At 59.1% G+C, this 230,686-nt stretch carries 208 protein-coding genes (2 of these 208 running past the window's edge); 85 read left to right on the top strand and 123 right to left on the bottom strand.

The window, feature by feature from the left end:
• The 6 genes in view from P3G59_RS19950 to P3G59_RS19975 are tightly spaced (at most 35 nt apart) and all read left to right on the top strand, a layout consistent with a single transcriptional unit that may run on beyond the window.
• Positions 1 to 164, top strand: partial view of a hypothetical protein gene (locus P3G59_RS19950; RefSeq protein ID WP_034155181.1) — the final stretch only. It extends 178 nt beyond the left edge of the window; only the last 164 of its 342 coding nucleotides appear in the window; its start codon lies off the left edge, out of view; the stop codon is at positions 162 to 164.
• Positions 161 to 736, top strand: a complete 576-nt coding sequence (locus tag P3G59_RS19955; RefSeq protein WP_277758661.1) for a DUF6162 family protein — start codon at positions 161 to 163, stop codon at positions 734 to 736. The genes P3G59_RS19950 and P3G59_RS19955 overlap by 4 nt, the downstream gene beginning before the upstream one ends.
• A 35-nt stretch (positions 737 to 771) precedes the next feature.
• Entirely contained in the window at positions 772 to 1,701 is a 930-nt protein-coding gene (locus P3G59_RS19960; protein WP_277758662.1) for a metal ABC transporter substrate-binding protein, read from the top strand.
• Positions 1,698 to 2,558 (top strand): metal ABC transporter ATP-binding protein, encoded by an 861-nt coding sequence (locus tag P3G59_RS19965; protein WP_277758663.1) that lies wholly within the window; start codon positions 1,698 to 1,700, stop codon positions 2,556 to 2,558. The genes P3G59_RS19960 and P3G59_RS19965 overlap by 4 nt, the downstream gene beginning before the upstream one ends.
• The gene (locus P3G59_RS19970; protein ID WP_252874860.1) at positions 2,558 to 3,457 is read left to right on the top strand and encodes a metal ABC transporter permease; all 900 of its coding nucleotides are present in this window, start codon (positions 2,558 to 2,560) and stop codon (positions 3,455 to 3,457) included. The genes P3G59_RS19965 and P3G59_RS19970 overlap by 1 nt, the downstream gene beginning before the upstream one ends.
• The gene (locus P3G59_RS19975) at positions 3,458 to 4,360 is read left to right on the top strand and encodes a zinc ABC transporter substrate-binding protein (protein ID WP_277758664.1); all 903 of its coding nucleotides are present in this window, start codon (positions 3,458 to 3,460) and stop codon (positions 4,358 to 4,360) included.
• A 160-nt stretch (positions 4,361 to 4,520) separates the two neighbouring features.
• On the opposite strand, the gene P3G59_RS19980 is transcribed toward P3G59_RS19975, so the two are convergent.
• From P3G59_RS19980 to P3G59_RS20000, 5 genes are all read right to left on the bottom strand, one after another.
• The gene (locus P3G59_RS19980) at positions 4,521 to 4,745 is read right to left on the bottom strand and encodes an MbtH family protein (RefSeq protein WP_003226665.1); all 225 of its coding nucleotides are present in this window, start codon (positions 4,743 to 4,745) and stop codon (positions 4,521 to 4,523) included.
• An 82-nt stretch (positions 4,746 to 4,827) separates the two neighbouring features.
• Positions 4,828 to 6,240, bottom strand: a complete 1,413-nt coding sequence (locus tag P3G59_RS19985; protein ID WP_277758665.1) for an aspartate aminotransferase family protein — start codon at positions 6,238 to 6,240, stop codon at positions 4,828 to 4,830.
• Between the two features lie 142 nt (positions 6,241 to 6,382).
• Positions 6,383 to 6,868: a GNAT family N-acetyltransferase gene (locus P3G59_RS19990; protein WP_277758666.1), complete on the bottom strand. Its 486-nt coding sequence runs from the start codon at positions 6,866 to 6,868 to the stop codon at positions 6,383 to 6,385.
• 209 nt (positions 6,869 to 7,077) lie between these two features.
• Positions 7,078 to 8,400 (bottom strand): ATP-binding protein, encoded by a 1,323-nt coding sequence (locus tag P3G59_RS19995; protein WP_175553649.1) that lies wholly within the window; start codon positions 8,398 to 8,400, stop codon positions 7,078 to 7,080.
• Positions 8,400 to 9,080 carry a response regulator gene (locus tag P3G59_RS20000; RefSeq protein ID WP_277758668.1) on the bottom strand — a complete coding sequence of 227 codons (681 nt, stop codon included), beginning with the start codon at positions 9,078 to 9,080 and terminating at the stop codon, positions 8,400 to 8,402. The genes P3G59_RS19995 and P3G59_RS20000 overlap by 1 nt, the downstream gene beginning before the upstream one ends.
• Before the next feature lie 247 nt (positions 9,081 to 9,327).
• Here P3G59_RS20000 and P3G59_RS20005 point away from each other — a divergent pair, with 247 nt between their 5' ends.
• From P3G59_RS20005 to dsbG, 4 genes are all read left to right on the top strand, one after another.
• Positions 9,328 to 10,020 carry a hypothetical protein gene (locus P3G59_RS20005; protein ID WP_277758669.1) on the top strand — a complete coding sequence of 231 codons (693 nt, stop codon included), beginning with the start codon at positions 9,328 to 9,330 and terminating at the stop codon, positions 10,018 to 10,020.
• A 97-nt stretch (positions 10,021 to 10,117) separates the two neighbouring features.
• Positions 10,118 to 11,851, top strand: a complete 1,734-nt coding sequence (gene dsbD, locus P3G59_RS20010) for a protein-disulfide reductase DsbD (RefSeq protein WP_277758670.1) — start codon at positions 10,118 to 10,120, stop codon at positions 11,849 to 11,851.
• Entirely contained in the window at positions 11,851 to 12,732 is an 882-nt protein-coding gene (locus P3G59_RS20015) for a TlpA disulfide reductase family protein (protein ID WP_277758671.1), read from the top strand. The genes dsbD and P3G59_RS20015 overlap by 1 nt, the downstream gene beginning before the upstream one ends.
• Positions 12,708 to 13,478, top strand: a complete 771-nt coding sequence (gene dsbG / locus P3G59_RS20020; protein WP_277758672.1) for a thiol:disulfide interchange protein DsbG — start codon at positions 12,708 to 12,710, stop codon at positions 13,476 to 13,478. Before P3G59_RS20015 ends, dsbG begins: the two co-directional genes overlap by 25 nt.
• A gap of 81 nt (positions 13,479 to 13,559) precedes the next feature.
• Here the strand turns inward: dsbG and P3G59_RS20025 are convergent, their stop codons facing one another.
• Together P3G59_RS20025 and P3G59_RS20030 are read right to left on the bottom strand one after the other, a co-directional pair.
• Positions 13,560 to 14,372 (bottom strand): alpha/beta fold hydrolase, encoded by an 813-nt coding sequence (locus tag P3G59_RS20025; RefSeq protein WP_277758673.1) that lies wholly within the window; start codon positions 14,370 to 14,372, stop codon positions 13,560 to 13,562.
• A gap of 182 nt (positions 14,373 to 14,554) precedes the next feature.
• Positions 14,555 to 27,553 (bottom strand): non-ribosomal peptide synthetase, encoded by a 12,999-nt coding sequence (locus tag P3G59_RS20030; protein WP_277758674.1) that lies wholly within the window; start codon positions 27,551 to 27,553, stop codon positions 14,555 to 14,557.
• Between the two features lie 369 nt (positions 27,554 to 27,922).
• Here P3G59_RS20030 and P3G59_RS20035 point away from each other — a divergent pair, with 369 nt between their 5' ends.
• Positions 27,923 to 28,477 (top strand): RNA polymerase factor sigma-70, encoded by a 555-nt coding sequence (locus P3G59_RS20035; RefSeq protein WP_007908696.1) that lies wholly within the window; start codon positions 27,923 to 27,925, stop codon positions 28,475 to 28,477.
• A 135-nt stretch (positions 28,478 to 28,612) separates the two neighbouring features.
• Here the strand turns inward: P3G59_RS20035 and P3G59_RS20040 are convergent, their stop codons facing one another.
• The 4 genes from P3G59_RS20040 to P3G59_RS20055 form a co-directional block, all read right to left on the bottom strand.
• Positions 28,613 to 29,626, bottom strand: a complete 1,014-nt coding sequence (locus P3G59_RS20040; RefSeq protein WP_277758675.1) for a GNAT family N-acetyltransferase — start codon at positions 29,624 to 29,626, stop codon at positions 28,613 to 28,615.
• Positions 29,627 to 29,766: 140 nt separating this feature from the next.
• Positions 29,767 to 30,603, bottom strand: a complete 837-nt coding sequence (locus P3G59_RS20045; RefSeq protein ID WP_277758676.1) for a sugar-binding protein — start codon at positions 30,601 to 30,603, stop codon at positions 29,767 to 29,769.
• Between the two features lie 137 nt (positions 30,604 to 30,740).
• Complete coding sequence (locus P3G59_RS20050; protein WP_277758677.1) at positions 30,741 to 31,535, bottom strand: transporter substrate-binding domain-containing protein; 795 nt, start codon at positions 31,533 to 31,535, stop codon at positions 30,741 to 30,743.
• 92 nt (positions 31,536 to 31,627) lie between these two features.
• Positions 31,628 to 32,251, bottom strand: a complete 624-nt coding sequence (locus P3G59_RS20055; protein ID WP_277758678.1) for a TetR/AcrR family transcriptional regulator — start codon at positions 32,249 to 32,251, stop codon at positions 31,628 to 31,630.
• A 184-nt stretch (positions 32,252 to 32,435) separates the two neighbouring features.
• On the opposite strand from P3G59_RS20055, the gene P3G59_RS20060 reads away from it, so the two are divergent.
• The 8 genes from P3G59_RS20060 (at position 32,436) to P3G59_RS20095 (ending at position 41,728) form a co-directional block, all read left to right on the top strand.
• A complete protein-coding gene (locus P3G59_RS20060) occupies positions 32,436 to 34,220 on the top strand; it encodes an acyclic terpene utilization AtuA family protein (protein ID WP_277758679.1) in 1,785 nt (594 codons plus the stop codon).
• A 12-nt stretch (positions 34,221 to 34,232) separates the two neighbouring features.
• Entirely contained in the window at positions 34,233 to 35,102 is an 870-nt protein-coding gene (locus P3G59_RS20065) for an SDR family oxidoreductase (protein WP_277758680.1), read from the top strand.
• Between the two features lie 3 nt (positions 35,103 to 35,105).
• Positions 35,106 to 36,722, top strand: coding sequence for a geranyl-CoA carboxylase subunit beta (gene atuC / locus P3G59_RS20070; RefSeq protein WP_277758681.1), 1,617 nt, complete (start codon positions 35,106 to 35,108; stop codon positions 36,720 to 36,722).
• 30 nt (positions 36,723 to 36,752) lie between these two features.
• Entirely contained in the window at positions 36,753 to 37,910 is a 1,158-nt protein-coding gene (atuD, locus tag P3G59_RS20075) for a citronellyl-CoA dehydrogenase (protein ID WP_277758682.1), read from the top strand.
• Positions 37,907 to 38,701 (top strand): enoyl-CoA hydratase-related protein, encoded by a 795-nt coding sequence (locus P3G59_RS20080; RefSeq protein ID WP_277758683.1) that lies wholly within the window; start codon positions 37,907 to 37,909, stop codon positions 38,699 to 38,701. The genes atuD and P3G59_RS20080 overlap by 4 nt, the downstream gene beginning before the upstream one ends.
• Before the next feature lie 47 nt (positions 38,702 to 38,748).
• The gene (locus tag P3G59_RS20085; protein WP_277758684.1) at positions 38,749 to 40,710 is read left to right on the top strand and encodes an acetyl/propionyl/methylcrotonyl-CoA carboxylase subunit alpha; all 1,962 of its coding nucleotides are present in this window, start codon (positions 38,749 to 38,751) and stop codon (positions 40,708 to 40,710) included.
• A 70-nt stretch (positions 40,711 to 40,780) separates the two neighbouring features.
• Positions 40,781 to 41,323, top strand: coding sequence for an exonuclease domain-containing protein (locus tag P3G59_RS20090; protein WP_277758685.1), 543 nt, complete (start codon positions 40,781 to 40,783; stop codon positions 41,321 to 41,323).
• Between the two features lie 120 nt (positions 41,324 to 41,443).
• Complete coding sequence (locus tag P3G59_RS20095) at positions 41,444 to 41,728, top strand: pyrimidine/purine nucleoside phosphorylase (RefSeq protein WP_007940055.1); 285 nt, start codon at positions 41,444 to 41,446, stop codon at positions 41,726 to 41,728.
• Between the two features lie 87 nt (positions 41,729 to 41,815).
• Here P3G59_RS20095 and P3G59_RS20100 read toward each other — a convergent pair whose 3' ends face one another.
• Positions 41,816 to 42,622 carry an MOSC domain-containing protein gene (locus tag P3G59_RS20100; RefSeq protein ID WP_277758686.1) on the bottom strand — a complete coding sequence of 269 codons (807 nt, stop codon included), beginning with the start codon at positions 42,620 to 42,622 and terminating at the stop codon, positions 41,816 to 41,818.
• A 101-nt stretch (positions 42,623 to 42,723) separates the two neighbouring features.
• Positions 42,724 to 43,659: a chemotaxis protein CheV gene (locus P3G59_RS20105; protein WP_034155209.1), complete on the bottom strand. Its 936-nt coding sequence runs from the start codon at positions 43,657 to 43,659 to the stop codon at positions 42,724 to 42,726.
• Positions 43,660 to 44,113: 454 nt separating this feature from the next.
• On the opposite strand from P3G59_RS20105, the gene P3G59_RS20110 reads away from it, so the two are divergent.
• The 3 genes from P3G59_RS20110 to P3G59_RS20120 all read left to right on the top strand — a co-directional run bounded on the left by P3G59_RS20110 (position 44,114) and on the right by P3G59_RS20120 (position 46,616).
• Positions 44,114 to 44,581: a hypothetical protein gene (locus tag P3G59_RS20110; RefSeq protein ID WP_277758687.1), complete on the top strand. Its 468-nt coding sequence runs from the start codon at positions 44,114 to 44,116 to the stop codon at positions 44,579 to 44,581.
• 485 nt (positions 44,582 to 45,066) lie between these two features.
• Entirely contained in the window at positions 45,067 to 45,960 is an 894-nt protein-coding gene (locus tag P3G59_RS20115) for a sensor histidine kinase (RefSeq protein ID WP_277762182.1), read from the top strand.
• A complete protein-coding gene (locus P3G59_RS20120; protein ID WP_277758688.1) occupies positions 45,957 to 46,616 on the top strand; it encodes a response regulator transcription factor in 660 nt (219 codons plus the stop codon). The genes P3G59_RS20115 and P3G59_RS20120 overlap by 4 nt, the downstream gene beginning before the upstream one ends.
• Here the strand turns inward: P3G59_RS20120 and yegS are convergent.
• Positions 46,600 to 47,517: a lipid kinase YegS gene (gene yegS / locus P3G59_RS20125; RefSeq protein WP_277758689.1), complete on the bottom strand. Its 918-nt coding sequence runs from the start codon at positions 47,515 to 47,517 to the stop codon at positions 46,600 to 46,602. The genes P3G59_RS20120 and yegS overlap by 17 nt on opposite strands.
• A gap of 312 nt (positions 47,518 to 47,829) precedes the next feature.
• Here yegS and P3G59_RS20130 point away from each other — a divergent pair, with 312 nt between their 5' ends.
• Positions 47,830 to 48,138 carry a hypothetical protein gene (locus P3G59_RS20130; RefSeq protein ID WP_277758690.1) on the top strand — a complete coding sequence of 103 codons (309 nt, stop codon included), beginning with the start codon at positions 47,830 to 47,832 and terminating at the stop codon, positions 48,136 to 48,138.
• Positions 48,139 to 48,189: 51 nt separating this feature from the next.
• Here the strand turns inward: P3G59_RS20130 and glp are convergent, their stop codons facing one another.
• Together glp and moaB are read right to left on the bottom strand one after the other, a co-directional pair.
• Positions 48,190 to 49,416, bottom strand: a complete 1,227-nt coding sequence (gene glp / locus P3G59_RS20135) for a gephyrin-like molybdotransferase Glp (RefSeq protein ID WP_277758691.1) — start codon at positions 49,414 to 49,416, stop codon at positions 48,190 to 48,192.
• On the bottom strand, positions 49,400 to 49,939 hold the full coding sequence (gene moaB / locus P3G59_RS20140) for a molybdenum cofactor biosynthesis protein B (RefSeq protein WP_093435105.1): 540 nt from the start codon (positions 49,937 to 49,939) through the stop codon (positions 49,400 to 49,402). The genes glp and moaB overlap by 17 nt, the downstream gene beginning before the upstream one ends.
• Positions 49,940 to 50,020: 81 nt before the next feature.
• Here moaB and mobA point away from each other — a divergent pair, with 81 nt between their 5' ends.
• Positions 50,021 to 50,623, top strand: coding sequence for a molybdenum cofactor guanylyltransferase MobA (gene mobA, locus P3G59_RS20145; RefSeq protein WP_277758692.1), 603 nt, complete (start codon positions 50,021 to 50,023; stop codon positions 50,621 to 50,623).
• 78 nt (positions 50,624 to 50,701) lie between these two features.
• Positions 50,702 to 50,923, top strand: a complete 222-nt coding sequence (locus P3G59_RS20150) for a YgdI/YgdR family lipoprotein (RefSeq protein ID WP_007908660.1) — start codon at positions 50,702 to 50,704, stop codon at positions 50,921 to 50,923.
• Positions 50,924 to 51,002: 79 nt separating this feature from the next.
• Here P3G59_RS20150 and P3G59_RS20155 read toward each other — a convergent pair whose 3' ends face one another.
• From P3G59_RS20155 to P3G59_RS20165, 3 genes are all read right to left on the bottom strand, one after another.
• A complete protein-coding gene (locus tag P3G59_RS20155) occupies positions 51,003 to 51,893 on the bottom strand; it encodes a pseudouridine synthase (RefSeq protein WP_277758693.1) in 891 nt (296 codons plus the stop codon).
• A 70-nt stretch (positions 51,894 to 51,963) separates the two neighbouring features.
• Positions 51,964 to 52,281, bottom strand: coding sequence for a transcriptional regulator (locus P3G59_RS20160; protein ID WP_093435111.1), 318 nt, complete (start codon positions 52,279 to 52,281; stop codon positions 51,964 to 51,966).
• A 110-nt stretch (positions 52,282 to 52,391) separates the two neighbouring features.
• On the bottom strand, positions 52,392 to 52,628 hold the full coding sequence (locus P3G59_RS20165; protein ID WP_277758694.1) for a glutaredoxin family protein: 237 nt from the start codon (positions 52,626 to 52,628) through the stop codon (positions 52,392 to 52,394).
• Between the two features lie 208 nt (positions 52,629 to 52,836).
• Between P3G59_RS20165 and P3G59_RS20170 the strand changes: the two genes are divergently transcribed.
• Positions 52,837 to 54,549, top strand: a complete 1,713-nt coding sequence (locus tag P3G59_RS20170; protein WP_277758695.1) for a monovalent cation:proton antiporter-2 (CPA2) family protein — start codon at positions 52,837 to 52,839, stop codon at positions 54,547 to 54,549.
• Here the strand turns inward: P3G59_RS20170 and P3G59_RS20175 are convergent.
• On the bottom strand, positions 54,546 to 55,754 hold the full coding sequence (locus P3G59_RS20175; RefSeq protein WP_277758696.1) for an ammonium transporter: 1,209 nt from the start codon (positions 55,752 to 55,754) through the stop codon (positions 54,546 to 54,548). The two genes, P3G59_RS20170 and P3G59_RS20175, sit on opposite strands and share 4 nt — an antisense overlap.
• Positions 55,755 to 56,058: 304 nt before the next feature.
• Between P3G59_RS20175 and P3G59_RS20180 the strand changes: the two genes are divergently transcribed.
• From P3G59_RS20180 to P3G59_RS20215, 8 genes are all read left to right on the top strand, one after another.
• On the top strand, positions 56,059 to 56,373 hold the full coding sequence (locus tag P3G59_RS20180) for a DUF883 family protein (RefSeq protein ID WP_007908653.1): 315 nt from the start codon (positions 56,059 to 56,061) through the stop codon (positions 56,371 to 56,373).
• Between the two features lie 2 nt (positions 56,374 to 56,375).
• Positions 56,376 to 56,762 carry a phage holin family protein gene (locus P3G59_RS20185; RefSeq protein ID WP_277758697.1) on the top strand — a complete coding sequence of 129 codons (387 nt, stop codon included), beginning with the start codon at positions 56,376 to 56,378 and terminating at the stop codon, positions 56,760 to 56,762.
• Complete coding sequence (locus P3G59_RS20190; protein WP_277758698.1) at positions 56,759 to 57,097, top strand: hypothetical protein; 339 nt, start codon at positions 56,759 to 56,761, stop codon at positions 57,095 to 57,097. The genes P3G59_RS20185 and P3G59_RS20190 overlap by 4 nt, the downstream gene beginning before the upstream one ends.
• Before the next feature lie 123 nt (positions 57,098 to 57,220).
• A complete protein-coding gene (locus P3G59_RS20195; protein WP_277758699.1) occupies positions 57,221 to 58,384 on the top strand; it encodes an EAL domain-containing protein in 1,164 nt (387 codons plus the stop codon).
• Between the two features lie 75 nt (positions 58,385 to 58,459).
• On the top strand, positions 58,460 to 59,788 hold the full coding sequence (locus P3G59_RS20200) for a deoxyguanosinetriphosphate triphosphohydrolase (RefSeq protein WP_277758700.1): 1,329 nt from the start codon (positions 58,460 to 58,462) through the stop codon (positions 59,786 to 59,788).
• 362 nt (positions 59,789 to 60,150) lie between these two features.
• Complete coding sequence (locus P3G59_RS20205) at positions 60,151 to 60,777, top strand: response regulator transcription factor (RefSeq protein WP_007908640.1); 627 nt, start codon at positions 60,151 to 60,153, stop codon at positions 60,775 to 60,777.
• Between the two features lie 8 nt (positions 60,778 to 60,785).
• On the top strand, positions 60,786 to 64,430 hold the full coding sequence (locus P3G59_RS20210; protein ID WP_277758701.1) for a transporter substrate-binding domain-containing protein: 3,645 nt from the start codon (positions 60,786 to 60,788) through the stop codon (positions 64,428 to 64,430).
• A 47-nt stretch (positions 64,431 to 64,477) separates the two neighbouring features.
• Positions 64,478 to 67,423, top strand: a complete 2,946-nt coding sequence (locus tag P3G59_RS20215; RefSeq protein ID WP_277758702.1) for an HD domain-containing phosphohydrolase — start codon at positions 64,478 to 64,480, stop codon at positions 67,421 to 67,423.
• Here the strand turns inward: P3G59_RS20215 and P3G59_RS20220 are convergent, their stop codons facing one another.
• Together P3G59_RS20220 and P3G59_RS20225 are read right to left on the bottom strand one after the other, a co-directional pair.
• A complete protein-coding gene (locus P3G59_RS20220; protein ID WP_277758703.1) occupies positions 67,424 to 67,906 on the bottom strand; it encodes a GAF domain-containing protein in 483 nt (160 codons plus the stop codon).
• Complete coding sequence (locus P3G59_RS20225) at positions 67,903 to 68,793, bottom strand: ATP-binding protein (protein ID WP_277758704.1); 891 nt, start codon at positions 68,791 to 68,793, stop codon at positions 67,903 to 67,905. Before P3G59_RS20225 ends, P3G59_RS20220 begins: the two co-directional genes overlap by 4 nt.
• A gap of 167 nt (positions 68,794 to 68,960) precedes the next feature.
• On the opposite strand from P3G59_RS20225, the gene P3G59_RS20230 reads away from it, so the two are divergent.
• Positions 68,961 to 71,282 carry a response regulator gene (locus P3G59_RS20230; protein WP_277758705.1) on the top strand — a complete coding sequence of 774 codons (2,322 nt, stop codon included), beginning with the start codon at positions 68,961 to 68,963 and terminating at the stop codon, positions 71,280 to 71,282.
• On the opposite strand, the gene P3G59_RS20235 is transcribed toward P3G59_RS20230, so the two are convergent.
• From P3G59_RS20235 to msrB, 3 genes are all read right to left on the bottom strand, one after another.
• Positions 71,266 to 71,727 carry a MarR family transcriptional regulator gene (locus P3G59_RS20235; protein ID WP_123452999.1) on the bottom strand — a complete coding sequence of 154 codons (462 nt, stop codon included), beginning with the start codon at positions 71,725 to 71,727 and terminating at the stop codon, positions 71,266 to 71,268. The two genes, P3G59_RS20230 and P3G59_RS20235, sit on opposite strands and share 17 nt — an antisense overlap.
• Positions 71,724 to 72,209: a glutathione peroxidase gene (locus tag P3G59_RS20240; protein WP_007908624.1), complete on the bottom strand. Its 486-nt coding sequence runs from the start codon at positions 72,207 to 72,209 to the stop codon at positions 71,724 to 71,726. Before P3G59_RS20240 ends, P3G59_RS20235 begins: the two co-directional genes overlap by 4 nt.
• Positions 72,210 to 72,373: 164 nt before the next feature.
• Positions 72,374 to 72,769, bottom strand: a complete 396-nt coding sequence (gene msrB / locus P3G59_RS20245) for a peptide-methionine (R)-S-oxide reductase MsrB (protein WP_277758706.1) — start codon at positions 72,767 to 72,769, stop codon at positions 72,374 to 72,376.
• A 224-nt stretch (positions 72,770 to 72,993) separates the two neighbouring features.
• On the opposite strand from msrB, the gene P3G59_RS20250 reads away from it, so the two are divergent.
• Positions 72,994 to 74,205 (top strand): pyridoxal phosphate-dependent aminotransferase, encoded by a 1,212-nt coding sequence (locus P3G59_RS20250; RefSeq protein ID WP_007908620.1) that lies wholly within the window; start codon positions 72,994 to 72,996, stop codon positions 74,203 to 74,205.
• 303 nt (positions 74,206 to 74,508) lie between these two features.
• Complete coding sequence (htpX, locus tag P3G59_RS20255; protein WP_007908619.1) at positions 74,509 to 75,396, top strand: protease HtpX; 888 nt, start codon at positions 74,509 to 74,511, stop codon at positions 75,394 to 75,396.
• A 200-nt stretch (positions 75,397 to 75,596) separates the two neighbouring features.
• Here htpX and P3G59_RS20260 read toward each other — a convergent pair whose 3' ends face one another.
• A complete protein-coding gene (locus tag P3G59_RS20260; protein ID WP_277758707.1) occupies positions 75,597 to 76,244 on the bottom strand; it encodes a thiopurine S-methyltransferase in 648 nt (215 codons plus the stop codon).
• A 103-nt stretch (positions 76,245 to 76,347) separates the two neighbouring features.
• On the opposite strand from P3G59_RS20260, the gene P3G59_RS20265 reads away from it, so the two are divergent.
• Entirely contained in the window at positions 76,348 to 77,115 is a 768-nt protein-coding gene (locus P3G59_RS20265) for a class III extradiol ring-cleavage dioxygenase (protein ID WP_277758708.1), read from the top strand.
• Between the two features lie 159 nt (positions 77,116 to 77,274).
• On the opposite strand, the gene P3G59_RS20270 is transcribed toward P3G59_RS20265, so the two are convergent.
• Positions 77,275 to 78,948, bottom strand: coding sequence for a DEAD/DEAH box helicase (locus P3G59_RS20270; protein WP_123453007.1), 1,674 nt, complete (start codon positions 78,946 to 78,948; stop codon positions 77,275 to 77,277).
• 423 nt (positions 78,949 to 79,371) lie between these two features.
• On the opposite strand from P3G59_RS20270, the gene P3G59_RS20275 reads away from it, so the two are divergent.
• The gene (locus P3G59_RS20275) at positions 79,372 to 80,163 is read left to right on the top strand and encodes a crotonase/enoyl-CoA hydratase family protein (RefSeq protein WP_277758709.1); all 792 of its coding nucleotides are present in this window, start codon (positions 79,372 to 79,374) and stop codon (positions 80,161 to 80,163) included.
• Between the two features lie 105 nt (positions 80,164 to 80,268).
• On the opposite strand, the gene P3G59_RS20280 is transcribed toward P3G59_RS20275, so the two are convergent.
• Complete coding sequence (locus tag P3G59_RS20280) at positions 80,269 to 81,024, bottom strand: spermidine synthase (RefSeq protein ID WP_277758710.1); 756 nt, start codon at positions 81,022 to 81,024, stop codon at positions 80,269 to 80,271.
• A 150-nt stretch (positions 81,025 to 81,174) separates the two neighbouring features.
• On the opposite strand from P3G59_RS20280, the gene P3G59_RS20285 reads away from it, so the two are divergent.
• On the top strand, positions 81,175 to 82,521 hold the full coding sequence (locus P3G59_RS20285; RefSeq protein WP_277758711.1) for a 3-deoxy-7-phosphoheptulonate synthase class II: 1,347 nt from the start codon (positions 81,175 to 81,177) through the stop codon (positions 82,519 to 82,521).
• Between the two features lie 105 nt (positions 82,522 to 82,626).
• Here P3G59_RS20285 and P3G59_RS20290 read toward each other — a convergent pair whose 3' ends face one another.
• Entirely contained in the window at positions 82,627 to 83,847 is a 1,221-nt protein-coding gene (locus P3G59_RS20290; protein WP_277758712.1) for a winged helix-turn-helix domain-containing protein, read from the bottom strand.
• Between the two features lie 64 nt (positions 83,848 to 83,911).
• Positions 83,912 to 84,133: a DUF1127 domain-containing protein gene (locus P3G59_RS20295; protein ID WP_095048457.1), complete on the bottom strand. Its 222-nt coding sequence runs from the start codon at positions 84,131 to 84,133 to the stop codon at positions 83,912 to 83,914.
• Positions 84,134 to 84,229: 96 nt separating this feature from the next.
• Here P3G59_RS20295 and P3G59_RS20300 point away from each other — a divergent pair, with 96 nt between their 5' ends.
• Positions 84,230 to 85,084 carry a LysR substrate-binding domain-containing protein gene (locus P3G59_RS20300; protein ID WP_277762183.1) on the top strand — a complete coding sequence of 285 codons (855 nt, stop codon included), beginning with the start codon at positions 84,230 to 84,232 and terminating at the stop codon, positions 85,082 to 85,084.
• Here P3G59_RS20300 and P3G59_RS20305 read toward each other — a convergent pair.
• Positions 85,074 to 85,823 carry a sulfite exporter TauE/SafE family protein gene (locus P3G59_RS20305; protein WP_277758713.1) on the bottom strand — a complete coding sequence of 250 codons (750 nt, stop codon included), beginning with the start codon at positions 85,821 to 85,823 and terminating at the stop codon, positions 85,074 to 85,076. The genes P3G59_RS20300 and P3G59_RS20305 overlap by 11 nt on opposite strands.
• A 111-nt stretch (positions 85,824 to 85,934) precedes the next feature.
• On the opposite strand from P3G59_RS20305, the gene P3G59_RS20310 reads away from it, so the two are divergent.
• From P3G59_RS20310 to P3G59_RS20320, 3 genes are all read left to right on the top strand, one after another.
• Entirely contained in the window at positions 85,935 to 86,891 is a 957-nt protein-coding gene (locus P3G59_RS20310; RefSeq protein ID WP_277758714.1) for a LysR family transcriptional regulator, read from the top strand.
• Between the two features lie 72 nt (positions 86,892 to 86,963).
• Complete coding sequence (locus P3G59_RS20315; protein WP_277758715.1) at positions 86,964 to 87,419, top strand: MarR family transcriptional regulator; 456 nt, start codon at positions 86,964 to 86,966, stop codon at positions 87,417 to 87,419.
• A 264-nt stretch (positions 87,420 to 87,683) separates the two neighbouring features.
• Positions 87,684 to 88,103, top strand: coding sequence for an organic hydroperoxide resistance protein (locus P3G59_RS20320; RefSeq protein WP_034155242.1), 420 nt, complete (start codon positions 87,684 to 87,686; stop codon positions 88,101 to 88,103).
• Positions 88,104 to 88,245: 142 nt separating this feature from the next.
• On the opposite strand, the gene P3G59_RS20325 is transcribed toward P3G59_RS20320, so the two are convergent.
• A complete protein-coding gene (locus P3G59_RS20325) occupies positions 88,246 to 88,815 on the bottom strand; it encodes an elongation factor P (RefSeq protein WP_007908599.1) in 570 nt (189 codons plus the stop codon).
• A gap of 48 nt (positions 88,816 to 88,863) precedes the next feature.
• The gene (gene earP / locus P3G59_RS20330; protein ID WP_277758716.1) at positions 88,864 to 90,006 is read right to left on the bottom strand and encodes an elongation factor P maturation arginine rhamnosyltransferase EarP; all 1,143 of its coding nucleotides are present in this window, start codon (positions 90,004 to 90,006) and stop codon (positions 88,864 to 88,866) included.
• A gap of 124 nt (positions 90,007 to 90,130) precedes the next feature.
• Here earP and P3G59_RS20335 point away from each other — a divergent pair, with 124 nt between their 5' ends.
• Both P3G59_RS20335 and P3G59_RS20340 read left to right on the top strand, forming a co-directional pair.
• On the top strand, positions 90,131 to 90,538 hold the full coding sequence (locus P3G59_RS20335) for a hypothetical protein (RefSeq protein ID WP_277758717.1): 408 nt from the start codon (positions 90,131 to 90,133) through the stop codon (positions 90,536 to 90,538).
• Between the two features lie 2 nt (positions 90,539 to 90,540).
• Positions 90,541 to 91,023, top strand: a complete 483-nt coding sequence (locus P3G59_RS20340; RefSeq protein WP_277758718.1) for a transcription elongation factor GreAB — start codon at positions 90,541 to 90,543, stop codon at positions 91,021 to 91,023.
• Between the two features lie 9 nt (positions 91,024 to 91,032).
• Here the strand turns inward: P3G59_RS20340 and cysB are convergent, their stop codons facing one another.
• The 5 genes from cysB to P3G59_RS20365 form a co-directional block, all read right to left on the bottom strand.
• Positions 91,033 to 92,007: an HTH-type transcriptional regulator CysB gene (gene cysB / locus P3G59_RS20345; RefSeq protein ID WP_007908591.1), complete on the bottom strand. Its 975-nt coding sequence runs from the start codon at positions 92,005 to 92,007 to the stop codon at positions 91,033 to 91,035.
• A gap of 113 nt (positions 92,008 to 92,120) precedes the next feature.
• Positions 92,121 to 92,624, bottom strand: a complete 504-nt coding sequence (locus tag P3G59_RS20350) for a universal stress protein (protein ID WP_103304737.1) — start codon at positions 92,622 to 92,624, stop codon at positions 92,121 to 92,123.
• A gap of 98 nt (positions 92,625 to 92,722) precedes the next feature.
• Positions 92,723 to 93,628, bottom strand: a complete 906-nt coding sequence (locus P3G59_RS20355; RefSeq protein ID WP_201237345.1) for a 5'-nucleotidase — start codon at positions 93,626 to 93,628, stop codon at positions 92,723 to 92,725.
• Positions 93,629 to 93,658: 30 nt separating this feature from the next.
• Entirely contained in the window at positions 93,659 to 94,612 is a 954-nt protein-coding gene (locus P3G59_RS20360; RefSeq protein ID WP_277758719.1) for a putative 2-dehydropantoate 2-reductase, read from the bottom strand.
• Complete coding sequence (locus P3G59_RS20365) at positions 94,613 to 94,999, bottom strand: thioredoxin family protein (RefSeq protein WP_277758720.1); 387 nt, start codon at positions 94,997 to 94,999, stop codon at positions 94,613 to 94,615.
• Here P3G59_RS20365 and P3G59_RS20370 point away from each other — a divergent pair.
• Entirely contained in the window at positions 94,998 to 95,441 is a 444-nt protein-coding gene (locus P3G59_RS20370) for a PilZ domain-containing protein (RefSeq protein WP_277758721.1), read from the top strand. The genes P3G59_RS20365 and P3G59_RS20370 overlap by 2 nt on opposite strands.
• 143 nt (positions 95,442 to 95,584) lie before the next feature.
• Complete coding sequence (locus tag P3G59_RS20375; RefSeq protein ID WP_277758722.1) at positions 95,585 to 96,661, top strand: 3-deoxy-7-phosphoheptulonate synthase; 1,077 nt, start codon at positions 95,585 to 95,587, stop codon at positions 96,659 to 96,661.
• A gap of 60 nt (positions 96,662 to 96,721) precedes the next feature.
• On the opposite strand, the gene P3G59_RS20380 is transcribed toward P3G59_RS20375, so the two are convergent.
• Positions 96,722 to 97,003, bottom strand: a complete 282-nt coding sequence (locus P3G59_RS20380; protein WP_003226804.1) for a GNAT family N-acetyltransferase — start codon at positions 97,001 to 97,003, stop codon at positions 96,722 to 96,724.
• Between the two features lie 639 nt (positions 97,004 to 97,642).
• Here P3G59_RS20380 and oprI point away from each other — a divergent pair.
• Positions 97,643 to 97,894, top strand: coding sequence for an outer membrane lipoprotei OprI (gene oprI, locus P3G59_RS20385; protein WP_003199355.1), 252 nt, complete (start codon positions 97,643 to 97,645; stop codon positions 97,892 to 97,894).
• Positions 97,895 to 98,019: 125 nt separating this feature from the next.
• On the opposite strand, the gene P3G59_RS20390 is transcribed toward oprI, so the two are convergent.
• From P3G59_RS20390 to P3G59_RS20400, 3 genes are all read right to left on the bottom strand, one after another.
• A complete protein-coding gene (locus tag P3G59_RS20390) occupies positions 98,020 to 98,991 on the bottom strand; it encodes a L,D-transpeptidase family protein (protein ID WP_277758723.1) in 972 nt (323 codons plus the stop codon).
• Positions 98,992 to 99,127: 136 nt separating this feature from the next.
• Entirely contained in the window at positions 99,128 to 99,421 is a 294-nt protein-coding gene (locus P3G59_RS20395) for a hypothetical protein (RefSeq protein ID WP_007908575.1), read from the bottom strand.
• Positions 99,422 to 99,478: 57 nt separating this feature from the next.
• Positions 99,479 to 100,084: an arylesterase gene (locus P3G59_RS20400; protein WP_016985507.1), complete on the bottom strand. Its 606-nt coding sequence runs from the start codon at positions 100,082 to 100,084 to the stop codon at positions 99,479 to 99,481.
• A 10-nt stretch (positions 100,085 to 100,094) separates the two neighbouring features.
• Between P3G59_RS20400 and P3G59_RS20405 the strand changes: the two genes are divergently transcribed.
• The 3 genes from P3G59_RS20405 to greB are packed head-to-tail and all read left to right on the top strand — an operon-like array spanning position 100,095 to position 103,814.
• The gene (locus P3G59_RS20405) at positions 100,095 to 100,778 is read left to right on the top strand and encodes an ABC transporter ATP-binding protein (protein WP_007908572.1); all 684 of its coding nucleotides are present in this window, start codon (positions 100,095 to 100,097) and stop codon (positions 100,776 to 100,778) included.
• Positions 100,778 to 103,282 carry an ABC transporter permease gene (locus tag P3G59_RS20410; RefSeq protein WP_277758724.1) on the top strand — a complete coding sequence of 835 codons (2,505 nt, stop codon included), beginning with the start codon at positions 100,778 to 100,780 and terminating at the stop codon, positions 103,280 to 103,282. The genes P3G59_RS20405 and P3G59_RS20410 overlap by 1 nt, the downstream gene beginning before the upstream one ends.
• Positions 103,283 to 103,316: 34 nt before the next feature.
• The gene (gene greB / locus P3G59_RS20415; RefSeq protein ID WP_008079921.1) at positions 103,317 to 103,814 is read left to right on the top strand and encodes a transcription elongation factor GreB; all 498 of its coding nucleotides are present in this window, start codon (positions 103,317 to 103,319) and stop codon (positions 103,812 to 103,814) included.
• A 6-nt stretch (positions 103,815 to 103,820) separates the two neighbouring features.
• Here the strand turns inward: greB and P3G59_RS20420 are convergent, their stop codons facing one another.
• From P3G59_RS20420 to P3G59_RS20430, 3 genes are all read right to left on the bottom strand, one after another.
• Positions 103,821 to 104,129 (bottom strand): hypothetical protein, encoded by a 309-nt coding sequence (locus P3G59_RS20420; protein ID WP_103304724.1) that lies wholly within the window; start codon positions 104,127 to 104,129, stop codon positions 103,821 to 103,823.
• A 250-nt stretch (positions 104,130 to 104,379) separates the two neighbouring features.
• Positions 104,380 to 104,814 (bottom strand): DoxX family protein, encoded by a 435-nt coding sequence (locus P3G59_RS20425; protein ID WP_277758725.1) that lies wholly within the window; start codon positions 104,812 to 104,814, stop codon positions 104,380 to 104,382.
• 112 nt (positions 104,815 to 104,926) lie between these two features.
• Positions 104,927 to 106,348 (bottom strand): transglycosylase SLT domain-containing protein, encoded by a 1,422-nt coding sequence (locus P3G59_RS20430; RefSeq protein ID WP_277758726.1) that lies wholly within the window; start codon positions 106,346 to 106,348, stop codon positions 104,927 to 104,929.
• Between the two features lie 236 nt (positions 106,349 to 106,584).
• On the opposite strand from P3G59_RS20430, the gene P3G59_RS20435 reads away from it, so the two are divergent.
• From P3G59_RS20435 to P3G59_RS20445, 3 genes are all read left to right on the top strand, one after another.
• Positions 106,585 to 107,391 (top strand): TatD family hydrolase, encoded by an 807-nt coding sequence (locus tag P3G59_RS20435; protein ID WP_277758727.1) that lies wholly within the window; start codon positions 106,585 to 106,587, stop codon positions 107,389 to 107,391.
• A 175-nt stretch (positions 107,392 to 107,566) separates the two neighbouring features.
• Positions 107,567 to 109,048, top strand: a complete 1,482-nt coding sequence (locus P3G59_RS20440; protein ID WP_277758728.1) for a methyl-accepting chemotaxis protein — start codon at positions 107,567 to 107,569, stop codon at positions 109,046 to 109,048.
• Positions 109,049 to 109,235: 187 nt separating this feature from the next.
• On the top strand, positions 109,236 to 109,601 hold the full coding sequence (locus P3G59_RS20445) for an Mpo1-like protein (protein ID WP_007908547.1): 366 nt from the start codon (positions 109,236 to 109,238) through the stop codon (positions 109,599 to 109,601).
• Between the two features lies 1 nt (position 109,602).
• On the opposite strand, the gene P3G59_RS20450 is transcribed toward P3G59_RS20445, so the two are convergent.
• The 3 genes from P3G59_RS20450 to P3G59_RS20460 form a co-directional block, all read right to left on the bottom strand.
• Positions 109,603 to 110,397, bottom strand: a complete 795-nt coding sequence (locus P3G59_RS20450) for a thioesterase family protein (protein WP_277758729.1) — start codon at positions 110,395 to 110,397, stop codon at positions 109,603 to 109,605.
• 234 nt (positions 110,398 to 110,631) lie between these two features.
• The gene (locus P3G59_RS20455; protein WP_277758730.1) at positions 110,632 to 111,387 is read right to left on the bottom strand and encodes a CHAD domain-containing protein; all 756 of its coding nucleotides are present in this window, start codon (positions 111,385 to 111,387) and stop codon (positions 110,632 to 110,634) included.
• A gap of 99 nt (positions 111,388 to 111,486) precedes the next feature.
• A complete protein-coding gene (locus P3G59_RS20460; protein WP_041069470.1) occupies positions 111,487 to 111,765 on the bottom strand; it encodes a hypothetical protein in 279 nt (92 codons plus the stop codon).
• A 215-nt stretch (positions 111,766 to 111,980) separates the two neighbouring features.
• On the opposite strand from P3G59_RS20460, the gene P3G59_RS20465 reads away from it, so the two are divergent.
• Positions 111,981 to 113,027 (top strand): patatin-like phospholipase family protein, encoded by a 1,047-nt coding sequence (locus P3G59_RS20465; protein ID WP_277758731.1) that lies wholly within the window; start codon positions 111,981 to 111,983, stop codon positions 113,025 to 113,027.
• A gap of 114 nt (positions 113,028 to 113,141) precedes the next feature.
• On the opposite strand, the gene P3G59_RS20470 is transcribed toward P3G59_RS20465, so the two are convergent.
• From P3G59_RS20470 to kdpF, 6 genes are all read right to left on the bottom strand, one after another.
• Positions 113,142 to 113,840, bottom strand: coding sequence for a response regulator (locus tag P3G59_RS20470; protein ID WP_110720402.1), 699 nt, complete (start codon positions 113,838 to 113,840; stop codon positions 113,142 to 113,144).
• Positions 113,841 to 113,888: 48 nt separating this feature from the next.
• The gene (locus P3G59_RS20475) at positions 113,889 to 116,540 is read right to left on the bottom strand and encodes a sensor histidine kinase KdpD (protein ID WP_277758733.1); all 2,652 of its coding nucleotides are present in this window, start codon (positions 116,538 to 116,540) and stop codon (positions 113,889 to 113,891) included.
• A gap of 140 nt (positions 116,541 to 116,680) precedes the next feature.
• Positions 116,681 to 117,226 carry a potassium-transporting ATPase subunit KdpC gene (gene kdpC / locus P3G59_RS20480; protein ID WP_277758734.1) on the bottom strand — a complete coding sequence of 182 codons (546 nt, stop codon included), beginning with the start codon at positions 117,224 to 117,226 and terminating at the stop codon, positions 116,681 to 116,683.
• A 342-nt stretch (positions 117,227 to 117,568) separates the two neighbouring features.
• On the bottom strand, positions 117,569 to 119,626 hold the full coding sequence (gene kdpB / locus P3G59_RS20485) for a potassium-transporting ATPase subunit KdpB (RefSeq protein WP_277758735.1): 2,058 nt from the start codon (positions 119,624 to 119,626) through the stop codon (positions 117,569 to 117,571).
• Positions 119,627 to 119,650: 24 nt separating this feature from the next.
• Complete coding sequence (kdpA, locus tag P3G59_RS20490) at positions 119,651 to 121,345, bottom strand: potassium-transporting ATPase subunit KdpA (RefSeq protein ID WP_277758736.1); 1,695 nt, start codon at positions 121,343 to 121,345, stop codon at positions 119,651 to 119,653.
• Positions 121,346 to 121,353: 8 nt separating this feature from the next.
• A complete protein-coding gene (kdpF, locus tag P3G59_RS20495; RefSeq protein ID WP_007899818.1) occupies positions 121,354 to 121,443 on the bottom strand; it encodes a K(+)-transporting ATPase subunit F in 90 nt (29 codons plus the stop codon).
• Positions 121,444 to 121,783: 340 nt separating this feature from the next.
• Between kdpF and eat the strand changes: the two genes are divergently transcribed.
• The 3 genes from eat (at position 121,784) to P3G59_RS20510 (ending at position 124,231) form a co-directional block, all read left to right on the top strand.
• Positions 121,784 to 123,148, top strand: a complete 1,365-nt coding sequence (gene eat / locus P3G59_RS20500) for an ethanolamine permease (RefSeq protein ID WP_277758737.1) — start codon at positions 121,784 to 121,786, stop codon at positions 123,146 to 123,148.
• 223 nt (positions 123,149 to 123,371) lie between these two features.
• Positions 123,372 to 123,539 carry a DUF2897 family protein gene (locus tag P3G59_RS20505; RefSeq protein ID WP_123453071.1) on the top strand — a complete coding sequence of 56 codons (168 nt, stop codon included), beginning with the start codon at positions 123,372 to 123,374 and terminating at the stop codon, positions 123,537 to 123,539.
• 137 nt (positions 123,540 to 123,676) lie between these two features.
• Positions 123,677 to 124,231, top strand: coding sequence for a TetR/AcrR family transcriptional regulator (locus P3G59_RS20510; RefSeq protein WP_277758738.1), 555 nt, complete (start codon positions 123,677 to 123,679; stop codon positions 124,229 to 124,231).
• Here the strand turns inward: P3G59_RS20510 and fabF are convergent.
• The 4 genes from fabF to P3G59_RS20530 form a co-directional block, all read right to left on the bottom strand.
• Positions 124,228 to 125,502, bottom strand: coding sequence for a beta-ketoacyl-ACP synthase II (gene fabF, locus P3G59_RS20515; protein WP_277758739.1), 1,275 nt, complete (start codon positions 125,500 to 125,502; stop codon positions 124,228 to 124,230). The two genes, P3G59_RS20510 and fabF, sit on opposite strands and share 4 nt — an antisense overlap.
• Positions 125,503 to 125,524: 22 nt before the next feature.
• Positions 125,525 to 126,328: an SDR family oxidoreductase gene (locus P3G59_RS20520; protein ID WP_277758740.1), complete on the bottom strand. Its 804-nt coding sequence runs from the start codon at positions 126,326 to 126,328 to the stop codon at positions 125,525 to 125,527.
• Positions 126,329 to 126,545: 217 nt separating this feature from the next.
• Positions 126,546 to 126,881 (bottom strand): ComEA family DNA-binding protein, encoded by a 336-nt coding sequence (locus P3G59_RS20525; protein ID WP_277758741.1) that lies wholly within the window; start codon positions 126,879 to 126,881, stop codon positions 126,546 to 126,548.
• A 110-nt stretch (positions 126,882 to 126,991) separates the two neighbouring features.
• On the bottom strand, positions 126,992 to 128,986 hold the full coding sequence (locus P3G59_RS20530; RefSeq protein ID WP_277758742.1) for a nucleoside-diphosphate sugar epimerase/dehydratase: 1,995 nt from the start codon (positions 128,984 to 128,986) through the stop codon (positions 126,992 to 126,994).
• A 356-nt stretch (positions 128,987 to 129,342) separates the two neighbouring features.
• On the opposite strand from P3G59_RS20530, the gene P3G59_RS20535 reads away from it, so the two are divergent.
• The 5 genes from P3G59_RS20535 (at position 129,343) to P3G59_RS20555 (ending at position 135,078) form a co-directional block, all read left to right on the top strand.
• Positions 129,343 to 131,487: a glucosyltransferase domain-containing protein gene (locus tag P3G59_RS20535; protein WP_277758743.1), complete on the top strand. Its 2,145-nt coding sequence runs from the start codon at positions 129,343 to 129,345 to the stop codon at positions 131,485 to 131,487.
• A gap of 202 nt (positions 131,488 to 131,689) precedes the next feature.
• Positions 131,690 to 132,799, top strand: coding sequence for a DegT/DnrJ/EryC1/StrS family aminotransferase (locus tag P3G59_RS20540; RefSeq protein WP_277758744.1), 1,110 nt, complete (start codon positions 131,690 to 131,692; stop codon positions 132,797 to 132,799).
• A 1-nt stretch (position 132,800) separates the two neighbouring features.
• A complete protein-coding gene (locus P3G59_RS20545) occupies positions 132,801 to 133,736 on the top strand; it encodes a glycosyltransferase family 2 protein (protein WP_277758745.1) in 936 nt (311 codons plus the stop codon).
• A complete protein-coding gene (locus tag P3G59_RS20550) occupies positions 133,733 to 134,683 on the top strand; it encodes a WxcM-like domain-containing protein (RefSeq protein WP_047295531.1) in 951 nt (316 codons plus the stop codon). The genes P3G59_RS20545 and P3G59_RS20550 overlap by 4 nt, the downstream gene beginning before the upstream one ends.
• 2 nt (positions 134,684 to 134,685) lie before the next feature.
• Positions 134,686 to 135,078 carry a GtrA family protein gene (locus P3G59_RS20555; RefSeq protein ID WP_277758746.1) on the top strand — a complete coding sequence of 131 codons (393 nt, stop codon included), beginning with the start codon at positions 134,686 to 134,688 and terminating at the stop codon, positions 135,076 to 135,078.
• Between the two features lie 65 nt (positions 135,079 to 135,143).
• On the opposite strand, the gene P3G59_RS20560 is transcribed toward P3G59_RS20555, so the two are convergent.
• The 22 genes from P3G59_RS20560 to mtnA all read right to left on the bottom strand — a co-directional run bounded on the left by P3G59_RS20560 (position 135,144) and on the right by mtnA (position 164,170).
• On the bottom strand, positions 135,144 to 136,238 hold the full coding sequence (locus P3G59_RS20560) for an acyltransferase (protein ID WP_277758747.1): 1,095 nt from the start codon (positions 136,236 to 136,238) through the stop codon (positions 135,144 to 135,146).
• Between the two features lie 98 nt (positions 136,239 to 136,336).
• Positions 136,337 to 137,353, bottom strand: coding sequence for a glycosyltransferase family 4 protein (locus P3G59_RS20565; protein ID WP_277758748.1), 1,017 nt, complete (start codon positions 137,351 to 137,353; stop codon positions 136,337 to 136,339).
• Between the two features lie 103 nt (positions 137,354 to 137,456).
• The gene (locus P3G59_RS20570) at positions 137,457 to 141,779 is read right to left on the bottom strand and encodes a glycosyltransferase (protein ID WP_277758749.1); all 4,323 of its coding nucleotides are present in this window, start codon (positions 141,777 to 141,779) and stop codon (positions 137,457 to 137,459) included.
• Positions 141,776 to 143,083: an ABC transporter ATP-binding protein gene (locus P3G59_RS20575; protein ID WP_277758750.1), complete on the bottom strand. Its 1,308-nt coding sequence runs from the start codon at positions 143,081 to 143,083 to the stop codon at positions 141,776 to 141,778. The genes P3G59_RS20570 and P3G59_RS20575 overlap by 4 nt, the downstream gene beginning before the upstream one ends.
• The gene (locus P3G59_RS20580) at positions 143,073 to 143,891 is read right to left on the bottom strand and encodes an ABC transporter permease (RefSeq protein ID WP_277758751.1); all 819 of its coding nucleotides are present in this window, start codon (positions 143,889 to 143,891) and stop codon (positions 143,073 to 143,075) included. The genes P3G59_RS20575 and P3G59_RS20580 overlap by 11 nt, the downstream gene beginning before the upstream one ends.
• 114 nt (positions 143,892 to 144,005) lie before the next feature.
• The gene (locus tag P3G59_RS20585) at positions 144,006 to 145,010 is read right to left on the bottom strand and encodes a glycosyltransferase family 2 protein (RefSeq protein WP_277758752.1); all 1,005 of its coding nucleotides are present in this window, start codon (positions 145,008 to 145,010) and stop codon (positions 144,006 to 144,008) included.
• 410 nt (positions 145,011 to 145,420) lie between these two features.
• Positions 145,421 to 146,374, bottom strand: a complete 954-nt coding sequence (locus P3G59_RS20590) for an SDR family oxidoreductase (protein ID WP_277758753.1) — start codon at positions 146,372 to 146,374, stop codon at positions 145,421 to 145,423.
• On the bottom strand, positions 146,371 to 147,294 hold the full coding sequence (locus P3G59_RS20595) for a glycosyltransferase (RefSeq protein WP_277758754.1): 924 nt from the start codon (positions 147,292 to 147,294) through the stop codon (positions 146,371 to 146,373). Before P3G59_RS20595 ends, P3G59_RS20590 begins: the two co-directional genes overlap by 4 nt.
• A 52-nt stretch (positions 147,295 to 147,346) precedes the next feature.
• Positions 147,347 to 148,237 carry a glucose-1-phosphate thymidylyltransferase RfbA gene (gene rfbA, locus P3G59_RS20600; RefSeq protein WP_277758755.1) on the bottom strand — a complete coding sequence of 297 codons (891 nt, stop codon included), beginning with the start codon at positions 148,235 to 148,237 and terminating at the stop codon, positions 147,347 to 147,349.
• Complete coding sequence (gene rfbD / locus P3G59_RS20605; RefSeq protein ID WP_277758756.1) at positions 148,234 to 149,115, bottom strand: dTDP-4-dehydrorhamnose reductase; 882 nt, start codon at positions 149,113 to 149,115, stop codon at positions 148,234 to 148,236. Before rfbD ends, rfbA begins: the two co-directional genes overlap by 4 nt.
• Positions 149,112 to 150,188 (bottom strand): dTDP-glucose 4,6-dehydratase, encoded by a 1,077-nt coding sequence (gene rfbB, locus P3G59_RS20610; protein WP_277758757.1) that lies wholly within the window; start codon positions 150,186 to 150,188, stop codon positions 149,112 to 149,114. The genes rfbD and rfbB overlap by 4 nt, the downstream gene beginning before the upstream one ends.
• Before the next feature lie 223 nt (positions 150,189 to 150,411).
• Entirely contained in the window at positions 150,412 to 150,651 is a 240-nt protein-coding gene (locus P3G59_RS20615) for a LapA family protein (protein WP_277758758.1), read from the bottom strand.
• A gap of 27 nt (positions 150,652 to 150,678) precedes the next feature.
• Positions 150,679 to 150,975 (bottom strand): integration host factor subunit beta, encoded by a 297-nt coding sequence (gene ihfB / locus P3G59_RS20620; RefSeq protein WP_003189779.1) that lies wholly within the window; start codon positions 150,973 to 150,975, stop codon positions 150,679 to 150,681.
• A 152-nt stretch (positions 150,976 to 151,127) separates the two neighbouring features.
• Positions 151,128 to 151,406, bottom strand: a complete 279-nt coding sequence (locus P3G59_RS20625) for a hypothetical protein (RefSeq protein WP_277758759.1) — start codon at positions 151,404 to 151,406, stop codon at positions 151,128 to 151,130.
• 213 nt (positions 151,407 to 151,619) lie between these two features.
• Complete coding sequence (gene rpsA, locus P3G59_RS20630) at positions 151,620 to 153,308, bottom strand: 30S ribosomal protein S1 (protein ID WP_277758760.1); 1,689 nt, start codon at positions 153,306 to 153,308, stop codon at positions 151,620 to 151,622.
• Positions 153,309 to 153,427: 119 nt separating this feature from the next.
• On the bottom strand, positions 153,428 to 154,117 hold the full coding sequence (gene cmk / locus P3G59_RS20635) for a (d)CMP kinase (RefSeq protein ID WP_015093983.1): 690 nt from the start codon (positions 154,115 to 154,117) through the stop codon (positions 153,428 to 153,430).
• Positions 154,114 to 156,321 carry a bifunctional prephenate dehydrogenase/3-phosphoshikimate 1-carboxyvinyltransferase gene (locus P3G59_RS20640; RefSeq protein WP_277762184.1) on the bottom strand — a complete coding sequence of 736 codons (2,208 nt, stop codon included), beginning with the start codon at positions 156,319 to 156,321 and terminating at the stop codon, positions 154,114 to 154,116. Before P3G59_RS20640 ends, cmk begins: the two co-directional genes overlap by 4 nt.
• A gap of 28 nt (positions 156,322 to 156,349) precedes the next feature.
• Entirely contained in the window at positions 156,350 to 157,462 is a 1,113-nt protein-coding gene (gene hisC / locus P3G59_RS20645) for a histidinol-phosphate transaminase (RefSeq protein WP_277758761.1), read from the bottom strand.
• 13 nt (positions 157,463 to 157,475) lie between these two features.
• The gene (pheA, locus tag P3G59_RS20650; RefSeq protein WP_007908404.1) at positions 157,476 to 158,570 is read right to left on the bottom strand and encodes a prephenate dehydratase; all 1,095 of its coding nucleotides are present in this window, start codon (positions 158,568 to 158,570) and stop codon (positions 157,476 to 157,478) included.
• Complete coding sequence (gene serC / locus P3G59_RS20655; RefSeq protein WP_277758762.1) at positions 158,570 to 159,655, bottom strand: 3-phosphoserine/phosphohydroxythreonine transaminase; 1,086 nt, start codon at positions 159,653 to 159,655, stop codon at positions 158,570 to 158,572. Before serC ends, pheA begins: the two co-directional genes overlap by 1 nt.
• 229 nt (positions 159,656 to 159,884) lie before the next feature.
• Positions 159,885 to 162,659 (bottom strand): DNA gyrase subunit A, encoded by a 2,775-nt coding sequence (gyrA, locus tag P3G59_RS20660; protein WP_277758763.1) that lies wholly within the window; start codon positions 162,657 to 162,659, stop codon positions 159,885 to 159,887.
• A 434-nt stretch (positions 162,660 to 163,093) separates the two neighbouring features.
• Complete coding sequence (gene mtnA / locus P3G59_RS20665) at positions 163,094 to 164,170, bottom strand: S-methyl-5-thioribose-1-phosphate isomerase (RefSeq protein WP_277758764.1); 1,077 nt, start codon at positions 164,168 to 164,170, stop codon at positions 163,094 to 163,096.
• A gap of 108 nt (positions 164,171 to 164,278) precedes the next feature.
• Here mtnA and P3G59_RS20670 point away from each other — a divergent pair, with 108 nt between their 5' ends.
• The 5 genes from P3G59_RS20670 (at position 164,279) to P3G59_RS20690 (ending at position 169,149) form a co-directional block, all read left to right on the top strand.
• Positions 164,279 to 165,613 (top strand): TRZ/ATZ family hydrolase, encoded by a 1,335-nt coding sequence (locus P3G59_RS20670; RefSeq protein WP_277758765.1) that lies wholly within the window; start codon positions 164,279 to 164,281, stop codon positions 165,611 to 165,613.
• A 57-nt stretch (positions 165,614 to 165,670) separates the two neighbouring features.
• Complete coding sequence (gene ubiG, locus P3G59_RS20675) at positions 165,671 to 166,369, top strand: bifunctional 2-polyprenyl-6-hydroxyphenol methylase/3-demethylubiquinol 3-O-methyltransferase UbiG (RefSeq protein WP_277758766.1); 699 nt, start codon at positions 165,671 to 165,673, stop codon at positions 166,367 to 166,369.
• A gap of 4 nt (positions 166,370 to 166,373) precedes the next feature.
• Positions 166,374 to 167,045, top strand: coding sequence for an N-acetylmuramic acid 6-phosphate phosphatase MupP (gene mupP, locus P3G59_RS20680; protein WP_277758767.1), 672 nt, complete (start codon positions 166,374 to 166,376; stop codon positions 167,043 to 167,045).
• Between the two features lie 74 nt (positions 167,046 to 167,119).
• A complete protein-coding gene (locus P3G59_RS20685; RefSeq protein WP_277758768.1) occupies positions 167,120 to 167,860 on the top strand; it encodes a YciK family oxidoreductase in 741 nt (246 codons plus the stop codon).
• A gap of 362 nt (positions 167,861 to 168,222) precedes the next feature.
• On the top strand, positions 168,223 to 169,149 hold the full coding sequence (locus tag P3G59_RS20690) for a GGDEF domain-containing protein (protein WP_277758769.1): 927 nt from the start codon (positions 168,223 to 168,225) through the stop codon (positions 169,147 to 169,149).
• A gap of 138 nt (positions 169,150 to 169,287) precedes the next feature.
• On the opposite strand, the gene P3G59_RS20695 is transcribed toward P3G59_RS20690, so the two are convergent.
• From P3G59_RS20695 to P3G59_RS20725, 7 genes are all read right to left on the bottom strand, one after another.
• Positions 169,288 to 170,082, bottom strand: a complete 795-nt coding sequence (locus tag P3G59_RS20695; RefSeq protein WP_141127058.1) for an iron-containing redox enzyme family protein — start codon at positions 170,080 to 170,082, stop codon at positions 169,288 to 169,290.
• A gap of 46 nt (positions 170,083 to 170,128) precedes the next feature.
• Positions 170,129 to 172,588: an EAL domain-containing protein gene (locus P3G59_RS20700; protein WP_277758770.1), complete on the bottom strand. Its 2,460-nt coding sequence runs from the start codon at positions 172,586 to 172,588 to the stop codon at positions 170,129 to 170,131.
• A 201-nt stretch (positions 172,589 to 172,789) separates the two neighbouring features.
• On the bottom strand, positions 172,790 to 174,616 hold the full coding sequence (locus P3G59_RS20705; protein WP_277758771.1) for an ABC transporter ATP-binding protein: 1,827 nt from the start codon (positions 174,614 to 174,616) through the stop codon (positions 172,790 to 172,792).
• Positions 174,609 to 175,211 (bottom strand): DsbA family protein, encoded by a 603-nt coding sequence (locus tag P3G59_RS20710; RefSeq protein ID WP_277762185.1) that lies wholly within the window; start codon positions 175,209 to 175,211, stop codon positions 174,609 to 174,611. Before P3G59_RS20710 ends, P3G59_RS20705 begins: the two co-directional genes overlap by 8 nt.
• Positions 175,212 to 175,246: 35 nt before the next feature.
• Positions 175,247 to 176,188, bottom strand: coding sequence for a rhodanese-related sulfurtransferase (locus P3G59_RS20715; protein WP_277758772.1), 942 nt, complete (start codon positions 176,186 to 176,188; stop codon positions 175,247 to 175,249).
• 102 nt (positions 176,189 to 176,290) lie between these two features.
• Positions 176,291 to 176,590: a BolA family protein gene (locus P3G59_RS20720; RefSeq protein WP_007908388.1), complete on the bottom strand. Its 300-nt coding sequence runs from the start codon at positions 176,588 to 176,590 to the stop codon at positions 176,291 to 176,293.
• A gap of 12 nt (positions 176,591 to 176,602) precedes the next feature.
• Complete coding sequence (locus P3G59_RS20725) at positions 176,603 to 177,124, bottom strand: DUF2059 domain-containing protein (RefSeq protein ID WP_016986973.1); 522 nt, start codon at positions 177,122 to 177,124, stop codon at positions 176,603 to 176,605.
• A gap of 193 nt (positions 177,125 to 177,317) precedes the next feature.
• Between P3G59_RS20725 and P3G59_RS20730 the strand changes: the two genes are divergently transcribed.
• Positions 177,318 to 178,712 carry a class II fumarate hydratase gene (locus P3G59_RS20730; protein WP_277758773.1) on the top strand — a complete coding sequence of 465 codons (1,395 nt, stop codon included), beginning with the start codon at positions 177,318 to 177,320 and terminating at the stop codon, positions 178,710 to 178,712.
• Positions 178,713 to 178,799: 87 nt separating this feature from the next.
• Here P3G59_RS20730 and P3G59_RS20735 read toward each other — a convergent pair whose 3' ends face one another.
• Positions 178,800 to 179,753, bottom strand: coding sequence for a DMT family transporter (locus P3G59_RS20735; RefSeq protein WP_277758774.1), 954 nt, complete (start codon positions 179,751 to 179,753; stop codon positions 178,800 to 178,802).
• A gap of 210 nt (positions 179,754 to 179,963) precedes the next feature.
• Here P3G59_RS20735 and P3G59_RS20740 point away from each other — a divergent pair, with 210 nt between their 5' ends.
• Positions 179,964 to 180,167: a DUF6316 family protein gene (locus P3G59_RS20740; protein WP_277758775.1), complete on the top strand. Its 204-nt coding sequence runs from the start codon at positions 179,964 to 179,966 to the stop codon at positions 180,165 to 180,167.
• Positions 180,168 to 180,269: 102 nt separating this feature from the next.
• Here the strand turns inward: P3G59_RS20740 and P3G59_RS20745 are convergent, their stop codons facing one another.
• Both P3G59_RS20745 and pap read right to left on the bottom strand, forming a co-directional pair.
• Complete coding sequence (locus tag P3G59_RS20745) at positions 180,270 to 181,454, bottom strand: thiolase family protein (protein ID WP_277758776.1); 1,185 nt, start codon at positions 181,452 to 181,454, stop codon at positions 180,270 to 180,272.
• Between the two features lie 103 nt (positions 181,455 to 181,557).
• On the bottom strand, positions 181,558 to 183,072 hold the full coding sequence (gene pap / locus P3G59_RS20750; protein ID WP_277758777.1) for a polyphosphate:AMP phosphotransferase: 1,515 nt from the start codon (positions 183,070 to 183,072) through the stop codon (positions 181,558 to 181,560).
• Between the two features lie 172 nt (positions 183,073 to 183,244).
• Between pap and mnmC the strand changes: the two genes are divergently transcribed.
• On the top strand, positions 183,245 to 185,224 hold the full coding sequence (gene mnmC / locus P3G59_RS20755; protein WP_277758778.1) for a bifunctional tRNA (5-methylaminomethyl-2-thiouridine)(34)-methyltransferase MnmD/FAD-dependent 5-carboxymethylaminomethyl-2-thiouridine(34) oxidoreductase MnmC: 1,980 nt from the start codon (positions 183,245 to 183,247) through the stop codon (positions 185,222 to 185,224).
• Here the strand turns inward: mnmC and P3G59_RS20760 are convergent.
• Entirely contained in the window at positions 185,198 to 185,374 is a 177-nt protein-coding gene (locus tag P3G59_RS20760; RefSeq protein ID WP_277758779.1) for a hypothetical protein, read from the bottom strand. The two genes, mnmC and P3G59_RS20760, sit on opposite strands and share 27 nt — an antisense overlap.
• 286 nt (positions 185,375 to 185,660) lie before the next feature.
• Between P3G59_RS20760 and P3G59_RS20765 the strand changes: the two genes are divergently transcribed.
• The 5 genes from P3G59_RS20765 to P3G59_RS20785 all read left to right on the top strand — a co-directional run bounded on the left by P3G59_RS20765 (position 185,661) and on the right by P3G59_RS20785 (position 192,808).
• Positions 185,661 to 187,412, top strand: coding sequence for a DUF6543 domain-containing protein (locus P3G59_RS20765; RefSeq protein WP_277758780.1), 1,752 nt, complete (start codon positions 185,661 to 185,663; stop codon positions 187,410 to 187,412).
• A gap of 144 nt (positions 187,413 to 187,556) precedes the next feature.
• Complete coding sequence (locus P3G59_RS20770) at positions 187,557 to 189,329, top strand: N-acetylglutaminylglutamine amidotransferase (protein ID WP_277758782.1); 1,773 nt, start codon at positions 187,557 to 187,559, stop codon at positions 189,327 to 189,329.
• 3 nt (positions 189,330 to 189,332) lie between these two features.
• The gene (ngg, locus tag P3G59_RS20775) at positions 189,333 to 191,078 is read left to right on the top strand and encodes an N-acetylglutaminylglutamine synthetase (protein ID WP_277758783.1); all 1,746 of its coding nucleotides are present in this window, start codon (positions 189,333 to 189,335) and stop codon (positions 191,076 to 191,078) included.
• Positions 191,079 to 191,218: 140 nt separating this feature from the next.
• A complete protein-coding gene (locus P3G59_RS20780; protein ID WP_277758784.1) occupies positions 191,219 to 192,409 on the top strand; it encodes an osmoprotectant NAGGN system M42 family peptidase in 1,191 nt (396 codons plus the stop codon).
• A gap of 171 nt (positions 192,410 to 192,580) precedes the next feature.
• The gene (locus P3G59_RS20785) at positions 192,581 to 192,808 is read left to right on the top strand and encodes a YheU family protein (RefSeq protein ID WP_003192759.1); all 228 of its coding nucleotides are present in this window, start codon (positions 192,581 to 192,583) and stop codon (positions 192,806 to 192,808) included.
• A gap of 4 nt (positions 192,809 to 192,812) precedes the next feature.
• Here the strand turns inward: P3G59_RS20785 and csrA are convergent, their stop codons facing one another.
• The 3 genes from csrA to P3G59_RS20800 form a co-directional block, all read right to left on the bottom strand.
• Positions 192,813 to 192,998, bottom strand: coding sequence for a carbon storage regulator CsrA (gene csrA, locus P3G59_RS20790; protein WP_277758785.1), 186 nt, complete (start codon positions 192,996 to 192,998; stop codon positions 192,813 to 192,815).
• A 135-nt stretch (positions 192,999 to 193,133) separates the two neighbouring features.
• Positions 193,134 to 193,466: a YnfA family protein gene (locus P3G59_RS20795; RefSeq protein WP_277758786.1), complete on the bottom strand. Its 333-nt coding sequence runs from the start codon at positions 193,464 to 193,466 to the stop codon at positions 193,134 to 193,136.
• A 63-nt stretch (positions 193,467 to 193,529) separates the two neighbouring features.
• Positions 193,530 to 194,345: an SDR family oxidoreductase gene (locus P3G59_RS20800; protein ID WP_277758787.1), complete on the bottom strand. Its 816-nt coding sequence runs from the start codon at positions 194,343 to 194,345 to the stop codon at positions 193,530 to 193,532.
• Positions 194,346 to 194,667: 322 nt separating this feature from the next.
• Here P3G59_RS20800 and P3G59_RS20805 point away from each other — a divergent pair, with 322 nt between their 5' ends.
• Positions 194,668 to 194,826, top strand: a complete 159-nt coding sequence (locus P3G59_RS20805) for a DUF3309 family protein (RefSeq protein WP_169432680.1) — start codon at positions 194,668 to 194,670, stop codon at positions 194,824 to 194,826.
• 75 nt (positions 194,827 to 194,901) lie between these two features.
• Here P3G59_RS20805 and P3G59_RS20810 read toward each other — a convergent pair whose 3' ends face one another.
• From P3G59_RS20810 to P3G59_RS20855, 10 genes are all read right to left on the bottom strand, one after another.
• Positions 194,902 to 196,995, bottom strand: a complete 2,094-nt coding sequence (locus P3G59_RS20810) for an LTA synthase family protein (RefSeq protein ID WP_277758788.1) — start codon at positions 196,993 to 196,995, stop codon at positions 194,902 to 194,904.
• 314 nt (positions 196,996 to 197,309) lie between these two features.
• Positions 197,310 to 197,915: an START domain-containing protein gene (locus P3G59_RS20815; protein ID WP_064120339.1), complete on the bottom strand. Its 606-nt coding sequence runs from the start codon at positions 197,913 to 197,915 to the stop codon at positions 197,310 to 197,312.
• A gap of 41 nt (positions 197,916 to 197,956) precedes the next feature.
• A complete protein-coding gene (locus P3G59_RS20820) occupies positions 197,957 to 198,211 on the bottom strand; it encodes a YkgJ family cysteine cluster protein (RefSeq protein ID WP_007908349.1) in 255 nt (84 codons plus the stop codon).
• A gap of 167 nt (positions 198,212 to 198,378) precedes the next feature.
• Positions 198,379 to 198,849: a translation initiation factor 2 gene (locus P3G59_RS20825; RefSeq protein ID WP_277758789.1), complete on the bottom strand. Its 471-nt coding sequence runs from the start codon at positions 198,847 to 198,849 to the stop codon at positions 198,379 to 198,381.
• Positions 198,850 to 198,927: 78 nt separating this feature from the next.
• Positions 198,928 to 200,367: a PLP-dependent aminotransferase family protein gene (locus tag P3G59_RS20830; protein WP_007908347.1), complete on the bottom strand. Its 1,440-nt coding sequence runs from the start codon at positions 200,365 to 200,367 to the stop codon at positions 198,928 to 198,930.
• A gap of 296 nt (positions 200,368 to 200,663) precedes the next feature.
• Positions 200,664 to 201,476 carry an OmpA family protein gene (locus P3G59_RS20835; protein WP_277758790.1) on the bottom strand — a complete coding sequence of 271 codons (813 nt, stop codon included), beginning with the start codon at positions 201,474 to 201,476 and terminating at the stop codon, positions 200,664 to 200,666.
• Positions 201,473 to 201,829, bottom strand: coding sequence for a DUF4398 domain-containing protein (locus tag P3G59_RS20840; protein ID WP_277758791.1), 357 nt, complete (start codon positions 201,827 to 201,829; stop codon positions 201,473 to 201,475). The genes P3G59_RS20835 and P3G59_RS20840 overlap by 4 nt, the downstream gene beginning before the upstream one ends.
• 9 nt (positions 201,830 to 201,838) lie before the next feature.
• Entirely contained in the window at positions 201,839 to 202,660 is an 822-nt protein-coding gene (locus P3G59_RS20845; RefSeq protein ID WP_277758792.1) for a transporter substrate-binding domain-containing protein, read from the bottom strand.
• Positions 202,661 to 202,740: 80 nt separating this feature from the next.
• The gene (locus tag P3G59_RS20850; protein ID WP_277758793.1) at positions 202,741 to 203,670 is read right to left on the bottom strand and encodes an FAD-binding protein; all 930 of its coding nucleotides are present in this window, start codon (positions 203,668 to 203,670) and stop codon (positions 202,741 to 202,743) included.
• 2 nt (positions 203,671 to 203,672) lie between these two features.
• Positions 203,673 to 204,422, bottom strand: coding sequence for an electron transfer flavoprotein subunit beta/FixA family protein (locus P3G59_RS20855; RefSeq protein WP_007908338.1), 750 nt, complete (start codon positions 204,420 to 204,422; stop codon positions 203,673 to 203,675).
• 550 nt (positions 204,423 to 204,972) lie between these two features.
• On the opposite strand from P3G59_RS20855, the gene P3G59_RS20860 reads away from it, so the two are divergent.
• The gene (locus tag P3G59_RS20860; protein ID WP_016985998.1) at positions 204,973 to 206,637 is read left to right on the top strand and encodes an electron transfer flavoprotein-ubiquinone oxidoreductase; all 1,665 of its coding nucleotides are present in this window, start codon (positions 204,973 to 204,975) and stop codon (positions 206,635 to 206,637) included.
• A gap of 183 nt (positions 206,638 to 206,820) precedes the next feature.
• On the opposite strand, the gene P3G59_RS20865 is transcribed toward P3G59_RS20860, so the two are convergent.
• The gene (locus tag P3G59_RS20865) at positions 206,821 to 207,711 is read right to left on the bottom strand and encodes an AraC family transcriptional regulator (protein ID WP_277758795.1); all 891 of its coding nucleotides are present in this window, start codon (positions 207,709 to 207,711) and stop codon (positions 206,821 to 206,823) included.
• A gap of 192 nt (positions 207,712 to 207,903) precedes the next feature.
• Between P3G59_RS20865 and P3G59_RS20870 the strand changes: the two genes are divergently transcribed.
• On the top strand, positions 207,904 to 208,956 hold the full coding sequence (locus P3G59_RS20870) for an NAD(P)-dependent alcohol dehydrogenase (RefSeq protein ID WP_277758796.1): 1,053 nt from the start codon (positions 207,904 to 207,906) through the stop codon (positions 208,954 to 208,956).
• Positions 208,957 to 208,965: 9 nt separating this feature from the next.
• Here the strand turns inward: P3G59_RS20870 and P3G59_RS20875 are convergent, their stop codons facing one another.
• From P3G59_RS20875 to P3G59_RS20920, 10 genes are all read right to left on the bottom strand, one after another.
• Positions 208,966 to 209,769, bottom strand: coding sequence for an IclR family transcriptional regulator (locus P3G59_RS20875; RefSeq protein WP_277758797.1), 804 nt, complete (start codon positions 209,767 to 209,769; stop codon positions 208,966 to 208,968).
• A 60-nt stretch (positions 209,770 to 209,829) separates the two neighbouring features.
• Positions 209,830 to 211,140, bottom strand: a complete 1,311-nt coding sequence (locus tag P3G59_RS20880; protein WP_277758798.1) for an MFS transporter — start codon at positions 211,138 to 211,140, stop codon at positions 209,830 to 209,832.
• Between the two features lie 170 nt (positions 211,141 to 211,310).
• Positions 211,311 to 212,459, bottom strand: coding sequence for a galactonate dehydratase (gene dgoD, locus P3G59_RS20885; RefSeq protein WP_201230986.1), 1,149 nt, complete (start codon positions 212,457 to 212,459; stop codon positions 211,311 to 211,313).
• Positions 212,460 to 212,520: 61 nt separating this feature from the next.
• On the bottom strand, positions 212,521 to 213,141 hold the full coding sequence (locus P3G59_RS20890) for a 2-dehydro-3-deoxy-6-phosphogalactonate aldolase (protein ID WP_277758799.1): 621 nt from the start codon (positions 213,139 to 213,141) through the stop codon (positions 212,521 to 212,523).
• Positions 213,142 to 213,160: 19 nt separating this feature from the next.
• Entirely contained in the window at positions 213,161 to 214,150 is a 990-nt protein-coding gene (locus P3G59_RS20895; RefSeq protein WP_277758800.1) for a 2-dehydro-3-deoxygalactonokinase, read from the bottom strand.
• 175 nt (positions 214,151 to 214,325) lie between these two features.
• On the bottom strand, positions 214,326 to 214,820 hold the full coding sequence (locus tag P3G59_RS20900; RefSeq protein ID WP_277758801.1) for a hypothetical protein: 495 nt from the start codon (positions 214,818 to 214,820) through the stop codon (positions 214,326 to 214,328).
• A gap of 5 nt (positions 214,821 to 214,825) precedes the next feature.
• On the bottom strand, positions 214,826 to 215,566 hold the full coding sequence (locus tag P3G59_RS20905) for an alpha/beta hydrolase (RefSeq protein WP_277758802.1): 741 nt from the start codon (positions 215,564 to 215,566) through the stop codon (positions 214,826 to 214,828).
• 5 nt (positions 215,567 to 215,571) lie between these two features.
• The gene (locus tag P3G59_RS20910) at positions 215,572 to 216,066 is read right to left on the bottom strand and encodes a PAAR domain-containing protein (RefSeq protein ID WP_277758803.1); all 495 of its coding nucleotides are present in this window, start codon (positions 216,064 to 216,066) and stop codon (positions 215,572 to 215,574) included.
• Positions 216,063 to 216,566 carry a hypothetical protein gene (locus P3G59_RS20915; RefSeq protein ID WP_277758804.1) on the bottom strand — a complete coding sequence of 168 codons (504 nt, stop codon included), beginning with the start codon at positions 216,564 to 216,566 and terminating at the stop codon, positions 216,063 to 216,065. The genes P3G59_RS20910 and P3G59_RS20915 overlap by 4 nt, the downstream gene beginning before the upstream one ends.
• A 317-nt stretch (positions 216,567 to 216,883) precedes the next feature.
• A complete protein-coding gene (locus P3G59_RS20920) occupies positions 216,884 to 217,363 on the bottom strand; it encodes a GNAT family N-acetyltransferase (RefSeq protein ID WP_277758805.1) in 480 nt (159 codons plus the stop codon).
• 141 nt (positions 217,364 to 217,504) lie between these two features.
• Here P3G59_RS20920 and P3G59_RS20925 point away from each other — a divergent pair, with 141 nt between their 5' ends.
• The 4 genes from P3G59_RS20925 (at position 217,505) to P3G59_RS20940 (ending at position 220,191) form a co-directional block, all read left to right on the top strand.
• Positions 217,505 to 218,158: an HD domain-containing protein gene (locus P3G59_RS20925; RefSeq protein ID WP_277758806.1), complete on the top strand. Its 654-nt coding sequence runs from the start codon at positions 217,505 to 217,507 to the stop codon at positions 218,156 to 218,158.
• 110 nt (positions 218,159 to 218,268) lie between these two features.
• Positions 218,269 to 219,465 carry an MFS transporter gene (locus P3G59_RS20930; protein ID WP_277758807.1) on the top strand — a complete coding sequence of 399 codons (1,197 nt, stop codon included), beginning with the start codon at positions 218,269 to 218,271 and terminating at the stop codon, positions 219,463 to 219,465.
• Positions 219,466 to 219,547: 82 nt separating this feature from the next.
• Positions 219,548 to 219,889, top strand: coding sequence for a hypothetical protein (locus tag P3G59_RS20935; RefSeq protein ID WP_008085503.1), 342 nt, complete (start codon positions 219,548 to 219,550; stop codon positions 219,887 to 219,889).
• Positions 219,890 to 219,933: 44 nt separating this feature from the next.
• Positions 219,934 to 220,191 carry a hypothetical protein gene (locus P3G59_RS20940; protein WP_277758808.1) on the top strand — a complete coding sequence of 86 codons (258 nt, stop codon included), beginning with the start codon at positions 219,934 to 219,936 and terminating at the stop codon, positions 220,189 to 220,191.
• 240 nt (positions 220,192 to 220,431) lie between these two features.
• On the opposite strand, the gene P3G59_RS20945 is transcribed toward P3G59_RS20940, so the two are convergent.
• The 4 genes from P3G59_RS20945 to P3G59_RS20960 all read right to left on the bottom strand — a co-directional run bounded on the left by P3G59_RS20945 (position 220,432) and on the right by P3G59_RS20960 (position 224,698).
• Positions 220,432 to 221,361 (bottom strand): PfkB family carbohydrate kinase, encoded by a 930-nt coding sequence (locus P3G59_RS20945; protein ID WP_277758809.1) that lies wholly within the window; start codon positions 221,359 to 221,361, stop codon positions 220,432 to 220,434.
• Entirely contained in the window at positions 221,354 to 222,820 is a 1,467-nt protein-coding gene (locus tag P3G59_RS20950) for a cytosine permease (RefSeq protein ID WP_277758810.1), read from the bottom strand. The genes P3G59_RS20945 and P3G59_RS20950 overlap by 8 nt, the downstream gene beginning before the upstream one ends.
• Before the next feature lie 169 nt (positions 222,821 to 222,989).
• The gene (locus P3G59_RS20955) at positions 222,990 to 223,988 is read right to left on the bottom strand and encodes an ADP-ribosylglycohydrolase family protein (RefSeq protein ID WP_277758811.1); all 999 of its coding nucleotides are present in this window, start codon (positions 223,986 to 223,988) and stop codon (positions 222,990 to 222,992) included.
• Positions 223,985 to 224,698 carry a GntR family transcriptional regulator gene (locus P3G59_RS20960; protein WP_277758812.1) on the bottom strand — a complete coding sequence of 238 codons (714 nt, stop codon included), beginning with the start codon at positions 224,696 to 224,698 and terminating at the stop codon, positions 223,985 to 223,987. The genes P3G59_RS20955 and P3G59_RS20960 overlap by 4 nt, the downstream gene beginning before the upstream one ends.
• A gap of 294 nt (positions 224,699 to 224,992) precedes the next feature.
• On the opposite strand from P3G59_RS20960, the gene P3G59_RS20965 reads away from it, so the two are divergent.
• Positions 224,993 to 226,134 (top strand): IS3 family transposase gene (locus tag P3G59_RS20965; protein WP_277758129.1). Its coding sequence is split into 2 segments (ribosomal slippage): positions 224,993 to 225,242 and positions 225,242 to 226,134, totalling 1,143 coding nucleotides; the frame shifts between segments, so codons are not numbered across the junction.
• Positions 226,135 to 226,219: 85 nt separating this feature from the next.
• Here the strand turns inward: P3G59_RS20965 and araH are convergent.
• The 4 genes from araH to P3G59_RS20985 form a co-directional block, all read right to left on the bottom strand.
• Positions 226,220 to 227,188 carry an L-arabinose ABC transporter permease AraH gene (gene araH, locus P3G59_RS20970; RefSeq protein WP_034155398.1) on the bottom strand — a complete coding sequence of 323 codons (969 nt, stop codon included), beginning with the start codon at positions 227,186 to 227,188 and terminating at the stop codon, positions 226,220 to 226,222.
• Between the two features lie 12 nt (positions 227,189 to 227,200).
• Positions 227,201 to 228,745, bottom strand: coding sequence for an L-arabinose ABC transporter ATP-binding protein AraG (gene araG, locus P3G59_RS20975; protein ID WP_277758813.1), 1,545 nt, complete (start codon positions 228,743 to 228,745; stop codon positions 227,201 to 227,203).
• A 53-nt stretch (positions 228,746 to 228,798) separates the two neighbouring features.
• Positions 228,799 to 229,803 carry a substrate-binding domain-containing protein gene (locus P3G59_RS20980; RefSeq protein ID WP_277758814.1) on the bottom strand — a complete coding sequence of 335 codons (1,005 nt, stop codon included), beginning with the start codon at positions 229,801 to 229,803 and terminating at the stop codon, positions 228,799 to 228,801.
• 136 nt (positions 229,804 to 229,939) lie between these two features.
• On the bottom strand, positions 229,940 to 230,686 hold the 3' portion of the coding sequence (locus P3G59_RS20985) for an SDR family oxidoreductase (protein WP_277758815.1). Its footprint extends 72 nt past the window's final position; only the last 747 of its 819 coding nucleotides appear in the window; the start codon falls outside the window, past its right edge; its stop codon occupies positions 229,940 to 229,942.

Here is a 230,686-nt window from a genome sequence, read left to right on the forward strand (position 1 = left end):
CCCTCGATGTGATTGGCTACGACGAAACGATCCTGGTGCCGGGCAAGCTCGGCAGTGACTCGACGCTGACCTTCAAGAAGCCTGGCGCCGAGTTCTACGTGCTGTTCGACGCAGGTCCCGGCCACGTTGTGGAAATCGACCAAGCGGATATCGAAGCCCCATGAGCACGCCAACCAGACAAATCGTGCGTCCGGCCGGCGCCGGTCATGAAACCCTCAATGTGCTGCTGTTGTGCCTGTTGATTCTGGCAGTCGCCGGTTCAGTCGTCGCGTGGCGCGGGGTTTCCCACGAGCCGGAGCCGGTGGCGTCCAATCAACTCGACGCCCGTCGCGACCTCAGTGCTGCCGAACAGGGCATCTACGCCGACCTGCGGGTGACCCTCGACGAAATCCGCCTGCTGCGCGAAGAACAGCAAGCCCTGCCGACGCCGCAAAATCTGGCGGACGAAGGCTTTGCCCCGTTTGCCCAGGATGCGAGTTCGGTCAGCCGTGGGGGTCATGCCTGGCAGTTGCTGGCGAGCAGGGCCTATTTCGGCCACAGCCAGAATCCGGACGTCGCCGGTTCATTCGTGATGTTGCTGAGCAGCGATGACAAGGCGGCGCCGGACATCTGGCTCAACCGCGATGCCCGTCTGCCAGTGCCGACCGAATTGACCGACGCAGCGCTGTCCGCTGCCGGCTGGAAACAGATCGTCGCGCAATACGATGCCGGCGTTACCCGCGAACATCGCCATTGATTCCTCGCCCTCCTCCGAGAGAAGACCGCTTGCCCATGTCTATTTCATCGCCTCGCCGTCCATTGTTACGTTTATTGCTGGCAGGTCTTTGTGCCTGCCTGCTAAGCCCGCTGGCCAGCGCCGATCAGGCCAAACGCCTGCGCATCGGCATCACCCTGCACCCGTATTACAGCTACGTGGCGAACATCGTCGGCGACAAGGCCGAGGTGGTGCCGCTGATCCCCGCCGGTTTTAACCCGCACGCCTACGAACCACGGGCCGAGGACATCAAACGTATCAGCGGGCTGGATGTGATCGTGCTCAACGGTGTCGGTCACGACGACTTTGCCGACCGCATGATCGCCGCCAGCGAAACGCCGAACATCAAAACCATCGAAGCCAACGAAAACGTACCGCTGCTGGCAGCCACCGGGGTTGCCGCACGCGGTGCCGGCAAAGTGGTGAATCCGCACACGTTCCTGTCGATCAGCGCCTCCATCGCCCAAGTCAACAACATCGCTCGCGAGCTGGGCAAACTCGACCCGGACAACGCCAAAACCTACACCCAGAACGCCCGCGCCTACGGCAAACGCCTGCGGCAGATGCGTGCCGACGCGCTGGCCAAACTGACGCAGGCGCCGAACGCCGAACTGCGCGTGGCCACGGTGCACGCGGCTTATGACTATCTGTTGCGTGAATTCGGCCTGGAAGTGACCGCCGTGGTCGAACCGGCCCACGGCATCGAACCGAGCCCAAGCCAGTTGAAGAAAACCATCGACCAACTGCGCGAACTGGACGTGAAAGTGATCTTCTCGGAGATGGATTTCCCGTCCACTTACGTCGAAACGATTCAGCGCGAGTCCGGGGTGAAGCTGTATCCGCTGTCGCACATTTCCTACGGCGAATACACCGCCGACAAGTACGAAAAGGAAATGACCGGCAACCTCAACACCGTGGTGCGGGCGATTCAGGAGTCTGGCGCATGACCTCCAAAGAAACGATCTCGAACGAACTCCAGTCCCCTGTGGGAGCGAGCCTGCTCGCGAAGGCGCCGGATCAGCCAACATCTGCATTGAATGACCCACCGCATTCGCGAGCAGGTCGAATCGTCGCACCGTCGCTCCCACAGACCTGCGGGCCGACGCTTGAATTTGCGCAGGTCAGTCTGACGCTTGGCCGCACAACGATTTTGGATAACGTCACCTTCCAGGTGCAGCCCGGCAGCGTGCATGCCCTGGTCGGCCCCAACGGTGGCGGCAAGAGTTCGCTGATCAAGACCCTGCTCGGCCAGATGCCCCATCAGGGCCAGCTCAGCCTGCAATGGCCCGGCGCACCCGGCACCATCGGTTATGTGCCGCAGGCGCTGGAATTCGATCGCGGCTTGCCGATGACCGTCGACGATTTCATGGCCGCCATGTGTCAGCGACGCCCGGCGTTTCTCGGCTTGAGCAAGCGTTACGCCGGCGCCATTGGCGATGCGCTGGAGCGCGTCGGCATGCAGGACAAACGCAAACGGCGCATGGGCGCGTTGTCCGGGGGTGAGCGGCAGCGGGTTCTGCTCGCGCAAGGTTTGATTCCGACGCCGCAATTGCTGGTGCTGGATGAGCCGATGTCAGCCCTCGATGAAGCCGGGATTCAGGTGTTCGAACGCCTGCTCGGCGACTGGCGCGCGGCGGGCATCACCGTGCTGTGGATCGAGCACGATCTGGAAGCGGTCGGGCGCCTGGCCAATCGGGTCACTGGCCTGAACCGTCGCGTTCTGTTCGACGCCACGCCACAACAGGCGCTGACCCCGGAACGCCTGCTGAGCCTGTTTTCGAACCATCCACGGAGCGCTGCCTGATGAATTACGAAGCCTTTCGTTTGATGGTTCAAGGCTGGGCCTCGTCTGGTTATCTGCCAGAAGCGCTGGCCTACGGTTTCGTGGTCAATGCGCTGCTTGCCGGGTTGTTGATCGGCCCGGTGCTCGGCGGCCTCGGCACGCTGGTGGTGGTCAAGCGCTTCGCGTTTTTCTCTGAAGCGGTGGGCCATGCGGCGCTGACCGGTGTGGCCATCGGCATTCTGCTTGGCGAACCCTACACCGGCCCTTATGGCAGCCTGTTCGGTTACTGCCTGCTGTTCGGCATCCTGCTCAATTACCTGCGCAACCGTACCGGCCTGGCACCGGATACGTTGATCGGCGTGTTTCTGTCGGTGTCGCTGGCACTGGGCGCGAGTCTGCTGTTGATTCTGGCGGGCAAGATCAACGTGCACATTCTCGAGAACGTGCTGTTCGGTTCAGTGCTGACGGTCAACGGCAACGACCTGGCGGTGCTGGCCATCGTCGGCTCGCTGGTCATGGCATTGGCGCTACCGCTGTACAACCGCATCATGCTCGCCAGCTTCAATCCGCAACTGGCAGCCGTGCGCGGAGTGGCGGTGAAGACCCTGGATTATCTGTTCGTGATTCTGGTGACGCTGATCACCGTGGCGGCAGTGAAAGTCATCGGCGCGATTCTGGTCGGTGCACTGCTGGTGATCCCGGCCGCGGCGGCGCGTTTGCTCAGCCAGTCGCTCAAAGGGTTCTTCTGGTGCTCGGTGTTGATCGCCACGGTCAGCACGTTGTGCGGGATTCTTGCGCCCATCGTGTTCGATCTGCCAATTCCGTCCGGCGCCGCAATCATTCTGGTCGCCGGCATTGCCTTTGCCCTCGCCGCCATTGCGCGCGGGGTTGTCCCGAGTCTGAAAGGGAATCTTGGATAAATGACTTTTTCAATTCGCAAACTGACGCTGGCCATGACCCTGTGCGGCGTGGTTTGCACACCGTTGATGGCTGCCGAAAACGGCAAACCGCTGCGAGTGCTGGCCTCGTTGCCGATCACTTATGGCCTGGGCGAAGTACTGCTCAAAGGCACTGACGTGAACCTTGAACGTGCGGCACCGGCGAACTTGCCGGGCAGCCGGCAGAGCGCTTATTTCACCGGGCGCGGTGCACCGGCGCTGAGCAAACTGGCAACCGGCGCCGATGCGGTGATCGGCGTGCGTTCGCTGTGGGCGGATGATCCGCTGTACCCGATCGCCCGTCGCAGCAATATCCGCATCGTTGAAGTCGACGCCGCGCGTCCCGTCGATGGCGGCCTGCCCGGCATAGCCCTGCAACCGGATCTGAAGGTCGATGGCTTGAACAGTCAGCCATGGCTGGCGAGCAACAACATGGGGCGTATGGCCGATGTAATGGCAGCGGATCTGGTGCGCCTGGCGCCCACTGCAAAGCCTGCGATCGAGGCGAATCTGGCGGCGTTGAAGCAGCGTTTGCTGAAGCTCAGCGCTGACAGCGAGGCGCGACTGGCCAGCGCCGACAATCTGAGTGTGATGAGTTTGAGTGATCACTTCGGCTACTTGATCGGCAGCCTCAATCTGGAGCTGATCGGCCAGGATCCACGGCCTGATGCCGAGTGGACGGCTGAGGATCTGAAAAAACTGACGGCGACGCTCAAGGACAATGAGGTGGCGGTGGTGCTGCATCATCGGCAGCCAGCGGATGCGGTAAAAGCGGCGATTGCCGAGTCGGGCAGCCGACTGGTAGTGCTGAGTACCGATGCGGCGGATCCGGTGGCGGAGCTGGAAGGCAATGTGGATTTGCTGCTCAAGGGCTTGAAGGGCTGAAGATCAAAAGATCGCAGCCTTCGGCAGCTCCTACAGAATGTAAACGCTGCATTGTAGGAGCTGCCGAAGGGCTCGGGCCGCGTTCGGACGATCTTTTTTGTTGGCATGAAAAAACCCGCTGACTGTTTCCAGTCCAGCGGGTTTGTTTTTGCCCGACCGCTTATTGCGCGGCAGCCTGCCCTTCCATTTTCTGGCGCAGGCTCAGCGGACGCATGTCGGTCCAGACTTCTTCGATGTAGGCCAGGCATTCCTTCTTCAGGCCGCTCTTGCCCACGGTGCGCCAGCCTTCCGGCACGGCTTTGTAATCCGGCCAGATCGAGTATTGCTCTTCGTGGTTGACCACGACCTGAAAGAGGATGTCCTCGCGGTCGAATACTGACGTCATGCTGGTTCTCCATCGTTGTAAGGTGGGCTGCACGAGGGGTGCAGCCGGGTATGTAGAAAGAACGTTCGGCGCGGCGAAAAATTTACAGCGACGTGGTAGCGGCGGCCAAAGCGCGACCAAAGATTTCGGCAACGCGGTCGATTTCGGCGGCAGTGATCACCAGCGGCGGCAGAAAACGCACCACCGCGCCGTGCCGACCGCCGAGTTCCAGAATCAGGCCGCGCTTGAGGCATTCGCGTTGTACCAGCGGCGCCAGTCGCGCAAACGCCGGCGGATGACCGAGCGCATCGGGTGTGCCGTTCGGCTCGACCAGCTCGACCCCGAGCATCAGGCCACGACCACGGATATCACCCAGTTGCGGGAAGTCGCGTTGCAGGATGCGCAGGTGCTCGCTGAGGCGCTCGCCCATTGCAGCAGCGTGCTCGCAGACCTTGTGCTCAACCAGATAACGCATCACCGCAGAGCCTGCCGCCATGGCCATCTGATTGCCACGGAAAGTGCCGGCGTGCGCGCCCGGTTGCCAGGTATCGAGCCAGTCGCGATAGACCACTACGGCCAACGGCAGGCTGCCGCCGATGGCTTTGGACAACACCACCACATCCGGGGTGATGCCAGCGTGTTCGAAGGCAAACATCTTGCCGGTGCGGGCGAAACCGCTCTGGATCTCGTCGACGATCAGCGCCACACCGGCCTTCTCGGTGATCCGACGCAAGCCGCGCAGCCACTCGATGTCCGCCGGAATCACGCCGCCCTCGCCCTGCACCGCCTCGACAATCACCGCTGCGGGCAGTTGCACGCCGGCTTCGGGGTCGTTGAGCAGATTTTCCAGGTAGCTCAGGTTGGCCTTTACGCCCGCCGCGCCACCGAGACCGAACGGGCAACGGTAGTCATACGGGAACGGCATGAACTGCACGCCATTGCTGAGCAGCGCACCCAACGGCTTTTTCGGCCCCAGGCTGCCCATCATGCTCAACGCGCCCTGGCTCATGCCGTGGTAACCACCGGAGAACGACAGCACGGTGCTGCGTCCGGTCGCCGTGCGTACCAGTTTCAATGCCGCTTCCACGGCATCGGTGCCGGTCGGTCCGCAGAACTGGATTTTTGCCTGCGCGGCCAGCTCAGGTGGCAGCAGGCCAAACAGATCCTGGACGAACTGATCCTTGACCGGCGTGGTCAGGTCGAGGGTGTGCAGTGGCAATTCATCGGCCAGCACCTGCTGGATCGCTTCGATGACTACCGGGTGATTATGCCCCAGCGCCAGCGTGCCGGCCCCAGCCAGGCAGTCGATGAAAGTGCGCCCTTCAACGTCTTCGACATACAGGCCTTTGGCGCGCTTCAGTGCCAATGGAATACGTCGTGGATAGCTGCGCGCGTTGGATTCCTGCCGGGCCTGACGAGCCAGCAATGGCGATTCGTTGAACTGGTACAGCGTTTCGGCCGGCGCCGAGGCAACCCGGGCCGACGACTCTTCGATAAGGCTGGTGGCGACTGACATCTCTCGACCCCTCAATTGGCTATGGATAGTGACCAAAACAGCACACCGGACAGGTGCGCATTCCGATCGTGGGGCGCACTTGCAGGTTTTCCTGTTCTGGAAACGCTTAAGGGGCCTGAGGATTTAGCCCGTGATCGAGTTGTCAGCCCGGCACGGCCAACGACTTGTGCATGGGCAGGCTCTGCAAGCCTTGGTATTCGAGGGGCGGCGCTGACTCGCGATAGCCCAGACGCCGATAAAAAGCACGGCCGGTGTGCGTGCTGTTGAGGTCTGCATGAGGAACACCGCGAACCCGTAACCAGGCCTCCAGATCCTGCATCAGCGCTCGCCCGACGCCCCGACGAAATGACTCTGGCTGGACGTAACACAGCAAAATGTCGCCGCTGGCCCGAGCCATGCCGGCACCGACCGGTTTGTCCGCCAGCAGCGCGATACACAGATAGAAGTGCGGATCGGCGAGCCGGGCACAGATGAAGTCGGCGGATTGCTGACCGATCCAGGTGCTGACGAGAGACGGATCATTACGGTGATCGAGCGCACAACCGATGCGGATCGAACGCTCGATGATGCGGCAGATGATGCCGGCGTCGGCCAGTGTGGCCGGACGAATGCAGATGGGTGCTTCCATGGCGCAGTTCCCTCAATCCATTGAGTCAAAGCTGCGTTGACCTTACCCCCAGCCGGGGCGGATAGCGAACGCCGAGAAGTTACATTTGATGTGTCCGGCGCGATTTCCTGTAGGAGCTGCCGGAGGCTGCGATCTGTCGATTGTGATCCAGAAAAAAACAAGACCAAAAGATCGCAGCCTCCGGCAGCTCCTACAAAGGTGTGGTGAGGTCAGACGGGCTGCAACGGCATGGTCAGTTCGACGCGCAAGCCATCCGGGCGGCTGTCGAAATGCAGGGCGCAGTCACAGCGCTGGACGATCGCCTGGACAATCGCCAGGCCGAGGCCGCAACCGGTGCTTTGGCCGTTGCGCCAGAAGCGTTGGGTCAGGTGTTGCAAGTCATCCGGGGCAATCCCCGGCCCGTGGTCGCGCACGACAAAACGCACGCGGTTGCCAATGGTTTCCAGGCTCAGCTCAACCGCACAGTCCTCAGGCGTATGGCGCAGGGCGTTGTCGAGCAGATTGCGCAGCGCCGCAATCGACAGCACAGCCGGCATCTGCAGCGGTGCAGCAGAAAGCTCAGCCGGCAGTTGCAGTTTGATGCGCAGGCGCTCGCCACCCGTGGCGTCCTGTATCGCCAGGCGTGCCACTTGCTCGGCACTGCATTGCGAGCCGTCATCGAACGACAGACTGCCCTCGACCCGCGCCAGCAACAGCAGTTGCTCAAGGGTGCGATGCAAGCGATCGGCGCCCTCCTCGGCCCGTGCCAGCGACTGATCGCGGGCGTTGCCATCGGTCATGCGTGCGACTTGCAGGTGCGTTTTGATAGCCGTCAGCGGGCTGCGCAGTTCATGCGCCGCGTCACCGGTCAATCGCCGCTCACGCTCGATGGTCTTGCCAATGCGCTGGAACAACTGGTTCTGCGTTTCGAGCAGCGGCTTCAATTCGCTGGGGAAAGTCTGGATCTGCAACGGCTCAAGCGAATCGGCATTGCGCCGCATCAGTGCTTCACGCAGACGGTTGAGCGGCGCCAGCCCCTGGCCGATGCCCAGCCACAGCAGACACAGGCAACCGAGCAGCGCCACGCCCACCGGCACCGACGCCGCCAGCAGGATCGACATGTTCAGGGCTTCGCGCTCGATCTGCCGGTCGGCGGTGGTGATGCGCACATCGCCCCGGGCGAGGGTGAAGCTGCGCCATGGCGCGCCGTCGATCATCTGGTCATGGAAACCCATTTTCTCGGCTTCCAGTGCTTGTTCGGGGTTGTTGTGGCTGCGTGCGAGAATTTCCCCGCGCAAGGAACTGACCTGACACGCCATGCCGCCGGGGATATTCAGTTGTTCGGCACTGAAATGCGTGCCCTCGCCTTTGCTCGGCAGTGTCGGCAACTGCTCCAGCAGCCCGGCAACCATGCGCGCCGACGCCACCAGACGCTGGTCGAGGGAGAACATCATCTGATTGCGCAAGTCACTGAGCATCCAGGCCGCCGCCAGCGCCCAGATCAGTGCAAACGCAGCGCCAAGGGTCAGGCTCAGGCGCAGTCGCAGGCTCATCACTTGCCTTGATCTCCACCGTCAGCCGGGCCGAGGCGATAGCCCAGACCGCGCACGGTTTCGACGATGCCTTTGCCCAGTTTGCTGCGCAGGTGATGGATATGTACGTTCAGCGCGTTGCTTTCCAGCTCATCGTTGAAGCCGTAGACACTGTCCTTCAACTGTTCGGTGGACAGCACCCGACCACGATTGTGCAGCAGCGCCTGCAACAGCGATTGCTCGCGGCGCGACAAGTCCACCGGTTGCCCGGCCAGCATGGTTTCGCGGCTGCTCGGGTCGTACGTCAGCGCGCCGTGTTCGATCAGGTTGACGCTGCGCCCGGCGACGCGACGCAACAGGGTTTGCAGGCGGGCAAACAGTTCACGCAAGTCGAACGGTTTGAGCAGGTAATCGTCGGCCCCGGCCTGCAAGCCGTCGACGCGGTCAGTGACCGCGTCGCGAGCGGTCAGGATCAGCACCGGAATCTCCAGACCGCTCTGACGCAATTGTTGCAGCAACTTGAGGCCATCTTCGTCGGGCAGGCCGAGATCGAGCACCATCACGTCGAATTCGGCGACTTTAAGTATCGCCCGGGCTTTCGACGCGGTGTTGACGTGTTCGACGGTCAGGCCTTGGGCACTGAGCCCCGCAACAATACCGCTGGCGATCAGTTCATCGTCTTCGCAAACCAGTACGTGCATGGGTACTCCGGAAACAAAAAGGCGAGTGAAACAGGCGAGGATTAAGGCGCAATTATGGCCGTCACTGACGTTTACGGGAAGCCGGGCGCAAAAGCCGGGGCTGCCCCCGATTGCGCAAACCGATCGCCACCCGGCATTGAAACTTCTCCCCACGAATAAAGAAACAATTACTCCCTTTGTAAGAATCCTTCGATCATTTAGTTTGCAGTTGGAAATTACCTACAACTTTTAAAGGGACTTAATAAACATGCCTCAACTAAAAAACTTCGTCGCGATCGATTGGCGCTCCGGCCCCGACCGTATTTATTTCTTCTTCAAGGACAGCGACACCTATTCCCGGTTCGACCTCGGTGACAACAAGGTATCTGCCAACTATCCCGCCCCGGTCGCCGATAGCTGGGACCGCTTTGACCCCTATGCCAAAGACTTGCGTTTCGGACTGACAACCACCTCATTCGGCTGGAACACCTCGGCCGATGAAGATATTGCCTGGCTGTTCTTCTATCAGGGAACCACACCCGTGGTGTGTAAATATAATCAGGACAAAGACAAGGTCGATGCCTTCTATAAAGTTGCCGATTCGATCTGGAAGCCGATATTGCCCTACTTCGACAAAATCATCGCCGGCACTTGGTTCCAACTGACCGGTCATCCGTTTCTGTTCAGGTTCATTCTGAACGACGGACACTATCTATCGTTTAACTACAAGGCAAAGACCCTGACTTACAAACGCTTCGGGGATTATCAACTTGGCGCGCTGAAACCGTACAAGGACCGCATCATCACGGCAGCGCAAAATGACCGGACTTTGACCGACAGTTACTGGTACATCTTCCTGACGGACAACCAATATCTGACTTACAACATTCAGTCCGACCGTCTGGTCTCCGGCCCGCAAACCATCAATGACGAGAACTGGCCCGGACTGTTGCGGGGCTGATTGGCCGAAGCCGGAGGGCCTTGTAGGATAGGGTTAATTATCGGTTAATCGCCGCCGCCCATTCTGCGCCTCACTTGCACAGGGACAAGGCTCCTCCATGCGTCGTTTTTTTCTATTATTTGCTCTGCTGATGTCCAGCCTGGCCCAGGCTGGAAACAATCCATTTGAGACAAAACCGGAGTTTCTGCCGGTCGACCAGGCATTCGTGCTCACGTCCGAACGCCTGGAATCCGGTGAAACGCAGTTGTTCTGGCAAATCACCGACGGTTATTACCTGTATCAGAAACGCCTGAAATTCGACGGACTGAATGCAGCACAGCAACCGACGCTCCCCGAAGGCGAATCCCACAGCGACGAGTTTTTCGGTGAACAACCGGTCTATCGCCAAGGGCTGGAAGTGAAAATCCCGGCGGCAGCCACGGGGCAGATCAAGGTCAGCTATCAGGGCTGTGCCGATGCCGGCCTGTGCTATCCGCCGCAAACCCGAGTCATCGACCTGGGGGGCAAAGCGGCAGTGGCCGCAAACGCTGAAGCTCCCGATCAGGCCTTGGCCAGTAGCCTGCAGCAACGGGCGCTGGGCTGGAGCTTGCTGGTGTTTTTCGGCCTCGGTCTGTTGCTGGCATTCACGCCTTGCACATTGCCAATGCTGCCGATTCTGGCCGGCATGGTGGTCGGCAGTGGTGCTACCCCGCGTCGAGGTTTCGCGCTGGCCGGCAGTTATGTGATCTGCATGGCCCTGGTGTATGCCGCGATGGGCGTGATCGCCGCGCTGCTCGGGGCCAACCTGCAGGCGTGGTTACAGAATCCGTGGCTGCTCGGCACGTTCGCGGCGATTTTTGTGGTGCTGGCTTTGCCGATGTTCGGTTTCTTCGAACTGCAATTGCCGGTTGCCCTGCGCGATCGTCTTGAACACGCCTCGCGCAGTCGCAGCGGTGGCAGCCTGATTGGCGCCGGGGTCCTCGGTGCCTTGTCCGGTCTGCTGGTCGGCCCGTGCATGACCGCGCCGCTGGCAGGTGCGTTGTTGTACATCGCGCAGAGCGGCAATGCATTGCACGGTGGTTTGATTCTGTTCTCGCTGGGCATCGGCATCGGTGTGCCTTTGTTGTTGCTGGTGACCGTGGGCAATCGCTTCCTGCCCAAACCCGGTGCCTGGATGAACCTGCTCAAAGGCGTGTTCGGTTTCCTCTTCCTCGCCACGGCGCTGTTGATGTTGCGACCAGTCCTGGATGCATCGTTGTGGTTGGGCCTGTGCGGTGCATTGCTGTTGATCGCGGCGTTCTGTGCCTGGAAACAGTCCGAGGGTTTTGGCCGCGTTGCGCAGATGTTCGGCGCCAGTTCGCTGTTGCTCGGGCTGTGGGGCAGTTTGCTGGTGATTGGTGCGGCGGGCGGCAGCGATGATCCGTATCAGCCGTTGCAGGTGTACAGTGCCGGCCGCGTCAACGCAGCGCTGCCATCGGGTCATGATGCGTTCACCACGATCAAGGAGCTGGCGGCGCTGCAACGCGAACTCGATGCCGCCAAGGCTCAGGGTCAGTGGGTGCTGCTCGATTACTACGCCGACTGGTGTGTGTCGTGCAAAGTCATGGAAAAGCAGGTATTCGGCAAGGACAACGTGATGCAAGCGCTGAGTGATGTGCGTCTGCTCAGGCTGGATGTTACCGCCGACAACGCCGCCAGCCGTGAATTGCTCAGCCGCTACAAGGTGCCAGGGCCACCGAGCTTCGTCTGGATCGGCACCGATGGCGAAGAACGCCGCAGCCAGCGCATTACCGGCGAAGTCGATGCCGAGACGTTTCTGCAACGCTGGACCACCACCCGGGACGCCAATTAATGCTGACCCTGACCCTCGGCACCTTTGCCATCGCGCTTAACCACCTGCTGCTGATCAGTGCCCTGGCACTGGCAACCTTTGTCGGCTGGCGGGTGGCCAAGCGTGGCGGCGATAATCCCGAGTCGGCACTGTTCAGCCTGTTTTTACTGGGCATGCTCGCAGCGCGGGTGGCCTTTGTGCTGCTGTACTGGTCGCACTATCGCAATGATCCATGGCAAATCGTCGATTTGCGTGACGGTGGTTTCCTCGCCTGGCCGGGTGTGATTGTGCTGTTGCTGGCGGCGCTGTATCGCGGCTGGCGTCGCCCGGGTCTGCGTCGCCCATTGGGCTTTGGCGTGGCCAGCGGTGTGGCGTTCTGGTTGCTGGCGACACTGTCGTTGAACATCTACGAACAAGGCACCCGGCTGCCGAACATCGACCTGCGCAACGCTGCCGGGGAAAAGATCCAGCTCAGCGACTATCAGGGCGGTCCGCTGGTGATCAATCTGTGGGCGACCTGGTGCCCACCCTGCCGTCGCGAGATGCCGGTGCTGGAGAATGCCCAGCAACAACGCCCGGACCTGACCTTCCTGTTCGTCAATCAGGCCGAAAGCATGCAGAGCGTGGCGACGTTTCTCGAAACCCAGGGCCTGAGCCTCAATAACGTGCTGTTCGACCGCAGTGGCCGGCTGGGTCAAGCCGTCGGTTCCATGGCATTGCCGACTACGCTGTTCTATAGCCCTGACGGTCGACTGCTGAGCAGCCACCTGGGCGAGTTATCCAACGCCAGCCTGGCTCGCGCGCTGGAAAACTTTGACACCCCGAACCCGAATTCGAACCCGGCCACCGCACCGGCCACCTCTGTAAGGAAACTGCCATGCCCCGCCTCCGCCACCTGCTGACGCTGACTCTGGGCAGCGCCCTGCTGCACCTGCCGTCGGTGCAGGCCGCTGAAGAATTGCCCGCGGCGATCAAGCAGATCGAAGCCAAAGGCGCGAAAATCGTCGGCCAGTTCGATGCCCCCGATGGTCTGCGCGGTTACGCGGCGCAGTATCAGAATCGTGGCATGGCGCTGTACCTGACCCCGGATGGCAAACACGTGTTGCTGGGCAATCTGTACGACGCCGACGGCAAGGACCTGAGCAGCGAGCCGCTGCAAAAACTGGTTTACGCGCCGATGGCCAAGGAAGTCTGGGCCAAGTTCGAGACCAGCAACTGGATTCAGGACGGCAACAAGGATGCGCCGCGCACGGTGTACCTGTTCAGCGATCCGAACTGCCCGTACTGCAACATGTTCTGGGAACAGGCGCGACCATGGGTCAAGGCCGGCAAGGTGCAATTACGTCACATCATGGTCGGCATCATCCGCGAGGACAGCCCGGGTAAATCGGCGGCGCTGCTGGCAGCGAAAGATCCGGCCAAGGCCCTGGAAGATCACGAAAAGGCTGGCAAGGGCAGTTCGCTAAAAGCGCTTAAGGATATTCCAGCGGCCGTGCAGAGCAAATTGGCAGCGAACATGCAGTTGATGGAAGACCTCGATTTGCAGGCGACGCCGGCAATCTTCTATATGGATGACAAGGGCGAGCTGCAACAGCAGCAAGGCGCGCCGTCGCCGGACAAGTTGGCGAAGATTCTCGGGCCTAAATAAGCAAGATCAAAAGATCGCAGCCTGCGGCAGCTCCACATGGGAACGCGTTTTCTGTAGGAGCTGCCGCGGGCTGCGATCTTTTCAATGGCGCTCAGCCAGGAAGGCGAGCAACGCCTCGGTGACAAACTCAGGATTCTCCAGATTGGAGATATGCCCCGCCTCCGGTACCAACGCCCACGGACAACCGATCAGCTCGGCCATTTCCTGCGTTTCCGACGGTGGTCGCGGTTTGTCCTGATCGCCACACAGCACCAGCGTGGTCGCGGCATTCAATTCGCCCAGCCGTGGCAACAAGTCATCACGGCCAAAGGTGATACGCCCCATCGGCACAATGCTTTCGCGCAGGCGATCCGAAGAGTACGCCGCCAGTTTCGCGCGAAAATCCTGATACAGCGCCGACTGCGGGTCGATGCCGGGCCGAAAGAAGATCGGTACGACGATGTCGAGCAACTGCTCGGAGATTTCGCCGCTTTCTTCGATTTGCTTGAACAGCGAGAAGTAGTATTGACGGGTAGGCTCGGGTTCGACGCCAACGTAAGTGTCCATCAGCACCAGACCGTTGATCCGCTGCGGTGCCGACAACGCCAGACGCGCGCCCCACATGCCGCCGACCGACAGGCCAACCAGCGTGACCCGGTCGATGTCCAGATGGTCGAGCAGGGCCTGCGCCTGACTGGCGATGTCGTCCAGCGATGTCGTGCCTTCAGGCAACCGTCCCGACTCACCGTGGCCCCACAGATCCAGCGCAATCACCCGATAGTGCGGCGATAACGCGGCGATCTGCGGCGCCCACATGGCCTGATCCCACAAGTAGCTGCCAGCCAGCAATACCGCCGGGCCTGTGCCTTGATCAATGTAGTGCAGCGCTTGTCCGTCCACCGTGAAAAAAGGCATCGACCACCCCCGCGACAAAAAAGAGAACCGGCAGACTGAGCTGCCGGTTCTTTATCGTCAACCTTGGAAATGTACATGAATGTACCGGCCTCATCGCGAGCAGGCTCACTCCTACATTTTGGAATGCGTTCCCCTGTAGGAGTGAGCCTGCTCGCGATGAGGCCATTGCAGGCGCTAAAGAACTAGAAGCCCTCCAGCTCCGCCATCAGATCATTCAACCGATCAACCTTCTCCTCGGTGATATCACTCGCCGCCAGTCCATCGATGTACTCGGCCAATTCCTCCACCGTGCTGCACTCGAACATCGCCCGCAGCGGCACATCGCGTTGCAGGGTTTTCTGCACACGCGAGGCGATCTGTGTCGCCAGCAACGAATGCCCGCCCAATTCGAAGAAATTGTCACGCACACCAACCTGCTCGGCCTTCAGAACCTCAGCCCAAATATCCGCCAAGGTCTGCTCCAGCTCATTGCGCGGGGCCAGATAATCCTGACTTTGCAACTGGCCGATCTCCAGCGCCGGCAGCGCTTTGCGATCGAGTTTGCCATTGGCATTGAGCGGCATCTGCTCAAGCCACAACCAGTGCAGTGGCACCATGTATTCCGGCAGCTCGGCGCGCAGGCGCTGCTTGATCCGCTCCAGGCGTTCGCCAGGATTCAGCGCGCAATCAGCTGCGACCAGATAGCCGACCAAGTGTTTGCCATTGACACCTTCCTGCACCCCGACCGCGCCATCGCGCACTTCTGGCTGTTCATGCAGGCGCGCTTCGATCTCACCCAGCTCGATGCGGTAACCGCGAATCTTCACCTGATGGTCAATCCGGCCAACGTATTCCAGCACACCGTCGCTGCGCCGCCGCGCCAGGTCACCGGTTCGATACAGACGCTCGCCCGGGGCGCCGAACGGGTTCGGCACAAACACTGGCGCAGTGCGCAGCGGATCGCTGACATAACCACGACCGACGCCCGTGCCCGCCACGCACAACTCACCCACCGCGCCCAACGGCACCAGTTCCAGCGCGCCATCGACCAGGTACAGCAAGTTGTTGTCGGTCGGCGTGCCGATCGGCAGATAACTGCCGCGCGTCGACGCCATGTCGACACGGAAGAACGCCACGTCATCCGAGCATTCCGCCGGGCCGTAAGCGTTGACCAGACCGATGTCCGGGTAACGCAGCAGCCATTGGTGCGCCAGCTCCGGCGGCATCGCTTCACCGGTCGGCAACATCCAGCGCAAGCCATCGAGGCTCAGGCGATCCGAGGCCAGCATGCCCTGAATCAGCGACGGCACGCTTTCCAGCACGGTGATGCCTTGGTCCTGCACATGCAGCAGCAGACCTTGCGGATCGTGGGCGATGGTGTTCGGCACGATGTCGACCCGTGCGCCAAACAACGGTGCAGCGAGGAACTGCCAGACCGAAATATCGAAGCTTTGCGAAGCGGTCTGCGCGATCACGTCGGCGTCGCTCAGGTTCAGGTACGGCACCTTGCTCAACTGGTTATTGAGCATGCCGCGCTGCTCGACCATCACGCCTTTAGGCAGGCCGGTCGAGCCCGAGGTGTAGATCACGTAGGCAAGGTTGTCCGGGCCGCTGTAAATGCCCAGGTTCTGCGCCGATGTCGCCGCTGCCTGAACCTCTTCCCACACCAGCAGGCGTGGACGATTGGCGCAGCTGAATTCATCCAGCAACGTCTGCGCCTGTGCACGGCACGCTTCGCTGCAGACCAGCACCGGCGTGCGGCTCAGCTCGATGATCCGTTGCAGGCGCTGACTCGGCAGGCCCGGATCCAGCGGCAGATAACCGGCACCGGCCTTGAAGCTACCAATGATCATGCCGAGCAGGTCGAGATTACGCTCGGCCAGCAACGCCACCGGTTGATCCATCTGCACCCCGGCCGCGAGCAGTGCATGGCCGAGGCGGTTGGCGTTGTGGTTCAGCTCGGCGTAGCTCTGCTGCTGATCAAGGCACGTAGCGGCGATGCGCTGCGGATGCGCGGCAACCTGCGCTTCGAACAGCGCAACGTAGCTCTGCTCCAGCGGATATTCGTGCTCACTCTGGTTGCAACCGTGGAGCAAGAAGTCCTGCTCTTCACTGCCCAACAGCGGCAGATCGGCCATGTCGCCATGGAAACCATCGACCAGCGCCAGCAGCAGACGCTTGAACTCGCCAAGCATGCGCTCGATGGTCGATTCGTCGAAGTAGCGCTGGTCATACGACAGATGCAGACCAAGGTCATCGCCCGGATAGCACACCGCCGTCAGCGGGAAGTTGGTGTGGGTTCGCCCGGAGTCCGAGGTCGCGTTGAGACTCTGCGCGCGGTCCAGAACCGACACTTCCACCGGGGCGTTTTCGAAGACGAACAGGCTGTCGAACAGCGGCTGGCCTTTGGGCAATTCGCTCTGTTCCTGAATGTTAACCAGCGGCAGGTATTCGTACTCGCGCAGTTGCATGTTGCTGTCGAGCAAAGCGCTGAGCCACTGACGCACGCTGCTGCGTTCATCGTCAGCCGGCATCTGCACCCGCAGTGCAATACTGTTGATGAACAGGCCGACGGTGCGCTGCATTTCCGGCATTTCCACCGGACGCCCGGCCACGGTCACGCCGAAGAGCACGTCACGATCACCACTCATGCGGCGCAGCACCAAGGCCCACGCCGCTTGGGCGAACGTGTTGATGGTCAGTTGATGGGCCTGCGCCAGTTCCCGCAGGCGCGCACCGTCCTCGACATTGAGGCGGGTGTAGCGGTCGCCGACGACCATGCCGCCGCTTTCACCGGCGTGCTCACGCAGGAACGGACGGTCGCTTGGAATCGGCGTGGTGCGCTCAAAGCCTCGCAGGTTCTGCTGCCACCACTGCCGCGCTTCGGCCAGGCTCTGACGTTGCAGCCAGCCGATGTAATCGCGATAACGCGGCGGCACGGCGAGTTGCGCTTCACGCCCCTCACCCAACGCGGTGTAGATCTCGAAGAAGTCGTTCATCAGCAACGAGCGGCACCACGCATCGATGAGGATGTGGTGGTTGCTCATCATGAACCAGTAACGCGCCGCGCCGACCTTGATCAGGCGCAGGTGGAACGGCGCCTGATTGAGCAGATCGAAACCGGCCTCGCGCTCGCTTTTCAGCAGCGCTTGCAGCTTCGGTTCTTGCTCGGTTTCGGCGATGGCACTCCAGTCCAGATACTCGATCGGCGTGCGGCTCGGGGTGTGGATCACTTGCAGCATGTCTTCACCGACGTTCCAGCAGAACGAGGCACGCAGCGCTTCATGGCGGGCGATCACTGCTTGCCAGGCCTGAGCGAAACGCTCGGCGTCGAGTTCGCTGTTGATGCGGTAGCGATCCTGCATGTAGTACAGACCGGTGCCCGGTTCGAGCAAGGTGTGCAGCAGCATGCCTTCCTGCATCGGCGTCAGCGGATAGACGTCTTCGATGTGCGCGGCTGGCACCGGCAAGGCATCGAGTTGCGCCTGAGTCAGTTTCGCCAACGGGAAGTCCGACGGCGTCAGGCCACCGGCCTCGTCTTGCAGGCAATGGGCAATCAGGCTTTGCAGCTCACCGAGGTAAGCGTCGGCCAGATCGTTGATGGTCTGCGTGTCGTAACGCTCGGCGCTGAAGGTCCAGCGCAGGAGCAATTCACCGCCGTAAACCTGGCTGTCGACACTCAGTTCGTTCGGCAATGGTGCCTGCGGATCGTGGGCAGCACCGACCGCTTCATCGAGCGGACGGAACAGCGCATCGCTGCCAAAGCTCTGGTCGAACTGGCCGAGGTAGTTGAAGGTGACCGGCGCATGCGGCAGCGCGGCCATGCTGCGCTGGCTGAGGTCGTCGGCGAGATAACGCAGTACGCCGTAACCCAGACCTTTGTGCGGCACCGCACGCAATTGTTCCTTGATCGCCTTGATCGAAGCACCCTGCCCCGCAGCCTCTTCGATGTTGTGCGGGGTCAGGCGCAGTGGGTAAGCGCTGGTAAACCAACCGACGGTGCGGGTCAGGTCGATCTCGTCGAACAGGGTTTCGCGACCGTGGCCTTCCAGTTGAATCAGCGCCGATGGTTGACCGCTCCAGCGGCACAACACGCGGGCCAGTGCCGTCAGCAACAGATCGTTGACCTGGGTGCGATAAGCGCTCGGCGCCTGTTGCAGCAGTTGTCGGGTGTGCTCGGCATCGAGCCGCACGCTGACGGTTTGCGCATGACGATTCTGCTGACCACCCTGCGGATTTTCACAAGGCAGATCGGCGTTCGGACCGGCCAGTTGGGTCTGCCACCAGTTGAGTTCTTCGCGCAACGATTCGCTGCCGGCATAAGCCTGCAAACGCGCGGCCCACTCCTTGAAGGCACTGGTTTTCGCCGGCAGTTTTACCGCTTGTTCGGCGTCGAGTTGGCGATACACGGATTGCAGGTCGTCGAGCAACACGCGCCACGAAACACCGTCGACTACCAAGTGATGGATGGCGATGAACAGACGTTGCTGACCTTGCGGCCCATCGACCAGCAAGGCCCGCAACAGCGGACCGTTTTCCAGGTCAAGACTGCGCTGGGCATCGGCAAACAGCGCTTCGCACTTGTCCATCGAGGTCACGCGCACTTGCCACAACACGGGCGCATCGGACACCGGTTGATGCGTCGCTTGCCATGCTCCGCCGACCTCGCTGAAGCGCAGACGCAAGGCATCATGCTGCTCGATCACCGCCAGCAACGCTTGCTCCAGACGATGTGGTTCGAGGGTCACAGTCGGCTCCAGCAACAACGCCTGGTTCCAGTGCTGACGCTCGGGGATTGCAGTGTCGAAGAACCAGTGCTGAATCGGCGTCAGACGCGACTCGCCGGCCACCAGTCCTTGCTCGGCAGTCACCTGCTCGGTGCGGCTGGCCACGGCGGCGAGGGTCTGCACCGTCTGATGCTGGAACAGATCACGCGGGCTGAAATGAATGCCCTGCTGGCGCGCGCGGCTGACCACTTGAATCGACAGAATCGAGTCGCCACCCAGTTCGAAGAAGTTGTCGTTGAGGCCGACCTGTTCGACGTTGAGCACCTCGCACCAGATCTGCGCCAGGGACTGCTCCAGCTCGTTACTTGGAGCAACGTAGTCCTGACGATTCAGTTCCGGATCCGGCGCCGGCAACGCGCGGCGGTCGAGTTTGCCGTTGGCGGTCAGCGGCATGCTTGCCAGCAGGATCAGATGCGTCGGCACCATGTAATCCGGCAGTTGGCTCTTGAGATGCGACTTCAGCGCTTCGCGCAGTTCGGCTTGTCTGGCTTCGTCTTGTTCGGCGATCTCGGTGACGAGGTAGCCAACCAATTGCTTGCCGCTCGGCGCATCCAGCGCCAGCACTACAGCTTCGCGGATCGAATCGTGATCGAGCAGACGGGTTTCGATTTCGCCCAACTCGATACGGAAACCACGGATCTTCACCTGATGGTCGATTCGCCCCAGATACTCCACCAAACCATCGGCGCGCTGGCGCACCAGGTCGCCAGTGCGGTACATGCGCCCGCCATCAGTGGCGAACGGGTCAGCGACAAAGCGTTCGGACGTGATGCCCGGACGATCGTGGTAGGCCTGCGCCAGCCCGGCGCCACCGACGAACAATTCACCGGTCGCGCCTTGCGGCACCAGCGCCAGATCGGCGTCGAGAATGTACGCCACGCGGTCGCCGATCACACTGCCGATCGGCACACTGCCGGCTCCCTCTTCCAGCACTTCCGGGGCCAGACTGGCCAGTGGCATGACCACGGTTTCGGTCGGGCCGTAGGCGTTGAAGAACAGGCTCGGTTTGAAGGCTGCACGAATCCGTTGCAGATGTTCGCCGGTCAGCGCTTCGCCGCCAGTGATGATCATCCGCACCGGCAGAATTTCATTTTGCGTCGCAAGGAACTGCGCCAACTGGCTGCCGTAGCTCGGGGTAAAGCCGAGCACGTTGATTTTATGCGTGCGGATCAAGCCGCAGATTTCTTCCGCGTCCCACTGACCTTGTGCACGCAGCACCACCTGCGCACCGCTGAGCAGCGGCACCAACAGACGCTCGGTCGCCGCATCGAAGTTGATCGAATAGAAGTGCAGTTCGCAGTCATCCGGGCGCATGCCAAACCGCTCGATCACGGCTTGGCAGTGCATGGCGATTTCGCCGTGAGAGACCACCACGCCTTTCGGCTTGCCAGTCGAACCCGAGGTGTAAATCAGGTAGGCCTGATGTTGCGGCAGGCTGATAAACGGCAACTCGCTGGGCGGATACGCGGCGAGTGCTGCGCTGTCTTCTTCCAGGCACCAGCGCGCCACGCCTGGCGGCAGATCGCCGAGGGCTGTGAACATGGCGCGATCACTGAGCAGCAAGCCGATGCGGCTGTCTTCGATCATGTAATGCAAGCGGTCGAGCGGGTATTCCGGGTCTAGCGGCACGTACGCACCGCCGGCCTTGAGAATCGCCAGCAGGCCGATGACCATTTCCAGCGAACGCTCCAGCGCCAGGCCAACGCGCACTTGCGGGCCGACGCCACGTTCACGCAAGGCCCAGGCCAGACGATTGGCGCGGGCGTCGAGTTCGGCGTAGCTCAGGGTCTGCCCGGCAAAGGTCAGCGCAGGTGCGTCTTGGCGCGCCAGCGCTTGTTCGGCGAACAGATGATGGATGCACTGGTCGAGACGATGCTCGCCCGGCTCGACGCCAAGGCTGTCGAGCAGGTGTTGTTGCTCCGCAGCGTCGAGCAGCGTCAATTCGCTGAGGCGCTGTTGCGGATCGGCGATCAGCGCTTCGAGCAGGTTGCGCCAATGTTTGGCCATGCGCGCGATGGTCGGTTCATCGAACAAATCGGTGCTGTAGGTCAGGCAGCAACCGAGGCGATGGTCGAGGTCAGTGACTTCCAGGTTGAGGTCGAACTTGGTCGCCCGCGCATCGTTGGCCAGGTACTCGACGGTCATGCCGGCGAGCATGCGGCTCTGTTGGAATTCCCAGCGCTGCACGTTGCACATCACCTGGAACAGCGGGTTGTAGGCGGCACTGCGCGGCGGCTGCAAGGCTTCAACCAAATGATCGAACGGCAGGTCCTGGTGCGACTGACCTTCGATCACGGTGTGGCGCACCTGCTCGAACAGTTCGCCGACCGACATCATGCCGTCGAGCTGGCAACGCAGTACCTGGGTGTTGAGGAACGCACCGATCAGCCCTTCGCTTTCCGGCCGGATGCGGTTGGCCACCGGCGCGCCAATGCGCAGATCGGTCTGGCCGCTGTAGCGGTAAAGCAGCGTGGCGAGCGCGGCGGTCATGGTCATGAACAGGGTCAGACCGTTTTGCGCGTTGAACGCACGAACTCGCGCGGCAAGATCGTCGCTGAGATCGAAACGGAACAGTTCGCCCTGATGGCTTTGCACCGGCGGACGCGGGCGGTCACCCGGCAACTCCAGCAATGGATGTTCACGACCGAGTTGTGCGGTCCAGTAATCGAGTTGGCGCTGACGCTCGCCGGATTCCAGCCAGTTGCGCTGCCAGACGCTGTAGTCGAGGTACTGCACCGGCAGCGGTTCCAGCGGCGAATCGCGGTCATCGACAAACGCTTCGTACAACGCGCTGAGTTCGCGGGCGAAGATATCCATCGCCCAGCCTTCGGTAACGATGTGGTGCAGGGTCAGGACGAAGTAATGCTCGTGCTCGGCAGTCTTCACCAGACAGGCGCGCAGCAGCGGACCGCTTTCCAGATCGAACGGCAGATGCGCCTCTTCGTCGGCGAATTGCTGAACTTTTTGCTCACGCAGATCGGCGGCAAGTTTCGAGAAATCCTTCCAGCCCATGCGCACGCCGGTTTCGGCATGCACCTGCTGACGCGCAACGCCGTCGACACTCGGGAACGTCGTGCGCAGGGTTTCGTGGCGCAGGATCAGCGCTTGCAACGCCGATTCGAAACGCTCGACATGCAATACGCCACGCAGGCGCGCCATGCCGCCAACGTTGTACGCCGGGCTGTCCGGCTCCATCTGCCAAAGGAACCACATGCGCTGTTGCGAGTACGACAACGGCACCGGTTTGCTGCGATCAGCCTTGTCGATCGGCGGCTGTTTGTTGGTGCGGCCGCTGGCCTGGATCCGGCGGATCTGCTCGGCAAAAGCACCCAGTTCGCTGTGCTCGAACAACGCGCGCAGCGGCAGCTCGACGTCGCAGGCCTGACGGCTGCGCGAGATGATTTGCGTGGCCAGCAGCGAATGACCGCCGAGGGCGAAGAAGTCGTCGCGCAGGCCAACTTGCGCCAGGCCCAGCACTTCGCGCCAGATCGCGGCGATCTGTTGTTCCAGTTCGGTAACCGGTTCGACGTGTTCACGCACTTGCCATTGCGGTTCGGGCAAGGCACGGCGGTCGAGTTTGCCGCTCGGGCTCAGGGGCATTGCGTCCAGACGCATCAGTTGCGCCGGGACCATGTATTCCGGCAGCTCGGCGGCCAGCGCGGTTTTCAGGCGGGTGATTTGCTCGTCGGCAACTGCGCTCGCATCGGTGGCGGTGAAGTAGCCGATCAGTTGCGCGCCGGCAGCGGTTTCGCGCACCAGCACCACGGCTTGGGCGACGCCGTTCTGGGCGAGCAGACGCGCTTCGATTTCTTCCGGTTCGACGCGGAAACCACGCAGTTTGACTTGCTGATCGAGACGGCCGAGGTATTCGATCACGCCATCGCAGGTCCAGCGCGCACGGTCACCGGTCCGGTACAAACGGGCGCCCTGCTCGCCCAGCGGATCGACCACAAAACGTTCCGCGGTCAACGATGGACGGCCAAGGTAACCGCGAGCCAGGCCGATACCGCTGATGCACAGCTCACCCGGCACGCCGGCCGGCACCGGATTGAGATCGGCGTCGAGCACGCGGCAAATCACATTGCCCAACGGACGACCGATCGGCGAACGTTCGCCATCAGCAGCGGTGCAATGCCAGTGGGTAACGTTGATCGCAGTTTCGGTCGGGCCATAACGGTTGTGCAGTTGCACCGCCGGCAGTTGCGCGAGAACGCGGTTGCGCAGTTCAGCCGGCAGCGCTTCACCGCCGGAGAATACCCGGCGCAGGCTGGTGCATTCGGCACTCAGCGGTTCGTCGATGAACAGCGCCAGCAGCGGCGGCACAAAGTGCAGCGTGGTCACGCCATACTGCTGAACCAATTGGGCGATGCGGTGCGGATCGCGGTGTTCTCCAAGACCTGCGATCAGCAGACGCGCGCCAGTGATCAGTGGCCAAAAACACTCCCACACCGACACGTCGAAACTGATCGGCGCTTTTTGCATCAGCACATCCGTTTCATTGAGCGCATAAGCACTCTGCATCCATTGCAGACGTTCAGCCAGTGCCGCGTGAGTGTTGCCGACGCCTTTCGGCTGGCCGGTGGAGCCGGAGGTGTAAATCACGTAGGCGAGGTTGTCGCCGTGCAGGTGCAGACCCGGTGCCTGGCTCGGCCAGTTTTCCAGGTGCAGCGCGTCCATGGCGATCACGCTGACGCCGTCGCTGGCCGGCAAACGGTCGAGCAATTCGGTCTGGGTCAGCAGCAGTTCGACGCCGCTGTCGCTGAGCATGTAGGCCAGACGATCGGCCGGGTATTCCGGGTCCAGCGGCACATAGGCGCCGCCGGCCTTGATGATCGCCAGCAGACCGATCAACAGTTGTGGCGAACGCTCGGCGGCGATAGCCACGCAAACGTCCGGGCCGACGCCTTTGTCGCGCAAATAGTGCGCGAGACGGTTGGCCTGAGTGTGCAGTTCAGCGAAATCGAGGCTGCCACCGTCCCACACCAGCGCAGTGCGTTCCGGGGTTTGCCGCAGCTGTTCGTTGAGCAGTTCCGGCAGCCATTGCTGCGCCGGGATGCACGGTGCGACGCTCCAGTTTTGTTGCTGGTCGTGTTCGCCGACGGTGAGCAGCTGCAGGTCGCCAATGGCTTGCTCCGGGCGTTCGCAAACGTCGCGCAACAGGTTGCTGAAGTGCTCGGCCAGACGCGCAATGGTCGTGGCATCGAACAGTTCGCTGGCGTAGTCGAACGACAGCGTCAGGCGACCGTTACGGTCTTCTTCACTGTGCAGTTGCAGGTCGAACTTGGCTTCGCGGCTGTGCCACGGCAACTCTTCGGCGAGCAGACCGGGTAGACGCTTGAGCGCACTCAAATCTCGTTGCTGGTGGTTGAACATGACCTGGAACAGGCCCTGTTCACGTGCCTGCGGAAAGGCTTCGAGCAATTGTTCGAACGGCAGATCCTGATTCGCTTGCGCACCGAGTGCGGCTTGACGGGTCTGGCCCAGCAGTTCGACGAATGACAGGCGCGAATCGATTTGCGCACGCAGCACTTGAGTGTTGATGAAGAAACCGATCAAGCCCTGGGTTTCCAGGCGCGGACGGTTGGCATTGGGCACGCCGATGCGGATATCGCGCTGACCGCTGTAACGGTGCAGCAGGCTCTGGAATGCCGAGAGCAGCAGCATGAACGGTGTTGCCTGGTGCGACTGAGCCGTGTTGCGGATTGCATCGCTGAGGCTGGCACCGAGTCGGACAGTGTGGCGCGCGGCACTGTGAACATGCTGCGCTGAACGCGGATGATCAGTGGCCAGCTCCAGGCTCGGGTGCTCGTCGCCCAACTGCGCTTTCCACCAGGCCAGTTGCCGCTCACCCTCGCCTTGCGCCAGCCATTGGCGCTGCCAGCTGCCGTAGTCGGCGTACTGGGTTGGCAGAGGCGCGAGGTGGGCGGTCGTCCCTTGCGAGGCGGCGGCGTAAAGGCGCGAGAATTCATCGATCAATACGTTCAGTGACCAACCGTCGGCGATGATGTGGTGCAGGGTCACCAGCAGTTGGTGATCTTCGTCGTCGAGACGCACCAGCGTCACCCACAGCAGCGGGCCTTTTTCCAGGTCGAACGCGGTGCGCGCTTCGTCCTCGCGGATGTGCTGAGCGCGGGCTTCTCGTTCATGCGCCGGCAGGTCGCTGATGTCGATCAGTCGCAGATTGAATGCGGCGGCGACATCGACTTGCTGCAGGGCTACGCCGTCGCGCTCGAAGAAGCGTGTGCGCAGCGATTCGTGGCGCTCGATCAGTTGCTGGAAGCTGGCGCGCAAGGCGTCTTCGTCCAGTTCGCCACGCAAACGCAGGGCACCGGGAATGTTGTAGGCGCTGCTCTGCGGGTCGAGTTGCCAAGTGATCCACAGACGGTTTTGCGCCAGCGATTGCGGCATCGGCTCGCTGCGCGACAACGCGGTGATTGCACCCTGGGCGCTGCCGCCGTCCTGTTGCTGTTGCGCCACAGCAGCGGCGAATGCGGACAACGTTGGTGCTTCGAAGAGCAGGCGCAAGTTCAGCTCAAGGCTGAGTTCTTCGCGTACTCGGGCGATCACTTGCGTGGCGGCAATCGAGTTGCCGCCGAGCAGAAAGAAGTGATCGTCGGCGCTGACCTGTTTGAGGTTAAGTTGCTCGGCCCAGATCTTGCCGATCAAGGCTTCGAGTTCCGAAGCGCTGGTGGTCGCTTCCTGAGTGTCGGGCGTGGTCGACGGGAACACCGCGTAGCTGTCGAGGCTGCCATCGGCCAGACGATTGCGGCACGCCGAGCGCTGCAACTTGCCGCTGGAGGTTTTCGGCAAGGCGCCAGGATTGAGCAGTACGACGACGCTCGGCGCCTCCTGATAAGCCTCGGCCACGGCTTGGCGGATCGCTTTGATCAGTGCTTCCGGCGGCAGGATTTTCTGTACGCTGCGGCTGATTTCCGCCGCGATGCCGATGCCTTCTTCGCCGTTCTGATTGATCGCGAAGGCAGCGACGCGGCCCTTGCGCACCACTTCCACTTCGTTCTCGACGGTCTTCTCGATGTCCTGCGGATAGAGGTTGTGGCCGCGCACGATCAGCATGTCTTTCAGGCGACCGGTGACGAACAGTTCGCCGTCACGCATAAAGCCCAAGTCACCGGTGCGCAGCCAGGTGCGGCCGGCGTGCTGGACGAAGGTCTTGGCGCTCGCTTGCGGATTGCGCCAGTAGCCGAGGGCGATACTCGGTCCGGTGGCCCAGACTTCGCCGACAGCGCTGTCGGCCAGTTCAACGAGCGTGTTCGGCTCGACGATGAGCACCGCGTGCTCCGGCTGGCTGATGCCGCAACTCATGATCGGGCTGCCCTCGCCCGGTTCGGCGCGGTTTTGCGCCAGCGCCTGATCATCCACGCGCAGTGCCGGAATGCCGGTGCCGCGCGGGGTGCCGGCGACGAATAGCGTCGCCTCGGCCAGACCGTACGAAGCCATGAAATTGTCGGCGCTAAAACCACACGCGGTGAACTTCTCGGCGAAGCGATCGAGGGTGTCGAGACGGATCGGCTCAGAGCCGGAATAGGCCACGCGCCAGCGGCTCAGGTCGAGGCGTTCAAGTGCCGACTCGCTGACGCGCTCGCTGCACAGGCGATAGGCAAAATCCGGCCCGCCGCTGATGGTCCCGCCGTATTGGCTGATCGCTTCGAGCCAGCGCAATGGGCGGCCGAGGAAATACGCCGGCGACATCAGGATGCACGGTACGCCGCTGAAGATCGGCTGCAACAGACCGCCGATCAGACCCATGTCGTGATACAGCGGCAACCAGCTGACGATCACGTCGTCCGGGTTTACATCGATACCGAAACCATGCCGGATCAGCAGTTCGTTGGCGACCAGATTGCCGTGACTGACCTGCACGCCTTTAGGCAACGCGGTGGAGCCGGAGGTGTATTGCAGGAAAGCGATATGGTCTTGCGGCAGGCCAGGTTCAACCCAGTTTTCTGCCAGCGTTCGGTCGAGGGTATCGACACACAGCAACGGCGGCGCGCCTTCGATCTGCTGCAAGGCGTCGCGCAGGTCGGCGCTGATCAACAGCAGACGCGGTTCGGCGTCGGCAATGATCGACAGCAAACGCTCTTGATGATGACGACGCGCGGACTCCGGCGGATAGGCCGGCACCGCGATCACACCGGCGTACAGGCAACCAAAAAACGCCGCGACGTAATCCGGGCCACTAGGGAACAGCAGCACCGCACGATCGCCGAATTCCGCCTGGGCCTGCAACGCGGCCGCAATGGTGCGCGCGCGTTCATCCAGCTCGCGATAACTGAGTACCACAGCCTGCTCTTCGTTTTCAGCGAGAAAACGCAAGGCCAGTTGATCCGGCGTCAGGGCCGCGCGGCGCTGGAGGGCTTGGACCAGGGTGCTGGGGAGTTCGAACGCGTCGGTCATGAGGTTTCCTGCCTGAATTCGGCTTGCTAATGGAATCGGGTTACTGCGTCACGCCCCGCGAAGGGCCTGCTGGGCGCGGTCTGTGCCGACCGCGCAAGGCGCTGGAATGCTGTCTGGCCGGGGTCGTGCACCCGGAACCATTCACCAATGAGAACGGATGACGTCTTGAAATAATTAGTCGGCAGGCTGGATCGCCAATGGGGCCGGGGTGTGGCGGCGTGTCGCAGTTCTCACATCGTACCGATTTGGATCATTAGTTCTCTTTCTCAATTGACAATCATTATCATTCAACATAATTTGTCGCTCGATGTGTAGGACGGCCCCGTCCCCAGGCGTCCCACTAACCTATTTGGCAGCAAGGTGATTTCCATGACGGAACAAGTATCCACAAGCAAGTGCGATTCACCGCTACTTCAGGCATTCGTCGACAATCGACTGATTCTGGTCAAGATTGCAGCCCGTATCACCGGGTGCCGGTCGCGCGCCGAAGATGTGGTGCAGGATGCATTTTTCCGCCTGCAATCGGCGCCCCCGATCACCTCGTCGATCAAGGCGCAACTGAGCTATCTGTTCCAGATCGTGCGCAACCTCGCCATCGATCACTACCGCAAGCAGGCGCTTGAGCAGAAGTACTCCGGCCCTGAAGAGGAAGGGCTGAACGTGGTTATCCAAGGTGCTTCGCCGGAAACTTCGCACATCAACTTCTCCACCCTGGAGAACATCGCCGACGCGCTGACCGAACTGCCCAGCCGCACTCGCTATGCATTCGAGATGTACCGCCTGCACGGCGTGCCGCAAAAGGACATCGCCAAGGAACTTGGCGTTTCGCCAACCCTGGTCAACTTCATGATTCGTGATGCGCTGGTGCACTGCCGCAAGGTCTCGGGCAGTCGTCAGGATGCGGTGATTGCCGGTCGTCGTTAAGAGCTGAATTCGGCGTCAAGCCATTCGCGAGCGAGCTCGCCCCCACATTGATTCGGCTTACACCGTCCTGATGTGAGAGCGAGCTTGCTCACGAAGGCGGACTTGAGACCGCAATGAATCTCAAGCCCGACTGCCTCAGGCCAGTTTGCACCGATCAAAAAACCGCTCACGCCCCAGAATCATCAGTGCCGCGCGCTTGTGCGGGAAGTCGAATTCCTTCTCGCAGTGGAAGCACTGATTCTGCATATGGCCGATCATCTTCGCGTTATCAGCCCTTGGTTCTGCGACCACCCTTTGCGTGCGCGGATCATCGAGAAACAGGTAATGCACCAGCGCCGATAGCCAGCTCGCCACTTTGTGCGGGCCACGGTGATCCTCCTCGCCCACCAGCATGTGAATGCCACGATCGTAATTGTCGGCATCGTAGAACGGCGCGATGCGATCTTCCTTGGCCCAATAAGCTTCAAAATAGGCAAACGGCTGATCATCGAAACAGCCAATCAACGTCAACGTGTGCGGGTCGGCATCGAGTTTGTTCAGGTATTCGCGGTGCTTTTCGAGACTGCCCTCTTCCTGCCAGAAACTCGCGACGCGCGGGCTGTTTTGCCAGCGGTTGAAACGCGGCAGGTCTTCTTCGATTTCTACAGTGCGCAGGGAAATCCACGCCCCCAGACGGGCATCGAAACGCCGGTATACTTCACCGCGCGGTTTGACCGGCCGCAAAGGATGACGCTTGCCCTGGCTGATGACCATTTGCTGCGGATAGCTGCCCGTCAGTGAAGTGCCGAGCCACGGTTGCGGCAGTTGCCAGAACAGCGTGCGTTCACAGCGATACTCACCGGCCACGTCGGTGCTCACCAGTAAACCGCTGAGCAGGGCTTCGGTCGGTGGTTGGTCCAGCTGCCAAGTCAGTTGCTGGCACGCCGGATCCCGCGCGAACAGCCAGTAACAGGCTGCCCACAGTGCCTGCCCGAGCGGCAGCGCAAAGCGCTCGTCGAGCTGGATCGATCCCTTGGCCTCTCGATCAAGGCGCAGGCGGATCAGCGGTTGCCCGCCCAGGCTCAGGCTCAGACGGCTTTCGGTGGCATCAGCGATCAGTTGACTGCCCGATGGCAAGGCCAGGGCAGTCAGGTCATTCAGATTGGACATGGGTCGGGCTCACGATAATCGTCGACAGTTAAATGCTGGAACGTGATCGCGCCCGGAAAATTTAGAGATCCCCACCAACTATCTAACGATGCTGTTTGCTGGCGGGGCTCTATGAGGCTGACAAACCCGCGGCTCTCAAACTAAACAGACTTGACCCAGATCTTGCTGATTGCGTAATCGTTTCCGTAGCCACTCGCCGTATGACTGAAGATTGCCAACGTGTACTGCGAAGAATCCGCGGTAAACGTGCCCTCCAGTGATTCCCAAGTCATGACTGGAAAATCCTTGGCTTCAGTGATGTTCTGGGTGCCTGCTGCAAGCGACAGACTCGGCACACTGGAGCTGATGTTGGTTCGACGAACCTGTAGGCCGAATACATAACTCCTGCCGACTTCAAGGTTCGCGAAGTTTTTTTCCAGAATGATGCCAGCCGATGCGTTGGTGTACGTGCGGTTGTTGAGAACGTAGATGTCCCCGTCCTTGCCGACAACCAGATCTCTGGAATCCAGTGCAGCCGGGCCTTTTTTCCAGCCGTTCCAGGGCTCTTCTTCAGCCTCGGAGAAGGTCGTCAGATCCTCGAAGGGAACTCGCACTTTGAGGCTGATCGGAGGAAATAGCAGTGGGCAATCACAAGCCGCGTTATTCAGGGCCACCTGAAAAACAAGCATCAGTTGACTGTTGTGTTTCAGATCCTGCAGGTCATCCCACGCAATCGTTCTGCGCCAGCCCGCCTCAAATTCCTGCTGCGTCAATGGTTCACCATCGGCGATGCGCAACATGATTGGGGAACCATCGCTCGTCTGACCACAGGCATGCAGCGTCGTCGGTTGCCCGAGCGCCATGAAGGGCCACCTCGACACTTCGACTGTAATGCCGGTCGAGCCATCGGGTTTGTTCAAGGTGAGGACATTCTCGCTGGCTTGCTCTACGAATGGAGCAGGCACACAACGCAGGGAAATCGGGGATGGATTGGACATGGCAAATTCCTTTTTCTCAAGCCGCTCACAAAGAGCGAGTGTGGAAAGGAATCAAAACCTGAAGCCAATACGGCGTCTACTGTCAGATCTGACAGGGTCGCCCAAGTATCCGACCAGCGGTGGGGCATGACACGCGGCTACTTCGGCACCGGCACCACCGCAATCTTGTACGGATCGAAAATCTTCAGCATTTCGCCGTTATCGCGCAGCCCCTTAAGCAACTTGCCAAACGCCGCACCGGTAATCGGCGCCGTCGGGCGAAGAATCGCGTAATGGTGATAGACCTGATCGATGCGCTGCGAGACCAGCAACTCGTTGCGCACCTTCTCGTTACGCAGCAGGTAATCGAAGAGATAGGAACGGGTCACCAAGGCAATATCGGCGCGACCGCGCAGCACCATCAGCAGGTTGCTGTCGTGGGAATAAGTCAGCGTGGCGTTGAAATTCTGTGCAAGAAATTTGGGATCGGCGTTGAAATTGGCGAACTCGTAGTGATAACCGCTGAACAGCGCGAGGCGCTTGCCGGTGAGGTCGGCAAAGTAGCTCTGCTGACGACCGTCTTCGCGTTGCGCGACGAAAATCTCTGCGTCTTCAAGACCCATGTCGACATCCGTGTGGGGAATCTCCTTCCAGCCCCAATCGGGGTTTTCGAAGATCGCCATGTCGATCCGACCCTGCTTGAAATCACCGAAACGCCGGGGAATCGAGGTCGGCACAAGCACGAACTGGTAGTCGCTTTGCAGGCGGTTCAAGGCCTCGACCAATTGTGGCAACAGCCCCGTATCGGCACCGTTTTCCGGGCGTACGGTGTAGGGCGGAAAATGCGCCGCACCGACCCGAACCAATTGCGCTGCCTGAGCGGGCAATACCCATATCGCAGCCAGCACGGCGAGCATTAACCCCGCGGCCGTCCGAATTGGCAAAGACTTCAAAACACCCCACTCCCCGAAAAAATACCGATCAATGCATTCAAGCTAGGCGGTTTCGCCCAGTTAGCCAGTTTCCCGAACCGATAGGAAGCGCTTCAACGCTCTTCCAGGACCAGAATCAGCGCCTCATCGGCCAACTGATCGAGGCTCAAACTGCCGCCGGCACGGAACCATGTGGTCGTCCACGACAGTGCGCCGGTGAGGAAACGTCGGGTAATAAATACATCGCCACGAATAAATCCGGCGTTTTTGGCTTCGCCCAGCACTTGCAGCCAGATGTCTTCGTAGACATCGCGCAGCGCCAGCACCTTGGCCTGGCCTTCTTCGGAGAGCGAGCGCCACTCGTAGACCAGCACCGCCATGGCTTCACCGCTGCCGCCCATGATCGACTGTAATTCGCAGCGGATCAGCGCCAGCACGCGCTCGCGCACATCTGCCGCGTCGGCCAGCGCAGCTCGCATCAACGCGGTGTTGTAACGGATGGTTTCTTCCATCACCGCGCGGAGGATTTCATCCTTGCTTTTGAAGTGATGAAAAATGCTTCCCGACTGGATGCCCACGGCACCGGCCAGATCACGCACCGTGGTGCGTTCATAGCCTTTGTTACGGAACAGGTGAGCGGCCACTTGCAGCAATTTGCCGCGGGCGCTGTCGGGGTCGGTCAATTGGCCCTCGTCGACCAAATCACGCATGACCCTCAGGGCTTTTTGCTCGTCCACCCGTTCTCTCCTACAGTCGATCAGTCTGTTGCCCCCTGAAACCGCAGGGTTGCGCGCAATTTAAGCCGCCAGCGGCAACCAAGCAAGCGCTTGGGCAGAAGATAGTTTCAACTGTTTACAAACCAAGCGCTTGCTTGGTAGCCTCCAGACACTTCTGTCGCAGGTTGCTGAGTCGGAGATAAAAATGCCCACCACCGTTCGCATCGGATGCGCCAGTGCATTCTGGGGAGATACGTCCACCGCCGCCGCGCAACTGGTGGAGGGCGGCAAGCTGGACTATCTGGTGTTCGACTACCTCGCCGAGATCACGATGTCGATCATGGCCGGCGCGCGCATGAAGGACCCGCAGGCGGGGTTCGCCGGCGACTTCATCGAAGTCCTTACCCCCCTGCTGCCGCAGTTGGCCGAGCAGAACATCCGCGTGATCAGCAATGCCGGCGGGGTCAATCCGCAGGCCTGCGCCAACGCCTTGCAAGCGGCCTGTGACAAGGCCGGCATCGACCTGAGAATCGCCGTACTGCTCGGCGACGACCTGCAACCACAGCTAAAACACCTGCGCGGCATCACCGAGATGTTCAGCGGCGCCCCGCTGCCGCCGATGTGCGTGTCGACCAACGCCTACCTTGGCGCGCCGGGCATTGTCGAAGCCTTGCGACTGGGCGCCGACGTCGTCATCACCGGGCGCGTGGTCGACAGCGCCGTGGTCAGCGCCGCGCTGGTGCATGAATTCGGCTGGTCGTGGCACGACTACGACAAACTCGCCCAGGCCGCACTGGCCGGGCACATCATCGAGTGCGGCGCGCAATGCACCGGCGGCAATTTCACCGATTGGCGCGAGGTGCCGGATTACGAGCACATCGGCTTTCCGATTGTTGAAGTCAGCGCCGACAGCCAATTCATCGTCAGCAAGCCTGAAGGCACTGGCGGACTGGTCACACCACTGACCGTTGGCGAACAGATGCTGTATGAAATCGGCGATCCACAGGCGTACCTGCTGCCCGACGTGGTTTGCGACTTCACTCAGGTCAAACTTCAGCAACAAGGCAAAAACGCGGTACACGTGCACGGCGCCAAAGGCTTGCCACCCAGCAACAAGTATAAGGTCAGCGCCACTTATCCGGACGGCTTTCGCTGCACCGCCAGTTGCCTGATCGCCGGCATCGATGCGGTGGATAAGGCACAGCGCGTCAGTCAGGCGATCATCGCCAAGACTGCCGAGATGTTCAGCCAACGCGGCTGGGCGCCCTACAGCGCAACCGATATCGAACTGCTCGGCAGCGAAGCGACCTACGGCCCCCACGGCCAACGCCACGACAGCCGTGAAGTGGTGATCAAACTCGCTGTGCGTCATCCGAATAAACAGGCGCTGGTGCTGTTCTCCCGAGAAATCGCCCAGGCCGCCACCGGCATGGCACCGGGCCTGACCGGTATCGTCGGTGGGCGCCCCACGGTGTATCCGCTGATCCGCCTGTTCTCTCTTCTGATCGATAAAAGCGCTTGCTCGCTGCATATCGAGATGGCCGGTGAACGTTATCCGTGCACCCCACCGTCGCTCGGCGCGCTCGCCAGCGAGGATTTGCCCCTGCCCCATCAGCCGCCCAAGCCACAGGGCCGCGCCGATGCCAGCGTGGCACTGGTGAAACTGGCCGTGGCGCGCTCCGGAGACAAGGGTAATCACAGCAACATCGGCGTCATGCCGCGCAAACCCGAATACCTGCCATGGATCGCCGAAGCGCTGACGCCGGCCGTCATGGTCGACTGGATGAGCCACGTGCTCGACCCGATCCACGGCCGGGTCGAGCGCTGGTATCTGCCCGGCACCCACAGCCTGAATTTTCTTTTGGAAAACGCGCTTGGCGGTGGTGGTGTGGCCAGTCTGCGTATCGATCCGCAAGGCAAAGCCTTCGCCCAGCAACTGTTGGAAATCCAGATCCCGGTGCCACAGAGCATCGCCGAACAGCTCGACTAGAGGATGGTTTGCATGGCTTACGCGTCGATTTTCCACGCCGGTCTGTTCAGCGGCCAGACCCTCATCGTCACCGGGGGCGGCAGTGGCATCGGGCGCTGCACCGCCCATGAACTGGCAGCCCTCGGCGCCAATGTGCTGCTGGTCGGGCGCAAGCCGGAGAAGCTGCAAAAGGTCGCCGCCGAAATCGCCGAGGACGGTGGCCGTGCGCACTGGAAGGCTTGCGATATCCGCGATGAAGAAGCAGTGAAACAACTGGTCAGCGAACTGATTGCTGAACATGGGCCGATCCACGGCCTGGTCAACAATGCCGGCGGCCAGTACCCGTCGCCTTTGGCTTCGATCAATCAGAAAGGCTTCGAAACCGTGTTGCGCACCAATCTGGTCGGCGGTTTCCTGATGGCTCGCGAAGTATTCAATCAGTCGATGAGCAAACACGGCGGCAACATCGTCAACATGCTCGCTGACATGTGGGGTGGCATGCCCGGCATGGGCCACTCGGGCGCGGCGCGCTCGGGCATGGACAACTTCACCAAGACTGCCGCGTTCGAGTGGGGTTATGCCGGCGTGCGGGTCAACGCGGTGGCGCCGGGCTGGATTGCCTCCAGCGGTATGGACACGTATGAAGGCGCGTTCAAAGCGGTGATTCCGACCCTGCGCGAACACGTGCCACTCAAGCGCATCGGCACCGAATCGGAAGTCAGCGCCGCGATTGTGTTTTTGCTTAGCCCCGCCGCCGCGTTTATCAGCGGCAGCACCTTGAAAATCGATGGTGCGGCCAGCCTCGGCAGCCGCGCATGGCCGTTGCACAAAGCGACCCACAGCGAGTCGTTCAACGGTTTCCACCGCGCGTATTTACCCGAAGTGCTGAAGGACAAGGAGTAAGCCATGCCGCAGATCCAGTCCCAGCTCGACCCACGCAGCGAGGAGTTCGCCCGCAACCGGGCGGCCATGCTCGCAGCGATCGAACACGTGCAGCAGCTCGAAAAAAACCTGCTGAACAAAGCCGCGGAAGCCAAAGCCAAATTTGCCCAGCGCGGGCAACTGCTGCCCCGTGAGCGCTTGAATCTGTTGCTCGATCCCGGCGCGCCATTTCTCGAACTGGCCAGCCTTGCCGGTTACAAACTGCACGACGACAAGGACGGCAGCTCCGCCGGTGGCGGACTGATCGCTGGCATCGGTTATGTCTGCGGGATCCGCGCGATGGTCGTGGCGAACAATAGCGCAATCAAGGGCGGGACAATCTCGCCCAGCGGCCTGAAAAAATCCCTGCGCCTGCAACAGATCGCTCAGGAAAACAAACTGCCGGTGATCACCCTCGCCGAAAGCGGCGGCGCCAACCTCAATTACGCCGCCGAGATTTTTGTCGAAGGCGCGCGCAGTTTTGCCAATCAGGCGCGGATGTCGGCAATGGGCTTGCCGCAGATCACTGTGGTGCACGGCTCGGCCACGGCCGGTGGCGCTTATCAGCCGGGGCTGTCGGATTACGTGGTGGTGGTACGCGGCAAGGCCAAGCTGTTTCTGGCCGGTCCACCGCTGCTGAAAGCGGCCACTGGCGAAGTCGCCACCGATGAAGAACTCGGTGGCGCCGAGATGCACGCGCAGGTCGCCGGGACGGCTGAATACCTGGCTGAGAACGATGCCGATGGCGTGCGTCAGGTGCGTGAAATATTGCGCATGCTGCCGTGGAACGAACAACTGCCGTGGTTGCCGGAGCCGCAATACAAAGAGCCGCTCTACCCCATCGAAGAACTGCTCGGGTTGATCCCGGACGATCCGAAAAAGCCTTACGACGTGCGCGAAATCATCGCGCGCATTGCCGACGAATCGTGCTTTCTCGAATTCAAGGGCGAGTTCGATCAGCAAACCATCTGCGGCCAATTGAAGATTCAAGGTCGCGCCTGCGGTTTCATCGGCAACAACGGCCCGATCACACCCAACGGCGCGAGCAAAGCGGCGCAGTTCATCCAGTTATGCGATCAGAGCCAGACACCGCTGCTGTTCTTCCATAACACCACCGGTTTCATGGTCGGCACCGAATCCGAGCAGCAAGGCGTGATCAAACACGGCTCAAAACTGATTCAAGCGGTGGCCAATGCGCGGGTGCCTAAACTGACCCTTGTCGTCGGCGGCTCCTACGGCGCCGGCAACTACGCGATGTGCGGGCGCGGCCTCGACCCACGCTTCATCTTCGCCTGGCCGAACAGCCGCACCGCCGTGATGGGCGGCGCGCAGGCCGGCAAGGTGTTGCGCATCGTCACCGAAGCCAAACAGCTCAAGGACGGCCTGACGCCGGACCCGAAGATGCTCGACATGCTCGAACAGGTCACCGCGCAGAAACTCGACAGCCAGTCCACCGCGCTCTACGGCAGCGCCAATCTGTGGGATGACGGGCTGATCGACCCACGCGACACGCGCACCCTGCTCGGCTACTTGCTGGACATCTGTCACGAAGCCGACATTCGCACGCTGCAACCCAACAGCTTCGGCGTCAGCCGGTTCTGACCGCCACGGACCCTACGGAGAACAATAACAATGATCTTCACCCCGGAACACGAAGCCCTGCGCCGTACCGTCCGCCAGTTCGTCGAGCACGCGATCAACCCGCACGTCGATGAATGGGAAAAGGCCGGACGCTTTCCGATCCACGAGATTTTCAGCCAGGCCGGCGACCTCGGTTTGCTGGGTATTTCCAAGCCGGAAAAGTTCGGCGGCATGGGCCTCGACTACAGCTATTCGATTGTCGCTGCCGAAGAGTTCGGCACCATTCACTGCGGCGGCATTCCGATGTCGATCGGCGTGCAGACCGACATGTGCACCCCGGCGCTGGCCCGCTTCGGCTCCGATGAACTGCGCGAAGAGTTCCTGCGTCCGGCGATCACTGGTGAGCAGGTCGGCTGCATCGGCGTCTCTGAAGTCGGCGCCGGCTCCGACGTCGCCGGGCTGAAAACCACCGCGCGCAAGGACGGCGACGACTACGTAATCAACGGCAGCAAGATGTGGATCACCAACTCGCCGAGCGCCGATTTCATCTGCCTGCTGGCCAACACCTCGGACGACAAACCGCACATCAACAAGTCACTGATCATGGTGCCGATGAACACGCCGGGGATCAGCCTCAGTTCGCACCTCGACAAACTCGGCATGCGCAGTTCGGAAACCGCACAGGTGTTTTTCGACAACGTACGTGTGCCCCAGCGCAATCGCGTCGGCCACGAGGGTGCCGGGTTCATGATGCAGATGCTGCAGTTTCAGGAGGAACGCCTGTTCGGCGCCGCGAACATGATCAAGGGCCTGGAATATTGCGTCGACAGCACTATCGAGTACTGCAAGGAGCGCAAGACCTTCGGCAATGCGCTGATCGACAATCAGGTCATCCACTTCCGCCTCGCCGAATTGCAGACCGAAATCGAATGCCTGCGCGCGCTGGTTTATCAGGCGACCGAGCAGTACGTGAAGGGCCAGGACGTTACGCGGCTGGCATCGATGGCCAAGCTCAAGGCCGGGCGCCTCGGCCGCGAAGTCAGCGACAGCTGCCTGCAATATTGGGGCGGCATGGGTTTCATGTGGGACAACCCGGTGGCCCGCGCCTATCGCGATGTGCGGCTAGTGTCGATTGGCGGTGGCGCCGACGAAATCATGCTGGGGATCATCTGCAAACTGATGGGCACCCTGCCGGGGAAAAACAAATGAGCAGCCTGCCAGATTGCCAGACGCTGTTGCTGGAGCAGCATGGCGGCGTGCTGCACATCACCCTCAATCGGCCGGACAGTCGTAATGCAATGAGTCTGCAGATGGTGAGCGAATTACGCTCGGTGCTGGCGTCTGTACACGATGACCGCACTGTGCGAGCTCTGGTGCTCAGCGGTGCCGGCGGACATTTCTGTGCCGGCGGGGACATCAAGGACATGGCCAATGCTCGCGCTCAGGGCACCGAGGCTTACCGCGATTTGAATCGTGCGTTCGGCGCCTTGCTGGAACAAGCGCAACACACGCCACAAGTGTTGATCACGATGCTGCAAGGTGCGGTGCTCGGCGGTGGCTTCGGTTTGGCGTGTGTCAGCGATATCGCCATTGCCGATCATCAGGCGCAATTCGGCTTGCCGGAAACCAGCCTCGGCTTGCTGCCAGCGCAGATTGCGCCGTTTGTGGTGCAGCGCATTGGCCTCACCGAGGCGCGACGACTGGCGCTCACCGCTGCGCGTTTTGACGGGCATCAGGCACGGCGTCTGGGGCTGGTGCATTTTGTCGAGCAGGATCCGCAGGCACTCGCCGAGCGCCTGGATGAGGTGCTGCAGCATGTGCTGTGTTGTGCGCCGGAGGCGAATGCGATGACCAAGAAATTGTTGTTGGCGAGTGCCGGGCAGCCTTCGAGTGAATTGCTCGATGAGGCCGCGCAGTGGTTCAGCGAAGCAGTGACGGGCGAAGAAGGGATCGAGGGCACCATGGCTTTTGTGCAAAAACGCAAACCGCGCTGGGCCTGAAAAAAGCTTCGCGAGCACAAGCAACGCAAATTCCGAGGAAATAGCCCATGCCCGCCATCCACAAAATCCTGATCGCCAACCGCGGTGAAATCGCCTGTCGCATTCAGCGCACCGCGCAAGCACTCGGCTACCGCACCGTCGCCGTTTTCAGCGACGCCGACGTCGATGCCCTGCACGTAAAAATGGCCGATCAAGCGGTGCGTATTGGCCCGCCGCCGGTGCAGCAGTCCTACCTGAACATCCCGGCCATCCTCGACGCCGCGCACCGCAGCGGCGCCAATGCCATTCACCCCGGCTACGGCTTTCTCTCGGAGAACGCCGAATTTGCCCGCGCCTGCAAACAGGCCGGCCTGATCTTCATCGGCCCCAGCGCCGAAGCCATTGAATTGATGGGCAGCAAACGCCGCTCAAAAATCGCCATGCTCGAAGCCGGCGTGCCGTGCATCGGCGGCTATCAAGGCGCCGAACAGGACGACGCCACCCTGATGCGTGAAGCCGAGTGCATTGGCTACCCGTTGATGATCAAGGCCAGCGCTGGCGGCGGTGGACGCGGCATGCGTCTGCTGCACAACGGCGCTGATTTACCCGCGCAACTGCGCACCGCGCGCTCCGAAGCACTGAACGGTTTCGGCAGTGACGAACTGATCCTCGAACAGGCGCTGATCGAACCACGGCATGTCGAAGTGCAGTTGTTCGGCGATCAACACGGTAACTTGATCTACCTCGGCGAACGCGACTGTTCGATCCAGCGTCGCCACCAGAAAGTCATCGAGGAAGCGCCATGCCCGGTGATGACGGCCGAGTTGCGTCAGGCCATGGGTGAAGCAGCATTGAAGGCTGGGCGCGCAGTCAACTACGTCGGCGCAGGCACCGTGGAATTTCTGCTCGATGCACAGGGGCGGTTCTACTTTCTCGAGATGAACACGCGTCTGCAAGTCGAGCACCCAGTGACCGAACTGATTACCGGGCTGGATCTGGTCGCGTGGCAATTGCTGGTCGCCGAGGGTCAGCCATTGCCGCTGACGCAGGACCAGGTTCAGCTCAATGGGCATGCCCTGGAGGTGCGGCTTTACGCCGAAGATCCCGCGCAAGATTTCTTGCCACAAACCGGCCGGGTGCAAGCCTGGGAACCGGCGCTGCAGCACGGTGCGCGAATCGATCATGGCTTGCTTGAAGGGCAATCGGTCAGCCCGTTCTACGACCCGATGCTCGGCAAACTGATCGCCCACGGCGCCACCCGCGAAGAGGCCCGGCGCAAACTGTTGCGCGCGGTGCAGGACACGGTGCTGCTCGGGGTGCAAAGCAATCAGCGCCTGCTCGCCAGCCTGTTGCAACACCCGCAGTTCATCAGCGGTGAATTCAGTACCGCCTTCATTGCGCAGCACTTCAGCGATCACCCCTGCTTACACCGCTACGTTCCCGATGCCGAGCAACTGGCGATTGCAACGGTGCTGTTCTATCAAACCAGCGCCCTCTCCCACCGCGCTGCGCTCACCGGCTGGCGCAACAACGCCAGTGTGCCGCTGCATTATCGCCTCGGCCTCGACGATCAAAACTGGACGGTGCAACTTCTCCCGCAGGCGCAAGGCGCGTTCACCGTGCAGGTGGCCGAACGCACGCTTGAATTGAAACTCATCGCCCACGATACGCAGTCGGTGACGCTGGAAGCCGACGGTCTGCGCCGGTGCCATGCCTATCGCCTGGAGGCCGCACAACTCTGGCTGTTTACCCATCCCGGCAGCCTGCGTCTGGAGGATCGAACTCACGCCGTGATCGACAGTCAGACCAGCGTCAGCTCCGGCACCTTGAAAGCACCGATGGATGGCGCCATCGTCGACGTATTGGTCAGCGAAGGCAGCCCGGTCAGCAAAGGTCAGCTGCTGGTGGTACTGGAGGCAATGAAAATGGAGCACCCGCTCAAGGCTGGCATCGACGGCGTGCTCAAGCGGGTGCAGGTCAAAGTCGGCGATCAGGTAAAAAATCGTCAGGTTCTGTTGCAGGTCGAGTAGTCGCCCACACACGCATGCGGGTTTTGACTACGCTCTGAGTTATCAGAACGCGGAAATCAGGAACCCTGCGATGCCTCACTGGCTGGTCATAGATCTGGAAGCCACTACCGATGAGGGTGGCTGGCCGGTCACCGAAATGGAAATTATCGAGATCGGCGCCACCCTGGTCGATCGCGCCGGGCGCGAGCAGGATCATTTCCAGCGCTTCGTCAAACCGACGCGGCGGCCGTTGCTGACGCCATTTTGTCGTGAACTCACGCACATCACCCAAGCCAACATCGACTCGGCCCAGCCGCTGAACGATGTCTGGCCGGCGTTCGAACGCTGGCTCGCGCAGCATCAGACGCGCCTCGAAGGCTGGGCCAGTTGGGGCGACTATGACCGCAAACAGTTGTTGCAGGAATGGCAGCGTCTGCAAATCGACAGCGGCTTAAGCAAAGTGCCGCACATGAACCTCAAACAACGCTTCGCCAAGGCTCGCCGCCTGGAGCGGCCATTGGGCCTCAACGGTGCGCTGCAACTGGCTGGCATGCAGTTCAGTGGTCAGCAGCATCGGGCGCTTGAGGATGCGCGCAACACCGCGCGGTTGTTGCCACTGGTCTTGCCACTCTAGGGGGCGTTCTCAATTAGTTTCCACACCGAGTTGTCGCCTTAAAGCCGGGCAGGTGACGGCGCGAAAAGCGTTGTGCATACTGGCCGCCTCCATTTTTTAACCCTTTTCGAGGAATCGCCCATGTTTAAAGTCAACGAGTACTTCGACGGCACCGTCAAGTCGATCGCCTTTGGCACCGCTGAAGGTCCGGCGACCATCGGCGTCATGGCCCCGGGCGAATACGAATTCGGCACCAGCCAGCGTGAAATCATGCACGTCGTATCCGGTGCGCTGACCGTCAAACTGCCAGACAGCAGCGACTGGGAAACCTTCGCCGCCGGCAGCCAGTTCAACGTTCCGGCCAACAGCAAGTTCCAGCTGAAGGTGGCGGTCGACACCGCTTATCTGTGCGAATACCGCGGCTGAACCTAGGGCTCGCAGCAAAAATAGCAGTACTGCACCCATAAAAATGCCCGTGTCCAAGGACACGGGCATTTTCGTTTCAGTGACCGATTACTCGAGCACTTCCACCGGCATGCCGACTTCGAGTCGACCATTGCTGTCGTTGACCAGATTCTGCCCGAACATCGCGCCATCGGCTTCGGCGCGATACTTCTGCAAGGTGGCCAGCGGCTCGCGATCGGCACTGCGCTCACCGGTTTGCGGGTCGATGGTGGTGAGAATGCAGCGCGAGCACGACTTGACCACGCGGAACTCGACGTCGCCAATGCGAATGCGCTTCCAGCCATCTTCGGCATAGGCCTCGCTGCCTTCGATCACCAGGTTCGGCCGAAAACGCAGCATCTCCAACGGTCGCCCGACCTTTTGCGCCAGATCCTGCAGGGATGCCTCACCAATCAATAGCAGCGGAAATCCATCGGCGAACGCGACCTGATCATCATCTTTGCCATAGCCCGCCTGGGTGGTGCGAGCGCGATCCAGCGGTACCTGCACCAGACGGGTGGGTTTACCGATGAAATCACTGACCCAGCGCGCCGCCTCATCACCGGCATCCGGCACGCGCAAGGTGTCACGCCAGATCGTCACGCCGCGCAGTTCGGCGTCGTTGCCCGGCACGGCAACATCGAGGGAAGACCGTTGCGGCGCACTCAGGGTCAGACCGCCCTGCGCATTCCACAGGGCCGACAACTGACTCATCTTGGCTTCGGCGCGCTGGGTCAGGAAGCGGCCACTGGCTTCGTCCACGAGCATCCAGCGTCGGTCGCCATCGAGCCCCAGCTTGTCGAGGTCGACGCGCTGCAGCACATCGACTCTGCCGGATTTCAACGGGTAACGATAAAGCGCGCTCAGACGCAGCATGGCCAACTCCCTGGAGGATAAAACCGCCACCCTATACGAGCTTTATCCGCGAATCAAAGCCAGCGTTTTGTGCAAGGTAAATTCCCTGTGGGGGGTGATGGTCAGGCCGGGACTTCGTCGAGCATCAGACGCTGGCGCACCACGTCGACCAGCTTGTCCGGCTGGAACTTGGAGAGGAAGTTGTCGCAGCCGACCTTCTTCACCATCGAGTCGTTGAAACTGCCGGAAAGCGACGTATGCAACACCACGTACAAGCCACGCAGCCGGGGGTCATTGCGAATTTCGGTAGTCAGGCGATAACCGTCCATTTCCGGCATTTCCGCATCGGTGAAGATCATCAGCAGCTTGTCGGTCATGTTCACGCCAGTATCGGCCCAGGCCTTGAGCATGTTCAGGGCTTTCAAACCATCGCTGGCAATGTGCATCTTCACGCCGAGCTGGCCGAGGGTGTCGCGCAATTGCGAGAGTGCCACGTTGGAGTCGTCCACCAGCAACACTTCACGGCCACGGGCGCGTTCCAGCACCGGATCATCGAGCTTGTCACGCGAGACCTTGGCGTTGTACGGAACGATTTCCGCGAGGACTTTCTCGACGTCGATAATCTCCACCAGTTGATCGTCGACCTTGCTGATCGCGGTCAGATAGTGCTGACGCCCGGCACTGGTCGGCGGCGGCAGAATGGCTTCCCAGTTCATGTTGACGATGCGGTCCACACCGCCCACAAGGAATGCCTGCACCGAACGGTTGTACTCGGTGACGATGATGGTGCTGTTCGGGCCTGGCACCAAGGGACGCATGCCGATGGCCTGCGACAGATCGATCACCGGCAAGGTCTGACCGCGCAAATTGACCACCCCGCAGACAAACGGGTGACGCTGCGGCATCAAAGTCAGTTTCGGCAGTTGCAGTACTTCCTGGACCTTGAACACGTTGATCGCGAACAACTGACGTCCGGCCAGGCGAAACATGAGAATTTCCAGGCGATTCTCACCCACCAGTTGCGTGCGTTGGTCTACCGTGTCGAGAATGCCGGCCATCAATGACTCCTGGGCTTGTTCTGATGAATTCACTATGTGAGGTTATCGGCGGCAAATAGCAGTTCTTGATTGCCAGAGCCGAACCCGTCAAAAATGCCATGATCAGGCATTGATGTCACATTAACATCATGCTTTACTGGCCCGGTGATTTTCATCTGCTACATTCTCTGCGGCGCGACCTCGGTTTGCACGGTAGGTTCCCGTGTCTAAGGGATTCCCCTAGTAACAATCAGGCCCAACCTGATATTCGCAATATCCAATAGCCATTAATGTGACGCCATTCTCATTGCATGAACGGAGTCAGGCTATTGTGTGCGATCGCAGTTCAGTGGAAACACCCCCTCTGGAACCCCTCAGCCTGTGCACTTGCACGTCTGGGCGCGATCTCCCGACGATTCATGATCGTCGTCACACACGGCATTCCCTCATCAGACATGACGTGGTGGAGATAAGCATGCCAATGGACCGCAAAGAGTGGGTACAGCGCTTTCCCGAATTCCTTGTCGAGGCCGAACAACTGCTGGCCAAGTCCGAAGAATGCCTCAGCCATCTGCAACTGATCAGCAATGACAAGGACGCCATCGAGTGCATGCTCAATACCCTCCTCAAACTCGCACGCAGGGCTGAAGCCCTGGCGCTGGAGGCAATTTCCGAGTTCTCTCTGCATATCTACAGTCTGCTCAACCTGAGCCAGGATCGCGTCGACCTTCACGAACAGGCCCTGGTTGCGTTGCAGGACTGCTTCACATTGATGGCCTGGCAGCTTGAACTGGTCGATCAGCAGACCGGACAACTGAGTCTGGATGAAAGTGAACAGACCTCGCTGATCGAAGCTTTCGCCTTCCAGGTCGGCCAAAGCCAGCTTAAGCCGCCACTGACGGGCAAACGTTTGCCCCAATTGCCCTACTCGGGACAAGCCTGATCAGCACGCTGTATCCGCGCAGGCCCTTGGAACGCAAACGTTGAATGTCGTAATTGAATAGTTCATACCTGCCAGCGACAAATCGAATTAAATAATCACCGACGACAGACCCCCATGTTTTCTGCCGACCTCAGGGTTTGCCTGTGTGTTAAGAAGCACAACTTCAGGTAACACCTACATCTATCGCACTCAATAAATCGACTTTTTCCATTATGGAACTTGCGTCCAAAACACGTATTTCCTGACTCAATGGACATATATAGCGAGCGCGACCAACGGTATCTTAAGTGGTATTATGCCGCCCATTAGTTGCTTGCAAATTAATGGCACAGTGATTTCAGCGACAGCTATCCACTGAAGTTGGCGGTCAATACATTCACTGGACCGTGTTGAAACCAATAACATAATTGACAGCATTTTCAGACAGAGACCCGCCAGCCTCAGGCCGGTCTGCCCGCAGCGAACATCCATTGGCTCCATCCGTTATGTACGCCAGCCTCAAGTCAATCACTACATGGCCACCCTCCCGGGAAAATGCACGCCGGTTCACACTCATACTGTGTGTTGCGGCCACCCTCGGCAGCCTGCTGACCTATGGTCTTTCGACTCCCCTTTGCCTGGGCCTGCTACTGCTCGACATCGCCGCTACCGCGTGTGTCTGGGTGCAATATCGACTGTCACGCAAATCGATCAAATTTCAGCCGCAGGAGCTCGCCGACCGCTTGCTGGAAGTCCAGGAAAACGAGCGCCATCGCCTCAGCCGCGAATTGCATGACGATATCGGCCAGTTGCTGACAGCCGCCAAACTGCAGAGCGAGTGGCTCAAGCGACGCCTGCCGGCTGACTTGCAGGAGCAGTGCACGGTGCTGTGCGCCACCCTGGAAGAAACCCTCGACAAAGTGCGCGACGTTTCAGCCATTCTCAATCCACGGCAGTTGACCAGCCTGGGGCTTGAAGCCAGTCTGCGTGCACATCTGCTCAAGACATTGACCAACACCAGCGTGCACTGGAGCCTCGATTGCCAGCAGCGCCTTAACGGTATTCCGGAAGAAATGGCGGTCGCCGCCTTCCGCATCACCCAGGAGGCTGTTACCAATATCCTGCGTCACGCCCAGGCAAAAAACCTGGTGATACGCGTGCAACGTTTGCCCAAAGGGCTGACGCTGCTGATCAGCGATGACGGTCTGGGATTCGCCCCGTCGGCCAATCCAGGTCGAGAAGGACAACGAGGCATGGCCGGGATGGCCGAACGAATCGAGCAACTGGGTGGCACCCTGAACGTCATCAGCGAACCGGGCAAAGGCACTCAAATCGAAGCACTCTTCCCCTGGGCGCCTCGCGCACTCGAGCGGGCCAGTACGAATAAGGTTATGCGTTGACTTGCAACTTACTTCTGGTGGATGACCACTCGCTGATCAGGGCCGGCGTGCGCGCTCTGGTGCTGGATATTCCCGGTTACGCGGTGATTGGCGAGGCCAATGACGGTTCGCAATTGCTCGAAATGGTCGAGCAACTGCGTCCGGATATCGTGTTGCTGGATATCTCCATGAAAGAAACCGGTGGCCTCGAAGCCTTGCAACGGCTCAAGCGAGTGCGCCCGCAGAGCAAGGTGCTGATCTTGTCGATGCACACCGATCCGGCGCTGATCATGCAGGCGCTCGAGTCCGGCGCCCACGGCTACCTGCTCAAGGATACGACGGCTACCGAGCTTGAACATGCACTGGAAGCCTTGCGCAACAACGAGCGCTACCTGAGCCCCGCCATCGCACACACCGTGATCAATCAGGCCCTGACCCGTAATCAGAAACAGCAGCCGGAGACCGCCGACTCGCACAATCTGACCGCGCGCCAGCTGGAAATCCTGCGTTTGATCGTGCGGGGGAAATCCACCCGGGAAATCGCCAACGGCCTGGGGCTGAGCATCAAGACGGTCGAGACCCACCGCTCACAGATCATGAAGCGTCTGCAAATCTACGACGTAGCGGGCCTGGTGCTTTTCGCCGTGCGCGAACAGATCATCAGCCTGGACGACTGACCGAACGGGCGCCGCCCAACAATGGAGAATGCTCCGGCAAGTGCACACGCAACGCCGCCGGACGCGCTTCAAAGCGCATGCTGTCGCCTTCCAGCGGCTCGCCATCAAGATTGATGCAAAGCCCTTCGGCCACCTTGATTTCGACCCATGGCAAACGGGTTCGAACAAACATGTTATCGATCCCGAAACCATCACTGAGCAGCGTTTTCAACGTGCCCACCAGCTCCTGTGGCGCCGGCAGGATGCTGATATCAAGCAACCCGTCATCAGCCAGTGCCTGCGGGCACAGTTCATGTCCACCGCCGGCCTGACGACCATTGCCGATACCCAGTGCCAACAACTCGCCACGCCAATGAAAATCCGGTCCCTGAAGTTCGCCATAAGCAGCATGCAGCTCGCTGAATCGTGACAGACCGGTGAACAGATAGGCCGCACCGCCGAGTACTTTTTTCAAGTCCTCGGACGTATTGGCCGTGACCTGACTGCCGAAACCACCGGTGGCCATATTGAGGAAAATCTGCCCGCCCACTTCGCCCAGATCGATATCGCGCGGTGGCACATCGAGCAACTCAAGGGCTTCGGCAGGCTCCAGTGGTACGCCGGCTGCGCGGCAAAAATCATTGGCGGTGCCCAATGGCAAAAGGACGAGACTGGCTTTGCCCGGATGTGCCGCGAGCGCTTCGGCGATGTCGCGCAACGTGCCATCTCCACCCCCGGCGATAATCTTTGTGTAGCCGTCCGCCAAGGCTTGCTCCACCCAACGTTGAGCGTCCCCTGCCTCCCAGGTCAAACGCACGGCCAGCTCCCAGCCTTGTTTGCGCTTGTCCTCGACGGCGGTGCGTACCGCCTCGTTGAGTGCCTGCTTGCCATGCAGAACCAACAGCGCCCGGCGTTCACTCATCACATCACTCCCTAACGAATCGGTTCGAGACATCTTGACCACCGCAGACCGCAAAAAAGCCGTCAGACCCGTAATTAATTCGGCCTTCTGGCCTCGACGTCCTACACAGCGGTATTTTTTCTTACAAAACATGCGGAATCGGCTTAATTGACCCTGCTCCGACATTGGGTCACCGTGTGCCGGCGGTAGCAATCTTCAATCCAACACACAAGGATGTGCATGTAATGAGTGGATACACCCCCAGGGCTCTCGCCAGTTCGAGAGCTGAAAAAGTTTGCAAGCGAACAGTTGAAACAACCGGTGGATGCTTCCATGCCCAGTCATGAAGCCAGGATGCCATTGAGCCCGGTTGGCCCTCTCGTCGAAAGTCGCACAAATCAAAAGTCCGAATTCAAAAAAAGCGCCACAACCACTGGAGAAGTTGATATGGAACCCCGTGTTACCGAACTGGAAACCCATCTCAAGTACCTTCGGCGGGACATGGACGAAGTCCGCGGTGATGTCAGAACAATCAAACATCGACTTGCCTACTCGGCGGGTGCGACAGCGGTAGTGCTGGGTCTGCTGGGTTGGGTGGCAAATAGCCGATTCGACCAGCTTGTGACACTGATCAGCCATTAATTGAATGAGTCATTGCAGGCGCCGCCAGCCGACGCCTGCATTTGCGAGCGGTCAGTCCAGCAGATCACTCAGCGGAATGAAGACCACTTCGTCGCCGGCGCTCAGTGTGCGGCCCTCCAGCACTTCGACCAATCCATCTGCCCACGCGGCGCTACGCAGAACGCCTGAGCTCTGGTTGCGGTAAACAGTGGCCCGCCCTTGCTCCAGACGGCCTCTCAGGTACTCACGCCGATTGCCTGCCACCGGCCAGTCAAAACCCGCTGGCACGGTGAACTTCAGCGGCTCGACGTCCTGCACACCCTGACGGCGTAACAGATATGGCCGAGCGAGTAGCGCAAAGGTCACCAGCGTCGATGCCGGATTTCCTGGCAAGCCAATGACCGGCACATTGCGGAAATGACCAAACGTCAGCGGTTTTCCAGGTTTGATCGCCAGCTTCCAAAGGGCAAGCTCGCCCTCCTCTCGCAAGGCGACACCCAGAAAATCCGCCTCACCTACCGACACGCCCCCCGTGGAAAGGATCAGATCAACATCCTGCAACTCCCCCAGACGTGCACGGGTAGTGGCCAGATTATCCGGAAGAATACCGGCATCGATCACCTCACAGCCCAGACGTTGCAGCCAACTGCATAGCAACACCCGATTGCTGTTGTAAATCTGACCCGGCCCCAATGCCTGGCCCGGCTCGACCAATTCATCCCCCGTGGAGATTACCGCGACGCGAACTTTGCGCACGACCTTCAACCCGGCACACCCCAACGACGCAGCCAGCCCCTGCTCTATGGGGCCCAAGCGAGTCCCGGCGGGCAGGATCAACTCACCGACGGTGGTTTCCTGGCCTTGCGCACGGATGTTCTGCCCGGCCTTCATCGGCTCGAGGAAGCGCACCTTTTCATCGGCTTGAACCTCAGCGTTTTCCTGCATTTCAACGCAATCAGCACCCGCCGGCACCGGAGCCCCAGTAAAAATCCGAGCGCAGGTGCCCGGCTTCAGCGGTTCGGGGGATTGTCCGGCGAACACCTTCTGACTGACCGGCATCGGCTGGCCATTCCAATCCGCCAGGTTCAATGCATAACCATCCATGGCACTGTTCGGCCAAGGCGGCAGATCCAGCGTTGAAATCAGATCGTCGCTCAGCACACGCCCTTGCACCTGGGCCAGCGATAAGTATTCATGCTCGACAATGGGCGAGGCTTCAGCCATTTCGAGCAGACGCGCCAGCGCCACCTCAACCGGCATCAATGCCCCGGTCTTGCCCGGCTTACCCACGGGATTCACAAGGCGCCGCCTGCTTCAAATGAGTCACGAAATTGCACGGGCGGTGACGGGCGTCCAACTGCTCGCCCAGGATGCCATCCCAACCCGTGCGTACAGCGTTGGTCGAACCCGGCAAGCAGCAAACCAGGGTGCCATTGGCCAGACCAGCCAACGCACGGGACTGCACCGTTGAAGTGCCGATATCCGCCACCGAGATCTGCCGGAACAGCTCACCAAACCCGTCGACCTGCTTGTCGAGCAGACAGGCAACGGCTTCAGGTGTGCTGTCGCGGCCAGTGAAACCGGTACCGCCGGTGATCAACACAACCTGCACAACATCGTCGGCAATCCAAGTAGCAACTTGCGCGCGAATTTTGTAGAGGTCATCTTTGAGCAACACCCGCTCCGCCAGACGGTGGCCTGCCGCCGTCAAACGGTCGACGAAGACCTGACCTGAGGTGTCGGTTTCCAGTGTTCGGGTGTCACTGACAGTCAGCACCGCAATATTGAGCGGCACGAAAGGTACATCAGCCTTGGCTTTCATAGGCTCGTCCAGTTGTAGGAGAAACAGCCCGGTGTTATATCACAGCGCCTCATTTGTTCGCCGCCCCTCTGGAGAGCTGCCATGACCCTCGATACGCAACTGCCCCCCTGCTCCATTCTGCTCCTGGCAGGCGGACGCGGCCAACGCATGGGCGGTCAGGACAAAGGCTTGGTCGAGTGGCTGGGCGAGCCGTTGATTGCGCATTTGCAGCGCAAGGTCCGTGGGCTGACCGATGATCTGATCATCTCCTGCAACCGTAATCGCGAGCGTTACGCGCCATTCGCTGATCAATTGGTGGTCGATGACGAAGGCGATTTTCCGGGGCCATTGGCCGGCATTCGTGCGGGCCTGAGAGCTGCGCGCCATTCGCACCTGCTGGTCTTGCCGTGTGATGTCCCGCGCATTGACGCAGCGTTACTGCAAAGCATGCGCGAGACGGCCAGTCAGAATCCTGAAAAACCTTTAATGTTGCGCCATGACGAGCACTGGGAACCCTTGTTATGTGTGATTCCGACAGCCCTTCGACCCGCCTTCGAAGAGGCCTGGAACGCCGGTGAGCGCAGCCCCGGCCGGGTCATGCGCAAGCTCGGTGCCACTGCCCTGCAATGCCCGGACAATGACCCGCGACTGGCCAACCTCAATACCCCCGAACTGTTAAATTCCCACAACACTGTGTCAGACTGACAGCACTCAAGGAACTCTCACGCCTTGTATACGTCTCAAGCTCAGTAACCAAAAGTATTCCCATTCGGAGACACACTCATGACTCAACGGACCCTCGCCACTTTCATGCTCGCACTGGGCCTGGCTACCCTCGCCGGTTGCTCGTCGCCTACAGTGATCACCTTGAATGACGGTCGCGAAATCCAGGCCGTCGACACCCCGAAATACGATGACGATTCGGGCTTCTACGAGTTCAAACAGCTGGACGGCAAAGAAACCCGCATCAACAAGGATCAGGTTCGCACCGTTAAAGAGCTGTAAGCTCTGGGTTGACACCGGATACAAAAAAGCCCGCATTAATGCGGGCTTTTTCATGGGCGCACGAAAGCTGGCTTTGGCCTCACCATTGCAGCGTAATCCGGCTCTCGAATTCTCGCTCTTCACCGATCACCGGATCGATAAACCGTAGACCCTGCGCCAACAGCTTCAGCGGATTGGCGTAGTCATCCTCGACGTCTTTCAACACCTGCGGATAAAACGGATCGTTGCAGATGCTCGCCCCCAACGCAGTCATGTGGACGCGCAGTTGATGTTTCTTGCCGGTCACCGGAAACAAACCATAGCGCCACAGATCGCCATTCTTTTCCCGAACCTCCACCGCCGTTTCGGTGTTGCTGGTCCCCGCGCCTTCCTGCATGCGAAAAAACGGCTCGCCATCCACCAGACGGCTCTTGTGCACCAAAGGGAAACTCAGATCAGGCAGCGCCGGGGCGATGGCCTCATAGCGCTTGTCAATTTGCCGCGTGGGGAACAGCGACTGATAAGCCGAACGGGTTTGCGGGTTGGCCGAGAAAATAACCAATCCCGCCGTATGCCGGTCGATGCGGTGCAATGGCACCAGATGGGGATTGTCCAGGCGACGAATCAGCCTGCGCAACAAGGTCTGCTCAACGTACTCGCCGGCGGGTGTGACGGGCAGGAAATGCGGTTTGTCAGCCACCACCAGATGCTCGTCGGCATACAGGATCGACTCGACCACCGGGATCGGCTTTTCGTCCGGCACTTCGCGAAAATAATGAATTCGCAAGCCTTCCTTGTAGGGCAAATCCACCGAGATCGGCTGACCATGACCATCCAGCACTCGCCCACGAGCGATCCGGTCCAGCCATTGCTCGCGATCAATCGCGCGAAAATGCTCGCACAGGCAATCGAGTACTGTCAGCCAGGGACCCGGTGGCAGATAGAGCGTGCTCGCCTGATTCTGCGCAGCAGAGAATGTAGATGTGGACATACGAAAATCGAACCCTCAATACAGGGCGGCATTATCCAGCACAGAGGGAAACGAACCTAGCGCAGAATGCTCAGGCCGGGATTGTTTTGAGCGCCGCGGCGTCGGTGAATTCCTTGAGCCAGCGCAACACATCAACCGCTTCCCAACGGCCCGGGTCGTACAAGGCGTAGAGCAAGCCCTGATAACCAACCACATCCAGTTGTTTGTGATAACCGGCACGTTGAAACAAGGCCTCGATCTCGGCAAAGCAGGTATTAAAATGCAGCTTGTTGAAGGGCGTCTTGCCTTCCGTGACCAGCCCGTCCAGGCGCAGTTCGAGAACGGCCTCGCGCACCACGTCAACCGACATCCGGTTCACGCTGTTCTTCAACTGTTCGACATTGACCACGGTTCATCCCTCTGACGCATTTACTGTATGAACATACAGTAACCGAACAATCCGTAGAATGCCAAGGAATGGATGGCAGCGGCGACCGGCGGATGCAACAGAAAAGCGGATCAAAGCAGAAACGCGACGACTTCATCAGCGCTGAATGGCCAGCCCAGCTCAGCCCCGGTGTCGACCCGACGCAACACCGGAATCCGCAAGCTATAAGCCTCAAACCAGGATTCGTCTTCAGCGATATCGACCAGTTCCACCAGCAAACCGCGCTCGACAAACTCCATCAGCATGGCTTCAGCAACTTCACAAAGATGACACCCCAAGGTGCCGAACAACTGACATTCAGGAAGCATGAGCGCTCAACCAGAAAATGAGTGGACCTATTCTAGGCCGCACCTGAAAACCCGTCGAGCCACCGCCGCCCAAAGGCTCCAGTCTTGCGACAAAGGTTCACCGGCAAAACCCTGACGCAAATCAGTCCAGAGAAAAGCCATTTGCGCGATCCTCCCGGTCTTTTTGCCTCTACGCTTGAAAAGCCTGAATCTGACATCGGAGTGTCCAGTGTTTGCCAACTTGTTGATCATCCTCGCCTCGTCCCTCGTGGTGATTGCCCTGTTTCGGCGCCTGCGGCTGCCGCCGGTTCTGGGTTATCTGTGCGTGGGACTGCTGGTCGGGCCGAGTGCCTTCGACTGGGTCAACGAAAGCGAACACCTGCCTGACGTAGCCGAACTGGGCGTGGTGTTTCTGTTGTTTTCACTGGGCCTGGAATTTTCCCTGTCGAAGATGATCGCCTTGCGCCAGGTGGTATTCCGTCTCGGCAGTCAGCAGGTACTGATCAGCTCCGCGCTGCTCGGTTTGTTGCTGATGCTGCTGGGCATGCCGATGGCTCCAGCACTGTTGCTCGGCGCCGGGCTTTCCCTGTCATCGACGGCAATTGTGACCAAAGAGTTAGGCAGCCTCGGCGAGGTGTTCAGCAGCCACGGGCAAAATGCCGTTGGCGTTTTGCTGTTCCAGGACGTTGTCGCCGTATTGCTGCTGACGTTGGTGCCTGTGTTTGCCGGGAGCAGCGACCAGGCCTGGTACTGGGCGCTGCCCCTGACGCTGGCAAAAACCGTGGTGCTGTTTGTCGGTCTGCTGCTGGCCAGTCGCTGGTTATTGCCGAGGCTGTTTCATGAAGTGGCCGCGTCACGCTCGGCAGAATTGTTCGTGCTGCTGGCGCTGGTGATTGTGCTGTTGACGGCCTGGTTGACTCACCTGCTGGGCCTGTCCCCTGCCCTCGGCGCATTTCTGGCCGGCATGTTGCTCGGTGAAAGCCACTATCGGCACCAGATCGAGGCCGACATCCGGCCATTCAGAGACATTCTGCTCGGCGTGTTCTTCGTCAGCATCGGCATGCTCATCGACTTGCAACTGTTCGTCAGTCACAGCCTGCTGATCCTCGGGCTCACCGTCGGTTTGATGGTAATCAAGGGCGTCGTCGTCGCCGTGTTGGTGAAGTGGCGCGGCAGTGACAGCGAAACGGCGTGGCGCAGCGGCCTGGCATTGGCTCAGGGGGGCGAGTTCTGCTTTGCACTGATGGCGCAGATGCAGCAGCACAGCATGATGCCCGAAGCGCTGGGCGATCTTCTGCTCGCCGCGACGTTCTGTTCGATGCTGCTGACGCCACTGTTGCTGCGCGCAGCACCCCGCATCGCTGCCGCCCTGCACCGCAAGCCCAATCAGGAAGCACAGATCGAAGAAATCAGCGCGCTCAACGCCGACCTCAACCAGCACGTGGTGATTTGCGGCTACGGCCGCGTCGGCCAATCCATCGGGCGTTTCCTGCGCAATGCCAAGCAACCTTTTATCGCGCTGGACAATGACCCGGTGCGGGTACAGGAAGCCGCCAGTGGAGAAAGTGACGTGCATTATGGCGACTCGTCACGCGGCGATCTGCTGAGCGCCGTTGGCCTGCTGCGCGCCAGACTGCTGGTGATAGCCGTGGATCAGAGCGACATTGCCCTGCGCATCCTCAAGGAAGCGCGTCGGCTCAACGCCCACGTGCCGATCCTGGTGCGCACCCGCGACGACAGCCAGTGGGCCGAATTGAAAGCCGCCGGCGCCACCGAAGTGGTGCCGGAGCTGTTGGAGTCGAGCCTGATGCTCGCCTCTCACGCCTTGATCATGCTCGGTCTGCCGGCACATCAGGTGCAGGAAAAAGTCGATCAGGTGCGCATCGACCGTTATCGCCTGCTACATGGTTTTTATCCCGGTAGCGACGATGCCGAGACTTAATCCTGACTCACTGCGCCGATCTTGTGCAGCGACAGGTCGGCACCGTAATACTCTTGTTCCTGACTCAGGCGCAGCCCGTGCAGCGCCTTGATCACGCCGTAGACGACAAAGCCACCGATCAACGCCACCGCGACACCGAGTGCGGTGCCGATCAACTGGCTGATCAGGCTGACGCCGCCAATACCGCCGAGCGCCGTCTGGCCGAAAATCCCGCAGGCAATCCCGCCCCACACACCGCACAGGCCGTGCAATGGCCAAACACCCAATACGTCATCGATGCGCCATTTCACCTGCGCGGCAGTAAAGCACCAGACAAACAGCGCACCGGCAATCGCACCGGTCACCAGCGCCCCGACCGGATGCATCAGATCAGACCCGGCACAGATCGCCACCAACCCGGCCAATGGGCCGTTGTGCAGGAAGCCCGGGTCATTGCGCCCGACGAGCAGCGCCGCCATCGTGCCGCCGACCATCGCCATCAACGAATTGACCGCCACCAGACCGCTGACGCCTTGCAGTGTTTGCGCACTCATCACGTTGAAGCCGAACCAGCCGACAATCAGAATCCACGAGCCCAATGCCAAAAAGGGAATGCTCGACGGTGCGAACGCCACCAGCCGACCGTCGCGGTAACGGCCATTACGCGGCCCCAGCAACAGCACCGCCGCCAGCGCCAGCCAACCGCCCATGGCGTGCACTACGACGGATCCGGCGAAATCGTGGAAAGCGGCACCAAACTGCGCCGTCAGCCACGCTTGCAAACCGTATTTGCCGTTCCAGATCATCCCTTCGAAAAACGGATAGATGAACGCGACGATCAGCGCCGTGGCACACAACTGCGGCACGAAACGCGCGCGTTCGGCGATGCCACCGGAAATGATCGCCGGGATCGCGGCGGCGAAGGTCAACAGGAAGAAAAACTTCACCAGTCCATAACCGTGATCGGCACTCAGCACCGCCGCCGGCTGCATGAAGGTCACGCCATAAGAGATCCAATAGCCTATAAAGAAATAGGCCAGGGTCGAGACAGCGAAATCGCTGAGAATCTTCGACAGCGCATTGACCTGGTTTTTCTGGCGGACCGTACCGACTTCCAGGAAGGCGAAACCGGCGTGCATCGCCAGCACCATTACCGCACCGATCAGAATGAACAAGGTATTGGAGCTGTGAACCAGCGTGTCCACAGCGCTTTGCAGATTTTCCATAAGCAGGCAGACCTAAAGGCGAAAAGGCACCAAAGCGGTTCATGCGCACATTTCATGCACCAAGTTGCGACCGCGCAGTCACGGAACCGACGGTCCGGCGAACTGCTTTGGCGCACAAGGTCGATGTCCTGACACGAACCGGGGTTGTTTGGGGTAAGGTTTCTCAAGGCGCTCGCCCGGCAATAGCGCACAACCGCCGGGCGACGCACCACGACACAGCAAAAGTTGTACCAGTCATTTGTACTGAACCTTCGCACAAGGCTCATACTCGAACGCTTCAGACGTCACTTACGGAGATCCACCCATGGCCAGCATCAAGGCAAAGACTGCTCAAGAAATCCTGATGAACGACTTCCAGACTTTGGTCGCCGACACCGAACGCTTGCTCGAGCACACCGCCACCCTGGCCGGCGATCAGGCCGATGAATTGCGCGAGCAGATTCACGACAGCCTGCTGCGCGCCCGCGAAACCCTGAAATTGACCGAAGAGACCCTGCGCGATCGCGGTCAGGCTGCAGTGACCGCCACTGAAGATTACGTGTCGGCCAACCCTTGGCAGTCCGTCGGCATCGCTGCCGGTGTCGGCTTCCTGATCGGCCTGCTGGCTACTCGGCGCTGATTATGTCGATCGGTGAAGCCGGCCCGACTGCGGGCACCGCCTCTTCCACGCGACGCCTGGGCGCCGCCGTTCTGGGTCTGCTGCACAGCCATGTCGAATTATTCGGCATCGAATTGCAGGAGCAGAAATCACGTACCGTCAGCCTCCTGCTGTTCGCCGGTCTGGCCTTGGTCTTTGCACTGTTGTTGCTGGTGGGTTTATCGACATTGGTGATGATTGTGTTCTGGGATACCTACCGGCTGGCTGCGATCATCGGCCTGTGCGTTTTCTATACCCTGGCCTCGATCTTCTGCGCGCTGCGTCTCAAGGCGGCGATCTTCGATGAATCCTCGCCTTTCCACGGCACGCTCGAAGAGCTGGCCAACGACCGGGAGCGCCTGCTGCCATGAGCCTGCCTGAACTGCCACACAACAGCTCGCGTCGGGAAATGCGCAAGGCGTTGATCCGCCTGCGCATGGAAATGCATCGCCAGGAAATTCGTCATGAAGCCGGGCAAGTGCTGCAACCGCTGCATCGCGTGCGCGGCATGACGCAAAATCTGCAAGGTGGCTTCGGCATCAAACACGCGCCATTGTGGGGCGTGGCTGCCGTTACGCTACTGGGCTTTATCACTGGCAAAGGCACGAAAAGCGGCGGCGTCGGTGGGTTAAGCCGTTTGGTCCGGCTCGGCACCAGCCTCGGGCCGCTGATCAAACTGGTCATGCAGAGTTCGGCCAAACGCTGACCGGGTACATCTGGCTACATTCTTGCAATACCGGCGGGATGAACCTCTTTATCCGGAGGTTCAATCCCGTGCGCCTACCCGGTCGACGGGGTTCACCAGAACAAGAACGACTAAGGAGGCCCCGTGATCGACGGGCAACCGCTCGCCTGCTTTCAACCTTTCATCGATACAGCCACGGGACGCATTGCCGGCGTCGAAGCGCTGGGGCGCCTGCGTCAGCCCGACGGTCAACTGAACTCGGTCGGGCCATTGTTTGCCGACCCGCGCACACCCGCCATTGCCCTGCGCCGCCTCGACCGGCAAATTCGCGACAACGCCTTGAGCCGCTTGCATGAAGCGCCGGCAGACTGGTTTCTCAGCCTGAACATGTCACCGCGCTGGATCAGTCGCCTGCGCGCCGATCAGGCACTGCCGAGTCTCAAGCAATTGGCGCGCTACAACATCGATCCGCAACGCATCGTCTTCGAGATCACCGAACTGGGCGGCAATGGTCAACGCCTGGCCGAAGTCGTCACGCGTTATCGCGAGGCGGGAGCGAGAATCGCCATCGACGACTTTGGCGCCGGTTACTCGCAACTGGATCGGGTGCTGGCGCTGCAACCGGACATTCTCAAACTCGACATGCGTTTGTTTCAGGCCGCCGCCCTCGGCGGGCCGAGCAGTGATGTGGTCAAGGCTCTCGCACAGATGGCCGAAAAGACCGGCTGCTGGATCATCGCCGAAGGCGTCGAAACCGAAGCACAGCTGAATTTCGCGCTGGAATGCGGATCGCGCTACGTGCAGGGTTTCTTGTTCGCGCGGGCACAGGAGGCGTTCTTTCCCACCGACGCGTTTGTGCAGCACTTCGCCGAACTGCGCCAGCGCTATGTTCGGCAGAAACTCGCGGAGCGCGGGCGGTTGATGCAAATGCGCCAGCAACTCGCTGAACTGATGTCGATCCTGCAAGCCTGGGCTCAGGCGCATGCACCATTGAGCGCGCTGCCACAACTGGACGCCTTCCCCTGGTTGCTGCGTTTTTATCAATGCGATCGCCACGGCACCCAACTGACGCCCAACCTCGAATGGCGGCAGCATGGCTGGGTCGCCGACAATCGCTATCTGGGGCACAACTGGTCATGGCGCCCGTACTTCTATCATTTGCTCGCCGAAGGTTGGGAGGAGCGGCGTTTGACGCTCTCCACTACCTACCGCGATGCCACCAGCAATCAGTATTGCCTGACCGCCGGGCAGTTTTTCGACAACGGTGAGCGTTTGCTGTTGATCGACATCGATGCGGCAGGGTTGTAGTTACGCTTGCAGGGGCGTGCGCGAACCGGGAAGCTAGGGGCCAACGCCCCAGTCACCTGACGGAGAGAATCAGCCTTGGATTGGCAAACCCTGCTCAACCGCGAACGCCTCGGCAAGCCGCTGCACAGCCCGCAAGAACTTGGCCGCAGCCCTTTCCACAAAGACCATGACCGCATCATTTTCTCCGGCGCCTTCCGCCGCCTCGGACGCAAGACCCAAGTGCACCCGGTCACCAGCAACGACCACATTCACACGCGCCTGACCCATTCGCTGGAAGTCAGTTGCGTCGGCCGTTCACTGGGCATGCGGGTGGGCGAAACCCTGCGCAGTGCCTTGCCCGAATGGTGCGACCCGGCCGACCTCGGCATGGTCGTGCAGTCGGCGTGTCTGGCCCACGACATCGGTAATCCGCCGTTCGGCCATTCCGGTGAAGATGCCATTCGCCACTGGTTCCAGCAGGCAGCCGGACGTGGCTGGCTCGACGGCATGAGTGAAGCCGAACGCGGCGACTTCCTCAACTTCGAAGGTAACGCCCAGGGCTTTCGCGTACTGACTCAGCTGGAGTACCACCAGTTCGACGGCGGTACACGGCTGACCTACGCCACCCTCGGCACCTACCTGAAGTACCCGTGGACCGCACGCCACGCCGACTCCCTGGGTTACAAGAAACACAAATTCGGCTGCTATCAGAGCGAACTGCCGCTGCTCGAGCAGATCGCCCACAAACTGGGCCTGCCGCAAATCGAAGACCAGCGTTGGGCGCGTCACCCGTTGGTGTATCTGATGGAGGCCGCCGACGACATCTGCTACGCGCTGATCGATCTCGAAGACGGACTCGAGATGGAGCTGCTGGAATACGCCGAAGTCGAATCCCTGCTGCTCGGGCTGGTGGGTGATGATCTGCCGGAAACCTATCGTCAACTCGGCCCGCAGGATTCGCGACGACGCAAACTGGCGATCCTGCGCGGCAAGGCCATCGAGCATTTGACCAACGCCGCGGCGCGGGCCTTTGTCGAGCAACAGGACGCACTCCTCGCCGGCACGCTGCACGGCGATCTGGTGGAGCACATGCACGGCCCGGCCAAGCGCTGCGTCCTGAACGCCAAGGACATCGCCCGCAAAAAAATATTCCAGGACAAGCGCAAAACCCTGCATGAAATCGGCGCCTATACAACGCTGGAGATCTTGCTCAATTCGTTCTGTGGTGCCGCGCTGGAACAACACAACGGTCGTACGCCGTCGTTCAAAAGCCGGCGCATTCTCGATCTGCTGGGCAGTAACGCACCGTATCCTCAGGGTTCGTTACACACGTCGTTTCTGCGCATGATCGATTTCATTGCCGGCATGACCGACAGCTACGCCAGCGACATGGCGCTGGAAATGACCGGCCGCTCCAGCCACTGACCCCACCGCATGCGGGCGCCCATGGTTTTGGCTACCCGCATGCAGCCCCCCACTGTCAACCGGCGAATTTTTGATGAGTGACTGACAGGGTTGATAGTCCACAATGACCAAGCGGCGATTCAGCAAGTTTAAACATCTATAAAAAGCCATTTACAGCCAGTACTTGCAAATCAATCAAGTCAAACTATAAGCCTCTTCAAATTCTGCTCCTACTTACGTCAAACCTAGTTTGAACGTAGGCCATTTCCTTGTTAGTTGTAGGATTAATCCGATAACGTGACTGGAGCCATGTCACTTCATGCGAGTGCTCATTCAACTGAGCTAAGGTGCGCGCTTTATTCGTGCTTGCATGGGATTTGATTATGAACTCCGTTTTTATTGTCGACGATCACCCGGTCATCCGTCTCGCCGTTCGAATGCTGCTGGAGCATGAAGGTTACAAGGTCGTCGGTGAAACCGATAACGGAGTCGATGCCATGCAAATGGTGCGCGAGTGCATGCCCGATCTGGTCATTCTCGATGTGAGCATTCCCAAGCTGGATGGCTTGGAAGTGTTGGCCCGCTTCAATGCCATGGGCTCCCCGTTGAAAATCCTGATTCTGACGGCGCAGTGTCCGACACTGTTCGGCATTCGCTGCATGCAATCCGGCGCATCGGGTTATGTCTGCAAACAGGAGGACCTGAGCGAACTGGTCAGTGCAATCAAGGCGGTACTTTCCGGTTACAACTATTTCCCCAGCCAGGCATTGAATCCGGTTCGTAGTGACGATATCCGCTTTGCCGAACTGGAACTGTTCAAATCCGTCAATGATCGCGAGTTGATGGTTTTGCAATTATTCGCCCAAGGCCGCACTAACAAGGAAATCGCCAAGGGCATGTTTCTAAGTAATAAAACCGTCAGCACTTACAAAAAACGCCTGATGCAGAAACTCAAGGCCAAATCCCTTGTAGAACTTATCGAGATGGCCAAACGAAACGCACTCGTGTGAGAGCCCGCATGCCCAGCCGTTTGAAGGACTACTTAATTGCGTTGAGTGCAGGGCTTTACCTGAGCGCCAACGTGTTCGCCATGCCCGGCAGTTCACCGGACTATGCCTTGCTCAGCAGGTCGGCAAACGAGCCGGTATCGATCACGTTCGATAAGTCCCAGCGGCAATGGATGCTTGCACGTAGCGAACTGGTGCTGGGCACTTCGGCGCCTGACTACCCGCCGTTTGACATGACGGTCAGCGGCAAGGATTACGAAGGGCTGACAGCCGACTATGCCGGACTCCTTGGCCAGGCCACCGGTCTGCCTGTCCGGGTGCAGCGCTTTGCCTCCCGGGATGCGGCGATTCGGGCACTGGTCGATGGCCAGGTCGATCTGCTGGGTACCGCGAACGGGTACGAAGCGAGCAATGCCAATCTGGCGCTGTCGACACCCTATGCCGTTGACCTGCCGGTGCTGGTCACCCGCGAAGACGAAACCCGCTCACTCACCGAAGGCCTGGCCGGGCTGCGACTGAGCATGGTCTATCACTATTTGCCGTTACCCGAAGTCAAGGCGCTGTACCCCAAGGCGCTCATTACCTGCTACCCCTCCTACCAGAACGCGATCAACGCCGTCGCGTTTGACCAGGCCGATGTGTTTCTCGGCGATACCCTGTCGACTCATTACATGATCAACAAGGGTTACCTGAACAATGTGCACATGGCCAATTTCGGCAAGCAGGAAGCCCAGGGTTTCAGCTTCGCCGTGCGCCGCAACAACCCACAATTGCTCGACATCATCGACACCGTGCTCAAGGCAGTACCGGCCAGCGAACGCGACAATATTGCCAAGCGCTGGAGCGCCGGCAGCGATCTGTTGCTCACTGACCGAAAAATGCAACTGACCCAGCGCGAAGAAGTGTGGCTCAAACAGCATCCGGTGGTCAGCGTGGTCGTGAATGAAGCGTTCGCGCCCCTGACATTCTTTGACAACGACGGCAATTTTCGCGGCATCAGTGCCGACCTGCTCGAACTGATTCGCCTGCGCACCGGCCTGCGTTTCGAGATCCGGCGCAGCCGCAACGACGCGGAAATGATCCAGCAGATAGACCACCATCAAGCCGATCTGATCGCCGCATTGTTGCCGACAGCGGAGCGCGAAAAAACTCTCAACTTCAGTCGTCCCTATCTGGAAAATTCCTACGTTCTGCTGACCCGCAAGAGTGCCGACGGCCCGACCAACCTGGGCCAGCTCAAAGGCAAACAACTGGCGATTGCCCAAGGCAATCCGATGGTCGAATACCTGCGCCGAGAGTATCCGCGCATCCAGTTGATCGAAACCGCGGATACCTTCAGCGCGGTGTCGCTGCTCGCTGAAGGGCATGTCGACGGCGCGGTGAACTCACTGGTGATTGCCAACTACTTCATTTCTTCGCGGATCTTTAATCAGGCATTACAAATCACCACCACCATCGGCACCGGCCAGGCTGCGTTTTCGCTGGCAACCGCCCGGGACAACACGGAACTGACGTCGATCATCAACAAAGCGTTGTTGAGCATCGCCCCCGATGAGCTGGGCGTGATCAATGGCCGCTGGCGCGGTTACTCCACGGCATCGCAGAACATCTGGCATAACTACCAGCGCCTGTTCTACCAAGTGATCGTCGGCGCGTGCCTGCTACTGCTGCTGCTTCTGGCCTGGAACGCCTATATGCGTCACCAGATCAAACAACGCCAGGCCGCCGAGCGCGCGCTGAACGACCAGTTCGAATTCATGCGTTCACTGGTCGACGGCACACCGCATCCGATTTATGTTCGCGACCGCCAGGGCCTGCTGCAAAGCTGCAATGAAAGCTACCTCGAAGCGTTCAATGCCAAACGCGAAGACGTCATCGGCAAAAGCGTCATTGAGGGCACCTTGAGCAACGCCTTCGAGGCTCAGGCTTTTCAGGCCGATTACCAGCGCGTCGTCGCCGAAGGCACACCGATGGTCGTCGACCGGCCTTTGCACATCGGTAACCGACGCCTGACGATCTATCACTGGATACTGCCGTACCGTGACTCCTGCGGCGACGTCAAAGGCATCATCGGCGGTTGGATCGACATCAGCGAACGCCGTCAGTTGTTCGAAGAATTGCGTACGGCCAAAGAGCAGGCAGATGAGGCCAACCGGGCAAAAAGCACGTTTCTGGCGACCATGAGTCACGAAATCCGCACGCCAATGAATGCCGTGATCGGCATGCTTGAACTGACGCTCAAACGCATGGATCCACAGCATCCGGATCGCTCATCAATCGACACGGCTTATCATTCGGCCAACGATCTACTGGGTCTGATCGGCGACATTCTCGACATTGCACGGATCGAATCCGGGCGTCTCAGTCTTTCCCCGGAACGGGTCAATCTGGTCGATACCGTGGCGTCTGTGGCAAGAATCTTCGATGGTCTCGCCCGGCAGAAAAACCTCACCCTGCAAGTCATCTTCAATCCACCGGACCTGGCAGTCGATGTGCATCTGGACCCCCTGCGTTTCAAACAGGTGCTGTCGAATCTGGTGAGCAATGCCATCAAATTCACCCGGCAGGGGCATGTGCGGATTACCCTCGACCTCATGAACACCGAGGTGCCCGCCCGTGCCTTGATGCAACTGACCGTACAGGACACTGGCGTCGGTATCAGTGCCGAGGACCAGCAGCGCTTGTTCGAACCGTTTGCCCAGGCGGAAAACAGCAGTCAACAAGGCAGAAGGGGTGCAGGCCTGGGACTGGTGATCAGTCGCAACCTCTGCGAAATGATGGGCGGGCAACTGCAATTGAACAGTCAGCCGGGCATCGGCACCCAGGTATGCATCTCCCTCGCGCTGGAAACCCTGCCGATCCAACTGAGCACGGTGAAAAATGAACCGGCGATCAAGACATCGCAAACGCCCCTGCGTGTGCTCGTGGTAGATGACCATCCGGCGAATCGATTGTTGATGTGTCAGCAACTGGAGTTTCTCGGCCATCACTTCAGCATTGCCGAGAATGGCTGCAGCGGCCTGGCACTGTGGCGGGCTGGCCATTTCGACCTGGTGATCGTCGACTGCAACATGCCGTTGATGAATGGCTACGAATTGACCCGCGCCATTCGCCAGCATGAACGCCAGGCCAGCTGCCCACCCTGCACCGTGCTGGGCTTCACGGCCAACGCACAGCCGGAGGAAATCCAGCGTTGCAAACAGGCCGGCATGAACGATTGCCTGTTCAAGCCCTTGAGCCTGAGCCTGCTCAGCCAGTGGGTCGATGGCATCACGCCGACGTTTGCACCACCGGCCTTCAACCTGCAAAACATGAACATGCTGACCGGTGGCAACCCTGCCCAAGCTCGCCGTCTGCTGGCCGAGTTGCTCAAAAGCAGCCGTCTCGATCGGCAGGAGCTGCTCGCGCTGTCGCCTGAACATGATCGCCGGGCGCTGGCGGTGGTCGCTCACAAGATCAAGGGCGCCGCGCGTATCGCTCAGGCATCACGCGTGATCGAGTGCTGCGACGCCCTTGAGCAAGCCTGCGCCGAGGCCTTGTCGACAGACGAGATCGTTCGCCGTTGCGAAGCGAGCAACCGGGCGATGCTCGATCTCGAGCAAGCCTTGCAGCAACAATTGGCGGCGTCGGATCAAAGCACAATGAGCCTGCCTTAACTATGCTTGGCGCTGAGCAGTGAGTTAACCATCATGGAGAGCCAGAAATGCCCAGCCCACTGCACCCGGAGCAACGCCGGTTTCCGCTGCATGTGCACATCAGCGTCATGTTCACCTTTTTGCTGCTGCTCACCGGTGTCGTGCTGGGGCTGTTCAATTACCACCAGACCACGCAGATCATCCTCTCGAGCAGCGAAAAACTGTTCGAACGGATCGAACAGGACGTGCGCCTGGACATGGCTGCCACCTATCAGCCGATCCGCCACCTGCTGAGTTTGCTGGCGGACAACCCCGCCGCTCAGGCCACGCGCCTTGAACAACGCTTGCCCCTGCTCCGCCCCTTCAGCCAGTCGCTCACCGACAATCCCAACCTGGCGTCGCTGTACCTGGGTTATGCCAATGGCGACTTTTTCATGGTGCGTCCACTGCGCAGCGCAGCACTGAAAACGCTGCTCAACGCCCCTGAAGCGGCGGCGTATCAGGTCTGGAGCATCGAGCATGACCCGCAGGGCGCGATGCACTCGCAATCGCTGTTTTTCGATCAGGCACTGACACCGATAAGCCGTCAGGACAACCCAGGCGACAGCTACGATCCGCGCAGCCGAGCGTGGTTCACTCAGGCACGTCAACAAGACGAACAAATCACCACCGAACCCTACGTGTTTTTTTCCACCCACAACGTCGGCACGACCCTGGCCCGGCGCAGCGGCGAGAACGCCGTCATCGGCGCCGACCTGACGCTGGTCGCCCTGTCCGCCGCGCTGAGCAAGCATGTCGTCACACCCTCCACCGAGATTGCCCTGTTCGACGCCGAGGGCAACGCCGTGGCCTACCCCGACAGCCAGCGACTGATTGTCGACGGCAGCACGGCCTCTCTGGCCAAAGCGGCGGACCTGAGTCCGGGCTTGCATGCGCTGTTGGCCGGCGCAGCCACGGGCAATCGCCTGGAAGCCGATGGTCGCCACTGGATCGTCGCCCGCAGCAGCATTCAAGAGGGTGGCCCGAAAGGTTTGCAATTGGCGTTGCTGGTGCCGGAAGACGAGTTACTGGTCGATGCCTACCGTTTGCGCTGGCAGGGCGCGCTGATCACCCTGGCGATCCTGCTGCTATGCCTGCCGCTGGGCTGGGTGATTTCGCGGATTCTGGTCAAGCCGTTGCACGCGCTGGTCAAGGAAGCAGACGCCATCCGCAGTTTCGATTTCAATTTTCCCTTGGCACGCCGCTCGCCCGTGCTTGAAGTCGACCAATTGAGTGTGTCGATGGCACGAATGAAAGACACCCTGGCGAGTTTCTTCCGGATCACCGACACCCTGGGCGCCGAAACCCGCTTCGCCCCCCTGCTGCAGCGGGTGCTGTTCGAAACGGTGCAGATTGCCCAGGCGCAGGCAGGGTTGATCTATCTGCGTGAAAGCGACAGCAGCCGCATGGAGCCCTACGGACTGGTGATCGATGGCACGCCTCAGGCATTGGAAGCGTTCGACATTCAGGGCCACGACCTGCAACTGAACAAAGGTCCGGCGTGGTTTGAACAATTGGTCGACGCCAACAACGTGGTGAGCAACTTCGGCGTCGATCAGGCCAGGGACCTGCAGAAAGTCCTGCTGGCGATGCAATCGCCACGGGTTCATCTGATCGGCATTCGCCTGCACAACCGCCACGACGAAACCATCGGCTTGCTGATTCTGTTGGTGAACGACAGCGGCACCGCCGCCGACCTGGAAAAACTGCGCCCCGATCGCATCGCTTTTTTGCAGGCGGTGTCCGGTGCTGCGGCGGTGAGCATCGAGAGCCAGCGTCTGCAAGCCCGTCAGAAGCAACTTCTCGACGCCTTTATTCAATTACTCGCCGGCGCCATCGACGCCAAGAGTCCGTATACCGGCGGGCATTGTCAGCGCGTGCCGGAGCTGACACTGATGCTTGCCCAGGCCGCGGCAGCCAGTCAGGCGCCGGCGTTCAGCGCCTATCAACCCGGCGAAGATGAGTGGGAAGCCCTGCACATTGCCGCGTGGTTGCACGACTGCGGCAAGGTCACCACGCCGGAATACGTGGTCGACAAAGCCACCAAACTGGAAACCATCAACGACCGCATCCACGAGATCCGCACACGCTTCGAAGTGCTCAAGCGTGATGCCTGGATCAGCTATTGGCAGGCGCGCGCGCTGGGCGGCGATGAGACAGCACTGGCCGAACTGCGCGACGCCACACTGACGGCGCTCGACGACGACTTTGCCTTTGTCGCGCGCTGCAATCTAGGCAGTGAAGCGATGGCCGAAGCAGATCTGCATCGCCTTGATGGTCTCGCCCGACGCACCTGGATGCGTACCCTTGATGACCGGCTGGGTGTGTCCTGGGAGGAGAATCGGCGTCAGTCGCGCACGCCGGCACCGAGCTTGCCGGTCAGTGAAAAGCTTTTGGCGGACAAGCCCGAGCACCTGCTCGAACGCGACCCGAACGAGTTGATTCCCGAAAACAATCCGTGGGGCTTCAAGCTGGATGTGCCGCGCTACAAATACAATCGCGGCGAGCTGTACAACCTGAGTATCAGCCGCGGCACCCTGACCCGCGAAGAGCGTTACGTGATCAATCACCACATGGTGCAGACGATCATGATGCTCAGCCACCTGCCCTTCCCCGGCCACCTCGATAGCATTGCCGAGATCGCTGGCGGTCATCATGAAAAAATGGACGGCACCGGTTACCCGAAACGCCTGAAGCGTGAAGACATGAGCCTGCCCGCGCGGATGATGGCGATTGCCGATATCTTCGAGGCGCTGACCGCAGCCGACCGTCCGTACAAGAAAGCCAAAACCCTGAATGAAGCGTTGGCAATCATGGCGACGATGTGCCGCGAGGCGCACATTGATGCACAGCTGTTTGGTTTGTTCATCAACGAGGGCGTGTACATGCAGTACGCCGTACGCTTTCTCGATCCCGCGCAGATCGACAGCGTCGATCCGGCCAGCCTGTTGCACAAGGCTGGCCTCACCGCGTGATCAGCAGTCGGTCAGACGCAGGAAAATCGCCGCCAGTTGCTCGATACCGGCTTGATCCTGCGCGGTAAAACGCGCCAGTTTCGGGCTGTCGAGGTCCAGTACACCGATCAGGCGCCCCTCCTTGACCAACGGCACGACCAGCTCACTGTTGGAGGCGCTGTCACAGGCGATATGCCCCGGGAACGCGTGCACGTCTTCAACGCGCTGGGTTTGCCGCGTGGCCGCCGCCGCGCCACACACGCCACGGCCAAACGGAATGCGCACGCAGGCGATCTGCCCCTGGAACGGACCGAGCACCAGCTCTTCGTTGCGGTTGAGGTAAAAACCCGCCCAGTTCAGGTCATCGAGCTGGTTGAACAGGAACGCCGAAAACTGCGCGGCGTTGGCGATGAAATCGCGTTCGTCCGCCAGCAGCGATTCCAGTTGTGCGGCCAACATGCCATAGCCTTCGAGGCCCTGGCCGCTTTGTTGCAAATCAATCATGCCTTGTGCTCCAACAATTTCAGTCCCACCCAGTAACGGGCGAATTGGTACGCGCAACGTCCGTTGCGATTACCGCGGCCGGTGGCCCAGCGTACGGCAAGGATGTCCAGCGCTTCGTCGCGCTGCCAGCTCAAGCCGGCCTTGGCGGCCAACTGGCCAATCCAGTGCTCGACGACGTCAAGGAAGTGTTCTTGGGTAAACGGGTAGAACGACAGCCACAGACCAAAACGGTCCGACAGCGCGATTTTGTCTTCAACGGCTTCGCTCGGGTGCAGTTCGCCGTCGACGCGTTTCCAGTTTTCGTTGTCGCTTTCCTTCTCCGGCACCAGGTGGCGGCGGTTGGAAGTGGCGTACAGCAAGACGTTGTCCGGGGCCTGCTCAAGCGAGCCGTCGAGCACGCTTTTGAGGACGCGATAATCGCCTTCACCGGATTCGAACGACAAGTCATCGCAAAACAGCACGAAACGTTGCGCCAGTTTGCCGATCTGCTCGACCACGCGTGGCAGATCCGCCAAATGGTCGCGCTCGATCTCGATCAGGCGCAAGCCTGCGGCAGCGTGTTCCGCCAGCAACGCTCGCACCAGCGACGACTTGCCGGTGCCGCGCGAGCCCCACAGCAGCGCATGGTTGGCCGGCATGCCATCGAGAAATTGCTGGGTGTTGCGCCCCAGTTGTTCGAGCTGACGGTCAACACCGATCAGGTCGGACAGGCGCATGTCGAGGCTGACTTCCAGCGGCAACAGGTAGCCGCTGCGCCCGTCGCGCTGCCAGCGTGCAGCCAGACAAGTGCCCCAGTCGATTACCGGCCGTGGTGCCGGCAATAACGGTTCGATCCGCGCCAGAACCGACTCGGCGCGTTCAAGAAAAGCATTCAATCGGGAATCCACGTCTTCTCCTCGGGCACGTTCACAGTGATGATGGCGATTGCTGTGACGACGTACAGATAAAAATCACCCTACCAAGCCTTGTTACAAGGCGATTCGGGAACCTCGGTATCCATACATGATCGACTATGCTTGAGCAGCGAAGGGAAACGGAAGTGGTTCAACACCCCATGGATATCAAATTCACCCACCGGCTGTCTTACAAGCAAGCCAGGCTTACTGTGCTGGTCGGGTTCATTCTGGGCACGCTGCTCAGCCTGCTGCAAATAGGCATCGATTATGCCAGTGAAGACGCCTCCATCAACCGTGAAATCCTGTCTTTGCTGGAAATCAGCCATAACCCGGCCTCACGGATTGCCTACAACATCGACGCCGAACTGGCGCAGGAACTGACCTTGGGCCTGTTGCGCTCGCCGGCAATCATTTCGGCGCAACTGATCGACAACAACAATACGGTGCTGGCCAGCGTCAAACGCCCGGAACTGCAAAGCGGCTATCGGGTGATCAGCGACTTCCTGTTTGGCGCCAAGCGCCAGTTCGAGGACCGTCTGTATCTGGATCACCTGCCCAACGAATCGCTGGGGATCTTGAGCCTTGAGGTCGACACCTATGCCTTCGGCAGCCGTTTTCTGCGCCGGGCCGAGGTCACCCTGCTCAATGGGTTCGCGCGCAGCCTGATTCTCACCGGCATCCTGTTGGCGCTGTTCTACGTGATGCTGACCAAACCGCTGGTGCGGGTGATCCGCGAACTCAGTGGGCGCGACCCGCGCAGTGCCGAGCCGACTACGCTGGAATGTCCGTCCGGCCACGGCAATGATGAAATCGGCGTACTGGTCAAAGTCGCCAATCAACAATTCGAGAACATTGCCACCGAGATTCAACAACGGCGCAACGCCGAAAACCGCCTGACCGACTACCTCGGGCAACTGGAAAACATCGTCTCGGCGCGCACCGCCGAACTCAAGGCGATCAACGCGCGGCTCAGCCAGTCCAATCAGGAACTCGAAGTCGCCCGCAGCACCGCCCTGGAAATGGCCGAAGCCCGCTCGGCGTTCCTCGCCAACATGAGCCATGAGATCCGCACGCCACTCAACGGTCTGCTGGGGATGATCGCGCTGTCACTCGACGGCCCGTTGAATGCCGAACAGCAGCAACAGCTATCGATCGCGCACGATTCGGGCAAGGTGCTGGTCGAGTTGCTCAACGATATTCTCGACCTGTCGAAGTTCGATGCCGGGCAACTGGAGCTCGAGCATATCCCGTTCGACCTGGGCTCCCTGATCGAAGACACTGCCAACCTGCTGTCGCAGAACGCCGCGCCGAGCGTCGAACTGACCTGCCTGATCGATCCGCACTTCCCGGCACTGGTGCTGGGCGATCCGACTCGCGTTCGGCAGATCGTCAGCAACCTGCTGTCCAACGCGCTGAAATTCACCCGCTTCGGCCGGGTGGACGTGCGCTTGTCGACCTACAAGGATGGCGTGCGCATCGAAGTCTGCGACACCGGCATCGGTATCGCCCAGGACGCACAGCTGAAAATTTTCCAGCCGTTCACTCAGGCAGGCGCTGGCATCACTCGTCAGTACGGCGGCACCGGCCTGGGACTGGCGCTGACCTACAACCTCTGCGAAGCGATGCAGGGCCGCCTGACCATCAGCTCCGAGACCGGTTTCGGCAGTCAGTTCTGTGCCGAGTTGCCACTGCCCTGCCATACCCGCGCGCTGGTTCCGGCCCCTCTGCACGGGAAAGTGCTCGCCATCACCGCGGCCAGCAGTGGTCTGGCGGAACTGCTGCAAAGTCTGCTGCCGGTCTGGGGCCTTGCGTATGAGCAGCGCACCATCGAAGACTCATTGCTTGGCCTGACACCGGACGTGGTGATCACCGACTGTCCGGAGTGCCTGTTCGGCCTGCGTCCGACGCTGGGTGCGCCGATTCTGCTGGTGACCGCTTATGGCAGTTTCCTGCCGAGCGAAGAAGCGGCCGCGCTCGCGCCCCTGCAACAACAGGCGCGGCCGTTGGCGCGCAACGCGCTCTATCAGAACCTGCGACGGACGCTGCAACCGGACGTCGTCGCCACCAATGATGCGCAACTTGAAACATCCCCTACCCTAAGGCGCGGGCGGGTGTTGCTGGTCGAAGACAATCCGGTCAATCAACTGGTGGCCAAAGGCATGCTCGGCAAACTGGGCTGCGAGGTCATCGTCGCCGCCCATGGTGCCGAAGCGCTGGATCAGCTGGAGTATCACGAATTCGATCTGGTGCTGATGGACTGCAACATGCCCGTCATGGACGGCTACGAAGCCAGCCGGCAGATTCGCCAGAGTGGGCGCTGGCCGAGCCTGCCCATCGTCGCTCTGACCGCCAACGCAATGTCGGAGGAACGCGAACGCTGCCGCGCGGCCGGCATGAGCGACTATCTGGCCAAGCCGTTCCGCCGTGAAGAGCTCGCGGCGCTGCTCGATCAGTGGATACCGACTACGACAGCGCTTTGATCTGCCCCAACAAGTGATCGAGGCCGTCACGCAAGTCATTGAGGCGGTCCAGATCCACCCCGCTGTCGCACAGCAGCCGGGCCTTGAGCGGCCCGACCTGCTCGCGCAAGGCTTGCCCTGCGGGCGTCAGGCTCAGGTGGACTTCCCGTTCGTCGCGCGTCGAACGCTGGCGCTGCACCCATTGCAACTGCTCCAGACGCTTGAGCAACGGCGTCAGCGTGCCGGAGTCGAGTGCCAGGCGCTCGCCCAAGGCCTTGACGGTCGGTTGCTCCGGCGCTGCGTCCTGCCATTCCCACAACACCAGCATCGCCAGATATTGCGGGTAGGTCAGACCGAGCTGATCGAGCATCGGCTTGTAGGCACGAATCACCGCCCGGGAGGCAGCGTACAGCTTGAAGCACAACTGGTTGTCGAGCTTCAACGAATCGACCGGCAGGCTGTTCATTTGAGCAGGGCTTCGATCTCGCCGCTCAGCTCCTGCGGCTTGGTGGTCGGAGCAAAACGCTTGACCAGTTTTCCGTCCTTGCCAATCAGGAACTTGGTGAAGTTCCACTTGATGCCCTGGGAGCCAAGCAGGCCCGGCGCGCGTTTTTTCAGCTGCACGAATAGCGGGTGCGCGTCAGCACCGTTAACGTCGATCTTCTTGAACAGCGGGAAGCTGACACCGAAGTTCAGCTCGCAGAACTCGCTGATCGCGCCTTCGTTACCCGGCTCCTGCTTGCCGAACTGATTGCACGGGAAGCCCAGCACCACCAGGCCCTGATCCTTGTAGGTCTGCCACAGCTCCTCAAGGCCTTTGTATTGCGGGGTAAAGCCGCACTTGCTGGCGGTGTTGACCACCAATACCGCTTTGCCAGCAAAATCGGCCAGGGTCTTTTGCTCACCCTTGATGGTAGTGCACGGGATGTTCAGCAGGTTGTCGCTCATGGGACGGGCTCCGCAGAGAGTCGGGAAAGGCCAAACATAGCGAGCAATTAAATTGCGTGCAATTTAATATTTGAAATCGATCAATGTAGGAGCTGCCGAAGGCTGCGATCTTTAAAAAACCAAAGCAAAGATCGCAGCCTTCGGCAGCTCCTACGGGGCTCGCATTACTCGCGGGGTACCAGATCCAGGCACACCGAATTGATGCAATAGCGCAAGCCGGTCGGCGGTGGGCCGTCGGGGAATACATGACCCAGATGCGCATCACAGCGCGCGCACTTCACTTCCGTGCGGATCATGCCGTGGCTGATGTCACGGATTTCAGTCATCGCGCTTTCGCCGATTGGCGCGTAGAAGCTCGGCCAGCCGCAGCCGGAGTCGAATTTGGTCTTGGAGTCGAACAGCGGCTCATTGCAGCAGACACAGTGGTAAATGCCGTCGGTTTTGGTCGCGTTGTATTTGCCGGAGAACGGTCGCTCGGTGGCACTGAGGCGGCAAACCTCGTACTGCTGCGGGTCGAGCATGGCTTTCCATTCTTCCAGGGTTTTTTCCAACTTTTCCATCATCACACCTCAGCGGCTGAAAAAGCCCGATCTGTACCTTTTCCACGGATCGGGCGGCACGTATGATTGCGCCTCGTCACGCACCAGTCTGGCAGCCAGACCGGGCGCATTCAAACGGATTATGGGAGCCACGGCTCAAGACGTCCGCCTGTGTGAAGACGCAGGAATCCCAGCACGGTTGTCCATCCGCCGCCTGGATCGTTCATTTTCGGGATCACATCGCCATGCAGTTCAGCAAATCGAACAAGCTCGCCAACGTCTGCTACGACATTCGCGGCCCGGTGCTCAAGCACGCCAAACGACTGGAAGAGGAAGGCCAGCGCATCCTCAAGCTGAACATCGGCAACCCGGCGCCGTTTGGGTTCGAAGCGCCGGACGAAATCCTGCAGGATGTGATCCGCAACCTGCCGACCGCGCAAGGTTACAGCGACTCCAAAGGCCTGTTCAGCGCGCGCAAGGCAGTGATGCAGTACTACCAGCAAAAAAATGTCGAAGGTGTCGGCATTGAGGACATCTACCTGGGCAACGGCGTGTCCGAGCTGATCGTGATGTCGCTGCAGGCGCTACTCAACAATGGCGACGAAGTGCTGGTGCCGGCCCCGGACTATCCGCTGTGGACCGCCGCCGTCAGCCTCGCGGGTGGCAATGCCGTGCATTACCTGTGCGACGAAGGCGCCGACTGGTTCCCGGATCTGGCCGACATCAAGGCCAAGATCACCCCGAACACCAAAGCCATGGTGATCATCAACCCGAACAACCCGACCGGTGCGGTGTATTCAAAGGAAGTGTTGCTGGGCATGCTCGAAATCGCCCGTGCGCACAATCTCGTGGTGTTCTCCGACGAGATCTACGACAAGATCCTGTACGACGATGCCGTGCACATCTGCACCGCGTCGCTGGCGCCGGATCTGCTCTGCCTGACCTTCAACGGCCTGTCGAAGTCGTACCGCGTGGCCGGTTTCCGCTCCGGCTGGATCGCCATTTCCGGGCCGAAGCACAACGCCCAGAGCTACATCGAAGGCATCGACATGCTGGCCAACATGCGCCTGTGCGCCAACGTGCCGAGCCAGCATGCGATCCAGACCGCACTGGGCGGCTACCAGAGCATCAATGATCTGGTGCTGCCGCAGGGTCGTCTGCTGGAACAGCGCAACCGCACCTGGGAATTGCTTAACGACATACCGGGCGTCAGTTGCGTCAAACCGATGGGCGCGCTGTATGCGTTCCCGAAAATCGACCCGAAAGTCTGCCCGATCCACAACGACGAGAAATTCGTTCTCGACCTGCTGCTCTCCGAGAAGCTGCTGGTGGTGCAAGGCACGGCGTTCAACTGGCCGTGGCCGGATCACTTCCGCGTCGTCACCCTGCCGCGCGTCGATGATCTGGAAATGGCCATCGGCCGCATCGGCAACTTCCTCAAGTCATACCGCCAGTAACTGGCCAGCAGTGCGCAACGGGCAAACGTTGCGCACTGTCTGATTCAGCAACACTTCTGCGTTCCACGTCCACGCACGCCTTCTACACTTGCGATTCGTACCGATCAAATGCGTCCAGCGTAATGGCGACGGGTCGCGGCTGGCCGTCATCCCTATCAGTTTCTGTCGTGGGAAATGTGCCGAGCACCGAAGAATCCGCTGTAGGACACAGTTTGAAATAGTCACTCAGTTGAATAGCCCGGTGCAGCACCTTATATACCCCGCAGTACGCTACATCTTTAGCTTGAGGAGATTTCTACAACCATGATGCGCATCCTGCTGTTTTTGGCCACTAACCTGGCGGTCGTGCTGATAGCCAGCATCACCCTGAGCCTGTTCGGCTTCAACGGGTTCATGGCGGCCAACGGGGTTGATCTCGACCTTAGTCAGCTGCTGGTTTTCTGTGCAGTCTTTGGTTTCGCCGGCTCGCTGTTCTCGCTGTTCATCTCCAAGTGGATGGCGAAAATGAGCACCGGTACCCAGATCATCAGCCAGCCACGTACCCGGCATGAACAATGGCTGCTGCAAACCGTCGAGCAACTGTCCCGCGAAGCCGGGATCAAGATGCCCGAAGTCGGTATTTTCCCGGCCTACGAAGCAAACGCCTTCGCCACCGGCTGGAACAAGAACGACGCGCTGGTCGCGGTCAGCCAGGGCCTGCTCGAGCGTTTCTCGCCCGATGAAGTGAAAGCCGTGCTGGCCCATGAAATCGGCCACGTCGCCAACGGCGACATGGTCACGCTGGCACTGATTCAAGGCGTGGTGAACACCTTCGTGATGTTCTTTGCGCGGATCATCGGCAATTTCGTCGACAAGGTGATCTTCAAGAACGAAGAAGGCCAGGGCATCGCCTACTACGTGGCGACCATCTTCGCCGAACTGGTACTGGGCATTCTCGCCAGTGCAATCGTCATGTGGTTCTCGCGCAAGCGCGAATTCCGTGCCGACGAGGCCGGCGCACGTCTGGCCGGCACCAGCGCAATGATTGGCGCACTGCAACGCCTGCGCGCCGAACAGGGCCTGCCGGTGCACATGCCGGACACCCTGAACGCCTTTGGTATCAACGGTGGCATCAAACAGGGCTTTGCCCGCATGTTCATGAGCCACCCGCCGCTGGAAGAGCGTATCGACGCGCTGCGTCGTCGCGGTTGATTCGACCGGTGTGACCATGAAAAAGGCCCGCAGTGATGCGGGCCTTTTTTATATCTCTGGATTATCCGTCGACAGTGCCGGCCTCTTCGCGAGCAGGCTCGCTCCCACAGGGTTATGCGGTGCTTAGATGATCTGTGACACAGCACAAATGACTGTGGGAGCGAGCTTGCTCGCGAAGGGGCCGGTAAAGGCGCCAAAAACTATCGGGAAGAAACGCGGTAGACCCGCTCCTCCAACCGCGTCACGCCCGCCTGCAAGAACTTTCCACTCTCCCCCAGCACATCCTGCTCTTCCAGCATCTGAACCTGCCAGACATCCCCCAGCAACCGCTGCACTTCATCATCGCCCACCGCAAACGGCGGCCCCGGCATCTGCGCCTGATCGTAATCCAGCGTAATCAACAACCCCTGCACACCCTGCGGCAGAATGTGCTGAAGATGCGCCGCATAACGCTCACGCATCGGCGCGGGCAAGGCAATCAGCGCGGCACGGTCGTACAACGCCGTGCAATCGGTCACATCGCTCGCCGTCAGCGCAAAGAAGTCACCGCACCACAATTCGACAGCTTCGCCGCGATAGACCTTGAACGCGCCTTTCTGGCTGATCTGCGGCTGCAACTGATGCTCATTGAAAAAATCCTCGATCGCCTTTTCCGACAGTTCGATCCCGAGCACCTGATGACCGCGTCCGGCCAGCCACGCCAAATCCAGACTTTTCCCACATAAAGGCACAAGCACTCGCGCCGTTTCCGGAACCGCCCAGTGCCGCTGCAAATACGGGTTTACCTCGGGCAGATGAAAACCGATCTGCCCGGAAGCCCACTTCTTGTGCCAAAACTCAGGCTGCATGCATCACTCCCAATAATTCGATCAAAAAGCGTTAAAACTTATATTAGATTTAGATCAATGATCTGACTGAAGATGAGGCCATCTTAACGCTCAGGAACCCATCATGTTTCCCAGCCTGTTTATTTCCCACGGTTCACCCATGCTGGCACTGGAACCCGGCGCCAGTGGCCCGGCGCTGGCACGTCTCGCAGCCGAATTACCGAAACCCAAAGCCATCGTGATTGTTTCTGCGCATTGGGAAAGCCATGAGTTGCTGGTCAGCAGTCATCCGCAACCGGAAACCTGGCACGACTTCGGCGGCTTTCCGCGTGCATTGTTTGAAGTGCAGTACCCGGCGTCGGGCAATCCGCAGTTGGCTGCCGAGGTGGCTGATTTGTTGACAGCCAACAACCTGCCCGCCCGCCTCGACCCGCAGCGCCCGTTCGATCACGGTGTTTGGGTACCGTTGTCGCTGATGTACCCGCAGGCGGATATTCCCGTGGTGCAGGTTTCGCTGCCGAGCCGCGCTGGCCCGGCGCTGCAAACCCGGGTTGGCCGAGCGCTGGCGAGCTTGCGCGATCAGGGCATTTTGCTGATCGGCTCCGGCAGCATCACCCACAACCTGCGCGAACTGGACTGGCACGCCGGCCCGGAAAGTGTCGAGCCGTGGGCGCGGGATTTCCGTGACTGGGTGATCGAGAAACTGGCGGCTGACGATGAGGCGGCGCTGCATGACTATCGCCAACAGGCACCGCATGCGGTGCGCAGTCATCCGAGTGATGAGCATTTGTTGCCGCTGTATTTTGCCCGGGGTGCGGGCGGTGAGTTCAGCGTGGCGCACAAGGGATTCACTATGGGTGCGCTGGGCATGGATATTTATCGTTTCGGTTAACAGCAAAAGATCGCAGCCTTCGGCAGCTCCTACATCTGGAACGCGTTTCCCCGTAGGAGCTGCCGAAGGCTGCGATCTTTTGATCTTGAAAAACAGGCAAAAAAAATCCCCGAACCAGTCGGGGATTTTTTATGTTCGATCAATCAGCCCAAGGGCGGATCAATCTTCGCGATAGCGACGCAGTTTCAGCTGCTTACCGGCAACGCGAGTGTCCTTCAGTTTGGTCAGGAGTTTGTCCAGACCATCTTCCGGCAGCTCGACGAGGCTGAAGCTGTCACGCACCTGGATGCGACCGATTGCTTCACGGGCCAGACCGCCTTCGTTAAGGATGGCGCCCAGCAGGTTTTTCGCAGCGATACCATCACGCGCGCCCAGCGCGGTACGGCAACGAGCACGGCCTTCGCCCAAAGGCATTGGCGCGCGACGCTCGCGATCACCACGATCAGGACGATCACCGGTGCGCTCAGGACGGTCGCCACGCGGTGCGTTGTTCGGCACCAGTGGACGTTCCTTCTCGATGGCAGCCAGGTTCAGCGCTTGACCGTTGGTGGCTTTGCGCAGCAGCGCAGCAGCCAGAGCACGCGGGGTGCAGCCGATGTCCGCAGTCAGACGATCGAGCAGCTCACCGTGAGTCGATTCGGCATCAGCAACCAGCGGCGACAGGCTGTTGGTCAGTTTCTTGATGCGTGCATCGAGAACAGCTTGAGCGTCCGGCAGGCGTACTTCGGCAACTTTCTGACCGGTTACACGCTCGATCACTTGCAGCATGCGGCGCTCACGTGGAGTCACCAGCAGCAGTGCACGACCTTCGCGACCGGCACGGCCAGTACGGCCGATACGGTGAACGTAGGATTCCGGATCGTATGGCATGTCAACGTTGAACACGTGAGTGATGCGCGGAACATCCAGACCACGAGCAGCAACGTCGGTCGCCACCACGATGTCCAGACGGCCATCTTTCAGCGAGTCGATGACGCGCTCACGCTGGTTCTGGGCGATGTCACCGTTCAGCGCCGCGGCTTTGTAGCCTTTGGCGTCGAGGGCGCTGGCCAGATCCAGGGTCGCTTGCTTGGTGCGCACGAACATGATCAGCGCGTCGAAGTCTTCCACTTCCAGCAAGCTGAGAACGGCCGAAGTCTTCTGGTCAGCGTGAACCAACAGGTGAGCCTGTTCGATCGCGGTAACGGTCTGGGTCTTGGTCTGGATCTTCACGTGTTGCGGATCGCGCAGATGGCGTTCGGCAATGGCGCGGATCGACTGCGGCAGGGTAGCCGAGAACAATACGGTCTGACGGGTCGGTGGCAGAGCCTTGAAGATGACTTCCAGGTCATCCATGAAGCCCAGTTTCAACATTTCGTCAGCTTCGTCGAGAACCAGGTGGTTCACGGTCGACAGCACTTTTTCGTCACGACGCAGGTGGTCGCACAGACGGCCCGGAGTGGCGACAACGATCTGTGCACCATTACGGATTGCTTTCAGTTGTGGGCCCATAGGCGCGCCGCCGTAAACGGCCACAACAGTAACGCCCGGCATTTGCTTGGCGTAGGTTTCGAAAGCGGTTGCTACTTGCAGCGCCAACTCACGAGTTGGCGCCAGGATCAGGGCTTGCGGTTCGCGCTTGGCAGGATCGATGCGGTGCAGAATAGGCAGTGCGAACGCGGCGGTTTTACCGGTACCGGTTTGCGCCTGGCCAATCATGTCCTGGCCGGCCATGATGATCGGGATCGATTGCTGCTGAATCGCCGAAGGCTCTTCGTAGCCAGTCGCTGCGACGGCTGCAAGAATATTCGGGTTAAGATTAAAAGCGGCGAATCCGCCGGTTTCCTGGGTCATGGGTCTGCCTCTAAGTGCATCCGCAAAGACCCATGCTCCAAAGCTGCGCATGCCGTGTTGAGACTCAAGAGTCGCCCTGGCAGCTTTGTCGGCGGGGATTTGCGAAAACGAATGAATGAAAAAAAGAATCGTCCGGGAAGAGCCCGCAATGCGGACGTGCAGCCGAAGCTGACTTCGGGAAATTGCGCTACCTAAACGCGGCCCGGTTAAAGGCCGGCGCGCACTATACCGGATTTTGCCCAAAAAGGGAGCTTTTTTTATTGCCAAAATACCTGTGTCACCGCTGTGTAACGGGGTTTTGCGGATAATCGCGCCAAGGTCTATTTTTCAAAGGCCCGGCCCTGCGGGCGATGACGCTTAAACGATTCACCGACCTGCGGCATTCGGTCGCTGCACCCGCCCTTCCTGCCCGAGGATCCAGCCATGAATCAGCCCTGCCCCGGCCGCGTCAGCCGTGAACGCCGTGGTCACATCCACCTGATCGGCCTTGATCGAGCGGCCAAGCGCAATGCTTTCGACCTCGACCTGCTGAACGACCTGAGCCTGGCCTATGGCGAGTTCGAGGCCGACAGCGAGGCGCGGGTAGCGGTGGTGTTCGGACACGGCGAACACTTTACCGCCGGTCTGGATCTGGTGAATGCCAGCGGCGCACTCGCTCAGGGCTGGCGGGTTCCGACCGGCGGTTGCGATCCGTGGGGCGTTTTCGTCGGACCACGGGTGAGCAAACCGGTGATTGTTGCCGCGCAAGGTTATTGCCTGACCATTGGTATCGAATTGATGCTGGCCGCCGACATTAACCTGTGCGCGAGCAATACCCGTTTTGCGCAGATGGAAGTGCAGCGTGGGATCTTTCCTTTTGGTGGTGCGACTTTACGTTTTCAGCAGATCGCCGGATGGGGCAATGCGATGCGCTGGTTGCTGACCGGGGATGAGTTTGATGCGCACGATGCATTGCATTTGGGGTTGGTGCAGGAAGTGATGGCCAGTGAAGATTTGTTGCCGAGGGCGATTGAGTTGGCTGAGCGGATTGCCCGGCAGGCGCCGCTGGGCGTGCAGGCGACGTTGATGTCGGCGCGCCAGGCGCGTTATGAGGGTGAGACAGCGGCGGCGCAGGGGTTGCCGGCGCTGGTGAAGAAGTTGTTGGCCAGTGAGGATGCCAAGGAGGGGGTGCGGTCGCTGGTGGAGCGGCGACCCGGGATCTTCAAAGGGATCTAACCCGCCCTGTAGGAGCTGCCGAAGGCTGCGATCTTTTGACCTTGATCCCATCAAAAACAAGATCAAAGGATCGCAGCCTTCGGCAGCTCCTACAGGGGTGGACGGTCAGGTCGCCGGGCGAATGGCGTTGATCAACGACTGCAACGAATACCCCAGCCGCGGCGCCAGCGCTTCGGCCCGAGCGGTCAGCGCCTGCATGTCCAGCGCCTGATCGAGATCCGCCGGGACAATCAGAATCACGTTGCCCTCCTTCACCGGCAATTCCCAATAGTGCCGGTGATAGAGCCCGCGCAACAACGCCGCACCCAGTGGCTTGCCGTCATCGGTCGCCCACTGATTGATCACCAGCCAGCCGCCCGGATTCAAGCGCTTCTGGCAGTCGCCGAGAAAACTCCAGGCCAGATGGCCGACGCCCGGCCCGACGTCGGTATACAGGTCGACGAAAATCAGGTCCGCCGGCTCAGCCGTCGGCAGCAGTTCAAGGGCGTCGCCGACGCGAATGTACAGCCGCGGATCATCATCGAGGCCAAGGTATTCAATGGCCAGACGCGGCACGTCAGGGCGCAGTTCAATCGCCTCGACATCCTCCAGCGGCAGAAACTTGAGGCAGGCCTGAGTCAGGGTCCCGGCGCCGAGCCCGAGAAACAGCGCACTCTCCGGCTGCTCATGGCACAACGCACCAATCAGCATCGCGCGGGTGTAGTCGTATTCCAGCCAGCTAGGATCAGCCGTGAACACGCAGCTCTGCTCAATGGCATCGCCGAACTCGAGAAAGCGGTAATCGGCCACTTCCAGCACGCGAATCACGCCGAACTCATCCTGTACTTCGGCGAGCAGATGCTCGACGCGCTCCTCAGTCATTTCGTCTCCTGATGGTCACCGGGCGCGGTGACGCGATGGCACCGCTGTGGTGCCGTGGCAAAGCGGCGATTGTCGGCGATGGGGCGGGAGCAGGTCACGCACTAATTGCTGCTAACATGGCCTTCCGTGCGTAGACCCCTAGAGACCGTGATGAGCCAACCGTGGAGCCCTGACAGCTGGCGCGCCCTGCCGATCCAGCAACAACCCCAATACCCCGACGCCGCGCACTTGCGCCAGGTCGAGCAAACCCTGGCCAGTTATCCACCGCTGGTGTTTGCCGGCGAAGCGCGCGAATTGCGCCGTCAGTTTGCCGAAGTCACTCAAGGCCGGGCCTTCCTGTTGCAGGGCGGTGATTGTGCGGAAAGCTTTGCCGAGTTCTCCGCAGCGAAGATTCGCGACACCTTTAAAGTGTTGCTGCAAATGGCGATTGTCATGACCTTCGCCGCCGGTTGCCCGGTGGTCAAGGTTGGGCGCATGGCCGGTCAGTTCGCCAAACCGCGTTCGGCCAACGACGAGACCATCGACGGCGTGACCCTGCCGGCTTATCGCGGCGACATCGTCAACGGCATCGGTTTCGACGAGAAAAGCCGAGTACCGGATCCGGAGCGTCTGCTGCAGTCCTATCACCAGTCCACTGCCACGCTGAACCTGTTGCGCGCGTTCGCTCAGGGCGGTTTTGCCGACCTGCATCAGGTGCACAAGTGGAACCTCGACTTCATCGCCAACTCGGCGCTGGCCGAGAAGTACAGCCACTTGGCCGACCGCATCGATGAAACCCTGGCGTTCATGCGCGCCTGTGGCATGGACAGCTCGCCGCAACTGCGCGAAACCAGTTTCTTCACCGCCCACGAAGCGCTGCTGCTGAACTACGAAGAAGCGTTCGTGCGTCGCGACAGCCTGACCAATGATTACTACGATTGCTCGGCGCACATGCTGTGGATCGGTGACCGCACCCGCCAGCTCGGCGGCGCTCATGTCGAATTCCTCCGTGGCGTGAACAACCCGATCGGCGTGAAGGTCGGCCCGAGCATGAATCCGGATGATCTGATCCGCCTGATTGATGTGCTCAACCCGGACAACGATCCGGGGCGCCTGAACCTGATCGCGCGGATGGGTGCGAACAAGGTGGGTGATCACCTGCCGGCGCTGATCCGCGCAGTGCAGCGTGAAGGCAAGCAGGTGCTGTGGAGCTCCGACCCGATGCACGGCAATACCATCAAGGCCAGCAGCGGCTACAAGACCCGCGACTTTGCGCAGATCCTCGGTGAAGTCAAACAGTTCTTCCAGGTGCACGAGGCGGAAGGCAGCTATGCCGGCGGCATTCACATTGAAATGACCGGGCAGAACGTCACCGAGTGCATCGGTGGTGCGCGGCCGATTACAGAAGATGGCTTGTCGGATCGCTATCACACGCATTGTGACCCGCGGATGAATGCTGATCAGTCGCTGGAGTTGGCATTCCTGATTGCTGAAACCCTGAAACAGGTTCGGCGCTAAACGAGTCGCAAACCTGTAGGAGCTGCCGAAGGCTGCGATCTTTTGATGTTGATCTTATAAAAAACAGGATCAAAAGATCGCAGCCTTCGGCAGCTCCTACAGGGATCAGTCCAGTTGTGCCAATGCCACCCGCAACCGCCCCGCACTCTCGCGCTGACAATTGAGCTGCACTCGCGCAAGCCCCAGCCAATCCGCCATCCGCCGCAAATTCAGCGCCAGCGCCAGCATCCCTTCCTCATCCAGCCCCGGCTCTTCCTCGTGCAGCGCATGCACCGCCAACTGCCCCGCCGCCCGCTCAGCCCGTAAATCCACCCGCGCGGCAATCCGTTCGTTGTGCAAGAACGGCAACACGTAGTAGCCGTAAACCCGCTTGTCCTGCGGCGTATAAATCTCCAGGCGATACCTGAAGTCGAATAACCGTTCGGTCCGGCTACGCTCCCAAATCAATGAATCAAACGGCGACAACAGCGCACTGGCCACGACCTTGCGCGGGACTTTCGGCTCCGGCAGGCAATAGGCGATCTGCCGCCAACCGGCGACTTCGCACATCTGCAGTTGCCCGGCCTCGACCAGTTCCGCCAGACGCGGACGCGCATCCGAAGGATTCAGACGAAAGTAATCCCGCAGGTCTTTTTCAGTACCGACGCCCAAGGCCTGCGTCGCGTGCAACAACAGACCACGCTGCGCCTCGGCCTCATCAGGCAATGCCTGTTGCAGAATTGAAGACGGAATCACCCGCTCCGGCAAATCATACAAACGCTCAAAACCACGACGCCCCGCCACCGTCACTTCACCGGCCGCAAACAACCACTCCAGCGCATGCTTTTCCGCGCTCCAGTCCCACCACGGTCCGGCCTTGTCTTCGCGAGTCGACAGGCTGCCGGCACCCAACGCGCCCTGCTCTTCAACCGAACTCAACACCCGGCGAACGACGTCCTGCTGCTCGCGTCCGAATTTCGCCAGTTGCTGATAGATATCCTCGCCGCGCCTGGCTCGCTGCATGCGCCACGCCATCAACGGATACATCGACAGCGGCAGCAACGACGCTTCATGTCCCCAGTATTCAAAGAGCGTACGACGTCGCCCCGAACTCCAGGCAGCCTGGTCGAGCAAGTCGGAAGAATAGGTTCCCAGACGGGAAAATAGCGGCAGGTAGTGCGAGCGCACCACGGCATTGACGGAGTCGATTTGCAGCAGGCCCAGCCGTTCGATCAGCCGGTTGACGTGGGCAGCGTTGACAGCCGGCGGCTGGCGCCCGTTGAAGCCTTGGGCCGCCAGCGCCAGTCGTCGCGCCTGTTTAAGGGAAAAGGCCAGAGTCGCGGGCATGAGCATCTCCTTGTCTGCTCGCAACCTACCTCAGTCCAGAAGGTTTTGTGTAGCAATGGCCTCATCATTTATGCATCGGATCATCCCAGAATGGGCGAACCGACTCGTGTTCGACGTCGGCACGACTGACGCCGATGTCTTTCAACGCTTCGTCGCTCAGACTGGCGAGCAGCTCGCGTTCACGGTGCAGTTCATACCAGCGGCTAAACTTGTGCAGCAGGTCGGAAACGATATGGCCGTGGCCGGAAAATTTTGCGTCGTCTACATACTCTCTTTGACCTTTCATCGTGTTGCCTCCTTTGTGGATGGCTCAAGTCTCGCGCCAGCGCTAAGATCAATCCAACGAATGTTTCTGATGGCATGCATCACGGAGATTCATCAATTGTCGGCCTACCCCAGTATTGATACCGATGTCCTGCGCACCTTCGTCGCCATCGCTGATCAGGGCGGTTTCACCCGCGCCGGCGAAATGGTCAACCGCACACAGTCGGCGGTGAGCATGCAGATGAAGCGTCTGGAAGAAGACGTGTTGCAGCGTCAGTTGTTCGAGCGCGATGGGCGCCAGGTGCGACTGACCGCCGAAGGCCAGGTGCTGCTCGGTTACGCGCGGCGCATCCTCAAGCTGCACAGTGAAGTGTTCAACACATTGCGTGAGCCACACATGGTCGGCACGGTGCGCATCGGCACGCCGGATGATTACGTGATGCGCTTTCTGCCGGGGATCCTCTCGCGGTTTGCGCAGTTCTATCCGTTGATCCAGATCGAAGTGCACTGCGAATCGACCAAGCAGCTGCTGCAACGCACCGATCTGGACCTGTCGATCGTTACCCGCGAGCCGGGCAACGAGATCGGCCAGTTGCTGCGCAAGGAGCGTTTCGTCTGGGCCGAGGCGCAGAATTTCAGCGCCCACGAACAGACGCCGCTGCCCTTGGCGATGTTCAACAGTGATTGTTTCTGCCGCTTGTGGGCATGTAATGCGCTGGATGCGATGGGCCGCGAATACCGCATCGCCTACAACAGCACCAGCCTGTCGGCGTTGATGGCCGTGGTCAGCGCCGGTCTGGCGATCACCGCGCAGCTGGAAAGCCTGATCACCCCGGACATGCGCATTCTTGGCACCGCCGAAGATCTGCCGCTGCTGCCCGAGGCCAGCATCATGCTGATCCGCAACCTGAACAATCCGTCGCCGATCACCGAGTGCCTGGCCGAGCACATCGTCGAAGGCTTCAAACTTTAAACGCGAGCATCACCGCACACAGCACCAGGAAACCGCAGAACAGCCCACGCAGGAGTTTTTCCGGCATGGCGTGGGCGACTTTCACGCCCCAACTGATGCTCGCCAGACCGCCGATGGCCAGGGGCAAACCGATCATCCAGTCCACTTCGTGGTGGACCGCATAGGTCACCAGAGTGACGCCCGTACTGGGCAAGGCCAGCGCCAGCGACAAGCCTTGAGCAACAACCTGTGTGGTGCCGAACAAGCTGGTCAGCACGGGCGTTGCCACCACCGCGCCGCCAACACCGAACAAACCGCCCATGGCCCCGGACGCCGCGCCGAGCACGCCAAGCCATGGCCAGGAATAACGCATTTCGGAAGTCGCAGCGGGTTGTTTGCCGAACATCTTCAGCAGGTTGAACGCAGAGAGCACCACCAGGAACACGACAAAGCCGATGCGCATGGTTTGCGCATCGATGCCCACCGCCCAGATCGAACCGAGCCAGGCAAAGCAGAAGCCCATCACCGCCAAGGGCAGCGCATGCCGCAGTTCGATACGATTGCGCTGGTGATAACGCCACAGTGCGAGCATGACATTCGGCACGACCATAACCAGCGCCGTGCCTTGGGCGATCTGCTGATCCAGCCCAAACCACACGCCGAGCAACGGAATGGCAATCAAGCCGCCACCGATACCGAATATTCCGCCGAGCGTGCCAAGGGCGGCGCCGAACAGCAGGTACAACAAAACATCCATCACAACCGAATTCCTCTTGCGTCAGGCGGCTCATCCTACGCAGTCGTGGCTGGCGGGGAAACGCACAGCAACGCACAATGGCTGTGCCGATTTCGCACAGGCGTTAAGCTGATCATGAACCCCAATCAATTGACCGACCAACTCGGGCTGTTTCTCGACGTCCTGGAAAGCGGCAGTTTTTCCGCCGCTTCACGTCGCCACCCGCTGACACCTTCTGCCGTCGCGCGACGGATCGACAGCCTGGAAAGCGCCGTTGGCAGCCAGTTGTTTATTCGTAGTACCCATGCCGTAAGAGCAACACCCGCCGGCCTGGCGTTTGCCGAACGCGCCCGGCGCATTGTCGCCGAGTTGCAATTGGCGCGGGCCGAAGCCGTGTCCCTGAGCAGCGCGCCGGAAGGTTTGATTCGCATCGACGCCCCGGCCGCGTTCGGGCGACGGCATCTGGCGCCGGTGATCGCTGACTTTCTCGTCCTCTACCCGGGGCTCGATGTGCAACTGCACCTGATCGACAGCTTCGTCGACATGGGCGGCTCGAACCTGGGCAAAGTCGATCTGGTGCTGCGCGCCGGGCAAATGGCCGATACGCGCCTGGTGGCCACGCCACTGGCGAGCATGGTGCGTATCGCCTGCGCCAGTCCTGACTACCTCAAACGCCGGGGTATTCCCGGCAGTCCGGCGCAACTGAGCGAGCATGACGGTCTGGATTGGGAAGGCTTAGCCCCGCCCTTCGCCTGGCGGTTCGAGCAGGACGGTCAGATGCAATTGCACCGTCCGGCGCGGATTCGCATGAGCGCCAATAACGCTGAGGCACTGGTGTGTGGTGCCTTGGCGGGGTTAGGTGTTGCGCATTTGCCGACCTGGCTGGCAAGCGAATATCTGCTACGCGGGGAACTGGTCCCGCTGTTCTGCGACAACGGTCTGCCGAAACCGGAATCCACCGGTATCTACGCCTTGCGCATGGAACAGCAAACCCATTCGCGCAGCCGTCTACTCCTCGAATATCTCAAGACCCGTTTCAGTCCGGTGCCTCCGTGGGATCTGGCCCTACAGCGGGATCTGGGCAGGCATTAGCCTTGGAGAATTATCTGGCGCATTAAAGATTCGAGCGCTAGATTCATGTCCATCACCGATCAAGGCTTTGACATGACTTCCGAACGCGACACCTGTGACGACCTGCTACTGGATAACCAGGCCTGCTTCGCCCTGCATTCCACTTCGTTGATGATGACCAAGGTCTACAAGCCGCTGCTACAAGCGCTTGGCCTCACCTATCCGCAGTACCTGGCGATGATGGTGTTGTGGGAGAAGGACGGTTTGACCGTCGGAGAAATCAGCACTCGGCTGCTGACCGATCCGGGTTCGCTGACACCACTGCTCAAGCGCCTGGAAGGCGAAGGTTTGCTCAGCCGCACACGCAGTCGGGAAGATGAGCGGGTGGTGATTGTTGAACTGACCGAGCAAGGCCGAGCGCTGAAAGAAAAAGCCCGGACGGTCCCGCCCTGCATCCTCGGCGCCAGCGGCTTTTCTCTGGAGCGCCTGCAGAAGCTGCAATCTGAACTGCAAGCGCTGCGTAGCCATCTGCAAGACAGCCTCTCCTGAGTCCACCCTCCCCCCTGTAGGAGCTGCGGCACGCCGCGATCTTTTGACCTTGGCTCTTCAAGATCAAAAGATCGCAGCGTGCCGCAGCTCCTACAAGTGTTTTAGCCACTCTCTATGGCGCTTCCTGCACTCATCACGAACCAACACGAATCTTTTTTCAAAATTTTATCTTGCGCGCTAAACATTAGCGCGATACATTCACCTCGCACTTACTTAGCGCGCAAACAATTAGCGCAGACAGACACATTCAATGAGGCTCACACCATGCAAACTCTCTACACCGCAATCGCAACCTCCACTGGCGGCCGTGATGGTCGTGCGATCTCCAGCGACAACATTCTCGACGTCAAACTCGCCACCCCGAAAGAACTCGGCGGTGCCGGTGGCGCAGCGACCAACCCTGAGCAACTGTTCGCTGCCGGCTATTCGGCCTGCTTTATCGGTGCGCTGAAATTCGTTGCCAGCCAGACCAAACGCAAAATCCCTGACGACGCCTCGATCACCGCCCATGTCGGTATTGGCCAGATCCCTGGCGGCTTCGGTCTGGACATCGACCTGCACATCAGCCTGCCAGGTCTGGAACAAGCCGACGCACAGTCACTGGTTGATGCCGCTCACCAGGTCTGCCCGTACTCGAACGCCACCCGTGGCAATGTTGATGTACGCCTGCACGTCACCGTCTAACAAAGCAAAAGATCGCAGCCTGCGGCAGCTCCTGCACCGATCATGTAGGAGCTGCCGCAGGCTGCGATCTTTTGATCTTGCCTTCAGGCACAAAAAAGCCCGACTCAATGGTCGGGCTTTTTCTTTCCGCAAAAAGCAGTGCTTATTTGGCACGGCCTTTGTAGGAACCGCCTTCGCGGGTGTCGATCTCGATCTTGTCACCGATTTCGATGAAGTCAGCAACTTGCAGCTCAGTACCGTTGGCCAGCTTGGCTGGCTTCATGACTTTGCCGGAAGTGTCGCCACGAGCCGAACCTTCGGTGTAGTCAACTACGCGCACGATAGTGGTCGGCAGCTCTACGGAAACCAGACGCTCTTCGAAGAAGATCGCTTCGCAAACATCGGTCATGCCTTCTTCAACGAAAGGCAGAACGGCTTCGATGTCTTCAGCGTTCAGCTCGTACATGGTGTAGTCAGTGGTGTCCATGAACGTGTAGGTGTCGCCGCTGATGAAGGACAGCGTCGCTTCTTTGCGGTCGAGGATTACGTCGTCCAGTTTGTCGTCAGCGCTGTAAACGATCTCGGTCTTGTAACCGGTCAGCAGGTTTTTCAGCTTGGTCTTCATGATCGCGCTGTTACGGCCCGATTTGGTGAATTCAGCTTTCTGAACCAGCCAAGGATCGTTCTCGAGACGGATCACGGTACCGGGTTTCAGTTCTTTACCAGTTTTCATTGCGAATATCCGAATTTGGATGGGATTTACAAAAATCTAGGCCGCGTATCATATCCAATTTAGGTAAAACTGTACCAGCGCTGCGGCAAGATCGGCCTGCAAGCCTTGTTCCAGACACCATTTTTCAGCATTTTCCTGCAGTTCCGGCCAGTGTTTGCGGCTTGCCAGCCAATGTTCACCGATCGGTTGACTGGCACTCCACGCCCGCCACAGACCGTTCATCGCCTCAGCGGCGGCCGGCGACAAGCCTTTTGCGTAGAGCGCGAGGAAGGCATCGAGCTTGTCCAGATGGATGTCTTCGTCCTGCTGATAGATGTGCCAGAGCATCGGCCGCCCCGCCCACTGCGCCCGCACGAACGAATCCTCGCCACGCACCGCGTTGAAATCGCAGCACCAGAGCAAGTGATCATATTGATCCTGTCGGACGAACGGCAGCACCTGTACGGTCAACGCCTCACGCCTGTGAATCGCACCGACGCTCAGGGTTTCGACGGCCAGCCACTGGGCGACATCCCCTAGCACGCGCCCTTCCGGCACCAGCAGATGAGTTGGCTGACTGTCAGTCGACAACACATCGAGCCAACTGGCGAGCCCCGCGTTTTCGTAAGCAAACAGCGAGATCAGTTGCGCACCCTCTGCGCGATTAACCCCCAGACCTTGCAGGAATGTTCGCTGCGCTTGAGCGTCTTGCTGAAACTGCCTACGCCGCTCCAGCAAACCACCTTCACGCAACAAACCGCCCGTTCCGGCCTGGAATCCCGGAAAGAAGAAGAATTTCTGCACCGTTTTGTATTTGACCGACGGCAATCCATGGCAACCGATCACCCAGTCTTCGGCGCTGAGATAGTCGAGGTTCATCCACAGTGGCGGCTGCTCGCGCGCAGCCATCGCGTCCATGTAGTCAGTGGGCAACTGGCAGGCAAATGCGGCGATCACGACATCGGCGGCGTCAGTGTGCGACCACTCGGCCGGCCAGTGTCGCACTTCGACGCCATGCTGCCATTGCTGTGCCTGGTGGATATCGATCTCGGGGCGGATACGTTCAAACGCACGCAAATCATCGACCCACAAACGCACCGGCAAACTGTGCTCGGCCACCAATTGCCGGGCCAAACGCCAGGTCACGCCGATGTCGCCAAAGTTGTCGACGACGGTGCAGAAAATATCCCAGCGGGGTTTCAATTCCGGCATTCAAGGCTCCCGTTGGCAAAAACAGCGATTGTCCGCATAAATGACCTCACGCAGAAGAGCCGACGGCGATTAATCTTCGTGCGACAATCGCCACTTGCCCGTCATCATCCGCCAGGAGGCTGCCATGCCCTATCGCTCCAATCCGCGTCGCCCTCTGCCTGTTCAGCTAAGTGCGCTGCATTTGGCCGGCAGCATTGCCCTGGGCATGTGGCTGGGCTTTCTCGCCATTGCGCTGACCTGCTGGCTGCTGTCGCATTTTGTGTTCAAAGAACAACTGGTACCGGTGGCTCAAGCGGTGCAGCAACTGGCTAATCCGCCCACCGTGCAGGTGCAGCCGGATATTCCGCCGCAAAGCCCGCTGTTCGACCAGTACGAAGAAAACCTGCGCAAGAACGAACAGCAGGCTCGACTCGATCAAGTGCGCAGCAGCTCGCGGAATCAGTCGAACCCGAAATGCCAGTTCTGGCTGCAACAGGATCAGACGGCTCCGAGCGAAAAGAGCCGCGCCAACGTTTTGCAATTCTGCGACTGATCATGAACAAACATATCGTCCACCAACTGATTCTCGACAAACTGCGCATCGACCTCGACACCGCCGAACGCGCCGCACAAACCGCTTACGAAACCGCGACCCACGAAGAAAACATCGCCGAAAACAAGTACGACACGCTGGGTCTTGAGGCGTCGTATCTGGCGGCCGGACAGGCGAAACGTGTCGAGGAAATTCGTCAGTCACTGGCGCTGTGTCAGAACCTGAGCCTGCGTGCCTACGATGAAAATCGTGGAATCGAAGTCGGCGCCCTGCTCGGTCTGGAAGACGAAAAGGGTCGCGAGCAATGGCTGTTTCTGGCACCGGATGCGGCAGGCCTGAAAGTCGACGTAGTCGGTCAGCCGATTACCGTCATCACCCCGCGCTCGCCGCTGGGCAAAGGTCTGCTGGGCAAATGCGAAGGCGATGAGGTGGAGATACTGGTGGCGGGCACCCGGCAACAGTTTGCCGTCACCGAGGTGCTCTGATTCAACGGATCAGTGAACCGGCAGTTCGACGCCGTCGAACAGCTCTTCCAGTTCCTGCTTGTTGTGGCACTGAATGGCTTTGGCCATCACTTCGCGGGTCAGGTGCGGGGCAAACTTCTCGATGAAGTCGCACATGAAACCACGCAGGAAGGTGCCGCGACGGAAACCGATCTTGGTGATGCTCGATTCGAACAGTTCGCTGGCATCCAGCACCACCAGATCGTTGTCGAGTTTAGTATCGACGGCCATTTTGGCGACGATGCCCACACCCAGGCCCAGGCGCACGTAAGTTTTGATCACGTCGGCGTCGGCAGCGGTGAACACCACTTTCGGCGTCAGGCCGCGATGGCTGAACGCTTCGTCGAGTTTCGAACGACCGGTGAAACCGAACACGTAAGTCACGATCGGGTATTCGGCCAAGGCTTCGAGAGTCAACTTCGGCAGCTTGGTCAGCGGGTGACCCTGCGGCACCACCACGCAACGGTTCCAGCGGTAGCACGGCATCATCACCAGGTCGCCGAACAGCTCCAGAGCCTCGGTGGCAATGGCGAAATCGACGGTACCGTCAGCGGCCATCTCGGCGATCTGCATCGGCGAGCCCTGGTGCATGTGCAGCGCCACGTCCGGGTATTGCTTGATGAAATTGCTGATCACCGGTGGCAGCGCATAACGGGCCTGGGTGTGCGTGGTGGCGATCGACAGGGTGCCTTTTTTCTCGTTGGAAAATTCCTGAGCGATCTGTTTGATGCTTTCGACCTTGCGCAGAATCTCACCAGCGGTGGTGATGATGCGCTCGCCGGCCGGGGTCACGCGGGTCAGGTGCTTGCCGCTGCGGGCAAACACTTCGACGCCAAGTTCGTCTTCCAGCAGGCGGATTTGTTTACTGATGCCCGGTTGCGAGGTGTAAAGGCTTTGGGCTGTAGCGGAAACGTTGAGGTCGTGGTGCGCCACTTCCCAGATGTAGCGCAATTGTTGAAGCTTCATATGAATCCCTCAAAGCAGGTAGACGCCACGGGCATCAGCGACGGTATATAACTATATTAATGGTTTGAATAATAAATCTAGAACTTTTTTATCAAAGCGCCATTATTCCTGCCTTAGCGATCCTCCCGCCGCCGACGCTCCACCAACGGCACCAGATAAACCGGCACTTTGGCCAGTTGCAGGACCCGCGCTGCCGTGCGTCCCAACGGCGTTTCCGCGCCTACCCCATGGCTGTGACTGCCGACGATCAGCAGATCGACAGAGAGTTTCTGCACCTGGTCGAGAATCACTTGCGACGGATCGCCCTGCACCACGCGCACCGCGCGAATGCGTTGCAGGTCCTGCTCGCCTTCATCCCCCAGTTCTTCGCGAAAACTTTCCAGCACCCGCTGCTCGATATTGGCGATGACTGTTTTCAGACCCTGGCTGTGAAATTCGTTCAATGCCTGCTCGTCGAGATAGCTCTGCAACACCGATTCGGCAAACAGCCCCATCGGCTCCACCGCGTGCACCACGTACAAATCGGCATTGAACGTTCGCGCCAACGCCAGGGCATGCTGCATCACTAACGGTGCGTACAGACCGAGGTCAGTGGCATACAGCATCGAACGAATCATATGACCTCCTCGCGTGCCAACATGGCGGAGATTTGATTCAGCTTAGCAGTGCCTTGGCGAGTACGACGTGCGACGCAACGTCTTGAAGCACAGGGGCTTTAGATCGACGGCTCGTTGCTGATCCCGTGGGGGACGTGGCCGGTGGCGACCACTTCGCGGGCGAGTTCGCAGTGGCCGGCCTGATCGTCGAAAAACACGTCGGCGGCAAACGCCTCGAGAAACGCCGACTTGGTCAGGCCACCGAGAAACAGTGACTCGTCGAGACGAATGTCCCACTCGCGCAAGGTGCGGATCACCCGCTCATGCGCGGGCGCCGAACGCGCAGTCACCAGCGCTGTGCGGATCGGGCAGTCATCATCAGGAAACTCGCGCTGCAACAGATTGAGCGCCGCCAGAAAGCCTTTGAACGGCCCGCCGCGCAATGGTTCGCGCGCCGCCTCGCGCTCCTTGGCCTGAAACGCTTCCAGCCCGCCGGACTGATAAATACGCTCAGACTCATCGGAAAAAATCACTGCGTCACCGTCGAAGGCGATGCGTAATTCATCGCTGGCGGCGCGGCTGGCGCCTCCGGACAGAATGGTCGCGGCGGCGAAACCGGCGTCCAGTGCCGCACGCACATCCTCGGCATGGGTCGAGAGAAACAGATCGCAACCAAAGGCTTTGAGATACGGATAAGGACTGCGCCCGCCCACAAATGCTGCGCGGGAAATCGCCAGACCGTAATGGTGAATCGAGTTGAACACGCGCAGCCCGGTGTCGGCGCTGTTGCGCGAGACCAGAATCACCTCGACCCGTGCACGGCCGAGGCGACTGTTCAGGCTCAGGAGTTTTTCCACCAGCGGGAAGGCATCGCCGGGCGCGAGGATCTCGTCTTCGTGCTCGATCTGGTATTGCCGATAGGCTTCAACGCCGCTCGACAGGTAAACCTTGTGGCTTTCGCTCAGGTCGAACAAGGCACGCGACGAGATCGCCAGCACCAGTTTGTCATCAATGTTCTTCGCCATGTTTGCCCCCAGCACCCGCAAAAAAACAACTCAAGTGTTGCGTCGATCAATAAAGCTCAATGTTCGATACAGCGCCTCGATTCGCGGCAGTTCACACCCCGCCGCCTTGGCTGCCGCCAGTGGTCGGGCGTAGATCGCCTCCAGCTCCAGCGGTCGCTTGTGCAAAAAGTCGTGATACATGCTCGGCCAGTAGTCGGCCATTTTCTCGGTCATCGTGAACAGGAAATCGGCATAACCGGATGGCACTTCCAGACCACACGCTTTGGCGCCCTGCACCACTTCGGCCATCAACGCCTGAATCAACGCGCGGCTGTCGGCATCGGCCATCAGCGGCGTGGTACTGGCACCGAGCAGCACCGAGAGACCGTTATAAGGAATGTTCCAGATCAGTTTCTGCCAGCGTGCCTGATGCAGATTGGGCATCGCCTGGGAATCGATGCCGGCGGCGCGGAACAGTCCCGAACCTTCCTCGACAAGCGCCATACGCGCAATGTCATCGGCCGCCGGGCCGCTGTGGTAGCCGACGTTCACCGCGCCAAGTGCTTGATGGGTCACCTGCCCGGGGCCGTCGCGATGCACGCAGATCAGGCACAGACCGCCGAGCAGATGCAACGAGTCAGGCAGCCGTTCACGCAGGCTGTCCTCGACGTCGAGGCCGTTTTGCAGCACCAGCACTTTTGCATCGGGTTTTGCCGCTTGAATGATCGACGGAGCCAGGCTGGCATTGCTGGTGGTCTTGGCGCCCACCAGCAGCCAGTCGCACTTGGGCATGTCTTCAGCCGAAGAGTAGGCCTGCACCGGGTTGAGCGTCAGCAGGCCATGCACCGCGCTGTCCACCTGCAAGCCGCGCTCGGCCACCGCGGAAAACTCGCTGCGCAACAGAAAGTACACATCGAAGCCGGCGCGCGCCAGCATCAGACCGTAAAACCCGCCGATGGCACCGGTGCCGATAATCCCCACGACCGGTTTGTTGATTGTCCCCATTTATGGCAACTCCTCTGCAATTCGACCCAGTGCCTGCACCAGCGCCGCGTTCAACGCTTCGACCGTCAGGCGCGTGTGCAATGCCCCAAAGAACTCGCCGTCGCGCACCACAAACAGCGCCGGCAAATGAAAGACCTGATAGCGCTCCACCAGCCCGCCGTTGTCGCCGGCATCGATCCAGCACAGGCGATCAATCCCCAGCGCCAGATCCGGCAACACTTCGCGGGCATAACGGCAACTGGCGCAGCCGACGCTGGTGAAAATCACCAGCGAAACGCCGCTCATCGCCAATAGCCGTTGGTCGGCGTCGAAATCGGTCAGTTCGGATTCGACCACTATACTGGGGGAAACAATGTCAAATGGCCGACACAGGGAGTCTGTGCTCATGGGACGTTTCATTCCTCATCCGGACGAGGTGCCGGTTGAATTAACCTTGCTCAAGCCTGAGTGTATTTCCAGGCAACAGCTGCACACTATCAGCCTCGGCGGCATCGCTTGCAATTACCACCGTGCCTGGCGTCATGGCACGGCTCTGCAGGTACGCATGCCGACGCTCAATGCCGACATCTGCTACCCGGGCTATGTGGCGTGGTGCCTGCGGCGCAAAAAAGGCTATCTGGTGGGCATCGCGTTTACCGATGAGCAGACGCTGTTCAGCGCGCGAATGGGTGAGCAGGTGTGTCAGATCGAACGCTTTTGCCGCATGAACGAAAGCCACGATGACCTCCAGGACATTCAGGCGCTGGCCCTGCAATGGGTCGAGCAACACGCCGACGAGTTCTCTCATGACAGCGTGCGCAAGGCTTTCGCCCAGCCAGTGCTGGACTGACCGTCTTCTCCAAACCGTTACATGCCCATTGTCGAGCAGGCGCTTTACGCGCTAAGGTTCCGCTCCCCGACGCGCTTAAATCTGCTGTGCTCCGCCGCGCGGGGATCGCTGGCGGCCGGCACCCGTGACCTGACGAGTAAACGATGGCTGATTTACCGATCAACGACCTAAACGTCGCCTCTAACGAGACCCTGATCACTCCCGATCAGCTCAAGCGTGATATCCCTCTGAGCGACGCTGCCCTGCGCACCGTCACCAAGGGCCGCGAAGTCATTCGCAACATTCTTGATGGCACCGACCACCGTCTGTTCGTAGTGATCGGCCCGTGCTCGATCCACGACATCAAGGCTGCCCACGAATACGCCGATCGCCTGAAGGTGCTGGCGGAGGAAGTCTCCGACACCCTGTATCTGGTCATGCGCGTGTATTTCGAGAAGCCACGCACCACCGTCGGCTGGAAAGGCCTGATCAACGATCCGTACCTGGACGACTCGTTCAAGATTCAGGACGGTCTGCACATCGGTCGTCAGTTGCTGCTGGATCTGGCCGAAAAAGGCCTGCCGACCGCGACCGAAGCCCTCGACCCGATCTCCCCGCAGTATCTGCAGGACCTGATCAGCTGGTCGGCCATCGGCGCGCGCACCACCGAATCGCAGACTCACCGGGAAATGGCTTCCGGCCTGTCCTCGGCCGTCGGCTTCAAGAACGGCACCGACGGTGGCCTGACCGTGGCGATCAACGCCTTGCAGTCGGTGTCCAGCCCGCACCGTTTCCTCGGTATCAACCAGGAAGGTGGCGTGTCGATCGTCACCACCAAAGGCAACGCCTACGGTCACGTAGTGCTGCGCGGCGGTAACGGCAAGCCGAACTACGATTCGGTCAGCGTGGCCCTGTGCGAACAGGCGCTGGACAAGGCGAAGATCAAGCCGAACATCATGGTCGATTGCAGCCACGCCAACTCCAACAAGGACCCGGCCCTGCAACCACTGGTGATGGAGAACGTCGCCAACCAGATCCTCGAAGGCAACCAGTCGATCATCGGCCTGATGGTCGAGAGTCACCTGAACTGGGGTTGCCAGGCCATTCCGAAAGACCTCGCCGACCTGCAATACGGCGTGTCGATCACCGATGCATGCATCGACTGGTCTGCCACCGAGAACACCCTGCGCAGCATGCACGCCAAGCTCAAGGACGTGTTGCCGAAACGCCAGCGCGCCTGACCGGCGTTTTGCAGGCATAAAAAAACGCCGGGCAGTGCCCGGCGTTTTTGTGTGTGGGATTCAGATTTTCGCGGCGCGGCGCTGATGACGTTCCATGTAGCGCTCGACGTAGGAGCATGACGGGATCACCGTGTAGCCCATTTCTTCGGCGTACTGCAAAGCGCTTTCTGTCAGCGCTGCCGCTATGCCCCGGCCGCGCAAGGCATTGGGCACGAATGTGCGATAGATATCCAGGGTCTGTTTCCCCAGATCCATATAGGTCAGGTAGGCACGATGACCGTCCACATTGGTCTCGAACTGATGACCAGCCTGGTCATGGTGGATGGACAACGCCTCGCTCATCACTACTCCTCGCGGGTCTTGAATTCTGACCCCTACCTTACCGATGTTTTTCCGGCGAAGGAACATCTACGCCACCCCGTGCCTGATGGACACCGAGAAGAGCCACACCGATCTCGCGCAACCTGGCACTTGATAAATAGTAGGCACCATTGGCAAAAATGCTCAAGGTGCGCTCGTCATCAAGCGGGTTGACGGGGGTTGCTCCAAAGGACGCAGAGGTGAATGGGGAGAAGATCTTCCCGGGCCACTCACCTGAACATTGCCGGATGTTGAGACTTAAGACGTGCAGCCTTTTTTAAAGTCACCTCAACATGGACAAAGATAAGCGAAGCAGCGCGCAAAATCGGAACAAAAGTGTCGACGAATTCATCTAGACAGACTTTAGCCAAGACTGCAAAAACAGCACGTGGCAACGGGAACTTTTTCTCATTAACTCGCTCAGCTCGGGGCTTGCAGCTGGGTATTTTTTAAACAGCGCAGTTAAAAGTTGCTCGAAAAAGAATCAACGCCTACAATTTTTTTTGCTTCTTGCCTTACGTCAGTTTACTTACTACAAGTAATGGGTAGTATGTACGCCGGCTATTTCCTCAATCGTGAGGAGACAGCCACTTAATTTGAAAGTCCTTGAAGGGGAACACGATGAACAACGTTCTGAAATTCTCTGCTCTGGCTCTGGCCGCAGTTCTGGCTACCGGTTGCAGCAGCGCATCGAAAGAAACCGAAGCACGTCTGACCGCTACTGAAGACGCAGCTGCTCGCTCCCAGGCTCGTGCAGACGAAGCTTACCGTAAAGCTGATGAAGCTCTGGCTGCTGCTCAAAAAGCACAACAGACTGCTGACGAAGCTAACGAGCGTGCTCTGCGCATGCTGGACAAAGCTAGCCGCAAGTAATAATCCCTCGGGATTGTTATCAAGCCGACCCGATTTTTCGGGTCGGCTTTTTTGTGCCCGGTGCTTTTCCCGGGCAATAAAAAACCCGCCGACGCTACAGGCATCGGCGGGTGTTTAACCTCGACTTACTGCTGCAAGTCGATCGGTGTGTTCGAGACCATCGGCGCCGAGGTATTCGGCGTGCCGATTTCAGTTGGCAGACCATCTTCAGCTGCGACCACATCACGCACCACATCCCAGTTCACGCGCAGGTTGCTGGTGACGTCTTCACGCTTGAGCATCGCATTGATCACGGCCGTGTGCTTGTCGACCACCGACGGGTTGCCCTTGTCGTCGATCGGCGTGTGCGCTTCCAGATAGACCTTGCCGCCACTGCTGCCGAACTTGTAGGCATCGTTGAGGATGCGCACCGACGTGCCTACCGGGACCATGCTGGCCATTTCCAGCACGTTGTTGTTGAACATACGGAAGCAGCCGTGGCTGGTGCGCATGCCGATACCGAATTTCTTGTTCGAACCGTGGATCAAGTAACCCGGCGTGCCGAGGGTGAACTTGAACGGACCCAGCGGATTGTCCGGGCCTGCCGGCACGACGTTTGGCAGCGGGTCGCCATCAGCAGCGTGCTCAGCCTTGATCGACGCCGGAGGTGTCCAGGTCGGGTTTGGCGTCTTGGCGGTGATCGAGGTATGCGCAATCGGCGAACCCCAGCCCTCACGACCGATACCCAGCGGGAACGTGTACACCACGTTGCGGCCTTTCGGGAAATAGTAGAGGCGGTATTCGGCAAGGTTGATGACGATGCCTTCACGCGGGCCCGGCGGCAGAATGAAACGGGTCGGCAAGACGATTTCGGTGCCGGCGCCCGGCAACCAGGCATCGACGCCCGGGTTGGCCGCAACCATTTCCGAGTAACCCAGATCGTACTTCGTGCCCAGATCGGCGAAGGTGTCTTCGTACTTGGCTTTGATCACCTGCACCTGACCGATGATGTCTTCACCGGGTGGTGGCAGGGGAAACTCCAATGCAGCAACGGGACCGGCCACACACAGGGCGGCAAGTGACAGGCAGCGGGTGACGGCAGGAAAGCGCGGCAACATCCGGAAAATCCTTCGCATGATCATCAAGGGTATAAGAGCGTGATTGTACACCGCACCCCGGGCGTTCGGGGAGACAGCCCGATAGGCAGACAGAACTCTTCATGTTGGAGCTGCCGCAGGCTGCGATCTTTTGACTTCAGAGCTCGAACCGCAATTCCGGCCAGATCGGCGAGGTGCCGCGCTTCTGCGACTCCAGAATCGCCCGGCACAGCGAGCACAGGCGCTGATCCTGAAACACCCGGCGATCCACGCTCGACCAGCGCGGTTGCGCCGGCAGCAGACTGCCGCAGAGGGTGCGATCGGCCGAACCACCGAGTTCGAGTTGACGGGTCACCAGATGCACCCGCACTTCCTGGCAGGCGAACAGATCCAGCTGCTCGTCAGGCTCGATCAGTTGGTAGGCAAACAGGGACCAGGCAGAACGCGACATCGGGGGCTCCAAATAAGGGGGCGCCACATTAGCCGAAAGCCTGCCCGTAGAAAAGCCTCATAACAGCGGTTTTAGCGTCGGCCAGACATTTTCCAGCAACTTGCCCTGAGCCCCGGCCGCCGGGTGCAGACCATCGGCCTGCATCAAGTCCGGATGACCGCCCACGCCGTCGAGGAAAAACGGCACCAGCGGGATCTTTTTATCGTCGGCGAGTTTGCCGTAGACCTCGGCGAAGGCATCGGTGTAACGCTTGCCGTAGTTGGGCGGCAGTTGCATGCCGAGCAGCAGCACCTTGGCTCCGCTCTGGCGGGAGCTGTCGATCATCGAGGCAAGATTTTGTTGCAATTGAGTTGGCGGCATTCCGCGCAAGCCATCGTTGCCGCCCAGCTCGAGGATCACCAGCTCCGGCTTATGCTCTGCAAGCAGCGCCGGCAGCCGCGCCTGGCCTCCGGCACTGGTGTCGCCGCTGATCGAGGCATTGACCACTTTGTCGTCGAAACCCTCCTGTTTGAGCCGTTGCTCGAGCAACGACACCCACCCCAAGCGGGTATCCAGTCCGAAACCGGCGCTGATACTATCGCCAACGATCAGGACAGTACCCGCCGCTGCGTTCTGGGCCATGCACATCAAGGCCAGGCCAGCACTCAAAAACCACACACGCATCGGATTCTCCATGGGCGCAAGCATTCTCACCGCGAAGAACCTCAGCAAAGTGGTTCCCAGCGCGGAAGGTGAACTGACTATCCTGCACGAACTCAGCCTGGAACTGAACAAGGGCGACAGCCTGGCCATCGTCGGCGCATCCGGTTCGGGCAAATCCACCCTCCTCGGCCTGCTCGCCGGCCTCGACCTGCCGAGCAGTGGCGAAGTCATCCTCGCCGGGCAAGGCTTGAGCAATCTTGATGAAGACCAGCGTGCACGCATTCGTGCCGAGCATGTCGGTTTCGTCTTTCAATCGTTTCAACTGTTAGACAGCCTCAATGCGCTGGAAAACGTCATGCTGCCGCTGGAACTTGATGGCCGCAAAGACGCCCGCGAGCGGGCGACCGAACTGCTCCAGCGTGTCGGTCTTGGCCAGCGCCTGACGCACTCGCCGCGCCAACTCTCCGGTGGTGAGCAACAACGTGTGGCCATTGCCCGCGCCTTCGCTGCCGAGCCGGACGTGCTGTTCGCCGACGAACCCACCGGCAACCTCGACAGCCACACCGGTGAGCGCATCAGCGACTTGCTCTTCGAATTGAACAAGGAACGCGGCACCACCCTGGTGCTGGTGACCCACGACGAACGCCTGGCCCATCGCTGCCGGCGCCTGATCCGACTTGAAGCCGGGCTGTTGGTCGCCCCTCTGGAGCCTTGATGGCACGTTTGCCGCTGTTGCGTCTGTTCAGCCTCGCCATTCGCCAACTGCTGCGCGACGCCCGCGCCGGGGAATTGCGGGTGTTGTTCTTCGCATTGGTCGTGGCGGTGGCGGCGAGCACCGCCATCGGCTATTTTGGCGCCCGCCTCAACGGCGCGATGATGCTGCGCGCCACCGAATTTCTCGGTGCCGATCTGGTGCTGGAGGGCAGTTCGCCGGCTCGCGAGGAGCAGATCCGAAGCGGCACCGAGCTGCGCCTGAATCATGCGCAAGTGGTGGAGTTCTCCAGCGTCATCGCCACGGACAACGGCATTCAGTTGTCGAGTATCAAAGCCGTCGACCGCGCCTATCCGTTGCGCGGTGAACTGAAGAGTGCGCCCGCCCCATTCGCTGCCGAAGAATCCGGCGGCGAACCGCAACCCGGCGAAGCCTGGGTCGAAGCACGCCTGCTCACCGCACTGGATCTGAAGATCGGCGACAGCATCGATGTCGGCATGAAGACACTGAAACTGACCCGCGTGCTGACCTACGAACCGGATCGCGCCGGCAACTTCTACAGCCTCACGCCACGGGTGATGATCAACCTCGATGACCTCGCCGCCACCGGTGTCGTGCAACCCGGCAGCCGCGTGAGCTACCGCGAACTGTGGCGCGGTGAACCGCAGGCGCTGGAAACCTATCGGCAATTGATCAAACCCGGACTCGCGGCGAACCAGCGGATTCAGGATGCCCGCGATGGCAACCGGCAGATTGGCGGGGCGCTGGGCAAGGCCGAGCGTTATCTGAACATGGCCAGTCTGGTCGCCGTGCTGCTGGCCGGGGTGGCGGTGGCGTTGTCGGCTAACCGTTTTGCCAGTCGCCGTTTTGATGCCAGTGCCTTGCTGCGCTGCCTTGGATTGTCGCGCCGGGAAACCATGGTGCTGTTCAGCTTGCAGTTGACCGTGCTTGGTTTGCTTGCTGCTCTTAGCGGTGCCCTGCTCGGCTGGTTGGCGCAACTGGGCCTGTTTGCGCTGCTGCATGATTTGTTGCCAAGCGACGTGCCACCGGGCGGGCTGTTTCCAGCGATCGCCGGGATCGGCACCGGGCTGGTGGCGTTGGCCGGTTTCGCCTTGCCGCCACTCGCTGCGCTAGGTCGCGTGCCGCCACTGCGCGTGCTGCGCCGCGATATGCTGCCGATTCCGTCGAGTACGTGGATGATTTACGGCGCAGCCTTGGGTGCGCTCGGCCTGATCATGTGGCGCCTGAGTCTGGATCTGCTGCTGACCTTCGCCCTGCTCGGCGGTGGCGTGGTCGCCGCGTTGCTATTGGGCGGCTTGCTGCTGTTGCTCCTGCAAAGCCTGCGGCGGATGCTCGCCCGTGCTTCGCTGCCATGGCGATTGGGCTTGGGTCAGTTGCTGCGCCATCCGTTGGCAGCGGCTGGTCAATCGCTGGCGTTCGGCTTGATTCTGTTGTCGATGGCCTTGATCGCCCTGCTGCGTGGCGAACTGCTCGATACCTGGCAAAACCAGCTACCGAAAAACGCGCCGAACTACTTCGCCCTGAACATTCTTCCGGCAGATAAACAAGCGTTCACCGATCACCTGATCAAAGTGTCTGCGCAAGCCGCGCCACTGTATCCGGTAGTGCCGGGGCGCCTGATCAGCATCAACGACGAAGCCGTGCAGCAGATCGTCAGCAAAGATTCGGCCGGTGACCGCGCTGTGCAGCGTGACTTGAGCCTGACCTGGGCGGCGGATTTGCCTGCGGGCAACAAGCTCACTGCCGGCGAATGGTGGAAAGATCAGCCGACCGACGATGTTCCCGGGGTCTCGGTGGAAGGCAAAGTCGCCGAAAGCCTCAAGCTCAAACTCGGCGATCACATGGTGTTCAGCGTCGGCGGCGTCAACCGCGAAGCGAAAGTCACCAGCCTGCGCGAGATCAACTGGGACAACTTCCAGCCGAACTTCTTCATGATCTTCCAGCCCGGCACATTGAAGGATCTCCCCGCGACCTACTTGACCAGTTTCTATCTGGCCCCGGGTCATGATCAGCAGATCGTCGAACTGTCACGGACCTTCCCGGCGGTGACCATTCTTCAGGTCGAAGCGCTGCTGGAACAACTGCGCAGCATCCTCGCCCAAGTCACTTTGGCCGTAGAGTATGTGTTGTTGTTTGTTTTGGCGGCGGGAATGGCCGTGCTGTTTTCCGGATTGCAGGCAACGCTGGATGAGCGCATTCGCCAGGGTGCGCTGCTGCGTGCCTTGGGGGCCGAGCGCAAGTTGCTGGTCAAGGCACGACGCATCGAGTTCGGCCTGCTAGGTGCGGTCAGCGGTTTGCTCGCAGCCATCGGTTCGGAAGTGGTGAGCCTGGTGTTGTATCGCTACGCGTTCGATCTGCCGTGGCACCCGCATCCGTGGCTGTTGCTACTGCCATTGATTGGCGCGGCGCTGATTGGGGGGGCCGGCGTGTTCGGTACGCGTCGGGCGCTCAACGCAAGTCCACTGACAGTGTTGCGTGAGGGTTGATAGACTCAGGCGGTCTTAACCACAAGAAGTTGCCATGAGCCGTTATCGCCCTCCCCGCACCGCCGGCACCGCGCTGATCACCCCTGAAGGTGAAGCGCGGATGCGTGCTGAATTCCATGAGTTGTGGCATGTGCGCCGCCCGCAGGTGACGCAATCGGTCAGCGAGGCGGCGGCGCAGGGCGATCGCTCGGAAAACGCCGAGTACACCTACGGCAAGAAGATGCTGCGCGAGATCGACAGTCGCGTGCGCTTTCTCACCAAACGTCTGGAAGCGTTGAAAGTCGTCAGTGAAAAGCCCAGTGATCCGAACAAGGTCTACTTCGGCGCCTGGGTGACCATCGAAGACGAAGACGGCAAGCAATCGCGCTACCGCATCGTCGGCCCGGATGAACTTGACCTGAAACTGGGCCTGATCAGCATCGACTCGCCATTGGCCCGCGCCTTGATCGGCAAGGCGCTGGATGCCGAAGTGCGAGTGCAGACGCCAACCGGCGAGCAATTCGTCTATATCGTGGCGATCGAATACCTTTAAGGCGTATCAGCGGCGAGTGATCAGGCCCTGTCGTGCAACGCGGGTCAGTTGCTTGATCATCTCCGGCGCATCTTGCGCACACGGTGCCTGAATCACCGCCAGATCAAAACTGTCACTGGCAAACCGCGCCAGCGACTCGCCGTCTTCAACGAACTGGATCAGGAACGCGGCAGGACCGCCGCTGCGACGTGGCCAGCCATCGAGATAACGCAACAGCGTCGGCTGATGTTTGCCGCCAAGGAGAATTTTCGGGTTGCGCTGCGTGATATGAGCCGTGATCGGCGCGGGACGTGCTGGAGGGCGTAGTGCATTCATCGTGTCGTGTCTCTGCCTCAAAAGTCTGCATGGCAGGTGAGAGGCAACACCGAACCAGCGCTTTAGCGGTATTTCGAAGCCTTGTTCCGGCTTCTGACGGCAACTGTTGAAGGTCACCTGGCGCCCCGCAAGTAGCTGTTTAAATCGGCGCATGGGCAACATCCTAGAGAACGTCACCGATCAGTGTCAAGAATCAGCCGCAACAAAAAAAGGCCCGCACAATGCGGGCCTTTTCCTTGAGCCAGAGCGTTTAACCGGCGATGGCGCGGTCCACCGAGAGCTTGCCGGCGCCTTCGATCAGGACGGCGAGGCTGCCACCGAGCAGGGCCAGGGCGAACTCGTAACCGTTGTTGGCCATAAACAGACCGTTGCTGATGTGTACGGTGAAGATCGCCACCAGCGACAGGAAGGTCAGACCCAATGCTGCCGGACGTACCAGCAGACCGATGATCAAGGCCAGGCCCGCGAAGAACTCAGTACCGCCCGCCAGCGTCGCCATCACGTAGCCCGGGTGCAGACCGAGGCTGTCCATGTACTGCGCGGTGCCCGCCAGACCATACCCACCGAACAGGCCGAAGAGTTTTTGCGAGCCGTGAGCGGCGAAGATCACGCCGACAGCAATGCGCAGAATGGTCAGACCGTAGCCGGCGCGGGTGAACAGTACTTTGTTGATCAGAGAGTTCATGGGGCATTCCTTGTTTTTGCGAGAAGTTATGTGTGTTGGTTGGCCGCTATATTAATCAGTAAATTTCATGTTAAAAGCGCAAATATTCCGCCATAACAATCAGTTTATTAGATCATTTCCGTGAGACGACTTTTTGCGCCCCGGGCTCCAACGACTCCCGCTCCCGGTCGAACGCCAAGTAATACTTGTTCACGCTATTAACATAGCTGACCGGCCCCATTCCTACCTGCTCCATGGCGATGCGCTCGACCTGAAAGAACCACTGATTAGGGTTCAACCCGCGCCGCCGGGCCTCAGCGCGCATGCCCTGCACGCGCTCGGGGCCGATGTTGTAGGCCGCCAGCGTGAAGGCCATGCGCTCGCGCTCATTGAGCTTGGGACTGTTGAAGAACTTGCGGCGGATCATCGCCAGGTACTTGGCACCGGCCTGCACATTCGCATCGAGATTCTGAATGTTATTCACGCCGACCCGTTGCGCGGCGGACGGGGTGATCTGCATCAGCCCGGTCGGGCCGCTGCCGCTGCGGGCATTGGGTTGCAGCGCCGATTCCTTGAACGCCAGCGCGGCCAGATTCAACCAATCCATGTTCTGCGCGTCAGCATGCTTTTGCAGGGTCGGGCGCAGTTTTTCCAGACGCTGGCGGTCGGCCTTGGCCAATGGATAGTGGACTTGATAGAGCCGGCGATAAATGCGCAGAAACGCGGCATCTTCATTGGAGGGCTTTTTGTAACCGCCGAGAAAGCGATCGATGCTCGCGCGCAGCATCGAAGCATCGCGGCGCACGAACCAGTATTCCTCGCCCGGCTCGCTGATCATCAGTTGCCGGTCAAAACGCAGCTTCGGCAGGATCTTGCCCCAACGCTCGGCAATAGGTTGCTCGACGATGGTCAGGTGGAAAATCCCGCCCTGAACCATCTCCAACACATCTTCAACCGCCAGGGTCGGATCGACCCATTCGATCTTGATCGGCGCCAGTTTGTGCAACGCCAGTTTCTGGTTGAGCTGACTGACCGCCTCCCCCGCCGCACTCCCCGTTGGCAAAGCCAGGGTTTTGCCGGAGAGCTGTTCGACCTTGGTGTAGCGTCGCTCGCCCTTGATCCCGACCAACACCAGCGGCACGTTGCTGGCGATCGGTTCGCTGCTGGCAACAGCAAAGCCCGGTTGCAGTTCAAGCAATTCACCCGGCGCGACCAGATCGCCCTCGCCCCGCTGCAAGGCGCCGAGCAGTTGATCCTTGGCTTTGGGAATGATTTTGAGAGTGATCTCCTGACCATCGCGGGCATGGCCGTTGAGGTATTGCTCGAAGGCGCGCAGACGATGGTATTCGACGCCGATGGCCTGACCCTGGACTTCGCCGGAGCTGTTGCGGCTCTGATTGACCAGCACACGCAACACGCGGCTGCTGCGAATCTCGGACAGGTCACGCACCTTGGCCGCTGGCACGGCTTGCAGCGGCCCGGGCAGGCGCGCGACCGCCGTCATCGGCAGCAGCAGCGATCCACACAACAGGAGCAAAACCGAGGGACGAACCATCCACTCTCCGGAAAGAATACGGGGCGATTTCATCTTTAAAAGGTCGAAATCACCGACGAAAACAGAGCGCCATGAGCGCTGGCAACGTGCGAGAGACTGGCACAGTAATGGCACTTCTACCAAACCGGTCTGCGTCGCGGCATCAACAGACAGCTATAAGTCGTTGTAGTTCTTGGCTTTTCTTATGAATCTACAGCTCTGGTATGCTTTCCGGCCTTCGGCCCGAGGTAGCAACCATGCAACTCATCGATATCGGCGTCAACCTGACCAACCCCAGTTTCGCCGACAAACACCAGGCCGTGCTCGACCGTGCCTATGCGGCCGGGGTCTGCCAACTGGTGCTGACCGGCACCAGCGTCGAAGGCAGCGAACAGGCTTTAGCGCTGTGCCAACAGCTGGATGACAGCGGTCAACGGCTGTTCGCCACCGCCGGTATTCACCCGCATTCGGCCAGTGACTGGAACGCTGACAGCGCCCGTCGTTTGCGCAGTCTGTTGCAAGAAAAAAACGTCGTCGCCGTGGGTGAATGCGGGCTGGATTTCAACCGTGATTTCTCGCCACGCCCGCAGCAGGAAAAAGTCCTCGAAGAGCATTTGGCGTTGGCCGTCGAACTGCAATTACCGGTGTTCCTGCACGAGCGCGATGCCAGCCAGCGGCTGTTGGAAATCCTCAAAGTCTTCCGCGATCAACTGCCCGCCGCTGTGGTGCATTGCTTCACCGGCGAGCAAAAGGCGTTGTTCAGCTACCTTGATCTGGATCTGCACATCGGTATCACTGGCTGGATCTGCGACGAGCGCCGCGGCACGCACTTGCATCCGCTGGTGAAAGAGATCAAACGCGGGCGCTTGATGCTGGAAAGCGACGCGCCGTATCTGCTGCCGCGCACGCTGCGACCGAAACCGAAGAACGGGCGCAATGAGCCGGCGTATCTGACTGAAGTGCTGCGTGAAGTGGCGTTGCATCGCGGCGAAACCGAGGAAGATCTGGCGGCGCACACCACCGCGTGTGCCCGCGCGTTCTACAACCTTCCGACATTGGCGTAAGCCGCAAAAGATCGCAGCCTTCGACAGCTCCTACAGGGTGTAAGCCATCCCAATGCAGGAGCTGCCGAAGGCTGCGATCTTGTGATCTCTTGACCCACATCAAATCGGGCCTTCTGCATAGCGGCACAATACTGGCACCTTGCCAAAACTGTTTCCGCTATCAGAGAAGACCTCCATGGGTGCCTGGCTTAGCAATATCTCGTTGAAATACAAATTCTGGGCGGTCAATGCAGTCGCCTTCGTCACCACCCTGTTGCTGGTACTGTACGCCGTGCAGCTCGAACAGCAGGCGCGCAGTCAGGCGTCTCAGGCCTCGGCGCAAGCCCAGGCGCAATTGCTCAAGGCCTGGCCGGTCGGGCAGCCATTGCCCAAAGCCGATCAGGTGCTGACCTTCAAACGCGGCGAAGCGCCTCGCCTGAATGATCAACCACTGCTGGAAATCACCGACAACAACGGCTGGAACGAAATCAATCACCTGCCGCTGTTCGGCGACAACCCGTTGCTGGGCGCCGAAGTGTTCAGCCGCGCCGATGGCCAGCAAGTCGCAGTGATTGCCTTTGGCCCGAGCCTGACCCAGGTGTTCAGCGAACGTTTTGCCAACTATGCGGTGGCCGTGTTCATTCTGATGTTCGCCATGCTGTGCGCCTCGCAGTTGCTGATCCGCTTCCTGCTCAGCCAGCTCAACACGCTGAAGGACGTGATGCTTCACGTGGAGAAAAGCGGCGATCTCTCGGCCCGAGTGCCGCTGGCCGGCAAAGACGAAGTCGGGCAGATGGCCAATGCGTTTAACGCGATGCAGGCCGGTTACCAGCGCGTTGTGACGACCGTCGCCAACACCGCACGGCAACTGGATGTGGGCGCGGCGCGACTGGCATCGAGCATGAACGAAGTGCGCCACGGCATGCTCGGTCAGCAGAGCGAAACCGATCAGGCCGCCACCGCGATCAACGAAATGACCGCCACGGTTTATCACATCGCCCAGCACGCCGGCGCCACCCGCGACTTGTCGCAGACCGCCGATGGCCTCGCCGGCAGCGGTCAGCAAGTGGTTGCCCGGGTGCAGCACTCGATTGCCGGGCTGTCCAGCGGTGTGCAGCAGACGGCCGAGATGATTCAACGGCTGGCCGAGGACAGTCAGAAGATCAACGGTGTGGTCAGCGTTATTCACAGCATTGCCGAGCAGACCAATCTGCTCGCCCTGAACGCCGCCATCGAGGCCGCCCGCGCCGGTGAAATGGGCCGGGGATTTGCCGTGGTCGCCGATGAAGTACGTAATCTGGCCAAACGCGTGCAGACCTCGACCGACGAGATCACCACGATGGTTTCGGCGTTGCAGGCCGGCACCCGCGACGCAGTGGATTTCATGCAAGAGAGTTCGTACAAAGCCGACGATTGCGTGCAGCAGGCGCAAGAGGCCGGCGCGGCGCTGGCGGAAATCACCGGCGCGGTGGCGCAGATGCGTGAGAGCAACACGCAGATTGCCGTGGCGGCGGAGCAGCAAAGCCAGGTCGCCGAGGAGATGAATCGGGCGGTGGTGAGCATTCGCGATGTGACCGAGAACACTGTGCAGCAAACCGTGGATTCGGCGACCACCAGTAATGAGTTGGCGACGTTGGCCGGGGAATTGAGCAGGGCAATCGGGCAGTTGAAGCTCTGAAGATCAAAAGATCGCAGCCTTCGGCAGCTCCTACAGGTGTACGCATTTCAATGTAGGAGCTGCCGAAGGCTGCGATCTTTTTTGTCCATCATTACTATGATGCCAATAGCCAACCTTGATTCGCCGCCCTTCTTGCCCCGGCCTATTCTTCAAGCATGTGTTCAACATGGATCGAGGAGTAGTCAACATGGGCAAACGTCACCCCAATCTTCCCGCATGGCAATGGCGCGCGTACCCGGGTAATCATCAGCATCCGACCAATCTGGTGCTGCACCTGATTGCCGTGCCGTTGTTTATCGTCGCGTTTCTGCTGATCGTATCCGGGGTGTTCAGCCTGAGTCTGGCCAGCGTCGCCATCGGCGTGATCGGTATCGTTGCGGCGCTGGGTTTGCAGCGCCACGGCCACAGCCTGGAAGCGCAAGCCTCCGAGCCGTTCAGTGATCGTAAAGATGCCGTGTCGCGCTTACTGGTCGAGCAGTTCCTGACCTTTCCGCGGTTTTTTCTCAGTGGCGGCTGGTGGCGTGCCTGGCGTGAGCGCCACCGCCGGCATTGAGTCAGGCGAAGATCGTGACCGTCTGGCGACTCATCGCAATCAGTTCACCTTCAGCGCTCCACAATTTGGCGGCCACATGGCCGTAGCCGTCGGCGGCGTACTCGATATCGGCGAGGTACTGGCACCAGTCCAGCGTGCTCAAATCGTGTAGCGGCTGCACGAATTCGATGGTCCAGGTCAGCGTGCTGCCGGGTGCGGGCTTCTTCAGGTACGGCAACAGCGCGGGCGGCCACGCGTCCACCAGGGCCAGCAGATGCGCCTCATTGACCGGTTCTTCTTTGACATCGCCACGCAACCGCACCCAGCCACCCATCAGCCGCGATTGATTGCCAGTGAACGGCATGCCGCCGACGCTCCAGCGCATTGCCAGATGACGCATGAACTCCGGGGTCACGCCTTTGATATAGGGCAACTCCTGGCATTCGTCCCAGTGTTTCATTGACGGCGCCGGATACGCTTCGACTGCCACTTCCGAAGGCCGCGATGCACCGAAGCTGCCCTGAACGATCGTCACCACCTGGCCGTTCTGCATTGCCCGGCCCATGACCTGACTGACGGCTTTGCCTTCGCGCAGCATCTCCACCTCAAAGCTCACCGGGACTTCAGGCTCGACCGGGCCGACAAAGGTGATCGCCAGCGAACGCACCGGGCGATCCGCCGGCACTTTCGCGCGCATGGCTTCGTATTGCAGCGCCGCCACCAGACCACCGAAACTGGCACGGCCCTGGCCCCATTCGGCAGGAATCGTCAGTTCCGGTTGGCGGCGGACCGCATCGAGCAGATCGCTAAAGCGCATGGCAACCTCAGAAAGCGAGAAAGGAATGCAGGGATCTTAACCAGACCTGCAGAGCGCCGCAGCGTCTATTCCGGTCAAATAGGCTGACAGAAAGGCCTTACCGTATTTCAAATTCAGACACAAAACCCTGTAGGAGCTGCCGAAGGCTGCGATCTTTTGATTTTGATTTTTAACAACAACATCAAAAGATCGCAGCCTTCGGCAGCTCCTACAGGGAATGTCGCGAGGCTCAGGTTATTTGAAGCAGGCAGTACTGAGTTTTTCCAGCACGCGATCAGCCTTGCTTTCAGCGTTGATCATGGTCGCCTGCCACGTCGCAACACAGGGTTGAAGATCCGCCTCCAGCTCAGCCTTCGCCAGCCACTGCCAGCAATCGTGCCAGTCACCCAACGCGCCTTGGGCGGACTTGAGACGCGCCAGCGCCGCCTCGGGCAAGCGGTCCAGCTCAGGATAGGCTTCGATACCGTAGCGCACGCGTTTGATCAGCAAACGCAAGCGATGACGGTCGTGAGCGGGATCATGCAGCGCCTCGTCCAATTTCTGCCATTGCTTGCCCAAGCGTTTCTCGATGCGTTTGTCCAAGCCCTTGAGCAAGCCCTGACGCTGTGAGGCGCGCAGGAACCGCGGAAAAGCGTCGAGAATCATCAACAGCGAAGCCACCTCGGCACTCGCCGCCAGCGCCGGATAAGCTTCGGCCATCTGCGCCATGCGGCGTTGCGCGGCTTCAGGCTGATCATGCTCGAGCAGGTACGCTGCAAGCACTTCGCGATCGCGCCATGGCGTGGTCAATTGGCCGACCGCCGAAGCAGCATCTTCCAGTTGTTCGACACCCGGCAAACCGCGCAATGGCCGCAACAGGCTGCGCAAGCGCCGCACCGTGGTACGCAGATCATGCAGCGCCTCGGGGTCGGTGCGTGCAATCAGCCGTGCCTGACAGGCTAACAAACGCACTTCCAGACTCAGGACATGAGCCACCAACCGGTCAACCATGGGTTTACTCCGTAAACAGTTAGAAGCTGCAAGCTGCAAGCTACAAGTTGTGTGAGCGCCTACTACTTGTAGCTTGTGGCTGAAATCTTGCCGCTGCTTTTATCGGCCGGCGCGGGATTCGCGAATGTAGAAACGCGCCTTTTCGGCTTTCTTGCTGCAGCCTTCGAAACCCTCGAATTGCTGCTGGGTCTTGGCCGCAGTCAGCAGCGACAACGCTTTGGAGTAGCTGACGGTGCCGGCAAAGCCTTCGGCCTTGGCCAGATCCAGCTCATGCCAGGCCGCGTCGAGCTGGCTGCCGCAGCTGTCGCGGTAAGCGGTTTTACCGGCGCAACCGGCCAATGCCAACGCAATCAACGGCACACAGATCCAGGCTTTCATCAATCACACCTCAAATAGGTCAACAGTCGTGCAAGTAAGACGGCCTGGCTGCGAAAAAGTGCCTTGCCGGCCGGTGAAACCACGCAACTGAGAAGGATAGCGCTGAAGGGTCATGCGCTATCGAAAAAACGACGTCACCGGCGCACTCAACGACCACGGCGATTGAGCCGGCCCGGCGATGGGTGCATTGTGGAGCCTTGTCGGGAGGACGCTGGATGAAAAAACGTGTCGCGCTGGTACTGGGCTCCGGTGGCGCCCGGGGCTATGCCCATATCGGGGTCATTGAAGAGATCGAGAAACGCGGTTACGAAATCGCCTGCATTGCCGGCTGTTCGATGGGCGCGGTGGTCGGCGGGATCTACGCCGCCGGCAAGCTCGACGTTTACAAGAACTGGATCGAAAGTCTCGATTATCTGGATGTGCTGCGCCTTGTCGACGTGAGTTTCCGCCTCGGCGCGATTCGCGGCGAAAAGGTCTTCGGTCAGATCCGCAAGATCGTCGGCGAGATCAACATTGAGGACTTGCGTATTCCCTATACCGCCGTCGCCGCGGACCTCACCAATCAACAGGAAATCTGGTTTCAGGAAGGCTGCCTGCATCAGGCCATGCGCGCCTCGGCGGCAATTCCCAGCCTGTTCACCCCGGTGATGCAAGGCAATCGCATGCTGGTCGACGGCGGCATTCTCAACCCGTTGCCGATCGTACCGGTGGTGTCGAGCCACTGTGATCTGATCATCGCGGTCAATCTCAACTCGACCAACCAGCGTCACTACAAATTGCCGGTGATTCAGCGCCCCGCCGCGTTCCGCTCGCGCTTCGACAGCCTGATCAGTTCGCTGGGGTCGAAGATGCCGTTCCGCCGCACACAGGCCGAGCAACTGTTGCGGCTCGAGCAGGAAGCGCTGCGCGCCGAAGCGGCGGACGTCAATCCCTGGCTCGAAGGCGCCGAGCCGGAGAGCCAGCAACCGGCGGCCGCGCCTGAGCGTGAAGGCGCGCCGAAATCGGCGACCGGATCGTTCATCATCGATAATGTCGGGCCGGCATCGCTGCTGGATTTGATCAACCAGAGTTTCGAGGTGATGCAGACCTCGCTGGCGCAGTACAAGATCGCCGGATATCCGCCGGATATCCTGATCAACGTACCGAAGCGGGTGTGCCGGTTTTTCGAGTTCTACAAGGCGCCGGAGTTGATCGCGCTGGGGCGCGAGATTGCGCGGGATACGCTGGATCGGTATGACAGTGAGCAGAACAGAGAGCCCTGAAGCTCTGCGTTGCCTCAAGGCCGCTTTCGCGAGCAGGCTCGCTCCCACATTTGGACTGCATTCCCCTGTAGGAGCTAGCCTGCTCGCGAAGGCGCCAGATCAGCCAATAAAAAACTAAAGACTGTTCTCGCTCAGCAGCCGATATCCAACCCCCGCTTCTGTCACGATAAACCGCGGTCGCGTCGGATCATCCGCCAGTTTCTGCCGCAAATGCCCCACCACAATCCGCAGATAGTGGCTGTCTTCGGTGTGCGTCGGCCCCCAGATATCCTTGAGCAATTGCTGCTGGGTAATCACCCGCCCCGGATGCCGCGCCAATTGCGCCAGCACCGCATATTCCTTGCGGGTCAGCGCCACTTCGACACCGTCGAGCAACACCCGCCGATAAGCCAGGTCGACGGTCAACGGGCCGAAGCTCAGTGCCGCCTGCTGCGCCTCTCCCGCCGGTGCCTGACGCAACAAGGCGCGGACCCGCGCGAGAAATTCCTGAATGCCGAACGGCTTGGTCACGTAGTCATTGGCGCCGCCATCCAGCGCCTGGACTTTCTGCCCTTCGCTGGCGCGCACCGACAACACCAGCACCGGCGCCGTGGCCCACTCGCGAAACTCGCGCAGCACTTGCTGGCCATCCATGTCCGGCAAGCCGAGGTCGAGCACCAGCAAGTCCGGTTTGTTCAGCGCCGCCTGCGCCAGGCCTTCGGCACCGGTGCCGGCCTCAAGCACTTTGTAGCCTTGGGAAGCGAGGCTGATGCGCAGGAACTTGCGGATCTGCGGTTCGTCGTCGATGACCAAAATGGTCGCGGTCTGGCTCATGAATTCACATCAACACAAAAGAGTGGCAAGAGAGTAGCGCAGTCGCGATCAGGCTTCATTGTCCATCCCCGGTTGCGCCTGCAACGGCAAGTGCAAGGTGATGCAGGTGCCGCGTCCGTCGATGCCGTCGGCGACACTGATGCGACCACCGTGCGCGCCGACCATGCCCTGACAGATTGCCAGGCCGAGGCCGGTGCCCTGCCCACCGCGATCACCTCGGGCGGCGGTATAGAACATGTCGAAAATCTTCGCCCGTTCATCCTCGGGAATCCCCGGCCCCTCGTCGCTGACCGAGAAGAAAATCTCGTCGTCATTCGCGCCAGCGCTGAGTTGCAAACGACCGTGAACGGGTGAGAAACGCGCTGCGTTTTCCATCACATTGACCAATGCCTGCTCGATCAACGCGGCATGCACGAACAGCAGCGGCAACTCACCCGGCACATCGGTGCTGACCTGCAACGGCGCGAGCACCGCGCGCAGGCGATTGAGCGAGCTGCCGACGATATCGGCAGGCGACACCCAGTCCCGCGCCAGTTTCAGCGCGCCGTGGCCGAGGCGTGTCATGTCGAGCAGGTTCTGAATGTAGCGGTCGAGGCGTTCGGCTTCATCACGGGTGCCTTCGAGCAGTTCACGACGATCCTCCAGCGGGATCGCTTCGCCGAGGGCCAACAGGCTGTCGATGCTGCCGCGCATGGCGGTCAGCGGCGTGCGCAAATCGTGGGACACGGAGGCCAGCAAGGCACTGCGCAGCTGTTCGGTTTCACCGTGCAGGCGCGCGGCTTCGAGGTCATCGGCCAATTGCGCGCGGGCCAGCGCTTGCGCCAACGGCTGACTCAACGCGGTGAGCAAACGACGGCGCTGGCCACTCAAGGTCTGGCCCTCTTTAGCGCAGACCCCGAGCAGCGCCAGCGGCCCATCCTCGACCGACAGCGGCCACCACCACCAACGCCCGAACGGCAACGTGCCGGTGCCCATGCCCGCCGGTTGATCGTGTTGCCAGGCCCAATCGGCCGCCGCCCGTTCGGCCTCGGTGAATTGCAGCGGCCCGCCGGTCTCGACTTTCCAGCTGCCCTGGCCGTCGCGATTGAGCAGGCACAGTTGCAGATCGCTCCAGCCATTGAGATGCTGCGCGGCGGCGCTGACCACGGCCTGGCGGTCGGTGGCGGCGGTGAGTTTGCGCGACAGGTCGAGCAGTTCGCTGGTCTCTTCCTGGGTGTCGCGCAAGGCCTGCAATTGCCGACGCTGACGCGCCGCAAGATTGCCGGTAAGCGCCGCCATCAGCAGGAAAAACAACAAGGTCAGCACGTCTTCTTCGCGCTGAATGCTGAAGGAAAAATTCGGCGGAATGAACAGAAAATCGTAGGTCAGAAACGACAGCGCCGCACAGGCCAGCGCCGGGCCGAGACTGCTGCGCACCGCCACCAGCAACACCGCAGCGAGGAACACCAGCGAGATGTTCGGCAGCGGCAACACACTCGACACCGCCCACGCCAGGGCACTGGCCAACACCGTGGCGACCAGCGCCAGCGCATAGTCGAACCACACCAGTGTCAACGCGTTGCGCGGGCGTGGTTGATGCTGCTCCTGATCACTGTCGAGGACGTTGATTTCCAGACCATGAGCCTGACGCAACAAGCGTGCAGCCAAGCCACCACCGAACAAGCGACGACGCAGACGCGGTCGCGATTGGCCGACCAGCACCAGACTCGCGCGGCGTTCAGCGGCATGCTGGATCAGGGTTTTCGCCACTTCGCCGGCACGCAGTAAAACCACCTCGCCGCCCAGGCGTTCGGCCAGTTGCTGAGCACTTTGCAGGCGCAATCGCGATTGCTCATCGCGTACGGTGCCGTTGTCGACGTGCACCAGACTCCACGGCAGATGCCGGCGCTGGGCGACGCGACTGGCGTGGCGCACCAGGCGTTCGGCCTGTTGGTCGCCATCGACGCCGACCAGCAATCGCCCGCGCACTGCCGGGGCGGCCTGACCGAGCTGGCGATAGCCTTGGGCGAGATCGTTATCGACCTGCGCGGCAGCGGTTTGCATCGCCAGTTCGCGCAATGCGGTGAGGTTGGTCTGGGTGAAAAACGCATCGATCGCCGCGCGCGCCTGCTCCGGCACGTAGACCTTGCCTTCGCGCAGGCGCTCAAGCAATTCGCGCGGCGGCAGGTCGATCAGCAGCAGTTCGTAGGCTTCTTGCAGCACCCAGTCCGGCAGGGTTTCGCGCACTTGCACGCCGGTGATGCCGCGCACCTGATCGTTGAGGCTTTCCAGGTGCTGGACGTTGACCGTGGTGAATACGTCAATGCCGGCGGCGAGCAGTTCCTGAATGTCTTGCCAGCGTTTCGCGTGACGACTGCCGGGCGCATTGCTGTGGGCCAGTTCATCGACCAGCACCAACTTCGGCTTGGCGGCGAGAATGCCGTCGAGGTCCATTTCTTCGAGCATCACACCACGGTATTCCGAGCGCACCAGCGGTTGCTGCGGCAAGCCGCCGAGCAGCGCTTCGGTTTCGGCGCGGCCGTGGGTTTCAACGACGCCGGCGAGGACTTTCACGCCCTGGCGCAATTGCGTGTGGGCAGCCTGCAGCATGGCGTACGTCTTGCCGACACCAGGGGCGGCGCCGAGAAAAACCTTCAGGCGGCCACGGCCGTCACGGGGCAGGTTTGCTAACAGCGCGTCGGCGCGGCCGGAGTCGCTCATGCTTGATGCTCTCTCTCTTCCTGATTGATCGTTCCCACGCTCTGCGTGGGAATCCAGCCCGGGACGCTCTGCGTCCCACTAAAGCAGACGCGGAGCGTCTATTGATGCATGCCCACGCAGAGCGTGGGAACGAGCATCTACTAGAGTTTTTCCAGCGCCATGTTCAGCGCCAGCACATTCACCACCGGTGGTCCCACCAGCGGCTGTTCGATGTGCGCATCGAGCAGTTGCTGCACTGTCGACACCGGCAGATTTCGCGCGTGCGCGACACGCGCCAGTTGATAGGCAATCGCTGCCGGTGGCAAGTGTGGATCAAGGCCGCTGCCGGAGGTGGTCAGCAAGGCCAATGGCACCGGGCCTTGCCCCGGAACCTGCAGTTTGTTGGCATCGTCGATCACCCGCGTGGCGAGTGCCGGATTGCTCGGCGCCAGGTTGCTCGCGCTGCTGGAAACCGTAGCAAACGCACCGGCCGATGGCCGTGGATGGAACCACGCATCGCCGACAAAATCCTGCGCAATCAGTGACGAGCCACGGACTTTGCCGTCGGCATCGTGCACCAGGCTGCCGTTGGCTTGAGCGGGAAATGCGACTTGCGCAACGCCGGTTACCACCAGTGGATAGGCGACGCCGGTGACCAGAGTCATCAGCACCAGCAGGCTGAGGGCGGGACGTATCATTGTGGACATTTCAAAATCCTCGAATTCGTTGGGCAAACTTTTGCGGTGTGTCAGGGGGATCTCTTCCCCCTCACCCCAGCCCTCTCCCCCAAGGGGGCGAGGGGGAAAGGGAGCCGATCTTTGTGCAGTTCAAAACCTGAGTTCGGCTCGGTATTTCAAGTCGGTATAGCTCTGACAAACACTTCAATCAGTCCCCTCTCCCTTAAGAACGCGTGGGAAAGGGAGCCTATTTCTGCGCTGTTCAAAACCTGAGTTCGGCTCGGTATTTCAAGTCGGTATAGCTCTGGCAAACACCTCAATCAGTCCCCTCTCCCCCCGGGAGAGGGTTAGGGTGAGGGGCGCTTTTCAGGCTCACACCAGATGCAGTGCCGTGAGCAGCATGTCGATCGCCTTGATCCCCACGAACGGCACCAGAATCCCGCCCAAGCCATAGATCAACAGATTGCGTCGCAACAGCGCCGCCGCACTCGCCGCCTGCACGCGCACACCGCGCAGCGCCAGTGGAATCAGCACGACGATGATCAAGGCGTTGAAGACGATTGCCGAGAGGATCGCGCTCTGCGGGCTGGTCAATTGCATGATGTTCAGCACACCAAGCTGCGGGTAGATCGAGGCAAACAGCGCCGGCAAAATCGCGAAGTATTTGGCCACGTCGTTGGCGATGGAAAAGGTCGTCAGCGCTCCGCGAGTCACCAGCAATTCCTTGCCGATCTGCACCACGTCGAGCAGCTTGGTCGGGTCACTGTCGAGGTCGACCATGTTCGCCGCTTCGCGGGCTGCCTGGGTGCCGTCGTTCATCGCCATGCCGACGTCAGCCTGGGCCAGCGCCGGGGCATCGTTGGCGCCGTCGCCGCACATCGCGACCAGACGACCGTCGTTTTGCTCATGACGAATGCGCGCGAGTTTTTTCTCCGGGGTGGCCTCGGCGAGAACGTCATCGACACCCGCTTCAGCGGCGATGGCGGCGGCGGTCAGCGGGTTATCACCGGTGACCATCACGGTACGAATACCGAGTTTGCGCAACTCGGCAAAACGCTCGCGGATGCCCGGTTTGACCACGTCCTTGAGATGAATCGCGCCGAGCAATTTGCCGTCGGCACAGACCAGCAGCGGGGTGCCGCCGCTCTGCGCAATCTTGTCAATTTCCCGCGACAGCGCCGGGGCCAGATCCGCGCGTTTTTGCCCAAGGAAACTCAGCAGCGAGTCGACCGCACCCTTGCGGTACACGCGGCCCTGGTAATCGACGCCGGACAAACGGGTTTCAGCGCTGAACGGCACGGCGGTCAAGGTTTCCAGCGCCGGCTCAGGCTGCGGGTGCAGACCACGCAGGTATTCGACGATGGATTTACCTTCAGCGGTTTCATCGGCCAGCGATGCGAACAGCGCACCTTCGGCCAGCTCACGCCCGGTCACACCCGGCGCGGCATACACCGCACTGCAGCGACGGTTGCCGAAAGTGATGGTGCCGGTCTTGTCTAGCAACAGCACATGCACGTCACCCGCTGCTTCCACCGCGCGACCAGACTTGGCGATCACGTTGAGGCGCACCAGACGATCCATCCCGGCGATACCGATGGCCGATAGCAAACCGCCAATGGTGGTCGGAATCAGCGTGACCAGCAGCGCCACCAGAAACACCAGTGGCAGGCTGCCGTTGGCGAAATGGGCGAACGGCTGCAGGGTCACGACTACCAACAGGAAGATCAGGGTCAGGCCGATCAGCAGGATGTCCAGCGCCACTTCGTTGGGCGTTTTCTGGCGTTTTGCGCCTTCGACCAGCGCGATCATGCGGTCCAGAGTCGACTCACCGGGGTTGACGGTAATCTTCACCAGCAACCAGTCAGACACCAGTCGCGTGTTGCCGGTGACAGCCGAGCGGTCGCCGCCGGACTCACGAATCACGGGGGCCGATTCGCCGGTGATCGCCGCTTCGTTGACCGCCGCGATGCCTTCGATCACTTCGCCGTCACCGGGGATCATCTCCCCGGCCTCGACGCGCACCACATCACCTTTGCGCAGGCTCGCCGCCGGCACCACCTGAAAGCTGCCATTGGCCTGTTTGCGGCGGGCGCTGAGGCCTTCGCTGCCAGCCTTGAGACTGTCGGCGCGAGCCTTGCCACGACCTTCAGCCAAGGCTTCGGCGAAGTTGGCGAACAGCACGGTAAACCACAGCCACACAGCGATTTGCGCAGCGACGAACGTCGGCACATCGGCATCGGGAATGAAGCACAACACCGTGGTGAAGATCGCCGTCAGCTCGACCACCAGCATCACCGGCGAACGCTTCAGTTGCCGAGGGTCGAGCTTGACGAACGCTTGCACAAGCGCCGGCCGCCACAGGGCCGAGATCGCGGTTTTCGCTTGTTCCGGTGCTTTCACGGCAACGGGTTTGATTGCGGGCATATTCATCATCCAGCTCCTAAAATGAAAGGCTTAGAAGCCCATGCTCAGGTGTTCGGCTATCGGGCCGAGCGCCAGAGTCGGCAAGAAGGTCAGGCCGCCCACCAGCAAAATGGTCACGGTCAACAGGGTCACGAACAGCGGGCCATGAGTCGGGAAACTGTTCTGGCCGATCGGTGCGGTTTTCTTCATCGCCAGGCTGCCAGCCAGTGCCAGCACCGGCAGGATGTAACCGAAGCGACCGATCAACATGCCCAGACCGAGCATCAGGTTGTGGAATGGTGTGTTGGCGCTCAGGCCACCAAACGCCGAACCGTTGTTGGCACTGGCCGAGGTGTAGGCGTACAGCAACTGGCTGAAACCGTGCGGGCCGGGGTTGCTGATGGTCGCCGCAGGGCCGGGCAGCACAGCGGCAATCGCACCGAGCACCAACACGCCAACCGGCATGACCAGCAGGGTCACGACCAGCAATTGCACTTCGCGCGCCTGGAGTTTCTTGCCGAGGTATTCCGGGGTTCTCCCGATCATCAGACCGGCGAGGAACACCGCGATCAGCACGTTGAGCAACATGCCGTAGAGCCCCGCGCCGACGCCACCGAAGATCACTTCGCCGACCATCATGTTGACCAGCGCGACCATGCCGCTGAGCGGGTTGAGGCTGTCGTGCATGGCGTTGACCGAACCGTTCGAGGCGGCCGTGGTGGTCACCGACCACAGCACCGTAGCCGTGGTGCCGAAGCGTGCTTCCTTGCCTTCCAGCGGCGCAGTCTGTTCCACGGCTGCGTTGTTCAAGGTCGGGTTCGGCTGATACTCGGCCCACAGCGAGGTCGCGCCGCCGATCAGGAACAGCGCCAGCATGCAGGCGATGATCGCGCGGCTCTGGCGCAGGTCCTTGACGTAGTGGCCGAAGGTGAACACCAGCGCCACCGGGATCAGAATGATCGAAGCGACTTCGAACAAGTTGCTCCACGCGGTCGGGTTCTCGAACGGATGCGCCGAGTTGACGCCGAAGAAGCCGCCACCGTTGGTGCCCAGTTGTTTGATTGCAATCTGGCTGGCGGCCGGGCCGAGCGGGATCACTTGATCAACACCCTGCATCGTCACCGCATTCACATACTGCGCGAAGGTCTGTGGCACGCCCTGCCAGACCAGATACAACGCCAGCAGCAAGCACAACGGCAACAGGCCGTAGAGGGTGGCGCGGGTCATGTCGACCCAGAAGTTGCCGAGGGTTTTCGTCGATTTGCGACCGATGCCACGGCACAGCGCAACCAGCACGGCGAGGCCGGTGGCGGCGCTGACGAAGTTCTGCACGGTGAGGCCGACCATCTGGCTCAGGTAGCTGAGGGTCGCTTCGCCACTGTAGGACTGCCAGTTGGTGTTGGTCATGAAACTGACCGCGGTATTGAAAGCCTGCGTCCACTCCTGGCCCGGCAGATTTTGCGGGTTCAGTGGCAAGTGATCCTGAAACAACAGGATCGCGAACAGCAGCAGGAAACCGGCAAGGTTGAACGCCAGCAATGCCAGCGTGTACTTCTGCCAGCTCTGCTCAGCCTGCGGATCGACCCCGGCGATGCGATAGCAACCGCGCTCGACCGGGCCGAGAACCGGCGTCAGCCAGGTACGCTGACCTTCCATCACCTTGTAGTAGAAGCGCCCGAGCAGCGGCGCCGGCAGCAAGACCACCGCAAAAAACGCGAGGATCAGCCAATAGTCATAACTGTGCATAGCCGCTCCTAGTTCCGATCCGCGCGCAACAGCGCAACCAACAGATAAATGAACAGCCCCACTGCCAACAGCAGTGACACCCCGTCCAGAACGCTCATGGAAGATCTCCGTGTTACGGCGTATTGCCGCGTGTGGAGGCATTGTCGGAAAGGAGGCTGTAAAGGAACGAGAGCGAGGGGTGCTGCGGGGCATAAAGAAAGCGTAAAGAGTGGGTTTATGCGTTCGTTACAGGTGATTTTTGCGCCGTATGGGCGGGCCTGCTCGCGAAGACGGCATAACCGACAACATCGCACCCAACTGGCACACAGAAATGCGCTCGTTAGGTAGCGAACATCCTCGATACGACAGCTTTCAGCGCATTACGACCTGATTTCCCGAAATGGCACGCCCACTGCACACAGCCTCCCCGAGCTTTCCAAACCTTCAGGGAGCAAACGCATGAACACACAACTCAAACCCACGCTGGGCACGTTGCACCTGTGGGGCATTGCGGTAGGGCTGGTGATTTCCGGAGAGTACTTCGGCTGGAGTTATGGCTGGGGCGTGGCCGGAACACTGGGCTTTCTGGTGACGTCGTTCATGGTCGCGACCATGTACACCTGCTTCATTTTCAGCTTCACCGAACTGACCACGGCGATTCCTCACGCGGGCGGGCCGTTCGCTTACAGTCGCCGCGCCTTCGGTGAAAAAGGTGGATTGATTGCCGGGCTGGCAACACTGATCGAATTCGTTTTCGCGCCGCCGGCTATCGCGTTGGCCATCGGTGCTTACCTGAATGTGCAATTCCCCGCACTTGATCCGAAACACGCGGCGGTCGGCGCCTACATCGTGTTCATGGGGTTGAACATCCTCGGTGTGAAACTGGCGGCTACCTTCGAGTTGATTGTCTGTGTACTGGCCGTCGCCGAGTTGCTGGTGTTCATGGGCGTTGTCGCCCCGGCCTTCAGCTTCAGCAACTTCGCCCTCAATGGCTGGGCGGGTTCAGATGTGTTCGGGGCACCGGCGATTGCCGGGATGTTCGCGGCGATTCCGTTTGCCATCTGGTTCTTCCTCGCCATCGAAGGCGCGGCCATGGCTGCCGAAGAAGCCAAGGATCCAAAACGCACGATTCCCAAAGCCTACATCAGCGGCATCCTGACCCTGGTGTTGCTGGCGATGGGCGTGATGTTCTTTGCCGGCGGCGTTGGCGACTGGCGCACTCTGGCCAACATCAACGACCCACTGCCGCAGGCGATGAAAACCGTGGTGGGCGACAACTCTGGCTGGTTGCACATGCTGGTGTGGATCGGCCTGTTCGGACTGGTCGCCAGTTTCCATGGAATCATCCTCGGCTATTCACGTCAGTTCTTCGCTCTGGCCCGCGCCGGCTATCTTCCAGCCTCGCTGGCAAAACTCTCACGCTTCCAGACACCACACCGCGCGATCATTGTCGGCGGCATCATCGGCATTGCCGCGATTTACAGCGACGGTCTGATCAACCTCGGCGGCATGACCCTGACTGCGGCAATGATCACCATGGCGGTGTTCGGCGCGATCGTGATGTACATCATGAGCATGCTCAGCCTGTTCAAACTGCGTAAATCGGAGCCGAATCTGGAACGTACTTTCCGTGCGCCGTGCTATCCGTTGATTCCGCTGATTGCACTGGTACTGGCAGTGGTGTGCCTGGTGGCGATGGCATGGTTTAACGCGTTGATCGGGCTGATCTTCCTCGGCTTCATGGCGGTCGGTTTCGGCTACTTCCTGCTCACCGGGCAACTGCGCGCCAACGCACCGGCCGATGCGATGCTGACGGGCCAATAACCCCATCATGCAGGAGCTGCCGAAGGCTGCGATCTTTTGATCTTGTTTTTGAAAAAGCCAAGTCAACAGATCGCAGCCTTCGGCAACTCCTACAGGGAATTAAGGTGTGGCGGGGATATCGGGCCTAGAATGGAACCACTGCGAAGTCACTTCGCTCAAACGTGGTATGCAGCGTCGCACGGCGAAAACCTCGCCCGTCGCCCTGCCATTAAGGAGAGCCGTTATGCCCTGGTATGCCTGGTTGATTCTGGTGATTGCAATCGGCTCGATCGTCGGCGGATTAATGATGTTGCGCGACACCGCCAACAAGGTCGATCTGACCGATGAAGAACGTCGACGCGTTGCTCAACGCAATGCCGAAGCGGACGCCAAAGACGCGCAAGACCGTTGAACACAACCCCGCCTGATCGGCGGGGTTTGTGCTTTTTATAGCCATTGGACCTATCTGCACGCTTTTAAGAAGTAGAAGTACAGTCACCATCTAATTTTCCTTGGTTAAGATGGAGACATTGTTGCGGAGAGTTCCAGATGCGTTACTCGCAGGACCATAAAGCCCAGACCCATCAGCGCATTATCAAGGAGGCCTCGGCACGCTTTCGCAAAGACGGAATCGGCGCTACAGGCCTGCAACCCTTGATGAAAGCACTGGGCTTGACCCATGGCGGTTTCTACTCACATTTCAAGTCCAAGGACGAGTTGGTGGAGAAGGCCTTGCAGGAGGCCGGTGACCAGGTCGACGGCTTATGTGCAGACATTTTTTCACAGGACAATCCGCTCGATGTTTTCATCGAAACGTATCTGTCCGAATGGCACCAAACCACGCCGCATGAAGGCTGCCCTCTACCGACCATTTCCTCCGAACTGGGCCTGCGCGGGCAACCGAGTCCAACCAGCGACGTGGTACTCAACGCACGCCTTGATCAGATCCAGAACAGCCTCGAAGGCGAACACCGCGCTGAGCGCGCCATCGTCATCATGTCGACACTGGTCGGCGCGCTGCTGCTGTCACGCAGCGTCGCGGATGCCGAACTTGCGCAACGCATCCTCGATGTCACCCGCGATCACCTCAAAAACCGGGACTAAGCCTGCCAGCGCTTGAACAACACGCTGGCATTGACCCCGCCGAACCCGAAACCGTTGGACAGCGCATATTCGATCGACATTGCCCGCGCCTGACCATGGACAATGTCTACACCGGCGGCCGCCGGATCCGGATTGTCGAAATTGAGCGTCGGTGGTACCACCTGATCACGAATCGCCAGCAGCGTGAAAATCGCCTCGAGTCCGCCCGCAGCCCCGAGCAAATGCCCCGTGGCGGACTTGGTCGAGGTCACGGCAATTTTATTCTGTGTACCGAACAACGCTTTGATCGCCGCTAACTCGCCGAGGTCGCCCACCGGGGTCGAGGTCGCGTGGGCATTAAGGTGCTGCACCTGATCCGGCGCGATACTCGCCTGCGCCAGTGCCAGCGTCATCGCCCGTCGCGCACCACTGCCGTCTTCAGGCCCGGCGGTCAGATGATAGGCGTCGGCACTCGTGCCATATCCGACCAGTTCCGCCAACGGCTTCGCGCCACGCGCCAAGGCATGTTCCAGAGACTCGATCACCAACAGCCCCGCGCCCTCGCCCATGACGAAACCGTCGCGACCGCTGTCGAACGGCCGGGACGCGCGCTGTGGGGTGTCGTTGTAACCGCTCGATAGCGCCCGCGCTGCCGCGAAACCGGCCAGACTGACGCGGTCGATGCAGGCTTCCGCGCCGCCACATACCGCAATATCCGCTTCGCCGGCGCGGATCAGGCGCGCCGCATCGCCAATCGCCTGAACACCCGCAGCGCAAGCTGTAACCGGTGCGCCCAACGGGCCCTTGAGGCCATGCTGAATGGACACGTGCCCTGCCGCGAGATTGACCAGAAAGGAGGGAATGGTGAACGGCGACAGGCGCCGCGGGCCACGACTGTCCGTTGTGCGCACGGCATCGGCAATCGCACCAAAACCACCGACGCCGGAGCCGATGATCGTTGCTGTACGCTCCTGGCTTCTGCTCTCCGACGGATGCCAGCCAGCCTGTTCCAATGCCTGCCGGGCAGCCTCCATGGCGAACAGAATGAAACGGTCCATTTTCTTCTGTTCCTTGGGTGGCGTGGCGCGATCCGGATCAAATCCTGCTTCAGCGTCCTCTTCCAGCGTTGGCACCGCGCCGCCGACTCGCGTGGGCAAATCAGCGACCGTTGCTTCAGGCAAGTTACGCAAACCAGAACGCCCGGCCAGCAAGCGCTGCCATACGACTTCGACATCGCTGCCCAAGGGAGAAACCAGGCCCATGCCCGTAACGACTATTCGACGCGAATCCATACCGTGGTGACCTCTGATCAATTCAATTGCCGGACTTGTAGCGTTGGGCTGCAGCACTGCGGGAAAGGTTCGGTGCCATGACATGACGAGCCGCTACAAAGGCATGCCATTCGCCTGCGTCAGGCAGCGAAGGAATGGTGATCAACTCGCCCTGATCCAGACCGGCCAGCGCCGCATCGACCATCTCGCCGGCTTCCATGACCATTTCTGCCGGAATGCCACTGGCATCGATACCGGAGCGTTCCCAGATTTCGGTACGGGTCACACCCGGCAACACCGCCTGGATTTGCACACCGGTGCCTTCTAGTTCAGTGTTCAGCGATTGGGTCAGGCTCAGTACGTAAGCTTTGCTGGCGCTGTAGGTGGCGTTGAAACGCTCCGGAAACAACGCCACCACTGAGGCAATGTTGATGATCGTGCCACGACCTGCCTTGGTGAAACTGGCAGCCGCCGCCGATGCCAGGCGAGTGACGGCAGTGATGTTCAACTGGATCAGTTGCTCCAATTGGTCCATATCGGCGTTGGCCAGCAGCCCGTTCGAAGCCACACCGGCGTTATTGACCAGCAGGCTGATGTTCGAATCGCTGCGCAGGCGCTGCTCGAGTTTGAGTACGTCGTCCTTCTGAGTTAGATCTGCCTTGAGAACTTCAACCTGAACGCCATGGGCATCACGCAACTGGCTCGCAGCAGTTTCCAGACGATCCTTGTCACGGGCGACTAGCAGCAAATCAAAACCACGCGCCGCCAGGCGCTGAGCGTAAATCGCACCGATACCGGACGATGCGCCGGTAACCAAAGCAGTACCTTGGGATTGTGCGGAATTCATGTGAATGCTCCTGGAATGCTTGATGAAGGAAGTTACCGATGAGGCCCGTTGGCTGGTCGCACCGGCAAATTATTATAGGCATAATCCAAACGCAATATGATAGTCGTAATTTTAAATCGTCCGACGGGTGCCCTCTCCACTGCTATCCGCAGCCAAGCACTGCGCCAAATGAAAAAGGCCGGTCTATGACCGGCCCCCTTGGCGTTGAACACTCAGCTTAGTTGACTTCCAGCTTGTCGCGGTTGCGATCCAGGATCGCCTTGCCGATACCCTTCACTTCCAGCAACTCATCTACCGATGAAAACGGCCCGTTTGTTTCACGATAAGTAATAATCGCTTTCGCCTTGGCCTCACCGACTCCCGCCAGTTCCTTTTGCAGCGTTGCCGCGTCGGCATCGTTGAGATCGACTTTTGCACTCTGGGAAGGTGCCGCGGTATCCATCACCAAAGGCGCCTTGGTCGAATCCACCGGCGCAACAGGTGCAGCAATAGCAGCGATCGAGGCGCTGGTGAGGAAAGCGAAAATCAGAGAGTAAAAGTAACCGGTACGCATAAGTGACGCTCCATCATCATTTGAGAAAGCAGCTTTTCCGAAGCTGCTCTCCAAACGTAGGTCATCGTGGAGCGATGTCAAAAATGCGTGCGTTACAGGATGTGAAACAATCAGGGTTCGAGACGGCGCTGCTGGTAGATCCAGTCAACGATTTCTCCGTCGGGGGTGTAGCCGGAGACGGTTTCGCGCAGGAGTTGGCGGACGCGGGAGTAGTCATCCGCATCAACTGCCGCCAACAAATTGGTTAACCTAACCTTCAACACCTCCCAAGATAGATGATCCTCATTGGCCATCATGATCATCGGATGTGGCGTGGTCGCAACGTTTTCGCCGATCAGTAATTCTTCGTAGAGCTTCTCACCTGGACGCAATCCGGTGAACTCGATGGATATGTCCCCCTGTGGATTGCGTTCAGATCGAATGCTCAATCCCGAAAGATGGATCATTTTTTCCGCCAGCTCGACGATCTTGACTGGCTCTCCCATATCCAGCACGAAAACATCACCGCCCTGCCCCATTGATCCAGCCTGAATCACCAACTGTGCCGCTTCAGGGATAGTCATGAAGTAGCGAGTGATCTTCGGGTGAGTAACAGTCAGAGGCCCCCCGGACTTGATCTGGCTATGGAACAACGGAATAACCGAACCAGAAGAACCCAGCACATTGCCGAAACGCACCATCGTGAAGCGGGTTTTGTTGACACGGGAAATATTCGAACTGTCGCCAAACAATACCGGTGCAATCTCACGGCTGAGCGCCTGAAGGGTCAACTCGGCCAAACGTTTGGTGCTGCCCATCACATTGGTTGGACGCACGGCCTTGTCAGTAGAAATCAATACGAAGTTCGATACGCCAGACTGCAACGCCGCCTGTGCCGTATTGAGGGTGCCGATAACATTATTCAGGACACCTTCAGCAATATTGTGCTCGACCATTGGAACATGTTTATAAGCTGCAGCATGGTAAACCGTATCGACCTTCCACGTTTTCATCACGTCGAGCAGCTTGTCCTGATGACGGATTGAACCGAGGATCGGCAACAGCTTGACCCGGACCGACTCACGGCAGCCGCGCTGCTCCAGCTCTGAAAGAATACTGTAAAGATTGAATTCGCTGTGCTCGAACAATAGAAGCGTGGTTGGTTGCAGGGAAAAAATCTGTCGGCACAGTTCAGAACCAATGGATCCACCTGCCCCGGTAACCATGACAACCTTGCCTGTGATGCAGTGCTCCAGCAGATCAGGCTGAGCCGGCACCGCATCGCGTCCCAGCAAATCGGCAATATCGACTTCCTGAATGTCTTGGACTCTCACTCGCCCGCTGGCAAGGTCGGTGAAATTGGGAACACTGCGCACGTGAAGCGGGAAGCCTTCCAGTAGATTGAGAATTTCCCGGCGTCGTGCACGGGTGGAAGACGGCAACGCGAGGAGAATTTCCTGCGCACCGGTCATGTCGATCATTTGCTGGATGTGTTTGGGCTTGTAGACCTGAAGGCCGGAAATCGAACGATCCGAGATGCCCGGATCATCATCGATAAAGGCCACCGGGCGCATTACCCTGCCCATGCGCAGTGCCGCTACCAACTGATTACCCGCAACACCTGCCCCATAAACAGCTACCTTGGTCAGCCCGTCGTCGCGATTGGTGAACGGCACATGCTGGGCCGCAGTGAACCAGTCCCCCATAAAGTAGTGCCGCATGCACAAACGCAGGCCGCCGATGATCACGAGACTCAGCCACCAGTAATTGAATATGATAGAGCGCGGCACGACCGCTTCATGATTGCTGTACCAGTACACGACCAGCGCCAGAATCAATGAAGACAAACTGACCGCCTTGATGATCACCACCAATGCGTCGTTGCCAAAATAGCGCATCACCGCCCGGTACATGCCAAACCGGATGAACAGCGGAATGGCCACAATGGGAGCACAGATGAACAGCCACAAGTGCACCTTGAACGGATTGACCATCTCGTCTATGCCCAGACGAACGATAAACGCCAGCCACAGCGCAAGCCAGACGAGACATACGTCAGTCAACACTTGAATCAATCGTTTCTGGCGACGAGGCAATCCCAACAAGAATTCGCGCATTCTGTTCATACTCCCCTGTACCAATCTGGCCTACTCCCTTGGGTTGAATCGGCGGTTGACATTGTACGGAGGTAGGGAACTACGTTACAGAAAAAAGAATAGGGTTGAAAACTAAAATTATCCGACACCACAAGGTTTGAGCCATTCGGAGCTGCTCTCCTCCTCGTTTATCCGCAAAAAAGTCTGCACCCGATCCGAGAGCTCTGCTGCGGCAGCCGACATCAGTCGTTATACTGGCCAACGCCATTCCAGGCCCAGGATGTCGAGGCGTAACTGCAACCAACGTAGTGTATCGCACGCCGCTGCTCCTCAAACATCGAGCCGCCACTCGTAAAAATCAAAATATAGGGAAGTGAGCAACGGTTATGCACACCGAGTTCAAGACAAAAGCAAAAACCGTTTTAAAATGGGCTGCCCTCGGCGCAGCGCTAACTCTGGTGTTTACTTGGGTTCTCTTGAAAAGCCCGATTTTAATGCCCAAGTTAAACATCGAAGTCGAAAACTTCCCTGCTGAAAAATCGCAGCTTTATTATAAAAAGCTGACACCCTACAGCGAGCAGAACTCAGTTTTTAAAAAAATCGATCCATCAAGGACACGTTTTCAGTTCCAACTGCCGTTTTATGATGACGAACTTCGGTGGGATCCGCTCGAGAATGCCGAAGCCTTTGATTTGAAATCGGTTAGCATCAGTCTATTGGCGTATCGCATGAATATTTCGATGGATGACGTCAATCCATCCTTCCAACTGCAGAAGACCTTCAGAAACAACCTTTATTTTTTTTCTGCTCCGCCTGGATCGACAGACCCTCAGATCACCATCCACATAAATAGCGCGCACCTGGAAAAGGTTCGTGCCTATATCGCTTTCATGCTGGCGGCACTGCTCTCTCTCGCGACAATCGGCTGGATTGTCTGGCATCCGATTATCATGGCGTACTTTCAGAGAGACAGTAGCTGGGGAACACATTTAAAAGCCGCGGTGAAAAATGATAACTTCTCAGTTATTGAATTCACTATTTTTTTGAGCATCGGGATAATTTTGAATCTAATCCCAATCACCAATTTCTTCCTGTCGGTCGATGATGAAGTTGGCGCCTTTCGTACCGACCCCTCGGTCTGGATCGCTGATGGACGATGGACCGCATTCCTTGTAGAGAAATTTATATTCCCCCTGCCAGTCCTGCCGTTTGTGCCTAACCTGTTCTTCTATGTATGCTTAGCCGCTTCTTACATGCTGATTTTACGTTCGCACAATCTGACGTTCACAAAGCTTACGGCGTTTACTTACTGCGTGTTTGTTGCACACCCGGTCTGGTGGTTCATTGCAGAGTTTTACTCCAACCTACCGTCCACCGGCCTAGGGGTACTCTGTCTCTCCATTAGCCTTTACATCGTTTCTCGAATTGATTTATCTACCGGGGCAAACAAAACAAAACTTCTTGCGCTCGCTTGTGCAAGCTTGTTACTGGCGGCGGCAATCGGTGCTTATCAGTCCCTAGTGATGTTCTATCTGGCTATTGGCATGGGCATTATCATATTTTCTGCCAAAGCCAACACGACCCCGCTGCCAAATGCGCTGCGGCCGCTGTTCAAGCGAATAGCCCTCATTGCAGTGGTATTCCTTTGCGGCCTGGTTCTTTATGCTTTCATAAATAAAATTGCAAAACATTTTTACCCGGCAAATCCAGGTTACCTGGACAGCTTCCTAAAACTGGATGCACTGCTGGAAAACCCATTATTCATCACCAAGCTGACCGTTTATGAAATGTTTAAAATTTATACCGGATCAGAACAGACTTTCGGCGTCAATTTTTTTATCTCTGCAATCATGCTCTGCCTTGCAACCTTACTTCTGATCACGCAGAACACATGGAAAGCCTCCGCACGGATGATGCTGTTTATTGCAGCTCTACTCCTCTCGCCGTTTCTGCTTCACTTTGTTACGGGCGGGAACAACCTTCCATTGCGCTCGATGCTGGCAGTTTCCTTCATAAGCTGGTTTAGCGTCATGGTTGTTCTCGAATATAAAGGCCGAATTCGAGCACTTGGTCTAGTTTTAAGCGCCTCACTGGTGTTCCAGATTGTAACGATTAACGGGCAATACACAGCTAGTACCCTGTTGGCAACTAACCATGATCGATTAACAGCCGAAGAAATTTATAAACAAATAGCCGAATCCAACCCCCGATTCGACCGAAATGCCCGAGCACACATCGATATATTTGGAAAACTGTCATTTAACAGTCGATACCCGTCTCCTGACTCATCGACGATGAGCGCTTCATTTTTTGACTGGGATGACGGCAATGGAAATCGAATGATCAAATATATGCAGTTGGTTGGATTCCGTAATGTTTTCCCTCTGCAGCCGATCGATCGGATAGCACTGACGCCGAAGTTCAAGGATATGCCGGTCTGGCCCGCGCCTGGCTCTGTTCGCCTGGATAACGGTGTCTACCTGATCAAACTTTCAGAAAAACCTGACCCGACCCACGCGCAATACCAATAAGCGATCAACGTCCTTCGCGAGTGGAGCTCCCTGGGAGCTCCATTCTGTGCAACAGATATGGATCTCCATAGGTTGAACAACAGGCACTTTGAATCATTGCACACCACCTACGAACGGCGTGGATTGGCCCGACATGCGCGGCACATCTGTAGTAACATTTCGCCCATCATCAAGTGCTCCGCCATATATTTCTGGATAAATCATGGAAGTGAATCAAACCATTCCGTTGTTTTCTGCAGCCGCGGCGAACGCAGGCATCGACTTCTCCGAACCCTTGATGCGGGTAGTCAATCGACACTGGTACATCATGGGGGAGGAGGTCAAAGCCTTTGAGCGCGAATTTTCCGACTACGTAGGCGTTGAGACTTGCATCTCTGTCGCGAATGGCTCCGAAGCATTGGAAATCGCTTTGCTTGCGCTTGGCGTAGGCCCGGGTGATCGTGTCGTTACCGTGGCCAACGCCGGTTTCTACAGCAGCACGGCCATTCGCGCCGTGGGCGCCGAGCCGGTGTATGTCGATGTAAACGAACATTCGCTGACCATGTGCCCTGCCTCTCTGGAAAAAGCGCTGTCCCGGCCGGCCAAAGTCGTGATCGTCACCCACCTTTATGGTCAACTGGCTGAAATCGAAACGCTTGTAAAAATGGCGAAGGCGGCAGGTGCGGCGGTGTTGGAAGATTGCGCTCAATCTCATGGTGCAAGATCATCCGGCGGCCAATGTGGCTCCTTCGGCGATCTGGCCTGCTTCAGCTTTTATCCGACAAAAAATCTCGGGGCTTTGGGCGATGGAGGAGCAATCGTCACGTCCTCCGCCGAAATTGCCGAACGATTACGTACGCTGCGCCAGTACGGCTGGTCGACCAAATATCACGTCACCACAGCCCTTGGCCGCAACAGTCGTCTCGATGAAATGCAGGCTGCGATTCTTCGCATCAAGTTGCCTTTGCTGGACCAATGGAATGAACAACGCCGGCATATCGCTCGCCGTTATACCGAAGGGCTCAAAGGCCTTCCGCTGACATTTCCGGTAAGCCTGGAAAGCGATTTTGTCGCACACTTGTTCGTCTTGCGTGTAGCGGAAAGAGAGTCCTTCACCCAGTACCTGAAAGAGCATGGCGTCAGCACCGATGTTCATTACCCGGTCCCCGATCACTGGCAGACGGCCTACACGCTGACCGAGCAATTCGACCTGCCGGTTACCGAGACTGCGTGCTCTCGCCTCGTGTCCCTGCCTTGTTTCCCAGGGCTGACAGAATCTCAGGTAGACCGCGTCATTGAAGTGGTCAAAAACTACTTCACACAGAGGCCTTAACGTGCTTTCGCTCGTCATTCCGGTCTATCGCAACGAAGAATCACTCCCTTCACTGTTGAAGGCTGTCGACAACTTGAATGTCGAGCTTCGCGGGGCACTGGAAGTGGTGTTTGTTGTTGATGGAAGCCCGGATCGCTCGTATGAAATTCTTCGGGAAAGCCTGCCACTGCAAAATTTTGCGTCGCAGTTGATTCTATTGTCGAAGAACTTCGGCTCCTTCATGGCGATCAGAACAGGCCTGCAGCACGGTAAGGGCACGACATTCGCCGTCATGGCCGCCGACCTGCAGGAACCTCCGAGTCTGGTTCTGACCATGAATCGAGTCCTGAATACTGAACCAGTCGATGTTGTCGTCGGCGTGCGGGAAAGCCGTGAGGACCCTTTCCTGTCAAAGCTCGCTTCGAAAACGTTCTGGGGACTCTATAAACGCTACGTGGTTCCGGAAATGCCGGCCGGTGGCGTTGACATGTTTGGTTGCAATCTGGAGTTTCGCGACAATTTGCTGAAACTTGAAGAGCGGCATAGCTCATTGATCGCCCAGATTTTCTGGCTAGGCTTCCGTCGTCAGGTCGTTCGTTATTCCCGAGTGGCCCGAGAGCACGGAAAGTCCGCGTGGACGCTGCGCAAGAAAGTCAATTACCTCATGGATAGCGTTTTCTCTTTTACCGACCTGCCGATTCGATTATTGATCCGGATCGGCGCAGTAGGGTCGGCGCTTTCTGCACTCTATGGCGTCAGTGTCATTCTGGCTAGGTTAGGTGGCCTGATTGACGTGCCTGGCTACGCCATGACGCTGTTTACCATTACGTTGTTGGGCAGCCTCAATCTGCTGGGCCTGGGCGTCATCGGTTCTTACGCTTGGCGCACGTATGAAAATACTAAAGGGCGCCCGCTGGCTATTCCTATGAAAGTTACTGAGTTTGGAGCCATTAAATGAGTGATCCACGGGATTTTTTCGTTCATGACCGTGCGATTTGTGAATCGTCTACCATTGGCGCCGGCTCACGAGTCTGGGCTTTTGCCCACGTCCTGCCGAACGCCCTGATCGGTGCCGAGTGCAATATCTGCGACAACGTTTTTGTCGAGAACGACGTCATCATCGGTGACCGTGTGACGCTGAAATGCGGCGTGCAAGTCTGGGACGGCATCACCATTGAGGACGATGTCTTCGTCGGGCCCAATGTCACATTTACCAACGACAAGTTCCCACGCAGCAAGATTTATCCGGAAGCATTCGCCCGAACCATTATTCGTAAAGGTGCCTCCTTGGGCGCCAACTCGACGATTCTGCCCGGCATTACCATTGGCACTTCGGCGATGGTTGGTGCAGGCGCAGTGGTCACCAAATCTGTTCCGCCCAATGCCATCGTGGTCGGCAACCCGGCCAAAATCATCGGTTATGTCGATGCCAAGCCTACCGATGGGGCACTGGTAGAAAACCCGGTGAAAGTCGGAAAATCGGATATCTACCCTTGTGGCGTTACTTTGCACCGCATGATGGAAGCCGTCGACATGCGCGGAAGTCTGAGCGTTGGCGAATGCGGCAAGGATGTGCCGTTCGAAGTGAAGCGTTACTTCCTGGTGACCAACGTTCCGACGGCAGAAACCCGTGGCGAGCATGCTCACCGGGAATGTCACCAGTTTCTGGTAGCGGTCAAAGGCACAGTGCATGTCGTTGCCGACAATGGAAAGCACCGCCAAGAATTCGTTCTGGACAACCATACTCTGGGCCTGTTCTTGCCAGCGATGACCTGGGGAATTCAGTATAAGTATTCGGCAGACGCCGTCTTGCTGGTATTCGCCTCGGAACACTACATGGCCGACGACTACATCCGTGACTATGATCAATTCCTGATCGAGAAAAAACAGCAGGCAGTTTCGTAGGAATGAATCTGAAAAAACTGCTGGAGATCAAGTTTGTCCGGTTCCTCCTGACCGGCGGGCTCAACACCGGACTGACTTACGTTCTCTATCTCGTTCTATTGAGTTTTCTACCCTACATCTGGAGCTACTCAATCAGTTATGTCTGCGGGATCTTTCTGGCGTTCATGCTCAGTCGTTTCTTCGTATTCAAAGAGCATCAGGGGCTGAAATCCGCGCTTTTGTTCCCGTTCGTGTACGTTGCGCAGTACGCTTTGGGCGTCCTGATTGTCTGGCTGTGGGTCAAGAAGCTGTCCCTTCCCGAGTATCTGGCCCCACTGGCAGCCATCGCACTAACGCTGCCGATAACTTATGCGTTAAGCAAACTTGTGTTTGTGAAAAGCAACCCGGCCCAATGAAAGCGTCCTTGACGATCAACAGGCATAAAAAAACCCGGCAATCCGGGTTTTTTTATACCTGTTGATCAGGCTGCTCGTTCAAGCACCACCGGTGCCGAGAACTTCTTTTTAAACTGCATCGCCGGCTTCTCGATGTATCGCCAGGAGAACCACGCCAGCCCCATGGAGATCACGCTGGTGGCAATAGCCAACCACCAGCCGTTGATCGACTTGTGGGAGATCGACACCAGCGCTTGCTGGATAGGGAAGGCAAAGAGATAGGTGCCGTAAGACAGATCGCCAAGCTTGCGCATGCCATCAACGAAGACTGGACGACGATAAGCCAGATACATCAGCAAGTACGGCAATGCAATGAACAGTGCCAGGTTGGTGTAACCGAATCGTGAGCCGATCAACAGGATGACCAGACACATTGCCGCGATACCGCCCTTGAATGGCACGATATCCTTGTACTTCCAGAGGAAGGTACCGACCAGGAACATCAAGCCGAAGCGCAGAACAGGTAGTACCTCCGTCGTTCCGAAAAGTGTGATCGGCGCGATGGGGCCATGGAAAAACAACCAGACAAAGAACGCCGAAATCAACGCCATTACCGGTACAACCAGCGAGAAAGTTCGACGCCCGACGAAGAAGATCGCAGCCAGCGCCACGTAGCAAAACGCTTCGATCGGGATTGTCCACAGCGAACCATTCACCGTTTGCGGATAGGTCACATCCGAGAAGACACCAGGCAATACGAAGACGGTCTGATACGGAATCGAATTGGTCAGATAACGATAGGTGCCAGAGCTCTGGAAATACTCATCAAGCGGCAGTGCTGTGAAAATCGGTCCCAATATCAAGGCGGAAACGAACGAAGTGACCGCCAGTGCCGGAATAATGCGCAAAGCGCGCGCCTGCCAGTATTCCGAGAACGTACGGCGCTCCAGAGAACCGGCAATCAGAAAACCACTGATCGCAAAAAAAGCACTGACTGCCAGGCTTCCAGGCTCATAGCCCATAAACAGGGAATACCACGTTGCAGAGGATTTCCCCGTGAGCGCAAAACTGTGGGTAATCAAGACGATCAGGGCTGCGCACAATCTGAGCAAGTCAAAGTTGTTAGCACGCAGCTTTACCATGTCGCCAAGTGTTGTTGCTGGCTTTTTAAAATTGGTCATTACGCGAACTCGTTTTGTCACCTTTTATTCGGCGCGCGCATATTATCACGTAAGTGTGGCGAGATTATGTTGCCATTACGAAGCCTGTATTTCGTCACTCAAGCCTGCTCCGCCCTGCCCGACTGGTACTTGAAGGCAAGAAAAACTAAAGGGGCATACGCAAGGATGAGTCCCGTCGCCCCGTCCAATTGGAATCGGGCGACACATACTGCAATCGGCAACAACCACAGCAGATTGATCAAACCCACTGCCATTGTGACAGGCCAATGTTTGCCATAACGACGTGACGCAAACTGATAGGCATGACTGCGGTGAGCCTCATAGACCTTTTCGCCACGCAGCAAGCGGCGCAGCAGTGTAAACGTCGCATCGACGATGAAGACCCCCAGCAGGATCAACCACCCCCAAAACAGCTGAAACGAGAGCCAGCTGGCCTCAAGCGCGAGAATGCCCAGAATCAGACCGAGAAACCCGCTGCCGGCATCGCCCATAAAGATCCGTGCCGCCGGGAAGTTCCAGACCAGAAAGCCTGCCACAGCGACCGCCAGCAATAGCGGCGCACCAATCAACGGCGCGCCGTTATCCAACACTGACAACACGCATACCCCAAGGCACACCGTGACCGCCTCGACACCGGCGATCCCGTCGATACCGTCCATGAAGTTGTAGAGGTTGAGCATCCAGACGAGAAAAAAAGCCGCCAATGCCGTCCCCGGCCATCCCAGATCGATCACCTGACCGAACGCATGCAGCGGCGGGAGACCTCCCAGCCAGTAAAGAGCCCATGCAGCGGCGGCGAAGTGCCCCAGTAGTCGCCAGCGTGCGGCGATGTGGCCATGATCATCCATAAAACCAATGATCGCGACCATTGCCCCCGCTCCCAACGCCGACAAGAAGAGCCCCGACGGGATTATCCCCGCCATGAACAACAGACAAAGTGCAGCCAGAAAGGTGACGACGATCGCCACTCCTCCGCCCCTTGGCGTTGGAATGGTGTGAGAGCTCCGATCGTTAGGCACATCGATAAGGCTTTTGGACAAGGCATAACGGCGCAAGAGCGCGGTTAAAGTGAAGGCACTGGCAAAGACCACTGGCACAAGCCAAACGCTACTCATAAGCCCAGCGGCTCCTTTGCAAAACTCTAATTCGACATTGCGTCAAAAATCATCTGTCCCCTTCCGCTGAAGCCCCAGCTTCGCGGCAAGGGGAACAAGTTGCTTAGTTTTTGTGCAGGTCGACTATTTCGTGAAGTGGACGCTTGGTCAACTTTCTCTTGATTTTCTGACGTACACCATACGGAACCGAACGACTGAGTCGCTGCATGCCAGGCTTGCGGTACAACGTCCACAGAGCGAGCAGCACAATTTCCCGGGTAGTCAACGGTACTTCGTACTCGGCCGCAGTAATGCCCGTGGCAGGGAGTTCGAGGAAAACGGGCTGTTGCTGACGCGGAACATCGTTATTCACCAGTTGCAAATAATCGACTTCATAGAAATCTGGATTCAACAGACTTTGCGCATGCGAAGGTGCCTGGATCAAGTCCCCCGCCACCGATGACTGCACAAATGTGCTCATTGCTTCCAGAAGCTCTACAGGCTCGATGCCAAATGGGTACACGAGGGTATGTTCACGGCTGGCCAGGCGCTCGGGGAACGCACCGATATCCGGCGCGATGATCGGCAGCCCTGACGCCAGCGCATAGCTGAGTGTGTAGCTGTAAGTTTCCGGCCATTGCGCAGGAAACAGGATCAAGTCGAGATCATGCTCCGCGATCAACCGCGCGAGCTCCGCTGCGTCGTATTGCCCGCTGGTGAAAATCCCGTTCAATTCCCGGTAAGCGAAGCCAAGCAGCTTGAAGTCGAAGGGGGCGTTTGCGGCCTTCGCTTTCGCAGCCAGTTGCTCGAGATAATCCGCGCCCTTTTCCTTGCCCAGCGCACCCAACACGCCCACGGTATAACGCGGTTTTGGAATGATCGGTGCCACCGAAGAGATTGCCGGTCGCTTGTCCTCGACATGCAACGCTACGATCGGACGCTGCAAAGCATAGTACTGCTGGTAAAGCGCCAACGTGTACTCAGATGGGAACACGACTGTTTTCGCGCTTTCGAGGAACCCTCTCAATTGTTCGCGCCATTCGACAGCCGAGACACCCTCGGGCAGAGGGAACGCAGGATTGAGTAAATCATCGGAATACTGGCCCGGATAAACGCCCGCCTCGTTGGTCAATGTCGGGTTGCCGCCAAGCCAATAGAAGTCGTGAACCGTCAATGCGTATTCAGTACCCAGCTGCGCCGGAAGATCGAACAGTGCCGGATTCAATCCAAGAGAGTGATGGAAATGGACGAATCCGACACCGCAGCCTTTGAGCAGGGCAACCAGCTTCGGAAGCTCTTCCGGAAGATGGAAGACCAGCTCGTCTGCGCCGGGGAATGTGCCCATGTACAGAGAGACGGCGCCCGCACCTTTACGAGGTTTGAGGATGAGGTTGTAGGTATTTGCCTGAAGCGCTTCGCTCAGCTCTTCGACATGCTGTTTGACTCCGCCCCCGGCCTCATGGGAAACCTGCAGGACCTTGGGACGATTGAGTGTCGAAAGCAACTGTACGAGACGGTTGACACGCACCAGCTTGACCGGATCCTCGGCAATGAACGTCTGAATATCCAGATGATAGTCCGGATGCAGTTCGACAATCGCTTTGAAGGCGTTTTCGATCAATGCCTGCTTGGTCGAAGAAAAACTGACGCCGCCTTCATGGAATGCGTAAAGGTTCGGTGTAATGATGTTGAACCAGCCGGCCTTGAGCGCGCGCTGGCACAAATCGTTTTCTTCGCCGTAACCACGACCGAATTTTTCCTCATTCAACAAGCCCACGACGTCCAGGCAATCGCGGCGCACGTACATGCAGAACCCGACACCGGTAGGTGCTTTCACATTTGGCAGTCGTGCCCCGGCGAACACTTTGTCGATCTGATGGACATCCAGTCCGAAGGCCTGTTCGTTTTCGTACAGGAAGGCCGGAAAACTGCAAATGGTCGCGTTATTCGAGAACGGGGTAACCGTACCGATATTCGGCGCAATGTAGGCTTCTGCGGTCAGCCGTTCCAGCCAGTTTTGCGGGACGATCACATCGCTGTTCAGGAACACGATGTCGGCTTCTCCGGCCTGGCGCATCCCACGATTAACAGTTTTGACGAATCCCAGGTTGTTCGGATTCTCCAAAACAGTCAGCACGTCCGGCCATTGTGCTTCGAGCTCAAGAAGCATGTCCTGCATCCCGGCATCCGGACTACAGTCATTGATCGCGATGATCTTTGCACCCGACATCGAGAGAATGCCCGGCATGGCAGCTTCGATGCAGCGCCTGGTCATCTCGATGCCTTTATAGACCGGCAAGATCACCGTCACGGAGCGGATACGGGCAATTGGCGCTTCGACGATGTAACTCTTGCCTGCGGGAACCGGAGCCTTGACCTCCTGGTTACGCAGGTAGACGGTGGCCGCGCGTTTACAGCTTTCGACATTATTGCGCAAAGCCTTTTTGCCGTTGCGCAGTGAACGAACGACAAATCGAATCGGCTTGGTGATGAACCAGGAGTTCGAATGAATCACATCATTGTAGGCTGCCTGACTCTCGGTCAAACGAACAGACAAGCGGTAGCGTTCCGACTGCAGATTCTCTAGCTCGGATCGAAGTTCGGAGTGAAGCCGCTGATTATCAGCCTGAACTCTTTCAACTTCCCGCAGGGAATCAGCCTGAACTCTTTCAACTTCCCGCAGGGAATCAGCCTGAACTCTTTCAACTTCCCGCCCAGCGGCTTCCAACGCTTGCGCTTGTGTCGCCAAGGCGGACTGGGTTTTGTTAAAAGCCATCAACAAGTTGTCAACGACAACCTGTCGATCCTCTTCCCAAGAGTGAAATTCACTTGGCTCGCGGCCACTGATGGCGCTCTGCACAGCCGCCTCTAATGACAGAAATTGACGAACATCTTCTTCGCCGATCCCATAGCCAGCTGCCGCTGACGCTGCAAACACGAATTCTTTGTACGTTGCCGTGGCGAAGTCAGCGCTCGGGCTGAAACGTGTCACCGAACCGAGCAATTGACGCAGTGCCCTGAACAACAGGAATTCGATCCGCAAACCGACGGTCAACGACCACTCTTTATCTATCAGGTGGGGGGCGCCTTGCTGGTCGATCAGAATATTCTGTGGTACGGCATCGAAAAGTTGTCCCGGCAATAAATCATCAGCGCCCGACTGGCCGCTGGAGATATTTTTCAATATGGCCACATAGCCTTTCAGGAACTCGCCGACCTGAGCATAAGTCCAGCCTTGCGCATTGACGATTTCGATCAACTTCGTCGAGAGAACATGCCCTTTGATGTATGGCTCGGACGCTGTCAGCTTGAAGTCGACGATGGCTTCTGCGGCAGGCTCTGCAGCAATATTGGTCAACTTCTCGTAGTGAACGCGAATTGAGTTATCGGCGCCTTTTTTGAACGACGAACTCTTGCAGAATTCCGCCCGACGATCACTGCTGAAATGAACGGCCAGGGTTCCGTCGTCGAGGGTTTTGCGTGCCACCGGCGAAGCACCGATGAGGAAGGAATTGGACATGTCCATGCCCAAACCATTCTTGCAGATCTGCGGCCATGCCAGTTCAAGCGAGAACGTACACAGCTCAGGCAGTTGCGGATCGCGCTGGGCGCTTTGCCAAGCAAAAGCCCCAGCATCGAAATCAGGGTCGACAAACCCTTCTTCCGTGACAATCGAAACCGGCAGTTTGTAATCTGGAAATGGAGCAAAAAATTCGTTGGACGCAAAGCCGGCACCAGACAGCAGCGAGGCTAGCGCCTGTTTGCCGTAAGTTTGTGGCGTAGTGCTGTTATAGCGTCCCTCGACACCAAACATCGGCGTCACAACATGGTCTTCCGGTGCGCCTGCGAAATATTTGAGACCCAGCTGGTTCTCGATGGCAATGATCAACAAGCCGTCGGGCTTCAATAGCGAGCGAACTTTCTTGAGCATGTTCGCGCCCGGATTCTCACCCGAGACAAACAGATTGGCGTACTCAAAAACACCAATCAGCGTGATGACATCGAATTTCTTGTCAACCTGGAAGTTTTCGAATGTTTCGGCCAATACCGACACGTTCGGCAAGTCTCTGGTACGAGACCGGGCAATGCTTGCACGGCGCGCACTGCCTTCCAGCGCAAGCACGTTACCGCCCTGCTCACCCAGATAGCGGGTAATCGCGCCACAGCCTGCGCCGATTTCGAGGACGTCACCTTTAAGATCGGCATCAAACACCCTTAGCAAATTTGCCCGGGTGCTGGACAGGTAATACAGCGATGGCCAATCGGTGCACCAGCCACGCAGCTCATCGGAAAAAACACTTACATCACGCGCCTTCTCAATCAAGTACTTGATGCGTAGTTCGGTGGTATCGCCGTCACTGTAGTTGATACTCGCGTAATCCGGCCGCGACCAGATCTTGAGTTCTTCGTTAAGTTGATAGCCCGCTTGCGTCAATAAAGTATTCAATTTGTAACCTTTTTGGCACGAATGCTCGAATCTAGATTTACCAGCCCAAAAAACTTGTCTGTCGGCCGCACCTGAAGGTGCACGGAATCGTAACGACGATCCCTTGGCGTCACCTCTTCACCGTCTTTGGTGGAAACGCCAAGGGAAATGAAGTAATCACCCGGAGCCAATTCACAGGCAATCGACAACTCGACCTCGACGATTTCACCCTTGCGACCAAAGGCGCGGAAATCCGGAGAATCAAGGGTTTCACTGTTCACGCCGTAAACGGTTACCCCTTCCTTGGTTTTGATGGTCATGCCGAGGATAGGGCAGATCAGATCGGTATCAAACCTGACGAATACAGCCAGCTTAAGTTTGGAACCGGTATCAACGGCTACGGGATATTCCTGACCATCGGCACTCAGATGAAAGTCGATGATGGTCGCTGCCCGATCCCCCCAACGATACTCATTGGGATTGTAGTTGGGGTGCGTATCAAATACGTCCATTCCGCCTTCAGGCGTGTGGTAGGTTTCCAGCACGTCGACGGCAGGCTCAAGCTCGGTCACTACTGAATTCCGGGTTTTGCCGAACAGCAGATCCAGATAGCGATTGACAACCTGGCGTGGCTCACCCTGCTCTAACTGCACACCGTCATTCAACAGAAATGCCTTGTCGCAATGAGTCACGATCTGCTCACTCGAATGCGTTACCAGGAGAATACTGGTGCCATTCTCCTTCAGCTTCTTCAAGCGATCAAAACAGCGTGCCTGGAACTTGGCATCGCCAACGGCCAATGCTTCATCAACAATAAGAATGTCCGGTTCGACTTGAGCCTGAACGGAAAACGCCAGACGCACGAGCATCCCGCTGGAGTAGGTTTTCACCGGCTGATTGATAAACTCGCCAATGTCCGCAAACTCGATGATCGCATCGTACTTTTCATCGATTTCCTCTTTGCTCAAACCGAGGATGGTTGCGTTCAAATAGACGTTTTCACGCCCGGTGAACTCAGGATTGAATCCCGAGCCCAACTCCAGCAACGCAGCGATCCGACCGTGGGTTTCCACAGTACCGCCAGTAGGATTCAGGGTCCCACACAAAATCTGCAACAGCGTGGACTTGCCACTGCCGTTCTTGCCGACAATCCCGACGGTCTCGCCCTTGCGGATCTCGAACGACACATCGTGCAGCGCCCAGAACTCCCGGCAGTATTTTTTCTTGCCGCGGCTGAGCATCTGCAGCAGGCGGTCACGTGGCTTGTCGTAAATCTCATAGCATTTGCTGAGATTCTGAACTTTGATAGCAATCTCAGATGACATCAGCAAATCCTTTTCGAGTTTTCTGGAACCAGGCAAAGCCGAGCCAGGCGACCACTATTGAGCCTGCGAGATAAATGCCAAGGACGGTGAAATCAGGCATACGCCCCCAGAACAGCACTTCACGCGCATATTCAATGGTGGGCGTGAGCGGGTTCAACATCAGCAGGTGCTGATACTTTTCGGGTAATGCGCTCGCCGGATAGAAAATGGGTGAGAGGAACATCAGTACCGTGGTCAGAATCCCGATGAATTGCGCAACATCGCGCAAGTAAACACCGAGTGATGCCAGCGCCCAGGTCAATCCCATGATCAACAGCACCAGTGGCAATATGATCAGCGGAAACAACAAGACCGTCAGATGAGGTGTACCAAACAGAAAGGTATAGGCAAGCAGCCACACGATCAGACTGATCACCATATGAAACAGCGCGGAGCCGACGGTCACCCATGGCAGGATCTCCAGCGGAAATACTACCTTCTTGACGTAATTCGCATTGGAAAGAATCAGCGTCGGGCTGCGATTGAAACACTCGGCGAACAGGTTGAATACGATCAGTCCCGCGAACAGGATGAGTGCAAATTCTGTCTTGGAATCGCTACCCCCGCTCCAGCGAGCCTTGAACACGACGCTGAAGACAAACGTGTACACGACCAGCATGAACACCGGATTGAAGAACGACCAGAGAATCCCCATGAAAGACCCGCGATAGCGCCCCACAACCTCGCGCTGCACCAGAGCTCTGATCATGCTGCGATTGCGCCACAAACTGCCGAGTAATTCCCTCGGTGAAATCGAAAAATTACGCATTAAGCACACACCTAAAAAAACTCAGGGAGATGAATCTCATCAAAATTCTCTCGTTCAAACACTGCTACCGTGCCATCAGGAAACCTGCAAAAGTCCTTTCAGGCGCGAACATCTTCATAGTCTATTAATGGCCGCTGCCAGTATCAGCCCCAGGCTACCCCACATAGTCTGTCGATAGACGCCGGAACGTCTCAGCCAGAAAAATCGAGTAAATACTGAGGATCTTCGGGCTTTCTGAAACAGATCCAGCGTCAATTGACTGTCTTTGCTCAGTCGTGTTCGAACCGATTCCAGGGCAGCAATATTTCTCTGATTCCACCCTTTGAAACGCCCACTGAACATCATCCGCAACCTCGCCAACCGCGCGCGCGCGCCCATGTCGGAACCGATAAGATTGGTGTCGTGCTGCCTGTAAAGGAGGGTCGGGGTATGGTCATAGACAACTTGTCCACCTGTACCTGTCACCAACAGGTAGGCCCACCAGTCATGGGAGACTATATCCAGATGCGCCCCGGCTGCCTGAAAAAGCGCTTGTGCCGAACGGTTGAAGACCATGGTGTTGCCCCCGGCAATGCTCTGCACCAACGCATTGGCAAAACAGGGCGGTAGTGGAAACATCGGCGAACGGCCGGTAACCGTTCCCGTATCGTCAATCAATTCGGTGCGCGCGCAATACAATGCAGGAATGTCCATTGGCAGGTGCTGCAGCGACTTGAGAGCAACCTCAAGTTTATGCTCCTGCCAGATATCATCCTGATCGGCCCATGCATAGAATTCGGATTGACCAGATGCAACGCAGGCCACCGACAGAAAATTCGCCGCAAAGCCTCGCTGAGGCCCCTGCCGGACAGTCAGCTTGCCATCGCCCCACGCGTCGGCGTATTGGCGCAAGATATCCAGAGTGGCATCGGTTGAGCCATCGTCCGATACCAGAACATCCCAGTTTTGAAAACTCTGACGAGCGATAGAGTCCAGTTGTTGAGACAGAAAACGCTCACCGTTGTAAGTACACATAAGGATCGTGACGCGCGAGACGTGCGAATCTTGATCCTGCCTATCGACTGCTTCACGGGAAGGTATAGCACCTGTCTGAACAGCTTGTGGAAGAGGGTCTACCACCGAGCACTCCATTGCGTTAAGGATAAAATTATGACGGCGTCGTTCCGCCTGCCATCAAAATGCGCATTCTCAGTAGGACAAGCGTTACATGCTCTTCTCATGGCCGCTCCGACTGCGCAAAATTTGCCATTATAACAATGAGTCAAAGCCACTTAATAGCACGGTGATATCACCGTATGAAATACGCTAGGGCATTGCTAACACCGGAAAATAGAAACTCCATCCGCCTGGATCGAACTTCAACAACCCGGCGAAGCTGCAATGGTTAGGGGGTGCGTAGGGTACCAAGGGCCCTGCATTGGCAAAAGGGGTGGCATTTTGCCAATTTTCACTTGCAGATCGGCGACCTGCCTGTCCGACAACTTTCAGACCACGCAAAGAAGCATGCGAATTGACCTCGCATCGGCTCATCAACGCTTGAGGTAATGCGTCGCGGTGCGCTTCAAGGCCTTGTCGACACTTATGGGAGGAGACCACTGCAACAACGAGCGGGTCTTATCGATGTCGACCTGCAATGAACCGCAAAGCCTTTGCGCCATCTCCCCCCTCCCCATCAAACGCGCAGCACCGCGCAGCAGCAATTGCGGAATAGGCAATAATAACGCGGGCCTACCCAAGGCCGCCGCCATACGCCGGAGCAACCCGGAGGTGGACAAGTCTTCGCCATCGCTTACCAGAAAGGTCTGATTCGCCGCAGCGGGATGCGCAATGCAGGTAACAATTAGATCAACGAGATTACCCAACGCCACCAGACTGCGCTGGTTTCTTAAGGCCCCCAGAGGTAGCGGAAAGCCTTTGTTCAGCCAGTTCATCATGCTTAGGAAGTTGGCTTTGACACCCGGGCCATACACCAGCGGCGGACGAATGATGACAATCTCCATGCCGGTCTGACGACCGATTTCACGCAGGCACTCTTCCGCTTCACACTTGGAGACACCATATGGATCAGCCGGCGCAGGCTGATCGTCAGCTTTGAAAGGCATACCAGGCAATGTCGCTTCACCATTAACCTTGATCGAACTGATGAATACGAAACGCCTGACACCTGACTCAGCCGCCTTTCGAGCCAAACGCGCCGTGCCCTGAACGTTAATCTCACGGAATTTCGCCAAGGGGTCGGCAGCGGTATCACTCATCACGTGGACGCGAGCTGCACAGTGAACCACCACATCGACTTGTACGAATGCCGGCAGCTCAACATTTTCGCTCAGATCAAAAGGCACCACATCACACAAGCCGCTTAACCGGGTTTTACCTCGCACCCCAGCGACGGGCGCATACGCCCTGTCCAGCAGCATGCGGAAAACCACTGCCTCACCGACAAAACCGGTGGCACCTGTAACCAATACACGGCACTTTGTCATTCGGCTTTTTTCCCAACGATCGCAGCAGCCCAACATATACAGAAGAAAAACACTTTATCCCTCATTCGCCGCCGGCAATGCCGAGCGCTCAGGGACAATCCCAACAACTGCCTGCGACCTAACGGCAGCCAGCGCCGCACAAACGCATTGTCCGCGACCCCCACCAACCTCGCGATCAATCGCACCTGGGAGAACCACCAACCATCGTGAATCGTCTTGTAACGCTCGATCAATGAACCGAGACCAGTATTCGCCCCCACTTGGTTTTGCGCGTGCTGACGATATTGCATGGATGACCATGGATCGATGAACCAGCGAAAACCATGACTCCGAGCGTAGGCGTAGCAATACCAGTCATGCAGACGGACCTGCTGCAGCGCCTCCCAATCCGCGAGCATCGACGTCTTCAACTGTGTCATCAGTCGATGCGTCATGACGTAGGTACAACCCGGACCCGCAGCCTCGAACAAATAATCCCAGGCAACTTGCGGTTGTCCTTTGTCTAGCAGACAAGCCCGCCCATCCGCCCAGAAAGCCGTGACATTGCTGGAGTAGGCGTCAACCTGGCGCAATCTGATCGCCCGGGTCGCGCGATCAAGCTTATCGAGATTCCAGATATCATCCTGGTCAGCGAAGGCGACGAAATCATACTCATCCACAGGCACATCGCGAATCAGCCTGAAGAAATTACGCGATGCACCACCGAAGCTGCCCGCTTCGGGCAGTACGATCACTTGAACATTGCGCGAGGCATAATCCGCGCACCATGCTTCGGTACCGTCAGAAGAAGGGTCGATACTGATATAGACGGTCACATCGACAGCTGACTGGCCAAGGATCGAGTCCAACTGTTCCTCGATCCAGCGCATGCCATTGAAGGCCGCCAGCAACACTGCAACCTTAGGATGTTCTACTGGCATGCCAATCCTGATTGCACTGATTAAACACTACTGCTCGAAAAGGTTTTTTTGATCAGCGTGAAGGCGTGTCCAGCAGTTTCTGCAAGTATTGACCGTAGCCCGTCTTTTTAAGTGCATCAGCTTGAGCGGCCAGTTGCTCGGCAGTGATCCAGCCATTGTGATATGCGATCTCTTCCAGGCAGGCGACTTTCAGCCCCTGACGCTGTTCGATCGTGTGAACGAAATGGCTCGCTTCGAGCAGAGAATCATGAGTGCCGGTATCCAGCCACGCAAAACCACGACCAAGCATTTCTACATTCAGAGACTTCTGCTCTAGGTAGGCACGATTGACGTCAGTGATCTCTAGCTCCCCGCGCTCTGAAGGCTTGATGTTCTTGGCAATCTGCACGACCTGATTGTCATAGAAATACAAACCCGTCACGGCGTAGCTGGATTTCGGCTTCAGCGGTTTCTCTTCGATACTAAGAGCGCGGCCGGAAGCATCGAACTCGACGACACCGAATCGCTCCGGATCGGATACGTGGTAACCGAATACCGTTGCACCCTGCTGTTGGTTGGTGGCCGAACGCAGATTGTCGGAGAAGTGCTGACCGTAAAATATGTTATCGCCCAATATCAGGCAGCAAGGATCGTTGCCTATGAACTCTTCGCCAATGATGAAGGCCTGCGCCAAGCCATCGGGACTTGGCTGTTCGGCATAAGTCAATTTGATGCCATACAGACTTCCATCCCCCAGAAGCTTGCGGAAACAAGGCAAGTCTTCAGGGGTAGAGATAATCAGAATCTCGCGCATACCGGCAAGCATCAACACCGACAGCGGATAAAAAATCATCGGCTTGTCGTAGATCGGCAGCATCTGTTTGGACACGCCAAGCGTCAGCGGATGCAGACGCGTTCCCGAACCACCGGCGAGGATGATGCCTTTACGATTTGTCGTGGTCATTTGTTCAAAACTTCCCTAAGCATTCGGGTTACACCACTTTGCCAATCCGGCAAGTGCAGAGAAAAATTGTCACGGAGTTTCTGCGTATTCAAACGTGAATTCAGAGGACGCCGTGCAGGTGTTGGGTAAGCGCTGGTGTTGATCGGATCTACCGTTTTAACCGCAAGCTGCTCACCATTGCTTTGAGCAAATTCTATGACATGGCGGGCATAGCCGTGCCAGGAAACCTCACCGCCCGCTGCCAGGTGATAAAGACCCGCCAGCTCAGGACGCTGTATCACTTGCTGAATAGCCAAAACCGTCACGTCGGCAATCAGATCAGCACCTGTCGGAGCCCCGATCTGGTCGGCAATAACGTTAAGCGTTTCGCGATCCTTGGCTAAACGCAGCATGGTTTTGGCAAAATTGTTGCCACGCGCGCCGTAAACCCAACTGGTGCGGAAGATCAGGTACTTGCAACCTGACGCGATAATCGCTTGCTCACCTGCCAGCTTACTAGCGCCATAGTGATTAACCGGGGCGACAGGATCAGCTTCTTGCCACGGCTGCGTTCCCTGTCCGCTGAACACATAGTCGGTCGAGTAATGAACAAGCCAGCTACCCAAGGACGCAGCCTCTTCAGCCATGACCTGACTCGCCCGAGCGTTCACACGGTCTGACAGTTCGGTTTCCGACTCAGCCTTATCGACAGCGGTATAGGCTGCGGCATTGACGATGACGTCAGGTCCAACCTTGCAAATCATCGTGCGCAGGGCGTCCAGATCAGATAGGTCACCACCGCTATTGCGATCGAGGGCAATTAATTCTCCAAGTGGCGCAAGGGCGCGTTGTAGCTCCCATCCCACTTGGCCATTCATACCCAGCAATAAAACTCTCATGCTTTAGACGATCGATCTGCGTAATTCTGGTCAATCCACTGTTGATAGCTGCCGCTCTTCACGTGCTCTACCCACGCAGTATTACCCAAATACCACTCAACGGTCTTGCGGATACCGGTCTCAAAGGTTTCTTCCGGAGTCCAACCCAACTCTCGCTGAATCTTGCTCGCATCGATTGCATAACGCACGTCATGACCAGGGCGATCCTGAACATAGGTAATCAGGCTGGCATGAGGACGATGGGCAGAATCAGGGCGTAACTCATCGAGCAACTCACACAGGGTATGCACCACTTCGATGTTTTGCTTCTCGTTGTGACCACCGATGTTGTAGGTCTCACCGATAACACCTTCGGTGACCACCTTGTACAGTGCCCGAGCGTGATCTTCGACATACAGCCAGTCACGAACCTGGTTGCCTTTGCCATAAACCGGCAGAGGCTTGCCTTCCAGCGCATTGAGAATGATCAACGGGATCAGTTTCTCAGGGAAATGGCATGGGCCGTAGTTGTTCGAGCAGTTGGTCACCAAAGTAGGCAGGCCGTAAGTGCGGGCCCAGGCACGAACCAAGTGGTCGGAGCTGGCCTTGCTGGCCGAGTATGGCGAGCTTGGCTGGTATGGAGTGGTTTCAGTGAAGAGGTCTTCCGGCCCTTCCAGATCGCCGTAGACTTCATCGGTCGAAATGTGATGAAAGCGGAAGTTGGCTTTACGCGAATCGTCCAGAGCGGACCAATATTGGCGCGCAGACTCAAGCAACGTGTAAGTGCCAATGATGTTGGTCTGAATAAACTCGGATGGCCCGGAGATCGAGCGATCAACATGGGACTCCGCCGCCAGGTGCATGATCGCATCAGGTTGATGCTCACGCAAAACGCGATCGATCTGGTCACGATCACAGATATCAACGCGCTCAAACGTATAACGCGGATCCTGACTCACTTCAGCCAGGGACTCCAGGTTACCGGCGTAAGTCAGCTTATCGACATTGACGACAGAATCAGTGGTGTTGGAGATGATGTGACGGATGACTGCCGAGCCGATAAACCCGGCGCCGCCGGTAACTAGAATTTTCACGCGAAACCATACCCTTGAGCTGCGGACAGCGCCACCAACGAGCACTGTCTAATCCATGAACGCAGAAGCCACCAACATCAGGCTTCCGTCAAAGTCAGTCTGAATCGACGCGCAATAAAGCATTGTCGAACAAGGGTTGCATTTTACAGCTTAACGAACGATTTACTAATGGATATAAACAGGGAGAGACGCAATTTCGACAGACGCCCTGCACCTGCCGCCTTCAGACAAGGCGTTTGCGCGCCGCTCTGGAGGAGCGCCCCAAAAACCAACCAAGCACTGGCCCCATTAACATACCAATCAGTAACGCCAAGACTACGATCAGCGATATTGGCAACTGCGGGCCGGTCAAACCTAGAAACAATAACGATACCGATTGCTGGTTCTCGAGCACAAACGCCAGAACCACCAGGATCAGTAAAAGAATAAAAACGCCAAGAATTATGCGCTTGAGGTTACGCATGAGCGCCCCCTTGAAAGATAGCGACTGTCAAACCCCCTCCTCCTCTTCCTCATTCACGCGATCGCGCAGCTCTTTACCCGGCTTGAAATGCGGTACGAACTTACCGTCCAGACTGACAGACTGACCAGTCTTGGGATTACGACCAACGCGCGGCGCACGGTAGTGCAGGGAGAAACTGCCGAACCCACGGATCTCGATGCGATCACCGGTGGCAAGGCATTGGGACATTTGCTCAAGCATGGTCTTGATGGCCAGCTCCACATCCTTGGATGAGAGCAGCCCTTGATGGGTGACAATTCGTTCGATCAACTCCGACTTCGTCATATTTTTCCCTTCTTTTTCAAGCAGCTAGATCAGCGCTTGAAAGGTTTTAGCACGCCCGGAAGATTTTGAACAGCCCAGGGATTGACATATCTTCCTCCGCATCGAAACGCCCATTTTCAGGGCATCAAACCAACAAACAGAACATCGCGTGCTCAACGACATATCACCAACATGGTTCGCGTCACGTAGCCCGCCGGGTTAAAGCCGAACGGAAACTCGTCGTCATCCTTGGCATCATCTGATCGGGTTATCACTTTGTAGCCTGCCCCCTTGCACTCCTTGGCTGCGCGCTTTTGACACTTTTCCCAGCCAGACCCCAATCCAGAGCAGTCGACTTCTATGCCACTGACACCACGCACCGCATGAGTCTTGGCACTGGTGGTGCAACCCGCCAAAACCAATGCAGCCAACAGAAATATAAACTTGTTCATCCACTTCCTTATGCCAGGCACCCGCCCGACGTCTAAAGCTTAAGACCAAGCTTAGTCGCGAATAGACGATTGATCCGATTAAAGAAACAGACCACCCGGCAAATGGATTGGTTTCACAAACCAGCCGATTTGCAGAACCCGTCTCACACTCCAGCAAATCGCAGGCACAAAAAAGGGCGACCGAAGTCGCCCTTTTTCATGATCAAGCAGAACTTAGTTCTGTTTGGCCATTGCTTGACGCAGCAGTGCAGCCATAGTGGTATCGGCAGCAGCGCCTTCCGGAGCGGTTTCTTTCAGGCTCTGGATAGCTTCTTTCTCTTCAGCATCGTCTTTCGATTTGATCGACAACTGAATTACGCGGCTCTTGCGATCAACGCTGATGATCTTGGCTTCAACTTCCTGGCCTTCTTTCAGAACGTTGCGCGCGTCTTCAACGCGGTCACGGCTGATTTCGGAGGCTTTCAGAGTCGCCTCGATATCGTCGGCCAGAACGATGATGGCGCCTTTGGCGTCAACTTCTTTCACGGTGCCAGTAACGATTGCGCCTTTGTCGTTAACCGAGACGTACTCGGAGAACGGATCGCTTTCCAGTTGCTTGATACCCAGGGAGATACGCTCGCGCTCTGGGTCAACCGACAGGATAACGGTGTCCAGCTCGTCGCCCTTCTTGAAACGACGTACGGCTTCTTCGCCCACTTCGTTCCAGGAGATGTCGGACAGGTGAACCAGACCGTCGATGCCGCCGTCCAGACCAATGAAGATACCGAAATCGGTGATCGACTTGATGGTGCCGGAGATTTTATCGCCCTTGTTGAACTGGCCAGAGAAATCTTCCCATGGGTTAGATTTGCACTGCTTGATGCCCAGGGAGATACGACGACGCTCTTCGTCGATGTCCAGAACCATAACTTCCACTTCGTCGCCGACTTGTACGACTTTCGAAGGGTGGATGTTCTTGTTGGTCCAGTCCATTTCCGAAACGTGTACCAGACCTTCAACGCCTTCTTCCAGCTCAGCGAAGCAGCCGTAGTCGGTCAGGTTGGTTACACGAGCGGTAACGCGAGTGCTTTCTGGGTAACGGGCTTTGATAGCAACCCATGGATCTTCGCCCAGTTGCTTCAGGCCCAGGGAAACACGGTTGCGTTCGCGATCGTATTTCAGAACCTTGACGTCGATTTCGTCACCAACGTTGACGATCTCGGAAGGGTGCTTGATGCGCTTCCAGGCCATGTCGGTGATGTGCAGCAGGCCGTCCACGCCACCCAGATCGACGAATGCGCCGTAATCGGTGAGGTTTTTGACGATACCTTTGACTTGCTGGCCTTCCTGCAGGGATTCCAGCAGAGCTTCACGCTCGGCGGAGTTCTCGGCTTCCAGGACGCTGCGACGGGAAACGACAACGTTGTTGCGCTTCTGGTCCAGCTTGATGACCTTGAATTCCAGCTCTTTGCCTTCCAGGTGCGTGGTGTCGCGCACTGGACGGACGTCAACCAGGGAACCTGGCAGGAACGCACGGATGCCGTTAACGTCGACAGTGAAGCCGCCTTTAACCTTACCGTTGATAACGCCCTTGACCACTTCCTCAGCTGCGAAGGCTGCTTCCAGAACGATCCAGCACTCAGCGCGCTTGGCTTTTTCACGGGACAGCTTGGTTTCACCGAAACCGTCTTCAACCGAGTCCAGAGCAACGTGAACTTCGTCACCGACATTGATAGTCAGATCGCCAGCGTCGTTGTAGAACTGCTCAAGCGGGATGAGTGCTTCAGACTTCAGGCCAGCGTGAACGGTTACCCAGCGAGCTTGGTAATCGATATCAACGATAACACCGGTGATGATGGAGCCTGCCTGAAGGTTCAGGGTTTTTAGGCTTTCTTCAAAGAGTTCCGCAAAGCTTTCGCTCATTTTAATTCCTGTAAATGAGGGCGAAGGATACGCCCATCTCCACACCCCAGACGGTGTGGGTTAGTTTCATATAAAAGAAGCGCTGCAGGACTATGACTGGTCCCCTGCCGCCTTCTTGGTCACCCGGCGATATCGCGAATGGCGATCTCGCTCATGATGCGTTCAAGCACCTGATCGATGGACAACTCCGTGGAATCCAGCTGTATGGCGTCAGCCGCCGGCTTAAGCGGGGCTACCGCTCGCTGGGTGTCACGCTCGTCGCGTGCACGGATCTCATCTAGCAGACTCGACAGACTAACACCCTCGACTTTGCCCTTCAACTGCAAATATCGACGGCGCGCCCGCTCCTCGGCACTGGCGGTCAGGAAAATCTTCAGCGGCGCATCAGGAAAAACCACCGTACCCATGTCGCGACCGTCGGCCACCAGACCCGGCGCTTCCTGAAAAGCACGCTGACGCTGCAGCAGCGCCTCGCGTACGGCCGGCAATGCCGCCACTTGCGAAGCGCCGGAACCGACGCTTTCAGTGCGAATGACATCGCTGACTTCGTCGCCTTCCAGAATGATCCGTTGCAACTGACCATCGGTCGCCGCAATGAACTGCACATCCAGATGAGCGGCAAGTTTTTTCAGCAACTCTTCATTGGTCAGGTCGACACCATGGTTGTGCGCAGCAAACGCCAGCAGGCGATAAAGCGCACCGGAGTCCAGCAGGTTCCAGCCCAGACGCTTGGCCAGAATCCCGGCTACGGTGCCTTTGCCCGAGCCGCTTGGCCCATCAATGGTGATGACCGGTGCAATGTTTTTCACGACTGAGCCTCTTGTGCCACACGAATACCGACCTGCCCGCACAGTGCGAGGAAGTTGGGGAACGACGTCGCTACGTTGGCGCAATCATGGATGCGGATCGGTGCAGTAGCGCGCAGCGACGCCACACTGAATGCCATCGCGATACGGTGATCGCCATGACCATGCACTTCGCCGCCGCCAATCTGACCGCCGTCGATGATGATGCCGTCCGGGGTCGGCTGGCATTTGACGCCCAGCGCCAGTAAACCGTCTGCCATAACCTGAATGCGATCCGATTCCTTGACCCGCAGCTCTTCGGCGCCGGTCAGCACGGTGCGCCCTTCGGCGCAGGCAGCGGCGACGAACAACACCGGGAATTCGTCGATCGCCAGTGGAACCAGCGCCTCAGGAATCTCGATACCTTTGAGTTTAGCTGCTCGCACGCGCAGGTCAGCCACAGGCTCGCCGCCGACTTCACGCTGGTTTTCCAGGGTGATGTCCGCGCCCATCAGGCGCAGTATGTCGATCACGCCAGTGCGGGTCGGGTTGATGCCGACGTGCTCAAGCACCAGCTCCGAACCTTCGGCGATCGAGGCCGCCACCAGGAAGAACGCCGACGACGAGATGTCACCCGGCACTTCAATGTGGGTCGCGGTCAGTTTGCCGCCCGATTCAACCGACGCCGTAGCGCCATCGACGCTCACCGGGTACCCGAAGCCGCGCAGCATACGTTCGGTGTGGTCGCGAGTCGGAGCCGGCTCGGTAACCGTGGTCTTGCCTTCAGCGTACAGACCGGCGAGCAGCAGGCAGGATTTCACCTGAGCACTGGCCATCGGCATGGTGTAGGTCAGACCTTTGAGCGTGTGACCGCCACGAATGGTCATCGGTGGACGACCTTCAGCAGCGGTTTCGATCACGGCGCCCATTTCACGCAGTGGATTGGCCACGCGATTCATCGGCCGCTTGGACAGCGACGCATCGCCCGTCAGGGTACTGTCGAAGTTCTGCGCGGCCAACAGACCGGACAGCAGACGCATCGAAGTACCGGAGTTGCCCAGATAGATCGGGCCCGGCGCCGGCTTCAGGCCGTGCAGACCGACACCATGGATGGTCACGCGGCCGTGGTGCGGGCCTTCGATGACCACGCCCATGTCGCGGAATGCCTGCAAGGTTGCCAGGGCGTCTTCGCCCTCCAGGAAACCTTCGACTTCGGTAACGCCTTCGGCCAGCGAGCCGAGCATGATCGAGCGGTGGGAAATCGATTTGTCACCCGGTACGCGAATCCGACCGGACAGGCGGCCACCAGGTTGAGCCAGGAAGATCAGATCGTTGGAATTCATAGCGTCCACATAGGCCCTGCGGGCCAGGATTTTACTGAAATGCTCGCGGGCAACCCGGGCGCGAGTGAAAACGCCCAACAATTGGTGCCCATCCCCTGCATCGACCGCGTCGCGCAAGGCGTCGAGGTCGCTGCGAAATGTATCGAGTGTGCGCAGGACAGCCTCGCGGTTGGCGAGAAAGATGTCGTGCCACATCACCGGGTCGCTTCCGGCGATTCTTGTGAAATCGCGAAAACCACCGGCAGCGTAACGGAAGATCTCAAGATTTTCATTGCGCTTGGCCAACGAGTCGACCAGACCGAAGGCCAGCAAATGCGGCAAATGGCTGGTCGCAGCCAGCACTTCATCGTGGCGCTCGACCTGCATGTGCTCGACGTCGGCACCCAATTCGCGCCACAGACGATCAACCACTGCCAGCGCAGCCGGATCGGTCTGCTCAAGTGGCGTGAGGATAACCTTGTGGCGACGGAACAGCTCGGCATTGGAAGCTTCCACCCCGCTCTGCTCGGAACCGGCAATCGGATGCCCTGGCACGAAGCGCGCAGGCATACCGCCGAACGCCTCGGTCGCCGCGCGCACCACATTGCCTTTGGCGCTGCCGACATCGGTCAGAATTGCCGAGCCCAGATCCATGCTCGCCAACCGCGCGAGCACTTTTTCCATGGCCAGAATCGGCACTGCCAACTGAATCACGTCAGCGCCTTGGCATGCAGCCGCCAGGTCATCCTCACAACGATCGACCACACCCAACTCGACCGCCAGCCTGCGCGATTGCGGGTCGAGATCGACCCCGACCACTTCGCGGCATATGCCGCTTTCACGCAAGCCTTTGGCAAACGAACCACCGATCAATCCCAGACCGACCACCACAAGGCGCCCGATCATAGGTGCAGCAGATTGCAGTGCAGTGACATCACCCACGAGCCAGAACCTTGCGCAGCGCTTCAAGGAAGCGGCTGTTTTCCGCCGGCAGACCGATAGTCACCCGCAGGTGGTTCGGCATGCCGTAATTGGCCACCGGACGTACGATCACGCCTTCGCGCAACAAGCCCTGAAATACCGGAGCCGCGACTTGACCGAGGTCGACGCAGATGAAATTGCCTTTGGATTCGATCCAGTTCAGACCCAGCTCACGGAAACCAGCCTGCAACTGCTGCATACCCGACTCATTGAGTTGACGGCTTTGCGCCAGATACTCCTCATCTTTCAACGCTGCGCAGGCCGCCGCGAGGGCCAGACTGTTGACGTTGAACGGCTGGCGAACGCGGTTCAGCACATCCGCGACCACAGGAGTCGACAGGCCGTAGCCAACACGCAATGCCGCCAGACCATAGGCCTTGGAGAACGTGCGCGACACCAGCAGATTCGGGTAAGCGGCGAGGAAATCCAGGCCGTCTGGCAGATCGCTGCCTTCGGCGTACTCGATGTACGCCTCGTCCAGCACTACCAGCACATGCTCCGGAACATCCTGCAGGAACTCGTCCAGCGCTTCAGCGCCGAACCAGGTACCGGTCGGGTTGTTCGGGTTGGCGATGAACACCACGCGGGTGTTGGCATCGATGGCCGCGAGCATTGCCGGCAAGTCATGCCCCCAATCCTTGGCCGGCACCACTTTGGCTTGCGCGCCGACAGCCTGAGTGGCAATCGGGTACACCGCAAAGGCGTGCTCACTGAACACCGCATTCAGGCCCGGCGCCAGATAGGCGCGCGCGACCAGCTCAAGAATGTCGTTGGAACCGTTGCCCAGCGTGACCTGACTCAGCTCGACGCGGCATTGCTCGGCCAGCAGGGATTTCAGCGCGAAACCGTTGCCGTCCGGATAACGGGTCAGTTCGCCCAGCTCTTCGCGGATCGCCGCCAAGGCTTTCGGACTGGCACCCAGCGGGTTTTCATTGCTCGCCAGCTTGACGATTTTCGCCGGATCCAGATCCAGCTCTCGCGCCAGTTCGTCCACAGGCTTGCCCGGAACGTACGGCGAAAGTTGTTGCACGCCCGGCTGTGCCAAAGCGAGGAAGTTGCCACTCATTTGCTACCGCCCCTTAGAGAACTGCTTTCGGGTAGGAACCCAGCACTTTGAGTGCTACTGCTTCCTGACTGATCTTTTCCAGCACACCTTTGATCAACGGATCACGGTGGTGGCCGACGAAGTCGATGAAGAACACGTAGGTCCATTTGCCGCTGCGCGACGGACGGGTTTCGATACGAGTCAGGTCGATCCCGTTGTCGTGGAACGGCACCAGCAGCTCGTGCAGCGCACCCGGCTTGTTGCTCATCGAGACGATGATCGAGGTCTTGTCGTCGCCGGTCGGCGGCACTTCCTGGTTGCCAATCATCAGGAAGCGCGTCGAGTTGTCCGGACGGTCCTCAATCTTCTCGGCCAGACGGGTCAGGCCATACAGGCCTGCCGCCATGTCGCCGGCAATCGCCGCCGAATTCCACTCACCTTTAACCCGTTTGGCCGCTTCGGCATTGCTCGACACCGCCACGCGCTCGACATTCGGGTAATGCGCGTCCAGCCACTTGCGGCACTGGGCCAGCGACTGGGCGTGGGAGTAGATGCGGCTGATGCTGTCGGTCTTGGTGTTTTCACCGACCAACAGGTGATGGTGAATGCGCAGCTCGACTTCACCACAGATCACCATGTCGTGCTCAAGGAAGCTGTCCAGCGTGTGGTTGACCGCGCCTTCGGTGGAGTTTTCCACCGGCACCACGCCAAAATTCACCGCACCGGCCGCCACTTCACGGAACACTTCATCGATCGCCGCCATCGGCTTGCTGATCACGGCGTGGCCGAAGTGTTTCATCGCGGCTGCTTGGGTGAAGGTACCCTCAGGACCGAGATAAGCCACTTTCAGTGGCTGCTCCAGCGCCAGGCACGACGACATGATTTCGCGAAACAACCGCGCCATTTCTTCGTTGCCCAGCGGCCCCTGATTGCGCTCCATCACACGCTTGAGCACCTGAGCTTCACGCTCGGGACGATAGAACACCGGCACTTCGCCTTCGGCCAGCGAGGCCATCTTTACTCGCGCGACTTCCTGGGCGCAACGCGCACGCTCACTGATCAGCTCCATGACTTTGGTGTCCAGAGCGTCAATGCGAACGCGCAGTGCCTTGAGTTCTTGCTCGGACATCAGCCGTGTTCCTTCTCGAATTCAGCCATGTACGCCACCAGCGCATTGACGGCGGTGATGTCGACGGCGTTGTAGATGGAGGCGCGCATGCCGCCCACAGAGCGGTGGCCCTTGAGGTTGAGCAGACCGCGCTCATCGGCACCGGCCAGGAACGGCTTGTCCAGACGATCATCGGCCAGACGGAACGGCACGTTCATCCACGAGCGATCCGATTTGTTGATCGGGTTGCTGTAGAGGCCGCTGGCGTCGATGAAGTCGTACAGCGTGCGCTGCTTGACGTCGTTGAGTTTGGCGATGGCTTCGACGCCACCCTGCTCTTTCAGCCACTGGAACACCAGACCGGACAAGTACCAGGCCAGGGTCGGCGGGGTGTTGTACATCGAGCCGTTATCGGCTGCGACCTTGTAGTCGAGCATGGTCGGGCACAGCGCGCGCGCCTTGCCGAGCAAGTCTTCGCGGATGATGTTGACGACGATACCGCTCGGGCCGATGTTCTTTTGTGCACCGGCGTAGATCATGCCGAAACGCGAGATATCGACCGGACGCGAAAGGATGTCCGAAGACATGTCAGCCACCAGCGGCACATCACCGGTTTCCGGGATCCACTGGAATTCCAGACCACCGATGGTTTCGTTTGGCGCGTAGTGAACGTAAGCGGCGTCTTTCGACAGGTTCCACTCGTTCTGGCCCGGAATGGCGAAATAGTCGTAAGGCTTGGCCGTGGCTGCAACGTTGACGTGGCCGTAGCGCGACGCTTCTTCAATGGCTTTCTGCGACCAGATACCGGTGTCGATATAGTCGGCCGAGCCGCCTTCAGGCAGCAGGTTCAGCGGGATCTGCGCGAATTGCTGGCTGGCGCCACCTTGCAGAAACAGCACTTTGTAGTTCGACGGGATATTCAGCAGGTCACGCAGATCCTGCTCGGCCTGGGTGGCGATGGACACGAACTCATCACTGCGATGGCTCATTTCCATGACCGACAGCCCCTTGCCGTGCCAATCAAGGAGTTCACCCTGGGCACGCTGCAGGACTGCTTCAGGAAGCGCCGCAGGACCGGCGCAGAAGTTATAGGCTCGCTTGCTCACATCCAATCTCGCTCTGATTTGGTGGTCACTTAAATCTATTGGTCTGCGGATGATCGTTCCCACGCTCTGCGTGGGAATGCATCCGATGACGCTCTGCGTCATGGGACGCGGAGCGTCCCGAGCGGCATTCCCACGCAGAGCGTGGGAACGATCCTGTGCAGTGTCGCAAATTTTCAAACAGAACAAATAACAAGGGGGCGAATTCTCATCCGCCCCCTCGTTTGCCCGCTTATTCTTGCGGTTCTTCGTCTGCTGCGGCGTCGAGTTGCTGGTCTTCGCCGGCATCGTCGATCACGACAGTGCCTTCGAATTCCTCGCCCTCTTCACCTTCAAGCTCTTCACCTTCGACTTCCGAAGGCTCCTGAACCCGCTCCAGCCCGACCAGGGTTTCATCCTTGGCCAGCTTGATCAGCGTCACACCTTGAGTGTTACGACCCAGGCTCGACACTTCGTCGACACGGGTACGTACCAGGGTGCCCTGATCCGAGATCAGCATGATCTCTTCACCGTCCTGCACCTGAACCGCGCCGACCAGTCGGCCGTTACGCTCGTTGCTGACCATGGCGATAACGCCCTGACCGCCACGCTTGTATTCAGGGAACTCGGTGATCGCCGTGCGCTTGCCGTAGCCGCGCTCGGAGGCGGTGAGGATTTCACTGCCTTCCTCCGGAATCAGCATGGAGATCAGCTTCTGCCCTTCCGGCAGACGCATACCACGCACACCGCGGGCAGTACGGCCCATGGCGCGAACTTCGGATTCCTTGAAGCGCGTCACTTTGCCGCCGTCGGAGAACAGCATGATTTCCTGTTCGCCATCGGTAATGGCGGCGGAGATCAGGATGTCGCCTTCGTCCAGTTCCAGCGCGATCAGACCAACGCTGCGCTGACGGCTGAAGGCCACCAGCGGGGTCTTCTTCACGGTACCGTTGGCGGTCGACATGAAGATGAACGGCGCTTTCTTGCGGTCGGCAGCCTTGATACGGGCGCGACGCTCTTCGTCGGTCTCGTTGCTGTTTTCAATTTCCTCTACATCAGCCTCGGCGCCTTCGGCTTCTTCTTCATCAGCCTGACGCTTCATGGCTTCGAGATCGACCGGCAGCATGGTGGTGATGTATTCACCCTCGCTCAACGGCAAGAGGTTGACCAGCGGACGACCACGGGCGGCGCGGGACGCTTCCGGAATCTCGTAGGTCTTGAGCCAGTACACCTTGCCCTTGCTGGAGAACAGCAGCAGCGTAGTGTGGCTGTTGGCAACCAGCAGGTGAGCGATGTAGTCCTCATCCTTGACGCCAGTGGCCGATTTGCCTTTACCGCCACGACGCTGAGCCTGGTACGCAGCCAATGGCTGGGTCTTGGCGTAGCCACCGTGGGAAATGGTCACGACGCGCTCTTCTTCCGGGATCATGTCACCCAGGGTCAGGTCGAGACGGGCATCGAGAATTTCGGTGCGGCGCACGTCGCCGTATTCGGCGCGGATCACTTCCAGCTCTTCGCGGATCACTTCCATCAGGCGCACAGCGCTGTTGAGGATGCGGATCAGCTCGCCGATCTGGTTGAGGATCTCTTGATACTCGGCCAGCAGCTTCTCGTGTTCCAGACCGGTCAGACGGTGCAGACGCAGTTCCAGAATGGCTTGCGCCTGTTCTGGCGACAGGAAGTACTTGCCTTCGCGCAGACCGTATTGCGGATCGAGGTTTTCCGGACGGCACGAATCGGCACCGGCACGTTCAACCATCGCGACCACGGCCGAGGATTCCCACGGCGTGCTGATCAGCGCTTCTTTTGCTTCCGAAGGGGTTGGCGAGGCCTTGATCAGGGCGATAACCGGGTCGATGTTCGACAGGGCAACGGCCTGACCTTCGAGGATGTGACCACGCTCACGCGCCTTGCGCAGTTCGAACACGGTACGGCGGGTGACCACTTCGCGACGGTGACGGACGAAGGCTTCCAGCAGATCCTTGAGGTTGAGGATGCGTGGGCGGCCATCGATCAGCGCAACGATGTTGATGCCGAATACCGATTGCAGCTGGGTCTGGGCGTAGAGGTTGTTGAGGATCACCTCAGGCACTTCGCCGCGACGCAGTTCGATCACGACGCGCATACCGTCCTTGTCGGACTCGTCGCGCAGTTCGGTGATGCCTTCGAGCTTCTTCTCTTTGACCAGCTCGGCGATCTTCTCGATCAGACGCGCCTTGTTCAGCTGGTAAGGGAGTTCGGTGATGACGATCTGCTGACGGCCACCGACCTTGTCGATGTCTTCAATGATCGAGCGGGCACGCATGTAAATGCGCCCGCGACCGGTGCGGTAGGCTTCGATGATGCCGGCGCGACCATTGATGATCGCGGCGGTCGGGAAGTCCGGACCGGGGATGTACTGCATCAGCTCGTCGACGGTCAGCTCAGGGTTGTCGATGAGTGCCAGGCAACCGTCGATGACTTCACCGAGGTTGTGCGGCGGGATGTTGGTCGCCATACCCACGGCGATACCACTGGAGCCGTTGACCAGCAGGTTGGGGATCCGGGTCGGCATGACCGCCGGGATCATTTCGGTGCCGTCGTAGTTCGGCACCCAGTCCACGGTTTCTTTGTGCAGGTCAGCCAGCAACTCGTGCGCCAGCTTGGTCATGCGCACTTCGGTGTATCGCATCGCCGCAGCGTTGTCGCCGTCGACCGAACCGAAGTTGCCCTGACCGTCTACCAGCAGGTAGCGCAGGGAGAAAGGCTGAGCCATACGAACGATGGTGTCGTACACGGCAGTGTCACCGTGCGGGTGATACTTACCGATCACGTCGCCGACAACACGGGCAGATTTCTTGTACGGCTTGTTGAAGTCGTTGCCCAGCTCGCTCATCGCGAACAGTACGCGACGGTGCACGGGCTTGAGGCCATCGCGCGCATCCGGCAGTGCACGGCCGACGATCACGCTCATCGCGTAGTCGAGGTAGGACTGTTTCAGCTCGTCTTCGATATTGACCGGGAGGATTTCTTTGGCCAGTTCGCCCATGAGAAGCCTGATTCCTTTTTCTGGTGAAACTTCGTCATATCCATATGGGACCAACGAAGCTCGTCGGGGCAGGCCGAGTGCCATGCGCCGACTTACGACAAATCAACACTGGATCGTGGATTTGCGCAGTAAAGACAGCTCCGTGGAGCTGCCTCGGAAAACGCCGGATGTTATCACAAAGGCCGCCACGCACCTATCCCCCAGATGCGCATGGAGCATAGTTAGTTGACCGGTGACAGGCTTAACGGGGACGAGAGAGGCTCAGAGCTTATTTGAATGCTGAAATCGGGCTTGGTTTTGCGATGTTTATTGACTTTTAGGGGTACAAACACCTGCTGGAGCCGCCGAAGGCTGCGACCTTTTGATCCTGGCCTCTAAAAAGCAAGATCAAAAGATCGCAGCCTTCGGCAGCTCCTACATTGAGTACGCCGTCATTAATGCAGGCGTTTGCGGCACATCAACTGGGCCATTTTCGCGGTGTCCGGGCGCTCGACGATGCCTTTTTCGGTGACGATCGCATCGATGAGATCCGCCGGCGTCACGTCAAACACCGGGTTGAACGCTTCAACGTCCGCACCGACACGCTTGCCGCCGACTTCCAGCAACTCGGCACCGTCACGCTCCTCGATCGGAATATCGTCACCACTGGCCAGATTCATGTCGATGGTCGAACTCGGTGCCACCACCATGAAACGCACACCGTGGTGCATGGCGTTGACCGCCAATTGATAGGTGCCGATCTTGTTGGCCACGTCACCATTGGCCGTGATGCGGTCAGCACCTACGATCACCCAGGTCACACCCTTGGTTTTCATGATGTGCGCGGCGGCGGAGTCGGCATTCAGCGTCACCGGGATGCCTTCGTTGGCCAGCTCCCACGCGGTCAGGCGCGAGCCCTGCAGCCATGGACGGGTTTCGTCGGCATAAACACGCTCGACCATGCCTTCCAGATACGCCGCACGAATCACCCCCAGCGCGGTACCGAAGCCGCCGGTGGCCAGCGCGCCGGTGTTGCAGTGAGTCAGAATCGCCTGGGCATTACCCTGATGCTTGCGGATCAGGTCGACGCCCAATTGCGCCATGGTCAGGTTGGCTTCGCGATCGCTTTCATGAATGGCGACGGCTTCGGCTTCCAGCGCTGCCAGCGGATCGGCGTTCTCTTTCAAGCGATCAAGGCGATCGTGCATGCGACCCAGCGCCCAAAACAGGTTGACCGCCGTCGGACGGGAATCGGCCAGCAAGGCGAAATCCTCTTCCAGCGCCGCGTACCAATCGCCACCGTCGGCGATCCGCGCGCGAGCCGCGAGGACGATGCCATACGCCGCACTGATGCCAATGGCCGGCGCGCCACGCACCACCATTGAGCGAATCGCCTCGGCCACGCCGGCGGCGCTGGTGTAGGCGATCCAGGTTTCCTCGAACGGCAAAATACGCTGATCCAGCAGGTGGAGCGCGCCATCTCGCCAATCGATGGCCTTTACTTTCTCCGCAGCCAACAGTCGATCGCGCATCCCTCACCCCGCACTCATGAACAAAAGCCGCCGATTATAGCGATCCCCCCGCGAAGACGCTCGGGTATACTTCGCCATCCTTTACAAAAGCACTGGAACCGACCCTCGATGCCGAAACCTGCCATTGCGCTCGACTTATTATTGCTGCCGACCTGGCTGGTACCCGTCGAACCCGCTGGCGTTGTGCTCAAGGAGCACGGCCTGGGCATCCGCGACGGTCGCATCGTGTTTATCGGCCCGCGCGCCGAAGCATTGAAGTGTAACGCCACGGAAACCCGCGAACTGCCGGACGTGCTGCTCGCCCCCGGCCTGATCAACGCCCACGGCCATGCGGCGATGACGCTGCTCCGTGGCCTGGCCGATGACCTGCCGCTGATGACCTGGCTGGAAAACCATATCTGGCCGGCCGAGGCCAAGTGGGTCGATGAAGATTTCGTTCGGGACGGCACCGACCTGGCCATCGCCGAGCAGATCAAGGGCGGCATCACCTGCTTCTCGGACATGTATTTCTTTCCGAAAGTCGCCAGCGAGCGCGTGCACAACAGCGGCATTCGCGCGCAGATCGCCATTCCGATCCTTGATTTCCCGATCCCGGGCGCCAGCAGCGCCGATGAAGCCATTCGTCAGGGTGTCGAGCTGTTCGGCGACCTGAAGCATCACGAACGCATCAAGATCACGTTCGGCCCTCATGCACCGTACACCGTCGGCGACGAGAATCTCGAGAAAATCCGCGTGATTGCCGAGGAGCTGGACGCATCGATCCACATGCACGTCCACGAAACCGCGTTCGAAGTCCAGCAAGCACTGGAGCAGCGTGGCGAACGCCCGCTCGCTCGCCTCGGTCGTCTTGGTCTGCTCGGCCCGCGCTTCCAGGCTGTGCACATGACCCAGATCAGCGATGACGACCTGGCGTTGCTGGTAGAAAGCAACACCAGCGTGATCCATTGCCCGGAATCGAACCTCAAACTGGCCAGCGGTTTCTGCCCGGTCGAGCGTTTGTGGCAGGCCGGGGTGAATGTCGCCGTCGGCACCGATGGCGCGGCCAGCAACAATGATCTCGACCTGCTCGGCGAAACCCGCACCGCTGCGCTACTGGCCAAAGCCGTTGCCGGCTCGGCCACGGCGCTGGACGCCCATCGGGCACTGCGCATGGCTACCCTCAATGGTGCGCGAGCATTGGGGATCGAAGCGCAAGTCGGCTCGCTGGAGATTGGCAAAGCCGCGGACATCGTCGCTTTCGACCTGTCCGGCCTGGCGCAGCAACCGGTGTACGACCCGGTTTCGCAGCTTATTTATGCCACCGGCCGCGATTGCGTGAAACACCTGTGGGTCGCCGGCAAACAACTGCTCGACGACCGCCGTCTGACGCGCATGGACGAAGCGCAACTGGGCGCCACCGCCCGGGCCTGGGGCCAGCGCATCAGCGGCCACACCGAATCGTAAACACCCCGGCACCCACGCCGGGACTACAACCCTTTTGAAGTTTTAGAGGAATTGAACATGAGCAACGTCGACCACGCCGAAATCGCCAAATTCGAAGCCCTGGCCCATCGCTGGTGGGACCGCGAAAGCGAATTCAAACCGCTGCACGACATCAACCCGTTGCGGGTCAACTGGATTGACGAGCGGGTCAATCTGGCCGGCAAGAAAGTCCTCGACGTCGGTTGCGGCGGCGGCATCCTCAGCGAAGCCATGGCGCAACGCGGTGCCACCGTGATGGGCATCGACATGGGCGAAGCGCCACTGGCGGTCGCGCAACTGCATCAGCTGGAATCCGGCGTCAGCGTCGAATACCGCCAGATCACCGCCGAAGCCCTGGCCGAAGAAATGCCCGAGCAGTTCGATGTGGTCACTTGCCTGGAAATGCTTGAGCACGTGCCTGACCCGTCATCGGTGATCCGCGCCTGCTTCCGCATGGTCAAGCCGGGTGGCCAGGTGTTCTTCTCGACCATCAACCGCAACCCGAAGGCGTACCTGTTCGCCATCGTCGGCGCCGAATACATCATGAAGCTGCTGCCGCGCGGCACCCACGACTTCAAGAAATTCATTCGCCCGTCCGAGCTTGGCGCCTGGAGCCGCATGGCCGGCCTGACCGTCAAGGACATCATCGGCCTGACCTACAACCCGCTGACCAAGCACTACAAGCTGGCCAGTGACGTTGATGTCAACTACATGATCCAGACCCTGCGCGAGGAGTAAGCCGATGGCCATCAGAGCAGTTCTCTTCGACATGGACGGCACCCTGCTCGACACGGCGCCGGACTTTATCGCTATCTGCCAGGCGATGCGCGCCGATCGTGGCTTGCCGCCGATCAACGACAAGCACATTCGCGACGAGATTTCCGGCGGCGCGATGGCCATGGTTGCGGTGACCTTTTCGATGGACCCGGAATCGCCGGGCTTTGAAGACCTGCGCCAGGAGTTCCTCAGCCGCTACCTGGTTGGCTGCGCCGTGCATAGCAAGCTATTCGACGGCATGGAAGAACTCTTGGCCGACATCGAAAAGGCCAACCTGGTCTGGGGCGTGGTCACCAACAAGCCGTTGCGCTTTGCCGAGCCGATCATGCAACAGCTGGGACTGGCCGAGCGTTCGGCGCTGCTGATCTGCCCGGATCACGTGAAGAACAGCAAGCCGGATCCGGAACCGTTGATCCTTGCGTGCAAGATGCTTGATCTGGATCCGTCGACGGTGCTGTTTGTAGGCGATGATCTGCGCGATATCGAATCGGGGCGCGATGCCGGGACGAAAACCGCTGCGGTGACGTTTGGCTACATTCACCCGGACGACAATCCGCGCCACTGGGGTGCGGATGTCGTGGTGGATCATCCGTCGGAGCTGCGCAAGGTGCTCGATAGCGCGCTTTGCAGTTGCTGAGACCTGACGCAGAGCGTCCCTGGCTGCATGCCCACGCGGAGCGTGGGAACGATCTGACTCTTGATGAGGTTTTTATGTTTGATTATTCCGCTCGTCCCGAATTGCTCAAGGATCGGGTCATTCTGGTCACCGGTGCCGGTCGTGGCATCGGCGCGGCGGCGGCGAAAACCTATGCCGCTCATGGCGCCACCGTGTTGCTGCTGGGCAAGACCGAAGCGAACCTGACGCAGGTCTATGACGAAATCGAGGCAGCAGGCCACCCGCAACCGGCGGTGATTCCGTTCAACCTCGAAACCGCCCTGCCCCATCAGTACGATGAGTTGGCCGCGATGATCGAGAGCGAATTCGGCCACCTCGACGGCTTGCTGCACAATGCCTCGATCATCGGCCCACGCACGCCGATCGAGCAGTTGTCCGGCGAAAACTTCATGCGCGTCATGCAGGTCAACGTCAACGCCATGTTCATGCTGACTAGCACCCTGCTGCCACTGCTCAAGCTGTCGCAGGATGCGTCGGTAGTGTTCACCTCCAGCAGTGTCGGGCGCAAGGGCCGGGCGTACTGGGGCGCCTATGGCGTCTCGAAGTTCGCCACCGAAGGCCTGATGCAAACCCTGGCCGATGAAGTCGATGGTGTGGCGCCAGTGCGCTCCAACAGCATCAACCCCGGCGGTACGCGCACCAGCATGCGTGCGCAAGCTTATCCGGGAGAAAATCCGCTGAACAATCCGACGCCGGAAGACATCATGCCGGTGTACCTGTACCTGATGGGCCCGGACAGTACAGGCATCAACGGCCAGGCATTCAACGCGCAATAACTGCCATACGTCGCATTTGTTGCCGCGGCAGATTCCTGTCGCGGCATGCATTTGCCGCTAATGAGCGTCACAATTCAGTCAATTTTCCAGCACGGCATTCGCCATCAATCTGCCAACCATTTGATTTAGAACGGTTTAAATAAAACCGAACCGAATGGCATGACTTTCGCTCTAAATTTCCTCAAAGCATGCCGTGTGAAGGCAATGGGGCAAGGCCGATTTCGATAGCTGACTAATCGTCATCCGGCAGACTAAACTTACGCCAAATGTCCTACGGGACTGATGGATCAGTATGACGCGCAGCCCATAGCCGCTCTCACCCAGCCTGTAAGACAGACTTACTGCTTAGGGGCTCACGCCATATGAAATCACCCTCCCAGACCAATGCAATTGACTTTGACAGTGCCAAATTGCAACGCCTGGGCTTTGGTCAGCTACCTCCCTTGTTGGAGCGACCGGCCAGCCTGGCGCAATTGCGCCAGCAAATGAGCCTGCAACTGCAAACCAGCCTCGAACCGCAACGCATCCTCGGTCTGTTTTTCCGCGAAGTTCAGCGCCTTGTGCCACTGGACGCACTGAGTTACGTGCACCAAGGCAGCGATTTGCGCCTGGAGTTCGGCAGCCGCGGCCACCACTCGGTCAGCTACAGCCTGAGCCACGAAGGCGAGCACATGGGCGAACTGGTGTTCCGCCGCAATCAGCGCTTCAACGACAAGGAACAAGGGCAGTTGGAGTCGCTGCTGTCATCCTTGCTGTACCCGATGCGCAACGCCCTGCTTTACCGTGAGGCGACCCAGAGCGCGCTGCGCGATCCGCTGACCGGCGCCGGCAACCGCATCGCCATGGAGCAGACCCTGCAGCGCGAGATCGATATGTCCCGCCGGCATCAACAACCGTTGTCGCTGCTGATGCTCGATATCGACCACTTCAAGCGGGTCAATGACAGCCATGGACACAGCGCTGGCGATGACGTACTCAAAGCCATCGCCGCGACGATCAAGGCACAGCTGCGCAACGTCGACATGGTGTTCCGTTACGGCGGGGAAGAGTTTCTGGTTCTGCTGTCCAACACCAGCCGCGAAGCAGCGGCAATGGTTGGCGAACGGCTGCGTTATGCGACACAGACGGCTGAGTACTACGCCGATGGGCAGTTGATCGAGCTGACCGTGAGTCTGGGATGCTCGACGTTACTGCCCGGCGAATCGGCCGACAGCTTGCTGCGCCGTGCCGACAGTGCGCTGTATGTGGCCAAGCGCGAGGGTCGTAACCGGTTGGCGATGGCGGGCTAAGGCCTTTCAGACACCCCAAAACCACTGTAGGAGTGAGCCTGCTCGCGATGACGATCTGCCATTCAACACTGATGTTGACTGACAGTCCGCTATCGCGAGCAGGCTCACTCCTACATTTTTACGCGGTGAATCGGTCAATCAGCTCTCGACTACCGCCCTGCGCTCTCGATTGACCAGCAAGCGTTCCGACGTCTCCAGTTGCATGCAGCGCTCCAGAAACAGATACATGTAGTCATAGCTCTTGCACACCGCCTGACGCAGTTCGGCCTGCAAGGCCTTGCTCGGGTTCATCCCCGCCAGCGTGCAGATGATTTCCAGCGCCTCCCAAGGATGCGCATCGTCGTACTGGGCATGCATCTTCAGCCACTTCATCGCCCGCTTGCGATCCTCTTCGGGAAACGCTGCGGCATACACGCCGGTGGAGCAGACCAGCGCCGACCACTCCCCGGTCGCGCCTTCGATGGCATAGTTGGTGGCGGCAATGGCGACGATCAGCGAATCGGCAGAACTGGTGTGCCAGCACCAATGACTCAAGGCATGCAACTCAGGCGGCACCTGTTGAGCCTGGAGGTCTTCCAGACTGACACCGTGTGCGCGGCTCCAATGCACCCAGTAATCCGCATGATTGAGTTCAACGCGGATATTGCGCATCAGCCAGCGCCGCGCCATGTCTTCGCCCGGGTGACGGGCAAACCTGGTTTTGGTGAGATTCTGCGCCATGTACAACGCAAACTGCTCAACCACCGGCCAGCCCCCGATCAGGTACTGGCGCATGGTTCTGGCGCTGAGTTTGTTATCACGCATGCGCAGGTAAAGTTCATGTTCGACAACCCGGCGCTTGCTCTCGCTGCAATCCTGTATGAGCTGTTGCGCCCAGGCTGGATAACTTGCAGCTTCCATGAGTGGTCCGGTTCGGTTGAATGTGTCGATCACTGTTCGGCTCCTTTTGATTTGTGATTGTAAGGATCGGCAAGAGACTTCAACGGAACGTGCCAGGCGCTTTGAATAACAGCGGTTGCGGTCTGGCGGGCCGACTTTGCAAACTGTCGCAGGTAAACAACTGTGGGCGTTCTATAACATAACCCTGAGCGTAATCCACACCAATTTCAAGCAATGCCTGCTCGATCTGGGTTGTTTCAACAAACTCGGCAATTGTCTGCTTACCCATGACATGCCCGATGTGATTGATCACTTCGACCATTGCGCGGTTAATCGGGTCGTCCAGCATATCCTTTACGAAACTCCCGTCGATCTTCAGGAAGTCTACAGGCAAATGTTTCAGATAAGCGAATGAAGACATTCCGGCGCAAAAGTCATCTAACGAAAAGTAGCAACCTAAGCCTTTGAGTTCATTAATAAATCTAATTGCGCTGCCCAGATTTGCAATTGCACTGGTTTCTGTAATTTCAAAACAAATCATTTCAGGCGGTATTGCATAGTTAACAAACTGCTCTCGCAGAAAGTGCAAAAACGCGTCATCTCCTATAGTAATGCCTGACAGATTAATCGCACACATCGCTAAAGGCTCTTGATGTTCTTGTGCAATACATTGAGCAATAACCTTGAATACGTTCTGAACTACCCAACGGTCCAGTTGACTCATCAAACCGTAGCGCTCTGCAGCGGGAATGAAACTGTCCGGCAGGATCATCCGCCCGGCTTCATCATGCAGACGCAGCAGAATCTCGATGTGCCCACCCTGGTTGTCGCCCGGCTTGAGCGGGGCGATTTCCTGGGCGTACAGACAAAAGCGGTTTTCTTCCAGCGCCATGTGCAGGCGTTGCACCCAGGCCATCTCACCAAAGCGCAGCGACAGCTCGGAGTCATCGGCGTGGTAGACCTGCACCCGGTTGCGGCCTTTTTCCTTGGCCATGTAGCAGGCCATATCGGCGGCGCGCAACGAGGCTTCGAGGGTCGTCGGGGTCTGTGCGATATGCACCAGACCAATGCTCACGGTGGTCAGGAACGGCCGCCCCTTCCAGACAAAGTGCAGATTCTGCACCGTCTGACGCAGTGCTTCGGCAATCTTTTCCGCCGCCTCCGGTGCACAGTTCTCCAGCAAAATGCCGAACTCGTCACCGCCGAGTCGCGCCAGCGTATCGCCCTCGCGCAGCCCCGATTGCAGCAATGTGCAAATGTGCCGCAACAGCTCATCACCGGCGGCGTGACCACAGGTGTCGTTGACCAGTTTGAATTGATCAAGGTCGAGGAACATCAGCGCATGCCGCCCGGCTTGCCGCGTGAGGTTGTACAGCGCTTGCTCCAGGCGATACTCGAACTCACGACGGTTGGCCAGACCGGTCAGCGCATCATGGGTCGCCTGCCACGAAAGATTGGCGATGTATTGCCGTTCCTGAGTCATGTCATGCAGCACCAGCACCGTGCCGCTGACCTTGCCGGCATTGCGGATCGGCGCGCCGACCAGCGTCACCGACAACGTCGTGCCGTCCAGGCGCTGGATCAGTTTTGAATGCTCGCTGCCGCCACTTAGCTGGCCACTGAGAATGTGCTCGATCAGGGTCAAGCCCTCGGCCTGGGCATTGTCGTCGAGCAAGTTGAACAGCGCGGCCAGTGGCAGGCCGGCCGCCTGCTCGGCCTTCCAGTGGGTCATGGCCTCGGCGGCAGGGTTCATGTAATCGATGGCACCGCTAACATCGGTGGTGATGACGCCATCGCCGATCGAATGCAGCGTGACGTGCGCCCGATCCTTCTCCAGTTGCAGCGCCTCGGCAAACGCGTGGCGCTGCTTGAGCAATTTGTGCGTGCGCCACAAGGCCAGCACGATCAGCCCCAGCGCCGTGGCCAGATTGGTTAACAACAGCAGCCGCAGAATCATCCGCGAGCCTTCGCCGAGGGCATCGCTGAAGGCTCTCGCCGCCGGGGTCACGCCATCGTTGATGGCGAAAATCCGCGCCTTCCAGCGCTGGATATCGGTGCTGCTGGCCGTGTTATCGGAAATGCTGCGGTGCATCTCCTGCGCCACGTTATCCAGTTCGACCAGGTAGGCATCGCCGACCGTCCAGCGGTCAATCGCGGTTTCCAGGTAACTGAAATGGCGGAAGTTGAGGTACAGCCAGATCAGGCTGGAGACGTCGTCCGGGTGGTTGCCGCCCTTGAGAATACCTTCGCGCGCTGCGGCCAGATCCGGCGGTTGATGATCCAGCGCCAGGCGCAACTGATGCCCGCCTTGCGGCACGGCAATCGCGTTGCGGTATTTGAGGAAAATCGCCTCGTCGCGGCTGTCGGCGTACAGATTAAGGTAGTAGATCGCGTCTTTCTGGCCCTTGGACCAGAGACTTTCGCCAGCGACATAACCGCGAACGGCCGAGAGCACGTAAAGACTCACGCCCCCCAGTAACGCTTGAAACAACACGACGGCAATAAATGGCCAGACGATGCCCAACAACCGTGGCGTTCCGAGAGTCCGCTTTTGCTTCATGAGATCCCTTGCGCAAGCACTGCCAGATGAACACCGGAAAATCCCGCTCCTGACAGCTCAGCCTAGGCTAATTTTCGACAAGTCAAAGGGACAGCTCTGCCGTCCTCTAGGTCGATTGTGCATATGGCGGGTCTGCTTGAGCGTTCCGGTTGATTTTACTCAATGCAATTCAAGCACTAAGCGCAGAAACCGAACCGAAACTCAAGGGCGCTGGATCTGCTGCAGGTGACCATAGAGCTTGGCATACAGGCCACCGTCGGCAATCAATTGCTGATGATCACCGTCTTCGGCAACCTGACCACCGTCGAACACCAGCACGCGATCAGCCTGCTTCACTGCCGACAGTCGATGGGCAATGATCAGCGTGGTGCGGCCATTGAGGAAACGCGCCATGGCCTGATGCAGGTTGTATTCGGTGGCGGCGTCGAGGGCCGAGGTGGCTTCGTCGAGGATGACGACTTTCGGCTCGGCGAGGATCATCCGCGCGATGGCCAGTCGTTGGCGCTGACCGCCCGACAAGCGCACGCCGGAGCGCCCGACAATACTGTCCAGGCCATTGGGCAACGCGCGGATGGTTGCATCCAACTGAGCGATTTCCAGCGCTTGCCAGCAGGCTTCGTCACTGCGGGTGCGGCCCATGGTCAGGTTGGCGCGCACAGTGTCGTTGAACAGCGCCGGGTGTTGCAGCACCACCGCGACGTTTTCCCGTACTGTTTCCAGGCCGATTTCCTGCTGAGTCGAGCCGCCGAAACGGATCGTGCCGGACAGCGGCGTATACAGCCCCAGCAGTAACTGCACCAGGGTGCTTTTGCCGCCACCACTGGCGCCGACAATCGCGACTTTTTCACCAGGGGCAATCGACAGATTCAGCTGATCCAGCACCAGTTCATCGCCATAGCCGAAGCTCAGGCCCTGAACCTGAATGCCGACGGTGTCACGGCCCTTGAACGGATCAATGCCGCCCGGATATTGCGGCTCATCGGCGCGCGCCAGCAGCTCGTTGATCCGCGCCAGCGCCCCGCCCGCCGCGTAGTAGGCGTATTGCAGATTGAGCAGTTGTTCGACCGGGCCGATCATGAACCACAGGTAACTGAACACCGCGAGCATCTGGCCGATCGACAGATCGGAAAACAATACCGTGAGCATCGCTGCCGCACGGAAAATGTCGATGCCGAACTGAAAGAGCAAACCACTGGCGCGGTTGGAGGCGTCGGTTTTCCACTGCGAGTTGACCGCGTAATTACGCACTTCCTGCGCGCGCAAGCCGAGTCGCCCGAGGAAGAAACCCTGACGATTAGCGGCGCGTATTTCCTGAATCGCATCGAGGGTTTCGCTCAACGCCTGAGTGAAGCGCGCCGTGCTGTCGTTCTCGAGTTTCTTCAGGTGTTTGACGCGTTTGCCCAACTGCACCGTGGCGTAGATCACCAACGGGTTGAACAGGAGAATCAGCAGCGCGAGTTTCCAGTGCATCCACATCAGGATGCTCGCGGTGCCGACCAGCGTGAGCATCGCCACCAGAAAGCGGCTGAGGGTTTCGCCAACGAATTTGTCGAGGGTATCGAGGTCCGTGACCAGGTGCGTGGTCACCGTGCCGCTGCCCAGGCTTTCGTATTCGCCGAGGGAAATGCGCTTGAGCCGTTCGATCAGACGCACGCGAATGCGATAAACGATGTCTTTGGCCAGCCGTGCGAACAGCCGCGACTGCAACACACCGAAGCACAGCGAGCTGCAACGCAGGGTCAGCGTCACTACCAGCATCAAGCCGATATAACCTGCCGCTTGCTGCCACATCGTCGGCAGCACATGGTTCATGACGTTCAATGCCGCGTCGCCGTGGCCGAGCAGGACTTCGTCCACCAGCAACGGCAGCAGCAACGGAATCGGCACGCTACACAGCGTCGCCAGAACGGCTACGCCATTCGCGATCCACAGGGATTTCTTGTGATGAAGTGCCAGTCGCCGGACTTCTGCCCAGCTCAGCCGGTCGACACGCTTTACGGCTGGCGTGTCATCGGCCCGATCAGACACAGGCCGCACGCTCCAGCCAGCGGCCGAGCAATGGCGACAGCTCACTGAGCGGTTGGTAGCCGTTGGTCAGCAGCGCCAGTTGACCGTTGCGCTCGGCCAGCAAGGTCGGGAAACCGGCGATGCCCAGATCCTGCACCCAACTGAAATCGGCCTGCGTCGCTTTGTGCTGCTCGGCATGATCGAACAATGCCGCGAATTCGATACGCGGCACACCAGCCTTCTCCGCCAACTCGACCAGAACGCTGGCCTGGGTAACGTCGCGACCTTCAGCATAAAACGCCTGCTGGATCAGCCCGACCAATGTCCACGCGCAATCCGGCGCCAGACTGCGCGCCGTGACAATCGCCCGGCAGGCAGGCTCGGTGTCGTAGACAAAACCGTCGGGCAACGCGCCGTCAAACTTGAATGGCTGGCCGGTGGCTTCAGTGACCGCTTGCCAATGCTCAAGAATGTAGCGACGCGTGGTCGGTTCCAGCGCCGAGCCACTGCCGGTGCGCAAACCGCCAACCACCAGATGCAACTCCACACCGGCTGCGTGCGCCTGCTCGACCAATGCCTTGGCCACCGGAGCAAACCCCCAGCACCACGAACACATCGGATCCATCACATAGAGCAGGCGCGCAGACATGGTTAAGCCTCGGTGGATGCTTGCTTGTAGTTGTAGCCGATCGGGTGCGGCTGGTTGCGCGCCTTGGCCAGTTCGATCTGCTTCTGCCGATCGATGGCGCTGCGGCGGGTTTTCTCGCTGAGCTTGTCCCAGCAATGTGGGCAGCTGATACCGGCCACATAGTGCTCGGAGGCGCGATCTTCAACACTGACCGGCGTGCGGCAGGCATGACATTGATCGTAGTCGCCTTCGCTGAGGTCGTGACGCACGGTCACGCGATTGTCGAACACGAAGCAGTCGCCCTGCCACTTGGTTTCTTCCTGCGGCACCTCTTCAAGGTACTTCAGGATGCCACCCTTGAGGTGGTAAACCTCTTCGAAGCCCTCGCCGAGCATGTAGCTCGAGGCTTTCTCGCAGCGAATGCCACCGGTGCAGAACATCGCGACCTTCTTGTGCACGGCCGGGTCGAAGTGTTCTTTGATGTAGTCGGGAAATTCGCGAAAACTGGTGGTTTTCGGATCGATGGCGCCTTCGAAGGTGCCGATCGACACTTCATAGTCGTTGCGCGTATCGATCAACAGTACTTCCGGGTCGCTGATCAACGCGTTCCAGTCCTGCGGCTCGACGTAAGTACCGACCTTTTTGTTCGGGTCGACGCCTTCGACACCGAGGGTGACGATCTCTTTCTTCAGTTTCACTTTGGTGCGATAGAACGGCTGTTCGTCGCAGTACGACTCTTTGTGATCGATATCGATCATGCGTGGGTCGTTCTTCAGCCAGGCGAGCAGTCCGTCGATGCCTTCGCGGCTGCCGGAAACCGTGCCGTTGATGCCTTCTTCGGCAATCAGCAGGGTGCCTTTGATCTGGTTGTCGACCATCGCTTGCAGCAGGGGCTCGCGCAGGTCAACGTAATCTTCGAGGGTGACGAACTTATACAGTGCCGCCACGACAATCGGTTGTGTCATGGGTATTTCTCCAGGTGGCTACCCTCGCAAAGGGTGAACCGGATTCAAAAAAAAACGCGCCGGGTGAGCGGCGCGTTGCGGATTCTAGCAAAAAACCGAAGCTTAATGCTTGCTGCCGCCGGCACAGGTTGGCGACGCCGGGGCGGCGCCGATCTCTGCCCATTCCTGCGGGGTGTAGGTGTGCAGCGCCAACGCATGGAACTCGCCCATCAGCTCGCCGAGCGTGCCGTAGACTTTCTGGTGGCGCTTGACCCGGTTCAGGCCGTCGAACTGCGCGCTGACTACCACGGCCTTGAAGTGCGTCTGTAACCCGCGACTGTGCATGTGGCTTTCGTCCAGCACTTGCAGGTGCTCCGGCTGAAGCAGGGCCAGCGTCGATTCGATGCGTTGTTGCATGGTCATCACGAACTCCGCTTACTTCTTCTTGGCCGGCGCAGCAGCGCCTTTCGGATCCAGCTCTTTGGTCATGTCGTCGAGCAGCTTGTTGACGACAGGTACGGCGCTTTCCAGTTTGGCCTGGGTCATCTGGGCCGATTGCTGAGTCAGCTGCGGCATTTTTTCCAGGACTTTCTTGCCCAGTGGCGACTGGTAGAACGCGACCAGGTCTTTGAGCTCGGATTCGCTGAAGTTAGTGGTGTAGAGCTTGACCATGTCAGGCTTGAGCTTGTTCCAGCCGATGGCCTGGTCGAGCGCGGCGTTGGCCTTGGCCTGGTAGGTTTCCAGTACGGCTTTCTTGGCTTCCGGGGCTTTGGTCTGTTCAAAACGCTGAGCGAACATTTGCTGCACTTGCATGTACACCGGAGTGCCCAGCTTGTCAGCGTGCGCCAGGGTCAGGAAAGCTTCAGCACTGGCGTTGTGGCTGGCGGTATCGGCAAGCACCTGGCCGCTGGCGCAAACCAGTGCAACCGCGGTGCAGATGGCACGAAGACGAGTCATCGAGTTTCCTTTTCAGCTAGGCGAGGTAAAACCCCAAGGGCGACCATTCTGCGCCTAAAAAACCTCGTGGCTCAACCCCCGAGCCTTGCCGCGCTTGATTGGCGGGGTTTTACCGGTCAACAATCGGATCGAGGGAACCACCTGGGCCCGACCGGGCCTAAACTGCGCAAACAGACCAACAGGAGTGTGCACGATGAGCCGTATCGAAACCGACAGCCTGGGCCAGATCGAAGTCCCGGACGACGCCTACTGGGGTGCTCAGACGCAACGCTCGCTGATCAACTTCGCCATTGGTCAGGAACGCATGCCGCTGCCGGTCCTGCATGCCCTGGCCCTGATCAAGAAAGCCGCCGCACGGGTCAACGATCGTAACGGCGACCTGCCCGCCGACATCGCCCGCCTGATCGAACAGGCCGCCGACGAAGTGCTCGACGGCCAGCACGACGACCAGTTTCCACTGGTGGTCTGGCAGACCGGCAGCGGCACCCAGAGCAACATGAACGTCAACGAAGTGATCGCCGGTCGCGCCAACGAACTGGCCGGCAATCCACGCGGCGGCAAGACGCCGGTGCACCCCAACGATCACGTCAACCGCTCGCAAAGTTCCAACGACTGCTTCCCCACCGCCATGAGCATTGCCACCGCGCAAGCCGTGCAGGAGCAACTGCTGCCGGCGATTGCCGAGTTGTCCGGCGGCCTCGCCGAACTGGCGGCGCGGCACATGAAACTGGTGAAGACCGGGCGCACGCACATGATGGACGCCACGCCGATCACCTTCGGTCAAGAATTGTCCGGTTTTATCGCGCAGCTGGATTACGCCGAACGGGCTATTCGCGCGGCACTGCCGGCGGTGTGTGAACTGGCTCAGGGCGGTACCGCGGTCGGGACCGGTTTGAATTCGCCGCACGGTTTTGGTGAAGCGATTGCCGCCGAACTGGCGGCGTTGTCCGGCCTACCCTTCGTCACTGCACCGAACAAGTTCGCCGCCCTCGCCGGCCACGAACCACTGACCAGCCTGTCGGGTGCACTGAAAACCCTCGCCGTGGCGCTGATGAAAATCGCCAACGACCTGCGTCTGCTCGGCTCCGGCCCACGCGCAGGGTTTGCCGAAGTGCGGCTGCCGGCGAATGAGCCGGGCAGTTCGATCATGCCAGGCAAGGTCAACCCGACCCAGTGCGAAGCGCTGTCGATGCTGGCCTGTCAGGTACTGGGCAACGACGTGACCATCGGCATAGCCGCGAGTCAGGGTCACTTGCAGTTGAACGTGTTCAAACCGGTGATCATCCACAACCTGCTGCAATCGATTCGCTTGCTTGCCGACGGTTGCAGCAACTTCCAGCAGCACTGCATTGCCGGACTGGAGCCTGACGCCGAAGTCATGGCCCGGCATCTGGAGCGTGGGTTGATGTTGGTGACGGCGCTGAACCCGCACATTGGTTACGACAAGTCGGCGGAAATCGCCAAGAAGGCTTACAGCGAAGGGCTGACCTTGCGTGAGGCCGCGCTGGAGCTGGGTTATCTGACTGACGAACAGTTTGATGCGTGGGTTAGGCCGGAGAACATGATCGAGGCTGGCGCCAAGGGTTAAAAGCAAAAGATCGCAGCCTGCGGCAGCTCCTACAGGGTGGAATGCGTTCCAATGTAGGAGCTGCCGCAGGCTGCGATCTTTTGATCTTCAGGCCATACGCATCCGTCGCGCCTTGAGCCCCGCAATCAACGAAGGCCCCAACGCCACCAGCGCCGAGCCCAGTACCACCAGCACCGCACCACCATAACCCAGACCATTGATCTGCTCGGCATGCACATACTCCGGCCAGACCCCGGCCGCAATCGCCACCGCACCAAACGTCACCAATGGCGTAATCGCCAACGTCGCACTGACCCGCGACGCCTCCCAATGCGCCAGCGCTTCAGCGAACGCGCCATAGGCAATCAGCGTGTTCATGCAGCACGCCAGCAGCAGCCAGCCCTGCAAGGGACTCAGACTCAGCGCTTCGAGCGGATGCACCCACGGCGTCAGCAACAGTGCGCAGAACAGGTAGATCACCATCATCACCTGCAACGAATTCCACACCGTCAGCAATTGCTTTTGGCCCAGCGCATAGAAGGTCCACACCGTCGACGCCAACAGCACCAGCAAAACCCCTGCGGTGTAATCCGACAGTGAGGTCAGCAATTCGGCCAGCCGCTGATTGAAGAACAACACAAAACCGATCAACAGCACCGCCAGACCAATCCCCTGGCCGATACTGAAGCGCTCCTTGAACACAAACAGGCTGGCGATCAGCAACATGATCGGGCCCATTTGCACCACCAGTTGCGCGGTGCCGGGGCTGAGCAAATTCAGACCCATCAGGTACAACACGTAGTTGCCGACCAGCCCAAGTACCGCCATCAGCACCAGCCAGCCACCTTTGGGTCCCAGTACTTTGCGACTCGGCAGGCGTTTCACCGCCGCCAGATAGATGAAGAGGCAGCCGCCGGACACCAGCAGGCGAAACCAGGTCACCGTGATCGGGTCCATCACCAGCAACACTTGTTTGAGTTTGATCGGCAGGATGCCCCACAGAAACGCGGTCAGCAGCGCCAGGAACAGACCGTAGACCCAGCGACCGGATGAAATGTGCATGGAAACCCCAAAGCCTGCTGACAAGTGCGCCCATTCTAGGCGCGCCATGGGTCGACACACAGGGACAGTTAAGGCCAGGACGCGAATGAAACTGTGCAGGTCGCAGCATTAAATTGACGCGTTGCCGTTGATCGGCTGGGCAGGCGCGCCAAGTACTTCAGGCATAAGCTCATTGGATCCCTTTCAGCGCATCAGCCAAGGAGACCGCTCATGTTAGGAATGCGCGCCCAGGACAACGCCCCCGCCATGCGCTTTCGCAGCGACCGGGTGTGCCGGGTCAATGGCGAACTGTTTTTCAGCACGCGGGAAAATACCCTTGAGGGGCCTTTCGACAGTCCCGAGCAGGCTGAGCAGGAAATAAAGGCTTATATCGCGCGGATGCAGCTACAGGATTCCAACCGGACACCCAGCTGATGCCATCGCGAGCAGGCTCACTCCTACAGGGGAACGCATTCCAACTGTAGGAGTGAGCCTGCTCGCGATAGCAATCCACCAGTCTACAAAACTCTTCCTGCCTTAACGCACCGCCTCAAACAACCCCGTCGCGCCCATCCCCCCGCCCACGCACATGGTCACGATGCCGTAACGCACATTACGCCGCTGCAACTCACGCACCAGATGCCCGACCTGCCGCGATCCGGTCATGCCAAACGGGTGACCGATGGAAATCGAGCCGCCATTGACGTTGTACTTTTCGTTATCAATCTCCAGCCGATCACGGCTGTACAGGCACTGCGAAGCGAACGCCTCGTTCAACTCCCAAAGATCGATATCCGCCACTTGCAAGCCCTTGGCCTTGAGCAGTTTCGGCACCGAGAACACCGGGCCGATGCCCATCTCGTCCGGCTCGCAACCGGCCACGGTGAAACCACGGAAAAACGCTTTCGGCTTGAGGCCCAGCTGCAACGCTTTCTCCAGGCTCATCACCAGTGTCATCGACGCACCGTCGGACAGTTGCGACGAGTTGCCCGCCGTCACCGAACCGTCCTCGGCGAATACCGGTTTTAGTCCAGCGAGACTTTCATAGGTGGTGTCCGGACGGTTGCAGTCGTCGCGGTCGACGACGCCATCGAGAATCTGCACCTCACCGGTGTTCTTGTCCTCGACACGATACTTCACCGCCATCGGCACGATTTCATCGTTGAACAACCCGGCGGCCTGCGCCGCCGCCGTGCGAATCTGACTCTGCAGCGCATAACGATCTTGCGCTTCACGACTGACGCCATAACGGCGCGCCACCACTTCGGCAGTCTGGCCCATCGTGTAGTAGATGCCCGGCGTCTGCTGCTTGAGCACAGGGTTGATCAGGTGATCGGTGTTGACGCTTTTCATCGTCAGGCTGATCGACTCGACACCGCCGGCGACGATGATGTCGCTGCACCCCGAGGCAATCTGGTTGGCGGCAATCGCGATCGCCTGCAAACCCGACGAACAGAAACGATTGAGGGTCATGCCGGCAGTGCCGGTACCCAGACGCGAGAGCACCGCGACGTTACGGCCGATGTTGTAGCCCTGCGCGCCTTCGTTGGAGCCGGCGCCGACGATGCAATCCTCGACGCTGGCCGGGTCGATGTCGTTGCGCTCAAGCAGGGCGTTGACGCAATGGGCCGCCATGTCATCGGGACGGGTCTGGTTGAACTTGCCGCGAAAGGATTTGGCCAGGCCAGTCCGCACGCTGTCGACGATCACCACTTCACGCATGGCATACCTCATTGTTGTAGTCAGTTGAGAGTGGACCTGAGCATAAGTCCACCCGATTACCGACCGCGACAATCATTCACCCCGCGTATGCGTGCCCATCGCTTCAGTCCTTGTGTTTCTTCGCGTGCTTGTCGGATTTCTCGAAAGCTTGCTCCAGTGCACGATTGATCGTGCGCAACACCTTGACCCGCGCCCAGCGCTTGTCATTGGCCTCGACCAGCGTCCATGGCGAGATTTCCGAGCTGGTGCGGTCGACCATATCGCCAACGGCAGCCCGATAGGCATCCCACTTGTCACGATTGCGCCAGTCGTCCTCGGTGATCTTGAAGCGCTTGAACGGGATCTCTTCGCGCGCCTGGAAACGCTCCATCTGCGTGTCCTTGTCGATGGCCAGCCAGAACTTGACCACGATCACTCCGGCGTCCGCCAGCTGCTCTTCGAAATCATTGATCTCGCCATAGGCGCGCAGCCAGTCGGCCGGCGTGCAGAAGCCCTCGACGCGTTCGACCAGCACGCGCCCGTACCAGGAGCGGTCGAACACGGTGAACTTGCCGCGCGCCGGGATGTGCCGCCAGAAGCGCCACAAGTACGGCTGCGCTCTTTCTTCCTCGGTCGGTGCGGCAATCGGCACGATGTTGTACTGGCGCGGATCGAGTGCCGCCGCGACCCGTCGGATCGCCCCGCCCTTGCCTGCCGCGTCGTTGCCTTCGAACACCGCGACCAACGCGTGGCGGCGCATGCGCTTGTCGCGCATCAGCCCGGACAATCGCGCCTGCTCGGTGATCAATTGCTCCTCGTAATCTTTCTTGTCCAGACGCTGAGTCAGGTCGAGGCTGTCGAGCAGGTTCAACTGATCGACTGGCGTGCCCAGCGGCGCGGCGCTGACATCGTGCGGATGAACGTCCGGACGCTTCAACGCATTTTGCAGACCCTCCAGCAGAACCTTGCCGACCGCGAGGCTGCGGTAGTGGGCGTCGACGCCTTCAATCACATGCCACGGCGCGTAATCACGGCTGGTACGGCGCAGCACGCGCTCGCCGTATTTGACGAACTTGTCGTAGGTTTGCGACTGCTGCCAGTCCAGCGGGCTGATGCGCCAGCTGTGCAGCGGGTCATCGGCGAGCGCCTTGAGCCGCGCTTTCATCTGTTTCTTGGACAGGTGAAACCAGAACTTGAAGATCAGTGCGCCTTCATCGCAGAGCATCTTTTCCAGGCGCTCGGCACCGGCAATCGCCTGATCCAGACGCGGATCCTTGAACAAGCCATGCACCCGCCCCTGGAGCATCTGGCTGTACCAATTGCCGAAGAAAATCCCCATGCGCCCCTTGGCCGGGAGCATCCGCCAATAACGCCACGCCGGTGGCCGCGACAACTCTTCATCGGTCTGTTGATCGAAAGTGCGCACTTCGATCAGGCGCGGATCCATCCACTCGTTGAGCAATTTGACCGTCTCGCCCTTGCCCGCACCTTCGATACCGTTGATCAAGATGATCACCGGAAAACGCTTCTGCTGCTGCAGTTCGAACTGGGCTTCGAGCAAGGCTTCGCGCAATGCCGGGACGGCCGCCTCATAGGTGTCTTTGTCGATGGCGTGACCGATTTCAGCGGATTCAAACATGGGACGGCTCCTTCCAGGATTCAGCAAGACTAGCGGATTGGGCACAGCAACGGCGCAGAAATTCCCGCAGGTGGCGGATTGTCCGTGAGTCAGTGAGCGCAAGCCTTGCCATGGATCAAGCAGCACCTGCGCGATCGGCTAGAATGGCGGCCTTGTCGTCGCCGAGCCTGCCATGAAACCTGTATTGCCCCACGCCCAACTCGACTGGGATGACCACGGACGCCCGCGTTCGCGCGTGTTCGATGACGTGTACTTTTCCGACCAGTCAGGGCTGGAAGAAACCCGTTATGTGTTCCTCGAACAGAACCGCCTGGCCGAACGTTTTGCCGCGTTGCCAGCGGATGGGCGACTGGTCATCGGCGAAACCGGTTTTGGCACCGGGCTGAATTTTCTCTGCGCCTGGCAGTTGTTCGAGCAACACGCCGTGGCCGGTGCGCGACTGCATTTCGTCAGCGTCGAAAAATACCCGCTGAGCCCTGCCGACCTCAAGCGTGCCTTGGCACTCTGGCCGGAACTCAAGCCGTTGGCCGATCAGTTGCTGCGCCATTACGTGGCGATCCATGCAGGCTTTCAGCGCATCACCCTGGCCAACGGCCGCGTGACCCTGACGCTGTTGATCGGCGATGCACTGGAGCAACTGCCGCAGCTCGACGCACAGATCGACGCGTGGTTTCTCGACGGCTTCGCCCCGGCGAAAAACCCCGACATGTGGACCGCCGAACTGTTCGTCGAATTGGCGCGACTGGCAGCACCCGGCTCGACCATCAGCACCTTCACCAGCACCGGTTGGGTACGGCGCTTGCTCAACGCCGCCGGGTTCAAAATGAAGCGCACGCCGGGCATCGGCCACAAGTGGGAAATCCTCCGTGGCGAATTTCTCGGCTGGCCAGCGCAGGTGTCGCCACCTGCGGCGGAAAAACCGTGGTTCGCTCGCCCTGCTCCCGCAACCGGGGAGCGTCGAGCGCTGGTGATCGGCGCCGGTCTCGCCGGATGTGCCACGGCGTCCAGCCTGGCCGCGCGTGGCTGGCAGGTCACGTTGCTCGAACGCCACGCAGCCGTGGCGCAGGAAGCCTCGGGCAATCCACAAGGTGTGCTGTACCTGAAGTTGTCCGCCCACGGCACGGCGCTGTCGCAACTGATCGTCAGCGGTTTCGGTTACACCCGGCGCCTGCTGGAAACTCTGCAGCGCGGCACCGATTGGGACGGCTGCGGCGTGCTGCAACTGGCGTTCAATACCAAGGAAGCCGAGCGCCACGCACAATTGGCTGAAGCCTTTCCGGAAGATCTGTTGCAGTGGCTGGATCAGCCCGAGGCGCAGGCCCGCGCCGGGGTCGGCGTGAGCCATGGCGGTTTGTACTATCCAGAAGGAGGTTGGGTGCATCCGCCGGCGCTGTGTAAGGCGCAAGCGGCGCAGCCGAACATCGAACTGCTCAGCCATTGCGAAGCGCTGCAACTGCGCAAGGTCGATGAACAGTGGCAGGCTCTGGACGGAGAACGTTTGCTCGCCAGCGCGCCGGTCGTGGTGCTGGCCGGCGCTGCCGAGATCAAACGCTTTGCCCAGAGTGCCGAGTTGCCGCTCAAGCGCATTCGCGGGCAGATCACGCGCCTCGCCGAAACCGCAGGCAGTCAGACACTGGCCACTGTGGTTTGCGCCGAAGGCTACGTCGCCCCTGCCCGCTTGGGCGAGCACACCCTCGGCGCCAGTTTTGATTTCAACAGCGATGACCTGACGCCGACCTCCGCCGAACACCAAGGCAATCTGGCGATGCTCGATGAGATCTCCAGCGACCTCGTCACGCGCCTGAACATCCGCGACCAGGCAGTCGAAAACCTTCAGGGGCGCGCGGCTTTCCGCTGCACCAGCCCGGACTATTTGCCGATCGTCGGTCCCCTCGCCAATCGCGATGCGTTCCTTGAGGCCTATGCCGCCCTGAGCAAGGATGCCCGGCAAGTGCCAGACATCGCCTGCCCGTGGCTCGACGGTCTGTACGTCAACAGTGGCCACGGCTCACGCGGGTTGATTACCGCGCCACTGTCCGGCGAGCTCATCGCTGCGTGGCTGGACAACGAACCGTTGCCGCTGCCAAGAAGCGTGGCCGAAGCCTGCCACCCCAACCGTTTCGCGCTACGCCGGTTGATTCGCGGCAAGTAATGACTCGGGCATCGCCCAGACCGGCAGAATTTTTTGCAAGGTTTCGGCGGTGTCGAGGTCGCCGGTGGCTTCGAGTAACGTGCTCAAGACCGAGCCTTGAGTCAGCAACAGTCCTTTATTGCGCTTATCGGCCTTTAACTTTATCGCCATCGAACGCCTATAAAAAAACTGAAATCAATTAAAAACTTAAACAAGTTATAAGCTTTAATCACTGACAAAAAACACTCCTGCCCCCACGCGCACAAACTTCCGGCAGCTGTAACAAAGTCCCCAGGATCCGCCTGACGCATATTCCTGAATTGCGACGGCGGTATATACCTATATTTTTCAATCAAAATATTGCTTGCACCGGGTTCCCAACCATCAACTAATCGCGTTATTTTCCTCTACTGAAACCCACTAGGATTAAGACTCTTCTTCTAAATGAGACTTCTCCATGGATACGCCACTTAAAAATCAACCGATTGCTGCAACAGTAAATTTACAGCCGCCGCCCCTGGATCGCTTCATCCACCTATTCAAGAAAGTCGATCCCGGAAAACTTGCTGATTTTCGTAAAGCGATCGATCAAGCGATTCCCTTTCATCATTATTTCGAGTCGCTGGTGAGCAAGTTGGTAAATCTGGACCAATTCTGCAGGATCAGACTGCGGCACGTACTAAGGCAAAAGTACGGCATGCGCTTCAGTGTCGATGACCTTATCAGGCTCGCACCCGCGAACTCGAAAGACCAGACTTCACATACCCTCAGCCTGTTACAGGCGGCCATGTTGAACTTCACCGACGAGGAAGCGGCTGCAGGGTACTATTCAAGTGACAGCGGGACACTGCCCCAACTGCGCAAAACGGCGAATCGGGGGTCTTCGGATCTCAGGATTACCGCGCAGGAATTTGCGGTGTTAAGTCGCGAACTTGATCTCGGTCGCGCCTACCTTACTTACCTTTCCAGAGTATTGAAGGATGCGCGTACCAAACGGCTCGGCGCACAACTGCACAAGCACAATTTTGAACTGTTCGCCTATGAAAAGTACTTCACAAAGCCTCATGGCAAGGACTCTCTAGGTGCAGAATTTCCACCCCACCAGCTTCATGCCCTTGTGCAACTCCTGTACAGCAGAGGGGACATCTATACTGACGATTTATTCTATAACGGTAAAATCCAGCTGCACGCTTTGCAGCTGTTTGGCAAATACACGACAGACGTCACATTGATTACATGGCGCCATTCTACAGAGGCAAAAAAGGACAGCTTTATCCTGTATGTACCCTACGATTCCGGCGACGGCTTTTACAAATCCGAAAGTTCTATCGAATATACAGACCGTTTTATTAATGAGTTTTTTCTAAGGGAGGAGTTTCGGGAATTAATCAAGTCTCAACTACCCATTGCCGAGCAGCATGAGTTTTCTCTGAAAACGTTGGAACACATAAACTCGGAAATAAACTTTATCCCTCTTCAGAAAGGCTTATATCAACATCTGTTTGATCGTTACGTCGACAAGTTTTTCGCTGATGTCAAGGAGTTCGCGGTGCCTGTCGCCAATATCAATGAACCGGCCTATGCCAATCGACGAGAAAAAGCAGCCTTGGGCGAGCATCTCACGCATCTCAAGAGCCCGACCGATGATTTCATCACACGCTTGCGCACTAATCCCACTGATCGACTGCTGGACACCGTATTCGATAGCGTGAACATCTGGCCGGTGACCGAAAAACACCAAGCGCTGGTTCGGTTGTTGGAGCTGAAAAAAACACCGCCCGCCGATAACAATGACAATGGCGAGAAACCGCAGGCGGACGAGGGCACGGCCACTGATTATTTCGAGCAATTCGAACTAACCGGTCAGTCAAGCGGGCAACCGGTCTACCTGAAGAAAAAATCTGCGGTGTCTGAATATGAAGTGAAGCCCTACATCGCCAGTCTGGCTTTAGCACAGGCCAACCTCGATCACTATGAGCACAAAATATACAAATGGGCCGACCGTCACTTCATTAAAGTCGCCGACAGCGTTTTTGAGGTGGAACCTGACCCTCTTGCCTGGCGCGTCTGCCATCCGCTGAATCCGGGCGCTTACCGCCCTCCGGCCGTATATTCGCCCAGTCATGGCTGGAGCGTGCAACACGGCGCGATCGTAAAGCAAAGCACACCGACTGAAGAAGACATTGACAACAAAGCACTTGACGGCTGAGGACCAGAAAACAGCCCCAGCGCCGGACTTATAACTTATCGTTCTAAAACTCCACTTACCGGGGCGGGTCAGTTTCTGAGTGCCCCGCCCTTCTGGCGAGGTGCGGCTTGACCCCTCCCCAACGGAAAAACCGGTAAGGATTTTATGTGCGGATTAGCTGGCGAGTTACGTTTTGATCAACAACCTGCAGACCTTGCAGCGATCGAGAGAATCACCCATCACCTGGCCCCTCGCGGCCCCGACGCGTGGGGCTTCCATGCCCAAGGGCCGATTGCCCTGGGTCATCGTCGCCTGAAAATCATGGACCTGTCGGATGGCTCGGCGCAGCCGATGATCGACAGCCAGCTGGGCTTGTCCCTGGCGTTCAACGGCGCGATCTACAACTTCCCGGAGTTGCGTGCAGAGCTTGAAGCGCTGGGCTACGCCTTCTATTCCGGTGGCGACACCGAAGTGCTGCTCAAGGGCTACCACGCCTGGGGCGAAGCGCTACTGCCCAAGCTCAACGGCATGTTCGCCTTCGCCATTTGGGAACGCGACGCCAAACGCCTGTTCATCGCCCGCGATCGTCTCGGCGTCAAGCCGTTGTACCTGTCGCGCACCGGCCAGCGCCTGCGCTTTGCCTCGGCCTTGCCGGCGTTGCTCAAGGGCGGCGACATCAACCCGATCCTCGATCCGGTGGCGCTCAATCACTATCTGAATTTCCATGCCGTGGTCCCGGCGCCGCGCACCTTGCTGGCCGGCATCGAAAAGCTGCCGCCAGCGACCTGGATGCGCGTTGAAGCCGATGGCACCACCGAGCAGAAAACCTGGTGGACCCTGCCCTACGGCCCACACGACGACGAGAAAAACCTGACGCTGGAAGACTGGGTCGACCGCGTCCTCGACAGCACTCGCGAAGCGGTGGCGATTCGTCAACGCGCCGCTGTGGACGTCGGTGTGCTGCTCTCCGGCGGTGTCGATTCGAGCATGCTCGTCGGCCTGTTGCGTGAAGTCGGCGTGGAAAACCTTTCGACATTCTCCATCGGTTTCCAGGATGCCGGCGGCGAACGCGGCGACGAGTTCCAGTATTCCGATCTGATCGCCAAACACTACGGCACCCAACACCATCAATTGCGCATCGACGAGAAAGAAATCATCGAGCAATTGCCCGCCGCGTTCCGCGCGATGAGCGAGCCGATGGTCAGCCATGACTGCATTGCGTTCTATCTGCTGTCGCGCGAAGTGGCCAAGCACTGCAAAGTGGTGCAGAGCGGCCAGGGCGCCGATGAGTTGTTCGCCGGTTATCACTGGTATCCGCAAGTGGACGGCGCCGCCGATCCTTATGCGGCATATCGCAACGCATTTTTCGACCGCAGCTACGACGACTACGCCGCCACCGTGCAACCGCAGTGGCTGACTGCGCATGACGCGGCCGGTGACTTCGTCAAAGAGCATTTCGCCCAGCCCGGCGCCGAGGCCGCAGTGGACAAAGCCTTGCGTCTGGACAGCACGGTGATGCTGGTGGACGACCCGGTCAAACGCGTCGACAACATGACCATGGCCTGGGGCCTGGAAGCGCGTACGCCGTTTCTCGACTATCGCCTGGTCGAACTGTCGGCCCGTGTGCCGGGCAAATTCAAGCTGCCCGATGGCGGTAAGCAAGTCCTCAAAGAAGCCGCGCGCCGAGTGATTCCGAGCGAAGTGATCGACCGTAAAAAAGGCTACTTCCCGGTGCCCGGCCTCAAGCATTTGCAGGGCGATACGCTGAACTGGGTGCGTGAACTGCTGCTCGATCCGAGTCAGGATCGCGGCCTGTTCAACCCGGCCATGCTCGACAAACTGCTGACCGATCCGCAAGGCCAACTGACGCCGTTGCGCGGCTCGAAACTGTGGCAACTGGCGGCCCTGAACCTGTGGCTCAGTGAACAAGGAATCTGATTGATGAAACCTCACGCCACGGCCATCAACCAACGGCTGCTCCGCGGCCAGACGCCGTCCTACGAACGCTTGCAGGCGCGTCTGGCCGAAGACGGTAGCAGCCTCGCCGCCGAGCCAATCGCGGTGCATTGCGGCTGGGGCCGATTGCTGATCGGCCATACCTTTCCCGACCCGGCATCGCTGGCGCAGGAACTGCTTAATGAGCAGCCCGGCGAACGCGACATCGCCCTGTACGTCGCCGCGCCACAGCAGATTCTCGGCCTGGAACCGACGCAGTTGTTCCTCGATCCATCCGACACTTTGCGCCTGTGGTTCAGCGATTACCGCCAGGCCACCCGCGTGTTTCGCGGCTTTCGTATTCGCCGCGCGCAAAGTGAGGCGGACTGGCAAGCGATCAATCTGTTGTATCAGGCGCGCGGCATGTTGCCGATCGATGCCACGCGGCTGACCCCGCATCATCAGGGCGGCCCGGTGTACTGGCTGGCCGAGGATGAAGACAGCGGCGCGGTGATCGGCAGCGTCATGGGCCTGAACCATCACAAGGCTTTCAACGATCCGGAAAACGGCAGCAGCCTGTGGTGCCTGGCGGTTGATCCGCAATGCTCGCGGCCGGGTGTCGGTGAAGTGCTGGTGCGGCACTTGATCGAACATTTCATGAGTCGCGGCCTGAGTTATCTGGACCTGTCGGTGTTGCACGACAACCGTCAGGCGAAAAACCTTTACGCCAAGCTCGGTTTCCGCAACCTTTCGACCTTCGCCATCAAGCGCAAGAACGGCATCAATCAGCCGCTGTTTCTCGGCCCGGGGCCGGAGGCGCAGTTCAATCCGTATGCACGGATCATCGTTGAAGAAGCTCACCGGCGCGGCATCGACGTGCAGGTGGATGACGCCGATGCCGGGTTGTTCACCCTCAGCCACGGCGGGCGCCGCGTACGTTGCCGCGAATCGCTGAGCGACCTGACCAGTGCAATCAGCATGAGCCTGTGCCAGGACAAAAGCCTGACCCACAAAGTGCTCAAAGGCGCCGGATTGAACCTGCCGTCACAGCAACTGGCAGGTAATGCCGACGACAACCTGGCCTTCCTCGACGAACATCAACGGGTGGTGGTCAAGCCGCTCGACGGTGAACAGGGCCAGGGCGTGGCGGTGGATTTGCAGAGCATCGAAGAGGTGCAGCAAGCCATCGAAACGGCGAAGCAATTTGACAGCCGCGTGCTGCTGGAAAGTTTCCACGAAGGGCTTGATCTGCGAATTCTGGTGATTGGCTTCGAAGTGGTGGCGGCGGCGATTCGCAAACCGGCGCAAGTGGTCGGCGATGGCCAGCATTCGGTGGGCGCGTTGATCGAGGCGCAGAGCCGGCGTCGGCAAGCGGCCACCAGCGGTGAGAGCAAGATCCCGCTGGACCACGAGACCCAGCGCACCCTGCATGCAGAAGGTTATGACTACAGCAGCATTCTGCCGGCCGGTGAGCATTTATTTGTGCGGCGTACGGCGAATCTGCACACCGGCGGCACGCTGGAAGATGTCACGGCGATTCTGCACCCGACGCTGGTTGATGCCGCCGTGCGCGCGGCACGGGCGCTGGATATTCCAATGGTCGGGCTAGACCTGATGGTGCCCGCGGCAGATCAGCCCGAGTACGTGTTTATCGAGGCCAACGAACGCGCCGGGTTGGCCAACCATGAGCCGCAACCGACGGCGGAGCGGTTTGTCGATTTGTTGTTTCCGCACAGCCAGCCGGCGATTTGACCCTTTCCTGATCGTTCCCACGCCTGCGTGGGAACGCCTCACCGGACGCTCTGCGTCCACTCTTGGGACGCAGAGCGTCTCCGGCTGCATTCCCACGCAGAGCGAGGGAACGATCAGTGCTCACCCCATCAGGAGTTTCCATGACCACGCAAATCCCCGAACCGGATCTCAACTACCTGCAAAAAGTCCTCCTGGAAATGCTCGCCATTCCCAGCCCAACCGGGTTTACCGACACCATCGTGCGTTACGTCGCCGAGCGTCTGGAAGAACTCGGCATCCCGTTCGAAATGACCCGGCGCGGGACCATTCGCGCCACACTCAAAGGCAAGAAGAACAGCCCCGACCGCGCCGTCTCGGCGCACCTCGACACCATCGGCGCGGCGGTTCGTGCAATCAAAGACAACGGGCGCCTGACCCTCGCGCCGGTCGGCTGCTGGTCAAGCCGTTTTGCCGAGGGCAGCCGTGTCAGCCTGTTCACCGACAACGGCGTGATTCGCGGCAGTGTGTTGCCGCTGATGGCGTCCGGGCATGCTTTCAACACTGCAGTGGACGAGATGCCGATCAGTTGGGACCACGTCGAACTACGTCTGGACGCCTACTGTGCGACGAAGGCCGACTGCGACTCGCTGGGCATCAGCATCGGTGACGTGGTCGCCTTCGATCCGCTGCCGGAATTCACCGAAAGCGGCCACATCAGCGCCCGCCACCTCGATGACAAGGCCGGGGTCGCAGCGCTGCTGGCGGCACTCAAAGCCATCGTCGACAGCGGCCAGGAACTGATGATCGACTGCCATCCGCTGTTCACCATCACCGAGGAAACCGGCAGCGGCGCGGCGGCTGCGTTGCCGTGGGACGTCAGCGAATTTGTCGGCATCGACATTGCGCCAGTGGCGCCGGGGCAACACTCCAGCGAGCACGCGGTGAGTGTGGCGATGCAGGATTCCGGCGGGCCGTACGACTATCACCTGTCGCGACATTTGCTGCGTCTTGCCGGTGAACACGAACTGCCGGTGCGCCGCGACCTGTTCCGCTATTACTTCAGCGATGCGCACTCGGCGGTGACGGCGGGCCACGATATCCGCACCGCCCTGCTCGCCTTTGGCTGCGATGCGACCCATGGGTACGAGCGCACGCACATCGACAGTCTGGCGGCGCTCAGTCGCTTGCTTGGCGCTTATATTCTGAGCCCACCGGTATTCGCCAGTGATGCGGCGCCGGCGAATGCTTCGCTCGATCGCTTCAGTCATCAGATTGAACATGACACGCAGATGGAGAGTGATACGCGGGTGCCGTCGGTGGACAGTCTGGTGGGGCAGCGTAACGATAGTTAGATCATCGTTGTTTGGAACACCGCTATCGCGAGCAGGCGAAGGCCTACCTTTGGAATGCGCTCCCCTGTAGGCCTTCGCCTGCTCGCGATGGGGGTCGACATAGGCAACACAAAACTGGCAGGCAAACAGCAATCGCCGTAGCATCCCGACATTGATTCAGCCGAGGTGCCCATGCTCATTCCCTACGACGCTCTTGAAGTCGACACCCTCACCCGCCTCATCGAAGATTTTGTCACCCGCGACGGCACCGACAACGGCGATGACACGCCGCTGGAAACCCGCGTGCTGCGCGTGCGTCAGGCCTTGACCAAAGGCCAGGCGCTGATCGTCTTCGACCCGGAAAGCGAGCAGTGCCAGTTGATGCTCAAGCACGATGTGCCCAAGCATCTGTTCGATTGAACGCCTAGCGGAGCTTTTCGCTGGCCTGCTTGCGCTTGATCCGGTCATAGACCTCCGCGCGGTGCACATTGACCTTTTGCGGGGCCTCGACGCCAAAGCGCACGCTGGAGCCGTTGACCGACAGCACGCGCAGGGAAATGTCGTCGCCGATTGAAATCAACTCACCAACGACACGGCTGAGTACAAGCATGAGATTCGTCCTTCAGGGTTAGCGAACTCTGAAGATGCGCGGCTTGCCGCAGCTCTACAATGCATGGCGGCCAAATCAGTTTTGCCTTACAGCCATGCCCGCATCAAGCCGTCAGACGTTTCCGACAAACAACCATCACGCCGCAGAAAATCGCGGCCCGAACAGAATCACACTGGCGCCGATCACGCACAGCGCCACGCCGATCCAGTCCGAACCCAATGGACGAACCCGCTCGACCACCATCAGCCAGCCAATCGACGCGACGATGTAGATCCCGCCATAAGCGGCATAGGCACGCCCCGCATAATTCGCTTCGACGCGGGTCAGTAACAACGCAAACAGGGTCAGACTGAACAACGCGGGAATCACCCACAGAGCACTTTTGCCCTGACGCAGCCACATGAAGAAGGCAAAGCAACCGGCGATTTCAAACAGCGCGGCGAGGAAGAACCACAAGTAATTGAGCATTGATGCATCTCGACAGGGTGACCATTGCGGCCACCCTAACGACGCTGTCTGCTACGGGCAAGCTCAGCCGTTGTTCTGTTTGGCTTTGGCGCGCATTTTCTCGGCCATGGCAGTCATTTCGTTGTAGAGCAACTGCGGGTTCTTCTGCTTGATCGCCCAGGCCATCCGGCCTTGTTCGTGGGGCAGAATCATGAACTCGCCGGCGGCCACTTGCTGATAGATGTAATCGGCGATGTCCGCCGCACTGATCGGCGAACTTTCCAGCAACTTGCCAACCTGAGCTTTCATCGCCGGAGTGGGACCACGGAACGAATCCAGCAAGTTGGTCTGGAAGAACGACGGACACACCACGTGCACGCCCACTTCCTGTTGCGCCAGCTCGATCAGCAAGCTTTCCGACAACGCCACAACCCCGGCCTTGGCCACGTTGTAATTGCTCATGGCGGGGCCTTGCATCAACGCCGCCATCGAGGCGATGTTGATAATCTTGCCTTTGCTTTGCTCAAGCAGCGGCAGGAACGCCTTGCAGCCCTTGACCACGCCCATCAAGTTGATCGCGATCTGCCAGTCCCAGTCTTCCAGCGACAGCTCGCTGAAGAAACCGCCCGACGCGACACCGGCGTTGTTGACGATGATGTCGATGCCGCCGAGTTTCTCTTCGCAGGCCTGAGCGAACGCCGTGAGCTGGCTGTAATCACGCACATCGCAGCGCTGGACAAACCCGTCACCGCCCGCGTCGCGGACCATTTTCAGGGTTTCCTGCAGGCCGGGTTCGCTGACGTCGGACAAGGCCAGTCGCCAGCCTTCACGCGCCCAGCGCAGCGCGATTTCGCGACCCAGGCCCGAGCCCGCACCAGTGATCATCATGCGATTTTGCATAGCACACAGCCTTGTTGTTCCGGGGAAGTTGGGCGAAGTGTAGCGAAGGTTCTGCGCGCGCCCACGCTCTATCAAGTTGCTGAATGGAGGATCAAAAGATCGCAGCCTTCGGCAGCTCCTACACCGATTTCTACAGGAGCTGCCGAAGGCTGCGATCTTTTGATCTTTCGCTTCAAAGGAAATAAGCGAGTAATCCAAATACCTTAAAAAAACATTGAATTTTCTGTCACTCGCACCAGTCGGAATTTGTAAGCCGTCTGGAATTACTTAGTCTCCAGTCGCCCTTGAATATCAAGACTTCTCGAACACTATCAACAAGGAAATCGACATGGGCACAATTCTAATCATTATCCTGATCCTGTTGCTGATCGGTGGTCTGCCGGTCTTCCCGCACTCCAGAAGTTGGGGTTACGGTCCATCGGGCATTATCGGCGTGGTGTTGGTGGTGCTGTTGGTCCTGCTGTTACTCGGTCGGATATAACGATTCAAGCGTAAGAAAAAGAGGCCCTGTTCAGGGCCTCTTTTTTATTGCGCGGATTTTAATATCGCCAGGCGATCAATCCGGCTTGCCGTTGATGACACCGGCAGTGTTGTCCATCAGGCTCTTGGTCGCCGTTTGCAGGAACGCCTCGAGTTTGAGTTTCAACTCAGCGGTGCGCGGTGCATTCGGAACGATCTCGGCATGTGGATTGGCACCCAACTGGTATTGCCAGATTTTCGGGCCCATTTCCTTGTCTTTCGGCAGGACCAGAATCTGGTCGGCCGTCACGATGGCGGTGGTCTGCTCGCTGCCCGATGGCTTGATCACACCGAAACCGGTGTCCCCTTCCGGCAGATTGAGCAAGTCACGGCCCCAGCATTGATGACGCACTTCGCCACCCAGACGGCCCATGATGGTCGGCACGATGTCGATCTGCGTGCCCACGGTGTGGTCACGGGTGCCGAACTTCTCCTGGATGCCCGGCGCGATCATCAGCATCGGCACGTTGAAGCGGCCCAGGTCCATTTCGGTGATCTGGCGCTCGTTACCAAAACCGTGGTCACCGACGATGACGAACAGGGTTTCCTTGAAGTACGGCTCTTTGCGCGCCTTCTCGAAGAATTGCCCCAGCGCCCAGTCGGCGTAACGCATGGCGGTCAAATGTTCGTTGAGGCTGCCACGGTCAGTCACGCGTTCGACCGGCAATGGCGTCGGCAAGGCGTAAGGCGTGTGGTTGGACAGGGTTTGCAGCAGCGCGTAGAACGGCTTGCCGTTTTCGCGTGCCTTGAGCTCCTGCAGGCCACGGTCGAACATGTCCTGGTCGGACACGCCCCAGGTCGGATCGGAGAACACGGGATTAACGAAGTCGTTGCGGCCAACGAAGTTGGTCATGCCCTGGTTGCTGAAGAAACCCGACTGGTTGTCCCAGGCGAAATCGCCGTTGTAGACATACACGTCGTCATAGTCGCGAGCACTGAGCAACTGCGGCAGGCCGGAGAGTTTGTGGCTGCCTTCCGGGGTCTGCATCAGGTATTCGAAACCTGGCAGGTTCGGGAAGCAGGCCATGGTCGCGAACATGCCCTGGTGGGTGTGCGTACCGTTGGAGAAGAAGCGGTCGAACAACAGGCCTTCCTTCGACAGTTTGTCCAGGTACGGGGTGATGTTGCCCGGCGCGCCCAACGCACCGACCGAGTGACCGGCCATGCTTTCCATCAGGATCACGACGACGTTCTTGATCGGCAGGGTCTTGTCGGCTGGCGGCGTGTATTCACGACGCACGGCAGCGATATCGGCATCGACCAGTTTGTCGTCCGGCATCAGCAACATATCGCGCACGACTTTCTGCGCTTGTTCCTGCGGCAGCGTGCCTTTCCAGATGTTGTCGCGGTCTTCGCCCATACGGTCCTTGGCGGCCGCGATCAGCGACAGCGTACCGTTGAGGCCGAGCTGGTTGGCGAAGTTGGAATCAGTGGTGTACACGTCACCCCAACGCATTGGCGGGCCCTGACGCAGGGTGCCACGGGCGGCGACCACACAGATCAGCAGGCAGACCACGAACACCGCAAGACGGGTATACCACGGCGCAACTTGACGGGTGCTGACGCTGCCGCCGCTGAAAGGTCCGCGCGGACGCGTGGCACGGTCGGCGCCCTTGAACGCCAGTGTCAGGATGACGGTGCCGATGACCCATGCCAGCAGATAGCGAACCACCGGGAAACCGTACCAGAGCATGCTCATCACGGTTTTCGGGTCTTCTTTCACGTACTGAAACACCAGACCATTGAGGCGCTGGTGGAACTCACGATAGAAGTCCATCTCCATCAGGCCGAGGAACAGCGCAATGCTCGAGGCGATGGTCAACCACAGGCGGAAGAAGCCACGTGCCGCCATGGCGCGCGCGCTGAAAAGCGCCAGCACCAGCGGAACACACACGTAAACCACCAGGCGCAGGTCGAAACGCAGCCCGTTGGCGAAGGCTTCGAGGAAGGTCGAAGCCGGGGTGTCGAGGATCATCTCGCGGTTGTAGACCAGCAGCGCGAGGCGCAGCACGGAAAACATCACCATCATGACCAGCGCGCAAAGCAGCGTGTAGGCCAGATGCGATTTGACGGTCGGTTGCAGCAGGCGAGCAGAAGATCGCTGCTGATTCAGGGCGTCCGGGTTTGCCATGTCGTTTTAGGACCCATTGGAAGTTGAAGTTGCAAAAATACAGTGGCGCCATGCCCTCTATTGGTCATTCCAGACCCCGGGGCGTGCGCGGTGCGCAAATGTTGCACGATCACCCGCACCATTGCCATTGATTACTGCCCCGCCGCCAGACACTTTCATTTAGCGCCTTTGCAGACCGGGACAGCGCGTAGACAACGCGGGCGAATTGTCTTGAACACTTTGTGAAAATTTCGTTCAACGCATATCTGGAAACACAATATAGATACAAAACAAAACGCCCCGAATCGGTCGGGGCGTTTTGTTTGAGCGCGGGATTACTTCTCGGCGCGTTCTTTCAGCGCTTTCAAGGTGTTGAACGGCGCATCGACGACGAACTTGTTGGCAACCATCGCCGGCACACTGCCGCCTGGCTCGGTGTGCACTTGATAGGTCACTTCAACTTGGTCGCCCTTGGGCACGAACTTCCAGAAGCCTTTGACCTGCTGAACGCGGACAAAGCCTTTTTCTTCCGGAATATACGTCGGCAACCCTTCCAGGTTGCGGGTCAGGCTGCCATCGGCGCCTTCGACGGTGGTGACTTTCAGCACCGAATCACGCGGGGTCACCGGCCATGGCGTGTTGAACTGGGTGTAGGTCCAGCTCTGATCGCCCTCGTGCTTGAGCAGTTTCTGGGTCTTGCATTCGTGAATCCAGGCGCACGCGCCGGAGACGTCTTCCTGCAGTGCGCGCAGTTTGGCGACGGTAGTCTTCATCAGCGCAACGCCCTGGTAGGACTTGTAGTCCGAGCCCGGCACTTCACTCAGGGACACCTTGATGCCGTCCTCGTTCTTGGCGACTTTCCAGTCCTCAGCCTGAGCGACAGAGGTAGCCAACACAGCGGTCAAACCACACAACACAGCGATACGATGCAGCGAACCCATAGTCTTATTCCTTATTGTTGAAGTTCCGTTCGTTTGACACATTACGCCGCCGTCATTTGCTCCCACCAGCCAATCAGCCTGATCGCTTCTTCCGAACTGCTGCCACAGACTTCGACGTCCGCAGCGAAGCCTGAGCAGACGGCCGGGCGCTCCGGGCGGCCGAAAATGCTGCACAGGTTTTCGACCGAGAGTTGCACGCAACGTTCGCCCGCAGGTTTGCCATCGGGCATGCCGGGAATCGGCGAACTGATCGATGGGGCAATGCAGCAAGCGCCACAGCCTTCACGGCATTTCATGACGAACGTTTCCTCGCGACGGGCGATGTGTAAAAGGGACGCGGAACAGAGTAACCGCTAAAACGGCTGTTTTAAATTCCCTGAACCGGGGTTTTTACCGATAACTGAATGTGACTGACCAGTCTCCGACAAAGCGTCTGGTCTGCGGGTCACAGATGGGACTGGATTTACTGCTTGAATTCGAAATCCAGTGCGGCGCCTTCGACTTCGCGACGCTCTTCATTGCGCAGTTGCAGCTGCATTTCATTGCTGAGCAACCGCCCGTTGAGCTGAAATCCGCTGTTTTTCTCACCAAAAAACTGCGGCAGGATCGGTTCGCGTTTCGGCAATTCGACAGTGCCCTTCGGTTTCAACTCCTGAACCATGTCTTTGGGCAGGCTCAAGTCGAGTCTGGCTGGCGGCAGTTTGGTTTTCACCACTTCGCTGGCGGGTTTCGACTTGGAGGCGATGGGCTTGCGCTTCTTGATGACTTTTTGCTGGGTTCTCTGTGCGGGGGCGGCCGTTTTCGCCGGCGTGTTTTTTTTCGTGCTACTCGTCGCGGCCGGTTTTTCCTGAACCGCGGCGGCCACGACGCCAGGCGCATGACCGATCATCAGCAAACCCAACAAAACCCAAGCGGCAGGAAAAATCGCTTTCATGGACCCAACGAGACTAACGGCAGAGGGCCATATGCTCGCCTGTTGGACGCGACAAGACAAGCGTCACCCACCGCTCGTTCAGAATCCGCCAGCGGTTTCCTGACACAGTTGCGTCGCCAGCATCCCCAGGGTCATCAGCGCCCGCTCCGCCTCGCGGTTCCACGGAATCCCGCAGTTCAGGCGGATACAGTGGTTGAACTGCTCGGTGTTACTGAAGATCAGCCCCGGCGCAATACTGATGCCCTGCTGCAACGCGCGGACATGCAATTCTTGTGTATTGACCCTCCCCGGCAGACTAACCCAGAGGATGAAACCGCCCGTGGGCCGGGTCATTTGCGTGCCTTCGGGGAAGTATTGCTGCACCGCCAACTGGAAGGCGCTGAGGTTTTTCCGATATTCCTGGCGGATGTACCGTAAATGCCGGTCATAGCCGCCGTTTTCCAGATAAGCGGCGATCGCCATCTGCGTCACGCTGCACGCCGAATGGGTGCTGAAGGTCTGCAAGCGCTGGATTTCCTGCTGGTACTTGCCAGCGATCATCCAGCCGATACGCACACCGGGTGACAGGGTTTTGGAGAAACTCGAGCAGTAGATCACTCGGTCGAGACGGTCATAAGCCTTGAGCGCTTTGGTTTTACCTTGCTCGAACATCAGCTCGCCATAGATATCATCCTCGACGATCTGGATATCGAAGTCCGAGGCCAGGCGCAGCAGCTGTTTCTGCCGCTCTTCGGGCATGGTGCCGCCCAGGGGATTACTCAGTCGCGTGGTCAGCACCAACGCTTTGATCGACCACTGGTTGGCCGCCAGTTGCAGCGCCTCGAGGCTCATGCCGGTCGCGGGATCGCTCGGAATCTCGATAACTTTCAGGCCGAGCAGATCGGCCAGTTGCAGCAAACCATAATAGGTTGGCGATTCGGCGGCGATCAGATCACCCGGGCGGGTCAGTACGCGCAACGACATCTGCAAGGCATCGACACAACCGTGGGTGATCACCACTTCTGACGGATCGACCACCACGCCAGCATCGCGCATGCGGATCGCCACTTGCCGGCGCAGCGGCTCAAAACCGGGGCTGAACATGTAGCTGAAAGCACGCGGGCTATGGAAGCGGGTGACCTTGGCCAGTTGCTGATGCAGTGCGCGCACCGGCAAGTAGTCGACACTGGGCACGGCCGCGCCCAGTGGGAACACGCCTTCACGGCGCGACTCGACCAGAACCTGTTGAATGATGCTGCTGCGGGTGACCAGCCCCGGCCGTTCGACCCGGGCAATGTCCGGCGTCGGCGCGGTCAGTGCGGGCGTCTGGTGCACGTAATAACCGGACTGTGGACGTGCGCGAATCAGCCCCTGGTCTTCAAGATTGGCGTAAGCCTGCAACACCGTCGCATGGCTGACGTTGAGCTGCGAACTCATCTTGCGCACCGAAGGCACGCGCTCCCCCGGTTGATAGACCCCACGGCGGATGTCTTCGGCCAGTTGCTGAGCAATACGTTGGTAGAGCAAGAGATTGGTCATGACGCAGCACTCGATTTCACGGGCATTTTATTCTTGTGTGAAACAATACCGGAACAGTTTAGAAGTGTACTGGGACAGTTGTCACATTACTCGACCATACAGTGCGGTGTCTGCCCCTGACTGTACTGATTTGCAGGCGATTCGACAGACGTAAAAAAGCCCGGTGCTTGCCGGGCTATGTAATGCAACGCTGCAGGAGCTGACGAGTGCAACGAGGCTGCGATCTTTTGATCTTGTTTTTTTAATCAAAAGCAAAAGATCGCAGGCTTCGCCAGCTCCTACAGGGGGACACGCCCTTAACGGGCGGCGCCGAGCTGGCCTTTTTCATCGGAGAAAACAATTTCCACCCGACGATTCTGCGCCCGCCCACGCTCGGAAGCATTGGCGTCCACCGGGTATTCGTCGCCGTAGCCTTCGACCTGAATGCGCTTGTCGTCGATGCCCAGATCTATCAACACGTCCGCGACCGATTGCGCGCGATCACGAGACAGCTTGAGGTTTTCCTGTTTGCCACCGGTACTGTCGGTGTAACCCTCGATACGCACCACGCGTTTCGGGTTCAACTGCAGGAACTGCACGATCTTCAGCACGACGCGATTGGCCGAGTTTTTCAGCTCCGCTTCACCGGTGTCGAACAGCACATCGCCGAGAGTCATCACCAGCCCACGGTCAGTCTGCGTGGTGGCCAGTGCGACGATCTGTTCTTCCAGCCATTTGCCCTGCTGCTGGACGCTGAGCAACTTGGATTCACGCAGGGCCAGTTGCAAGCGCTGGCGATCCAGTTCCAGTTTCGCCGCGCGCTCTTCGTTGAGCACTTGATTGGTGTGCTCGCGAGCGATTTCGCTGTAGCGCTGGCTCAGATAAGCGTAATGGACCACGTCCGCCCCGCTGCCCCAATAGGTCGACAGGCGATCGGCACGGGCCAGGGATTCACCGGCGCGAATCACGTCTTTCGGTGCGATGCGCAGCACATTGGAATCTTCCTTGACCTTCTGGAAATCGGCGCTGGCCTCTTGCAGTGCGGATTCGCTGTGCTGACCGGCGCAGCCGTACAGGCTGACGCAACCGGCAAGCAGCAGACCGCCGAGTACTTTGGTTTTGAGGCTCATTGGGCATCTCCCAGTTGCTTGCGCAGACGGACGATGCGGGTGTTGAGCACATTCACCTGTTCTTCACTTTTTTGCGTCAGCACTTTGGCTTCGGCCAGACGAGCATCCAGTTCAGCCTGTTCGGCACGCATGCGCGCGTTCCGGTAGGACTCGTCCGCCATGTTGCCTTTGGCGCGGTTGTACTTGGTTTCGGCCAGTTTCATTTCCGGCACTTCGTCGGCGGTGGCGCCAACAGCCTTGGCCTGGATAATGGCTTGTTCGGTCAGGCGCATTTGTTCAACGGGTGCCGGATCGGTCGCGCAACCGGCCAGGGCCAGAACGGCCACAGCCGCGAAAAGAGGTCGAATACTCACTAAGAATCCCTACTGTTTTGGGGCACTGACAGGTTGTTGCGGCTGTTGCTGCTGCGCCTTCCAGCGCTCGATATTGCGTTGCAGCACGGCTTCCGTCAGTCCGGACGCGGGCAATTCTGTCATCTTTTTGGCCAACTGTCCGCGCAACCACGGATCGTTGCACGCCGAGTTGTGCGAAACCGCGAGGAACAGCCCAGGGCGGTCGACCGGCTGTTCGAATGCCAGCAGGTCATTGGCCATACCCAACGCCTGCGCGGCCGCCATGCCCGAGTAGCGGCCGGCGAGAACATATTCCACTTCACCGAGGAGCAATTTCTGCAGGGCCTGAGTCAGGTTAGCTGTCCGCGTCAAAGTAAGATTCTGGTCGGCGAAAACGCCAAATGCCTGGGTCATACGAGACTTTTCCGACAACGCACCGGTGTGCCCATGCAGGTCTTTGGCCTCGCTATAGACCAGTGTCGAGCCTTTACGCGTCCACACCAGATAGTCGTTTTCCAGCAGCGGTGGATAGATGTAGTCGAGGTTTTCCAGCTCATTGAAGGTCAGCGGCGCGTCGGCCAGCATGTCCATGCGCCCGCTGCGCACTTCATCGAGGGCTTGCGAGCGTTTGCCGGCATAGAGCAGTTCGACTTTAACGCCGAGGTCTTTGGCGACTTGTTGCAACAGGTCGGCACTGGCGCCGATCAACTGCTTGGGATTCTGCGGGTCCTGCCACAGGTACGGCGGCGCATCCGGGCTGCCGGTGACGACGAGGCGCTCGCACTTGCCTGCGGCCATGGCCAAACCCGGCAACAGGGCCAATCCCAACAACCATCCGCAGCGCAGATCCATGGCAAAACGCTCCCACTCAAATCCGAGACAAAAAAAAGCCCGACCAAAAGGTCGGGCTCTTTATAAGTGAAGCCGCTGGATTAGACCAGCTTCTCCAGCTCAGGTACTGCTTCGAACAGATCCGCCACGAGACCGTAATCGGCCACCTGGAAGATCGGCGCTTCTTCGTCCTTGTTGATCGCAACGATCACTTTGGAGTCTTTCATGCCGGCCAGGTGCTGGATCGCGCCGGAAATACCGACGGCGATGTACAGCTGTGGCGCAACGATCTTGCCGGTCTGACCGACCTGCATGTCGTTCGGTACGAAACCTGCGTCAACTGCGGCGCGCGAAGCACCCACAGCGGCGCCCAGCTTGTCGGCCAGGGCGTACAGGTGTTTGAAGTTGTCGCCGTTCTGCATGCCGCGGCCGCCGGAAACGACGATCTTGGCAGCGGTCAGCTCTGGACGATCAGACTTGGCCAGCTCTTCGCCGACGAAGCTGGAGATACCAGCGTCGTGCGCAGCGCCAACGGCTTCAACAGCAGCCGAACCACCTTCAGCAGCAACCGGGTCGAAACCGGTGGCACGCACGGTGATCACTTTGATCGCAGCAGTCGATTGCACGGTAGCGATAGCGTTACCGGCGTAGATCGGGCGCTTGAAAGTGTCAGCGCTTTCGACCGAGATGATTTCGGAGATCTGGTCAACGTCCAGCTGCGCGGCAACACGCGGCAGGATGTTTTTGCCGTTGGAAGTCGCGGCAGCCAGGATGTGGCTGTAGCCAGCACCCAGCTCGGCAACCAATGGCGCAACGTTTTCCGGCAGCTGATGCGCGTAAGCGGCGTTGTCAGCGTTGAGGACTTTGCTCACGCCAGCGATTTTCGCAGCGGCTTCAGCCACGGCGCCAGCGCCTTGGCCGGCAACCAGAACGTGGATGTCGCCGCCGATTTTGGCCGCAGCAGCCACGGTGTTCAGTGTGGCCGGGGCCAGCACTTTGTTGTCGTGTTCAGCGATTACCAAGATAGTCATGATTAGATTACCTTCGCTTCGTTTTTCAGTTTCTCGACCAGTTCAGCCACCGACTTGACCTTGATGCCCGCGCTGCGTGCAGCCGGCGCTTCGACTTTCAGGGTCTTGTTGGTGGAGGCGGTGGAAACGCCCAAAGCGTCCGGAGTCAGCACTTCGAGAGGCTTCTTCTTGGCTTTCATGATGTTTGGCAGAGACGCGTAGCGCGGCTCGTTCAAACGCAGGTCGGTGGTGACGATGGCCGGCAGTTTCAGCGAAACCGTCTGCGCGCCGCCGTCGATTTCGCGGGTCACGGCAACGCTGTCGCCAGAGACTTCGACTTTCGAGGCGAACGTGCCCTGGCCGTAGCCGCTCAGTGCAGCGAGCATCTGGCCAGTCTGGTTGTTGTCGCTGTCGATGGCCTGTTTGCCAAGGATCACCAGTTGCGGCTGTTCCTTGTCGACCACAGCCTTGAGCAGCTTGGCGACGGCGAGCGAGGTCAGATCTTCAGCGGATTCGACGAGGATGGCACGGTCGGCACCCAGAGCCAGTGCGGTACGCAGTTGCTCCTGAGCGGTGGTCGGGCCGATGGAGACGACGACGATTTCAGTCGCAACACCTTTCTCTTTCAGGCGTACGGCTTCTTCCACTGCGATTTCGCAGAACGGGTTCATCGACATCTTGACGTTGGCGAGATCGACGCCGGAATTGTCCGCCTTGACGCGAACCTTGACGTTGTAATCCACAACGCGTTTGACAGCTACAAGAACCTTCATGGATTCCTCGTTACTCTCCGGTGAAAAGAAAGTCGCCTAGGCGAACCTGGCGGTTGATGCTCATCAGGCTAAAAGGGCACCTCTAAAAACGCCGACTCGGGTGTCAGGTGGCTGCACGCTGTGAAGACCTGCGACCGTTCGTCAGGGGTGACCGACGGGTCATTGATCTTCACGCTGTGTAAACTGCGCGCCAGATTGCGCTGCGCATCACCTTCTACCGCCTCTGCCCTGTCTTTAGACGTGCTCTTGAAACCGCCAGTCTGCCTACGACGAGCGCAAAACCGCCCGTATCTTGACCGGAACGCCTATTCCGGTCAATACAGCAAAATGACCATTCATAAGCCGCGCTTCTTTGATTTCTCTGGGCTGGAGCCGATTCAAACAAACGTTTGTATTGGACGCTGAGAGTGGTGTAGATATAATGCGCCGCCTAGAGAGAAAGGTCAGTTCTCCAATATTCCCCTTGACGTTAACGTAAAGGAATAGCGGATGCGACATCAAACCTCCAAATTAGAAAAAAAACTGTTGAGCCTTGAGTAGGAGATAGCCTGTGGAACGCGAATACATGGAATTCGACGTGGTCATCGTCGGTGCCGGCCCCGCTGGCCTGTCCGCCGCCTGCCGTCTGAAGCAGAAGGCCGCCGAAGCCGGTAAGGAAATCAGCGTCTGCGTGGTCGAAAAAGGCTCCGAAGTCGGCGCACACATCCTCTCCGGCGCCGTGTTCGAACCACGCGCTCTGAACGAACTGTTCCCGGACTGGAAAGAACTCGGCGCGCCGCTGAATACGCCCGTCACCCGCGATGACATTTTCGTGCTGAAAAACGCCGAAAACGCGCAGAAGATTCCAGACTTCTTTGTGCCCAAGACCATGCACAACGAAGGCAACTACATCATCTCCCTCGGCAACCTGTGCCGCTGGCTGGCCCAGCAGGCCGAAAACCTTGGCGTGGAAATCTACCCAGGCTTCGCCGCTCAGGAAGCGCTGATCGACGAACAAGGCGTGGTTCGCGGGATCATCACCGGTGATCTGGGCGTCGACCGCGAAGGCAATCCGAAAGAAGGCCTGTACACCCCGGGCATGGAACTGCGTGGCAAATACACGCTGTTTGCCGAAGGTTGCCGTGGCCATATCGGCAAGCAACTGATCAAGCGCTACAACCTCGACAGCGACGCCGACGCCCAGCATTACGGCATCGGCCTGAAAGAAATCTGGGAAATCGACCCGGCCAAGCATCAGCCAGGCCTGGTGGTGCACACTGCCGGCTGGCCGCTGGACATCATGGGCACCGAGAACACCGGTGGCTCGTTCCTCTATCACCTGGAAAACAACCAGGTGGTGGTCGGTCTGATCGTTGACCTGTCCTACAGCAACACCTATCTGTCGCCGTTCGACGAGTTCCAGCGCCTCAAGCATCACCCGGTGCTCGCTCAATATCTGGAAGGCGGCAAGCGCATCAGCTACGGCGCGCGCGCCATCTGCAAGGGCGGCCTGAACTCGCTACCGAAAATGGTCTTCAAGGGCGGCGCGCTGATCGGTTGCGACCTCGGCACCCTGAACTTCGCCAAGATCAAAGGCAGCCACACCGCGATGAAGTCGGGCATGCTCGCCGCTGAATCGGTAGCTGACGCACTGTTCGCCGAGAAGGACGGCACCGAAGAGCTGACCACCTACGTCGACGCATTCAAGAAGAGCTGGCTCTACGACGAACTGTTTGCCAGCCGCAACTTCGGCCCAGCGATCCACAAGTTCGGCGCCATCGTCGGCGGTGGTTTCAACTGGCTCGACCAGAACATCTTCGGCGGCAAACTGCCGTTCACCCTGCACGACACCAAGCCGGATTACGCTTGCCTCAAACTCGCGGCCGACTGCAAGAAGATCGACTATCCGAAGCCGGACGGCAAACTCAGCTTCGACAAGCTCAGCTCGGTGTTCATCTCCGGTACCAACCACGAAGAAGAACAGCCTTGCCACCTGAAGCTGACCGACCCGAGCATCCCGATCAGCAAGAACCTGCCGCTGTACGACGAACCGGCGCAGCGCTACTGCCCGGCCGGCGTCTACGAAGTGATCACCAAGGAAGACGGCGAGAAGCGCTTCCAGATCAACGCCCAGAACTGCGTGCACTGCAAGACCTGTGACATCAAGGACCCTTCGCAGAACATCACCTGGGTGACGCCGGAAGGCGCTGGCGGCCCGACTTATCCGAACATGTAAGTCGAAAAGCTGAACAACAAGGCTCCCGAAACGGGGGCCTTTTTGTTGCCCAAAATTCCTCTGACACCACAAAACAACTGTGGGAGCGAGCCTGCTCGCGAAAGCGGTGTGTCATTAACAATGATGTCGACTGATACACCGCCTTCGCGAGCAGGCTCGCTCCCACAGGGGATTTTCGTCGGCTCAAGCCGCGCGCTCGTCACCCGGGCTGCGCTCAAAGTAGCGCTTGTACTCACGGCTGAACTGCGACGTACTCTGATACCCCACCCGATGCGCCACCTGCGCCACACCCAGGCCTTCGGCGACCAGTAACGTCTGCGCCTTGAGCAAACGCAAGCGCTTCAAATACTGCACCGGCGACAACAGCGTGCTGCGTTTGAAATGCTCATGAAACGTCGACACGCTCATGTTCGCGCAACTCGCCAGGGTCTCGACATTCAACGGTTCGGTGTAATGCGCGTGCAGATGACTGATCGACGCCGCGACCCGCGCGAATTGCCCCTGCTGTTCCACCAACGCGCGCAATACATCCGCCTGCGGCCCACGCAATGCCACGAACAACAACTCACGCACCCGCGCCGGCCCGAGAATCTGGCATTCCAGCGGATCGTGCAGGCAACTGAGCAAACGCTCGACACAGCCACGCATGTCATCGTCGAGCACCACCGAGGTCATCGACTCCGGCGTCTGCGCGGGAATATGCCGCCCCGGCGCCAAGCCCATGGCCAACACCAATTCACCGAGCAACACCCGATCAATCGCCACCGACACCCCGAGCAACGGCGCATCCGGCAAGGCAAACGTCTCACACTCGAACGGCACCGGCAGCGCCTGAATCAAGTAATGCCCAGCGCCATACTCCATCGTCCGAGGCCCGAGAAACGCCAGTTTGCTGCCTTGGGCGATGATCATCAGGCTCGGCTCATAAATGTGCGGGCCACGGGCGACGTCGCAACTGGCACGCAATACCTGCACACCGGGCAACCCGGTCTGGGAGTAACCGTCGCGCAGCGCCAGCGGTTCGATCAACGAAACCAGACGCGCATTGGCATCAAGATGACGGGTCAATTGCATCAAATTGTTCTTCACAAAAAATCACGAAAATAAGGGATGAAAGCATCATGGCAGATCCTTTTGCCAATGCGACCGATCAAACCCGCATGCCGGAGGATTAGGCATGAGACCCGGAGGAATCGTCATGGCCGGACCGTCACTCGACGCCCAGAATGCGCCGCCTCAACTGTCACTGCTTTCGCGAGGTTCACCATGTATACCGCCATCGGCTATGCCGCCCAATCGGCCACCACTCCCCTCGCCCCGATGAAATTCGAACGTCGCAGCCCGCGCGCCGACGACGTAGCGATCGAGATTCTGTATTGCGGCGTCTGCCACTCCGATATCCACCAGGCGCGCAACGAATGGGGCATCGCCGTTTACCCGTTGATGCCCGGCCACGAGATCGTCGGAAAAGTCACCGCGATCGGTGCGAATGTCACTCAGCACAAAGTAGGCGATCTGGTCGGTGTCGGCTGTATGGTCGACTCTTGCCGCACCTGCGAAGCCTGTCAGCAGAACCTTGAGCAATACTGTCTCGAAGGTCCGACCATGACCTACGCCACGCCGGATCGGGTCGATGGCAGCAACACCATGGGCGGCTACTCGGACAGCATCGTCGTCAGCGAACACTTCGTTGTGCGCATTCCGGAAAAACTGGCCCTGGCCAGCGCTGCGCCGATCCTCTGCGCCGGCATCACCACCTACTCGCCGCTCAAGCACTACGGCGTCAAGGCTGGCGACAAGGTCGGGATTCTCGGCATGGGCGGTCTGGGCCACATGGGCATCAAGTTCGCCAAGGCCATGGGCGCCGAAGTGACGCTGTTCACGCGCTCGGCGAGCAAGGCTGAAGAAGGTCGTCGTCAGGGCGCCGATCACGTGATCGTTTCCACCGACGCTGAACAGATGAAAGCGGCTGCCGGTTACTTCGACTTCCTGCTCGACACCATTCCGGTGCAGCACGATTTGAATCCGTACCTCGACACCCTGCGCTTTGACGGCGTGCACATTCTGGTCGGTCTGATCGAACCGATCGATCCACCGGTGCACGCCGGCAAACTGGTGATGAGCCGTCGCGTATTGGCCGGTTCGTTGATCGGTGGCGTCGCTGAAACTCAGGAAGTGCTGGATTTCTGCGCCGAGCACAACATCACCTGCGACATCGAAATGCTCGACATCCGCCAGATCAACGAGGCTTATGCGCGCATGATCGCCGGTGATGTGAAGTACCGTTTCGTGATCGACATGGCGACGCTCAAGGTTTAAGCCTGCCCCTTATACCTTCAGGCCGAGCTCCGCCGACAGCCGGGCTGTGACCCCTTTGATCAGGGGAATCAGCTCGGCCATTTTTTCCAGCGGCATGTACGGCACGGTGCTGGCGATGCTGATCGCCGCGACAATGCCCTTGCTCGCATCACGAATCGGCGCCGCCACACAACGGATCGACGGCTCGTTGTCTTCCAGATCGAAGGCGTAGCCACCGGCGACGTACTCGGTCATGCGCTGCTCTAGCTGTTCCCACGACTGTTGGGGATGCTGCGGCCAGAACTGACTTTTCCCACCTGCCGGCAGACTGATGTCGTACAGCCGTTGCCAATCTTTCGGCGAATCATCGAGCATCAACGCCTTGCCAATCCCGGTGCGCGCCAGCGGCATGCGATGGCCGACCCGCGAACGCATTTCCGGGCCATTGCGCCCCGGATTCTTCAGCAGATACAGCACCTCATCGCCTTCACGAATGCCTAAGTGCACGGTGTCACCGGTCAGCGCCGACAACTCGTCCAGATACGGCCCGGCCAGGCTCACCAACGGCAATTCTTCACGAGCCTGAAAACCCAGCTCGATCAGCTTCGGCCCGAGCAGATAACCGACTTGCGGCACCACGCGCAGAAAGCGCTCGTCGACCAGGCAACTGGCCAGACGATGGGTGGTGCTGCGCGTGGTGCCGATCAGCCGGGCAATCTCCTTGAGATCGCGGGCGCCACTGGCCACCGCTTGCACCACACCGAGGCCGCGCAACAGCGTTTGCGTGCCGGTGGGCGCGGCGTCCTTGGTTTTTTCCGGAGCGTCTTCCTGCATATCCAGCCTTTACTGTTGAGCGAGGGAACGGGCGGCATTATGGTCGCCCGACGCAGACCACTACAACTCGATACGCTCGACCTTGCCGACCAGCAGCACATAGGACAATGCGCCGACCAAGGCGAGCACCGCGATGTAGGTGATCGCCGGCGCGAACGAATCGCCGCTGGCGAGGAAACCGATCACGATCGGCGTGGCAATTGCCGACAGATTGCCGATGAAGTTGAACACCCCGCCGGTCAGCCCGAGCAAACGTGCCGGTGCCAGCGTCGACACCAGTGACCAGGTGATCGAGGCCAGGCCATTACCGAAAAATGCCAGCGCCAGAAAAGCAATCACCAGCGGCGTCGACTCGACGAAGTTGGCGCCGATGATCGAGGTGGAAATCAGCAGTCCGCCAATGATCGGCAACTTGCGCGCGAAACCGACGGTGCAGCCGCGACGAATCAGGAAATCGGAAAAGAACCCCGAGCACAGCACACCAATGAACGCAGCAAGAAACGGCAGCGACGCCAACAGGCCGGACTTGATGAAGTCCATGCCGCGATACTTCACCAGATAAGTCGGGAACCACGTGAGGAAAAACCACAGCGTCGAGTTCAGGCAGAACTGGCCGAGATAGATGCCCCACAACTTGCGTTTGGTGAGGACGATGCCGAGATCGGCCCAGCTGAATTTGGCTTTGACCTTGGCGGACTCTTGCTGAATATCGACCAAGCCACCGCCCTCGCGAATCAGGTCGATTTCCGCTTCGTTGGCCCCTTTGAAATCCCGTGGCTCGCGATACACCGCGTACCAGATCGCCGCCCAGATGATGCCCACCGCGCCAGTTGCGACGAAGACCATGTGCCAGCCAAATTCGTGTTGCAACCAGGCCAGTACCGGGGTGAGGAATGCCAGGCCGACGAACTGCCCTGAAGTGTAGAAACCAATCGCCGTGGCGCGCTCACGCTCGGGAAACCACGTCGTGACTACGCGGCTGTTGATTGGATAAGCCGGGGCCTCCAGTGCACCGACCGCCATGCGCAGCACGAACAACGCGATGAAACTGGCGGCGAAACCGAGCATCACCGTGGCCAGCGACCACAGCAGCAGCGCGACGCTATAGAGGATGCGCGGCGGCACGCGATCGACCAGCCAGCCGCCGGGGATCTGCATGGCGGCGTAGGTCCAGCCAAACGCGGAAAAGATCAGGCCGACGTGAATCGGATCGATGCCCAGCTCACTGGTCAGCGCCGGCGCGGCAATCGACAGATTGCTGCGGTCGAGGTAATTGATGACCACGGTGATAAACAGCAACACCATGATGAAAAACCGCTTGCGGCTGGGCGTGACTAAAGACGCCTGCCCGGTGAGGGTTTGCGGTTGCATGGAGAGAGCCTCTTTTTATGTTTATTGAGGTCGGCCTGAGGCCTGCACTGCACCCTGTGGGAGCGAGCCTGCTCGCGAAGACGGCGGCACATCCGGCCTCAATGTGACTGACCTGCCGCATTCGCGAGCAGGCTCGCTCCCACAGGGGGTTGTGGTGTGTCAGAGACAAATCACCACTCGGCAAAACTGCCATCGGCATGGCGCCAGATCGGGTTGCGCCAGCGGTGGCCGACTGCCGCACGCTCAATCACGTATTCTTCGTTGATCTCGATGCCCAACCCCGGTCCGTTTGGAATCTTCACGAAACCTTTGTCGTAATCGAACACCCGCGGATCCTTGACGTAGTCGAGCAAGTCGTTGCTCTCGTTGTAATGGATGCCCAGGCTTTGCTCCTGGATAAACGCGTTGTAACAAGCCGCGTCCAGTTGCAAACACGCCGCCAGCGCAATCGGCCCCAGCGGGCAATGCAGCGCCAGCGCGACGTCGTAGGCTTCGGCCATGTTGGCGATCTTGCGGGTTTCGGTGATGCCGCCGGCGTGGGACGCATCTGGCTGGATGATGTCGACGTAACCTTCGCTCAACACGCGTTTAAAGTCCCAGCGCGAGAACAGGCGCTCGCCGAGGGCAATCGGTGTGCTGGTCAGCGGCGCCAGTTCTTTTAGCGCTTCGTAGTTCTCGCTGAGCACCGGCTCTTCGATAAACATCAGTTTGTACGGATCGAGTTCCTTCATCAGCACCTTGGCCATCGGCTTGTGCACGCGGCCATGGAAGTCGACGCCGATGCCGACGTTAGGGCCGACCGCGTCACGCACGGCGGCGACGTTGGCCAGCGCCAGATCGACTTTCTCGAAGGAATCGAGGAACTGCAGCTCTTCGGTGCCGTTCATTTTCACCGCAGTGAAACCACGGCTCACCGCCTCTTTCGCCGCACGCGCGGTGTCGGCCGGACGGTCGCCACCGATCCACGAATACACACGAATCTTGTCACGCACCTGACCACCAAGCAGATCACTCACCGACACCCCGAGCGCCTTGCCCTTGATGTCCCACAGCGCCTGGTCGATACCGGCCAGCGCGCTCATGTGGATCGCGCCGCCACGGTAGAAACCGCCGCGATAGAGCACGGTCCAGATGTCTTCGATATTGCGTGGGTCTTTGCCGATCAGGTAGTCGGACAATTCTTCGACGGCAGCGGCGACGGTGTGCGCGCGCCCTTCAACGACAGGCTCGCCCCAACCGGTCACGCCCTCGTCGGTTTCGACCTTGAGGAAGCACCAGCGCGGCGGAACGATGAAGGTGGTGAGTTTGGTGATTTTCATCTCTGCTCTCTTTTGTAAATGCAGCTCTTATTAGATGCAGCGCACACAGCGCCAAAAAGTCTTAGCGAAGGGCCTTCCACGCGGCCACATAGGCCTTGGCATTCACCGCCACTTGCTCCGGCGTCATGCCCGGTTTGAACAGGCCGGAGCCGAGGCCGAAACCTTTCACGCCGGCATCGATAAACGCCTGCATGTTGTCCGGCGTGATGCCGCCGACCGGTGCCAGCACCGTGCCGGACGGCAACACCGCGAGCCAGGCTTTGACGACCGCCGGGCCCATCTGCTCGGCCGGGAACAGCTTGAGAATGTCCGCGCCCTCCTCCAGTGCCGCGAAGGCTTCGGTCGGCGTCGCAACGCCGGGCGACAAAAACAGCCCCGCCGCTTTCGCTGCGCGCAACACCTTGGCGTCGCTGTGCGGCATGACGATCACCTGGCCGCCGGCTTCTTTGACCAATTCGACCTGTTCCGGCGTCAGCACCGTGCCGGCACCGATCAGGCAATCGGCGGGCAAGGAATTGCGCAGGATGCGGATACTTTCGTACGGCGAAGGGGAATTGAGCGGTACTTCGATGACGCGAAATCCGGCGGTATACAGGACTTCTCCGACAGCGCCAGCTTCCTGCGGGTGCAGGCCACGCAGGATCGCGATCAGACCGTTTTGCGCCAATGCTTGCTTGAGCATGTCAGGCCTCCAGTCAGGGTTAACGGGATGAGGAATCGATCAGTCCGGCAGCCAGCGCCAGTTGCCACAGGCCACGTTCGGTAGCCTGCTCGGCCAGCGTCACGTTGGCGAAACCACAGGCATCGAGGGCGCGGCGGTAACGCACACAGAGTTGCGCGTTGCCAATAAGGATGATCGAAGGGAGATTCGTCTTCTTGCAGCGACGGCGCTGAACCGTGGCAAGGGCCGCCAGTTCATGCCCGATCATCAGGCCGGACAGATAATCTGCCTGCGCCGTCGGGCTGAGTTCACCGGTCAGGCCCAGGGTGCGGGCGCTGAACAAGGTCGACAGCACGCCCAGCTCACCGTCCGCCGACTGCGCAATCTGCACGCCACGGTCAAACGCCTGAACATCGAACGCTGCGCCTTGCTTCAGGGTGCGGCCGAGAATGCTGTGTTCACTGAGCACGGCGAATACTTCGCCGGTCATGAACGTATCGAAATGGGTGATGCAGCCATCGACCACTTCGACCCATTTCGAGTGACTGCCCGGCAGGCCGATCAACAGATCAGCGCCCGCCTCGTCCGGAAAACTTTGCAACACGCCAAGCACTTGGGTTTCTTCGCCGCGCATCACGTTCGGCAGACGCGAACGCTGAATCACCCCCGGCACGATGTGCACGAGAGTGCCGCGCAGGCTGGTAATTGTTTGTAGGGAGTTTCCGAGATTGGCGACATTCGCCGGCGTCTCGCAGTAGGCCGCCTCACGCCAGCCCTGCGCGCTGCCGACCATACCGCAAGCGATCACCGGCAGATTCGGCTGCGCATCGAGCCAGTCGCCGCACGCCTCGTCGAAGGCCAGTTCAAAACCATCGGCGCATTCGCAACCATTGATGACACGCGGGGCCTTGGGCAACTGCATGATGCCGGACGACAGCGCGCGCTGCTCCAGCACCACACCGCCCGCGGCGAGTTTGTAAGCACGTAATGAGGTCGTCCCCCAGTCGAGCGCGATCAATTGCGCCAGCATCGCTTCACCTGTTTTGTTTTTGGCAGTGAGTGCGACGGACTATAGACCTCTCAAACGACAAATCTCAATATGTAATTTTGCATCCCACATTATGGGATAAAAGGACGTAGAAAAAATTCGTGCGCCGATCCCCCTGTATGCCGGTCGTCGATGATGAAAAAGCAGGCGCTCAGTACTATTGAGCAGGTCCAGATTTCAATAAATCTGCGCTGGGAATATGCATAACATTGGAGAAGTAAGTCTTATAGGTAGTGGAGTGCACTCTGAACACGCAAGAAATAGCGTCTCTGGCAGTCAAAAACGGAGCCAACGTTTCGCCCTTGAGGCGTCTTTCTTCACCCTTACCATCCACCGACTCGTCAAAAATAACATCTGCGCGGTAGAGCAGCGAATTAGCGGAAAGCCTTTCTACAAACCCAAACCCGGATTGCTTTATTTGATGCGACTGAGAAAAATCCAAATCATCCGTTAATGAGCATATAAGCCCCTGCCCAATAGACGATTTAAACAACCCTAGAAGCTCTACATCCGACGAAAAGTAAACTTGATAAATCCCTGTATTGCGAAGCCTCTCAGTCTTTGTGTATTCCAAGTTAGCGACAGGCCGACCATGATTCAAGGAGCAGGCGGAAGCCATCAATATCAAAACCAATAAACTTAGCATCCTCATTAGAACTACCCCTTGGTTCGCTTCAAAATGGATTCCCTTAAAATCTGCCGAGCAGACTTTCCACCGGGCAACTCCCGATCGAACATGAAATTGGCATCTGCGTGATTGATATCAAGGCGCCCCATGACATTCGGCCCCTCGGTGACTTCCCATTGTTCGCCAAAGTCAGCCACGAGGTCGGATAAATTCCAATCGACGGCAGCTGCCCGAATGTTTACCCAATACTCCGCTTTAGGCTTTGGTATTTGCCTGTATATTTTCGAAATACCGCACACAATTTTGCCGTGACCTACAGGGTCTAAAGTAATCAACATTTTTACTTTATACCCACGATCGGTCAAAACAGCAGAGAGGTGCGCACCATTCCAGCCGCCGAGACTATGACCAATAATATAAACAGCCGTACTACAATTTGAAATTTTCCCGATTACATTTTTTCCCAGATCCTCTTCACTCATAAACGCGTTATAGCCAAGAGGCAATGTAGTACAAAACTTTTGAACCTCCAGTTTTTCAATGTCCGCATCGACCATCTTGCGAACATAATCAACATTGTGGTTCGGCCCATCAACATAATACCTTTCCTGATCCCCAGCCCCGCCAACAAGAAAAACCATTACATCTCGCATTGCTACCGCCACCTGCTTGACCGACTGATCAGTTTTACAAGTAAGCGTATGAGTCACTGGTTCTTTCTTTGCCACTGGTGCCGCTGGGGTTTCTGCGGTAGCACTTCCATCTGCCATGTCCGTCACTCCACAAACAGTTTAATAGTTTCAGCCAAGTGCGAACTGACGGTATGGGTGAACCCGAGAGCATCCGTAACGCCTGGCTCCTCACTGCCGTCACCACGCTGGATGGTATAGGGGTGGTATGGCACAGGCTCTCCATCTGCTTCATTCACGACTTGCAACCTGTCAGTAAAATGCACCGGCATCGGCAACAACCCACTAAACGCCGCCCCTCCGCCACTCTGGCCAATAATCACCGTCCCGGAGCCGCCGACCACGACATTGCCGTGCCCGCCGGTGCTATCAAGGGTGGCTGCGTTCAAGCCGTTGATGAACACAGTGCCGGAGACAGCGCCGGTAATCGGACTGCCACACGCAGATTTATCAGTCATACGTGCAGCAGCAAGACCGTCGAAGAAGACGTCGGGCGAGCCGGAAACGATCGGGTTGGTGCCATGGCCCGGCAACGGGCAGGCGGTCGGGTCGGTGATGCGTGCGGCGGGCTTACCACTCAATTCAAAGCTCCTTGCTTCAGAGGTTCCGGATGCGGCTGATGGATATCGATGTCGGTCGCGGCGAAGCGCCAGCGGTTTTCGACGGGGTCGAACAGCGCGTGGCAATGCTCACGGCTGTCTGGGGATGCAGCGCTTTGCAGATGTCGCCAGGCTTCATCGACGTGCCACGCCAGCTCGGCAGGCGTCGCATCGTCCAGCTCGTTGAGCCAAGCGTTGTAGTTGCGCAGGTGATTTCGCTCGTACGTTGATTGCAGCAGATCGGCCATTTGCGTGCCGAGGTCGAGATGATGTCCGGCCGTCCATTGACCGATCTCGGAATAGACGTACCAGCCCATCGGCATCAACGCGCCATCCTTGAGCAGCGAATGCCCGACAGGGGCGACGAAACCGCAACAGATGTGCAGCATCAACCAGCCTTGATGTGCGTCGATAAACGCCGTTGGATCGAAGGTGCGCAACGGTATCACGCGGTAACCGTCGAGCCCGGCACTGCGCGTCATCAACTCGCATCAAGGCATGAAACGAACGCACGAATGGCGGTACCGCCCGTACGGTTTGTCATACAGAGAATGTCCACCGGTTGCCGCTTGGCGTTGTCGCTGGAACCCGAGTTTTTCACCAGGCCGTAAAGGCGCATTGACGCCCGAAGTCCGCTCATCGCCGGTCATTCGTTGACGCAGCGATGGCTCCACGGGCGTGGAGAAGTTGTGCCAGAAGCATTGCAGGTGTCGTCCGTGAGTGCGCAAAAATGGCGCGTAGAATGCCGGACCAGAGCACTCGCGGCAATCGAATCAGTACTGGATTGCCATCACTGTCTTCAGCCTTCGGCAAACTCACGCAGGACCTTGCCGTCCATGCGGTATCGCACCCACTCTTCCTGAGGTTGCGCGCCGAGGGATTTATAGAACTCGATGGCCGGGGTGTTCCAGTCCAGCACGCTCCACTCGAAGCGGCCGCAGTCGTTGTCGCAGGCGATTTTCGCCAGGTGGCGCAGCAGGGTTTTGCCGGCTCCGCCGCCGCGTTGTTCGGGGGTGATGTAGAGGTCTTCGAGGTACAGGCAATTGCTGCCCAGCCAGGTCGAATAGCTGAAGAAAAACACCGCGAAACCGATCGGCACGCCGTCGCGCAGGCAGATCAGCCCGTGAGCGGTAGCGCCTTCGCCGAACAGACTGCGCTCGATGTCGGCGACGCTGGCGATGACTTCGTGGCGGGCCTTTTCGAAATCGGCGAGTTCAGTGATGAAGGCGAGGATTTGCGGCGCATCGCTGGGGGTCGCCGGGCGGATGTCGATCGTCATGGACGGGCCTTGTCGGAAAAAGGAAAACGCCATACTAAGGCGGTGAGCGGCGCTCGTCACATGGCAAAACACACACTACCCTGCGCAATGTTGCAAACACTGCAGTTTCCTGTGGAACTTCGACAATCTGAAAGGATGCTTATGAACCTTGAGTTTTTTACCCCCGTGGAGGCACTGGCAGCAGAGTTACTGCCGCACGCTTTGGAACCGTCCGACGACGGCGCCCACGATCTCGCGCACCTTCAGCGTGTCTGGCACAACGTGCGTACGCTTCATGTAGAAGAAGGTGGTGATCTTGAGGTGTTGCTCGCTGCCGTGCTGCTGCACGATTGTGTAGCCGTCGAAAAGAACTCGCCGCTGCGCGCGCAAGCCTCGCGACTGGCGGCTGAAAAGGCTTCGGCAGTGCTCGCCGCTCTGGACTGGCCCGAAGAAAAAATCACGGCCGTGGTTCACGCCATCGAAGCCCACAGTTTCTCCGCCAACATCGCCCCACGCACCCTCGAAGCAAAAATCGTCCAGGACGCCGACCGGCTCGACTCACTGGGCATGCTTGGCGTCGCCCGCACTTTCTACATCGCCGGGCGCATGGGGTCGGCGCTGTACGACGCGCAGGATCCCGAAGCGAAACAACGCGATTACGACGACAAGCGGTTTTGCCTCGATCATTTCCAGACCAAACTGCTGCACCTCGCCGACGGTTTCCAGACCGCCGCCGGCCAGCGTCTGGCGCAAGTCCGTCATCAACGCCTGAAGGGTTTCATGGAGCAGTTCAAGGAAGAGATTGGCATCGTTTAAGCCGTTACTCCGGCGTGCGCTGAACCTGACTTCGCCAACATCAGACCTAACCCGCTCACCTGGCGTGTTAAACAGACGACGCTGAATTTTTCCGGTCAAGGAAGCGCGTCATGTCGCAAGCCACACCCAAGGTCTCAGGCAAGCTGTTCGGCCTGTTCTGCCTCGCCAGTTACCTGCTCTCGCTGTCCTACGGCTCGACGTTTTTGCTGTCGCTGTTGATCGGCTCTCGCGGCGGCAATGAGCACGATGCCGGTAGTGTGATTTCGGCGGCGATGCTCAGTACGTTTGTCGCGGTGCTGGTGTCCGGGCATCTGTCGGACTGGCTCGGCGCGGCGCGTTCGATTGCCCTGTTTGGTCTGTTGCTGGTGGCGGCGAGTCTGGGCTTTGCGCTGTCACCGGGATTCGGTCATCTGCTGTTGTTTTTCGGTTTGTTGCTGGGATTGGGTTGGGGTGTTTTCTACACCCTGGGGCCGATCATCGTCGCCAGCCTGGTGACCCCGGCGCAGCGTGCGAAGTATTTTGCCTTGCTTTCCGGCAGCATGATGACCGGCATCGGCAGCGGCCCGTTGCTAGGGCGTGCCGCCAGTGCGCTGGGCTGGCCGGTGACTTCGGCGTTTTATCTGGCTGCACTGGCGAGTCTGGTCGGTGCGCTGCTGTTCTGGCGCCTCGGGGCTCGATTGAAAAGCACCCACGCCACGTCGGCGGCGAAAATCACTTGGCAAGCGACCACTCAGGTGCTCGGTTCACGCGCGGTGTTTGCGATCATCATGGTCGGGCTCGGCGGCTGCGTGTTTGGCGGCCTTTCGAGTTTTCAGACCAGTTACGCGACGGCGCGCTCGCTGGATTATTCGCTGTTCTTCCTCGGCTTCATGAGTGCAGCGATCAGCAGCCGGATGTTGATCGCCGGTTACGTGGTCAAGCGTGATCCGCTGCGCGCTTCTTGCCTGTTGTCGGGGCTGATGCTCGGCGCGATCGTGCTGTTCACTTTCGGGGTGCACAGCTCATTCACCTATTTGCTGGCAGCGCTGATGCTCGGCGTCGGGTATGGCCTGACGTATTCGGTGATCAACGGGCTCGCGGCGAACGAAGCGCCGACCGGCACCACTTCGCAAGCGTTGCTGTTGTTCAGCCTCTCGTATTTTGTCGGCGTGTTCGGCTTTCCGTTGCTGGCCGGGAAAATCATCGTCGAACAGGGCATGGCGACGTTGCTGCTCACGGTATTGGCCGCGGCGTTTGCGAACTGGCTGATCACCGTGGGTCGTCTGCTCTGGCGTCGACTCAATATCAAAACCGCAGCGGCAACCTAGACCGTTCGTCGTTCATCAGGCACCAATCCGCTCAGAGGGCAGACCAACGACAGGTAAGGATTCCAATCACTGGAGAAGCCCTATGATTCCGTCAAGGTTGACCGCTTTCGTATTCAGCGCCCTGCTCTGCCCTGCGGTTTTCGCCGCATCCGCCACCGCTGCGGGTACCGGCCCTACCGACCCGACCCCGCCACGCGCCCCCGCCATCAACAGTGCTCCCGGAATGAACACCGATGGCTCCGGCGTGCCCTTGATCAATCAGCCTCCCGCCACCGGTACTGATCCGCGCACCCAAGGCAGTGACCCGGGTCGTCAGGGCGGGATGAACACCCCCGATGCCCCCGCAACGCCAGACAATGCTGGCCCCGGCATCGGCTCTAAAACCACCACAGGTGGCTCCGGTTCCGAAGGCTCCGGTCAGTAGTTCGCCGACGCGAGCGTCCTATTCAATCCAATGAAGAGGTAACCATGAACGTCGATAAAAACCTGGAAAAAGAAGTCCTCACCCGCCTGCTGCACGCCCACCCTAGCGGACTGGGCAAGGAAGTACTGGACAATTACCGGGGCGAGAAAGTCGTGGCCGGCGCCCTCGCCGCCCTGCAGGATCGCGGACTGATTCACCATGGTCATGTGACCTGCAACGAGGCTGGCGAACATTCGTTGAACCTGCCGATCAAGCTCAGTGCCGCCGGCGTTGAAGCGGCACGCAAGCTGGATCTGCAGTAGTCCTGAGGTCGCTCGCTGCCGATGCGGCGAGCGGCCGAACTTGCACACTAGAGGAGAAATCCCATGCCTCGTGGAAGCAAAGAAAAATACACCGCTGCACAGAAGGCCAGCTAAAACGACAATCCCCCGTAGGAGCTGCCGAAGGCTGCGATCTTTTGATCTTCAAAAGCAAAGATCGCAGCCTTCGGCGGCTCCTGCAGGGAATTTGTGTACGACGCAGATACTAGCGATTCCGGGATGTCAGGCGCCACCGGATTTGCGGATAAATTCATCCACTTCAGCCGCCCCCGGCGAAGTTGCCGGCCCCCAGCGCGTCACCGCCAACGCCGCTGCCGCGTTCGCCCGCTGCGCCGCTTCATGCGCAGACACCCCCCGCGCCAACCCGGCGACAAACACCCCGGCATGGGCATCACCGGCGCCGTTGCTGTCGACGGCTTGCACGGCAAACCCCGGCACATGCCGACGCTCGTTGGCCTGTTGAATCCAGCAACCCTGCGGCCCGTCGCGCACCACCATCAGCACCTCATCGGGCAGATGTACAGCGAGACGATCCAGTGCTGCGCCAATGTCCTCAGCCCCGGTAAACCGCAGCGCCTCGACGCTGTTGCTGGTCCACACATCGATGCGCGGCAGCAACGCGTTCATCAGCGGCGAGTCCGGCGATTCAACCAACGGGCCCGGATCGAACACCACGTTGATGGTCGCCGGCAACGCCAATGTCCAATCGAGCAACGCCTGCGCCTTGCCCTCGTGGAGCAGGCTGTAGCCGCTCAGATAAACGTAATCGCCCGCCTCGGCCGCGACGCTGTTCAGATCGTCCTCGGTGACCTCACCTTCAGCGCCGATATAGGAAATGAAGCTGCGTTCGGCCGACGCATCGGTCAGCGCCACACACAACCCCGTGTCGCGTTGCGCAGGTTCACGAATGCCAATCTGAATGCCTTCATCGTTCATCGCCTGACGCGCCAGATCGCCGAAACGCCCGGTGCCGTGACGGCCGAGATAAACCACCGGCAGGCCATTACGCACGGCCGCCGCCATTACATTGAAACCGCCACCGGCTTCGAAACCGGCCGACTGCGCCAGCACGTCACCGCCAATCTGCGGCAGTTTATCCACGGCCATGACCAGGTCGATGATGACCTGGCCGGTGTGCAACATCTTAGGCATGAGCATTCTCGGTTTGCGCGGCGCGGCGATCTTTCGCCCCGCCCAGTACACAGTAAATGCCACCGGCCACCACGAACGTCACGATCCAGCCAAGACCGTTATGGCCCAGCCACGAGTCGGACAGGAAGCCTTTGAACCAGACGTTCTCGGCGGTGGTGCCGATGGTGGTGAAGCTGAAGCCAAGCACGATGGCAATCGCCCAGGCGCCGAATGCACGCCACTCGATGCCACCGCGATACCAGTAAGCGCTGCTTGGGCTGACGTCGAGCAGGTCTTTCGGGCTGTAGTAGTGACGATGAATCAGGTCGACGACGAAGATCCCGACCCAGGCGGTGATCGGCACCGCCAGCAGGGAAATGAACGTGATGAACGGGCCGTAGAAGCTGTCGGCAATCAGCATGAAGTAGATCGAACCGGCGAAGATCGCGACGATGTCGACCACCACCGCGTAGACGCGTTTGACCTTCAGGCCAAGGGTCAGCGTGGTCAAGCCGGCGGAGTACACCGACAGGTTGTTCGACAGCAACAGACCGCCGAATGCAGTGATCAGGTAAGGCACCGCCATCCAGGTTGGCAGCATGTCGCGAATCGCCACGATCGGGTCAGTCGCGGAGGCGAGGTCGTTGTTGCCCACCGACAGCAGACCGCCGAGGGTGATCAGCAGCACCAGTGGAATGCCCGCACCGAATGCTGCGGATGCAACCAGACGCACGGCTTTGACGCTGCGATGCTGGTAGCGCGACATGTCGGCACCCGCGTTGGCCCAGCCAATCCCGGTGCCGGCAGCCATGGTGCCGATACCGATGATCATTGCGCTCATCGGCGCTGGCGTGGCGTTGAACACCGCGCTCCAGTCGATGGTCGCGCAAAGGAAGCCGCCAACCAGAATGTTCAGCGCACCGAACACGTAGGTCGCCCACTTCTGGATGACCAGCAACGTCGCATGACCGAGGCCGGACACCGACAACGTCAGCAAAACGAAAATCGCGATGAAGATCAGCGTCAGTACCGGCGCACTTTTCGCTTCGACCGGCGAGCCGAACAGGATCGAGCACAGTGACAACAGCACGAATGCAGCGGTGGTGGTGTTGACCGTTTCCCAGCCCAGGCGCGACATCAGCGAGACCAGCGTCGGGCCGATATTGCCGCGCACACCGAAGATTGCTCGCGACAAGGTCAGGCTCGGCGCGCGGCCACGACGGCCGGCAATCGAGATGATCCCGACCACGGCAAACGAACCGGCGGCACCGATGATCGCGACGATGATCGCCTGCCAGATCGCCAGCCCGCGAAACGCGACCAGCGTGGCGCCCAGGGGCAGACCGAGGATGGAAATGTTGGCGGCGAACCAGACCCAGAACAGTTGCAGCGGATGGCCGTTGCACTCGGCTTCCGGCACCGGTTCGATGCCGCGGGTTTCCAGTTGCCCGGCGCTTTGCCCGGCGTTTGATGAACTCATGAACAGTGCTCCTGTTTGCCATTCTTGTGTTTATGGGCAATTCAATAACCCGCACATCTCCTGTAGGAGCTGCCGCAGGCTGCGATCTTTTGATCTTGATTTTGCGGCTGCCTGAAGACTGCTGAAGATCAAAAGATCGCAGCCTTCGGCAGCTCCTACACGGGTGTCCTCAACGTAAGGTGAGGAGTCCTTTCACGAGGGGCTCAAGCTCCAGATGATTGACCGCTTTGACCGTCTCGATCATCTCGGCAGGCCAACTCTCAAGACCCAGGCAGGCCCCGAGCATGGCGCCAAGAATCGCTGCGATGGTGTCAGTGTCGCCGCCCAGGCTGGCGGCCATGCACAGCGCTTCAAACGCGCTCATGTCACCGACCGCCACTTGCTGCGCCAGCGCGAACGAAACCACCACCGACTCCTGCGACGCCACCGAAGTGCCGATCACGTCGTAGAGCAGATCCGCCAGCAGTGCCTTGTCGCTATCGACACTGATGCTGCGCGCCCAACTGATGCGCGAAGCGATACGTCCACCCGCCACCCAGTGGCCATGCGCTTGCGCTTGTTGCGCGATTTGTTGGCCAACGTTCAGCGCCTCGCCCAGGTCCATGCCGTTGATACCGGCAGACACCACCGCCGCCACCGCCGCCGCACTGGAAATCCCCAGCGTGGTGTTGTGGGTCACCTGACAGGCCTGCACCACCGCCGCAATAAAGCGCTCGGGATCGGCAACGTCTGCCGCGATCCCCACCGGCGTGATGCGCATTGCCGCACCGTTGGTGGTGCCGTAGCGCCCGGCTTCTTCCGGCGAGTGGCCGGCGAGAATCATTTCAATGGCGCGTTTGGTCGACGGTCCGAGCAAGTCCTGCGAGCCCTTGGCCTGCATCTCGGCTTCCCACTCGATCAAGCGTTGCGCGAGGATCGCCGGCTCGATGCGGCCCTTGCCTTCGACCAGCAACTCGCCGACCAGAATCGCCTGTTCGGTGTCGTCGGTGATCGAGCCTTTGGGCATGTTCGCGGCGATCGGTTGCAAGGGACCTGCGTCTTGCAGATCGGTGATCTGACCGAAGCGGGTCTTGATGGTTTCGCGGTTCAGCGATTGCGTCGGCATGCCCAGCGCATCACCGAGGGCCAGGCCATAAAACGCACCGAGGGCACGGTTGAGCGCGGTCATTTCGATTCTCCAAATTGCAGGTGCAGACGGAAATGCACCGGGTCGAGCAGGCTTTCGACCAGCTCCATGAAACGGTTCTGGCGGTCGTAGGTGGTGCGCAGGGCTTTGAGGAACACCGTGCCTTGCGCGCGACCGAGCAGTTCAGCGTCGACAGCATTCAGCGGTTCGGCGCCGATCCATTGATCGCCGCGTTCGCCGATGTAGCCGTAGGCAGCCAAGGTGATGGTCAGGGAATTGTCGATCAGACCGACGCGCGGCAGGCTTTCCAGGCCCCCGGTCGCTGGCATCAAAGAGCGTTCGAGGGACACCAGCGTGCCGTCGTTGGAACGTCGGCGACGGTCGAGGGTGATGAATTTTTCTGTGCCGAACCGCGACAGCAGATCGGGCCGGGTCACGGCTTCCAGGCGCAGCACTTCGGTGTTGATCAGCGCACCGCTGTCAGCCAGTGCCTGCGCCCAGCCGCTGCGTTGGTCGAGCGCCACGCCGTCGAACGTGACGATCGAGCCGACGCCGCTTTGTGTGGCGATGTAATTGCGCCGTTTCAGTTCGGCCAGCGCTTCTCGCAGCGTGCCTCGGCTGACCTTGAATTCTTGAGCCAACTGATGCTCGCCGGGCAACAGAAAGCCGTCCTCCATAAGGCCGCTCTCGATGCGCCGGATGAGTTCGTCGACTACCCGTTGTTTCTTGTCAAATCGTACCTGTCTAATCATGTACAAATTGATAACCGAAACGGGTTCGAGCGAGCAAGGGAAATTTAGGGGAAGTGACGGAAGGTTGAAGGTCAAAAGCACCCTCACCCTAGCCCTCTCCCGGAGGGAGAGGGGACTGATCGAGGTGTTTGTTCTACTTACATCGACCTGAAATATCGAGTCGAACTCAGGTTTTGAAAAGCCAGGAGATCTGCTCCCTTTCCCCCTCTCCCTCTGGGAGAGGGCTGTGATCTGGCTTAATGATTCTGGACACCCCTGAAGGGCGTAATCTACGCCCAACGACGAGGTGTAATTTTGACTAGACGGTACTTTTCGACAGATTTCAAACGGGACGCGGCTTGCTTGGTACTGGATAAAGATTATTCAGTAAGTGAGGCCTGCGAAGCGATGGGGGTGGGCCCGACCGCTCTGCGCCGCTGGGTTGAGCAGTTGCGCCAGGAGCGCAACGGCAAGACGCCCGAAAGATCCAAGGCCATGACACCCGATCAACAACGCATTCAGGAACTGGAAGCAAAAATCCGACGGATTGAGCGTGAGAAAGAAATCTTAAAAAAGGCTACAGCTCTCTTGATGTCGGATTCCCTCGATCGATAAGGCTGGTCGAGGAGTTAAGCGAGCAATATCCAAGAACCGAGTTGTGTGGTGTGTTTGGAATCAACCGCAGCAGTTTTTACGACCGGTTGAAACAGGGCACAAAAGTTGATGTTGAACGCGATCGCCTCAAGATCAAGGCTGTTGAACTGCATCAGCAAAGTCGCGGTTCGATGGGCGCGCGAGGCCTGTCAGAGGCGTTGCGTAACGAAAAGGAGTCTGTAGGTCGCTACATGGCTCGTAGCCTGATGCGCGAAATTGGATTAAAGAGCCAGCAACGGCGCAGGCATCGTTACAAACCCAGCGGCGCGGAGGCTCAATACGCCCCTAACCATTTGGAGCGTAAATTCAACGTCGAGGCGCCCAATCAAGTGTGGTGTGGCGACGTGACTTACATCTGGGCGGGTACTTACTGGGTTTATCTGGCTGCGGTACTTGATCTGCATGCCCGACGCATCGTCGGCTGGGCGATGTCCCGAAGCCCGGATTCAGCACTAACCTGTCAAGCCTTGAAGGTGGCTTTCGAGTCGCGAGGACGGCCTGAAAACTTAATGTTCCATTCGGATCAGGGCTGTCATTACAGCAGCAAAATGTTCCGTGAAACGTTGTCGGACATGCGGATAAAACAAAGCATGAGTCGACGGGGAAACTGCTGGGATAACGCTCCGATGGAACGTTTCTTTGGCAGTTTGAAATCTGAATGGATACCCAAGGCCGGCTACCGAAACGAAGACGAAGCCAGTACCGATGTGTTGCGCTACCTGACCCACTATTACAATCGGATCAGGCTGCACAGCCACAACGGTTATAGGACTCCGGTAGCCATGGAGGCCCTGGCGGCATGAGAAATGAACAAAACCCTATAACTGTGTCCAGTATCGTTTGACCAGATCACTGGGCGGGCGGCGTTCCGATGAGGGGCTCTTGATCTTAGCGTTGTTTGAGGCGGTCGATAACGACGGCGAGCAACAGGATCGAACCACGAATGACGTATTGGTAGAAAGTATCAATGTTCTTCAGGTTCATCGCATTCTCGATAATCGCCAAAATCAACACCCCGGCAATCACATGCCGAATCATGCCAATCCCGCCACTCAACGACACCCCGCCCAGCACGCAAGCCGAGATCACCGTCAGCTCGAAACCCTGACCAATCATCGGCTGCCCCGACGTCATCCGCGACGCCAGGATCACCCCGGCCAGCGCACCGATCACGCCGTGCACGGCAAAGATGATGATCTTGGTGCGATCAACGTTCACACCCGCCAACAATGCCGCTTCCTGGTTGCCACCGATGGCCATGGTGTTGCGCCCGTAGGTGGTGTAGTTCAGCAACCAGCCAAAAAACAGAAAGCAGACGATGGTGATCAGAATCGGCACCGGCACGCCGAATAACTGGCCGTTACCGAAGACGAAGAACGATTCCTGCGACACGCCCACCGCTTTGCCGTTGGCAAAAATGTACGCCAGACCACGAACGATCTGCATGGTCGCCAACGTCGTGATCAACGCATTGACGCGCAACTTGGCAATCACGATCCCGTTGATCAGCCCGACAATCAGGCCCATCACCAACGCCGCACTGACACCGAGAAACACGCTGTTGGTATCGCGCATCACCACTGCCGCAACCACACCGGCGCAGGCAATTACCGAACCCACCGACAAGTCGAAGTGCCCCGACGCCAGGCAGTACAACATCGTGCACGCGGCGATCCCGGTGGTGGAAATCGCCAGGCCCAGGCCACGCATGTTCAGCGGCGAGAGAAAGTTGTCGATCAGCAGCGTGCAGGCAATGAAGATGCCGATTGCCGCCAGCAGCATGACCCAGTCATCGAGGAAGCGGCGCATGTCCAACGGTTTGCGCGCGGTCGGCAGGGTTTCGTTTTGGGTTGTCATCATAGTCACCTCTCAGTTCGCCACGCCGTCAGCGCGGTGGCGCGGCAAAGCCAGTTGCAGCAGGTTGGATTCATTGGCCTGGTCGCGGCTGATTTCGCCGCGCAGGGCGCCTTCGCAAAGCACCAGAATGCGGTCGGAAATGCCCATCACTTCCATCAGGTCGCTGGACACCACGATCACCGAAATACCCTCGGCAGCGAGGTTATGGATGATCTGGTAGATCTCCGCTTTGGCACCGATGTCGATGCCACGCGTCGGTTCGTCGAGCAGCAAGACCTTCATCGGCATCGACAGCCAGCGACCGAGAATGGCCTTCTGCTGATTGCCGCCGGAGAGGAATTTGATCTGCTGGCCGGCGTGCGGGGTTTTCACCTTCAGCGCCTTGATCTGTTTGTCGGCATTGCCCTTTTCCCACAAACCGCGAATCAGGCAACCGAGACCCGAATGGGCGCCACGGGCACTGATGTTGATGTTCTCGGCGACGCTGGCCAGCGGGATGATGCCTTCCTTCTTGCGATCCTCCGGACACAGCAAAATGCCCGCCGCAATCGCATCACGCGGTGAGCGCAATTTCAGTTCGTGACCGCGCAGTTCAAGGCGTCCGGCCGTGTTGCGCTCAAGCCCGCTGAGCAGGCGAAACAGCTCGGTGCGCCCTGCCCCGACCAGTCCGAACAGGCCAAGGATTTCGCCTTTGTGCGCCTCAAAACTGATCGGCTCGCGCAGGCCCGGACCGAGCAGGCCGTCGACCTTCAGCGCGACGGCGCCGCGTGGACGGTGGCGATAATCGTAGATGTCCTGAATGTCGCGACCGACCATGCAGGTTACCAGTTGATCGTGGGTCAACTGGCTCATGTCGTCGAAGGTGCGCACGTAGCGACCGTCCTTGAACACCGTCACCGCGTCGCAGATGCGGAACACTTCTTCCATGCGATGCGAGACGTAAAGCACCACTTTGCCCTCGTCACGCAGGCGCCCGATGATCGCCATCAAGCGGTCGATCTCACGGGCCGAGAGGCTGCTGGTGGGTTCGTCGAAGGCAATGACGTGGGCGCCGCGCGACAGCGCTTTGGCGATTTCCACCAATTGCCGCTGACCGAGGGACAAGCGTCCGACCTTGGTTTGCGGATCGATTTCGTCGGCGAGACCTTTCAGGCAATTCAACGCCTGCTGGCGCAACACGCCGCGATTGATCAAACCGAAACTGGCCGGCAGATGGCCGAGAAACAGGTTCTCGGCGACGGTCATTTCCGGCACCAGATGCAGCTCCTGGTGAATCACCGCGACGCCGCTGCCGATGCTGTCAGCGGTCGATTTGAACGCCATGGTCTGTTCGCCGATCTGCAACTCGCCGCTGCTCGGGATATAAGCGCCGCCGAGGATTTTCAGCAGGGTCGATTTGCCGGCGCCGTTCTCGCCCATCAAGGCATGAACCTGGCCGGGATGGGCGACGAAACTGATAGCGTCCAGCGCTTTCACGCCGGGAAAAGTTTTGCCGATCCCGTTGAAACGCAGGCTGCCGCTGGAGCTGTGTTGTTGTGTCTGTACTTGCGCGTGCATAAAGCCACCTCTTCACACCGAAAAACGGCCCGGCTGCCCGGGCCGTCGCGGCATCAGTTCCACAGGCCGATTTTTTCCAGCTCTTGCTTGAAGTTGTCGCGGGTGATCAGGGTGACGTCGTCCATGGCCGTGTACTTCGGCGGTTCTTTGCCGGTGGTGACCCACTCGTACATCATCTCTGCGGTCTTGTAGCCTTCGATGTGCGGGCTTGGCAGCATCGAACCGAAGAAGCCGCTGTTGGGTTTTTTCAGTTCGCCGATGGCGTCGGTGCCGTTGATGCCGATGCCGATCACGTTGGCTGCAGCGAAACCAGCCGCCTCAGTGGCGCGCACGCCGCCGAGCACGGTGTTGTCGTTCATGCCGCCGATGATCAGGTTCTTCGCCGCGCTCGGCAGTTTCACCAGCGCCGAGTTGGTCGCGTCCATGCTGCCCGGTACGTCGAGGGTTTTCAGTGCGGCGAACAGAATGTGATCTTTCGGCATACCGGCGTCTTCAAGGGATTTCACAGAGCCGTCGGTGCGTTTCTTGCCGGTGTCGAGTTCGTTGTAGGTGTTGACCACCGCATAGGTGTCTTTCCAGTCCCAGTTACGCTTCTTCGCTTCGGCGACCATCGCGTTGCCTTGCTTCTGGCCGACTTCGAACGCGGCCATGCCGAGGTACGGCACGTCTTCCATGAACTTGCCGTTGGCGTCGACAAAGCGGTCGTCGACGGCAATCACTTTCAGGTCATTGAGTTTGGCTTTGGCCATGATCGCCGGGCCGAGCGAGACATCCGGCGGGCAGATCACGAAGCCCTTGGCCCCGTTGGCCGCCAGACTGTCGATCGCCGAGAGGGTCTTCTCGCCATCCGGCACGGCGATTTTGATCAGTTCGAAGCCCTTGTCCTTGGCCGCTTTCTCGGCGAAGGCCCACTCGGTCTGGAACCACGGTTCTTCAGCCTGTTTCACCAGAAAACCGATTTTCACGGTATCGGCAGCTAGCAGCGCACTGCTCAGACTGAACGCGGTGACCGCCAGGGCGGTACTGCACAGGGTACGAATCCCGAAACGACGTTTCATAAGCTGACTCCTTGTTATTTTTTTTGAGCAATGTTTTGAAAAACGTTAAAGCAAGTTCCTGCAAAGCCTGTTGAAAATAGTCATATCGTATGATGATTGGATTTCAAGCGGACTTATCCGTGTGAAAGCCCTTCGCTCAGTCGTGGTACATCACCGAGCGACCACCATCGATGGTGATGCATGACGCATTGATGAACGGTGCTTCATCGCTGGCCAGAAACACCGCCGTCATCGCTACTTCGAGCGGCTGACCGATGCGTTTGGGCGGGTGCAGATCGAAGGCGCGCTGACGCTCGGCATGCGGGTCGGCGAAACCGTTCCAGTAATCGACGTTCAGTTGCGTTTCGATATAGCCCGGGGCGATGGCGTTGACGCGAATGCCTTTGGCGGCGTACTCGATGCCGAGTGCGCGGGTCAGGCCGAGCAAACCGTGTTTGGCCACCGGGTACGGGAAGCAGCCGGGAATGATGTGGCTCGAATGGGTCGAAGCGATATTGATGATGCTGCCGACGCCCTGCTCGATCATCTGCGGCAGTACCGCTTTGCAACCGAACCAGGCACCGTCCAGATCGATGGCAAAACAGCGGCGCCAGTCTTCTTCAGTCATCTCCAGCGGATCGCGGAACACGTTGACCCCGGCGCAGTTGACCAGCACGTCGATGCGTCCGTGCAACTCAACGGCGCGTTTGGCCATGGCGAGCAGATCGTGCTGACGCGAGACATCGGCCTTCAGCGCCTGCACGTCGTAACCCTGCTCGCGCCAGTGCGCGGCAACCTGTTCAACCTTCTCGGCCTGGATATCGCTGATCACCAGTTTCGCCTGCTGTGAGGCGAAAGCCGCAACAATGGCTTCGCCAATGCCTTGCGCGGCGCCGGTCAGCAG

Origin of the sequence: Pseudomonas sp. A34-9, assembly GCF_029543085.1 — a bacterium.
GTDB lineage: Bacteria > Pseudomonadota > Gammaproteobacteria > Pseudomonadales > Pseudomonadaceae > Aquipseudomonas.

Coding starts and splice junctions, on each gene's coding strand:
- P3G59_RS19955 (WP_277758661.1), top strand. CDS start 161: ATGAGCACGCCAACCAGACAAATCGTGCGTCCGGCCGGCGCCGGTCAT.
- P3G59_RS19960 (WP_277758662.1), top strand. CDS start 772: ATGTCTATTTCATCGCCTCGCCGTCCATTGTTACGTTTATTGCTGGCA.
- P3G59_RS19965 (WP_277758663.1), top strand. CDS start 1,698: ATGACCTCCAAAGAAACGATCTCGAACGAACTCCAGTCCCCTGTGGGA.
- P3G59_RS19970 (WP_252874860.1), top strand. CDS start 2,558: ATGAATTACGAAGCCTTTCGTTTGATGGTTCAAGGCTGGGCCTCGTCT.
- P3G59_RS19975 (WP_277758664.1), top strand. CDS start 3,458: ATGACTTTTTCAATTCGCAAACTGACGCTGGCCATGACCCTGTGCGGC.
- P3G59_RS19980 (WP_003226665.1), bottom strand. CDS start 4,745: ATGACGTCAGTATTCGACCGCGAGGACATCCTCTTTCAGGTCGTGGTC.
- P3G59_RS19985 (WP_277758665.1), bottom strand. CDS start 6,240: ATGTCAGTCGCCACCAGCCTTATCGAAGAGTCGTCGGCCCGGGTTGCC.
- P3G59_RS19990 (WP_277758666.1), bottom strand. CDS start 6,868: ATGGAAGCACCCATCTGCATTCGTCCGGCCACACTGGCCGACGCCGGC.
- P3G59_RS19995 (WP_175553649.1), bottom strand. CDS start 8,400: ATGAGCCTGCGACTGCGCCTGAGCCTGACCCTTGGCGCTGCGTTTGCA.
- P3G59_RS20000 (WP_277758668.1), bottom strand. CDS start 9,080: ATGCACGTACTGGTTTGCGAAGACGATGAACTGATCGCCAGCGGTATT.
- P3G59_RS20005 (WP_277758669.1), top strand. CDS start 9,328: ATGCCTCAACTAAAAAACTTCGTCGCGATCGATTGGCGCTCCGGCCCC.
- dsbD (WP_277758670.1), top strand. CDS start 10,118: ATGCGTCGTTTTTTTCTATTATTTGCTCTGCTGATGTCCAGCCTGGCC.
- P3G59_RS20015 (WP_277758671.1), top strand. CDS start 11,851: ATGCTGACCCTGACCCTCGGCACCTTTGCCATCGCGCTTAACCACCTG.
- dsbG (WP_277758672.1), top strand. CDS start 12,708: ATGCCCCGCCTCCGCCACCTGCTGACGCTGACTCTGGGCAGCGCCCTG.
- P3G59_RS20025 (WP_277758673.1), bottom strand. CDS start 14,372: ATGCCTTTTTTCACGGTGGACGGACAAGCGCTGCACTACATTGATCAA.
- P3G59_RS20030 (WP_277758674.1), bottom strand. CDS start 27,553: ATGACCGACGCGTTCGAACTCCCCAGCACCCTGGTCCAAGCCCTCCAG.
- P3G59_RS20035 (WP_007908696.1), top strand. CDS start 27,923: ATGACGGAACAAGTATCCACAAGCAAGTGCGATTCACCGCTACTTCAG.
- P3G59_RS20040 (WP_277758675.1), bottom strand. CDS start 29,626: ATGTCCAATCTGAATGACCTGACTGCCCTGGCCTTGCCATCGGGCAGT.
- P3G59_RS20045 (WP_277758676.1), bottom strand. CDS start 30,603: ATGTCCAATCCATCCCCGATTTCCCTGCGTTGTGTGCCTGCTCCATTC.
- P3G59_RS20060 (WP_277758679.1), top strand. CDS start 32,436: ATGCCCACCACCGTTCGCATCGGATGCGCCAGTGCATTCTGGGGAGAT.
- P3G59_RS20065 (WP_277758680.1), top strand. CDS start 34,233: ATGGCTTACGCGTCGATTTTCCACGCCGGTCTGTTCAGCGGCCAGACC.
- atuC (WP_277758681.1), top strand. CDS start 35,106: ATGCCGCAGATCCAGTCCCAGCTCGACCCACGCAGCGAGGAGTTCGCC.
- atuD (WP_277758682.1), top strand. CDS start 36,753: ATGATCTTCACCCCGGAACACGAAGCCCTGCGCCGTACCGTCCGCCAG.
- P3G59_RS20080 (WP_277758683.1), top strand. CDS start 37,907: ATGAGCAGCCTGCCAGATTGCCAGACGCTGTTGCTGGAGCAGCATGGC.
- P3G59_RS20085 (WP_277758684.1), top strand. CDS start 38,749: ATGCCCGCCATCCACAAAATCCTGATCGCCAACCGCGGTGAAATCGCC.
- P3G59_RS20090 (WP_277758685.1), top strand. CDS start 40,781: ATGCCTCACTGGCTGGTCATAGATCTGGAAGCCACTACCGATGAGGGT.
- P3G59_RS20095 (WP_007940055.1), top strand. CDS start 41,444: ATGTTTAAAGTCAACGAGTACTTCGACGGCACCGTCAAGTCGATCGCC.
- P3G59_RS20100 (WP_277758686.1), bottom strand. CDS start 42,622: ATGCTGCGTCTGAGCGCGCTTTATCGTTACCCGTTGAAATCCGGCAGA.
- P3G59_RS20105 (WP_034155209.1), bottom strand. CDS start 43,659: ATGGCCGGCATTCTCGACACGGTAGACCAACGCACGCAACTGGTGGGT.
- P3G59_RS20110 (WP_277758687.1), top strand. CDS start 44,114: ATGCCAATGGACCGCAAAGAGTGGGTACAGCGCTTTCCCGAATTCCTT.
- P3G59_RS20115 (WP_277762182.1), top strand. CDS start 45,067: ATGTACGCCAGCCTCAAGTCAATCACTACATGGCCACCCTCCCGGGAA.
- yegS (WP_277758689.1), bottom strand. CDS start 47,517: ATGAGTGAACGCCGGGCGCTGTTGGTTCTGCATGGCAAGCAGGCACTC.
- P3G59_RS20130 (WP_277758690.1), top strand. CDS start 47,830: ATGCCCAGTCATGAAGCCAGGATGCCATTGAGCCCGGTTGGCCCTCTC.
- moaB (WP_093435105.1), bottom strand. CDS start 49,939: ATGAAAGCCAAGGCTGATGTACCTTTCGTGCCGCTCAATATTGCGGTG.
- mobA (WP_277758692.1), top strand. CDS start 50,021: ATGACCCTCGATACGCAACTGCCCCCCTGCTCCATTCTGCTCCTGGCA.
- P3G59_RS20150 (WP_007908660.1), top strand. CDS start 50,702: ATGACTCAACGGACCCTCGCCACTTTCATGCTCGCACTGGGCCTGGCT.
- P3G59_RS20155 (WP_277758693.1), bottom strand. CDS start 51,893: ATGTCCACATCTACATTCTCTGCTGCGCAGAATCAGGCGAGCACGCTC.
- P3G59_RS20165 (WP_277758694.1), bottom strand. CDS start 52,628: ATGCTTCCTGAATGTCAGTTGTTCGGCACCTTGGGGTGTCATCTTTGT.
- P3G59_RS20175 (WP_277758696.1), bottom strand. CDS start 55,754: ATGGAAAATCTGCAAAGCGCTGTGGACACGCTGGTTCACAGCTCCAAT.
- P3G59_RS20180 (WP_007908653.1), top strand. CDS start 56,059: ATGGCCAGCATCAAGGCAAAGACTGCTCAAGAAATCCTGATGAACGAC.
- P3G59_RS20185 (WP_277758697.1), top strand. CDS start 56,376: ATGTCGATCGGTGAAGCCGGCCCGACTGCGGGCACCGCCTCTTCCACG.
- P3G59_RS20190 (WP_277758698.1), top strand. CDS start 56,759: ATGAGCCTGCCTGAACTGCCACACAACAGCTCGCGTCGGGAAATGCGC.
- P3G59_RS20205 (WP_007908640.1), top strand. CDS start 60,151: ATGAACTCCGTTTTTATTGTCGACGATCACCCGGTCATCCGTCTCGCC.
- P3G59_RS20210 (WP_277758701.1), top strand. CDS start 60,786: ATGCCCAGCCGTTTGAAGGACTACTTAATTGCGTTGAGTGCAGGGCTT.
- P3G59_RS20215 (WP_277758702.1), top strand. CDS start 64,478: ATGCCCAGCCCACTGCACCCGGAGCAACGCCGGTTTCCGCTGCATGTG.
- P3G59_RS20220 (WP_277758703.1), bottom strand. CDS start 67,906: ATGATTGATTTGCAACAAAGCGGCCAGGGCCTCGAAGGCTATGGCATG.
- P3G59_RS20230 (WP_277758705.1), top strand. CDS start 68,961: ATGGATATCAAATTCACCCACCGGCTGTCTTACAAGCAAGCCAGGCTT.
- P3G59_RS20235 (WP_123452999.1), bottom strand. CDS start 71,727: ATGAACAGCCTGCCGGTCGATTCGTTGAAGCTCGACAACCAGTTGTGC.
- P3G59_RS20240 (WP_007908624.1), bottom strand. CDS start 72,209: ATGAGCGACAACCTGCTGAACATCCCGTGCACTACCATCAAGGGTGAG.
- msrB (WP_277758706.1), bottom strand. CDS start 72,769: ATGGAAAAGTTGGAAAAAACCCTGGAAGAATGGAAAGCCATGCTCGAC.
- P3G59_RS20250 (WP_007908620.1), top strand. CDS start 72,994: ATGCAGTTCAGCAAATCGAACAAGCTCGCCAACGTCTGCTACGACATT.
- htpX (WP_007908619.1), top strand. CDS start 74,509: ATGATGCGCATCCTGCTGTTTTTGGCCACTAACCTGGCGGTCGTGCTG.
- P3G59_RS20260 (WP_277758707.1), bottom strand. CDS start 76,244: ATGCAGCCTGAGTTTTGGCACAAGAAGTGGGCTTCCGGGCAGATCGGT.
- P3G59_RS20265 (WP_277758708.1), top strand. CDS start 76,348: ATGTTTCCCAGCCTGTTTATTTCCCACGGTTCACCCATGCTGGCACTG.
- P3G59_RS20270 (WP_123453007.1), bottom strand. CDS start 78,948: ATGACCCAGGAAACCGGCGGATTCGCCGCTTTTAATCTTAACCCGAAT.
- P3G59_RS20275 (WP_277758709.1), top strand. CDS start 79,372: ATGAATCAGCCCTGCCCCGGCCGCGTCAGCCGTGAACGCCGTGGTCAC.
- P3G59_RS20280 (WP_277758710.1), bottom strand. CDS start 81,024: ATGACTGAGGAGCGCGTCGAGCATCTGCTCGCCGAAGTACAGGATGAG.
- P3G59_RS20285 (WP_277758711.1), top strand. CDS start 81,175: ATGAGCCAACCGTGGAGCCCTGACAGCTGGCGCGCCCTGCCGATCCAG.
- P3G59_RS20290 (WP_277758712.1), bottom strand. CDS start 83,847: ATGCCCGCGACTCTGGCCTTTTCCCTTAAACAGGCGCGACGACTGGCG.
- P3G59_RS20295 (WP_095048457.1), bottom strand. CDS start 84,133: ATGAAAGGTCAAAGAGAGTATGTAGACGACGCAAAATTTTCCGGCCAC.
- P3G59_RS20310 (WP_277758714.1), top strand. CDS start 85,935: ATGAACCCCAATCAATTGACCGACCAACTCGGGCTGTTTCTCGACGTC.
- P3G59_RS20315 (WP_277758715.1), top strand. CDS start 86,964: ATGACTTCCGAACGCGACACCTGTGACGACCTGCTACTGGATAACCAG.
- P3G59_RS20320 (WP_034155242.1), top strand. CDS start 87,684: ATGCAAACTCTCTACACCGCAATCGCAACCTCCACTGGCGGCCGTGAT.
- P3G59_RS20325 (WP_007908599.1), bottom strand. CDS start 88,815: ATGAAAACTGGTAAAGAACTGAAACCCGGTACCGTGATCCGTCTCGAG.
- earP (WP_277758716.1), bottom strand. CDS start 90,006: ATGCCGGAATTGAAACCCCGCTGGGATATTTTCTGCACCGTCGTCGAC.
- P3G59_RS20335 (WP_277758717.1), top strand. CDS start 90,131: ATGCCCTATCGCTCCAATCCGCGTCGCCCTCTGCCTGTTCAGCTAAGT.
- P3G59_RS20340 (WP_277758718.1), top strand. CDS start 90,541: ATGAACAAACATATCGTCCACCAACTGATTCTCGACAAACTGCGCATC.
- cysB (WP_007908591.1), bottom strand. CDS start 92,007: ATGAAGCTTCAACAATTGCGCTACATCTGGGAAGTGGCGCACCACGAC.
- P3G59_RS20350 (WP_103304737.1), bottom strand. CDS start 92,624: ATGATTCGTTCGATGCTGTATGCCACTGACCTCGGTCTGTACGCACCG.
- P3G59_RS20355 (WP_201237345.1), bottom strand. CDS start 93,628: ATGGCGAAGAACATTGATGACAAACTGGTGCTGGCGATCTCGTCGCGT.
- P3G59_RS20360 (WP_277758719.1), bottom strand. CDS start 94,612: ATGGGGACAATCAACAAACCGGTCGTGGGGATTATCGGCACCGGTGCC.
- P3G59_RS20370 (WP_277758721.1), top strand. CDS start 94,998: ATGGGACGTTTCATTCCTCATCCGGACGAGGTGCCGGTTGAATTAACC.
- P3G59_RS20365 (WP_277758720.1), bottom strand. CDS start 94,999: ATGAGCACAGACTCCCTGTGTCGGCCATTTGACATTGTTTCCCCCAGT.
- P3G59_RS20375 (WP_277758722.1), top strand. CDS start 95,585: ATGGCTGATTTACCGATCAACGACCTAAACGTCGCCTCTAACGAGACC.
- P3G59_RS20380 (WP_003226804.1), bottom strand. CDS start 97,003: ATGAGCGAGGCGTTGTCCATCCACCATGACCAGGCTGGTCATCAGTTC.
- oprI (WP_003199355.1), top strand. CDS start 97,643: ATGAACAACGTTCTGAAATTCTCTGCTCTGGCTCTGGCCGCAGTTCTG.
- P3G59_RS20390 (WP_277758723.1), bottom strand. CDS start 98,991: ATGTTGCCGCGCTTTCCTGCCGTCACCCGCTGCCTGTCACTTGCCGCC.
- P3G59_RS20395 (WP_007908575.1), bottom strand. CDS start 99,421: ATGTCGCGTTCTGCCTGGTCCCTGTTTGCCTACCAACTGATCGAGCCT.
- P3G59_RS20400 (WP_016985507.1), bottom strand. CDS start 100,084: ATGCGTGTGTGGTTTTTGAGTGCTGGCCTGGCCTTGATGTGCATGGCC.
- P3G59_RS20405 (WP_007908572.1), top strand. CDS start 100,095: ATGGGCGCAAGCATTCTCACCGCGAAGAACCTCAGCAAAGTGGTTCCC.
- P3G59_RS20410 (WP_277758724.1), top strand. CDS start 100,778: ATGGCACGTTTGCCGCTGTTGCGTCTGTTCAGCCTCGCCATTCGCCAA.
- greB (WP_008079921.1), top strand. CDS start 103,317: ATGAGCCGTTATCGCCCTCCCCGCACCGCCGGCACCGCGCTGATCACC.
- P3G59_RS20420 (WP_103304724.1), bottom strand. CDS start 104,129: ATGAATGCACTACGCCCTCCAGCACGTCCCGCGCCGATCACGGCTCAT.
- P3G59_RS20425 (WP_277758725.1), bottom strand. CDS start 104,814: ATGAACTCTCTGATCAACAAAGTACTGTTCACCCGCGCCGGCTACGGT.
- P3G59_RS20430 (WP_277758726.1), bottom strand. CDS start 106,348: ATGGTTCGTCCCTCGGTTTTGCTCCTGTTGTGTGGATCGCTGCTGCTG.
- P3G59_RS20435 (WP_277758727.1), top strand. CDS start 106,585: ATGCAACTCATCGATATCGGCGTCAACCTGACCAACCCCAGTTTCGCC.
- P3G59_RS20440 (WP_277758728.1), top strand. CDS start 107,567: ATGGGTGCCTGGCTTAGCAATATCTCGTTGAAATACAAATTCTGGGCG.
- P3G59_RS20445 (WP_007908547.1), top strand. CDS start 109,236: ATGGGCAAACGTCACCCCAATCTTCCCGCATGGCAATGGCGCGCGTAC.
- P3G59_RS20450 (WP_277758729.1), bottom strand. CDS start 110,397: ATGCGCTTTAGCGATCTGCTCGATGCGGTCCGCCGCCAACCGGAACTG.
- P3G59_RS20455 (WP_277758730.1), bottom strand. CDS start 111,387: ATGGTTGACCGGTTGGTGGCTCATGTCCTGAGTCTGGAAGTGCGTTTG.
- P3G59_RS20460 (WP_041069470.1), bottom strand. CDS start 111,765: ATGAAAGCCTGGATCTGTGTGCCGTTGATTGCGTTGGCATTGGCCGGT.
- P3G59_RS20465 (WP_277758731.1), top strand. CDS start 111,981: ATGAAAAAACGTGTCGCGCTGGTACTGGGCTCCGGTGGCGCCCGGGGC.
- P3G59_RS20470 (WP_110720402.1), bottom strand. CDS start 113,840: ATGAGCCAGACCGCGACCATTTTGGTCATCGACGACGAACCGCAGATC.
- P3G59_RS20475 (WP_277758733.1), bottom strand. CDS start 116,540: ATGAGCGACTCCGGCCGCGCCGACGCGCTGTTAGCAAACCTGCCCCGT.
- kdpC (WP_277758734.1), bottom strand. CDS start 117,226: ATGTCCACAATGATACGTCCCGCCCTCAGCCTGCTGGTGCTGATGACT.
- kdpB (WP_277758735.1), bottom strand. CDS start 119,626: ATGAATATGCCCGCAATCAAACCCGTTGCCGTGAAAGCACCGGAACAA.
- kdpA (WP_277758736.1), bottom strand. CDS start 121,345: ATGCACAGTTATGACTATTGGCTGATCCTCGCGTTTTTTGCGGTGGTC.
- kdpF (WP_007899818.1), bottom strand. CDS start 121,443: ATGAGCGTTCTGGACGGGGTGTCACTGCTGTTGGCAGTGGGGCTGTTC.
- eat (WP_277758737.1), top strand. CDS start 121,784: ATGAACACACAACTCAAACCCACGCTGGGCACGTTGCACCTGTGGGGC.
- P3G59_RS20505 (WP_123453071.1), top strand. CDS start 123,372: ATGCCCTGGTATGCCTGGTTGATTCTGGTGATTGCAATCGGCTCGATC.
- P3G59_RS20510 (WP_277758738.1), top strand. CDS start 123,677: ATGCGTTACTCGCAGGACCATAAAGCCCAGACCCATCAGCGCATTATC.
- fabF (WP_277758739.1), bottom strand. CDS start 125,502: ATGGATTCGCGTCGAATAGTCGTTACGGGCATGGGCCTGGTTTCTCCC.
- P3G59_RS20520 (WP_277758740.1), bottom strand. CDS start 126,328: ATGAATTCCGCACAATCCCAAGGTACTGCTTTGGTTACCGGCGCATCG.
- P3G59_RS20525 (WP_277758741.1), bottom strand. CDS start 126,881: ATGCGTACCGGTTACTTTTACTCTCTGATTTTCGCTTTCCTCACCAGC.
- P3G59_RS20530 (WP_277758742.1), bottom strand. CDS start 128,986: ATGAACAGAATGCGCGAATTCTTGTTGGGATTGCCTCGTCGCCAGAAA.
- P3G59_RS20535 (WP_277758743.1), top strand. CDS start 129,343: ATGCACACCGAGTTCAAGACAAAAGCAAAAACCGTTTTAAAATGGGCT.
- P3G59_RS20540 (WP_277758744.1), top strand. CDS start 131,690: ATGGAAGTGAATCAAACCATTCCGTTGTTTTCTGCAGCCGCGGCGAAC.
- P3G59_RS20550 (WP_047295531.1), top strand. CDS start 133,733: ATGAGTGATCCACGGGATTTTTTCGTTCATGACCGTGCGATTTGTGAA.
- P3G59_RS20555 (WP_277758746.1), top strand. CDS start 134,686: ATGAATCTGAAAAAACTGCTGGAGATCAAGTTTGTCCGGTTCCTCCTG.
- P3G59_RS20560 (WP_277758747.1), bottom strand. CDS start 136,238: ATGACCAATTTTAAAAAGCCAGCAACAACACTTGGCGACATGGTAAAG.
- P3G59_RS20565 (WP_277758748.1), bottom strand. CDS start 137,353: ATGAGTAGCGTTTGGCTTGTGCCAGTGGTCTTTGCCAGTGCCTTCACT.
- P3G59_RS20575 (WP_277758750.1), bottom strand. CDS start 143,083: ATGTCATCTGAGATTGCTATCAAAGTTCAGAATCTCAGCAAATGCTAT.
- P3G59_RS20580 (WP_277758751.1), bottom strand. CDS start 143,891: ATGCGTAATTTTTCGATTTCACCGAGGGAATTACTCGGCAGTTTGTGG.
- P3G59_RS20590 (WP_277758753.1), bottom strand. CDS start 146,374: ATGACAAAGTGCCGTGTATTGGTTACAGGTGCCACCGGTTTTGTCGGT.
- P3G59_RS20595 (WP_277758754.1), bottom strand. CDS start 147,294: ATGCCAGTAGAACATCCTAAGGTTGCAGTGTTGCTGGCGGCCTTCAAT.
- rfbA (WP_277758755.1), bottom strand. CDS start 148,237: ATGACCACGACAAATCGTAAAGGCATCATCCTCGCCGGTGGTTCGGGA.
- rfbD (WP_277758756.1), bottom strand. CDS start 149,115: ATGAGAGTTTTATTGCTGGGTATGAATGGCCAAGTGGGATGGGAGCTA.
- P3G59_RS20615 (WP_277758758.1), bottom strand. CDS start 150,651: ATGCGTAACCTCAAGCGCATAATTCTTGGCGTTTTTATTCTTTTACTG.
- ihfB (WP_003189779.1), bottom strand. CDS start 150,975: ATGACGAAGTCGGAGTTGATCGAACGAATTGTCACCCATCAAGGGCTG.
- P3G59_RS20625 (WP_277758759.1), bottom strand. CDS start 151,406: ATGAACAAGTTTATATTTCTGTTGGCTGCATTGGTTTTGGCGGGTTGC.
- rpsA (WP_277758760.1), bottom strand. CDS start 153,308: ATGAGCGAAAGCTTTGCGGAACTCTTTGAAGAAAGCCTAAAAACCCTG.
- P3G59_RS20640 (WP_277762184.1), bottom strand. CDS start 156,321: ATGATCGGGCGCCTTGTGGTGGTCGGTCTGGGATTGATCGGTGGTTCG.
- hisC (WP_277758761.1), bottom strand. CDS start 157,462: ATGAGTGGCAACTTCCTCGCTTTGGCACAGCCGGGCGTGCAACAACTT.
- pheA (WP_007908404.1), bottom strand. CDS start 158,570: ATGTCCGAGCAAGAACTCAAGGCACTGCGCGTTCGCATTGACGCTCTG.
- gyrA (WP_277758763.1), bottom strand. CDS start 162,659: ATGGGCGAACTGGCCAAAGAAATCCTCCCGGTCAATATCGAAGACGAG.
- mtnA (WP_277758764.1), bottom strand. CDS start 164,170: ATGCGCGATCGACTGTTGGCTGCGGAGAAAGTAAAGGCCATCGATTGG.
- P3G59_RS20670 (WP_277758765.1), top strand. CDS start 164,279: ATGCCGAAACCTGCCATTGCGCTCGACTTATTATTGCTGCCGACCTGG.
- ubiG (WP_277758766.1), top strand. CDS start 165,671: ATGAGCAACGTCGACCACGCCGAAATCGCCAAATTCGAAGCCCTGGCC.
- mupP (WP_277758767.1), top strand. CDS start 166,374: ATGGCCATCAGAGCAGTTCTCTTCGACATGGACGGCACCCTGCTCGAC.
- P3G59_RS20685 (WP_277758768.1), top strand. CDS start 167,120: ATGTTTGATTATTCCGCTCGTCCCGAATTGCTCAAGGATCGGGTCATT.
- P3G59_RS20690 (WP_277758769.1), top strand. CDS start 168,223: ATGAAATCACCCTCCCAGACCAATGCAATTGACTTTGACAGTGCCAAA.
- P3G59_RS20700 (WP_277758770.1), bottom strand. CDS start 172,588: ATGAAGCAAAAGCGGACTCTCGGAACGCCACGGTTGTTGGGCATCGTC.
- P3G59_RS20710 (WP_277762185.1), bottom strand. CDS start 175,211: ATGTGTTCGTGGTGCTGGGGGTTTGCTCCGGTGGCCAAGGCATTGGTC.
- P3G59_RS20715 (WP_277758772.1), bottom strand. CDS start 176,188: ATGACACAACCGATTGTCGTGGCGGCACTGTATAAGTTCGTCACCCTC.
- P3G59_RS20720 (WP_007908388.1), bottom strand. CDS start 176,590: ATGACCATGCAACAACGCATCGAATCGACGCTGGCCCTGCTTCAGCCG.
- P3G59_RS20725 (WP_016986973.1), bottom strand. CDS start 177,124: ATGACTCGTCTTCGTGCCATCTGCACCGCGGTTGCACTGGTTTGCGCC.
- P3G59_RS20730 (WP_277758773.1), top strand. CDS start 177,318: ATGAGCCGTATCGAAACCGACAGCCTGGGCCAGATCGAAGTCCCGGAC.
- P3G59_RS20735 (WP_277758774.1), bottom strand. CDS start 179,753: ATGCACATTTCATCCGGTCGCTGGGTCTACGGTCTGTTCCTGGCGCTG.
- P3G59_RS20740 (WP_277758775.1), top strand. CDS start 179,964: ATGTTAGGAATGCGCGCCCAGGACAACGCCCCCGCCATGCGCTTTCGC.
- P3G59_RS20745 (WP_277758776.1), bottom strand. CDS start 181,454: ATGCGTGAAGTGGTGATCGTCGACAGCGTGCGGACTGGCCTGGCCAAA.
- pap (WP_277758777.1), bottom strand. CDS start 183,072: ATGTTTGAATCCGCTGAAATCGGTCACGCCATCGACAAAGACACCTAT.
- mnmC (WP_277758778.1), top strand. CDS start 183,245: ATGAAACCTGTATTGCCCCACGCCCAACTCGACTGGGATGACCACGGA.
- P3G59_RS20760 (WP_277758779.1), bottom strand. CDS start 185,374: ATGGCGATAAAGTTAAAGGCCGATAAGCGCAATAAAGGACTGTTGCTG.
- P3G59_RS20765 (WP_277758780.1), top strand. CDS start 185,661: ATGGATACGCCACTTAAAAATCAACCGATTGCTGCAACAGTAAATTTA.
- P3G59_RS20770 (WP_277758782.1), top strand. CDS start 187,557: ATGTGCGGATTAGCTGGCGAGTTACGTTTTGATCAACAACCTGCAGAC.
- ngg (WP_277758783.1), top strand. CDS start 189,333: ATGAAACCTCACGCCACGGCCATCAACCAACGGCTGCTCCGCGGCCAG.
- P3G59_RS20780 (WP_277758784.1), top strand. CDS start 191,219: ATGACCACGCAAATCCCCGAACCGGATCTCAACTACCTGCAAAAAGTC.
- P3G59_RS20785 (WP_003192759.1), top strand. CDS start 192,581: ATGCTCATTCCCTACGACGCTCTTGAAGTCGACACCCTCACCCGCCTC.
- csrA (WP_277758785.1), bottom strand. CDS start 192,998: ATGCTTGTACTCAGCCGTGTCGTTGGTGAGTTGATTTCAATCGGCGAC.
- P3G59_RS20795 (WP_277758786.1), bottom strand. CDS start 193,466: ATGCTCAATTACTTGTGGTTCTTCCTCGCCGCGCTGTTTGAAATCGCC.
- P3G59_RS20800 (WP_277758787.1), bottom strand. CDS start 194,345: ATGCAAAATCGCATGATGATCACTGGTGCGGGCTCGGGCCTGGGTCGC.
- P3G59_RS20810 (WP_277758788.1), bottom strand. CDS start 196,995: ATGGCAAACCCGGACGCCCTGAATCAGCAGCGATCTTCTGCTCGCCTG.
- P3G59_RS20815 (WP_064120339.1), bottom strand. CDS start 197,915: ATGGGTTCGCTGCATCGTATCGCTGTGTTGTGTGGTTTGACCGCTGTG.
- P3G59_RS20820 (WP_007908349.1), bottom strand. CDS start 198,211: ATGAAATGCCGTGAAGGCTGTGGCGCTTGCTGCATTGCCCCATCGATC.
- P3G59_RS20825 (WP_277758789.1), bottom strand. CDS start 198,849: ATGAAAGCGATTTTTCCTGCCGCTTGGGTTTTGTTGGGTTTGCTGATG.
- P3G59_RS20830 (WP_007908347.1), bottom strand. CDS start 200,367: ATGACCAATCTCTTGCTCTACCAACGTATTGCTCAGCAACTGGCCGAA.
- P3G59_RS20835 (WP_277758790.1), bottom strand. CDS start 201,476: ATGAGCCTCAAAACCAAAGTACTCGGCGGTCTGCTGCTTGCCGGTTGC.
- P3G59_RS20845 (WP_277758792.1), bottom strand. CDS start 202,660: ATGGATCTGCGCTGCGGATGGTTGTTGGGATTGGCCCTGTTGCCGGGT.
- P3G59_RS20850 (WP_277758793.1), bottom strand. CDS start 203,670: ATGACTATCTTGGTAATCGCTGAACACGACAACAAAGTGCTGGCCCCG.
- P3G59_RS20855 (WP_007908338.1), bottom strand. CDS start 204,422: ATGAAGGTTCTTGTAGCTGTCAAACGCGTTGTGGATTACAACGTCAAG.
- P3G59_RS20865 (WP_277758795.1), bottom strand. CDS start 207,711: ATGCAATTGACCCGTCATCTTGATGCCAATGCGCGTCTGGTTTCGTTG.
- P3G59_RS20870 (WP_277758796.1), top strand. CDS start 207,904: ATGTATACCGCCATCGGCTATGCCGCCCAATCGGCCACCACTCCCCTC.
- P3G59_RS20875 (WP_277758797.1), bottom strand. CDS start 209,769: ATGCAGGAAGACGCTCCGGAAAAAACCAAGGACGCCGCGCCCACCGGC.
- P3G59_RS20880 (WP_277758798.1), bottom strand. CDS start 211,140: ATGCAACCGCAAACCCTCACCGGGCAGGCGTCTTTAGTCACGCCCAGC.
- dgoD (WP_201230986.1), bottom strand. CDS start 212,459: ATGAAAATCACCAAACTCACCACCTTCATCGTTCCGCCGCGCTGGTGC.
- P3G59_RS20890 (WP_277758799.1), bottom strand. CDS start 213,141: ATGCTCAAGCAAGCATTGGCGCAAAACGGTCTGATCGCGATCCTGCGT.
- P3G59_RS20895 (WP_277758800.1), bottom strand. CDS start 214,150: ATGCTGGCGCAATTGATCGCGCTCGACTGGGGGACGACCTCATTACGT.
- P3G59_RS20900 (WP_277758801.1), bottom strand. CDS start 214,820: ATGAGGATGCTAAGTTTATTGGTTTTGATATTGATGGCTTCCGCCTGC.
- P3G59_RS20905 (WP_277758802.1), bottom strand. CDS start 215,566: ATGGCAGATGGAAGTGCTACCGCAGAAACCCCAGCGGCACCAGTGGCA.
- P3G59_RS20915 (WP_277758804.1), bottom strand. CDS start 216,566: ATGACGCGCAGTGCCGGGCTCGACGGTTACCGCGTGATACCGTTGCGC.
- P3G59_RS20920 (WP_277758805.1), bottom strand. CDS start 217,363: ATGACGATCGACATCCGCCCGGCGACCCCCAGCGATGCGCCGCAAATC.
- P3G59_RS20925 (WP_277758806.1), top strand. CDS start 217,505: ATGAACCTTGAGTTTTTTACCCCCGTGGAGGCACTGGCAGCAGAGTTA.
- P3G59_RS20930 (WP_277758807.1), top strand. CDS start 218,269: ATGTCGCAAGCCACACCCAAGGTCTCAGGCAAGCTGTTCGGCCTGTTC.
- P3G59_RS20935 (WP_008085503.1), top strand. CDS start 219,548: ATGATTCCGTCAAGGTTGACCGCTTTCGTATTCAGCGCCCTGCTCTGC.
- P3G59_RS20940 (WP_277758808.1), top strand. CDS start 219,934: ATGAACGTCGATAAAAACCTGGAAAAAGAAGTCCTCACCCGCCTGCTG.
- P3G59_RS20945 (WP_277758809.1), bottom strand. CDS start 221,361: ATGCCTAAGATGTTGCACACCGGCCAGGTCATCATCGACCTGGTCATG.
- P3G59_RS20950 (WP_277758810.1), bottom strand. CDS start 222,820: ATGAGTTCATCAAACGCCGGGCAAAGCGCCGGGCAACTGGAAACCCGC.
- P3G59_RS20955 (WP_277758811.1), bottom strand. CDS start 223,988: ATGACCGCGCTCAACCGTGCCCTCGGTGCGTTTTATGGCCTGGCCCTC.
- P3G59_RS20960 (WP_277758812.1), bottom strand. CDS start 224,698: ATGATTAGACAGGTACGATTTGACAAGAAACAACGGGTAGTCGACGAA.
- araH (WP_034155398.1), bottom strand. CDS start 227,188: ATGACAACCCAAAACGAAACCCTGCCGACCGCGCGCAAACCGTTGGAC.
- araG (WP_277758813.1), bottom strand. CDS start 228,745: ATGCACGCGCAAGTACAGACACAACAACACAGCTCCAGCGGCAGCCTG.
- P3G59_RS20980 (WP_277758814.1), bottom strand. CDS start 229,803: ATGAAACGTCGTTTCGGGATTCGTACCCTGTGCAGTACCGCCCTGGCG.